The sequence below is a fragment of the Thalassotalea castellviae genome (assembly GCF_031846185.1).
In the GTDB taxonomy this organism is placed as follows: Bacteria; Pseudomonadota; Gammaproteobacteria; order Enterobacterales; family Alteromonadaceae; genus Thalassotalea_H; species Thalassotalea_H castellviae.
The window spans coordinates 115,344-319,252 of sequence record NZ_JAVRIF010000004.1 but is presented as its reverse complement, the minus strand read 5'-3'; the positions used below and the strand labels follow the sequence as shown (position 1 = coordinate 319,252).

151 protein-coding genes, 3 tRNA genes and 1 pseudogene (1 of these 155 only partly in view) are annotated in these 203,909 nt (G+C 37.1%); 76 read left to right on the top strand and 79 right to left on the bottom strand.

Going from position 1 to position 203,909, the window contains the following annotated elements; translation table 11 throughout:
* Positions 1–36 precede the first annotated feature (36 nt).
* The 3 genes from RM573_RS10075 (at position 37) to RM573_RS10065 (ending at position 2,551) form a co-directional block, all read left to right on the top strand.
* A tRNA-Tyr gene (locus RM573_RS10075) sits at positions 37–121 on the top strand.
* A gap of 244 nt (positions 122–365) precedes the next feature.
* Positions 366–1,049 carry a response regulator transcription factor gene (locus tag RM573_RS10070; protein WP_311581166.1) on the top strand — a complete coding sequence of 228 codons (684 nt, stop codon included), beginning with the start codon at positions 366–368 and terminating at the stop codon, positions 1,047–1,049.
* 77 nt (positions 1,050–1,126) lie between these two features.
* Positions 1,127–2,551 carry a DEAD/DEAH box helicase gene (locus tag RM573_RS10065; RefSeq protein WP_311581163.1) on the top strand — a complete coding sequence of 475 codons (1,425 nt, stop codon included), beginning with the start codon at positions 1,127–1,129 and terminating at the stop codon, positions 2,549–2,551.
* A 14-nt stretch (positions 2,552–2,565) separates the two neighbouring features.
* On the opposite strand, the gene RM573_RS10060 is transcribed toward RM573_RS10065, so the two are convergent.
* Positions 2,566–3,012: a YaiI/YqxD family protein gene (locus tag RM573_RS10060; protein WP_311581160.1), complete on the bottom strand. Its 447-nt coding sequence runs from the start codon at positions 3,010–3,012 to the stop codon at positions 2,566–2,568.
* Positions 3,013–3,023: 11 nt separating this feature from the next.
* Positions 3,024–5,429, bottom strand: a complete 2,406-nt coding sequence (locus RM573_RS10055; RefSeq protein WP_311581157.1) for a DUF748 domain-containing protein — start codon at positions 5,427–5,429, stop codon at positions 3,024–3,026.
* Between the two features lie 202 nt (positions 5,430–5,631).
* Here RM573_RS10055 and RM573_RS10050 point away from each other — a divergent pair, with 202 nt between their 5' ends.
* Genes RM573_RS10050 through RM573_RS10035 form a run of 4 tightly spaced genes read left to right on the top strand, consistent with a single transcriptional unit; the run spans position 5,632 to position 9,484 of the window.
* A complete protein-coding gene (locus RM573_RS10050; RefSeq protein WP_311581155.1) occupies positions 5,632–6,108 on the top strand; it encodes an acyl-CoA thioesterase in 477 nt (158 codons plus the stop codon).
* A gap of 33 nt (positions 6,109–6,141) precedes the next feature.
* Complete coding sequence (locus RM573_RS10045) at positions 6,142–6,549, top strand: DUF2750 domain-containing protein (protein ID WP_311581192.1); 408 nt, start codon at positions 6,142–6,144, stop codon at positions 6,547–6,549.
* Between the two features lie 4 nt (positions 6,550–6,553).
* Complete coding sequence (locus tag RM573_RS10040; RefSeq protein ID WP_311581152.1) at positions 6,554–7,813, top strand: DEAD/DEAH box helicase; 1,260 nt, start codon at positions 6,554–6,556, stop codon at positions 7,811–7,813.
* Positions 7,814–7,864: 51 nt separating this feature from the next.
* Complete coding sequence (locus RM573_RS10035; protein ID WP_311581149.1) at positions 7,865–9,484, top strand: amidohydrolase family protein; 1,620 nt, start codon at positions 7,865–7,867, stop codon at positions 9,482–9,484.
* 85 nt (positions 9,485–9,569) lie between these two features.
* Here RM573_RS10035 and RM573_RS10030 read toward each other — a convergent pair whose 3' ends face one another.
* A complete protein-coding gene (locus RM573_RS10030; protein WP_311581146.1) occupies positions 9,570–10,205 on the bottom strand; it encodes a thiol:disulfide interchange protein DsbA/DsbL in 636 nt (211 codons plus the stop codon).
* A gap of 270 nt (positions 10,206–10,475) precedes the next feature.
* Here RM573_RS10030 and RM573_RS10025 point away from each other — a divergent pair, with 270 nt between their 5' ends.
* Positions 10,476–11,222 carry a TIGR00266 family protein gene (locus RM573_RS10025; RefSeq protein WP_311581143.1) on the top strand — a complete coding sequence of 249 codons (747 nt, stop codon included), beginning with the start codon at positions 10,476–10,478 and terminating at the stop codon, positions 11,220–11,222.
* A gap of 69 nt (positions 11,223–11,291) precedes the next feature.
* On the opposite strand, the gene RM573_RS10020 is transcribed toward RM573_RS10025, so the two are convergent.
* Genes RM573_RS10020 through RM573_RS10005 form a run of 4 tightly spaced genes read right to left on the bottom strand, consistent with a single transcriptional unit; the run spans position 11,292 to position 16,330 of the window.
* The gene (locus tag RM573_RS10020) at positions 11,292–12,062 is read right to left on the bottom strand and encodes a sugar-binding protein (RefSeq protein ID WP_311581139.1); all 771 of its coding nucleotides are present in this window, start codon (positions 12,060–12,062) and stop codon (positions 11,292–11,294) included.
* On the bottom strand, positions 12,059–12,598 hold the full coding sequence (locus RM573_RS10015) for a gluconokinase (RefSeq protein ID WP_311581137.1): 540 nt from the start codon (positions 12,596–12,598) through the stop codon (positions 12,059–12,061). Before RM573_RS10015 ends, RM573_RS10020 begins: the two co-directional genes overlap by 4 nt.
* A 1-nt stretch (position 12,599) precedes the next feature.
* Positions 12,600–14,969, bottom strand: a complete 2,370-nt coding sequence (locus RM573_RS10010; protein ID WP_311581134.1) for a GH36-type glycosyl hydrolase domain-containing protein — start codon at positions 14,967–14,969, stop codon at positions 12,600–12,602.
* An 8-nt stretch (positions 14,970–14,977) separates the two neighbouring features.
* On the bottom strand, positions 14,978–16,330 hold the full coding sequence (locus RM573_RS10005; RefSeq protein WP_311581131.1) for an MFS transporter: 1,353 nt from the start codon (positions 16,328–16,330) through the stop codon (positions 14,978–14,980).
* Between the two features lie 378 nt (positions 16,331–16,708).
* On the opposite strand from RM573_RS10005, the gene RM573_RS10000 reads away from it, so the two are divergent.
* The 3 genes from RM573_RS10000 (at position 16,709) to RM573_RS09990 (ending at position 22,560) form a co-directional block, all read left to right on the top strand.
* Positions 16,709–19,729 carry a TonB-dependent receptor gene (locus tag RM573_RS10000; RefSeq protein WP_311581128.1) on the top strand — a complete coding sequence of 1,007 codons (3,021 nt, stop codon included), beginning with the start codon at positions 16,709–16,711 and terminating at the stop codon, positions 19,727–19,729.
* Positions 19,730–19,996: 267 nt separating this feature from the next.
* Positions 19,997–21,109: an NAD-dependent epimerase/dehydratase family protein gene (locus RM573_RS09995; protein ID WP_311581125.1), complete on the top strand. Its 1,113-nt coding sequence runs from the start codon at positions 19,997–19,999 to the stop codon at positions 21,107–21,109.
* A 77-nt stretch (positions 21,110–21,186) separates the two neighbouring features.
* Positions 21,187–22,560, top strand: coding sequence for a winged helix-turn-helix domain-containing protein (locus tag RM573_RS09990; RefSeq protein ID WP_311581122.1), 1,374 nt, complete (start codon positions 21,187–21,189; stop codon positions 22,558–22,560).
* Between the two features lie 31 nt (positions 22,561–22,591).
* Here RM573_RS09990 and RM573_RS09985 read toward each other — a convergent pair whose 3' ends face one another.
* Positions 22,592–23,839, bottom strand: coding sequence for a sugar MFS transporter (locus tag RM573_RS09985; protein WP_311581119.1), 1,248 nt, complete (start codon positions 23,837–23,839; stop codon positions 22,592–22,594).
* 354 nt (positions 23,840–24,193) lie between these two features.
* Here RM573_RS09985 and RM573_RS09980 point away from each other — a divergent pair, with 354 nt between their 5' ends.
* The 4 genes from RM573_RS09980 to RM573_RS09965 all read left to right on the top strand — a co-directional run bounded on the left by RM573_RS09980 (position 24,194) and on the right by RM573_RS09965 (position 28,434).
* On the top strand, positions 24,194–25,525 hold the full coding sequence (locus tag RM573_RS09980) for a GH1 family beta-glucosidase (protein ID WP_311581115.1): 1,332 nt from the start codon (positions 24,194–24,196) through the stop codon (positions 25,523–25,525).
* A 52-nt stretch (positions 25,526–25,577) separates the two neighbouring features.
* Positions 25,578–27,107, top strand: coding sequence for an MFS transporter (locus tag RM573_RS09975; RefSeq protein ID WP_311581112.1), 1,530 nt, complete (start codon positions 25,578–25,580; stop codon positions 27,105–27,107).
* Positions 27,108–27,215: 108 nt separating this feature from the next.
* The gene (locus RM573_RS09970) at positions 27,216–28,217 is read left to right on the top strand and encodes a LacI family DNA-binding transcriptional regulator (RefSeq protein ID WP_311581109.1); all 1,002 of its coding nucleotides are present in this window, start codon (positions 27,216–27,218) and stop codon (positions 28,215–28,217) included.
* Between the two features lies 1 nt (position 28,218).
* Complete coding sequence (locus RM573_RS09965) at positions 28,219–28,434, top strand: cysteine-rich CWC family protein (protein ID WP_311581106.1); 216 nt, start codon at positions 28,219–28,221, stop codon at positions 28,432–28,434.
* A gap of 16 nt (positions 28,435–28,450) precedes the next feature.
* Here the strand turns inward: RM573_RS09965 and RM573_RS09960 are convergent, their stop codons facing one another.
* Together RM573_RS09960 and RM573_RS09955 are read right to left on the bottom strand one after the other, a co-directional pair.
* Positions 28,451–28,897, bottom strand: a complete 447-nt coding sequence (locus RM573_RS09960) for a nuclear transport factor 2 family protein (protein WP_311581103.1) — start codon at positions 28,895–28,897, stop codon at positions 28,451–28,453.
* 43 nt (positions 28,898–28,940) lie between these two features.
* Positions 28,941–29,699 carry a helix-turn-helix domain-containing protein gene (locus tag RM573_RS09955; RefSeq protein WP_311581100.1) on the bottom strand — a complete coding sequence of 253 codons (759 nt, stop codon included), beginning with the start codon at positions 29,697–29,699 and terminating at the stop codon, positions 28,941–28,943.
* A 192-nt stretch (positions 29,700–29,891) separates the two neighbouring features.
* Here RM573_RS09955 and RM573_RS09950 point away from each other — a divergent pair, with 192 nt between their 5' ends.
* The 3 genes from RM573_RS09950 (at position 29,892) to RM573_RS09940 (ending at position 33,210) form a co-directional block, all read left to right on the top strand.
* Positions 29,892–31,778, top strand: a complete 1,887-nt coding sequence (locus tag RM573_RS09950; protein WP_311581097.1) for a M61 family metallopeptidase — start codon at positions 29,892–29,894, stop codon at positions 31,776–31,778.
* A 198-nt stretch (positions 31,779–31,976) separates the two neighbouring features.
* Complete coding sequence (locus RM573_RS09945; protein WP_311581093.1) at positions 31,977–32,399, top strand: hypothetical protein; 423 nt, start codon at positions 31,977–31,979, stop codon at positions 32,397–32,399.
* A gap of 118 nt (positions 32,400–32,517) precedes the next feature.
* Positions 32,518–33,210, top strand: coding sequence for a cytochrome b/b6 domain-containing protein (locus tag RM573_RS09940; protein ID WP_311581090.1), 693 nt, complete (start codon positions 32,518–32,520; stop codon positions 33,208–33,210).
* 82 nt (positions 33,211–33,292) lie between these two features.
* On the opposite strand, the gene RM573_RS09935 is transcribed toward RM573_RS09940, so the two are convergent.
* The 3 genes from RM573_RS09935 to RM573_RS09925 form a co-directional block, all read right to left on the bottom strand.
* A complete protein-coding gene (locus tag RM573_RS09935) occupies positions 33,293–33,763 on the bottom strand; it encodes a c-type cytochrome (RefSeq protein ID WP_311581087.1) in 471 nt (156 codons plus the stop codon).
* Between the two features lie 287 nt (positions 33,764–34,050).
* A complete protein-coding gene (locus RM573_RS09930) occupies positions 34,051–35,322 on the bottom strand; it encodes a sensor histidine kinase (RefSeq protein WP_311581084.1) in 1,272 nt (423 codons plus the stop codon).
* Positions 35,309–36,655, bottom strand: a complete 1,347-nt coding sequence (locus RM573_RS09925; RefSeq protein ID WP_311581081.1) for a sigma-54-dependent transcriptional regulator — start codon at positions 36,653–36,655, stop codon at positions 35,309–35,311. Before RM573_RS09925 ends, RM573_RS09930 begins: the two co-directional genes overlap by 14 nt.
* A gap of 496 nt (positions 36,656–37,151) precedes the next feature.
* Here RM573_RS09925 and RM573_RS09920 point away from each other — a divergent pair, with 496 nt between their 5' ends.
* The 4 genes from RM573_RS09920 to RM573_RS09905 all read left to right on the top strand — a co-directional run bounded on the left by RM573_RS09920 (position 37,152) and on the right by RM573_RS09905 (position 41,585).
* Positions 37,152–37,922, top strand: a complete 771-nt coding sequence (locus RM573_RS09920; RefSeq protein ID WP_311581078.1) for a gamma-glutamyl-gamma-aminobutyrate hydrolase family protein — start codon at positions 37,152–37,154, stop codon at positions 37,920–37,922.
* Positions 37,915–39,267, top strand: a complete 1,353-nt coding sequence (locus tag RM573_RS09915; RefSeq protein WP_311581075.1) for a glutamine synthetase family protein — start codon at positions 37,915–37,917, stop codon at positions 39,265–39,267. The genes RM573_RS09920 and RM573_RS09915 overlap by 8 nt, the downstream gene beginning before the upstream one ends.
* A gap of 13 nt (positions 39,268–39,280) precedes the next feature.
* Complete coding sequence (locus tag RM573_RS09910; protein WP_311581073.1) at positions 39,281–40,666, top strand: aspartate aminotransferase family protein; 1,386 nt, start codon at positions 39,281–39,283, stop codon at positions 40,664–40,666.
* A 67-nt stretch (positions 40,667–40,733) separates the two neighbouring features.
* Positions 40,734–41,585: a hypothetical protein gene (locus tag RM573_RS09905; protein ID WP_311581069.1), complete on the top strand. Its 852-nt coding sequence runs from the start codon at positions 40,734–40,736 to the stop codon at positions 41,583–41,585.
* A gap of 341 nt (positions 41,586–41,926) precedes the next feature.
* Here RM573_RS09905 and RM573_RS09900 read toward each other — a convergent pair.
* Together RM573_RS09900 and RM573_RS09895 are read right to left on the bottom strand one after the other, a co-directional pair.
* Positions 41,927–43,201 (bottom strand): annotated as a pseudogene (locus RM573_RS09900) (DUF3422 family protein).
* Between the two features lie 346 nt (positions 43,202–43,547).
* Positions 43,548–44,840 carry an NAD(P)/FAD-dependent oxidoreductase gene (locus tag RM573_RS09895; RefSeq protein WP_311581066.1) on the bottom strand — a complete coding sequence of 431 codons (1,293 nt, stop codon included), beginning with the start codon at positions 44,838–44,840 and terminating at the stop codon, positions 43,548–43,550.
* Positions 44,841–45,012: 172 nt separating this feature from the next.
* On the opposite strand from RM573_RS09895, the gene RM573_RS09890 reads away from it, so the two are divergent.
* A complete protein-coding gene (locus tag RM573_RS09890; RefSeq protein WP_311581063.1) occupies positions 45,013–45,558 on the top strand; it encodes a cupin domain-containing protein in 546 nt (181 codons plus the stop codon).
* Positions 45,559–45,733: 175 nt separating this feature from the next.
* Here the strand turns inward: RM573_RS09890 and RM573_RS09885 are convergent, their stop codons facing one another.
* Positions 45,734–48,190, bottom strand: coding sequence for a TonB-dependent receptor (locus RM573_RS09885; RefSeq protein ID WP_311581060.1), 2,457 nt, complete (start codon positions 48,188–48,190; stop codon positions 45,734–45,736).
* Positions 48,191–48,557: 367 nt separating this feature from the next.
* On the bottom strand, positions 48,558–50,054 hold the full coding sequence (locus RM573_RS09880; RefSeq protein WP_311581057.1) for an aldehyde dehydrogenase: 1,497 nt from the start codon (positions 50,052–50,054) through the stop codon (positions 48,558–48,560).
* Positions 50,055–50,240: 186 nt separating this feature from the next.
* On the opposite strand from RM573_RS09880, the gene RM573_RS09875 reads away from it, so the two are divergent.
* Positions 50,241–51,533: an NAD(P)/FAD-dependent oxidoreductase gene (locus tag RM573_RS09875; RefSeq protein ID WP_311581054.1), complete on the top strand. Its 1,293-nt coding sequence runs from the start codon at positions 50,241–50,243 to the stop codon at positions 51,531–51,533.
* Between the two features lie 309 nt (positions 51,534–51,842).
* On the opposite strand, the gene RM573_RS09870 is transcribed toward RM573_RS09875, so the two are convergent.
* The 5 genes from RM573_RS09870 to aptA form a co-directional block, all read right to left on the bottom strand.
* Entirely contained in the window at positions 51,843–53,255 is a 1,413-nt protein-coding gene (locus RM573_RS09870; RefSeq protein ID WP_311581051.1) for an NAD(P)/FAD-dependent oxidoreductase, read from the bottom strand.
* 83 nt (positions 53,256–53,338) lie between these two features.
* The gene (locus RM573_RS09865) at positions 53,339–54,877 is read right to left on the bottom strand and encodes an aldehyde dehydrogenase family protein (protein WP_311581048.1); all 1,539 of its coding nucleotides are present in this window, start codon (positions 54,875–54,877) and stop codon (positions 53,339–53,341) included.
* Positions 54,864–55,586: a cupin domain-containing protein gene (locus tag RM573_RS09860; protein ID WP_311581045.1), complete on the bottom strand. Its 723-nt coding sequence runs from the start codon at positions 55,584–55,586 to the stop codon at positions 54,864–54,866. Before RM573_RS09860 ends, RM573_RS09865 begins: the two co-directional genes overlap by 14 nt.
* A gap of 117 nt (positions 55,587–55,703) precedes the next feature.
* Positions 55,704–57,194, bottom strand: coding sequence for a CoA-acylating methylmalonate-semialdehyde dehydrogenase (locus tag RM573_RS09855; RefSeq protein ID WP_311581041.1), 1,491 nt, complete (start codon positions 57,192–57,194; stop codon positions 55,704–55,706).
* A gap of 97 nt (positions 57,195–57,291) precedes the next feature.
* Complete coding sequence (gene aptA, locus RM573_RS09850; RefSeq protein WP_311581038.1) at positions 57,292–58,629, bottom strand: omega-aminotransferase AptA; 1,338 nt, start codon at positions 58,627–58,629, stop codon at positions 57,292–57,294.
* Positions 58,630–58,764: 135 nt separating this feature from the next.
* Between aptA and RM573_RS09845 the strand changes: the two genes are divergently transcribed.
* The gene (locus RM573_RS09845) at positions 58,765–59,697 is read left to right on the top strand and encodes a LysR family transcriptional regulator (protein WP_311581035.1); all 933 of its coding nucleotides are present in this window, start codon (positions 58,765–58,767) and stop codon (positions 59,695–59,697) included.
* Between the two features lie 6 nt (positions 59,698–59,703).
* Here the strand turns inward: RM573_RS09845 and RM573_RS09840 are convergent, their stop codons facing one another.
* The 3 genes from RM573_RS09840 to RM573_RS09830 form a co-directional block, all read right to left on the bottom strand.
* The gene (locus RM573_RS09840; RefSeq protein WP_311581032.1) at positions 59,704–60,123 is read right to left on the bottom strand and encodes an acyl-CoA thioesterase; all 420 of its coding nucleotides are present in this window, start codon (positions 60,121–60,123) and stop codon (positions 59,704–59,706) included.
* A 332-nt stretch (positions 60,124–60,455) separates the two neighbouring features.
* Positions 60,456–62,216, bottom strand: a complete 1,761-nt coding sequence (locus RM573_RS09835; RefSeq protein WP_311581029.1) for an amidohydrolase — start codon at positions 62,214–62,216, stop codon at positions 60,456–60,458.
* A gap of 104 nt (positions 62,217–62,320) precedes the next feature.
* The gene (locus RM573_RS09830) at positions 62,321–64,624 is read right to left on the bottom strand and encodes a TonB-dependent receptor (protein ID WP_311581026.1); all 2,304 of its coding nucleotides are present in this window, start codon (positions 64,622–64,624) and stop codon (positions 62,321–62,323) included.
* Between the two features lie 506 nt (positions 64,625–65,130).
* Here RM573_RS09830 and RM573_RS09825 point away from each other — a divergent pair.
* Positions 65,131–65,766 carry a TetR/AcrR family transcriptional regulator gene (locus RM573_RS09825; protein WP_311581023.1) on the top strand — a complete coding sequence of 212 codons (636 nt, stop codon included), beginning with the start codon at positions 65,131–65,133 and terminating at the stop codon, positions 65,764–65,766.
* 142 nt (positions 65,767–65,908) lie between these two features.
* On the opposite strand, the gene RM573_RS09820 is transcribed toward RM573_RS09825, so the two are convergent.
* A complete protein-coding gene (locus RM573_RS09820; protein ID WP_311581020.1) occupies positions 65,909–66,814 on the bottom strand; it encodes a helix-turn-helix domain-containing protein in 906 nt (301 codons plus the stop codon).
* 157 nt (positions 66,815–66,971) lie between these two features.
* Here RM573_RS09820 and pobA point away from each other — a divergent pair, with 157 nt between their 5' ends.
* Positions 66,972–68,183, top strand: a complete 1,212-nt coding sequence (gene pobA / locus RM573_RS09815; RefSeq protein ID WP_311581017.1) for a 4-hydroxybenzoate 3-monooxygenase — start codon at positions 66,972–66,974, stop codon at positions 68,181–68,183.
* An 89-nt stretch (positions 68,184–68,272) separates the two neighbouring features.
* Here the strand turns inward: pobA and RM573_RS09810 are convergent, their stop codons facing one another.
* Positions 68,273–69,586, bottom strand: a complete 1,314-nt coding sequence (locus RM573_RS09810) for an MFS transporter (protein ID WP_311581014.1) — start codon at positions 69,584–69,586, stop codon at positions 68,273–68,275.
* A gap of 518 nt (positions 69,587–70,104) precedes the next feature.
* Between RM573_RS09810 and RM573_RS09805 the strand changes: the two genes are divergently transcribed.
* From RM573_RS09805 to RM573_RS09755, 11 genes are all read left to right on the top strand, one after another.
* Positions 70,105–70,914: a p-hydroxycinnamoyl CoA hydratase/lyase gene (locus RM573_RS09805; protein WP_311581011.1), complete on the top strand. Its 810-nt coding sequence runs from the start codon at positions 70,105–70,107 to the stop codon at positions 70,912–70,914.
* 16 nt (positions 70,915–70,930) lie between these two features.
* The gene (locus RM573_RS09800) at positions 70,931–72,424 is read left to right on the top strand and encodes an AMP-binding protein (RefSeq protein WP_311581008.1); all 1,494 of its coding nucleotides are present in this window, start codon (positions 70,931–70,933) and stop codon (positions 72,422–72,424) included.
* Positions 72,425–72,443: 19 nt separating this feature from the next.
* On the top strand, positions 72,444–73,913 hold the full coding sequence (locus RM573_RS09795) for an aldehyde dehydrogenase family protein (RefSeq protein ID WP_311581005.1): 1,470 nt from the start codon (positions 72,444–72,446) through the stop codon (positions 73,911–73,913).
* Between the two features lie 171 nt (positions 73,914–74,084).
* Positions 74,085–75,095: an amidohydrolase family protein gene (locus RM573_RS09790; RefSeq protein ID WP_311581002.1), complete on the top strand. Its 1,011-nt coding sequence runs from the start codon at positions 74,085–74,087 to the stop codon at positions 75,093–75,095.
* A gap of 49 nt (positions 75,096–75,144) precedes the next feature.
* Positions 75,145–75,822, top strand: a complete 678-nt coding sequence (locus RM573_RS09785; RefSeq protein WP_311580999.1) for a 4-carboxy-4-hydroxy-2-oxoadipate aldolase/oxaloacetate decarboxylase — start codon at positions 75,145–75,147, stop codon at positions 75,820–75,822.
* On the top strand, positions 75,815–76,870 hold the full coding sequence (locus tag RM573_RS09780; protein WP_311580993.1) for a 4-oxalomesaconate tautomerase: 1,056 nt from the start codon (positions 75,815–75,817) through the stop codon (positions 76,868–76,870). The genes RM573_RS09785 and RM573_RS09780 overlap by 8 nt, the downstream gene beginning before the upstream one ends.
* A gap of 63 nt (positions 76,871–76,933) precedes the next feature.
* Positions 76,934–77,812, top strand: a complete 879-nt coding sequence (locus RM573_RS09775) for an amidohydrolase family protein (protein WP_311580988.1) — start codon at positions 76,934–76,936, stop codon at positions 77,810–77,812.
* 10 nt (positions 77,813–77,822) lie between these two features.
* The gene (ligA, locus tag RM573_RS09770; protein WP_311580984.1) at positions 77,823–78,212 is read left to right on the top strand and encodes a protocatechuate 4,5-dioxygenase subunit alpha; all 390 of its coding nucleotides are present in this window, start codon (positions 77,823–77,825) and stop codon (positions 78,210–78,212) included.
* A complete protein-coding gene (locus RM573_RS09765) occupies positions 78,212–79,054 on the top strand; it encodes a class III extradiol dioxygenase subunit beta (RefSeq protein ID WP_311580978.1) in 843 nt (280 codons plus the stop codon). Before ligA ends, RM573_RS09765 begins: the two co-directional genes overlap by 1 nt.
* 92 nt (positions 79,055–79,146) lie before the next feature.
* On the top strand, positions 79,147–80,103 hold the full coding sequence (locus RM573_RS09760; RefSeq protein ID WP_311580974.1) for a Gfo/Idh/MocA family oxidoreductase: 957 nt from the start codon (positions 79,147–79,149) through the stop codon (positions 80,101–80,103).
* 183 nt (positions 80,104–80,286) lie between these two features.
* A complete protein-coding gene (locus RM573_RS09755) occupies positions 80,287–80,706 on the top strand; it encodes a MarR family winged helix-turn-helix transcriptional regulator (RefSeq protein WP_311580969.1) in 420 nt (139 codons plus the stop codon).
* Positions 80,707–80,845: 139 nt separating this feature from the next.
* Here RM573_RS09755 and RM573_RS09750 read toward each other — a convergent pair whose 3' ends face one another.
* Positions 80,846–82,030 (bottom strand): BaiN/RdsA family NAD(P)/FAD-dependent oxidoreductase, encoded by a 1,185-nt coding sequence (locus RM573_RS09750; protein WP_311580966.1) that lies wholly within the window; start codon positions 82,028–82,030, stop codon positions 80,846–80,848.
* A gap of 238 nt (positions 82,031–82,268) precedes the next feature.
* Between RM573_RS09750 and RM573_RS09745 the strand changes: the two genes are divergently transcribed.
* On the top strand, positions 82,269–83,783 hold the full coding sequence (locus RM573_RS09745; protein ID WP_311580963.1) for a hypothetical protein: 1,515 nt from the start codon (positions 82,269–82,271) through the stop codon (positions 83,781–83,783).
* A 27-nt stretch (positions 83,784–83,810) separates the two neighbouring features.
* Positions 83,811–84,149: a winged helix-turn-helix domain-containing protein gene (locus RM573_RS09740; protein ID WP_311580960.1), complete on the top strand. Its 339-nt coding sequence runs from the start codon at positions 83,811–83,813 to the stop codon at positions 84,147–84,149.
* A 54-nt stretch (positions 84,150–84,203) separates the two neighbouring features.
* Here RM573_RS09740 and ftnA read toward each other — a convergent pair whose 3' ends face one another.
* The 4 genes from ftnA to RM573_RS09720 form a co-directional block, all read right to left on the bottom strand.
* On the bottom strand, positions 84,204–84,731 hold the full coding sequence (ftnA, locus tag RM573_RS09735; RefSeq protein ID WP_311580957.1) for a non-heme ferritin: 528 nt from the start codon (positions 84,729–84,731) through the stop codon (positions 84,204–84,206).
* Positions 84,732–84,876: 145 nt separating this feature from the next.
* Positions 84,877–85,350 (bottom strand): peroxiredoxin, encoded by a 474-nt coding sequence (locus tag RM573_RS09730; RefSeq protein ID WP_311580955.1) that lies wholly within the window; start codon positions 85,348–85,350, stop codon positions 84,877–84,879.
* 356 nt (positions 85,351–85,706) lie between these two features.
* Positions 85,707–87,650 (bottom strand): methyl-accepting chemotaxis protein, encoded by a 1,944-nt coding sequence (locus RM573_RS09725; RefSeq protein ID WP_311580952.1) that lies wholly within the window; start codon positions 87,648–87,650, stop codon positions 85,707–85,709.
* 105 nt (positions 87,651–87,755) lie between these two features.
* Positions 87,756–88,547: a class I SAM-dependent methyltransferase gene (locus RM573_RS09720; RefSeq protein WP_432280233.1), complete on the bottom strand. Its 792-nt coding sequence runs from the start codon at positions 88,545–88,547 to the stop codon at positions 87,756–87,758.
* 330 nt (positions 88,548–88,877) lie between these two features.
* On the opposite strand from RM573_RS09720, the gene RM573_RS09715 reads away from it, so the two are divergent.
* Positions 88,878–91,175 carry an extracellular catalytic domain type 1 short-chain-length polyhydroxyalkanoate depolymerase gene (locus RM573_RS09715; protein ID WP_311580946.1) on the top strand — a complete coding sequence of 766 codons (2,298 nt, stop codon included), beginning with the start codon at positions 88,878–88,880 and terminating at the stop codon, positions 91,173–91,175.
* 101 nt (positions 91,176–91,276) lie between these two features.
* On the opposite strand, the gene RM573_RS09710 is transcribed toward RM573_RS09715, so the two are convergent.
* The 3 genes from RM573_RS09710 to prlC form a co-directional block, all read right to left on the bottom strand.
* Positions 91,277–91,978 carry a DNA-3-methyladenine glycosylase I gene (locus RM573_RS09710; RefSeq protein ID WP_311580943.1) on the bottom strand — a complete coding sequence of 234 codons (702 nt, stop codon included), beginning with the start codon at positions 91,976–91,978 and terminating at the stop codon, positions 91,277–91,279.
* Positions 91,979–92,049: 71 nt separating this feature from the next.
* Positions 92,050–93,210, bottom strand: coding sequence for a GGDEF domain-containing protein (locus RM573_RS09705; protein ID WP_311580940.1), 1,161 nt, complete (start codon positions 93,208–93,210; stop codon positions 92,050–92,052).
* A 136-nt stretch (positions 93,211–93,346) separates the two neighbouring features.
* Positions 93,347–95,392: an oligopeptidase A gene (gene prlC, locus RM573_RS09700; RefSeq protein WP_311580937.1), complete on the bottom strand. Its 2,046-nt coding sequence runs from the start codon at positions 95,390–95,392 to the stop codon at positions 93,347–93,349.
* 289 nt (positions 95,393–95,681) lie between these two features.
* On the opposite strand from prlC, the gene gorA reads away from it, so the two are divergent.
* On the top strand, positions 95,682–97,034 hold the full coding sequence (gorA, locus tag RM573_RS09695) for a glutathione-disulfide reductase (protein ID WP_311580934.1): 1,353 nt from the start codon (positions 95,682–95,684) through the stop codon (positions 97,032–97,034).
* Between the two features lie 129 nt (positions 97,035–97,163).
* Here the strand turns inward: gorA and RM573_RS09690 are convergent, their stop codons facing one another.
* Positions 97,164–98,900 carry an alpha-amylase family glycosyl hydrolase gene (locus tag RM573_RS09690; protein ID WP_311580931.1) on the bottom strand — a complete coding sequence of 579 codons (1,737 nt, stop codon included), beginning with the start codon at positions 98,898–98,900 and terminating at the stop codon, positions 97,164–97,166.
* Positions 98,901–99,225: 325 nt separating this feature from the next.
* Here RM573_RS09690 and RM573_RS09685 point away from each other — a divergent pair, with 325 nt between their 5' ends.
* From RM573_RS09685 to RM573_RS09670, 4 genes are all read left to right on the top strand, one after another.
* Positions 99,226–101,745 (top strand): glycoside hydrolase family 31 protein, encoded by a 2,520-nt coding sequence (locus tag RM573_RS09685; protein ID WP_311580928.1) that lies wholly within the window; start codon positions 99,226–99,228, stop codon positions 101,743–101,745.
* A gap of 181 nt (positions 101,746–101,926) precedes the next feature.
* Positions 101,927–104,578: an alpha-amylase family glycosyl hydrolase gene (locus RM573_RS09680; protein WP_311580925.1), complete on the top strand. Its 2,652-nt coding sequence runs from the start codon at positions 101,927–101,929 to the stop codon at positions 104,576–104,578.
* 313 nt (positions 104,579–104,891) lie between these two features.
* Complete coding sequence (locus RM573_RS09675) at positions 104,892–107,057, top strand: alpha-amylase family glycosyl hydrolase (protein WP_311580922.1); 2,166 nt, start codon at positions 104,892–104,894, stop codon at positions 107,055–107,057.
* Positions 107,058–107,442: 385 nt separating this feature from the next.
* Positions 107,443–108,807, top strand: coding sequence for a sensor histidine kinase (locus RM573_RS09670; RefSeq protein ID WP_311580918.1), 1,365 nt, complete (start codon positions 107,443–107,445; stop codon positions 108,805–108,807).
* A gap of 66 nt (positions 108,808–108,873) precedes the next feature.
* Here the strand turns inward: RM573_RS09670 and RM573_RS09665 are convergent, their stop codons facing one another.
* On the bottom strand, positions 108,874–109,212 hold the full coding sequence (locus RM573_RS09665; RefSeq protein WP_311580915.1) for an iron chaperone: 339 nt from the start codon (positions 109,210–109,212) through the stop codon (positions 108,874–108,876).
* A gap of 532 nt (positions 109,213–109,744) precedes the next feature.
* Between RM573_RS09665 and polA the strand changes: the two genes are divergently transcribed.
* The gene (gene polA, locus RM573_RS09660) at positions 109,745–112,492 is read left to right on the top strand and encodes a DNA polymerase I (RefSeq protein WP_311580912.1); all 2,748 of its coding nucleotides are present in this window, start codon (positions 109,745–109,747) and stop codon (positions 112,490–112,492) included.
* Between the two features lie 273 nt (positions 112,493–112,765).
* Here the strand turns inward: polA and RM573_RS09655 are convergent, their stop codons facing one another.
* The 8 genes from RM573_RS09655 to RM573_RS09620 form a co-directional block, all read right to left on the bottom strand.
* The gene (locus RM573_RS09655; protein WP_432280232.1) at positions 112,766–112,951 is read right to left on the bottom strand and encodes a type II toxin-antitoxin system antitoxin; all 186 of its coding nucleotides are present in this window, start codon (positions 112,949–112,951) and stop codon (positions 112,766–112,768) included.
* Between the two features lie 40 nt (positions 112,952–112,991).
* Positions 112,992–113,858 (bottom strand): SPFH domain-containing protein, encoded by an 867-nt coding sequence (locus RM573_RS09650; protein WP_311580909.1) that lies wholly within the window; start codon positions 113,856–113,858, stop codon positions 112,992–112,994.
* 174 nt (positions 113,859–114,032) lie between these two features.
* Positions 114,033–115,475, bottom strand: a complete 1,443-nt coding sequence (locus tag RM573_RS09645; RefSeq protein WP_311580906.1) for an alanine/glycine:cation symporter family protein — start codon at positions 115,473–115,475, stop codon at positions 114,033–114,035.
* Between the two features lie 3 nt (positions 115,476–115,478).
* On the bottom strand, positions 115,479–116,003 hold the full coding sequence (locus RM573_RS09640; RefSeq protein WP_311580903.1) for a PepSY domain-containing protein: 525 nt from the start codon (positions 116,001–116,003) through the stop codon (positions 115,479–115,481).
* Positions 115,973–116,953 (bottom strand): WD40 repeat domain-containing protein, encoded by a 981-nt coding sequence (locus RM573_RS09635; protein WP_311580900.1) that lies wholly within the window; start codon positions 116,951–116,953, stop codon positions 115,973–115,975. Before RM573_RS09635 ends, RM573_RS09640 begins: the two co-directional genes overlap by 31 nt.
* 9 nt (positions 116,954–116,962) lie before the next feature.
* The gene (locus tag RM573_RS09630) at positions 116,963–117,424 is read right to left on the bottom strand and encodes a methyltransferase family protein (RefSeq protein ID WP_311580897.1); all 462 of its coding nucleotides are present in this window, start codon (positions 117,422–117,424) and stop codon (positions 116,963–116,965) included.
* 134 nt (positions 117,425–117,558) lie between these two features.
* Positions 117,559–120,723 (bottom strand): WD40/YVTN/BNR-like repeat-containing protein, encoded by a 3,165-nt coding sequence (locus tag RM573_RS09625; protein WP_311580894.1) that lies wholly within the window; start codon positions 120,721–120,723, stop codon positions 117,559–117,561.
* A gap of 136 nt (positions 120,724–120,859) precedes the next feature.
* Complete coding sequence (locus RM573_RS09620; RefSeq protein ID WP_311580891.1) at positions 120,860–121,819, bottom strand: GGDEF domain-containing protein; 960 nt, start codon at positions 121,817–121,819, stop codon at positions 120,860–120,862.
* A gap of 372 nt (positions 121,820–122,191) precedes the next feature.
* Between RM573_RS09620 and RM573_RS09615 the strand changes: the two genes are divergently transcribed.
* Positions 122,192–122,986 (top strand): UDP-2,3-diacylglucosamine diphosphatase, encoded by a 795-nt coding sequence (locus RM573_RS09615; RefSeq protein WP_311580888.1) that lies wholly within the window; start codon positions 122,192–122,194, stop codon positions 122,984–122,986.
* A 29-nt stretch (positions 122,987–123,015) separates the two neighbouring features.
* Positions 123,016–124,731, top strand: a complete 1,716-nt coding sequence (gene olsF, locus RM573_RS09610; protein WP_311580886.1) for a bifunctional ornithine lipid synthase OlsF — start codon at positions 123,016–123,018, stop codon at positions 124,729–124,731.
* A 104-nt stretch (positions 124,732–124,835) separates the two neighbouring features.
* Here the strand turns inward: olsF and RM573_RS09605 are convergent, their stop codons facing one another.
* Positions 124,836–125,876, bottom strand: a complete 1,041-nt coding sequence (locus RM573_RS09605; protein WP_311580883.1) for an MJ1255/VC2487 family glycosyltransferase — start codon at positions 125,874–125,876, stop codon at positions 124,836–124,838.
* Positions 125,873–126,394, bottom strand: coding sequence for a phosphatase PAP2 family protein (locus tag RM573_RS09600; RefSeq protein WP_311580880.1), 522 nt, complete (start codon positions 126,392–126,394; stop codon positions 125,873–125,875). The genes RM573_RS09605 and RM573_RS09600 overlap by 4 nt, the downstream gene beginning before the upstream one ends.
* Before the next feature lie 335 nt (positions 126,395–126,729).
* Between RM573_RS09600 and RM573_RS09595 the strand changes: the two genes are divergently transcribed.
* Positions 126,730–129,498: a methyl-accepting chemotaxis protein gene (locus RM573_RS09595; protein WP_311580877.1), complete on the top strand. Its 2,769-nt coding sequence runs from the start codon at positions 126,730–126,732 to the stop codon at positions 129,496–129,498.
* 54 nt (positions 129,499–129,552) lie between these two features.
* On the opposite strand, the gene RM573_RS09590 is transcribed toward RM573_RS09595, so the two are convergent.
* A tRNA-His gene (locus RM573_RS09590) sits at positions 129,553–129,628 on the bottom strand.
* A gap of 198 nt (positions 129,629–129,826) precedes the next feature.
* Between RM573_RS09590 and RM573_RS09585 the strand changes: the two genes are divergently transcribed.
* A complete protein-coding gene (locus RM573_RS09585; RefSeq protein WP_311580874.1) occupies positions 129,827–130,363 on the top strand; it encodes a DUF1285 domain-containing protein in 537 nt (178 codons plus the stop codon).
* A gap of 56 nt (positions 130,364–130,419) precedes the next feature.
* On the opposite strand, the gene hemN is transcribed toward RM573_RS09585, so the two are convergent.
* The 7 genes from hemN to RM573_RS09550 all read right to left on the bottom strand — a co-directional run bounded on the left by hemN (position 130,420) and on the right by RM573_RS09550 (position 137,582).
* Positions 130,420–131,790 (bottom strand): oxygen-independent coproporphyrinogen III oxidase, encoded by a 1,371-nt coding sequence (hemN, locus tag RM573_RS09580; RefSeq protein ID WP_311580871.1) that lies wholly within the window; start codon positions 131,788–131,790, stop codon positions 130,420–130,422.
* Between the two features lie 126 nt (positions 131,791–131,916).
* Positions 131,917–132,405: a DUF2489 domain-containing protein gene (locus tag RM573_RS09575; protein ID WP_311580867.1), complete on the bottom strand. Its 489-nt coding sequence runs from the start codon at positions 132,403–132,405 to the stop codon at positions 131,917–131,919.
* A gap of 9 nt (positions 132,406–132,414) precedes the next feature.
* Positions 132,415–132,987: a Der GTPase-activating protein YihI gene (gene yihI, locus RM573_RS09570; RefSeq protein WP_311580861.1), complete on the bottom strand. Its 573-nt coding sequence runs from the start codon at positions 132,985–132,987 to the stop codon at positions 132,415–132,417.
* An 818-nt stretch (positions 132,988–133,805) separates the two neighbouring features.
* On the bottom strand, positions 133,806–134,336 hold the full coding sequence (locus RM573_RS09565) for a VOC family protein (RefSeq protein ID WP_311580856.1): 531 nt from the start codon (positions 134,334–134,336) through the stop codon (positions 133,806–133,808).
* Positions 134,337–134,485: 149 nt separating this feature from the next.
* Positions 134,486–136,264: a M61 family metallopeptidase gene (locus tag RM573_RS09560; protein ID WP_311580851.1), complete on the bottom strand. Its 1,779-nt coding sequence runs from the start codon at positions 136,262–136,264 to the stop codon at positions 134,486–134,488.
* A 103-nt stretch (positions 136,265–136,367) separates the two neighbouring features.
* Entirely contained in the window at positions 136,368–137,228 is an 861-nt protein-coding gene (purU, locus tag RM573_RS09555; RefSeq protein WP_311580844.1) for a formyltetrahydrofolate deformylase, read from the bottom strand.
* 123 nt (positions 137,229–137,351) lie between these two features.
* A complete protein-coding gene (locus RM573_RS09550; protein WP_311580839.1) occupies positions 137,352–137,582 on the bottom strand; it encodes a VF530 family protein in 231 nt (76 codons plus the stop codon).
* A gap of 155 nt (positions 137,583–137,737) precedes the next feature.
* Here RM573_RS09550 and RM573_RS09545 point away from each other — a divergent pair, with 155 nt between their 5' ends.
* A complete protein-coding gene (locus tag RM573_RS09545; RefSeq protein ID WP_311580832.1) occupies positions 137,738–139,618 on the top strand; it encodes a methyl-accepting chemotaxis protein in 1,881 nt (626 codons plus the stop codon).
* Between the two features lie 47 nt (positions 139,619–139,665).
* Here the strand turns inward: RM573_RS09545 and RM573_RS09540 are convergent, their stop codons facing one another.
* Positions 139,666–142,980, bottom strand: coding sequence for an ATP-binding protein (locus RM573_RS09540; protein WP_311580827.1), 3,315 nt, complete (start codon positions 142,978–142,980; stop codon positions 139,666–139,668).
* Between the two features lie 160 nt (positions 142,981–143,140).
* Between RM573_RS09540 and hutG the strand changes: the two genes are divergently transcribed.
* Together hutG and RM573_RS09530 are read left to right on the top strand one after the other, a co-directional pair.
* Complete coding sequence (gene hutG / locus RM573_RS09535; protein WP_311580825.1) at positions 143,141–143,935, top strand: N-formylglutamate deformylase; 795 nt, start codon at positions 143,141–143,143, stop codon at positions 143,933–143,935.
* A gap of 2 nt (positions 143,936–143,937) precedes the next feature.
* The gene (locus tag RM573_RS09530) at positions 143,938–145,299 is read left to right on the top strand and encodes a formimidoylglutamate deiminase (protein WP_311580823.1); all 1,362 of its coding nucleotides are present in this window, start codon (positions 143,938–143,940) and stop codon (positions 145,297–145,299) included.
* Between the two features lie 134 nt (positions 145,300–145,433).
* Here RM573_RS09530 and RM573_RS09525 read toward each other — a convergent pair whose 3' ends face one another.
* Positions 145,434–145,790 carry a hypothetical protein gene (locus tag RM573_RS09525; RefSeq protein ID WP_311580820.1) on the bottom strand — a complete coding sequence of 119 codons (357 nt, stop codon included), beginning with the start codon at positions 145,788–145,790 and terminating at the stop codon, positions 145,434–145,436.
* Between the two features lie 143 nt (positions 145,791–145,933).
* Between RM573_RS09525 and ccoG the strand changes: the two genes are divergently transcribed.
* The 3 genes from ccoG (at position 145,934) to RM573_RS09510 (ending at position 149,211) form a co-directional block, all read left to right on the top strand.
* Positions 145,934–147,361, top strand: a complete 1,428-nt coding sequence (gene ccoG / locus RM573_RS09520) for a cytochrome c oxidase accessory protein CcoG (RefSeq protein ID WP_311580817.1) — start codon at positions 145,934–145,936, stop codon at positions 147,359–147,361.
* A 189-nt stretch (positions 147,362–147,550) separates the two neighbouring features.
* Positions 147,551–148,525, top strand: a complete 975-nt coding sequence (locus RM573_RS09515; protein WP_311580815.1) for a serine/threonine protein kinase — start codon at positions 147,551–147,553, stop codon at positions 148,523–148,525.
* A 53-nt stretch (positions 148,526–148,578) separates the two neighbouring features.
* On the top strand, positions 148,579–149,211 hold the full coding sequence (locus RM573_RS09510; RefSeq protein WP_311580812.1) for a DsbA family protein: 633 nt from the start codon (positions 148,579–148,581) through the stop codon (positions 149,209–149,211).
* Between the two features lie 32 nt (positions 149,212–149,243).
* Here the strand turns inward: RM573_RS09510 and RM573_RS09505 are convergent, their stop codons facing one another.
* From RM573_RS09505 to RM573_RS09495, 3 genes are all read right to left on the bottom strand, one after another.
* Positions 149,244–151,262, bottom strand: a complete 2,019-nt coding sequence (locus RM573_RS09505; protein WP_311580809.1) for an SHOCT domain-containing protein — start codon at positions 151,260–151,262, stop codon at positions 149,244–149,246.
* Between the two features lie 140 nt (positions 151,263–151,402).
* Positions 151,403–152,056 carry a single-stranded DNA-binding protein gene (locus RM573_RS09500; protein WP_311580806.1) on the bottom strand — a complete coding sequence of 218 codons (654 nt, stop codon included), beginning with the start codon at positions 152,054–152,056 and terminating at the stop codon, positions 151,403–151,405.
* A 142-nt stretch (positions 152,057–152,198) separates the two neighbouring features.
* Positions 152,199–153,161 carry a PEP-CTERM sorting domain-containing protein gene (locus tag RM573_RS09495; RefSeq protein WP_311580802.1) on the bottom strand — a complete coding sequence of 321 codons (963 nt, stop codon included), beginning with the start codon at positions 153,159–153,161 and terminating at the stop codon, positions 152,199–152,201.
* Positions 153,162–153,412: 251 nt separating this feature from the next.
* On the opposite strand from RM573_RS09495, the gene RM573_RS09490 reads away from it, so the two are divergent.
* The 5 genes from RM573_RS09490 to prsR all read left to right on the top strand — a co-directional run bounded on the left by RM573_RS09490 (position 153,413) and on the right by prsR (position 161,115).
* A tRNA-Arg gene (locus RM573_RS09490) sits at positions 153,413–153,487 on the top strand.
* A gap of 158 nt (positions 153,488–153,645) precedes the next feature.
* A complete protein-coding gene (locus RM573_RS09485; protein ID WP_311580799.1) occupies positions 153,646–154,641 on the top strand; it encodes an efflux RND transporter periplasmic adaptor subunit in 996 nt (331 codons plus the stop codon).
* Positions 154,642–154,644: 3 nt separating this feature from the next.
* On the top strand, positions 154,645–157,674 hold the full coding sequence (locus RM573_RS09480; protein ID WP_311580796.1) for an efflux RND transporter permease subunit: 3,030 nt from the start codon (positions 154,645–154,647) through the stop codon (positions 157,672–157,674).
* Positions 157,675–157,697: 23 nt separating this feature from the next.
* Positions 157,698–159,734 carry an XrtA/PEP-CTERM system histidine kinase PrsK gene (gene prsK / locus RM573_RS09475; protein ID WP_311580793.1) on the top strand — a complete coding sequence of 679 codons (2,037 nt, stop codon included), beginning with the start codon at positions 157,698–157,700 and terminating at the stop codon, positions 159,732–159,734.
* Positions 159,735–159,762: 28 nt separating this feature from the next.
* Positions 159,763–161,115 (top strand): PEP-CTERM-box response regulator transcription factor, encoded by a 1,353-nt coding sequence (prsR, locus tag RM573_RS09470; protein WP_311580790.1) that lies wholly within the window; start codon positions 159,763–159,765, stop codon positions 161,113–161,115.
* A gap of 80 nt (positions 161,116–161,195) precedes the next feature.
* Here the strand turns inward: prsR and RM573_RS09465 are convergent, their stop codons facing one another.
* The 5 genes from RM573_RS09465 to RM573_RS09445 are packed head-to-tail and all read right to left on the bottom strand — an operon-like array spanning position 161,196 to position 166,952.
* Positions 161,196–162,236, bottom strand: a complete 1,041-nt coding sequence (locus RM573_RS09465; RefSeq protein ID WP_311580787.1) for an XrtA/PEP-CTERM system-associated ATPase — start codon at positions 162,234–162,236, stop codon at positions 161,196–161,198.
* A gap of 2 nt (positions 162,237–162,238) precedes the next feature.
* The gene (locus tag RM573_RS09460) at positions 162,239–163,834 is read right to left on the bottom strand and encodes a TIGR03016 family PEP-CTERM system-associated outer membrane protein (protein WP_311580784.1); all 1,596 of its coding nucleotides are present in this window, start codon (positions 163,832–163,834) and stop codon (positions 162,239–162,241) included.
* On the bottom strand, positions 163,797–164,678 hold the full coding sequence (locus RM573_RS09455) for an XrtA-associated tyrosine autokinase (protein WP_311580781.1): 882 nt from the start codon (positions 164,676–164,678) through the stop codon (positions 163,797–163,799). The genes RM573_RS09460 and RM573_RS09455 overlap by 38 nt, the downstream gene beginning before the upstream one ends.
* Positions 164,679–164,680: 2 nt before the next feature.
* Complete coding sequence (locus RM573_RS09450) at positions 164,681–166,270, bottom strand: XrtA system polysaccharide chain length determinant (protein ID WP_311580777.1); 1,590 nt, start codon at positions 166,268–166,270, stop codon at positions 164,681–164,683.
* 46 nt (positions 166,271–166,316) lie between these two features.
* The gene (locus RM573_RS09445) at positions 166,317–166,952 is read right to left on the bottom strand and encodes an XrtA/PEP-CTERM system exopolysaccharide export protein (protein WP_311580774.1); all 636 of its coding nucleotides are present in this window, start codon (positions 166,950–166,952) and stop codon (positions 166,317–166,319) included.
* Positions 166,953–167,171: 219 nt separating this feature from the next.
* On the opposite strand from RM573_RS09445, the gene RM573_RS09440 reads away from it, so the two are divergent.
* From RM573_RS09440 to RM573_RS09380, 13 genes are read left to right on the top strand one after another with little or no spacing between them, the layout of a single operon-like run.
* Positions 167,172–168,575 carry a TIGR03013 family XrtA/PEP-CTERM system glycosyltransferase gene (locus RM573_RS09440; protein WP_311580770.1) on the top strand — a complete coding sequence of 468 codons (1,404 nt, stop codon included), beginning with the start codon at positions 167,172–167,174 and terminating at the stop codon, positions 168,573–168,575.
* Positions 168,576–168,589: 14 nt separating this feature from the next.
* Positions 168,590–169,792: a TIGR04063 family PEP-CTERM/XrtA system glycosyltransferase gene (locus RM573_RS09435; protein ID WP_311580767.1), complete on the top strand. Its 1,203-nt coding sequence runs from the start codon at positions 168,590–168,592 to the stop codon at positions 169,790–169,792.
* The gene (locus tag RM573_RS09430) at positions 169,792–170,901 is read left to right on the top strand and encodes a glycosyltransferase (RefSeq protein WP_311580764.1); all 1,110 of its coding nucleotides are present in this window, start codon (positions 169,792–169,794) and stop codon (positions 170,899–170,901) included. The genes RM573_RS09435 and RM573_RS09430 overlap by 1 nt, the downstream gene beginning before the upstream one ends.
* Before the next feature lie 2 nt (positions 170,902–170,903).
* The gene (locus RM573_RS09425; RefSeq protein ID WP_311580761.1) at positions 170,904–171,410 is read left to right on the top strand and encodes a serine O-acetyltransferase; all 507 of its coding nucleotides are present in this window, start codon (positions 170,904–170,906) and stop codon (positions 171,408–171,410) included.
* Between the two features lie 3 nt (positions 171,411–171,413).
* On the top strand, positions 171,414–172,556 hold the full coding sequence (locus tag RM573_RS09420; RefSeq protein ID WP_311580757.1) for a glycosyltransferase family 2 protein: 1,143 nt from the start codon (positions 171,414–171,416) through the stop codon (positions 172,554–172,556).
* On the top strand, positions 172,556–173,716 hold the full coding sequence (locus RM573_RS09415; protein ID WP_311580754.1) for a hypothetical protein: 1,161 nt from the start codon (positions 172,556–172,558) through the stop codon (positions 173,714–173,716). Before RM573_RS09420 ends, RM573_RS09415 begins: the two co-directional genes overlap by 1 nt.
* Before the next feature lie 11 nt (positions 173,717–173,727).
* On the top strand, positions 173,728–174,723 hold the full coding sequence (locus RM573_RS09410) for a polysaccharide deacetylase family protein (RefSeq protein WP_311580750.1): 996 nt from the start codon (positions 173,728–173,730) through the stop codon (positions 174,721–174,723).
* The gene (locus RM573_RS09405) at positions 174,720–175,883 is read left to right on the top strand and encodes a carboxylate--amine ligase (protein WP_311580747.1); all 1,164 of its coding nucleotides are present in this window, start codon (positions 174,720–174,722) and stop codon (positions 175,881–175,883) included. The genes RM573_RS09410 and RM573_RS09405 overlap by 4 nt, the downstream gene beginning before the upstream one ends.
* Positions 175,884–175,888: 5 nt before the next feature.
* Positions 175,889–177,559, top strand: a complete 1,671-nt coding sequence (locus RM573_RS09400) for an asparagine synthase C-terminal domain-containing protein (RefSeq protein ID WP_311580744.1) — start codon at positions 175,889–175,891, stop codon at positions 177,557–177,559.
* Between the two features lie 10 nt (positions 177,560–177,569).
* A complete protein-coding gene (locus tag RM573_RS09395) occupies positions 177,570–178,454 on the top strand; it encodes a glycosyltransferase family protein (protein WP_311580741.1) in 885 nt (294 codons plus the stop codon).
* A 3-nt stretch (positions 178,455–178,457) separates the two neighbouring features.
* Positions 178,458–179,567 (top strand): GNAT family N-acetyltransferase, encoded by a 1,110-nt coding sequence (locus tag RM573_RS09390; RefSeq protein ID WP_311580738.1) that lies wholly within the window; start codon positions 178,458–178,460, stop codon positions 179,565–179,567.
* Positions 179,568–179,576: 9 nt separating this feature from the next.
* Positions 179,577–180,605, top strand: a complete 1,029-nt coding sequence (locus tag RM573_RS09385) for a glycosyltransferase family 4 protein (protein ID WP_311580734.1) — start codon at positions 179,577–179,579, stop codon at positions 180,603–180,605.
* Between the two features lie 10 nt (positions 180,606–180,615).
* The gene (locus RM573_RS09380; RefSeq protein WP_311580731.1) at positions 180,616–182,115 is read left to right on the top strand and encodes an oligosaccharide flippase family protein; all 1,500 of its coding nucleotides are present in this window, start codon (positions 180,616–180,618) and stop codon (positions 182,113–182,115) included.
* A gap of 342 nt (positions 182,116–182,457) precedes the next feature.
* Here the strand turns inward: RM573_RS09380 and RM573_RS09375 are convergent, their stop codons facing one another.
* From RM573_RS09375 to RM573_RS09310, 14 genes are all read right to left on the bottom strand, one after another.
* Positions 182,458–183,771, bottom strand: coding sequence for an O-antigen ligase family protein (locus RM573_RS09375; protein WP_311580726.1), 1,314 nt, complete (start codon positions 183,769–183,771; stop codon positions 182,458–182,460).
* 19 nt (positions 183,772–183,790) lie between these two features.
* Positions 183,791–185,134 (bottom strand): hypothetical protein, encoded by a 1,344-nt coding sequence (locus RM573_RS09370; protein ID WP_311580723.1) that lies wholly within the window; start codon positions 185,132–185,134, stop codon positions 183,791–183,793.
* Positions 185,135–185,399: 265 nt separating this feature from the next.
* On the bottom strand, positions 185,400–186,596 hold the full coding sequence (locus RM573_RS09365; RefSeq protein ID WP_311580718.1) for a glycosyltransferase family protein: 1,197 nt from the start codon (positions 186,594–186,596) through the stop codon (positions 185,400–185,402).
* A 113-nt stretch (positions 186,597–186,709) separates the two neighbouring features.
* Positions 186,710–188,869 carry a hypothetical protein gene (locus RM573_RS09360; RefSeq protein ID WP_311580714.1) on the bottom strand — a complete coding sequence of 720 codons (2,160 nt, stop codon included), beginning with the start codon at positions 188,867–188,869 and terminating at the stop codon, positions 186,710–186,712.
* Between the two features lie 108 nt (positions 188,870–188,977).
* Positions 188,978–190,471 (bottom strand): right-handed parallel beta-helix repeat-containing protein, encoded by a 1,494-nt coding sequence (locus tag RM573_RS09355; RefSeq protein ID WP_311580711.1) that lies wholly within the window; start codon positions 190,469–190,471, stop codon positions 188,978–188,980.
* Between the two features lie 80 nt (positions 190,472–190,551).
* Complete coding sequence (locus RM573_RS09350) at positions 190,552–191,562, bottom strand: THxN family PEP-CTERM protein (protein ID WP_311580708.1); 1,011 nt, start codon at positions 191,560–191,562, stop codon at positions 190,552–190,554.
* A 163-nt stretch (positions 191,563–191,725) separates the two neighbouring features.
* A complete protein-coding gene (gene xrt, locus RM573_RS09345; RefSeq protein ID WP_311580705.1) occupies positions 191,726–193,072 on the bottom strand; it encodes an exosortase in 1,347 nt (448 codons plus the stop codon).
* Positions 193,073–193,148: 76 nt separating this feature from the next.
* Positions 193,149–195,845 (bottom strand): XrtA/PEP-CTERM system TPR-repeat protein PrsT, encoded by a 2,697-nt coding sequence (prsT, locus tag RM573_RS09340; protein ID WP_311580700.1) that lies wholly within the window; start codon positions 195,843–195,845, stop codon positions 193,149–193,151.
* A gap of 91 nt (positions 195,846–195,936) precedes the next feature.
* Positions 195,937–196,791: a ThiF family adenylyltransferase gene (locus tag RM573_RS09335; protein ID WP_311580697.1), complete on the bottom strand. Its 855-nt coding sequence runs from the start codon at positions 196,789–196,791 to the stop codon at positions 195,937–195,939.
* Between the two features lie 105 nt (positions 196,792–196,896).
* Entirely contained in the window at positions 196,897–199,176 is a 2,280-nt protein-coding gene (gene wecB / locus RM573_RS09330; protein WP_311580692.1) for a non-hydrolyzing UDP-N-acetylglucosamine 2-epimerase, read from the bottom strand.
* Positions 199,177–199,271: 95 nt separating this feature from the next.
* Positions 199,272–200,090 carry a PEP-CTERM/exosortase system-associated acyltransferase gene (locus RM573_RS09325; protein ID WP_311580688.1) on the bottom strand — a complete coding sequence of 273 codons (819 nt, stop codon included), beginning with the start codon at positions 200,088–200,090 and terminating at the stop codon, positions 199,272–199,274.
* A 160-nt stretch (positions 200,091–200,250) separates the two neighbouring features.
* Complete coding sequence (locus RM573_RS09320; RefSeq protein WP_311580685.1) at positions 200,251–201,273, bottom strand: NAD-dependent epimerase/dehydratase family protein; 1,023 nt, start codon at positions 201,271–201,273, stop codon at positions 200,251–200,253.
* 36 nt (positions 201,274–201,309) lie between these two features.
* Entirely contained in the window at positions 201,310–202,587 is a 1,278-nt protein-coding gene (tviB, locus tag RM573_RS09315) for a Vi polysaccharide biosynthesis UDP-N-acetylglucosamine C-6 dehydrogenase TviB (protein ID WP_311580680.1), read from the bottom strand.
* A gap of 194 nt (positions 202,588–202,781) precedes the next feature.
* On the bottom strand, positions 202,782–203,615 hold the full coding sequence (locus tag RM573_RS09310; RefSeq protein ID WP_311580677.1) for a patatin-like phospholipase family protein: 834 nt from the start codon (positions 203,613–203,615) through the stop codon (positions 202,782–202,784).
* 137 nt (positions 203,616–203,752) lie between these two features.
* On the opposite strand from RM573_RS09310, the gene RM573_RS09305 reads away from it, so the two are divergent.
* Positions 203,753–203,909 carry the beginning of a S1 family peptidase gene (locus RM573_RS09305; protein WP_311580674.1) on the top strand. The gene runs 608 nt beyond the window's last position, so only the first 157 of its 765 coding nucleotides appear in the window; it begins with the start codon at positions 203,753–203,755; its stop codon lies beyond the right edge, outside the window.

Genomic DNA, 203,909 nt, shown 5'->3' with positions numbered 1-203,909 from the left:
AAAGCTCGACTATTATGTCGGGCTTTTCGTCCCTGTGGAGGGGTTCCCGAGTGGCCAAAGGGATCAGACTGTAAATCTGACGGCTCCGCCTTCGGTGGTTCGAATCCACCTCCCTCCACCATCATTCTAAAGCCCGTAGCAACAGCTGCGGGCTTTTTCATATATAGAATATTATCTTTAATTTATACATTTAATTTAAAGTATGTATTTATTAAGAATATAAACTTATCAGTAAGTTAACTTAATAAAAACCTGATAATTCAACGAGTACATATTGGGATTTAACTAGAAAAGATTGATCAATTAATAAAGCTGTATAAGATTAAAGAATAAATGGCTAAATAAAATAACTACTATAATGCCTTATGAAAAAAGTACTCATCATTGAAGATGATAATTTGGTTTCCTTTTCTTTAAAAGTTCAATTAGAAAATAAAGGTTTTGAAGTTGCACAGGTTTTTAATGGCTCTGCTGCGATAAGAAAAGTTATCAGTGTTAATCCCGATATTATTCTATTAGATATCAATTTACCGGATAAAAATGGTTTTGAAATTTGCCAAGAACTTAGAGAGTTCTACCAAGGAGGCATTGTTTTTTTAACCGCGTCTGATTCTATTGAAGCTGAAGTTACATCATTTGGTTTAGGGGCTGATGATTATGTCAATAAAAAAGCTCCTTTTGAAATACTCTATCAACGAATTAAACGGTTAGGTGTGCGACCTAAAGCGATTGATGTGAATCAAGTGATACTGTTTGATGATATAGAATTTCAACCAAATAATGCGGATTGTTATTATGAAGGGCAAGCATTACGTCTGACCCAAGAAGAATATGAACTATTCTATTTTATTGCGACAAAGCGAGGTGAGATAGTTTCACGACAATTGATTTTAAAAGTATTAAAAGGCGCTGATTATAATGGTATTGATCGCTCAATAGATATTAAAATAGCGAGAATTCGCCGGAAATTAAAGCGAGTTGGTTTATCTGAACAAATAATTAAATCTGTTAGGTCTAAGGGCTATCAATTTAACTACCCAGTACATTAAATTGCAGTAAAATACACTATACTGTATTCTTCACCGCCGCAAAAAATCAACCGATTTAAACATCTAAGAGAACCAATATGAGTTTTTCCTCATTAGCCTTATCAAGTAAAATTTTATCTGCTATTGAAAAGAAAGGTTATACAGAGCCATCACCTATTCAAGCGCAAGCTATTCCTGCGGTTCTATCGGGTAAAGATGTCATGGCTGCAGCACAAACAGGTACAGGAAAAACAGCGGGTTTTACCTTACCTATTTTACAGTTATTGATAAAAGGTCAAAAAGCCAAAGCTAATCACACACGAGTATTAGTATTAACACCCACAAGAGAGTTAGCGGCACAAGTCGCAGAAAGTGTTGCTACTTATGGTGCTGAGTTACCGTTAACTTCTGCGGTAGTGTTTGGTGGAGTAAAAATTAACCCTCAAATGATGCGTTTGAGGCAAGGGGCGGATATTTTAGTAGCTACCCCCGGTCGATTGTTAGATCTATATAATCAAAATGCCATTAAGTTTTCTCAAATTGAAATGTTTGTCCTTGATGAAGCTGACAGAATGCTTGATATGGGCTTCATTCGTGATATTAAAAAAATAATCGCACTACTGCCTCAACAACGTCAAAATCTATTATTCTCTGCGACATTTTCTCCCGACATTAGAGCGTTAGCCAAAGGGTTAGTCAATAACCCAGTTGAAATTTCTGTGAGCCCTGAAAATACTACAGCAAAAACAGTACAGCAAATTGTTATTCCAACGGATAAAAAGAAGAAAGCTAAGTTAGTCAGTTATTTAATTAAAGAAAATAATTGGCAACAAGTACTGATTTTCACACGAACCAAGCATGGCGCGAATAAATTAACCCGTGATCTAGAATCGCAAGGCATTAATGCTGCGGCAATTCATGGCAATAAAAGCCAAGGCGCGCGCACTAAGGCTTTAGCGAATTTTAAATCGGGTGAAGTAAGGGTGTTAGTTGCCACAGATATTGCTGCTCGTGGCTTAGATATAGACCAACTTCCACAGGTCGTTAATTTTGAATTACCCAACGTACCTGAAGATTATGTTCATAGAATTGGCCGAACAGGTCGTGCAGGAGCAGAAGGTCATGCCATTTCATTAGTGTGTGCGGATGAACATAAAGAATTACAAGACATTGAATATGTTATTCAACAGCATATAACCCGTAAAGTTGAACCTGGATTTGAAGCAATAAATGAATTACCACCATCGCGAGCTATTCGACCGTTAAAAGCTAAAAAGCCGAAGAAAATAAAAGAGAATAAATCAGAACATAAAGATGGTCAACGTTCGGCGGCAAACGCTAAGGGAAATAAGCCGCCAAGTAAGAATAAAAAGCATACCGATACAAGTAAGCGAGAAAATAGCAATACAAAACCAGGTCGAAGAAAACCACAGTCTGCCAAGCAAACATCAACTAAATCGACGTCTAAACCGGCAACTAACTTGGCTAAAAAGAAGGTTGACCCATATAAGGCTAGTCGTTAAAAACACGTAGGATGCTATTTTCGTTTTGCCAACCACTTGTCTAAATTATTAGCAAATGCTTGGCGATCGCTTTGGCTAATAGGTGGAACGCCCCCTGTTTCAATACCACTTGACCGTAGTGTATCCATAAAGTCACGCATATTTAGTCGTTGCTTAATGTTACTGGCAGAATAAAGCTCACCTCTTGGGTTTAAGGCAATACAGCCTTTTTCGATAACTTCTGCCGCTAACGGAATGTCTGCAGTAATAACTAAATCATCTTTATTTGCACGCTTGACAATTTCATCATCGGCAACATCAAAACCAGCACTGACTTGAATAAAACTAATAACTTTAGAAGGCGGAGTTTTTAAGTAGTGATTCGCAAGTAAAGTCGTCGGCGTGTTCGTTCGTTCAGCGGCTCGAAACAGGATTTCTTTAATCACCACCGGACAAGCATCTGCGTCTACCCAAATTTTCATAATAATCCTTGTTAATTTACGTTAAACGTAATGCGTGGTTGGGCATTTTTAGCACTATCAATTTGCGGAGTACATAATAACAACCTTGAACTGGCAATATTGTATTCGTCGACGATTGTCTGCTTAAAATTTTCAACACGTAATAATGACAGTTGATGTAGCTTATCTATGAGTTTGCTATCAGTTATTTTATCTCCAACATTCAAACCTACATCGACAGGAGTTGCAACAGGGCATAAAGTCACTTGTGTGTCTGATTTATCTTTTAATAATGCCGCGAATTGTTTGATAAAAGTTTGCTGTTCGTTTGATATTTCAGATTGAGTGGCCGTGAAAGGTAAATCATTGAAACGAACTTTCAGTAACATTTTACCGGCAGTCATCGCTACACTAACCACATTGGCATAAGGTACAAAGGTGGTCATCAGATAATCTTTAGCAGCCATCATAGTTGCTTTCTTCACTAATAACGACATGAATCCAGAGAGCCCGAACGAAGGGTCATTAGTATTACCAGAAATCGGCAATGATAAATCGACATTCCCCTTACTGTCTTTCAACATGCCTAATGCGACTGAAAAAGGGATTGCCGTTTGATCTTTAAGTGAGTCTGCTTCATGATCATCAGCGGCGGTAAAATCAAAACCACGTAATAAGATATTCGAGTTACCGGAAATTTTGTCGCCGGTTAATTTAGTATCTATGTTGAAATCTAGCTGGCCAGTTTTTATTTCAAAACTCAACGCATTTTTAATATATGACGAGACCGCAGGTAAACTGACTTCGTTGATCCCACCTTTTAAAGCATAGTAAGGCTGTTCAACAAATGGTTGCATTACGCTGTTAAAATCAAAGTGTGCATATCGATTATTTTTGCCACGCAGTTTTAACGTACTTTCAAGTTCAGGGTGACGAGAATTTAACTGATTAAACTGTAATTCTTCTATTGTAAATTCTTGTTGAAAAGCAGGCTTGACGCTGTGATCTTTAAAATTGATTTTTGCGTTATTCATCAAATGAAAATCATTTAAACTAAAATCAAAGACTGTTTTTTGACTTTGCTCTGTTGATTCTACTTCTGGTGGTGTATCGCTATCCGTTGCCGATTTTTCAACTGCTTGGACACTCTGAATTGGTAATAAGCTTGTTAATACTTTGTCAGCGTTTATCTGGGCGTCGACTTTTAAATCTGACAAGGTGATCGTATTTATATCAGCAGCCTGCTGAGACACTATCAAGTTATCGACAAATAGTTGACTAAATTGCGTTAATGGCGGTAAGTCAATTTGATTATCTTGAGAAATAACAGCGTCTTTCACCGTTATCGCATTTAGTGTGACAGTTGGAATGGCTTCAAGTGTAGCGAGATCAATGGTGTTAATAGCAATATTTGTCACTGAAGCAACTAATAACTGAGGGTGCTCAGCATTAATAATCTCGATATTCGCTGCTTCAAACTGGCCCTTCGCAGTAACTGTTGGTGGCTGGTCATTGGATAACTTCACATCAATATTTGAAAATTGAGCTAATGAATGCTCTACATAAAGTTGTACTTTGTTATTTACCGTAGCAAGTTCAGTCAGCGTGAGGGTAATATCTGCAAGTTCAAGTTGTTGATTATTATCATTAATTAACAACTTTTGTTGACTTTTAAACGAGATTAACCCTGTTAAATTTTCAATGTTTTCAGGCAGCCAAGGTTGAACGGACGATAAGTCGAATTTTGAAATATCAAGATCACTGTTGATTTCACCTTGGCCATTAATTAACTGAGCATCTGCGTTAATGTTTACTTTTGAATCAGCAAAGCTAATGTCAGCAACTAAACTAGCCGATTGTGCTTGTTGATCTGCTACTAAATCCTCAATTTTAAGGTCATTGATTTCAAACTCTAATGCTTGATTATTATACAAAACATCAATGTTACTGTTTTTGATTGATAAAAGCGGCATCACTAACTGATAGGCTTTTGCTGTATTAGAGCTTGATGACTTTGGACTCTGAGGCTCAGAAGGTTGCTCAGCAGAAGGTTTATCAGCTGCTTGTGATAATGACACTCCTGCGATTGTTACGTTCTCGCCATCGACGGATATGCCACCATGTATACCATCGGCGATCACGGATTTGATATGCACTTTATCGAAAATTAATTGCAATAGGTTCATTTCAATCGTTAATTTGTCGATTGCTAACACCGTTTTATTGGCTTTCTCTAGCGTAAAATCTTCAATTTTGATTTGCGAAATAAAAGGGTTATAACGAACACTACTGTGTTCATTTAATATTAAATCGAATTGGTTGATGTTTTTTTGAATAAAATGGCTACTAACTATTGGTGAAACAAGCCACACGGAAAGGTAAAGAATAAAGAGAAAAGCCGCTAACACTTTTAGCGTAATGTAGGTGAATCGTTTCATTGATAAGTCCGAATTGTTGCAAGTGCACAGTCTTGGTGCTTAAAGAATTGTGATTATCTGTTGATATTTGATAGTTTACTCTAAATGTTATTGATTTATCTAGCGGATATCACGATACCAATTTAACAAGACGGTTGGAATAGTTTGTGCTGTACTGAGCTACTAGTATTATTTGATTAGATTAACTAAAAGAGAAAACAAGATGAATAAACCACAACGTGATGTCACTTTACGATTTTTAGCCGAGCCACAAGATGTAAATTTTGGCGGCAAAGTCCATGGTGGCGCGGTAATGAAATGGATTGATTTAGCCGCTTACGCTTGTGCGGCAGGCTGGAGTGGTCGTTATTGCGTTACCGCGTATGCAGGTGGCATTCGTTTTGTTTCACCTATTCATGTTGGCAGTTTAGTAGAAGTAGAAGCAAAAGTTATTTTAACGGGTAATTCTTCAATGCATATCGCCCTAGAAGTAAACGCTTGTGATCCAAAATCATTAAATCGAAGAAAAACAACTCATTGTATAGTCATTATGGTTGCTGTTGATGAACACGGACAAAAAATAGCTATTCCAGAGTGGATCCCAGAGACTGCCGCTGACATTAAACAACACGAGTCAGCAAAAAAATTGATGGAAATGCGCAAACAAATCGGCGAAGAGATGCAAATTTTTGTAGAATAGCCGTTGAGTAATTCAGCCACTTTAGGAAAGCCGATGGCACAGGCGATAGATAAAAATCAAATTGAAAGTATTTTAAAATATGACGACGAACAACGCGCAAAATATTTTATAAAGGAAGCGGTTGCTAATCAGCAAATTTGGATTTTAAAAGATGAGCATGGTTGTGTGATGCTCACCACTGATGATGAAGACTGTATTCCTGTTTGGCCGAATGAAGCCTTTGCCGCCTCTTGGATATCTCAAGAATGGCAAGATTGTCAAACTGAAGCTATTTCGTTAAATAAATGGTTTAGTCGATGGTCGCATGGCTTGGCCGATGACGAATTAGCTATTGTGGTGTTTCCAAACCAAGATGAACAAGGTTTAGTGTTTTACCCAGATGAACTTGAAGATGCTTTAAAAACACAACAGCAAAAACAAGCTCAGGAAAGGTCAAAGTAAGCAAATGAATTTCTCTGATTTTGCCTTAGATAAAACCCTCACTGATGCCGTTAAATCATTAGGGTATAGTTCGCCTACTCCAATTCAACAACAAGCTATTCCAGCAATCTTAGCGAAAAAAGATATTATGGCTGGAGCGCAAACCGGCACAGGTAAAACAGCCGCGTTTGCTTTGCCAATTTTGCAAATACTCAGTGAAAATGTGCCCGAACATCGTCCTGTTCGCGCTTTAGTGTTAACGCCTACGCGTGAGCTTGCACAACAAGTGTATAAAAGTTTTGTTGGCTATGCTGAAAACACTTCATTAAATATTGCCGTTGCCTATGGTGGTGTCAGTATTAATCCGCAAGTTGATGCGCTTAATAAAGGTGCAGACGTATTAGTGGCGACACCCGGACGCTTGCTTGATCACCTCATAAAAGGGTCATTAGCGCTCACTGAGCTTGAGTGCATCGTCTTTGATGAAGCCGACCGCATGCTTGATTTAGGCTTTAAAGATGAAATAGATCGGATTCTAAATCGTCTGCCAATTACACGACAAACTTTATTGTTTTCAGCCACATTTGATGATGCCATTTATACACTTAGTAAACATTTATTGACCGATCCTTTACGCATAGAAATAGGTGAACGAAATCAAGCAGCTGCTAAAGTTGAACAAATAGTTTATACCGTAGATTTAGATCGAAAACGTGAATTAACCTCTTTTTTAATTGGTTCAAAAAATTGGCAACAAGTGCTTATATTTACGCGCACCAAACAAGGTGCTGACGAGCTTGCCAAAGAAATGTGCAAAGACGGTATTAAAACGCAATCGATTCATGGTGATAAATCGCAAGGGGCAAGAGAGCGTGCTCTAGCTGAATTTAAAGCCGGAAAAACGAGAGCATTGGTGGCTACCGATGTTGCCGCTCGAGGTATTGATATTCATGACTTAAATGTCGTGATCAATTTTGAATTGCCTTACGTTGCAGAAGACTATATTCATCGCATAGGCCGTACGGGTAGAGCAGGTAAAGAAGGACTTGCTATTTCGTTAATGGCGCCAAGTGAAGAATGGCTGTTAAAAGCCGTTGAAGAGGTGTTAGATGGACGCCTATTACAACAATGGTTTCCAGGTTATGAACCCGATTTAACGAAAACCGAAGCGGTGATGAAAAAGCTCAGTAAAGGCAAAGAAAAGCAACGCGCGAGAAAGAAAGCTTTTGGCGATAAATCTTCAGATAAAAAAGCCCATAAAAAGCGTAACTTTCAGCGTCGATAAAAAATTCCCGAGACATTAAAACGTATAAAAATAATTAAGATAGGAATACATATGAATCGATTTATTAGTGCTGTGTTACTTTTCATTACACATCAAGCTATCTCTCAAACAATAGTATTAAAAAATATTAATGTCCTCGATGTCAAAAAACTTGCTGTCAAACACCAACAAACCATCGTTATCAAAGATAAGCACATAGTCAATGTCGGTGAGCAAGGCTCGTTAATTCTTCCTGAGCATGCGATTGTTTTTGATATGACAGATAAATATATTTCACCGGGGTTGATTGATAGCCATGTTCATCATGCAACTGATCCTGATGGTTTTGATAATGATAGAGACTCGAGAAAAAGATTAAGAACACTTCTTCGTGGTGGTGTGACTTCAGTACGTGATATGGGAGGTGATACCCGAGCTTTAAATTCACTTGCGCGTAGAGCAATGCTCGATCAAATACAATCCCCTGATATTTACTACTCTGTCATTATTGGTGGCGCTGAATTTTTTGCTGATCCGCGTACGGTTTCTTCTGCAAAAGGTATGGAATCTGGAAATACACCTTGGATGAAAGCGGTTGATGATGACACTGATCTTGACCAAGTAATGTTGATGGCGAAAGGTACGGGGGCTACGGGTATAAAAATATATGCAAAAGTGCCCGGTCACCTTATGAATAAACTGTCAAAAGCAGCAAAAAAATATCAGTTAAAAGTGTGGTCTCACGCTTATGTTGGTCCTGCTAAACCAAGTGAAGCCATTGCTGGCGGAGTTGAAACTATTTCGCATGCGCCCGATTTAGCGGCAGAAATTATCGATAATTATGAAAATTGGCGCCGAAAGAATATTGACCCTAATAAAGAACAAGAAAAACGCTCAAATAATGCTGATGCATATACTGCGCTTTTAACACACATGAAGCTTAAAGAAACTATTTTGGATGCAACTCTTACGGTCTTTGAAAAACGAAAAAATGCATCTAAAAATAATGAAAAACGTTATCAACATGCAAAAATGCTGACCCGTTTATCACATGAAAAAGGCATTAAGATTGCGGCAGGAACTGACGCGTTTAGCGATGATGAAGTACAGCTTTATCACGAACTAACATTATTAGTTAAAGATGCAGGCTTAACGCCGTTTGAGTCTTTACAAGCGGCAACGATTCACGGTGCTGAAGTAATTGGTATTGAAAATGAATACGGTTCTATTGAAAAAAATAAAATAGCGAACTTAGTTATTTATCACGAAAATCCAAGCGAAGATTTATCGGCATTGAATTCAATTGCACATGTGATAAAAAACGGTCAATTTATTTATCGAGGAGCAGATCCTAGACTGCCTTTTATTCCGGCAAAAAAAGCTGCGGGCACGTTATGGATGTCGGGGCAAATTGGTAATTTACCCGGCACAATGGCATTGGCAGGTGAAACGATTGATGCGCAAATGCATCAAACCATGAAAAACATAGGTTATGTTCTACAAGAATACAATTTAGCCATGGCCGATTTAACAAAATGTACGTTAATGTTAGCGGATATTAATGATTGGTCGAAAGCCAGTGATATTTATAAGTCATATTTCACAACATCTTTACCTACTCGAAGTGCTTTTGCTGCTAGCGGCTTAGCGTTAAATGCCAAAGTTGAAATAGAATGTTTTGCTGCTTTTTAATTCAATAAAAATTGATAAAAAGTAGTTAGTCAAACAAAAACGCCAGAGATAAGCTCTGGCGTTTTTATCAGGAATTTTCGTGGCCTTATTTCAATGTTAATAAGTACGCGATAATGTTTTTATATTCTTCAAGGAAGTTTTTAGGATCCAGTTCTTTTGAATTGATCACGTATTTACCGTTTACAACAAAAGTAGGAACACTTTTTACATAACGGCCTTGAGATAATTTGTCTTGTATTTTCTTATTGCGCTTTGCTTTACTGACAAGAGAGAAGCTTTTCATGCCTTTATCAAACTTAGCGCCGTCGCCACCTGCAGCAATAAATATTTTGCGTACATCGGCTTCGCTAGTTACTACTTCACGTTTGGTTTGAATATAGTTAAAGACTTCCGCATTAAATTGTTTAGCAATGCCCATTTTTTCTGCCACAACTAATCCTTTACTCAACATAAATTGAATGTCTGGAGAAGACGCGCCCATAAAATCAACGTGGGTTTTATTTAATTTAGTACCTGTCGGTAAGCTTTTTTCAATGTCGCCTAAATAAGCTTCAAAACCACGACAAGCAGGGCAGTAATATGAAAAGTATTCGCGAACTTCTGGCTTGTTTGTCGCTTGTCCAGGGATCACTTGATAATGTTTACCTTCCTCATATTTAGCAGCATTAGCTAATAAAGGCATAAAGGCGATGGCAAAAAAGGCAATGAAAAGTTTTTTCATAAAATAGTTACTCTTTGTTGTAGTTTGGTATTAATTTGGTATTCGTTCTGTTTTCACTCGATATGCATGCGAGCTTAAATGTTGGCATGATGATATCACCTTAAATAAATAAGTAACATTATCAAGCGCGTTTATTATTGTCACAATAGACCTTAATACTCGCTGAACAGTTCGATTGAAATTGTAAAAAATTATTATCTGGTGATATTGCTTGTGTTCAAATGACTTTATTCTGCTACATTAATGTTGATTCAATAATAAGGAAATAACATGAAAAGCCATGAAATAGATTACGAAATAATTGGTCAATCAATGCAAATGGTTGAGGTAGAACTTGATCAAGGCGAAACCGTGATAGCAGAAGCGGGTGCGATGAACTACATGGAAGACGGCATTGATTTTGAAGCAAAAATGGGAGATGGCTCTAAAGTAGATCAAGGTTTTGTCGGCAAACTATTTTCAGTTGGAAAACGCATGCTCACGGGTGAGTCTGTATTTATGACACACTTCACGAGTCAAGTGCCCGGTAAAAGAAAAGTGGCTTTTGCTGCGCCATTTCCAGGGTCAATTATTGCGATTAATTTAGCTGAAATGGGTGGTAGTATCACTTGCCAAAAAGATTCATTTTTATGTGCAGCTTTAGGTACTCAAGTGGATATCGCTTTTAATCGACGTTTAGGTAGTGGCTTTTTTGGTGGCGAAGGATTTATTTTGCAGCATTTATCTGGCGATGGTATGGCTTTTGTTCATGCTGGAGGAACAGTGGTTGAAAAAAAACTCAATGGTGAAACACTACGTTTAGATACGGGCTGCTTAGTTGCTTTTAGTGACGGAATTGAATACAGCATAGAAATGACCAAAGGCTTAAAAAGTATGTTTTTTGGTGGTGAAGGATTTTTTATGGCGACGTTAAGTGGTCATGGCAGTGTTTGGATCCAAAGTTTACCGTTTTCTCGTTTAGCCGATCGCATTATTCAACATGCTCCGCAAATTGGCGGTAGTAATCAGGGCGAATAAAATTATCTGACAATATATATAATGGCTCAAAATAATGATTTTGAGCCATATAGTTTTAGTTCGTAATCTTTATTCTTCAACTAATTCAATTGTCTCGAAAACATCAGCGGTAATATAACCTAAATTTTTATCACCGTTTACGGGGGTTATCGGGGTCGAGCCGATAAAGTGTTCCCGTACTTTACTGCCATCGTTGTCACAGTATGCGAGCATAAAACCGAGCTTCTTACCGTTAAATAATTTAACTGGTTTTCCAATAAGTTCTTTCTTATGACCAATGGTTTGGTAAGTAAAACTATCATCATAAACATCTATGGCAAGTTCCCAGGTCATTACATATGGCGCGTGTGCATTTCTTTGCCATTTATTTGATATATGGTTATTTAGTGTTAAAAAATCTGGTGAACCATCTGCTTTTTTATAACCAATATCAACGACTTGGTTATCTAATGCCACGTGATATGCAAATGCATTGAAATTAAATTGATGATCACCACCGGAGGCATCTTCATCAATAAATATTTCTATGCAGTCATCGTCCCAATAAAAATGCAATGGATTCGCGTGTTGATCAAAAAGAACATCATCTGTGATCTCAACTAAAAGATAGAGCTTCTTCTTATCCCACACCATTTTAAAGCGCCCTGAAAAGTCTGTTTTACTTGGTTGGCTGCCAACAATTAGTTCAGACAATGCATGCCATTGACCTTGTTGCCAGGCAAGATCTGATGATTGTCCGTCTATCACCACAGAGGTTTTAGCTTTTGGCACTTTCATCGCTAAAGCCTGTGGTGAAGTAAATAAATAAATGAGTGTGATCAAGGCAAGTATTGATTTCATGCGGAATTTCTCTGTGGTGTCACTTGTTGTAAAGCAATAACGCGTTTTGCTTGGTTGAGAATATTATCGACTGGTTGGTTAATATCGATGAGCGCGATATTTTCGTCGCTATTTTCAACAGGTAACTCAAGTGCTTCAAATTGACTGTCTAATAACGTGGTTGAAAAAAAATGCCCAGAACGATTCGATAATCGTTGTGCTATCACGGAAGAATCGCCATATAAAAAAATGCCATTTAATTGGCTTTCTAAATGCTGAAAGCGTTGTCGTTGCGATTTTTTCAAGCCTGAATAAGCAAGCACAAAACGAGTTTTGCTATGATGCTCATCGGCTAGAAATAACAATATACGAGTGATCCATGCTTGTCGAATGTCATCATTAATTGGTTGTCCATCAGCCATCATTTTTTTAGCTTGCTCATTATGAAAATCATCGGCATCAAGATAAGTAAAATCGAGTTGTTCAGCCAATGCTTTAGCAATGGTTGATTTTCCAGTACCGCTGACACCCATCACTAATATTAATTGTGCTGGCATATTAATTCTCGCTATTCCCTATAATTACCTTGATGTGATACGTTTGACCTTTCGCAATATTAGACACAATATTGCTTGGCGATGGTTGGCCATCAATGACTATTTTCGTGCTATTCGCTTGATCACTTTTGGTGTAATCGACAACAAAAGTGGCGCCTAAATATTCACGTCTTACTGTTAATGTTGCCCAATGAGCAGGCAGTTTAGGTGTGATAATAAGCGTACCCGCTTGACCTTTTAAGCCACAGAGTTCTTCAATAATACAGCGATAATACCAAGCCACTGTACCGGTATTAAATAATTGACTCGATCTACCCGCTACCTCAGGCAATTGATAGTAAGCACCGCGATAGTAGTTAGGAACAAAAGTAGGTAACTGCTGGCGCTCAGTAGCATCATCTTGAGAAGGAAGCATTTTTTTTAAAACATCGAAGGCTTTATCGGATTGATTATTTTGATAAAGACTATAAGCGTAAAATGCGGCAGCATGATTATAAACCGAGCCATTTTCAGAGACTCCAGGAAACTTTTGAGTGAGGCGACCGATGTTTTCGTTCATTTTGGTATAACTTGGCGCTAGCATCATGATACCAAAGGGGGTTGCTAAGTTGTCGTCGATTGCCGTTATCATGGCTTGCTGTTGTTTTTGATCAGCGGCACCACTTAACATGGCCCACGTTTGAGGATTTAAATATATCTTGCCTTCTTCATCGTTTGACACACCAAAAGCAATGCCTTCGTCATTAATGCCTCTGGCATACCATTTACCATCCCAAAAATGGGTGTTCATGGCGGTATTTAACTTAGTTATCGCCGCTAAATACTCTGGTATTTTTGTTTGATTGATTTGGTGATGTTGACAAATATCACACCAAACTTTTAAAGAATATGCGGTAGCTACGGTTAGCCAAGCAGAAACCCCTTTGCCTTTGTAACCTACCATATTCATAGGGTCGCACCAATCACCCTGTTCGATATAACTTAACCCCAATTCATTTCGGGCATTGAGTAAATGATCCAGTGTTAGGTTGATATGGTCAATCAGCGGTAAACATTGTGCTGAATCGGCAAAAGGAATAACCGTTGTTAAAATATCAGCGTCGTTCGTTTCATTTAAATAACAGTTTAAACAAAGGGTTAGCCAGATACCATGGTCGCTATGTGGTACTAAGTTAATGTATTTTAGTTCCGCCTGTTCATGAAGTAATATGCCGTCGGGCATTGCGCCTGAAATTGTTTGTTGAGACAGGGCTGTAATTAATGCCTGTTTTGTTTTTTCTGGCGAAATAAACGCCATCCCCATGGCGTCTTGCAAATAATTCCTCGTTTGCGGATCTGTAGATAGCCTATTTACATCACCATGATAAAATACTTGTCTTGGTAGCCAATGATTTATAAATTCGTTGAATGCTTTATCCGGCGAGTTTATTTGAATACTGCCATGACTTTGCGCTAAGTAATTTTGGTAATCAAGGTGTGCTTTGTTGAAACTATCTTGTTGTCCAAAGTACTTTTCTTTAATTTGAGCGATTTCAGTATCATCTTTTGCTGGACCAAATAGAAATTGATGTTGGACTTGCTCCTGGCAATTTATTTGATGATTAAATTGCAACGAAGCTACAGGGGTTTGGTAAAGTGCGTCTCGTTGCGGCAGTTGCTTTAATTGTAAGGCATCTGGATTATGTAAACCGCCTTCGCCTTCAAAAGTTGGTTGATTGGCACACCAACTAGTTGGTTGATGTTTAGATAATAAAAAGGTTTTGTCTTTCAAATGTTGGTTTTTGAAGTAATCTTCAACTTTTTGATACGGCGTTATACTACTGGCAATAATGCCATTTAGGTTAGTATCAAATGCAGCTGATTGGTTCATCCACGACATATAACCAACAGAAAAATATGGATAAATAGCAATGTTTCTAGTTTTATTGCTATGGCTAATAACGCTAAGTTCCCACATCTCTGTAACATCATTTTTTGGCAAAGAAAGCGTTAGCTGAATTTCTAGCTCTAAATGGTTAACGCGCCAAATTAGGTTGTCTTTACCCACAGAAAAATTAAAAGAATCAAGTTTAGCGCGAACAGGTTCGTAGGGAATGGAGAAAAGCTCGCCAGAATCTAAACATTTAATGTAAAAAAATCGACCGCTATGATGAGCAAAATAGCTTTGCTCAGGTTGCATAAATGTTTTTGCTTCCATATTCAGTGCGTGAGAGTACTTACTCGGTTCAGGTTGCATAAACTGGGCAACAGCATAACCGCGACAATTCATGTGAATCATCATATTTTTATTCCACAAAAAGCCACTGGCTTTTGACATGCCGATAGGGTCGCGAATATCAACACGTTGGTTGACAAAATCATGTTGGAACATTGTTACTCTTACTCACTTACTTTGGTCGTTGATTTACGTTGTGCTAAATCGTGTTGAATATCGATTACTGCGCTATCAGACAAGGCATAAAACCTGACGACAAACACAGAAAGGGCGGCAAATCCCGCAGGAATTAACGTCATTAATAAAATAATGCCGGTTTGAGAGTCATGACTCTGTACTTGATTAGCAATATAGCCCATTGATGCTAGTAACCAACCAATCATGGCTCCTGCGATTGCTCCTCCTAATTTTTGTGCGAATGCTGCGGCAGAAAAAACCATCGCGGTGGCACGTCTACCATGCTTCCACTCAGAAAAATCTGCCGTGTCTGCATACATAGAAAATACTAGTGGCGACTTTGGTCCTAAGGTAAAACCTATGGCGATTTGTAATATGTACATCAACATAATTTGTTCTTTCGGGACAAAATAAAACGCAATTGACAGTACAGTGACAACACTCATTAAGATCATTAACAGTCGGCGTTTATCGATAAACTTAGTCATAAGCGGTGTTGAAGCAGCGCCGACGGCTAAGGCAATCATGTAAGCAAAAGAAAAACTGCCGATGAGATCTTCTCGTTCAACGAAATATTTAAAATAAAAAGTGCCGGTACTTCCTCGAAGCGTAATTGTCATCATGATGATAAGAGCAAGGCTGAATAAAATTAACCAAGGCTTATTTTGAGTTAAATCTTTTATGTCTTGTAAAATAGGCGTTTTCTGTTCTTTTATTGGCGCGATACGCTCTTTAGTGCTTAGAAAAGTGATAAAAAATAAAATCGCTGCTACACCACCATAAAGTCCCATGGTTAATTGCCAGCCAAATGCTTCATTACCTTGACCAAAATATTCCACTAATTTTGGTGTCAGGTAAGCAACTAAACTTCCGCCAGAAAAAGCACCAATAAAACGAAAGCTTGTTAACGTGGTTCTGTCTTGGCTGTTGCCCGTTACAACGCCTAATAATGCACCATAAGGGACATTTATAAAGGTATAGGCTAACATCATAAAAATATAGGTTGCATACGCCCACATCAATTTACCACTGTCATCGAGATCTGGGACGGTAAAGGTTAAAACGCCTGCTGCGGCAATGGGAATGATACCCCACAGCAGATATGGGCGAAATTTACCAAACTTAGTTTGAGTACGATCGGCTAATGCCCCCATTAACGGATCAGAAAAAGCATCAATGAGTCGCGTTACTAACATCATGGTACCAACGGCAGCAGGGTGTAAACCAAAGACGTCGGTATAAAAAATAAAGAGAAAAACATCGAATACACGCCAGTAAAAATTAGAGGCAACATCCCCGCATGCATAACCGACTTTTTCCTTTAATGTTAACTTTTCCATTGCAATAGACCTTTTCGTTTTTGTTAGTTTTTAGCCTTATTATTAAACTATCTTAAAATGAAAGCGCTTACAAATGATAATTAAAAAATGAGACCATTTTCTTAAAAGTCACAGTAAATTCATAAATCACATATTTTATGTGAATTTATTTTGTATATAAATTACAATTAGTTACGATTTATTTAACAATAATCAGTAAAATAATGATTGACGATAATATGAACATAATCTAACTTAATGTAAGCGCTTACAGAGTGTGTCGGATCTTTTTTCCCTTACACACGGTAAAAATTTTCAATTGCTTTGTAAGCGCTTACAAGAAAAAATTATAAAAATAGCGGTAAGTTTACGCAAAAAAAAGTATCGAGGGAGAACATAATGAAAACATTTAAAAAATCTCAGATCGCTACCAGTTTATCGGTAGTGTTAGGTATGGGGGCATTGAGTTTAGCTCAAGCTCCGGTTGCTTATGCAGCAGAAAATGCAGAGCAAGAAATTGAAGTTATTGAAGTAACAGGTATTCGCGGTTCTACTAAAGCGAGTATTAACGGTAAACGTTTTGCTGATTCGCAAGTAGATGGTATCGCGGCAGAAGATATTGGTAAATTACCAGATGTAACAATTACTGATTCATTGCAACGTATCTCAGGTGTTCAAGTTGAACGTGTTGCTGGGGAAGGCGGACCGGTACAAATTCGTGGTCTACCTCAAGTAGACACAACCATGAATGGTGAAACTTTCTTATCAGCAACTACCATAGATACTGCAGCTGCTGATTTAGGTGATTTACCAGCGCAATTATTTGGTGGTGTTGATGTCTATAAATCAGCGACAGCAGGAAATGTTGCTCAAGGTATCGCCGGTTCAATTGATCTTAAAACACGTCGCCCGTTTGATATGGATGAAGGTTGGACATTCGCTGGTGGTATTGAAGCGACTCGTGGCTCAATTACTGAAGAAACAGATCCTACTTTACATGGGTTAGCGTCATATAATAATGGCAAAATTGGTGTATTAATTTCTGCGGTGACTCAGGAAGCGACGTTAGCAACCGATTATAATGGTCATAACGATACGTCTGAAAATGGCGGTATTGGTTGGACTCAAAATAACCATAATTGGGGTGAGCCAAGTGAAGGTGGTGATGTTTACACAATCGTACCTCATGGTTTTACGGCCTTTAATAAAACAGAAGAGCGTGAGCGTGATGCGTTACAACTTTCTGTTCAAGCTGACTTAGGCGAAGGCTTTGTTTTAACCGCTGATTATTTCTACACACAGCAAGATCGTTTTAACAATCGTTCTGGTTTTAACCATAATAACCGCTGGCAAACTTACAATGAATATGCGTATGCAACAAATTATACGGGTGATTCGTTTACAGATGCTAATGGTAATCCTTGGAAAGCAGCTGACGCATACAAAATGAACCCATACCGTATGCAAACTTTCACACAGGTAAACGTGAATGAAGAGAAATCACAAAATTTCAACTTACAATTAGACTTTGATAATGGCGGCAACTTAACAGGTACTGTCCGTGCAACTCATGCTCGTGCTACTGCCAAAATGCGTCATGCATATGGCGAAGGTGATTTACTCAGTATTGATCAAGGTTCTCGTGTAACAGGCCCAGGTGGTTTTAACCCAGCTCAATATTGTACAAACGGTGAAGAAATCATCGGTTCTGAAGGTGGTTGTAACGCTCAATATTCAACGGGTATTGAAGATCCTAATTTCCAATTAACCTATGATGCAAGTGGTGAACATCCGGCATTTGGTGGTTTCGACCAACAAGTCATGGGTGGTAAAGGCATGATGTCTGTTGCTGATTACATGGCTGATCTTGATTCATACCATATTGGCGCATTCTCATCTGAAGGTAACACAGATGATGTTGGTGAGTTATCAACATTTAGCACTAAGTGGAATTATGCGTTAGATGATAATGACTTCATCACAAGCGTTGATTTTGGTGTTCGTTATAGCCAACGTAAAGTTGATCATGACCAATTCACTTATACTTCTACCTTTGGTAATGGTTGTGATATCGCACAATGGAAAGCGGTTGATCAGCAATACGGTGCAGATTGTGAAGGGCAAGCAGGTACAGGTGAATATGTAACGGATGAAGAAGGTAACGAAGTATGGACGCCTTATACTTTATTAGCGCCTACAGCGCTTGATCAATACACTACGGTTTCTTGGCAGACAGATTTTGGTGGTGTAACAGGTATTCCTGGTATTTGGGTCATTGATCCAGAAAACTTCCGCGATCCAAAACAATGGCATAAAGATACTTTCGGGAATGTTCAACGTACTGAAAATGGCGGTGCTACTTATGATGTTGGCTTAGATGAAATTTCTTATTTCACCCAAGTTAACTTTGAATACGAAGCATTAAGCGGTAACGTTGGCCTTAAAGTGATTCAAACTGATTTATTTGTAAAACAAAACTTAGCTGGTCCTAACTTACCTCACTCAGGTTTAGGTCCAGATATTGGTGATGTCGTTACAGAACGTAGTTATACAGATGAATTGTTATCAATGAACTTAGCGTATCAAGCAACTGATGACGTGGTATTACGTGCAGCATATTCTGAAAATATGCAAGCGTTGAACTTAGATCAATGGGGCGCTGGTAAAGTAGTTGGCTCAGTATTTAATAACGACTGTAACTGTATGCGTGTGCAAAATGGTACGTTAAATGGTAATCCTGAGCTTGACCCATGGCGTTCAGAAAACTACTCATTATCTGCTGAGTGGTATGCTGGCGATGCGTCAATGTTCTTTATCTCAACGTACGGCATTGACATTGCAAGCTTCACTGAGTCTTCGACAGTATTCATTGATGAGCCTGATTCGGATGGTGTACGTCGTGGTCCTCATCCTTTCACTGCAAATATTCAAGGTGTAGGTGGTGATGTATCAGGTTATGAAGTCGGCGGTAAAGTTGCCTTTAGTGACTTCTTAGGTGAAGACAGTGTCTTAGCTAATGTAGGTATGGATGTTAACTATACGTATGCTGATAGTTCACAAGAAGCGAAAGATATAAATGGTGATGATTTACCATTTGGTGGCATGTCAGAAGATACTTACAACGCAGTGGTATGGTATGAAAATGATACCTTCTCAGCTCGTTTAGCATGGAACTCTCGTAGTCCTCGTTTAATGACCGCAGGTAATGGGAACACGGGTAATCAAGCACTTTATCAAGATGATTATTCACAACTTGATTTCAATGCCACGTATGACTTCAACGAAACAGTGAGTTTTTACGTGAACGGTTCAAACATTACGGAAGAAATTCAACAGACTTACATTGAATTTGAAAAGCAAAAAGCTTTCCAAAATATATATGAAGCTCGTTGGACCGTGGGTGCTCGTGTAACTTTCTAACTCCCCCTAGAAAGTTATCGCGAAACGAAAACGCCGCATTGATTGCGGCGTTTTTTTATGTCTTAAACTTGATTGAACTCATTAGTGACTAGATGAATTTATTGTGAATGAAAAAATACATAAGGAGCTTTGCTTCGCTGTAATGCCTGTAAATACATAGCATTTATCATTTTGTCAGAAAAATGTCAGCGAATTGTCAGGTTTATAACAAGTCTTTATTACTATTTATATTCATTCTATTGCTAAGTCACAATTGAGGAAACAGCAATGGAACGACGTAATTTTATAAAATCGGTAGGGGCAATTTCAACATTAAGCCTTTCACCAACAGTATTTACAAAAACGGTAAATTTAAGCAAAAAAGGTAAGATTCTAATTCTTGGCGGAACAAAATTTATTGGCCCTGTTATTGTGGAACAATTGATTGAAGCCGGTTATGAAGTCACCTTATTTAATCGCGGTTTAACGAATCCACATTTATTTCCAAATATAGAAAAGCTAAGAGGGGATAGATATCCAGCAAATGGTAAAGGATTAACGGCGTTAAAGACTTCGAGAAAATGGGATGTAATTATTGATACATGGGCAGAAAACCCATTGTGCGTTAAAGATACCCTTTCATTACTACAAAATAGATGTAAGCAGTATATATATACGTCGAGTATGGCTGTTTACCCAGATCAGTTGTTAAGTACACAATCAGGTATTACTGAAAAAGCAAAACTGCCTACAGATAATATCCCAACAAATTATAATGATTCTTTAAATTATGGGTTAAACAAACGTATTGCTGATAAGTTGGTAAACCACTCATCTAAAGGGTGTGTACTTCGACCACATTCCATTTGTGGAATTGCCTTAGATAATATTTCAGATAACCAAAGATATTGGCCAGTTCGCCTACAAAGAGGCGGAGAAATAGCAGCTCCTGGTGACGGCGGCGATACAACCCAATATATTGATGTAAAAGATCTCGCTGCTTTTATCTTAACTTGCATCGAAAAGCGGTATATCGGCACGTACAATACATTCACTACCGAACGTTTTGACGCATATTTATATGGCTTAAAATCGTTAAGCTCTAATCGTAGTGAGTTGTCATGGCTTTCTCATGAATATTTGTATAAAAACAATATTCGCCATTATGTGGATATGCCGATGTGGGCAGCAAGACAAGTTGTCAAAGGTACCTTTACCATTTCAAGTGAAAAGGCAATTCAAGCAGGGTTAACATTTCGGCCATTATCACACACTTTTTCAGACGTGCTTGCAGGCTTTTATCAGCATGAATCTAATCGTTATGAATTCGGTGTTGGGGAGTCAAAGTCAGGCTTGAGTCGTCAAAGAGAACAGCAATTGCTTACACATTATCAAGCGTAAGAATTTACGTTCACTTTTATACAGCGTAGGTATAAGATTAAAGACTAATAACTTTAGCTCAAGCCTTATTTTCAAACATGTATTTCATTGATCAGATTGCTTTTCATACCAACGAAAACTATCTACAGCTTGAAGACAAAAAAATATCACTCGATAAACAAACGAGTGATATTTTGCTACTGCTTATTGAAACAAAAAGTCCTGTAAGTAAAGCAACGTTAATCTCTCATATTTGGCAAAATCGATATGTGTCAGATGCGGCAATAACAAGTGCTATTCGCCGAGTTCGAAAAGCGATTACTGAATTAGATGACACGCAAGAATATATAAAAACAATATCGAAAGTGGGTTATCAGCTGAATGTTATTGTTAAGAATGAAAATGATGTAAAACCAATAGTATCCTCGGGTTATTCTGAATATTACCGTTTAAAAATTATTGGTATATTGTTGATTTTTCTTTCGAGCATTTTGTACTGGAAGTTAAGCGTTGAACCATCAATAGAACCCCCGATAAGTTACCGACAAGCGATACACTTATTAGCTCAGAAAAATGAAGAATCTTTACCTCAAGCGATTCAATTATTAGAAAACTCAATACAAGAAGCGCCGAAATTTGTTGCGGCATATCATACATTATCGCAATTATATGCATATAAAATGAGTCGGCATTTAGGGCTTAGCGATCAGCAAATAATCGCTAAAGCGACTGAGTACATCCAAAAAACGATTGAATTAGCACCTGAACACCCTGATACATTATTATCTAAAGCGATGCTTGATTATTTCTATTTACGAAATGACGAGGGGGTAAAGCAATACCACCAACAGGTTATGGAAGGATTAACCTGTGATCATAAATGTAATTTTTTTCTCGCCTATTCATTGCCAATATTTAACCAGTCAAAGTTAGCCATTCAATACGCGGAGCAGGCTTATCAAGCACAACCGAACCATGCGACCTATTTATGGGAAAGAGCATGGAGCCAGTTCATGGCCGGAAATTTTGAGCGAACACTCACTAGAATTGAAGAAGCTGAACAGTTTTTAGGGAGAACAAGTTTCTTATTTCGTGCCATGCTTGCTCAAGCACAAAATCAACCGAAGAAAGCGATCATCAACTGGCTTAGTTATTATCAATTTATTGGGAAGATTAGCGAAAATGAAGCGCTGATGTTAGAAAGTCGACTTGAAGAAATTGGCTATGCTGATGTTTCAAATCAATTACTCGACATGCTATCTGAAATCGTGATCGACCAAGAAGTAGAACTTTTATTATTAGCAGGTAAGAAAGAACAAGCATTCAATAAAGTATTGGCGACAGATAATTTGCAAGCTCAAACATATCTTATTGCTATGCATGTCAGCCCTGTATTTATGGTTAGCTTTACTCAGGAAGAGCTTGAAGTACTTCGTGATCATATTTGGAGTACAAATAAAAAAGCCCCTTGATAGGGGCTTAATTCAAATAAGAAAAATTATCTTAAACGTTTTTAGGTTTGGAGCCTTTCAAGCCGTAATGAACGATAAATACATAACAGATGATTGGTAAAAGAAATGATAATTGTAAACCAATTGTATCTGCTAAAAGACCTTGGATGTAAGGAACAATAGCACCACCAACAATAGCCAAACATAAAATACCTGAACCCTGACTGGTATGTTGTTTTAAACCATTAATCGCTAGGGTGAATATTGTTGGGAACATAATTGAGTTAAACAAGCCAATCGCTAATACAGCCCACATTGCAAGAGCACCTGAAGCGAATATTGTTATGAGAAGTAACACAATTGCGGCGGCGGCATTAAAGGCAAGTACTTTTCCTGCGGGTATTTTTTGCATGACAGCAGCACCAATAAAACGACCAACCATAGCACCACCCCAGTAATAAGCGATGTATTTTGCTGCGACTGATTCTTCCATCGCGGCAATATTTGGCTCAGCAAAGAAATTCACCAATAAACTACCAATAGCGACTTCTGCGCCCACATAAACAAAGATACCAACAGCACCTAGCACTAAATGGTTGTATTGCCATGCGCTGCCAGTTATGTCTGTTACCTCTGGGGTATGTTCTTTAACTGTTGGTAATTTTAAATAAGCAAAGATTGCCGCCAAAACGAGTAACATTCCGGCTAAAAATAAATAAGGCATTTGTACTGATTCAGCTTCTTGTGCTGCTGTCATTACTTCCGTTGCTTCATTTAGAATTAACAAAGCACCAAAAAATGGTGCGATTGTGGTACCTAATGAATTAAATGCTTGAGTAAGTGATAATCGAGATGAAGCAGTTTCAGGTTTACCAAGAATACTGACATATGGATTTGCAGAAACTTGTAAAATGGTGATACCACTGGCAAGAATAAATAAAGCAAATAAGAAAACTGGATAACTTTGCATTGACGCCGCAGGGTAGAAGGTCATACACCCAACAGCAGCGATAATTAAACCGAGCACTATGCCTTTTTGATAGCCGATTTTTTTGATTAAAGTACCGGCCGGTAAAGAAACAATAAAATACGCGCCAAAAAAGCAGAACTGTACTAACATTGCTTGGCTGTATGATAGGTCAAATATACCTTTTAAATGAGGAATTAAAATATCATTCAAGCAGGTGATAAACCCCCACATGAAAAATAAAGAAGTCAGTGAAGTTAAAGCAAACGTATAGTTACCACCTTCACTTTGATTGTTGTTTTCTTGCGCTACCCCAGCGATACCAGCCGCCATAATTTCTCCTAATTTATCTACTTTTTTTGTTGGTTTAATTAGTGTTTTTTGGCGTTATTGCCTTTTTATGTGATCTAACCACGTAATAAAGACATGGCCTTGTAAAATACTCAAAAAACTGCTGTAAAAATAATCTCGAATAATCAAAAGCCCAATATCTAATGAGATTAGAACATAGACTATCTCATTATTAATTAGCTGTTGATCTTTTATTTAATTCAATCTAATATTGTAAAATGTAAGCGCTTTCATTTATACCACGTTAAAATAAAAGTGCAACAAAATACATACGTATGTTTATACAAAACACGTAAAGAAACTTGTTTAACTGTTGAAAAGGAAACTTGAGATAATATGGCTTTTTCTCTACCAAAAAACTCACCGATGCGCTCATCGTCATTTTTATACGGAGTGGCAACAGCGTCATTTCAAATTGAAGGTGGAGTTGAACACCGGTTACCTTGTATTTGGGACACCTTTTGTGCGACAGATGGAAAAATTGAAGATGGTTCAAATGGTGACGTTGCCTGCGATCATTTCAATCGTTGGCAAGATGACGTAGCGTTAATCAGTTCATTTGGTGTAGATGCTTATCGTTTATCCATTTCATGGCCACGTGTTATTAAACAAGACGGTACCGTTAATCAAGAAGGTATGAAGTTTTACATCGATTTGCTTGATGAATTAAATGCTCAAGGAATAAAACCATTTGTCACCTTATATCATTGGGACCTTCCGCAATACCTTGAAGACAATGGCGGCTGGTTAAATCGAGAAACAGCATATAAATTCCAAGAATATACCAAACATGTAGTACAAGCGCTTGGCGAAAGAGTACATGCGTATGCCACCCTCAATGAACCTTTCTGCAGCGCTTATTTAGGTTATGAAGCGGGCATTCATGCCCCTGGGTTAGTGGGTAAAGAATATGGCAAAAAAGCGGCTCATCATTTATTGCTAGCACATGGTTTAGCTATGCAAGTACTCAACGAATTTAGCCCCAATACGTTAAACGGTATTGTTCTCAATTTTACGCCTGGTTACGCTATGTCAGATTCTCCTGCCGACCAAGAAGCGACTAGAAAAGCCAACGAATATTTTAATTACTGGTATTCAAAGCCCATTTTTGATGGTGAATACCCAGAATTAATCAACGAATTACCTGCTGAAAATCGTCCAGAAATTCATGACAATGATATGGCAATTATTTCCCAGCCGATGGATTTTTTAGGTATCAACTTTTATACCCGTGCGCGATATCAAGCTCACCCAACAGATATGTTTGAAGAGATTATTGTTGAAGGGGTTGAGCGAACTGATATTGGTTGGGAAGTTTATCCAAAGGCTTTTACTGAGTTATTAGTTGATCTTAATACTCGATATAACTTACCGCCTGTCTATATCACTGAAAATGGTGCATCCATTGATGATGAAATTGAGTCAGGAGTAGTCAATGATGTGCGTAGAATTGACTATTATAATAAACATTTAAATGCAGTGAATGATGCGATCAGTCTAGGTGTTAATGTCCAAGGGTATTTTGCGTGGAGCTTAATGGATAACTTTGAATGGGCCGAAGGTTACTTAAAACGTTTTGGTATCGTTTATGTTGATTATCAAACACAAGTACGTACAGTTAAAGCCAGCGGCTTAGCGTATAAAAAGTTACTGAGTGAGCGTAGTTGATTGTAAAATAGAATGAAATTCTAAATTAAATAATTATAAAAAAGGATAAACAATGCATAAGCTTTCGGTGGTTGAAAAAGTTGGTTACGCAACGGGGGACGCGGCAGCAAACTTAGTATGGCGAGGTGCATTAGCTTATTTAGCCGTGTTTTATACCGACACTTTCGGCTTAACGGCTGCCGCCGCTGCTATGCTGTTTTTAGTCGTAAGACTTTCTGATGGTGTTACCGACATAATTATGGGCATGATAGCTGATAGAACAGATACTAAATGGGGGAAGTTTCGCCCGTGGATTATTTGGTCAGCACCATTCCTCGGTTTGTTTATGGTGTTATGTTTTACCACGCCCGACCTTTCTGAAAACGGTAAGTTAATCTATGCCTATGTGACTTATATTGGTTTAACTCTTACATATACCATCAATAATGTTCCCTATTCAGCTTTGATGGGAGTGATGACGCCTAGTGATACTGAACGTACTAGTTTGTCAGGGTTTAGGTTTGCTGGCGCTTTTGCTGGTGGTTTATTAGTGATGGGCTTTTTACCTGAATTAGTTGCCTACTTTGGTGCGGGAGATGACGCAGTTGGCTATCAATACACCATGTATTTATTTGCCGGGTTATTGATTGGTTTAATGGTGATCACTTTTGCTTCAACGAAAGAGCGCATCACACCGACTATCGACACGACCTCTTGCCTAAAAACAGAACTAATCGATTTATCTAAAAACTTACCCTTTATCGTCTTACCATTATTAGCGATGACACTGTTCTTTTATTATCGTGAACTTTATAGCGGGATATTTTTCTTTGTTGTAATGACAGGTATGTATATTGTGATCAAACGTTTAACCAGTCAATCGACAGAAAATATGACAGGTACTCAGCGTGATATGGTGGATTTACTGACGAATAAACCTTGGTTGATCTTATTAGGAATGGGATTTTTAACCATGATGTTTAACGGTATTAAATATGGCGTAATCGCGTACTACTTTAAATACCATGTCGCCGATGAATTAATGGCTGGAAAATATTTTGTCGCGTTATTAATTGTTTCAATCGCAGGCGCTTTGTGTACAAGTTTTTTAGCCAAAAAGTTAGGTAAAATTAAGTTATTTATTGTGGCATTAATGTTAAGCGGATTACTCACCGGAGCACTTTATTGGGCACCAAAAGGCGATGTGGTGTTCATTTTTACCCTTGGCTGCGCGGCAGAGTTTTTTGCGGCTATGATGCCTACTTTATTTTTTACCATGCTAGGTGATTCAGCAGACTATTCTGAATGGAAAAATGGCCGACGTGCAACAGGTTTAGTTTATTCAGCAGGTACATTCGTGCAAAAAACCGGAGGTGGTTTTGCCGGTGCTTTGGTACTTGTCGTGCTAGCAGGGTACGGATATAACGGCATGGACCCAACCACCGTAGAAGCGTCATTACCTGGCATGCAATTATTAATGAGTTGGATTCCTGCTGCTTTTGCCTTTGCTGGCGCTGCGTTAATGTTATTTTATCCGTTAACCACGCAATTAAATCAACAAGTCAGTGATGAGCTGGTTGAAAGAAGAGCAGCTACTGCATGATAAATCATGTAAAATACGGTATTTAATTTTTACTGTTCGCAATTAACACTATATATTGTGAGTCTTTTATTTAAGTACCGTTAAGGCAAATTTTTCGATAGGGAAAATATGGCAACTATTTATGAAGTTTCTGAATTAGCCAAAGTATCACTGGCGACAGTTTCTCGAGTGATGAATGGTAATACACGGGTCAGCGAGAAAACGCGTGATCGTGTGCTTTGTGCAATGAAAGAGCTAGATTATCGTCCAAACTCAATTGCTCAGTCCTTAGCGTCTAATCGTAGTAATTGTATTGGCTTGTTAGTGTCTGAAATTCATGGTCCCTTTTTTGGGCAGATGATGAGTGGTGTAGAAACTGAATTACGCGCCGCAGGAAAGCACGTGATTATAACGACAGGCCATAGTGAAGAAGATAAAGAAAAAGACGGTATTGAATTTTTGATCAGCCGAAATTGCGATGCGATTATTTTACATGTTGAGGCGGTTTCAGATGAATATTTAGTGGAATTGAGCAAAGGCAAAACACCTATTTATCTCATTAGTCGTCATGTAGGCGAACTTCCAGACAATTGTATTAGCTTAGATAATGAACTCGGTGGCTTTATTGCTACACAATCATTGATAGAGAAAGGACATCGTAATATCGCGTATCTAGCAGGTCCTCAATATAAAGCCGATGCAATTGCACGTTTACAGGGGCATAAGCGTGCTTTGTCTGAAAACAATATAGCCATTAACGAGAAGTTAATCTTTGAAGCTGAATTTAAAGAGCAAGGCGGTATTGAAGGTTTACGGTATTTTTTACAAGGAAAAGCTGCGTTTTCAGCACTTGTGTGTGCTAATGATGAAATGGCCTCAGGTGCCATGACTTATGCACGAGAGCATAACTTACACATGCCGAAAGATTTATCCGTGATCGGTTTTGATAATGTCGTCTTTGCACCACATTTATATCCTAAACTAACAACTGTAGATAACCCTGTGAATAAAATGGGTTCGATGGCGGCTAAATTAGTACTTAAGGATGTTTATCAACAAGAACAGCATGATATACAACAGCTGTTTGAACCAAGTTTGATCATGCGTGATTCTGTGGCTGAATTCTCTTAATATGACTGAACAGGTTGATAATACAGTTTGCCCGTTATGCCAGGCAAACAACCAATGTGGCGTGAATGCAGCTGAGCCTTGTTGGTGTACAAAAGAAAAAGTGCCAGCGGAACTGATTGAACAAGTCAGTGATGAATATGTTAATAAATCATGTATATGCAAAGCTTGTATCGAAAAATTTAATCTGGCAACCGCTAATATAAAAGAAGTTAAATAACGCTTTGTTGTAATAATTAAGGTTTTGCTGCTTTTTTTACGACTGTGTATATTTTATTTACGATTTTCCATTCACCATTATTTTTTAATAAAGAAAGATAATCGACATATTTCCAAGTGCCCATATCCCATTCAGCGCGAACTGATGCAGCATTTTCCTCAATATCTACTGAAATAATATGTGTAGTGTGTGTTCCTGGTTTTTCGGTACTAAAAAAGCCAAGAAAAGTTTTCATGTCATAAACCGCATGCTTTCCGTTTCTAATCCCTTGAACCCTAGCATCTGGATGAAATGCTTTAGCAACTACGTTAGGATCACCCAACAAGCTCCCTTCAAGGTAATAATTTACCGCTTTCTCCACCGCTGCAGCTTGGGCTTTATCCCCAGTATATTGGGTCTGAGCAATACTGCTAAAACTTAAAAATAAACAGAGTGATATTAATGCTAAGTTGATGGTTTTCATTTTTCATGCCTTTCGTAAAGTGGTTGGAGATAACAGAGCAGCGTTAATTTTTTAAAAATTGGCTGGGAGAAACGCCCATCTGCTTTCTAAACATATAAATAAATGCGGAACTTGATTCGTATCCTAAAAGCTCAGCAATGCTATTAATACTATCACCAAGGGACAAATGTTTGATTGTAATTTGAATGTTTAATCTTTGTCGCCATTCACTATAAGTAATATTGGTCTCTTTTTTAAAAACACGACTTAAGGTTCGTGGTGAAGCATTGACGAATTTGCCCCAAAAATTTAAATCACTTTTAAGGGATGGATGTTTTAATAAACGCTCAGTGATATTCGTTAATCGAGAATCTTTTGGATAAGGCAAAAACGTATCTAATACCTTTGCTTGAGATAACTTATCACGTATAAGGCGTAATAAACGGCCATCACTAGATTCCCACAAATAATCGTTTGAAATTTGCAAGCTTTCATTCATTAACGCTGTTAATAAAGGATCAACAGTTATAACTTGTGGATGAGTTGGTAAGTGCGTTGATTCTTCAGCGATAAAATAAAAAATACTCAGTTTTACTTCGGTTTTAGCAAGCAATTCATGTATCAGTTCGTCAGGAATAATAATCGCTTGCTGAGGCGGAATAAAATATCGACCATGCTCAGTAATAATGGCAAGTACACCTGAATGCACATAGATACATTGCGTTTGATGATGTTGATATTTATTGATACCTGCAAGTGCTGGTATTTCACGATGGAGTACCGAAATAGGAGGTAAAGTTTCTAGGTTTGAGTCAATTGTCATTTCATCTACAGTCGTTATAAAACTCTCTTAATACTGACGTTAAGTTTTTGCCATAACAGGCAAAAATTCAAGTTTTGGGGATAAAAACTACTATTTGTTCACATAATAAAGTTTAAAAAGTGATTGTATTCAATAGACAATAGTAATTACACTTTAACAAATTCTAAAAAAAGATAGCTCATAGGATAAAAAATGAGGAAGCAAATCGCCCGTTGTTTAACTTGGTCATTAGCATTGGCAAGCCATTGGGTATTCGCCGATGGGGAAACGATATATCAAGTGTCGTTTGATAATGCTGTGCATCATGAAGCAGAGATTTCTGCAACATTTACCGGTATTGAAAAGCAAGTGCTAGAAGTGCAAATGAGCCGTTCGTCCCCTGGTCGATATGCGATGCATGAATTTATTAAAAATGTCTACAAAGTTAGGGCGGTGAATAGTGTAGGGCAGCCGTTAGAGATTACTCGACCTAATCCATATCAATGGCACATTGCGGGCCATGATGGTGAAGTCACGTTTAGTTATACCTTATTTGGTGATAGGGCTGATGGTACTTATAATCAAATTGATCGCACGCATGCCCATCTAAATATGCCAGCGACTTTTGTGTGGGCGACAAACCACGAAGATCGAGAAATAAACGTAGAGTTTCGACCTTTCGATCCACGTTGGAAAGTAGCGACACAATTAGTAAAAGGCCAAGGAAAATATTCATTTACAGCGCCAAATTTACAATATTTTTTAGATAGCCCAACAGAATTAAGCGATCATCAAGTACGCAGTTGGCAAGTCAATTCTGGCGGCAAAACGCAAACCATTAAGTTAGCTGTTCACCACGACGGAATTGATGAGGATCTAGATAAATACACTGAAAAAGCCAAAGCGGTAGTTGAAGAGCAAATTAAAGTGTTTGGTGAATTACCGACGTTTGATTATGGCGAATATACCTTTATTGCATGTTATCTTCCACATGTTAGTGGCGATGGTATGGAACATCGTAACTCCACCATTTTAACTAATTCAACCTCGTTAGATGAAGCCGAATATAGTCAGCTAGGCACTTTATCTCATGAGTTTTTTCACGCGTGGAATGTCGAACGTATTCGTCCTAAAGAGTTAGAGCCATTTAAATACATTGATGCGAATATGACGCCAAGCTTATGGTTGGCGGAAGGGTTTACTACTTATTATGGCGATCTTATTTTAAAAAGAACGCAGGAATGGGACGAAGATAAGTACCTAGATAAAGTCGCAAGCATTATTAACCAAGCATACAACATGCGTGGTCGATTATATTTTACCCCTGAAGGCGCAAGTCAGTTAGCAACATTTACCGATGCTGGCGTGTCAAAAGATAGAACCAATTATCATAATATCTTTTTTAGCTATTATTCCTATGGTCGTGCAATGGGTTTAGCGTTAGATTTAGCTTTACGTGCACAGTTTCCGGGCAAATCACTAGATGATTACATGCGTCAACTGTGGCTTGATTTTGGCAAAACAGAAACTCCTTATTCTCGTGAGGATGCACTTGCTACACTAGTCAAAATTACCGGTGACCCACTATTTGCGGATAAGTTCTTTGCCGAGCATATTTATGGTCAAACCAAACCTGATTTTACCGCTTTGTTAGCGCCTGTTGGTTTAAAGCTGGAGCAAAAAGACGATGAAAGTGCATTTCTCGGTAAAGTGAATTTCAATTTCCGTGGTGAAGATGCAATAGTTAATAATACAATACTCGTTGGTAGCCCGCTATACCGAGCAGGGGTTGAGCGTGGCGATCAAATTGTTAAATTAGGCCGAAGAACTATTCGTAATAGTGAGTTATGGGATAAAGCGTTAGCACAGTTTTCACCAGGCGATGTAACGACTATAGAATACATTCAACGGGGCGAAACCGTTAAAAAACAAATCGCGTTTATCAGCGATCCAAGTTTAAAAGTCACTAAATTAGATGTTGAATTACTACTTGATACTCACCAAAGCTTCTTAGTTGATTGGTTAGGTGAAGATACTGTTGAAGAAGTTCAAGAAGAAGAACAAGCTTCGGTGCAACCTTTAGAACGGGTAAAAAACTAGTTGAGAGAAACTAGGGCGTGTTGATCTTTCAACAAAACACAAACAGCAAAGATCAATATGCCCTAGTATAGTTTTGCAAATCAAAGCACGGTAGATCATAGTATTGAATTGGCTGAGTTACATAATAAGAGGGTAACTGTGTAGCTCAAGCCAACTAAACTAACTCATATCATCGAAATAATAATTAAGGTATTAACCTTGTACTCACCTGAACAAATAGCACATTTAACCGCTGAACTCAGACATTCACTCGGGGATAATATCCCTTGGCAATACGAAGAAAAGTTAGCGATGATGCTCAGTGAATTCGCGCAAAATAAATCCGATGTTGTTTTAGCTAAATTAAGAAATACATTAACGGATGAATGGCACAGCAAAACCGTTAAAAAAATGCCTAAAGAATTAAAAACGCAATTAGGTAACTTAGCTAAACTGAGTAAAAATCAAAAAATTCTTGCTTTACCCGCACAAGAATCTTGCCCTGCCATCGTTGCATTATGGTGGCCTTGGGATCATGGTGGCACTTTTTCATTGCGGTTAAAAGTGTTAGAACAGAGTTATGATAATAGTATCAAACCCGCGACAGGTTTATTGTCATGGTGCAAGCATTTATTTAGTTAATTGCATTTTCAATTAATATTAATAGTTATAGCGTGAAAAATTAACCACTTATCGAAAACCGCTATAAAATCCCTTTATTAAAGCATAAAGTTTGTGGGTAACTTTTTGGATGGTGATAATGGCTAAACAACAACTTGTATGGGATTTACCCGTCAGAATTTTTCACTGGTGTTTTGTAGGCGTGCTTCTCGCACTTTGGTACACATCAGATCAAGATAATGGTTTGATTGAGCTTCATATTAAACTTGGCTACACCGCGTTAGGTTTAACCCTTTTTAGAATATTGTGGGGCTTTGTTGGCACTACTCACGCTAAATTTGTTAATTTTATTCCACGGCCTCATCAGCTAAAAATTTATTTTCAACAACTAAGAGCTGGCAAAGTTAAAAGCTATATTGGTCACAACCCTTTGGGTAGCCTTATGGTAATTTTTATCTTAATAGCAGTGCTACTACAAGCTACAAGCGGATTATTTATAAGCGATGATATATTTTCTGCGGGCCCATACAATGGTGTGTTAAGTGCAGAATTTGAAAAGTTACTTAAAATGGTTCACATCAATGGATTTAATATAATAGCGACATTGTCTGTGATTCATATTTTTGCGGTTTTTTACTATTTAATCATCAAAAAACAAAATTTGATAAAACCTATGTTTACCGGAAAAAAATTACTTGATAATGGCGATAACAAATATGGCATTAAGCATTCAAAATTAATGAAAGCTATCATCGTAGCGCTAGGTGTTGTTTTGTTTGTTTACTGGTTAGTTGTTATTAATGCACCAGTCATTGAAGAGTATTATTATTGATTCGTCAGTTTGATTAAGCTTAGTGTACTTATTGTTAATTGATATCGCCGAGGCGAAAAATGCCTCAGCGATTTACGGTTAACTAATCTTTTTTAAATACATCGTGACAACCGCCACATGTTTTACCTACGCCACCAATGGCTTTTTTAATTGCGCCTTCGTCGCCTGTTTTTACTACCGCCATTAAATGTGCCGACGATTTATTCAAGTCTGCAATCTTTTCAACAAATAAATCTCTTTCTTGCCACACTTTATTTAATGCCTCTGTTTTTACTTCATACTTTGAAGTGTCGGTACTAGTGTAATCAGCAATCATGAAAGAAAGTTGATTAATTCTTAAGGCGTGTTTTTCAATCGCTTTGACATCAAACGGCATTTTACCTTTTGCCATGCCACCTAGTGGTCCCATATTACTCCCCATCAATGCGAAGATTGACTGGCGTAATTCGGTGGCTTTCTTAGCATGTTTTTCTGATTTTGCTGGTTCTGCGGTTGCAATTGTCGTCGATAAAATTAAAGCACAAGCGAGCGATGTTTTCTTTATCAAATTCATGGTTTTTCCTTAAGTATAATCCTAGTTAGTAATAGCTTTACAATAATTAAAGTAAATTGAAAATTAAATGTAATTGGCATTATATAATAGGTTAATCATCGCATTTTCTCTTTATAAAAGGCAACAATACTTACGCTTTTATCGATAAATTCGATTAAAACACTAAAAATAATAGCTTTGCTTTTGTTGTGGTAAGTTACTTTAAAACAACAGCTTATGATTTTTGATTGTTTATTGGTTTCAATATCGAACCAAAATATCCCATTTTCGAACTGGTGATTTTTTAGTTAATTGTCAGCAGAAGTCAGCGGTATAATGATCATAATCGTTACCCCTTTTACTTCATTATTATGAAGTTCAATGACACCTTGATGATGCTCAATTACATTTTTACAAAAGTTTAAACCTATGCCTTGACCGTCAAATTTTGTAGAGTAATAAGGGATAAATAAATTACCTAAATGGTCAAATCCGTGTCCATCATCAATCAATTCAATAAGTAAATGTTGTTCGTGATTCGACATAATAATTTGGACATTTTTAGCTTCAGCTTCTTGAGCATTTTCGAGTAAATCGATAAACACTTGCTCGAATAAAGCGAGATCAACCCAGATAGTTTTAACCGCAATATCGAACGTCAAAGTTAATGCGTGAAAGGTATTTTTAAGCGAATCAGCAAGCTCAGCAATAGAAATATTTTGTCTGTTAATCTCTATATCTTCATTAAGTAAAGAATATCTGTCTATGAAATTGTGCAAATGTTGGCACCTTTCTGTGATGGTTTGCAACATTTGTCTATCACTGTTAAGTAAAGATTGATCCGCTAAAGTTTCTGACATCGATGATATCGGCGATAATGAATTTTTGATTTCTTGACTTAATACAGGAATAATTTTTTGCCAAGCAATTAATTGTCCTTCTCGTTGCGGGGTCTTGATATCTATAAACAGTAATAATTGATGTACTTGGTCTTGTTCTTGAATTTGGCTGTGTTTTATCTGCCAACGATGAATGCCAAGACGGTAATGCCAATTCGTACCATCAAAGCTCAGCCCTAATTGCTCTGCTGAAGCATGTAAGTAACTGTGCCATGGTTTTTCAAATAAAGAAGTACTGGCGTCGTTGGCAAAGCTGAGTTTTTGCGTTTGATTAAAAAGTAAAATGGGAATATCAAGCTGATTAATTAGTTGATAAACACGTAAAACTTGTTGGTCATAGTTTAATTTGTTTTTGAGTAAATGATCGCTTAATTGATTCAATTGTTGGTGGAAAGCTTTGACTTTGCCTTGTGAAAAAGAAGGTTTGGCGAATTGATTATAATCTTCTTGCTTTATCGCATCTATATGCAATTCTGCTCGGGTAAAAGCGCGCATCACGCGAAATTTAATAACTGCAATTGACCAAAATATAAAGAGTGAAAGGGCAAAAAGTGACACAATTATCCATTGCCAGTGAATACCTGCTTGCCATTGATATAAAGCGAGTAAAATTAAACTGGGAGATGCCAGGATAAGGAGCTTTATCGATAAGAATTTTTCTAACGAATTAATTTTTAGCAAGATCGTATTTCTCAACTCTGCGGTACATTGAAGATTTAGTTAACCCTAACAATTTTGCTGCTTGCGGGATATTGTTGTCAGTTTGTAAAAGTGCTTTTTGAATTAACGTGATTTCTGCATCTCGTAACGTCATTATTGGCAGCTCAATTTTAGGATTACTTGCGCTTAATCTTAAATCTTCGCAATCAAGCGCTTGGTTGCTATTTAAAAGTACCGCTCTTTCTACAAGTTGGCTCAATTCTCGAATATTACCAGGCCAATGATATTCTTGTAACGCCTGTTGAGCGCCTTGGGTTAATTGACAATAATCTCGTTGATACTTTTGACTGTACATTGCAATAAAATATTGCGTCAAAGGAATAATATCCTGAATTCTTTCATGAAGGGCAGGTACGGTGAGATGGGTTGTATTTAATCGCTTATAAAGCTCTTGATTAAATTGGTTATTTTTAATGAGTTGTTTTAAATCAACGCTAGTGCTACTTATTATTCGGCAATTTAAACGTTCGGTATTGCTAGAATTTAGCTTTTTAAAGGTACCGTTTGTTAATACCTGCAACAATTTAGTTTGTTGATTATTAGAGGCTCTGTCGATGTTTTGGAATAATAAGGTTCCTTTATCAGCTAAAGCTAAATAGCCAAATTGGTCTGTGTTTGTATCATTACAGCTAGCGTTAAACTGTCCAAACATTTCAACCTCAAAACGAGGATCAGTAATAGACTGCATATTTACTGACACAAAAGGCTGATATGTTTGTGAAGTTTGTTGATGGATGAATCGGGCTAATGTATTTTTACCTGTGCCATGGGCACCAGTTAATAAAATATTAGTGTCAGTAGCTGCAATGGTTTTTATCTTGTCAAATAATTGCAACATACAAGCTGAACGCCATGAATAATGCTCGGTGATGTGTGCGTTTGATTGTTGTTTAATTTTGTTATTTTCTGTTTGTAAACTAGCTAAAGTAAGCTGCTGTTCTACCTTATGTATTAGTTGCTTATTGCGCCAGGGTTTGTCAATAAAGTCGGTTGCACCTAGCTTCATTGCCTCTGTAACTAGTTTGAGATTATTCCATGAGGTCATGGCAATAACAGGAACAGAGATCTGGTTATTTTTGAGCCAAGCTAAAAATCGTAAGCCTTCTTCTCCCGAAGTAGAATCCAAACGGAAATTCATATCTAAGATAATTAAAGCAATAGTTGTTTTTTGTAGTTTCTGTTGCGCAACTTGAGGATTTTCGGCTTCAATAATTTGATACTGATGTGCTTCAAGTAAAATGGATAAGCTCATCCGAATATCTGCACGATCATCGACAACTAAAATATGGGTCATAAAGCTAAAATACCTTCGGATTTTACAACACGATTAACTAAAAAATCACAACTTGTACACTAGGTGATCCGTAATGAAACATCAATAACCCCGTTATTAATAAGCAAAACAACTTCTATGAATGTGCAATGTCAAAAAAACTTGCCGTCAACTGAGAGGATTTTTCTTGATCTGTGGCTTTAATGTCTCTTTATTTAAGTCATTTTACTTCCAGTTCCTTGCTCTCATTCAACTACATTTATTAAAAATGGCATGAATGTTTAGAAACTAATATCAGTACATACAGTTCCCTATAAATATATAAACATTAATAAATTTAATAACTGTTTGTTTTATTTTACGTTGACTAGCTTATTAATTTATAAAGGAAAATATAAACAAGGTATTTCGTTGTTAATTAAATAATGCCATAAAAGGGTAAATTTTATTAGGCGTTCAATATTTTAGTGTGTTACTGTTCATTAAAACAAACACTAAATGATCGATGAAATATACTATGGAAAAAGATAACTTACCTGTTGTTGGCATTTTATGTGATCTTGAACAAGTTGGGCCACATCCTTTTCATATGACAGGCAATAAATACATACAAGCGATTATTGATGCTGCCGGCTGTATTCCTATTCTCATTCCTGCAATGGCTGAGCAAACCCGTTTTGAGGATTTGTTAACATCTATCGACGGTATATTGCTACCTGGCGGCTATTCAATGGTCGACCCTTTGAACTATCAAGAAACTGAGGCTATTGAAGGTACGAAGCTAGATATAGCTAGAGATAAAACAAGTTTCGGGCTAATCAAACAAGCGATAACAAACGGTGTTCCTATCTTTGGCATATGTCGTGGTTTTCAAGAAATGAATGTTGCTTTTGGCGGTACTTTGCATCAACAACTTCATGAGCAAAAAATATTTCAAGAACACAGAGAAAATAAAAGTCTCTCCTTAGATGAACAATATGCTGATTGCCATCAAGTCAAATTAATGCCAGACGGTCAGTTGTCAAAAATAATGGAAACTGAGACAGTGAAGGTGAACTCTTTGCATACGCAAGGCGTTGATAAATTGGCGGATAACTTAACGATTGAAGCCATGAGTGAAGATGGATTATGTGAAGCTTTTTCAGTGACTAACGCTAAAGTATTTTCAATGGCGGTACAGTGGCATCCAGAATGGAAAGTAGCAAAAAACAATAAAAATAGAAAACTTTTTGCGGCCTTTGGCACCGCTTGTAAGGCTAGACAAACAGCGAGAAATAATAATGGATAAAATAATTCAATGGTTAGCAGAACATAACGTAAAACACGTGCAATGTTTGATAGGTGATCATACCGGCATTGCTAGGGGGAAAGTTTTTCCTGTTGAGAAATTTATAGAAGATGGCGGCTGCCGTTTAGGTGAAACCATTTTATTGATGGGAGCAACGGGTGATTTGGTGGAAAGTAAGTATCTATATACCTTAGCAGATGAACGAGATATTGATATGATTTTAAAACCAGATGCTAATGCTTGTTTTATGTTGCCATGGGCTGATGAACCAACAGCAATGATTATTCATGATTGTGTTGACCATCAAGATAAAGATATTGATTTATCGCCACGCAACCTATTAAAAAAGGTAGTAGAACTTTATGCAAATAAGGGGTGGAAGGCAGTAATTGCACCAGAAATGGAGTTATATTTAACGAAAACTACCACAGATTCAAATCAGATATTAGAAGCGCCATTAGGTCAGTCGGGAAGGGCAGAAATTGGGCGTCAATCATTTGGAATTGATGCGATTAGTGAATTTGATTTCCTGTTAAAAGACATCTACAAATGGGCTAAAGAGCAGGGCTTAGAGCTTGATATAGTGGTTCATGAAGAAGGGCGAGCTCAGTTCGAGTTTAATTTTAATCATGGTGACCCTATTAACTTAGCCGACCAAGTTTTTGTTTTTAAACGTACCGTAAAAGCGGCAGCGGAAAAACATGGCATTACCGCGACTTTTATGGCTAAGCCTATCTCTGATCAACCGGGCAGTGCTATGCATATTCATCAAAGTATTGTTCATATCGATAGCGGTAAAAATATTTTTTCTGATGAAAACAATGACTCAGGATTTAGTGAAGCGTTTTACCATTACTTAGGCGGTTTGCAAAAATACACTGGACAAGTCATGCCAATGTTCGCACCTAATGTAAATTCTTATCGCCGTTTTTTAGCAGACCAAGCAACACCAACTAATCTGCATTGGGGTATTGAAAATCGAACAGTAGGTTTACGAGTACCAGATGCCCCACCCATAGCGAAACGTGTAGAGAACCGCTTGCCGGGTGCGGATGCTAATCCTTATTTAGCCATTGCTGCTACGCTCATTTGTGGATATATCGGCATGATGGAAAAAACTCAACCGTCAGCAGAAACTTCTCATAAAGCTAATAAAGAGCGAAATGATCAAATCCCACAGAATATAGAAGCATCCATTGAGTTAATGAAAAACAGCGAAACGATTAGAGAGTATTTGGGGGAAAATTTCGTTGATGGTTTTTTGGCAACCAGACAAGCGGAATACAATAAATTTAAAAGTGTAGTAACTTCGTGGGAACGACATTATTTATTAACCACAGTGTAACGGGGGATTGAGCATGAGCGATACTTTAACAAATAAAGCGGCAAGCTTTAACGATATTCAAACCAAAGATATAAAACATCATTTCTCCCCTTTTAGCAATAATAAAGAGCTAGCTGAACATGGCTCTAGAGTGATCAATAAAGCCCACGGTGTTTATATTTATGATGACAATGGCAATAAATTACTTGATGCGATGGCAGGGCTTTGGTGCGTTAATATCGGCTATGGTCGTCAAGAATTAGTTGACGTTGCCACCAAGCAAATGAAAGAACTGCCTTATTACAATTTATTTTTTAAAACGACTCACGCACCTGCAGCAAAGTTAGCTGAAAAAATAGCCTCACTTGCACCTACGCATATGAATAAAGTATTTTTTACTGGCTCGGGTTCTGAAGCAAACGATACCATTTTTAGAATGGTGCGCCGTTTTTGGGATCTAAAAGGTCAGCCAACTAAAAAGCAGTTCATCAGTCGTAAAAATGCTTATCATGGTTCAACTGTCGTGGGCGCAAGTCTTGGCGGTATGGGGTATATGCATGAACAAGGTGATTTGCCGATTGAAGGCATATCTCATATTGACCAGCCTTATTATTTCAAAGAAGGTGGAGACGATACACAAGAAGCCTTTGGCATAAAAGCGGCACAAAGCCTTGAAACTAAAATTTTAGAAATAGGTGAGAACAATATAGCCGCTTTTATTGCTGAACCCTTTCAGGGGGCTGGTGGCGTAATTGTTCCTCCTGCAAGTTATTGGCCTGAGATCAAACGAATTTTAGCCAAATACGATATATTGCTAGTGGTTGATGAAGTTATTTCTGGCTTTGGCCGTACCGGTGAATGGTTTGCTAGTCAGTATTATGATTTAAAACCTGATCTTATGCCTATTGCTAAAGGCTTGTCTTCTGGTTACTTACCAATTGGTGGTGTCATTGTTGGTGACCGAGTCGCTCATACGTTAATTGAAAAGGGCGGTGATTTTAATCATGGCTTTACGTATTCAGGCCACCCAGTTGCAGCAGCAGTAGCACTTAAAAATATTGAATTATTAGAGTCTGAAGGGGTTATTGAGCGGGTTAAAAATGATACCTCACCTTATTTACAAAAAAGATGGCAAGAATTAGCTGCTCACCCTATTGTTGGCGAAACTCGTGGTTTAGGTATGGTAGCGGGTCTTGAGTTAGTTAAAAACAAAGACACCAAGGAACGTATAGCACCTGACGCTAAAGCAGGCGGTATTTGTCGAGATTTTTCAATGGCAAATGGACTTATTATGCGCCCTTGTGGAGATACTATGATTATTTCTCCGCCATTAGTGATCACCAAAGCAGAAATTGATGAATTAGTAGAAAAAGCAGTTAAAACCTTAGATGAAACAGCTAAGTACTTCAATTTACTTTAAAGTTATTCATATAAGCCGCTAAACATTAGCGGCTTATATGTTTTAAAAGCAATAGGTGAACGTTTATATGAATCAAGTTATCAAAAAACATTTTCATCAATGGGGTTATCAGGCATTTAAATACTTGGTGTATACCTTATTAGCGATCAATGTTTATTTATTTTTTCGAGAAGAATGGTTGGCAAGTAAAGTAGTCTTTGCTTCAGGCATAACGCTAGATAATATTATCGAAGCTTTTTCTTCAACAATTGATACCGCTGCATGGCTAGTTTTACTCCTTTTATTTGAGTTAGAAACCTATGTAATTGATGACTCAAAACTGGTTGGGGCTACCAAAAAGACAATCCATGGTATTCGCGCTTTTTGTTATATTTTTATCTTATATTCACTTTATGGGTATATGACTAAGGTTGGACTGATTGGCCAATTCGTACCTCATCAGATAACAGATATATGTAGTTTGGTAAAAGAATGGAAGTTTATGGAAACCCTCAATGTTTATAATGAGATAACCGCTGAAACTTGTAAAACCTTATCTACCGCTAATACAGCGTTTTATGCTCATACTCCTTTTAAAGTTATTGTTGATGCCAATACATTACAAGAGACAAAGATGTTAGCTTGGGTTGATCTATTAAATGCTTCAGCTTGGGTTTGTGTCGTGGTAATGCTTGAAGTTGATGTGCAAACTCAATTAGGTAATATTTCCAGTAAATTTTGGGAAAAATACAATCGATTCGTGAAAGTTACGATTTATAGTATTCTACTCATGGCTGCTATTTATTGGGGCGTAACAGGGAATTTCCTTGAATTTTGGGATGCTTTTTTATGGATTGTTGCATTTGTTTTAATTGAAATGAATATATTCGAATGGCAAGCAGAAGTTGCCGAGCGAAATAATCAAAGCAACATACGCTAATATTACTTAATTATTTGTATTTACTGGTTGCTATTGTTGTCGAACGAATAGCAGCCAGTGCAATCAAATCCTCAGAAGAAGTCACAATATTGAAGCTAAGTTTATTTGGTTTCATTTTAATCAAAAAAAGCAATGAAATTGTAATGAATAAAGTTGATGAATATAACATTCACTAAATGTGAACCGAGTGATTATTACTCAGTATTTACAGCAAAAATTTTCGAGACGATTTTATATCGATCTGAAAAAACTAACAGAAAGTGATAAGTTTCAAAAAATATATGACAACCATTTGCGCTGGTAAATTCATACTTTCACAAATAGCAGTGCGTTAGACGTCACTATTCATCAATATTCTTCATGAGCTTATGATGAATAAGCCTTGTACCTAAAAACACACTAACAACAACCAGCGGCACTGCAATACCGGTAACAAGTTTATGGTTCACTTCAACACCAAACGCACTAAATGAATTTAACGCCGTTTCAAATAACTGAATACCATAATAGCTAATCGCAGCAACTGACAAGCCTTCTACGGTTTGTTGTAAGCGCATTTGCACATGAGCCCAACGATTCATTGATTTTAGTAGTTTTTGATTTTGCTCTTGTAACATCATTTCAACACGGGTTCTAAGTAAGTCACTTGCACGGCTCACTCGGCGTGAAATATCCTCAAGATGGTTTGCTGCCGTTCGGCAGGTTTTTACGGCGGGTGTTATTCTTCGCATTAAAAATTCTTGTAAGGTCATATGACCCGAAATTTCATGCTCCTTTAGCTCATCCATACGTTGTAATACCACGTCATGATAGGCATTAGTGGCAGAAAAACGGTAGTTGCTTTGGCTACGAAAATCTTCAACTTTCGCAGCAATAGCCGATACTTGTGCCAGCAGTATTCTATCATCACTTGCATTGTCTTGTGCGATACAAGCTGTAACTTGTTTTAACTGTATATCTAGCTGATTTAACTCGCTGTTAATGGCTTGTGCTAAAGGCAAGCCTAACGTAGCCATTAAGCGGTATGTATCTAATTGCAACAGTTGTTGTATTAATCGTCCTAGCTGTTCAGCAGACAAAGTGTTTTCAAAAACTAAGAACCGCCCAAAACCATCATCATGCAATTTATAGGATGTCCAAACTTGCGCTAAACCATTGTATGGGGCACTTGCAATTAGTCGCATATTATCAAAAAACTGATTAATATTTTTATCTGTTTCACTTGTTTGAGGCTCAATAACAAGATGCAACGCGGCAACAACTTTTCCTGGCATGTGTTCAAGCCAATCGCTAGGCACATAGTCTATTGCATTTTTAACAAACGGCGAATTCGTTAATGGTGCTTCATGAATAATGGTATAGGTTTAATATTCCATATGACGTTCCCAACGCAAACGAAATAAACCAAAATTTTGATAAAAGCACGGCATAGTTGTGGCAGGGGTATTGACTTGAAATCGATTGCATAAAAGCGATAGAAAGCTATGTTCTGCATGCTTTAATTTACCTTCATGCTGGATAGCAATATGCGTAATTTGTGTAGGGTTTGATATTGACTGAAAAGGGCGATTATGCAACTCGTTATATAACGTTTCACGTAAAGGGTGGCTCGACATGGTATTTAATGTTGAATTAACTAAAGCTGTCATGATTTTGCCTTTATTACTATTATTTACGGTATTAATGGTTCAGTACGTTGATAAACGGATTTACCACTTAATATGGTTTTCATTATTTTTATCTTATGAGTGTTGCTTTAACCGAGCTCAAATCAGTATTTAGCTTTGACTACTAAATCGGCTTATTCTCATCTTTAAGACAGCCAATATTCCTCATTTGCCAGCGCTCGACGCAGGAAAAACTACCAAATAACATTGCCGTTTTTCGATTTGCTTGGCGTTAACATTTAACTATTAGATATTTTTTCATTTGAGTATAAGTTAAGCGATTATCGGGTTGTGGTTAAAAGGCATCTATCATTTTGTGATACATCATACCTAATGCGAGTAAAGGTGATCGCAAATGCCTGCCTCCAGGAAACGTCATATGTTTAACTTCATTAAAGTACTCAAATTCTTGAGAATTTCCGCTAATGGCTTGGGCCAATAATTTTGCTGCCATATGAGTCACATTCACACCATGGCCGGAATAGGCTTGAGCATAATAAATATTAGGAGTTAATCGACCTATCTGCGGTAAGCGATTAGCGCCAATACCTATCATCCCTCCCCATTGGAAATCGATTTTAATATTTGAAAGTTCAGGAAAAACCTTTAACATTTTTGGGTGTAATGCCGCTTTTATATCCTTAGGATCTCGACCTGAATAATTACACATGCCACCAAAAAGTAGGCGTTTATCGGCCGATAATCGAAAATAATCTAAATCAATTTTCATATCACAAACGGCATGGTTATTCGGTAAAATAGCTTGATGAAGGTCCTCCGGTAATTGTTCAGTGGCAATAATATAACTGCCTGCCGGTAGTATTTTTCCTGAAATTTTAGGAACTAATTCACCTAAATATGCATTTCCTGCCAAGATCATTTGTTTTGCTTTTACTCTACCATGTTCGGTATGAACAACGATTGTTTCACCTTTTTCTATCTTAATAACTTGTGAGTTTTCAAATAGCCTGACACCGAGTTCATGCGCAACTTTCGCTTCTCCTAAGCACAGGTTTAATGGGTGTAAATGACCACTACCTACATCGGTTAAACCTCCGATAAAGCGTTGAGAACCGACAACCTGTTGATGTAATTGTTGTTGATCTAATAACTCAACTTTTACTCCATAACTCCCTTTTGATAAGAGCTCATAGTCTTGCTCTAGACTATGCATATCTTTAGTACGAGTAGCTAAATCACAGTAACCCATGGTTAAGTCACATTTGATGTTATATTTAGTAATGCGATCAATAACCACTTGATTTGCTTCAAAGCCCATTTGGCTGATAGCATCAACGCCTTCATGACCGATTTGTTTTTTGAAGGCTGATAAGTCATGGCCTATGCCGCGGATCATTTGTCCGCCATTTCTACCAGATGCCCCCCAAGCAATTTTCTTAGCCTCTAACAATACAACATTAAATCCGCGCTCAGCTAATTCAACAGCGCTAGCTATACCACTAAAACCACCGCCAACAATACAAACATCCGCTTCAATAGCTTCTGACAAATGTGGATACGAGGATGCATGATTCATTGTTGAGAAATAGTAGGAATGTGGATAACTGTCGCTATGTATTGCTGACATTGTATTTTCCTTGTAAAATATAACACTTAAACCGTAAAATATATCAAACACATTAGCAAATTTAGCTCAAATGTCTAGATAAATGAGTAAAATATTGAACACAATTGCTTTATTTAACTGACGCAGATATATTGAGCTTAATTACCTAGCAAATACTTTTAAGGATATTGATTTGGACGTAGGTGCCCGACTAAAAGCAGTAAGGCTTTTTAATAATTTATCGCAACGTGAATTAGCTAAAAAGGCTGGTGTAACTAATAGTACAATTTCAATGATTGAAAAAAACAGTGTTAGCCCTTCAATCAGTTCACTCAAAAAAGTATTAAATGGCATTCCTATTTCTTTAGTTGATTTTTTCGCTGAAGAAGAATCTGAACTTACGCAACAAGTTATCTACTCTCCTGATGAGTTAATTGATATTGGTTCTGATGATGTTCATATGCACTTGGTAGGGAAAGCATTTCCTAATCGACAAATGACCTTTTTAGTTGAAACCTATCCCTCAGAAGCTGACACTGGTACAGAGATGTTAGAAAATGATGCGGAAGAAGGTGGTTACATATTAGAGGGGAAAATTGAATTAACTGTTGGTAATGAAGTTTTTGTATTAAGTAAAGGCGATAGCTATTACTTTGATAATAATAAACCACATCGTTTTAGAAACCCTTTTAAGAAAGTTTGCAAAATCATTAGTGCAACAACACCAGCAAACTTCTAATTTCTGCTTATTTTCCTTGTTAAAACTCAATAGATGAAAATCCATTGAGTTTTTTTCGCTGGGCATTCTTTTGATGAGGTTGATAAGTACCTTTTTAGGCGGTAATAAAAAGGCCTTTATCTAAACGATAAAGGCCTTAAATTTCAGCGGTGGGAGGTTTCCGCCTAGTAATTTATTAGAAAGAGTATTTAACGTTTATGCCGCCATTGATGCCGCGGCCAATGCCAAAGTTGCTAATACCTGTATCTGCAACACTCGCGTCGTAGTATTCTTCATCGGTTAAATTATCAATATAAGCTGATAACTTCCAACGGTTCTTTTCGACACTAAATTGCGCACCAATTAAGCCATAAGAGTCAAGTGCATAAATTTCGCTTCCATTCATAAACTCTTCACCCATTGTTTCACTTTGCCAAGTATAAGAAAGTTGTGCCGTAAAATCATAATCATCTTCACTAGCCCAATAATAACTTCCCAAAAAGCTAAAGGTTACATCTGGAGTCGATAATTTTTTACCCACTAAAGATTCACCACTTAAACCTTCACCCTCTTTTACTTCTGAATCTTGTATCGCCGTAGCAATAAATAACCTTAAATTGTCTGTTGGCAGGTAGGTCACGTCAAACTCAACACCCTTACCTTCCGCTTGACCAATGTTTTTAATTACTGCCCCACCATTTTGAGCAAACTGCCCTTGGAAATCTTGGTAATCATAAAAATACGCGCCAATATTGACCTTTACTGAGTTATCAAAAAAGTCACCTTTTAAGCCTATCTCATAGCTATCAACAATTTCAGGCTCAAAGCTTGCTAATTCAGAGCCTTGTGGAATTGCACCACCGTATAATTCTGACAACCAAAAGCCTTCATCTATTTCATCAATTACACCATCAGGCTCTCCACTAAACCATTCTTCATCTACATCCCAACCGGTCCAATCTTTATAATCAAGATTGAAGGCGAAGGTATTGTAACCACCTGCTTTGTAACCTCGGGAGTAGTTAGCGTAAAGATTGACATCTTCATTAAGTTGATGGCTCAGTGCGACACGCGGAGTAAACTCTGACCAATCTTGTTCAGCGTCAAGCCACTCTCCGTCGGTATGTCCGCCCACTAACCAATAATGTCCTAACCAGCCATCAGGCTCAGGAAGGTTTAGCGCGAATTCTTTTTTATCATAAGAGTAACGGCCGCCAATGGTAATGTCAGTTGCCTTAGACATTGACCATGTTACGTCACCATAAATGCCATAACCTGAGTTTGTACCACGAGCAAAAACTTCTTCACGCATACCCTTTACGCCGGCACCTGGAGCAGGAATTTCTCCGTATTCAACAAGCTCTGCAATTATTTCTGCATCGTAAACAGGATCTAAACCAAACCAACCATCAACCATAAATTCATGACAATCGGTATAGTAATTTTCTGGTTGGCTAGTATGAGAATCTAGTGGTTGCTCCCATTCTTCTAAATTAGGTAATTGTGCACAAAATGCATCATCGTCATAACCATTGTAAAAGTAAGATTTTACTTTTTCTTCGTAGACATTCACCCCAATAAACCAAAATATATCTGAATCAGTATTTGAGGTAATTCTAAATTCTTGGCTCATGTATTCATTGTCATCATTTTGAGAATAATTACCTAATGGCATAGCGGTACCATCGTAATCTTCTAAATAATTCCATTCATTGCTTTTAATCGCTGTTTGAGAAAAGAAAGTGACGCTGTCAAATTCATGAGTAAAATCAACCGTAGTAGCAAAGACTTCAGCAATATCGTGACCTTCCTCGCCTAAATCACTTGATACAGCTCGCTTATCGCCTTCAGTCCAAATTGAGCGCCAAACGCCGCCATCCATGTCACGATCTTCGTAATTAACACTTACTTTCAATAAGCTGTCTTGCCAACCGTCGTAAGTAAAATTGACTCGAAACGCGTCAACTTCTTTATCGCGTAAAGTACCGCCGACATTATTATCAATATAACTGTCTTGTGACTGGTGGTAGCCTGCAATACGGATAAAAGCATTATCACTTAGTGTTGTATTATATACGCCAGTGACTTCCATCATGTTGTCACTACCAATGCCAAAGTCGATACTTCCTTCTGTGTCGTCAATAGCTTCATTGGTATACATACTAATAGCACCTGAAGCCGCATTTCGGCCAAAGAGAGTACCTTGTGGTCCTTTAGCTACCTCTACACGTGACATATCAAAAAAGCTAGAAAGTGAGCCACCACTTCGACCTTGATAAACACCATCTAAATACAAACCAATTGAGGCATCACCACCTATGCCGTAATCTGCAGTTGTAATCCCACGAATACCAATGGTATCTATGTAACTGTCGTTATCACTACCACCATTTAAACCAGGGGTATATTTAGCTAAGTCAACCGCATTGGTTACATTGAAGTCATTAATGAAATCTTCACCAAAGGCACTTACTGAGACAGGTACATCTCTCAGTGTTTGTACTCTTTTTTGTGTAACGACAATAACTTCATAATCAGTCTTAGCTTTTTTTTCGACTGAGCTTTCATCATTAGCTTGTTCTGCTGCGATTACCCCAGAATTGGTTAAAATGGATGACACCGTTAGTGCGAGTAATGATTTACGATAATTCATAGACTTCTACTTTCCCTATTAATGTTAGTAATCACCTTCAGAAGGGTAGCTCTTAGGCGTTTTTATTGTTTTGTTATTATCGATAATACATACCGTGTAAAATAAATCAAACAAAAAACGCATATTTGTGTAATTTTTATTCGCCACCGTGTTGAGAATAATTTACTGTTGACATAGGGAAGTAGGGGGTTGTTGGTCTAGTATGTTGTTAAATAATGGTTTTATTGTTTGGTCTGAAGGGTTGGTTTGTATGGTGAATAAATTGTTCAGCAGTACGAAATCGTTTTATTTTTTTTACAAAAAACAAAAGTGCTTGCTCATTATTGATGAGTAAGCACTTAAATTAACATCGGTAGATTAAGAAAAACTAGTTAAGCTTCATCCAAGTTGCTTTAATTTCTGTGTATTTACTAAAAGCATGATGTGATTTATCTCGACCATTACCTGACTGTTTAAAGCCGCCAAATGGTGCGGTCATATCTCCACCATCCCACTGGTTAACCCAAACAGAGCCTGCTCGAATGGCTTTTGCCATTTTATGTGCACGTGAAAAGTTTGATGTCCAAATACCTGCAGCTAAGCCATAAGGGGTATCATTAGCAATTGCAACAGCTTCTTCTTCATCATTAAAAGTGATCACTGAAAGTACTGAGCCAAATATCTCCTCTTGGGCAATATCCATATTGTTGTTCACATCAGAGAATACTGTAGGGCTAATGTAGTAACCGTTTTCAATTGGCTCAACAGCTTCTCCGCCAATACTGAGCTTAGCTCCTTGTTCTTTACCGATGGAGATATAGTTCAATATGCGTTTATATTGGGTTTGATCAACAATGGCACCGACATTGGTCTTTGGATCTAACGGGTTTCCTGGCACCCAAGTTTTGACTGCGTTGACTACTTTAGCGATAAATTCATCTTTTATACTCGCTTCAACTAATAAACGTGTTCCTGCGGTACAAACTTCCCCTTGATTAAAGCAAAAAGCGCCAGCTGCAGCTTGTGCCGCCTCATCCAAATTAGGGGCGTCTGCAAAAACAATATTGGGACTTTTACCGCCTGCTTCACTCCATACACGTTTCATATTTGACTCGCCAGCGTAGATCATTAGTTGTTTTGCAATCGCAGTAGAGCCAGTGAAGACCAGCGTATCAATGTCCATATGTAGAGCAAGGGCTTTACCAATAATATGTCCATAGCCGGGCAAAACATTTAATACCCCATCAGGGATCCCCGCTTCTTTTGCTAAAGCAGCTAATTTAATCGCGGTTAACGGAGATTTCTCTGAGGGCTTCAAAATGACACTATTGCCGGCGGCGAGTGCAGGTCCTAGCTTCCAACTTGCCATTTGCAAAGGAAAATTCCACGGTACAATTGCAGCAACCACACCACAGGGTTCATGAGTAACCATGCCTAATTCATTATCCGGTGTTGGTGCTACTTCATCATAAATTTTATCTATGGCTTCCGCACTCCAACGGATACAACGAAGTGTGCCCGCTAAATCTACAGCTAAAGAATCAGCAATAGGCTTGCCCATATCTAATGTTTCTAAAAGGGCTAACTCTTCTTTATGTTGTTCAATTAAATCAGCAAATGCTAATAGAACGGCTTTACGTTTTGCTGGGGCGGCTTTTGACCAAACACCACTTTCAAATGACTGACGAGCAGCCTTTACAGCTATGTCAGCGTCCGCCTGTTCACAATAAGCGACATTGGTTAATTTGCGATTATCAATAGGACTAACGCTATCAAAGGTTTGTTTGTTCACCGCTTCAATATATTGTCCATTGATAAAAGCTCGGCCTTCTATCGATATTGTTTCTGCTCGTTGCTGCCAGTAAGCTAAATCTTTTATGCTCATCACAGACTCCTAAAGTTAAGGATTTATATCTCGTGCAGCTAAATTAACTAAAAGCGGCCAAACATTCAATATATTTTACACTAAATCAATTTTATTGAACGATTTGGTTAAAATATACTATCAATTGCTAATTTAATGTCATAAACTGCCAAAATGTTCAATATATAAAACGCTAAAGAGGTCACTATGATCGTTTATCCTGACTCATATTATGCTGCTTCGGCCAATAGAGAAGTTGATTATCCTGCATTAGCTGAATCGCTAACGGCAGATATCTGTGTTGTTGGCGGAGGGTATAGTGGTTTAGCGACTGCCATCGCATTACAAGAGAAAGGCTATCAAGTGGTTCTGCTTGAAGGCGCAAAGATAGGTTATGGTGCTTCAGGTCGTAATGGTGGTCAACTGGTGAATAGCTTTAGTCGTGATATTGATCATATTGAAAAACATTATGGCTTACAAACAGCTGAGGCTTTGGGAGGGATGGCCTTTGAAGGCGCCGACTGTATTCGTGACTTGATCAAACGTTACAACATTGATTGTGATTATAAGCAAGGTGGATTCTTCGCTGCTTTTACTGACAAACAGCTTAAAGGTTTAGAACAAAAGCAAAAGCTGTGGCAGCATTATGGTAATGATAAACTCACGTTAGTGGATCAATCATCGATTAAAAACATTGTTGATACCAATGCCTATGTTGGTGGTTTAGTAGATGAACATTGCGGTCATATTCATCCATTGAAATTGGCATTAGGAGAAGCTGCCGCGTTAGTAAAAATTGGCGGTAAAGTTTTTGAGCAGTCAAAAGTACTTAACATAGAAGAATTGAAAGCCTCAAATGATAAAACTGTGATTGTGAAAACCGCTCAGGGGCAAGTCACCGCTAAAAAACTTGTGTTAGCGGGCAATGCATACATGGGTAACTTACAGCCTGAACTTGCTAAAAAATCGATGCCTTGCGGTACACAAATTGTCACAACAGAAATACTACCTGCGGCGCTTGCACAATCATTAATTCCATCTCAATATTGTGTTGAGGATGTAAACTATAAACTTGATTACTACCGCATTACCGCAGATAACCGCTTATTATTTGGTGGTGGAGTTACATATGGTGGCGGCGATCCTGCCAGTATTGAAAGCTTCTTAAAGCCTCATATGGATAAAATATTTCCTGCGATGAAAGATTATAAAATTGATTATGCTTGGGGTGGTGACTTTTTATTAACCTTAAATCGTTTACCGCAGTTAGGCCGTATCGGTGAAAATATATATTACACGCAAGGCTATAGTGGTCATGGTGTTAATACCAGTCATCTCGCAGGTAAATTGTTAGCGGAAGCGATTCATGGCGACAGTTCACGTTTTGATGTATTTGCTCAATTACCACATTACAACTTTCCAGGTGGGCGTTTATTTAGAGTGCCGGCGGTAATAATGGGCGCCTGGTATTACGGCTTACGTGATAAATTGGGGCTATAGCTGAACTTTGACTAAAGTGGGCCCCAGAGCAGCATATCACCAATATGAAGTTGTTCTATTATTACCTCAGCGTCAAAGTCAGCTATTGACTTAGGCGCTGCAAAATAAAAATAAGTTCAATAACGACGCTCTCTGCTCACGGATCTTTGACTATATTCAAAAACCAAGAAAATATAAATATAAGCCTATAGTGTGAAATGTAACGATCTAGCTTTTTACTTGTAATTGAAAACGGAAAATGAGCGATATGGACTACTGAAGAAGGCTAATACAACTTGTACTAGCCTCAGGTGGTAATGAGATGACAAATTAACAGGTAAAACCTAAATTCATCGCATCAAGCATTTTTAACCATAAGCCTCTTTTGCCGTTATTTTTGTCAGCTTTTACTAAGGCATTTTGAGTGAATTTAACACCAAACCAACGGAAAGGCTCAGGCGCCCAAGGCATAGGTTTTTTCGTGATAAATCGCATCTTTAAAATATCGCTGGGTTGATAACCCAAAAGTTCTATACCAACACGAGCCCCAAAACGTGAGGCTCCTACACCTAAACCCGTATAACCCACAGCCCAGGCTAAACGACCATTATAAGTGACCCCTGGCACCATACAAAAACGAGTAGACGTGGCAATAATTCCACTCCATCTATGAGTAAACTTTAAGCCTTTAAGTTGTGGAAAGGTTTCAAAAAATTCTTTAGAGAGTTGTTCAAAGCGTTCAGGGATATCTGCACAGCTTGCAAAATCGGTATTTTTATTGAAATAGTAGCGGACAGCTCCGCCTCCTCCCCAAGTAATTCGATTATCCTGGGTAAACCTATAATAGTGGAACATGTTTGCATGATTCCCCAGCGCATGCCGAGACTTGTGCCAGCCAATTGCTGCAAGTTGCTTTTGATTTAAGGGTTCAGTCGCAATTTGATAATCCCAAACAGGAATAGTGGCGCGATTAACTTGTGAGATAGGGTTTTTATAAGCATTGGTTGCCATCAATACTTTATCACTAGTGATTGTAAAACCTAGGCTTAGAGATTGCATTTTATCATTACCTAGAGGATTACATTCATCAAGTGGTGTATTTTCAAAAATCCGAACGCCAAGTTCAAGCAATACACGCTTTAAACCCCAACAAATTCGAGCAGGATCAACAATGCCATTTTTGCCATTTCGACGACACAACCCTGCGAGAAAAGTAGGAGAATTCACTTGGGCTTGTATCTCATCCTGGTTATACCAAGTAACGTTATCGCCCGCCGCTTTTTCTTCTCCGTAGTCTTTGCGTAATGCGTCAACTGAACCTTGATTAGTCGCAACTTCTGTTTCACCAACTTCTTCGTAACGTGCGTCTATATTGTACCGCTTAAATGTCGCTAATAACTCAGCAAGGTTTTGCTCACCAAGTTGGTATAACTTATCTGCTTCACCTGGAAAATGATGCTCAGTATTGCTTTCCCCATGTGCTAATGTGCTGTTTAAAAAACCGCCATTACGCCCTGATGAACCATCTGATATAAAGGTTTTTTCGATAAGTACAACATCTACTTCAGGCTGGCGTTCTTTTAATTGCAATGCTGCCCAAAGCCCAGTAAATCCACCACCCACTATTAGTAATTCACAGCTAATGTTTTCATTTAGTGCTGGCAAGACATCAGGACGAACATCCTGATCATGCCACAGTGGACAAAACTTAGAATCTTTTAACGCTTCAAGGTGTTGTTGCATAAACTTCTCTTTATTTTCTCGGCTTAAGCTTATAGCTTGAGCAGTTTATTGATGTTATTACTATTTGCATCATCTTATTAACGTTATTTTAGGTACCAACCCCAAGGTTTTTCGCTATCATAACGGGTGATTTGTTTAGTTTCGAGATAGTTATTTAATCCCCATTCTCCCAGCTCTCGACCAATACCCGATTGTTTGTAGCCTCCCCAAGGTGCTTCAACGAAAGTAGGTTGTGAGCAATTCACCCAAACTATACCTGCTCGAAATGCCTTTGCTACACGATCACAACGCGTCAAATCTTTTGACATTACTGCAGCAGCTAAACCGAAACGAGAGTTATTGGCCATGTGTATGGCTTGTTTCTCATTCTCAAAAGGCTTAATGCAAACTACAGGGCCAAATATTTCTTCTTGCCAGATCCAGCTATCTTCGGCCATATCAGTTAATATAGTTGGCTTGAGATAATAGCCTTTTTCATGTGTGTTTGGTCTTTCACCACCACACACTAATGTTGCACCTTCTTTTACACCACGTTCAATTGCAGCTAATACTTTGTCATATTGTGCTCTATTAACTAAAGGACCTAAAAGTACGCCATGGGTTTCACCACTGCCGATAATTATTTTTTCAGCTTCCTGCGTTAATCTTGCCAATAATTTAGGATATATTTCTTCAGCAACTAATACACGTGAAGTAGCAGAGCACACCTGACCTTGATTCCAAAAAATACCGAACATGATCCATTCTACTGCTTTATCAATATCAGTATCTTCAAAAACAACGAGGGGAGATTTTCCTCCGAGCTCTAAACTAACATTTTTGATATTATTAGCTGCCATTGCCATAATTTTGGAGCCTGTAGGTACTGAACCGGTAAAGGCCAATTTGTCTACTTCAGGGTGTTCAACTAACGCTTGCCCAGCATCAGCGCCAAGGCCTGTTACTATGTTTAACACCCCAGCAGGTAATTCTGCTTCTTGGCATATTTCAGCTAAAGCTAGCGCCGTTAGAGGAGTGACTTCTGAAGGCTTTAATACCATAGTACAGCCTGCAGCAAGTGCAGGAGCTACTTTCCAAGCCGCCATTAACATTGGAAAATTCCAAGGAATAATCGCCCCAGCAACTCCGATGGGTTCTTTTATCGCTTTTGAACTAAAACCTTCTTCAGATAATGAAATAGCTGTTTCATTATTGTGATCTAATTCTTCAGCTAGATTAGCGTAAAATTCAAAAGTACCTGCTGTGTCTTCAATATCCCATTTTGCTTCAGGAAATGGTTTGCCGTTATCTAGTACTTCAAGTGCAGATAATTCGTCCAGGCGACGCGTGATAATTTCAGCTATTTTACGTAAATATTTACTACGTTCTTTTCCCGTTAATGTTGACCAATTTCCTTTATCAAATGCTGTTCTTGCCGCGGAAACCGCATTTTCTATATCAAGCTTATTTCCGGCAGGTAAATGGGCAATGACTTGCTCGGTTGCAGGGTTGATAACAGTAAACGATTTATCAGACTCGGCATCAAGCCACTGACCATTAATAAAGTGTTTTGCTCTCATAGATCCACCTTCAGCCAATTGGGCGATAATATTTAATGTTGTAGTATTATTAATGACGTTCATTTTGATCAACTTTTACAGGGGTGATTTCAACATAATGTTGCAGAGTATTTTCAGTAAAAGACCAACTGCAAGCTAGATTAGCGGGAATAAAAAATGCCTCTCCCGAACGAAAGGTATGTTCCTTACCAGCAGACTCGGTTATCGTGACGCTACCTTTTTTAAGATAAATAAAGGTATTATTACTATTTAAGGTTAGCGGTACTTCACTGATAAAATTTTCCTTTAGCCCAGCGGTAAATCGCTGGTTGTTATCTTGATAACAAAAGTTTTTGCCTTGTTGAGTCTTGGAATTTATTTTTGCAATAGCTGATAAACTAGGTTGTTGTGGGATCATTTCATTAGGGTGTTCAGAAATAACATAAAACTTACGTAAATATCCCTGTTGGCGCCACTGACAATTATAGCCTTTCGGAATGACAAAGCTCTCTCCAGCATGGACAGTTTCACTTAGCCCCGATTGTACATTTTTAATTTCAACAGACCCTTCAATGATTACCATAAACTCATCACAAGGATAGGGGTTTGCCGCTTCAACCATGTCATCAGTATCCCAAACGCCAATATATAGGCCTTGTTCATCATCTTCAAAATAACTATGACTATGTTGAATTGGCAATGTTGAAACGAACATTTCCGGTGCTAATTCGTCAGGAGTATCACCAAACTCTGGTGGAGTTTGACTTAACCTTATTATTTTTTTCTCTGACATGCAGTACCCTTACATTATTCTTTGGCAATTTTTTTTATTCGTCATGAAAGTTTCATATACTATGAAAAAAGCAGTAATAAGAAACTTTCACGTTGAACAAATAATTTAGTATTTTATTTAGCTTGGGAAAGCGAAGCTTATCCCTTCACGTACACCACTTGACGGCCAACGTTGGGTAATAGTTTTACGTTTGGTATAGAAGCGAACACCATCTGGGCCGTAGGCATGTAAATCACCAAATAATGAACGTTTCCATCCACCAAAACTATGATATGCAACAGGCACAGGCAATGGCACGTTAATACCCACCATGCCCACTTGAATATTATCAGAGAAGAAACGTGCCGCTTCACCGTCACGTGTAAAGATACATGTACCATTACCATATTCATGATCGTTGATAAGCTTCATTGCTTCTTCCATGGTTTTAGCACGCATCACTTGTAATACTGGACCAAAAATTTCAGCTTTGTAGCTTTCCATTTCTTGGGTAACGTTATCAATTAATGTTGCTCCGACAAAGAAACCATCTTCATAACCTTCAACATTAGGCTTTCTACCATCTACAACAATTTTGGCGCCTTGTTCTTCAGCACTATTAATGTAGCCAATCACTTTTTCTTTATGCTGCTGAGTGATCACAGGGCCGAAATCATTACTCGGATCACTAAATGCACCAACACTTAATCCTTTCATGCCTTCTTGCATTTTAGCAATTAGTGTATCCGCTGCTTCATCGCCAACGGCCACAACTACGGATAACGCCATACAACGTTCACCTGAAGATCCAAAAGCCGCGCCCAATAATTGATTAACTGCATTATCGATATCAGCATCAGGCATAACTATCGCATGGTTTTTTGCTCCACCAAGTGCTTGACAACGTTTACCATTTGCATTTGCAGTTGCATAAATATGTTCAGCAATAGGTGTTGAACCAACAAAGCTAACCGCTTTTATACGTTCGTCACTTAATAAAACATCTACAGATTCTTTATCACCATTAACAACATTCATTACTCCATCTGGTAAGCCAGCTTCTTTTAACAGCTGGGCAATATATAGAGTAGAACTTGGATCACGTTCCGATGGTTTTAAAATAAAGGTGTTACCGCAAACGATCGCTAATGGAAACATCCACATTGGTACCATAGCAGGGAAATTAAATGGCGTTATACCAGCAACAACACCTAGTGGTTGAAACTCACTCCAAGAATCAATATTTGGGCCAACATTTTTACTGTGTTCACCCTTTAATAGTTCAGGTGCGCCACAAGCGAATTCTACATTTTCAATACCTCGTTGCAATTCACCGGCAGCATCGTGACTGATCTTGCCATGCTCTTCACCAATAAGTTTGCAAATGTGATCGGCATTTTGCTCTAACAATTCTTTAAAACGAAACATCACTCGCGCACGTTTAATGGGTGGAGTGTTGCGCCATTCTGGAAATGCAGCTTGCGCAGCAGCAATTGCTTTTTCAACGGTTTCTACAGAAGCAAGCGCTACTTTTTTAGTCGCTTTCCCTGTTGATGGATTATAAACATCTTGTGTACGTGCATTATCGGTAATGGTTTCACCGTTAATTAAGTGGCCTACTGTTGTCATGATTTTTCCTAATGTTAACATTCTTAACATATTGAAATATATTAAGTAAATGATATTTAAATTGAATATTTACAATTAATTGTTTAAAGCTTATTGATTAATTAGTTTCGTTTAAAGAATCGCCAAGGGCATTAATTAAACTGCTAATTTCAGAAACCTCGGTGGTAAAAGGTAATCCTAATTGAATGGTGTCGCCGCCATAACGAACGTAGAATCCTTTTTGCCACATTTTCATTGATATTTCGTAGGGACGAAGTGCTGGCTGTCCAGCTACAGCGTCAATTGATAAAGCGCCAGCTAAACCATAATTACGAATATCGCTAACATGCTTGCTGCCTTTTAAACTATGTAGCATTTCTTGAAAATGTGGTGAAATTTCTTTTACGCGTTGCGGTAACTTGTCACTCTCAAGAATATCTAATGAGGCTAAGCCGGCAGCACAAGCGATAGGATGAGCTGAGTAAGTATAGCCATGCGGTAATTCCAACATGTAATCTGGTCCACCTGTTTCCATATAGGTATCGTAAATTTCTTGTTTAGAAATTACAGCGCCCATTGGAATAACCCCGTTAGTTAATTGTTTTGCTACGGTCATAATGTCAGGTACTACACCAAACTCTTCCGCACCGGTATTTGAACCCATACGGCCAAAAGCTGTGATAACCTCATCAAAAATTAATAAAATATTATGTTTATCACAAATCTCACGTAAGCGTTTCAAATAACCTACAGGAGGTGGAATCACACCTGCAGAACCAGCGAGAGGCTCAACAATTACTGCAGCAATATTGGAAGCATCATGTAAAGCCACCATTTCTTCTAGTTCTTCTGCTAAATTCACGCCCTGAGCAGGCATACCTTGCGAAAATTTGTTTTCAGGTAACATAGTATGAGGTAAATGTACTGCATCTATTCCTTGTCCAAAAATAGTGCGATTAGGACCAATGCCACCGACGCTTATTCCTCCCCAATTCACACCGTGATAACCTTTGGCTCGGCCAATAAAGCGTGTTTTGCTAGCCATACCCTTTTTACGCCAATAACCACGTGCGATTTTTAACGCGGTTTCAACTGACTCTGAGCCTGAGCCAGTGAAAAATACACGATTAAGCCCTTCAGGCATAAATTCCGAAATGCGATGCGCTAATTCAAATGATTTTTTATGACCAAACTGAAAAGCAGGTGAATAGTCTAATTCTTTCGCTTGTTTGCTAATTGCTTCAGTAATTTCAGGACGACTATGGCCCGCGCCACAGGTCCATAATCCAGATAAGCCATCAAATATTTTTCGACCTTGTGAGTCGGTATAATAATTTCCTTTTGCACTAACAATAATACGAGGATCTTTTTTGAATTGACGGTTACCGGTAAATGGCATCCAATGTGCGTCTAATTGCGCTTGGCTTAAGCCGATATCATTAATGTTAGTAGTCATAAGTATCTCAGTGATTGAACTTCATTGACTTTATTATCTCCAAACTGTTAGTTTAATAAATTCATATTTTTTAAACTTTAGTTAAGTGATTACTTACCTAAAATTACACGAAAGAATACATTGGCTAACTGAATCATGTCTAATTCAAATAAAAACATACTGCCTAGGCAATTAGGTGACTCTCATATTAGATTATTAAAAGTGTTTAAAACGGTGATTGAGTGTGGAGGGTTTGCTGCCGCAGAAGTCGAGTTAAATATAAGTAGGCCAGCCATTAGTTTGGCAGTTTCTGAGCTTGAGTCGTTATTGCAAATGCGTTTGTGTAACCGCGGCCGTTCTGGATTTTCTATTACAGAACATGGGAAGCATGTTTATCAATCGACCTTACAGTTGTTAAGTAGCCTTGAGTTATTTAAATCTCAAATTAATGCCATTAATACTGAGTTAGTTGGCGACTTTAATATTGGCATTACTGATAATTTGGTCACTATTCCGGAAATGCGCATTACCCGTGCACTCAGCACGTTAAAACATCGAGCACCGGATATTGTGATTAATATCCGAATGATGCCGCCAAATGATATTGAATCAGCCATTTTAAATGGGCAATTACATATTGGTGTTGTACCTGAATTTAGAACTCTTCCAGGACTTAATTATTTACCTTTATATAAAGAAGAGTCATTGCTTTATTGTAGCGAGCATCACCATTTATTTAAACAAGACTTGTATCAAATAAGTGATGACTCTTTATACCAATATGATGCGGTTGTTCCAAATTACCCGCAATCAGTTGAGATTAAACAGCAACAAAAGAAACTTAAAGCAACGGCAACTTCTACGGATAGAGAAGGCATCGCATTCTTGATATTAACAGGGCGGTTTATTGGCTTTTTACCCACTCACTTTGCACAACGTTGGGTAGCTAGAGATAAATTGCGCGCTATTGAAGCGCATCGTAGGAAATTTAGCACCAACTTTTCCGTCATTACGAGTAAAGGAGCACGAAGCCATCTAATTTTAGAGGCTTATTTAGAGGAATTAGCTCAAGCTAAAAAAGAACGCTGAGTTTTGTTAATAATAAGTTTCAGGTATAGAGTTACAAAAGTGCATATGTAATTTTTGTTTAAACATATTAGATATGGGGCGCGACTCTCGAGTAATAAAATCAAAATGAACCATGACTGCAGTTCCTGATACATGTTTCACCCCGTTTTGCCATGCTTCCTGATAAACATCAAGTGAACTAGTACCAATTCGAGATATATAGGTTTTTATTTCAACATCATAATCAAATAATAAGGGTAAATGAAACTCGATAGTGCTTTTCGCTAAAGTTAACCCCCATTGGCTGAGGTTTAAATTAAATTCTGGGCTAAATAACCTAAATATTGGATTTCTTCCTCCTTCGAACCACTGAGGAATAACCGTATTATTTATGTGTCCAAGAGCATCTGTTTCACCGACACGCGGCTTTATTATTTGATAAAACATATTTAAACCTAATAATTAGAAAATTAAAGCCAAAAGCACCAAGGTATAAAATATTTTGAATGCCTGTTCAAAATAATATACTCAAAATGGAAATTGGTAAATGGTAAATTAACTTAAATTACGTTTAAAAATTGCAACGAATGTTATTCTCAAATTCGTCATAAAAAGGAAGTAACTTAATTACTTTATGAGGATTTCTTGCAACAGGTAACATGCACACTTTAAATTTAGTTGTTATTCAAAGTGTGCTTTGATTTATTTGGCATTAGCTTGTTATATTTCTTAAGCCTAAAGCAAGGCAATATAATTGTGCTCAGAAGCGATTAGCGGTATTAATTGGCAGAGTGTTTACTTGAAACTGCAGCAACTTCACCCTCAGCACGATACACCGTTTTACCACCTAATATTGTTTGTAATACTTTGACATTATGAATATTGTATTTTTCAACCTCGAACAAGTTTTTATCCAATAGTACTAAGTCTGCTTTTTTACCCACGGTAATTGAACCTATGCTGTCTTCCATATGTAATTGATAAGCACCGTCTATCGTGTAACCTTTTATTAATGTCGCAATATCTAAACGCTCATGTTCGCCAGGTTGGATAGGGGCATTTTCAGCCGATTGACGCGTATGACCCACTTCCATATTAAAAATTGGCGACATGCCTAAGGTGCCAGCTCCTGATGCAGGAAAGTCACTGCCAAAAGACATTTTGGCTCCTGTTTCTTTGATGCTATTAAAGCGGAAATATCGATTAAATTGATCATCACTGACAAAGGATTTGCCAAAATCATCATACGATGCCCATAACGGCGTGCTTTGTGCAATAACATCAAGCTCAGCAAAACGTGGAATATCTGAATCTGTTAAAACTTGAATATGACAAATAGTATAACGGCTGGTGCTATTAGCGCTTTTAGGATCTTTACGAACTAATTCAATAGCATTTAGCGTTTCGGAAATGGCTCTCTCACCTAAGGCATGAATATGTACGTCAATGTTTTCGGCACTGGCTCTAGAAATAAGAGAATTCATTTGTTGCTGATTAAAAACATTTTCACCTTTGTTATTTGGTTCGTTTTGGTAATCTTCAAACATACTTGCCGTTTTACCCTCAATCGTACCATCATTCATAATTTTCAACATATTGATGTGATACATTTCACGCTTACTAATGGCTCGCTTATGTAGGGTTTGTTCTATTGCAGTGTCGTAATCTTCAGCAGAACTAACCATATGTGATGCTTTCATACGTATAGTCATATCACCTTGTTCTACTATTTTATCAAGAATATCTACCTGCATTTCTCCAACATCGAGTGCGCCAGCATCAAAAACGGAAGTCACACCGTAACTATTCAAAATTTTAATCACGTCGCTGGTACCTAAAGCAACGCTTTCAACACTAATGATGCCTAATTGATCAATAGCAGCCGTGGCAGTTCCTTCTAAAAAGTAGCCGGTAGGGTTACCTTGCTCGTCACGCTTGTAGTAGCTAAAACCAGGCTCAGGATCTGGGGTGTTTTTATCAATTTTCAATAATTCAAGTGCTTTAGTATTACCCCACGCACCGTGAAAGCCTTCATCCATAAGATATACAGCACGGTCTGCAATAATGTTATCTAACATAGCACTTGTTGGTCCTTCTGGGCCAAAAGCACTGGCTAAAAAGCCATAGCCAAATAATACTTCATCTTCAGGGTGTTGCGCAGCATACTCTTTAATTTGCTTATACCAATGCTCAGGAGTACCAAAAGTATCTAGTGATAAACTGCGAACATACGCCCCACCCATTACAGGGTGAACATGTGAGTCGATAAAGCCAGGTAATAGCATTTGACCGGCTAAATCTTGCTGTTTCGTCTCACTAGTAATCCAAGCTTGCACTCCCTTATTATCCCCAACATATACAATTTCATCGTCCTTAATGGCAACGGCTTGTGCCCACGGCTTGGTTTCATCCACGGTATAAATCTTTCCATTAGTTAAAACTAAATCAGCTTTAAGTTCTGGACTTTGAACGTTTTTTTCAGCGCAGCTAGTTATAAAAACGAATAGCATGAGTGAACATAATTTAGAGAATTTTTTCATAGTTACCTCTTTGGTATTTTTATTCATTGATATTGGTAATACTGAGAGAACCCTTTACCTGATTTAAGTAAAAGGCTCTTAACAATAGGAAATAGTTGGTAAAACTAAAAATTATATTTCACTTTTACGCCACCATTAATACCACGACCAATGCCAAATCTATTTACCCCAGCATCAATTAATGCGCCAGAGTAATAAACTTCATCTGTTAAATTATTGATGTAAGTAGATACTTGCCAATCTAAACCGGTAGCAACAAATTGAAGACCTGCTAAACCATAAGCGTCTTGCTCTAACACATCGTTACCCCCTTGGAATTCACTGCCAAAAGTTTTTGTTTGCCAGTTGTAAGAAAACTGTAAGGTTAAATCAACATCGTTTTCTAGATACCAAAAATAACCACCTACAAAACTAAGAGTGACATCTGGCGCTGCTAATTTTTTACCTGCAATAGATTCACCCGAAAGATCTGTGCCTTCAATCACTTCAGAGTCTTGTAATGCTGAAGCGAGGAACAATCGTATGTTTTCGGTTGGTAAATAGGTCAGTTCAAACTCAATGCCTTTGCCTTCAGCCTTACCAATATTCTTAATAGTTATCCCGCCAGTTTCTGCAAATGTGCCTTGTAAATCATCGTAATCATAGTAATAAGCCGCTAAATTAAACTTAACAAGATCATTAAAATAATCACCTTTAATGCCTAACTCATAGCTGTTTACCGTTTCAGGATCATAACTGGCTAATTCTGTACTTTCTGGCAATAAGCCTAACTCCCACGTTGGATCTTTAATATCAAGTGCGAAGGTATTAAATCCACCGGATTTGTATCCTTGAGAGTAATTTGCATAAATATTAACTTTATTTGTGAGTTCATGATTGATGGCTAAACGAGGAGTAAATTGTGACCAATCTTTACTATCGCTGATCCATTGTCCATCAGTATGACCACCAATAAGCCACATATTACCCATAACCCCTTGTTCGGTGGGTAAACTTAAAGCAAATTCTTTTTCGTCATAGGAAAAGCGGCCACCTAAAGTAATATTGGTTTGCTCGGTAATCGACCAAGTAATATCACCATAAACACCATAACCACGATATGTACCTTTTGCCGAAACTTGTTCTTCTTTTCCTATCATGCCTGAGCCGGGAGTTGGAGCGTATTCTTCAGGTACGCCAAACCCATAAACCACTAATTCATGACAATCAGCAAATACATTTGCGGGTTGACTAGGGTGAGATGCAAAAGGAGCCTCCCAACTTGATAAATTAGGAAGTTGAGCACAAAACGCGTCTTCATCATACTGGTTAGCAAATGAAGAATCGATTTTTTCTTGATAGAAATTGGCCCCTACAAACCAGAAAACATCAGAGCCAGTATTGGAAGTTAGTCGAAATTCTTGACTTAAATAACCCGTATCATCATTTTGTTTATAAAAGCTTAAAGGTAATACTGAACCATCAACATCTTCACTGTAAGTCCAAGTGTAATTTTTCATGGCGGTTTGCGAGCTAAACGTTGTTGCACCAAAATCATGTTCAAAGTCGATGGTAGTTGCAAAAACTTCAGCAGTATCTTGAGCATCATCACCATGGTCGGTGCTTACTTTTCTGCTATCTGCTTGTGTCCAAATAGAGCGGTAGACTCCACCATCCATATCACGATCTTCATAATTAACACTTATTTTAAGCAGACTATCTTGCCATCCTTCATAGCTAAAGTTAACGCGTAGTGCATTAACTTCTTTGTCACGCAGTGTGCCACCTTCTGTGTTTTTAATATAACTGTCTTCACTTAAATGGTAGCCAGCAAAACGTATAAACGCATCATCACTTAAGGTGGTATTAAATACACCAGTAATTTCTTGCATATTATCGCTACCAAGACCAAATTCAAATGAGCCTTCTGTAGCATCTATCGCTTCATTAGTGAACATACTAATAGCACCTGAGGCTGCGTTACGACCATAAAGCGTACCTTGGGGGCCTTTGGCAACTTCTACTCGAGACATATCATAAAAGCTTGATAATGAACCGCCACTTCGACCTTGATAAACACCATCTAAATATAGGCCAATTGAGGCATCACCCCCCACGCCAAAATCTGAAGTAACAATACCACGGATACCAATGGTATCTATAAAGCTATCATTGGTACTGCCACCATTTAGTCCAGGGGTAAATTTGGCTAAATCGACCGCATTAGTGACATTAAAATCTTCAAGAAAATCTTCACCAAAAGCGCTCACTGCAACCGGAACTTCTTTTAAGGTTTGTATACGATTTTGTGTAACAACAATGACTTCGTAGTCATTTTTAGCTTTATCTAGTGTTTCCTCTGTTGCTGTAGCTGAGCTGCTGAACGCAGTCGCAATAGCTATAACAAGTAATGATTTATGAAATTTCATGATTTCCAGGCCTTTTATCATTTTTATTGTGTGTATCAAATAATATGAATGTTTATTTATATTCTATTTTCGATAATACATGCCGTGTAAAATAATTCAAACACTATTTGGCTTAAAACGCTTTTAATTTATTTTTTTACATAAGATACAAAAAATAATCTGCGGGTAATGAAAATAGGCGTTAATAATTTAATTCTCTGATATAAAACGGTTTGTTGTGGTTTTTTGTATCCGTTCTTTAAGGTTGCTGATTGTGAAAAATTAATATACGGTTACAATATAGTTGTTCTTTTTTTTTGACGAATTAGACGGTTATCTGAAACAAGCAACAGGTAATTTAAACAGGTGATATCTCCCTTTCGATGATTTAACATGCTATTACTGAAACCACTTCTTTGCTATTTAAGGCTAAATTTCATGCTTTGTTTACGGTTGGTTGCTGTGTTGCTCGTTCAGTTAGTATGAAGTATTATTCACATTCTTGTACTTATACGCCAACTATTTGAATGAAAGAAAAAATACAGCCTCGAAAGCAGCCTTCTCAAACGCGTTCACGCGAACGGGTCGAAAAAATCATCTCAGCTACTTATGCCTTACTTCAAGAGCAAGGATTAGCAGCGGTTACTACGGTTCATATTGCAAAAAAAGCGGGTGTATCAGTTGGCTCGGTTTATCAGTATTTTCCTAATAAAAAAGCAATTTTTGTATCACTCTATAATGAATACCTTAAAGATATACGCAGCATATTAGATGATTTTGACAATGAACCATACACTAGCATGGGCTGGGAAGCGTTTTTTGTATCACTACATAGTAAATTGAGTGAAAAAGAAAATGAACAAAATATTCTACCCGAATTAGAACAGGCATTTCACTTATATCCAGAAATGAGAGAAGTGGATATTGATCACAGTAACGTCATTAGTGAGCGAATCGTTAATTTTTTGTCTCGCTATGATTTTCCAGGTTCGAAAGAAAAGCTAACCCGTTTAAGTCATTTTATATACTCAATTAATGGCGGTTTTTGGGATTTTCGTTCAAAGATATCAAGCAAATATCATGGCGAGGCTAATGGTTGGGAGTTAGCGGCCATCATGGGGGTTTTGACTCATTATCGAAATTCTCTGTCAAATAATGCCTAATGCTTTTAATTTTTAACTTTTAATTTTTTGCTTCGATTTGTCATATAGCTACAGATATTATGGCTATAAATTTTGTTCAAATTCATTTTTTTAGCGGTGACGAAAAACTAAGTAAGCCTGGCTCTTGTTAATTATTTTAAGACTATAAATCCATTTTATTATTACGATAATTGCGAGGCGATACCCCTTCAAGTTTTTTGAAAAAGCGAGAGAAATACCCCGGATCTTTATAACCAAGATTATAGGCTATTTGATCCAATGGGTCGTCCGTGTAGATAATTCTTCTTTTGATCTCAAGATATAACCTATGTTGAATTGTCGTTTTTGGCGATTTACCAACGACTTCTTTACATAACCTATTTAAGGTCGAGGGGGAAATACATAATATTGAAGCATATTTTTCTACAGGCCATTGTTTAGTAAAATTCTTTTCTAATAAATCACGAAATTTGTTGATTATTTGATAGCTTTTATTGTTAGTTATGGCCTGGAAGTCAAAATGATGTAGTTGCCTTTTTAGTGTTAATACGGTTGCTTTTACCAACCATTCTAACATGATGTATTGTTCGGTTTCTGCACTGTTGAATTCAATTTCAATCTGTTTTATATAATTTTTCAGTTGCTTTAAAAGTACATCTTCTTCTTTGAATTCTATCAATTGAGGCGACTGTAATAAGGGAGTAAAGCAATCTTTATTGCTCTGATCGTGATTAGTGGTTAATAAGTGTTCGGCAATTGTCAGAACAACGCCTTTTGTTTCGGAAGAAATCTCAAAAGCATGAACGAATCCAGAGGGGATAACAATGACCCAGCTACCAGTTAATAAATGATGTCTTTCATCTAGTTTAACCTTTATCTCACCTTCAAACATACAGAAAACTTGCAATAAAACCCCATGGCGATGCGGGTTTATCTGCCAGTTGTTCTTCTTACATCGTGTTGAAATATCTTCAATATGTATAAATTCAGCATCTCTATGTAAAGATTCATTAATTTCACCATACAAATTAAATTGAGGTATTGCATGAGGTTTATCAATCTTATTCATGTGTTTATTGTTTCCTGAATTTACTTATAACAATTATTGTTATCTTGCATGAAAAGTACAAGTTTTATCATTTAATGTGAATTTATGTTCACCTTTTTGCCACGTATTATTTCTGAAAATAATTAGAATTAACGTTAACTCATAAGGTGAATGATTTATGAAAAAAATTAAAACTCAAGTGGCGATTATTGGTGCTGGCCCATCAGGACTGTTATTAGGACAGCTTCTTGCTAAACAAGGTATTAGTAATATTATTTTAGAAAGAGTGACGGGGAAATATGTCTTAGGGCGAATTCGTGCCGGAATTTTAGAGCAAGGTTTTGCTGACTTGGTACGAGAAGCTGGCGTTGGCGAAAAAATGGATCGTGAAGGTGTTGTTCATGATGGTTTTGAAATAGCGATTGACGATAAGTGTACGCATATTGATTTAAAAGAATTAACCGGCGGCAGTGTTGTTGTTTGTTATGGACAAGTAAATATAACCGAAGACCTAATGAAAGCCCGAGAAGAGGCTGGCTTGACGACTTATTATGAAGCTAGTGAGGTAACGCCACTTCATGTTAAATCAGCTAGTCCAGCAATAACCTTTAAGCATAATGGTGAAGAATATCATCTAGATTGTGATTATATTGCCGGTTGTGATGGTTTTCACGGAGTTTCAAGACAAACAATTCCCGAAGAGAAAAGAACAGAGCATGAACGTATTTATCCATTTGGGTGGTTAGGCTTAATGAGTGATACGCCACCGGTAAGCGATGAGTTAATTTATTGTAAAAACAAACATGGTTTTGCTTTAGCTAGCATGCGATCAGCAACACGTTCACGTTATTACTTACAAGTACCATTAACAGATAAGGTGGAAGATTGGAGCGACGACGACTTCTGGGATGAATTAAAAAAACGTTTACCTGCTAAGGCAGCCAAAAACTTAATTACAGGTTCTAGTATTGAAAAAAGTATTGCGCCATTACGTTCATTTATCTGTGAGCCCATGCAATATGGACGCTTGTTTTTGGTTGGTGATGCCGCACATATTGTGCCACCAACTGGCGCAAAAGGTTTAAATTTAGCGGCTTCTGATGTAGCGACATTATATAAAATATTAACCAAAGTATATAAGGAAGACGATAAAGCGTGCATTGAGCAATATTCTGAAATTGCATTACGCAGAGTATGGCATGGAGAGCGCTTCTCTTGGTGGATGAGCAATATGTTACACAACTTTGGTAAAGTGGAAAATCAAGATCTTGATGGCAACACTTTTGAACGATTTATGGAGTCTGAATTGAGTTACTACCTTAGCTCTGAAAATGGTCGAAAAGTGATTGCTGAGCAGTACGTTGGTTTACCCTATGAAGAAGTTAAATAACTCGATTGATTTTGTAATACCAATCGAACTAAATTATTGATCCGATTGGTATAACCTAGCCTCATCCTTTTGATCAGGCTAGGCATATTTTATTGTTTAATGTTAGCGTTTAAACTGATAAAAACTAATATAAATAAGGCAAGACAAGAACCTAGTGACATGAAAAATGCTACTTGGGAGAAAGCCAAGTTAAGGCTAAATAAATAACCCGCTAAAATGGGAGATAATACTGATCCAGCACGTCCTATGCCAATACAAAAGCCGGTGCCAAATGCTCTAACGTGTGTTGGAAATATTTGAGTAAATAATGCATACATTCCAACCATACTGGCATTAGTAAAGAAGTGAGCAATTGCGCTCATTAACGATAAGTGAGTTAAATTAGCGTTCATTTGCCCTAACAAAGTTACAAAAAGTGCCGATAACGCTAATACTGATGTCATTAATGCTTTTAATCCAAAACGTAAAGTTAATAACGAGAAAAGAACCGCACCTAGAATTCCGCCAATATTAGCCCAAACTAATACACTGCTCGCTTCTGACGAATTAAACCCCATATCTACCACTATTTTAGGCATCCATTTGAGAATAAAATAAAAGGTAGAAACGTGAAATATATATAACAGACTGATCAAAATTGTAATTTTCACTAAACTTTTAGAAAAAATATCTTTGATGGATTGATGGCTTATTTTTTCAGAAATATCAGGTAAGTGACTGATTGGATTTTGTCTAATTCGTACTAATATTTTATTAATCTTAGCTAAGGCATTGTCTGGTTGTTTTGACGTAAGCCAATGAATGGACTCTGGAACTAAAAAATAGACTAACGGTATAAATAATATTGTAGCAAAGGTTCCTAAATAAAATACCGATCGCCAGTCATAATCAACTAATAGAACTGAAGCGATAGTCCCACCAATTGCTCCTCCAATTGGATAACCTGCGGCAACTAAAGAGACGCAAAGTGAGCGAAACTTAGCATTGGCATATTCCGCAGCTATTGCATTAATTGAGGTAAGCATACCTCCAATACCAAAGCCAGTGAAAACCCGCCATATGGACAATTCAAAAACACTAGCGGAGGTTGTCGATAAAAACATAGAAATACTCATTAAAGTTAAGCAGACTAAGATGGTACGGCGACGTCCTAATTTATCCGCAATACCTCCTAATAATATAGAGCCAAACCCCATCCCAATAAGTTCCATCGATAGTACAACGCCAAGAGATACACGATTTATTTGCCATTCTGATGCAATGCCTGGCGCAGCAAAACTAATAGACAATAAGTCAAAACCATCTAATGCACCTAAGCAAACAGTAATGAAAATTACTAAAACTTGTAAAGATGACATCTTTGAATTATCGATAATTTCTCTAGGGTCTCTATTTACTATCATTTTGTTTCCATTGTTAGGTATTAATAAGAGTAGGTTTTTAAGTAGCCAGTGTTAAAACCGTCATTTCAGTTGATGATTATTACATCGTGAACTTGTCATGCACTGTCTTCTTTTTTTCTATTTACTCAAAGAGTTATTGGTAATGATTCATAACGATTTTATTGGTAAGTAAATCATTAAGTCAAGAATTAATTAAAATAAAAGCCTATTCATTATTCTTATCTTTCATCGACACTTATCAATTCTCACAAAAACTAATAGTTCATGGCAAGTAAAGCCCTTTAAAAACAATTAGATGATATTTTTATCGCAAGCTATTTCTCTATTGGAGATAAGTCATTCATTAGATAGCTAAGCTAACTATTCAAATTATATTTTCACTATTTATCATTTTACTCAATTAAAATTTCTCAATTTAGTTATTGTTCATAACTTTTAAGGGTGGTATAGTTTTGAAATAAAGTTCCTTCACTTACATGAATTGAAGTCGCAACAAATTAGAGAATGAGGATAAATAGATGACCATTGTTAAATATAAAATTGAGAATCGTATTGCATGGGTTAGTTTTAACCGTCCAGAAAAACGCAATGCAATGAGTCCTGAATTAAATCGTGAAATGATGAAAGTACTAAATGAATTAGAATTTAACGATGATGTCGGAGTACTTGTATTAACGGGAGAGGGCACCGCATGGACCGCTGGCATGGATCTAAAAGAATATTTTCGTGAAACTGAAGCGAAAGGATTAGGCGGTATTCGTCAGGCACAAAGTGAATCATATGGTTGGTGGAGAAAATTGCGCTGGTACCAAAAGCCTACAATAGCCATGGTTAATGGTTGGTGCTTTGGTGGCGGTTATGGTCCGTTATATTCCTGTGATTTAGCGATTGCATCATTAGAGGCAAAATTTGGCTTAAGTGAAATAAATTGGGGGATTTTACCTGGTGGTGGCGCGACTAAAGTGGCTACTGATTTATTGTCAATGCGTGATGCTATGTATCATGCCATGACGGGTGAACTCATTAACGCTGAAAAAGCAGCACAATGGAATTTGATCAACGAAGCGGTACCCGTAGAACAATTAAAAGCACGTGTAACCGAATTAGCAGAAATACTATTGCAGAAAAACCCAGTTGCTTTAAAAGCAACTAAAGATGCGATTAGACGTGTGTCAGAAATGACCTATGATAATGCAGAAGACTATTTGATCAGAGCTCAAGAAGCCGCGAATAGCTTTGATAACGAAGGCCGAAAGGAAGGAATACGTCAATTTATTGATGAGAAAACCTTTAAGCCTGGCCTGTCTACGTACGATATAACCAAGTAATCTAGCAGAGGTTTGTATGCTAAAAACAGCTGATTATATTAGTTTTCATGCCAAGCTTAATCCTGATAGCTTAGCTGTGGTTGAGCTCAGCTCAGGTCGCCAGTGGTCATATCTTGAGTTTGATATAGCTGTAGCTAAGTGTTGCTCTGTACTTAAGAAAAACAAGGTTAAGGCGGGTGACCGGGTTACAGTTTTATCGAAAAACAATGCTGAATATGTGATGTTATTTTTTGCCTCTATGCGTATTGGGGCAATTTTTGTCCCGTTAAATTGGCGATTAACACCTACGGAATTAAGCTATCTTATCAGCGACGTAGAACCGACAATGCTGATTGGCGATGATTGTTTAAAGTATGCAAATTTAGCTGGCACAGTAATATCAGATATCATCGAGCAAATATCTACTGCCGACGTATTCGAATCAATAACTGATGAAATTAATATTGATAGCCCTGCGCTGATCCTCTTTACTTCCGGTACTTCAGGAAAACCCAAAGGCGCTTTATTGAGTAAGCGTAACATTGAACAAACCTGTATCAATGCATCATTGCTTTGTGAAGTGACTAAAAGTAGCGTCTATCTTTGTGACGCACCCTTTTTTCATGTAATTGGTTTAGTGGCCAATGTATGTACCGCTATTATGCGTGGTGCTTCATTTTATATTTCTGATGGATTTTCACCGTCAAAAACCCTTAACAACTTGTACGATACTAGGTTGGCCATCACTCATTACTTTTGTGTACCTCAAATGGCTCAAGCTCTCAGAACTGAGCAATCTTTCGAATCAAGTAAACTCAATAACCTAGTCGCAATATTCACTGGTGGAGCACCTAATCCGTCAGCGGATATTAATGCTTGGTTAGAAGATGGCATATTGGCTGTTGATGGTTACGGTTCTAGTGAAGCGGGAACTGTTTTTGGTATGCCTATTAATAAATCGTTTATAGCTCAACACGCAGGTGCAGTTGGTTTTGCTGCGCCGGATATGAAAGCTTTAATTGTGGATGAAAACGGTACTGAATGTGTTGTTGGTCAACCCGGCGAACTGTTACTTAAAGGTGACAATATCATTGCAGGGTATTGGGGGAGAGCACGTGAATCAGATTCTGCTTTCACAGCCGATGGTTGGTTTGCTACCGGAGATATAGCACGAGTTGATCAAGATGGATGTTATTGGATTATTGGCCGCTCTAAAGATATGTATATTTCAGGGGGAGAAAATGTCTATCCCGCTGAAATAGAACACTGTTTAGCGAGTCACCCATTAGTTAAAGAAAGTGCGGTTGTTGGCGTAGCGGATGAACGATGGGGGGAGGTTGGTCATCTTTATATCGTGCTTAAGAATGATAAAGACAAACCGAATACTGAGGTGGTTTTAGCCTTTTTAACTGAGCAATTAGCTAAGTATAAAGTGCCTAAATATATCAGTTATATAAAAGCACTCCCTAAAAATGCCACAGGAAAAATTTTGAAAAAAGCATTAGCTAAGAATAACAAGCCAGAATACTAAACATTTAAGAGTAAATATTATGACAACACAGCAGCAATTAATTTTCATTAATGGTGAATGGACACAAGCAGAGCATGGCAAAACATTTGAGGTATTGAATCCTACAAATGGCCAAGTTATCGCCAACGTTGCGGATGCTTGCGTTAGTGATACTAAAAAAGCCTTACAAGCCGCCTCAGATGCTCAGCCAGCGTGGGCTGCGTTACCACATACTGAGCGAGTTAACTATTTGCATAAAATTGCTGAGATAGTGAAAACTATGAATGATGAATTTACTGAAGCATTAGTTAATGAAGTGGGTTCATGGTTTGGTAAAGCGTTATTTGAATGTAATGCTGTACTTGAAGAATTTCGCACAGCCGCTGCTATGACTTATCAATCCACAGGTGAAATACTCCCTTCGGCAAATGGTAAAACCAGTATGCTGATGCGTAAACCTGTTGGTGTAGTATCGGTGATATCGCCTTGGAATTTTCCAACATTGCTTTCAGCAAGAGGTTTTGCTCCTGCCATGGCGCTAGGTAATACCGTGGTATTAAAACCTTCTGAGGAAAGTCCAATTTCAGGCGGCATATTATTCGCCAAAGCTTGTGAACAAGCAGGTTTACCGCCGGGCGTTTTTAACCTGATAACGTGCTCAAGAGATAATGTCGCGGATGTTGGCGAAGAGCTTGTGGCCAACCCTATTGTAAAATGCATTAGCTTTACCGGCTCGACTGCAGTGGGTAAACAGATTGGTGCGCGAGCAGGTGGTTTATTGAAAAAGACCTGCTTAGAGTTAGGGGGCAAAGACGCCATTATAGTCCTTGAAGACGCTGATATAGGTTTAGCCGTTAATGCCGCAACATTTGGTTCATTTATGCATCAAGGCCAAATTTGTATGTCAACTGAGCGTGTCATTGTTCATAAGAATGTTGCGAAAGAATTTACCGAACGTTTTGTTAAAAATGTTGAAAAACTTAACGTGGGTGACCCTTGGGAAATCAACAAAGCGATTGGCCCAATCGTGAATAAAAAGCAACTTGAGCAAATTATTGATCAAGTTGAAGATGCGAAAACTCAAGGTGCAGATGTTCTTATTGGCGGCACTCATGAAGGACCGTTTTATCATCCTACCGTAATAAGTAATGTCACAAATGATATGAAAATTATTCAAAATGAAAATTTTGGACCTGTCGCTCCTATCATTATTGCCAAAGATACCGAAGAGGCTATCGCCATTCATAATAGTAGTGAATATGGATTGTCGTCAGCCATTATCACTGCTGATGTAGCGCGTGGGCTTGAAGTCGCTGCAAAATTAGAAGTGGGAATGACTCATATTAATGATAGTACCGTTGATGATGAGCCGCATGTTCCCTTTTCTGGAGTGAAAAACAGTGGCCTAGGTGGACATGGCGGTAAAGCGTCGCTCAACGCATTCACTGAAACACAGTGGGTTACTGTCACGAAAGAGCCTCACTATCCGCCATTTTTTGAAGAGAGCTAGTTAATTAAAACAGTTCATATAATTTCAGTGGCTTGCTATTTGTTAACCACTGAAATGAACTATGACTTCACTTTAATAGCGATTTTTTAAATGAAAATATGAGCTTCTGCAGAATCAACAGCATCGCAGATAGTATTCACTCTTACTAAACATTTATAAGCAAGGTTTAAAATGATTATTGATTGTCATGGACACTACACTACAACACCGCCTCAAGTCGGTGAATATAGAGAAAATCAAAAGGCCCAGTTAGCCAAAGATCCGAATTTTGTTGGTGAAAAAGGCACTATTACCATAAGTGATGATGAAATCCGTGAAAGCGTAGCGCAAAACCAACTTAGATTACAAAAAGAACGTGGTACAGATTTAACTATTTTTTCGCCACGGGCGAGTTGGATGGGACATCATATTGGCAATGAAAATACCAGTCGTTTTTGGACTGAGCATCAAAATGACCTTATCCGTCGTGTATGTGATCTCTTTCCGCAAAACTTTGCTCCTGTCGCCCAATTACCGCAATCGCCGGGAATCAGCCCTGAAAAATCTATTGCTGAGCTAGTTCGATGCGTAGAAGAAATGGACTTTATCGGTTGTAACTTAAATCCCGATACAACTGGCGGTTTTTGGCAGGACGCCTCATTGGGCGATAAATCTTTTTATCCTTTATATGAAAAAATGGTTGAGTTGGATGTGCCGGCGATGATCCACGTAAGTGCCTCTTGTAATAGCTGTTTCCATACCACTGGTTCTCATTATTTAGGTGCTGATACTACTGCTTTTCAGCAACTAATTATGTCTGACGTTTTTAAAGATTTTCCTACTTTAAAAATGATTATTCCTCACGGTGGTGGAGCAGTGCCATACCACTGGGGGCGTTTTAGAGGATTGATGCAAGATCAAGGTTTTCCGCCATTAGAAGAATCTGCGTTAAAAAATATCTATTTTGATACCTGTGTTTATCACCAAAAAGGCATAGACCTACTCTTAGATATAGTGCCTGTAGATAATATTTTATTTGCTTCTGAAATGATTGGGGCAGTCAGGGGTATCGACCCTGAAACAGGCCATTATTTTGATGATACTAAACGATATATTGATAACAACACCGTATTAACTTCTGTGGATAAAGCAAAAATATTCGAGGGTAACGCGCGTAAAGTTTTTAGTCGGTTAAAGGTTTAATTGATGAAAAGTTGATTAGATAAATCTTCATTTAGATAAGAGAAATATAATGTTAGAAAATTTAGTTATACAAGAAATTGCTCGTGCAGATCAAGACGTTATAGATGGTTTAGCAGCATGTGGTGTTGCTACTGTGCATGAATCTCAAGGACGAAGAGGTTTATTGGCCGATTATATGCGCCCAATATATTCTGGCGCTTCGATAGCGGGCTCGGCTATTACAATTTCAGGTGCTGCTGGAGACAACTGGATGATGCATGTTGCCGTTGAACAAGCAAAGCCGGGAGATATTTTAGTTTTTGCACCCACATCGCCTTCTAACTTTGGTTTCTTTGGTGATTTATTGGCAACTTCTGCTCAATCACGTGGTGTGGTTGGGTTGATTATTGAAGGCGGAGTACGTGATATACGCGACTTAACAAAAATGAAATTTCCGGTTTGGTCTAAGCATATTTTTGCACAAGGCACGATTAAAGAAACGTTAGGCTCGGTTAATACACCTTTGGTTTGCGCAAATGAATTAATTAATGCCGGCGATATTATTGTTGCCGACGATGATGGTGTTTGTGTGGTTCGTCGGGAAGAAGCTGAACAAGTATTGGAAAAGTCGCGAGAAAGAGTGGCAAATGAAGAAGCTAAACGTATTCGTATGGCAAACGGTGAGCTAGGGCTAGATATTTATAATATGCGCCCACGATTAGCTGAAAAGGGTTTGAAATATGTATAAACCAGTGCGGTGCATGTGGATGCGCGGCGGAACATCTAAAGGCGCTTTTTTTATCGCAGATGATCTACCTACAGATATTATAGAGCGTGATAAATTTCTATTAAAAATGATGGGTTCTCCTGATGAGCGTCAAATTGACGGTATTGGTGGGGCTGATCCACTCACATCTAAAGTCGCAATTATTAGAAAATCGACCAAAAAAAATGTCGATGTAGATTATCTGTTTTTACAAGTTTTTGTCGATAAAGCGGTCGTTACTGATGCGCAAAATTGCGGGAATATATTAGCTGGCGTTGCTCCATTTGCCATTGAAAGAGACTTAATCTCAGCAAATGATGGTGAAACACAAGTCACCATTTTTATGGAAAATACTCAGCAACTTGCCACGGTTAAAGTCGCGACACCTAAAGGTATTGTTAATTATCAAGGTGAAGCGAGTATTGATGGCGTGCCCGGCACAGCAAGTGCTATTCCGATTACTTTTAAAGATACCATGGGTTCAAGTTGCGGTGCTTTATTACCCACCGGCAATCAAAAAGACATGATAGATGGTGTTACCGTGACCTGTATTGATAATGGTATGCCCGTTGTGGTGATTAATGCGCTTGATATGGGAATTTCTGGTAATGAAAGTAGAGAAGCGTTAGAGCAAAATGAACGCTTAAAAAAACGATTAGAGTCTATTCGTTTACAAGCAGGAAAAATGATGAATTTAGGAGACGTTACTCATAAATCTGTTCCTAAAATGTCAATGGTTAGTCCAGCAAAACATGGCGGTGTCATAGCTACTCGCACTTTTATCCCAAAACGTTGCCATACCTCAATTGGTGTACTTGGTGCTGTTAGTGTCGCTACTGCATGTATTCTTCCACAATCAACTGCGTTTACTATTGCCAACTTGGCTGAAGGCCAAAGTAAGACCATGTCAATTGAACACCCAACGGGAGAGATGACGGTAATACTGGAACTAAATAGCCAAAATGAACCTATTAATGCCGCTATTTTACGCACCGCACGAAAATTATTCGATGGTTATGTATTCGCATAAAAAGCATTTCATGCCATTCAAGTTAGATAAAGAGATATAAACATTTTAAGAGGCAAATTATTAATGGACGCTGATTACTTACCATTTCACGCAAATCCGAGCAAACCAAATTATCAGCCACCGGCAGGTGCTGTTGATGCTCATTGCCATGTATTCGGACCTGTTAAGGATTTTCCTTATCATCCAAACAGAAAATATACTCCATGTGATGCTTCAAAAGCGCAGTTGTTTGCATTGCGTGATCATTTAGGTTTTTCACGTAATGTTATTGTGCAAGCGTCTTGTCATGGTACTGATAATAACGCTTTGATTGATGCATTAGTCACCGCTGGCGATTTAGCACGTGGTGTTGCCGTTGTTGGCCCTGAAATCAGTGTTCTTGAATTACAACGTATGTATCAACAAGGGGTACGGGCAGTACGGTTTAATTTTGTGAAACGCTTGGTTGACAGTACCCCAAAAGCTGTTTTTTTAGCAATTGCAGAAAAAGTAAAAAAAGCGAATATGCACATTGTTGTTTATTTTGAAGCTCCAGATTTAGTTGAGCTGACTCCTTTTTTAACGCAACTTGCTCAAGATAATATTGTGGTTGTCGATCATATGGGACGTCCAGATGTGGCGAATGGTATTGAGCATGATGATTTTCAATGTTTCATGCAATTATTAAAAGAGAACCCCAATATATGGACAAAAGTCAGTTGTCCTGAACGATTAACTTTGCAAGCCCCCGACTACAGCGATGTTGTTCCTTTTGCTAAAGCACTTGTTGAACAATTTCCAGAACGAGTGTTATGGGGAACCGATTGGCCGCATCCTAATATGAAGTCACATACCCCAGATGATGGACATTTAGTGGATGTTATTCCACTTATTGCAACAACACGAGCACTTCAAACGCAATTATTAATTGACAATCCAATGCACTTGTATTGGCAAGATTAAGAGGCAAAACATGTCAATAAGAAAACCCTATAGTGATGTGCCGGGCACAACTATTTTTGATGCTGATATGTCAAGAATAGGTTATCACTTAAATCAATTTTGTATGTCATTAATGACGGAAGATAATCGTGAGCGCTTTAAAAAAGATCAGCGGGCTTATTTAGATGAATGGCCAATGAGCGAAGAGCAAAAATTAGCCGTACTTGATCGCGATTACAATAGGATGATAGCTGCAGGTGGCAATATTTACTTTTTAGCTAAAATATTTTCAACCGATGGGATTAGTTTTCAAGCGGCGGCTTCAACAATGACAGGTATGAATGTTGAAGAATATGTTCAGATGATGATCGATGGTGGTAGAACACCGACGGGAAATTTATATAAAGAAGGTGAGAAATAATGGCGAAAATTACTGCAGGTGTAGCAACCTCCCATGTTCCAGCAATCGGTGCCGCCATAGATTTAGGGAAAACAGAAGACGACTATTGGCAACCAGTATTTAAAGGGTATGAATTTGCGAAATCCTGGATACAAGACGAAAAACCTGATGTTATTATTCTCGTATTTAATGATCATGCTTCCGCTTTTAGCCAAGATATTATTCCAACCTTTGTAATTGGTTGTGCAGAAGAGTTCCAACCAGCCGATGAAGGTTGGGGACCAAGAAAAGTTCCTGTTGTTAAAAACCACACTAAGCTTGCTTCGCACCTTGCTCAATCTGTAATTCAAAGCGATTTTGACATCACGATTGTTAATAAAATGGATGTTGATCATGGCTTAACCGTGCCCTTATCTTTAATGTTTGGTCAGCCAGAAGAGTGGCCCTGCAAAGTAATTCCAATAGCCGTTAACGTTGTACAGTATCCACCACCATCAGGCAGTCGTTGTTTTGCTTTAGGTAAAGCGATACGTGAAGCGGTTGATTGTTTTGACGAAGATTTAAATGTACAAATTTGGGGGACTGGTGGTATGAGCCATCAATTACAAGGTCCTCGTGCGGGACTCATTAATAAAGAATTTGATATTGAATTCTTAAATGACATTGTGACTGACCCAGAAACTTTAGCGAAAAAACCTCATATTGACTACGTACGTTATGCCGGATCTGAAGGTATTGAATTAGTAATGTGGATGGTAATGCGCGGAGCGTTAGATCAAGATGTTAATCAATTACAACGTTTTTATCATGTGCCCGCGTCAAATACAGCGGTTGGTCATCTTGTTTTAGAAAATAAAAAGTAAATTACATAGCCAGAAAATCAATAAGTACTGAGTTATGTAAAAAATAAAAATTGTTAACAAAAAAGTTTAAAGCTTAAAAGTGGAGAATTAACATGAGAGTTTGTGTAGCAGGTGCAGCGGGCGCCTTTGGTATTAAGCACCTTGATGCTATTGCTTGTATTGAGGGAGTCACGGTAACTTCGGTTGTCGGCTCGCGAAATTTAGACAAAATCAAGACGTTAGCTCAAGAGCGTAACATCGCGCATTATACTACCGACTTAGCGGAAAGTTTAGCTCGTGATGATGTTGATGCTGTTATTTTAGCAACACCAACTCAAATGCATGCTGCACAAGCAATCCAATGTTTAGAAGCAGGTAAACATGTACAAGTAGAAATTCCAATGGCTGATAATATTGCAGATGCTAAAAAATTGGTTGACGTTGCAAATCGTACAAAGTTAGTTGCTATGGTTGGTCATACTCGCCGCTTTAATCCTAGTCATCAATGGATCCATAATAAAATTAAAGCGGGTGAATTAACTGTTCAGCAGATGGATGTACAAACCTACTTTTTCCGCCGTACAAATACTAACGCCAAAGGTGAAGCCCGTTCTTGGACTGATCATTTACTCTGGCATCACGCTTGTCATACCGTAGATTTATTTCAATATCAAACAGGTCAAGAAGCTTCACAAGTTACTGCATTACAGGGAAATATTCATCCAGACTTAGGGATTGCAATGGATATGAGTATTGGCATGAAAGTTCCTTCAGGTGCTCTTTGTACTCTATCTTTATCTTTTAACAATGATGGTCCTTTTGGCACATTCTTTCGTTATATTTGTGATCAAGGCACTTACCTTGCTCGTTATGATGAGTTATATGATGGAAAAGACAATCCTATTGACTTGACGGGTGTAGCTGTATCTTTTAATGGTATCGAATTACAAGATCGTGAATTTTTCAATGCTATTCGAGAGGGTAAAGAGCCTAATTCAAGTGTTCAGCAATGTTTCACTGCTATGAATACATTAAACCGTATAGAACAACAATTAAACGCGAGTAAATAAATTTAACATTTGTTTCAAGCCAGCTTGTTTGAATGTATTTATTATCATTGAATAGCTGAACTCATCAGTCAACCGTTAATGCTAAAGTGGGTTTAGCTCAACAAACTGAAATTAATACTGAAGAATTCGCGTGAGTTATTCAGTATAATATTCTTAGATGAATTAATAGAGTAAAGATAATAAATGACTATTATAAACCCATTGGAAGACAAGTTAGGCTACCATATACGTCGAGCTTCCATAATGATGTTTAATCATTTGAACTCGTTACTTAAAACATTAGATTTAAGTACAATGGAGGCTTCAGTTTTATTATTCATTGGAGCGAATGCGAATATAAAACAAATAACTATTTGTAATCATCTAGGGGTTAAAAAAGCGAATATGGCCCCTTTAATGAGTACTATGATTAAACGTGGATTGGTTCATAAGAATAAACTTGATGGCAGATCGTATGGCTTTACCTTAACAGAAGAAGGAGAACGTACGGTGGTCGAAATAAGTAAATGTATGGCCATCAATGAAGAATGGATGCTTGAAAATACTTCATTTGTAGAAAAAGATTTTATGCTTACAAAACTTAAAATGATTTGGAACAAATAGGACCTTAGATCTTTGCTAAATAACCAGTGCTTGTTGATATAGATAGCAATTACGGTAAACGAATATATTGATAAAACTACAATTTATGGGCTTTGACGCAAGTATTTATAAGGTAAGACCGTCGATAAAGCGGTTATCACTAAACCGCTTGTCCACACGCTACTCCTTGTGCCCAACAGGCTTGGAAATTATAGCCACCTAACCAGCCGGTTACGTCGATCACTTCACCAATAAAATATAGGTTAGGGACTTTTTTACTTTCAAAGGTTTTGGAAGATAGTTCATCGGTATCAACCCCGCCAAGGGTAACCTCTGCCGTGCGATAACCTTCCGTACCATTAGGTTTGATTTGCCACTGGTGTAGATATTCTGCCAATTGATAAACATCATCTTTGCTTAATTGATTGATAGCCTTATCAAAAATTTCTGCATGACTGACCATAGCTTCAATAAAGCGTTTCGGCAAAATTGTACTTAACATATTTTTGAGGGATTTTTGTGAGTTTTGCTCTCGCCATTCTGTTATAAGGTCTTGAATAGGTGAATCGGGTAACAAATTAATGGTCACCGCTTGTCCTGCTTGCCAAAATGAAGAAATTTGTAAAATGGCTGGGCCAGATAATCCGCGATGGGTAAATAATATATTTTCTTTAAATTCAGTGCCGCATTCGCTGCTAATTTTTGTTGGTATGCTGATACCAGATAAGCCGTCAAAGCGTTGTTTATCGTGATCATGTAAGGTAAATGGCACTAAGGCTGCGGTTGTTGGTAGTACATTTAAACCAAATTGTTTAGCAATATTGAAACCAATAGGTGTTGCACCCAATTTTGGCATTGTTAAACCACCTGAGGCGATAACTAACGATTTACATTGATAAGTATTTTCGGTGGTTTGCACGTGAAAGGATTCATCTTGCTTGCTAACTGAAAGCACTTCGTTACGCATTTTTACATCAACGCCAGCCCATTCACATTCCGTCATTAATACATCGACAATGTTTTGCGCGCTATCATCACAAAATAATTGCCCTAAAGTTTTATGGTGATATTCAACGCCGTGTCGTTCTACTAACTCAATAAAGTCTTGTGAAGAATAACGACTTAAGGCCGATTTAATAAAATGTGGATTTTTACATAGGTAGTTTTCGGGTTGTGCATTTTCATTGGTAAAATTGCAACGTCCACCGCCGCTAATCAATATTTTTCGGCCAGGTTTTTTCCCCATATCTACGACGACGACAGACTTACCTCTATATCCGGCTGTGGCAGCGCACATTAATCCCGCCGCGCCCGCACCAATAATTAACGTATCTATTTGTTGCACATCTTACCTTAACTGTTCATTTCTCGGCATTATAGAAGTTTTACGGACGATGAACCAGAGGAGAAATAACTAGACTGAGCCGTTGCATTTCGCCAATTTATGTAAGGTTAAGTAAAAATATGCCAATCTACGCAAAGAAAACTAAAGAAGTGCAAAGGTTATGTAAAGATAAGAACTTATTACTTTGATATGCCTCTATTGCTCCATCGTAAATTTATTAATAATAGATAGGTAGTATATGAAAGTAAGATTTGGATTAGGCCAGCAAAAATTTTTAAAAGGTTGGCTAGCGGCGCTGGTTGTTTTGGGGGTATCGGCGTGTAACTCGAGCGATAGTGATGATGATAGTAATCAAGGCTATATTAAATTCTACAATGCTTCTAAAAATGCGCCTGAGATTTATCTCACTATTGATGAAGACCTTGATACTAGTGAAGATGATGAAACGGAAATAACTTTCTCAAGTGTGGGTTATGCTGCTGCATTAGGGACTTATGAAATTGACATCAATGATTATTTCTTTGAGTTAGCTTGGCAAGATGGCGATAGTTCCGTGCGTAGTGAACTGGAAATGATCTATCAAAGTGAACTCTCCATTGAGAAAGATTCTTTAAAGTTAGTGGTGCTTAATGATGATGTTACCGCTCCTGATGTTGTTGTATATGACATTCCTGTTATTGATGAAGAAGATGATGATACGTATTCGTTATTTAATTTTAATGTGCTCAATGTAAGTACTAATAACAATGCCATAGATGTTTATTTTTCGGAGTCGGATGAAACATTTAATGAAGCGCAATTATTAGGAAGCTATCAAAATAAAGAGATTTCAGACAACCATAAATTTGACCAAGGTAGCTATATTTTTTACATCACTTATTCTGGTAGTGATGAAGTGATCTATCAATCAGATGCTGTCGATTATTACTACTCTGCCCAATATATAATGGTGATACGAGAGAATACTGGCGTAGGCTCTTCTCCTTTTATTTTGGATAAAGTGTCTAATTCTACTCAAGTTGAATACATCGATTATAACGCTGAAGCACGTTTTCGTATTTATAACGCGATTCAAATGAACGATTTATTACCCGATTACCATGGCGAGGTTACGGTTTATGTCAATGATATTGATGATTCGCCAGAAATAGAGCAGTTAACTTTTGGACAATTGAGTGAACCGTTAAACGTTGAAAGTGGTGATTATAGCTTGTCTTTATTAGCCAGTGATAACGACATCACATTAGTGAGTCATCATTTACTTTCATTATCAGAAAATGCCAATAAAACAGTGTTCTTTTATGCTGACGAAGAAAATGTCGACGAAGACGGAGATGGCAATGTTGATGAAGACGGTGACGGAATTGTTGATGAAAAAGAAGTGACTATTCATTCGTTGGTGATTGATAGTAGTGACAATACCAGTATTTATGGTCATGAAATCACTGCGGTAAATTTAGCCGATAACGAAGACTTTAATTTAATAAATATCTACTTTGTCAGAAGTGATGAAACCATTGATAGTGCTTACTATAATCGTTCTTTTGGTTATGCAGAGCATGAAACCTTGTATTTAACGAACAATACATATCAAGTGTATGTTGTGGCGAAAGAAAATAGCAGCAACATCATTTTAGATTCCTTTGAATTAATACTCGATGAAGAGTCAACGGATCAGTTTATCGTCATAGAAAACGATTTAACTTCCGGCACTGGTTATAAAGCAAATATGTTCAGTCGCAGTTCAGACTAACTATTAACAGTAGCGCTAGAGAGTCATATGAGCTTACAACGTCATAAAGGAAAGCAACAAGTTACGGTGATGGGGAGCCTTTCAATATGTAAAGGCTCTCGACAAGTAAAGGTCGACAAGCAAGAAGTTAATTTAACAAGTTTAGAGTTTAACTTATTGACTTTATTAATGAAGCATTCCCCAGAACTGCTGCCAAGGGCAAGCATTATTAAGCAGCTATTTCATGGGGCTGAACATAAACAGCAGGTTATAAATATACATATTTCTAATCTGCGAAAAAAGTTGCAACATTATTCGAGCGGCCTGAGTATTCAAGCTATGCGTGGGCAAGGATATTATCTGGTTGTAGAAAAATCACCCTTGTAAAAGCAACAAGGCTTCAAATGAGAAGCCTTGTTTTTTATGAGCAGGAAATAAACATTATTCTGGTGGATTTGACATAATACTGGTTGGTGATGTTTTCGCCATTTCAGCTAAGTCTTTATCGACAAAAAATAATGCATGACCATCATGGCCAACCAAATTAATTTTATCCAAGACGCTTTTAAATAACGTTTCTTCTTCATGCTGCTCAGCTACATACCATTGCAAGAAGTTGAAAGTAGAATAATCTTGGTTAGTAAATGCCTGATGAGCCAAGGTATTGATTTGTTCAGTTATTTCACATTCATGTTGATAGGTTTTTTCAAAAACATCCGCTAATGATTCATATTCATGTGGGGGAGCATCAATTGCGCCTAAAATAGGTAATGCTCCAGTTTCACTGACGTAGGTAAATAAACGTGTCATATGATCCATTTCTTCTAGCGCATGTTTACGCATAAATTCAGCAGCACCCTCAAAACCTTGTTCTTCACACCAAGCGCTCATTTGTAAGTATAAATTCGACGAATAAAACTCTAAATTTATTTGCTGGTTTAATTGTTTGACCATTTCAGGTTTTAGCATGGTTTTTCCTATTAAATTTTTCGTGCGATAACGCAGTGAATATCTGAGAATTTTGCCTTAGCTAGCCTTTGATTTCAAGAGGATTTTAAAAAATCCTAATAAAAACAATGTATTACTAATGCTAATTGTTTTCGTTTCTATTTAATTAAAGCAACTCCAATATGTTTTCAGCCTTGCTCACTTCAAATTCTTTCGGTTTTTCAACATGTAAGCTTGTGACTGTGCCATTTTCAATGATCATCGCATAACGTTGAGAGCGAAAACCACCAAACCCAGCTGTTTCCATGCCTAAACCTAATGCTTTGGTATAACTGCCATCACCGTCAGCAAGCATCATAATATTTTCTGCATTTTGTGCCTCTCCCCACGCATTCATTACAAACGCATCGTTTACCGATAAACAAATTATCGCATCCACACCTTTTGCTGAAAGCTCATCAGCTGACACAACATAACCTGGTAGGTGAGCAGCAGAACAAGTGGGGGTAAACGCACCTGGTACGGCAAAAAGGACGACTTTTTTGTTAGCGAATAACTCATCAGTATTGTGACAGATCATCTCGCCATTCATTAATTGCTGTAATTCACCGGTTGGCATTTTCATATTTTCTTGAATCATTATTTAACCTTATGATGGATGTGATAGGGGTAACTTGACGGCTTTACATAAAAAGCCTTTATCATGCGCACTGCGCGCACAATCTTTACAAATATATCGCGGCTTGTCGACAATATGTGCGAGCTCGTGCAAACCTTTCTCGATGTCTTTTTTCTTCCATTTGCACAAAGATTTAGCCATAAACTAATCTCCAATAAAACCTAAGGTTAATTTTAGGATATTGGGAGAGTTCGCGCACGATTTTGTTGAGAAAAGATGTAAAAACTGAGGTGAATTTTTCTCGATCTTGGTTTTAAAATAAGAGAATAGCTTAGCAACAAGCGAATAATTACAGATTGCTTGTTGCTAATTTGACGCTATTTAGTGACTAAATGTAAGGTTTGATTGATGTCTCTAACCTGTTCGCCGACATCTTTTGAAATATGAGTGGCTAATTCGCGTGACTGATCTACTTCAGTCGTCACACTGTTCATGGCCTGTTCAAAGTCAGAAAAATGTAAGCGTTGCTGATTAATTTGTTCTAACGTACTTTCAGCGACATTAGCCGAGGTTATCGCTTGCTCAACTACGTTTACCGCGTTGCCTTTTAATAATTCGGCAATTTCTTTTTGTTTATTTGAGGCGCTTTCAATGCCGTAAATATTATCGGCGAGCGCTGAACTTGCTTGATTAAGCTGTTCTAGTCGTTGGCTAACTTGCTTTAACGAGTCTTGAGTTTTGCCAGCGAGTTGTCTTACTTCATCAGCCACCACCGAAAATCCACGTCCGTGTTCACCTGCTCTAGCTGCTTCAATGGCGGCGTTCAAAGCAAGTAAATTTGTTTGATCAGCTATTGAGCTGATCACATCGACAATAGTACCAACACTTTCAACGGAAGAGCTTAAAGACTCAATTGATGTTTTCCCTGCTGTTGCAGCTGAGTTGGTTTCTTCACTGGCATTTAGTACTTCATTGACTTGATTTTGACTATCATTCATCGCCATTTGTGTCGCTTTTGCACTATCAACTACTTGTTGAGAAAGCGTATTAACGTTTTCGGTAACATTCGAAAGTGCTTGCATAATATCGCCAACTTCTAGCAAGTGCTCACTCGTTGTTGACGATGAATCAAGAATGTTGCGTGCTTGGCTTTCCATTGTTTTCATGGCATTCGACACTAGGTTTAGTTGATTCGCTTTTTGCTTATCTTCTTCGGCAAGTTTTGACACCATTTGATTAAAGCTATGTGATATTTCGCCAAGTTCTGTTTTAGGTGAAATACCTGTGATGTTATCGACTCGACCTTCACTGACTAGCGTCACAAAACTATCGCGTAATTTTCGAAGTGGGTTTAAAATAACACTGCGCATCAACCAATAATTTGCGGCTAAAAATAAAACTAAAAACGTTAATAAACCGACCACTACATTGGTAAGTGATTTGTTTATTTTAGCTTGTTCTTGTGTAACGGTAATTTCACCTGAAACAATGATATTTTCTAATTCATCAACTTGAGCCGCTAATCGTTGTAAGCCTTTTTTACGCTGTTCTTGCAAAGATAATGTATTGTCTAACTCACTTTGATAGCGACTAACCAATGACTTTAGTTCGTCTAACGCTTCAACACTTAAATCTTCCAGATCGTCTTCATCTGCAAAAAAGTCATCTTCGTCTTCATCTGTTTCAGGGAATACTTCAAGTTCGGGAAATGCGGAAATTGTATCTACTAATGTTCGCAGATCATTTAAGGCAATTGCGACCGATTGGTTATTCAGCTGACTATCATTAAACATTTTTTCTCGACTATTCACTAAGTCATAAAGCGTTTTAGATATTTCATTGGTAAGTTTTAAGTAAGCTGGTTTTTGTTGAGGATCCAGCGCATTAGATTGAACAGCATATTTTGCCAGGCTAGCAGTGATTGCTGCCATGGCTTGTTCACCATTGCGAATAAGCGCTAAAGGGTCTCCACTTAATTTTCCTAATGCACGATATTTCGTTGAAATATCTGTTTTAAGTAGCGTTGCTTGAGCGCTAATCTCTTCAGTGAGGGTTTTAATGCCCAAATTCTTGGTGATAGCGATCATTTCGTCAAGTTGTGCTTCGGTATCATTGAGTAGGCTTGCATCGCCGTTTTGTAGGTATTTATTGATAGTACGATTAAACTTAATAGTCGTATGAGATTTCAGTGTTTGATAACCGCTATATTGAATTTGACTCTTGGTTAATGATTCACCAACTTGATACATAGTGGCTAAAAATATGATCGCAAAAATACTGATAGCTATAACTGATAACTTAGAAAAACTTGAAACCCGCAAAATAATTTACTCGACAGACGATTGAGGCTAAAGTTTATGTGGGTTTTGTGAAGGTTTTACGACAGCTTTATGACACTTTTATGACAACGATGTTCGTTGTCATGTTTAAGTCATCGCTTTTGGTATTGCCTGATTTACATAGACGTCAAAGCGATTTTTTTTCATTTTAATACTGGTTGATGGCGCTTTATTGTTTAGTGGCTCCGCATATGAAGGGCGTTTCACCACCACTCGATATTTAGCGAGTTTAAGGGCTGGTATTAATAAGTTATCAGCGTCTAAATCTTCGCCAACTAATGCCTGAAACACACGCATTTCTTTTTTTACGGCGGCGGATTTTTCACGGTGTGGGTACATAGGATCTAAATAAATAACATCTGGAGCGTTTGCTAGTGTCATATCATCGATAGAAGAGGCATAAATCAAGCTCATACGATCTACAATATCGGCTACTTCTTGATGTATTTTTGCTCGTGCTAGACCATTTTCAAGTAATGCCGCTACAATTGGCATGCGTTCCATCATAGTGACTTGGCAGCCAAGTGAGGCGAGTACAAAAGAATCTCTTCCTAAGCCTGCCGTTGCATCTAAAACATGGGGCGTAAAACCGTGTTTCAAGCCGATAGCTTTTGCAATATCTTGGCCTCTGCCACCACCAAATTTCCGTCGATGTGCAACAGGACCTTCGACAAAATCTACTTTTATTGCACCAAGCTTAGGCTCATCTAGCTTAATGAGTTCTACTTGTTGAAAATGGACCTGTAGTAAAAATAGTAAATTTGACTGTTTATTTACAGAAGCAACATCACCTATGTATTGGAGTTGCCATTGTTGAGCGACTTTTTTTGCTAAATCGATATCGGTTTTGTCTATATAACCCACCGCTATTTGTGTCATGTCGTACTTACTCATAGAAATATTAGATGCCTCGTCAGCTCATCATCATGGCTAAATGTGATGAATATGAGAGTAATTGTAAAACAATTAAAGCGAATAAAATATCTCTACTACTTTAGCGGGTGACAAAATTGGCATGTAAGTCATTTAACTGTGTTAAACAAACCTTCGATATCTCTGTTATACCCTGCCGTTATTGCGTATTAAATAAGCCGCAGTACTAAAGTACTACTTCATTTTATCACTAAGTTGTCTAGTGTTACCTCAGTTCAAAAAATAAACAATAGGGATGATTTTTTAGGGAAAGTTTATAAAATAAGGTAAAGAAAAATGAACGTTAGAAAACATTATTACATCAAACAAATACAAAGCGTATTCGCTATTTTATTAAGTTTTTTTTGTTTTGTACAAGCGTCCGTCGCGGGATCTTGGCAACAAAACGTAAATATTGGGGGATTCAACACAGTACACATTTACACACCCGACTCTCTGTCACCTGTTGGGGATGGTAAGTCATTGTTAATTGTTCTACATGGCTGTGTACAACCCATTAATAATTACTTAACAGCACAATTGGAAAGTGCGGCTGAATCTTATGGCATGGTTGTCGCTATTCCAGATGCCATGAATAAAGCGGGTTATAGTTGTTGGTCTTATTGGCAAGGCGCCGTATCAAGAACATCTGGGGATTATAAGAACTTGATAAATCTTGCCAATACCATGAGTGGTGATGCAACTCGTAATATTGATGCGCAACAAGTGTATATCGCTGGCCTTTCATCTGGCGCCGCCATGTCTGCTCAAACGGCTTGTTTAGCACCCGATGTTTTTTCCGGTGTAGCTCCGAGTGCAGGCCCAACAATCGGTACAAGTTCTAATGGAGCAATATCAACCTGTGAGACAGTATCGCCTAATACTTTTAAATCACGTTGTGAAGGCTATGCGGGATCGGCGGCAAGTCATTTAAATACACAAATTGCGGTAATTGGACATGGTACCGCTGATACAACGGTAAATACTTGTTATAACCAGCAAAATGCTAATGGCTTTGCCGCTGTTTATGGCGAAACACAACTGGCTGGGACAACAAATATCAGTGAAGGTGCCGGTCATACGGCTTCTGAAAGCTTGTGGACGAATAATCGAATATCAATGTTATGGTTTGATAACTTAGATCATTCATGGTCTGGCGGGGTAGGAGCTTCAGGAGATTATATTGCATCAACGAGTATTAATTTTGCTACGTATTTAGGAAATTTCTTTGCGCAAAACAATCAACGAGTCAATAGAAATAAGGCTCCGGTAATCGCAGGTCATACTGCGGTAGACAATAACAGTCAGCTTGATATTTCTGGAGTAGCAACCGATGAAGACGGTAGTGTCAGCAATATCAAAGTAGACATTAGCGTTATCGAATCAGGCAACATAACTTGGCTTTCAAGCATCAATGGTTCAGTTAATGCGAATGATGAATATAACTTGTTATCAGGTGTTTTTGCTGATGGTTTATACCAAGTAGCGGCAACGGCAACAGATAATGAAGGTAAACCCAGTGATATTGCTAAGGTTACAACACGTATTGGCCCTGAGCCACCAGCAACAGCGCCAACATTATCGAACATTAATGTGACTACTGCGGGTCAGTGTGCAACGGTGTCTGGCAATGTCTTTGATGAAAATCAAAACTTAGCGAGTGTTGGGGTCAGTTTCAGTAATGGTACGGTAACAGCACAACTTAATGGAAATGAATATTTAGCCGAAAGTTGTGGTTTATCTGGGGGGAATCAAACGGCGACTGTAACAGCAACTGATACCACATCATTATCTAGTACCGACAATGCGCAATTTACTATCGATGCAGGAGTTGAGGGGGATTATAACTTACATATTAACCAAGGCCATATTACTTGGGGAGTAGGATATTCTGCGTGTTATACGGCATTTGGTTGCTCAGATTTTGTGATGCGTGAATATGCTGCAGGTACCAATCAATGTCAGTGGATTGCCGATGGAGAACCAAGTTGTGCTGGACCTCAACAGGCATGTTCTATTGTTGAGCCAACCGATAGTGATAATGATGGCGTTGCTGATAATGTTGATAATTGCCCCGCAGTTGCTAATGCGGATCAAGCCGATAATGACAATGACGGCATAGGCAATGTGTGCGATAGCACGCCAAATGGAGAGCCAACCGATAGTGACAATGATGGCGTTGCTGATAATGTTGATAATTGCCCCGCAGTTGCTAATGCGGATCAAGCGGATAATGACAATGACGGCATAGGCAATGTGTGCGATAGCACGCCAAATGGAGAGCCAACCGATAGTGACAATGATGGCGTTGCTGATAATGTCGATAATTGCCCCGCAGTTGCTAATGCGGATCAAGCCGATAATGACAATGATGGCATAGGCAATGTGTGTGATAGCACGCCAAATGGTAATTTTAGCTGCAATGAAACGACATCAAGTAACTATGCTCATGTTCAAGCTAATAGAGCAACGACTAATGGCTCTTATGTTTTTGCCATTGGCTCGGGCACGAATTTAGGCTTATATAACGTTTATTATACGTCTACTTTAGCGGAAACAAGTGCGAATTACTTTGAAGAAGGAACTTGTCCATAACCCAATGATTCGCGTTTAGTGATAGAATTATTTTTATACAGTAAGGGAACATGAGTAAAGCCAAGTTTTAGATAATGCGCTTTGCTCATGTTTTTTAGTGACTACTCTACCTGAACATTATTGTCGCCCGTTGCAAAGGCGATTAATCGGCTCAACTGACTCAGGGATAAATCAGATTCTTGCTGCCATTGATTAAAACATTGTTGAATAGTGGCGAGGCTTGACTTTGTTTGGATACCGCCACTGATTAAATCATGTGCGCGGAAATAGGCTTCCACATCTCGAGAAAGTATAAAAGTATCTTTTCCTAATGCGCGCAGTGCATACGGACCGGTATTTCCACCTAAACGTTGACCATGTTTTTTAAGGTATGCCCATAAGCCAATGATATCTTCTGTTGGCCAATCGGCAATAAAGGCAGAGAAGCTTGGTTGCGAATTTTCATCACTATTTTGTTGCTCAAATATCATTTGCGCGTTGGCTTTTATTGTTTTTACTTTATTAAAATTTCGTATGATTTTAGGGTCGGCCGCTTTTCTTTCGAGCATTTCTTCCGGCATCATCAATATTTTTTCAATATCGAAATTAAAAAAACTTTCTTCAAAATTGGGCCATTTATTTTCAACAACTCGCCAGACAAAACCACTTTGGAATATTTTTTTGGTGAACGCGGATAAAAGGCGATCATCCGTTAACTGTTTTAACCGCTGGTCATGATTACCTTCACCGAGTAATAACGTTAATGCTTGTTCGCCGCCTTTACGCTGACAAGCGCGCTGATAAATTTTTTGCCATGATTCCATGAAATACTCTTATTATTGTTTTTTATTGAACGTTTTATTGATTGTTTTATTGTGTAGTTTAACGATGAATTTTAGCGACTATACGCGATCACTTTATTACGGCCACTTCTTTTTGCTTCATATAAAGCGATATCAGCATGATTAATATTATCGTCAATACTTTTCGTAGTATCTACTTGCACGACACCAAAGCTGGCGGATATTTGAATATTCTTGCCACCAATATCGATGTTTTCTTCATTGATCGCCTTCCTCAATCTTTCTGCGGTAAGCACCGCTTTGTCAATATCGTTGTAGGGTAATAAAATAATAAATTCTTCACCACCAATACGTATCAAGATATCTTCAGTGCGCAAAGATGATTCAATAACATGAGAAAAACTGACTAACACTTTATCGCCAGCAGAGTGACCATAACTGTCATTGATCTTTTTAAAACTATCGATGTCGCATAAAATGACCGAAAGAGGTTCTTGACGACGTTTTGCCAATGAATACATTTTTTCTGCAACATCGGTGAGGTAATTTCTATTTTTTGCCCCCGTTAATTTATCCGTGATAATTTCTTTTCTTAATTTGCCAACTAGCGAGTAGATAATACTTAAGGCAAATCCAAAAAATAGAATACAAATAAAACTCAACAGTGCCGTAAAATATAAGGAAAGCGGCACATGTTTTTCATCAGAGAAAAATAAAGCATAAAAAACAACATAAACGACAAAAATAAGTAAAGTGAGTAATAACGAACCATATAAAATACGGTCACCCACCCGATGCATTTTAAATTGTTGATTACATTTTCTAAGGGTTAATGCATACGGAATGAAGATATTCATTAAAACTAAAGCAGACCTTAAATAGCCAGCATTGAGATATATTTGTGCTAAGTATATTAAGCCAATAAAAAACACGCTATGAATGGCACACGCTAGATAATGTCGCAACGTTATTTCACAATCGTAACGAGTATATATAGCGAACATTAATAAATATGAAATCAATAAAATAAATAAATTAGTTACTATTGCAGAGGCGATAGGCAAATATTCAAAGCGCAATAAAATGGCTTCGAAGGCGGCAATGGTAAATAACAACAACAACCTAAAATAAAAAGTTGAGCGGGCTTTGTTCTGATTTTCAGGCGTAGGAAGAAAATAGGTAAAGGCATATAGCACAATACACACAATTGAAAGTGCAGAAAAATATGACATGCTGACTAGATATTCTTGCAATGCTCACTTCCAGGCTGCTGATTGGTTTAATTTAATTAACCTTATTATATCCTATATAGAATTTTTTTGAGAATGGCCGTTAGATAAAACCCATCTAAATGAGATGGGTTTTATCTAAATCTCATGGTGGTGAAGCTTAACCATTTATTCCGCAATGACGTAATAGTGCGTCTATTTGAGGCGCACGCCCTCTAAACGCTTTAAATAACTCACTGGGTTCTTGCGAACCGCCTTTTTCAAGAATGTTTTCTAAAAAGTCTTGTCCTACGGCGCGACTAAAAATTCCTTCTTCTTCAAAGCGGCTAAAGGCATCAGCAGATAACACTTCTGCCCATTTGTAGCTATAATAGCCAGCGGCATAACCGCCACCAAAGATATGACTAAAACTATGTTGAAAGCGATTAAAGTCAGTGGCGGTGATCACGGCATATTTATCACGTACTTTGTTTAATATTTCTTGGATGTACTCGCTGTTGTTATTATTGGGGTTATATTCGGCATGCATGGTAAAATCAAAAATACTGAACTCAAGCTGACGAAGCATTTGCATTGCTGATTGATAATTTTTAGCCGCTAGCATTTTATCAAGCATTGCTTGAGGTAATGGCTCATTGGTTTCAAAATGTCCTGAAATAAAGGTGAGTGCTTCAGGCTGCCAACACCAGTTTTCCAAAAATTGGCTGGGTAATTCAACCGCGTCCCAAGGCACACCATCGATGCCCGAAACACCGCTGGCGTTTATTTGTGTAAGCATATGATGAATACCATGGCCAAATTCATGAAATAATGTAACCACCTCATCATGAGTAAATAATGCCGGTTTATCACCTACGGGTTTATTAAAATTACAGGTGAGGTAAGCAACAGGATATTGAATATCGCCATTGGCTAATGCTCGACGTCCTACACAATCATCCATCCAAGCACCGCCACGTTTTTTAGCGCGTGCGTATAAATCTAGATAAAAACTGCCGCGTAGTTGCTGACTTTCATCAAAGACTTCATAAAATTTGACATCTTTATGCCAAGTATCAATACCTGATTTTTCTTGAATGGTTAAGCCAAACAAGCGATGTACCACTTCAAATAACCCTGAGACGACTTTGTTTTCTGGGAAGTAAGGGCGTAATTCTTCATCTGAAATCGCATAACGGTTTTGTTTCAATTTTTCACTGTAATAAGGCAGATCCCAAGCTTGCAGCTCTGTTTGGCCAAATTGAGCTTGTGCAAATGCTTTCACTTCATCAAGGTCTTGTTGTCCTTGTTTTTTTGATTTTTCAGCTAAGTTTTCTAAAAATCCCAACACTTCATCGGTTGAGGTTGCCATTTTGGTGGCAATCGACTTTTCTGCAAAATTATTAAAGCCAAGCAATTGAGATAATTCATGACGTAGCGCCAATAATTCATTCATAATTGCACTGTTATCAAATTCACCGGCATTTGGCCCTTGATCAGAAGCGCGTGTTACATAGCCACGATAGAGTTTTTCTCGCAGTTCGGCATTATCACAATACATCATGACGGGAAGATAGCTTGGAATGTCTAAGGTAAATAACCAGCCTTGTTTTTCTTGTTCTGCTGCTAAGGCCGCCGCCGCTTCTTTGGCGCTATCTGGTAAACCAGCAAGTTCTGCTTCATCGGTAATATTTACACTATAAGCGTGTGTTGCATCTAAAAGGTTATTGCCAAAAGTTGAGCTGAGCTCTGATAAGCGAGTCACAATTTCGCCGTATCGTTTTTTGTCTTCATCGTTAAGGGCAATGCCTGATAATTTAAAATCACGTAAGGCATTATCAATAACTTTTTTCTGGGCAGTCTCTAATGTTTTATATTCTTGGCTATTTGCAAGGCTTTGATAAGCTTCGAACAGGCCTTGATGTTGACCAACAAAGGTGCCGTATTCAGATAACAAAGGTAAACAAGACTCATATGCTTCACGTAATTCATCACTATTTACCACAGAATTCATATGAGAAATCGGCGACCATAGTTTGCCTAACACATCATCCACTTCATCAATAGGTGTGACTAAATTATCCCAGGTGAATGATGCTTGAGTTAAAACGTCTTCAATGGTTTTTTTGCAATCAGAAATCGCTTTTTCGACGGATGGTTTGACGTGCTCAGGTTTAATTAAAGAAAATGCGGGAAGTTTATCTTGCGCTAAAAGTGGGTTGGTCATGGTTATCTACATTTTTGAATATCTTAATTATAGATGTAAGTGCATTTGTTTAGATATTCAAGAGAAGAAACAAAAGTAATCAGCTCGTTTAATAATTTTTTTCGATAGGCCAGCAAAAGGCGTGAAAATTTAGTAAAAGAATAATGCGTTAAGGCATGCCTTATTGTTAATATCATCGGATGAAGTCTTGCCAAGATAGATGATTTTCCCTTTTTCGTCATATTGATGAACTTGAATCTTATTTGATCGAGTCTTATATATTAAATGACACTTATTTAGGAACTTACACATGACACAACATTTTGATTTTCTCGCCATTGGGGCAGGTAGTGGTGGAATTGCCTCGGCAAACCGTGCTGCAAAGCTTGGTAAAAAAGCAGCCGTAATTGAAGCTAAACACATTGGTGGTACTTGTGTAAATGTAGGGTGTGTACCGAAAAAGGCAATGTGGTATGCAGGGCAAATTGCCGATGCTTTACATTATGCTACTGATTATGGTTTTCAAGCACCGTTACAAAATTTTGATTGGGCAAAACTTGTTAAAAATAGAGAAGCATACATCGAAAGAATTCATGCGGCTTATGCACGTGGCTTTGCCAGTAACGATGTTACTGTGATTAATGGTTTTGCCAAATTTATCAATAAAAACACCGTAGAGGTAAATGGCGAGCAAATCACTGCTGATCATATTGTTATTGCCACAGGCGGTCGCCCAAGTATTCCAAACATTAAAGGAGCTGAATTTGGTATTGATTCAGATGGTTTTTTTGCCTTAACCGAACAACCAAAAAGTGTTGCAGTAGTTGGTGCGGGTTATATTGCCGTTGAACTTGCCGGCGTGCTTCATGCCCTTGGTTCAGAAGCACATCTATTAGTACGTAAAGAAAAACCCTTGCGTGGTTTTGACGACATGCTCAGTGATACTTTGGTTGAGCAGATGGCAAAACATGGCCCGACGCTTCATAACCATAGTACGCCTAGCCACATTGAAAAACATGAAAACGGCGAACTTACTGTGCACCTTGAAAACGGTAAATCTGTGGGGCCGGTAGAGACATTAATTTGGGCGATTGGTCGTGAGCCAGCGACGGATAATATTAATGTGCAATCAACCGGCATCGAATTAGATGAACGAGGTTTTATTCCAACCGACAAATATCAAAATACCAATGTAAAAGGTATTTATGCGGTGGGTGACAACACAGGACGCGCACAATTAACCCCCGTTGCGGTGGCGGCTGGGCGCAGATTATGTGAACGATTATTCAATGATAAACCTTATGAGTGTCTTGATTATTCAAATATTGCAACCGTAGTCTTTAGTCATCCGGTTATTGGCACGGTTGGTTTAACGGAAAAAGAAGCTATTGCTGAATATGGTGAAGAGCAAGTTAAAGTCTATAATTCACAATTTACCGCTTTATATCAAGCGATCACTGAAGATTATCGCGACCCTACGCGAATGAAATTAATCTGTATTGGTAAAGAAGAAAAAATTGTTGGAATTCATTCAATCGGTTTTGGCAGTGATGAATTGTTACAAGGATTTGCGGTTGCGATGAAAATGGGGGCGACGAAAGCTGACTTTGATAATACCGTCGCGATCCACCCAACTTCTGCCGAAGAGTTTGTTACCATGTAGCGCAGAGTTTTGAAAAGGATAACAACAAGGCTTTCATTGTTAGTTAAGTCGTGAGAATTGACTTGATATTACTTTATCCTTTTAGGGTGACACTTGGTTTAGTGTCACCCTTTTATTTTATTAGCGAAGTTACTTCAACAACGGCACTTGATGAAGCTTATTTTGTTGTGCAGTTAATTGCGCTTTCAGCTCCGGGTGATCGATAAGGCTATTCAATAAGAGTACTTTTACCCCGTGTCCTTTTACTCGGGTATTGATAACAGGCTGGTTACTATTTACGTCAAATTGTTCGTTGCTTATTGCATCAACCCATAAACCATTACTCAACATTGATTGAATATTAAATACCGCGTCGTCATCCCCTTTGTTTAACAACACTAACGCGGTTTGGCTCTCTTCTTCGTTCTGATAGACACGATAAAAGCTAGCTTGATCACCGGAAAATTCGAGATTAATTTGTAAACCACGTTGCAAGGCAACTGACTGCTTTCTGATATGAGCAATACGGGTTAATTCATTGTGAATGATGTGTTTTTTGGCTTGTTCAATTCTTTGTTGACCTAAATAGTTTCGATTGCCTTTGTGTTCTGGTAAACCGGTCATAAAGTTGATTTCAGAGCCATAATAAATCACCGGTATCCCGCGGGCGGTAAATAACCAATTATTGGCATCGATAAAACCTTCATCACTGGCATTCATTCTTGCCATATCGTGATTATCGTAAAAGGTCATTAGTTCATACGGGTTTTGATAAACACCATCATCTAAATGTAAATAAGACAAAATATTTTTGAAATTGCTGTCTTGGTTTTCAAAGACGCTGGTAATCGCTGCTCTACCAGGAAAATCTAACACGCTAACGCCACCGTTTTCCGGTCGAGTATGCTCGGCGATAAACTCGGCATCGTAGGAATAACTTTCACCAAAAATAAAAATATCGGGGTGGTGTTGACGAATACGATCAAACAATTTTTTCCAAAAATGATGTGGCATTTCTTTTATCGTATCAACACGTAAGGCATGCGCGCCTTGTGCTATCCATTTAAGGTAGGCACCTTCAAAATAATCGAGTACGGCTTCATTATTTTCATTAATGTCTGAAAGTTGCGCTAAGCCTGTATGAGTATTAAAAAAGCTATGCAGCGGATTAGTAGGATCGAGTTTCTCGGGATGAATATTTTGATGATCGGCGATTAACGTGCCGTTTTGATCATAAATTTCGGCAAATTTTGGTTGATCTTCCACCATGCTATAAGAGGGAGAACCGTGATTTCCAACAATATCTAACACGAAATTAAGGTTATAATCTTCTTTAAGTTGAGAGGTAAGTTCAGCAAACGATAAATTTTCAGAGGGTAAATGCTCATCCACTTCATAAAAGTTACTACCCCAATAACCATGATAACCCGTTTTACCGCCGTCTTTGTAATAAGCCCCAAATGTTACTTGCTCACCGCCACTAAATGCTTGGTCGGGATTATCAAAAATAGGCGTCAGCCACACCGAAGTAAATCCCATATCTTGAATATACTTGGCATTATTAAGTACTCCTTGAAAATCGCCTCCTAGGTAGCCGACATTTGCTTCTTGTCCATCAGGGCCAATAAGTGGAATGTTAAAACTGGGGTATTTCCCACCTTGGTTTTCGTGATTGTTGCGTTTATCGCCATCAACAAAACGATCCGTTAATAAAAAATATACCGATTCAGCAGCATATGGCTCTAATGTCCCATAAAACGTTGTGTTGGAATGATGTTTCGAGCTGGATAGTTGTGCAGGTTGATCGAAAGACGATGCGCAGCCTAAAAAAGTCAAAGATAAAACGGTAGTGATTGCTGTGTAAGTAAATACGCGCGTTAATTTCATCGTTAGGTTATCCAATTTATAGCGGTTGGATAACATCCGTATTGGTCTCACAATTAATGTGAACACTTAGGAATAAAAGCCAACAGAAATTTTATAAAGTCAATTAATTAGCAGATATCTTATTGATTTGGGAATGTTTATTACAAGTATCTGCATACGTATTCATGAAGTGGCAGCCTTTATTTATGCGTGTTATCTGGGCATATTGAACGAATAATACATAAGTGATGGCGGGCTCCAAGCTCAATGCATTCGACAAAATGTCAGTGTGAATACGCCGTTATGTTAACAGCATGAATACCATAACAACCGTTGGAAAAAGTCGATGATTCGAAAAATTAGCATGACAGGCTTACTGTTAGCCATTTACCTTGTAAGTGGATTTTCAAAAGGACAAACGTTACCTAGTAACTTAAATAATCCTGTTGAAAACATGATGACTGCTTCTGATAAAGCCTTGGTTGATAATGAACAGCAACTAATAAAGGCGCCGTTAAAATCGCCTGCTGAGCGTAGTGGATTTACTCAATTAGTTGACTACCAACATCATGACAATAAACTCATCTTAACGACTGAGCAAGGAACTATTTCGCTTGAATTTGTCACCGAAAATAGCGTTTATGTTAACTATGTGTTGAATGATGCTCAGCCATTACCGAGTTATCTTCTCGACGAAAAGCACAACAAAAAAATTGTCACAACCCTAGAAAATAAAGAAAAGTCTTTAACATTAACCAGTGGCAGTGCAACGGTTGTCATTGATAAATCTCCCGTCAGGCTGTCATTTTTTCATCAGAATAAATTAATGTTAGCAGAAGAGCTTGGTTATTTTGAACAAGACACAACGCAAGGGTTTCGTTTTAAATTAAGACCAGAAGAAAAGCTCTTTGGTGGTGGTCAACGTGTGTTAGGTATGGATCGTAGAGGGCATAGATTACCTCTGTATAATCAAGCGCATTATGGCTACCAAGACCATTCTGAACAAATGTATTTTGGTTTACCTGGCGTCATGTCTAGCGATAAATATATTTTAATGTTTGATAATAGTGCCAAAGCGCATCTTGATTTAGGCGCGAGTCAATCAGACATTTTACAATTTGATTCACAAGCAGGACGGTCGGCATACTTAGTTGCCATGTCAGATAGTTATCAATCGCTGATTAATCATTATACCCATGCAACCGGAAAGCAGCCGATGCCGCCTATTTGGGCACTGGGTAGCATGGCTTCACGTTTTGGTTACCGCAGTGAAGCACAAGCAAGAGAAGTGGTTGCTGAATATCAAAGGCAACAGATGCCATTGGATGCGATAATTTTTGATTTATTTTGGTTTGGTGCCGATGTTAAAGGGCACATGGGAAACCTTGATTGGGACAGAACAACGTTTCCAACCGGCGAAAAAATGATTGAAGATTTTAAAGCGACTGGGATCAATACCATACTGATTAGTGAACCTTTTATTCTTACTACTTCTAAGAATTGGCAATCTGGCGCTGAAAACCAAGCGTTTGCTATCGACAAAGCAGGCAAACCGGTGACCTTTGATTTTTATTTCGGTAATACCTCGTTAGTCGATGTTTTTTCAAAGAATGGACAAAGTTGGTTTTGGTCATTCTATCAAAAGCAATTAGATTGGGGCGTGGCAGGTTTTTGGGGCGATCTTGGTGAGCCTGAAGTTCACCCACAACACGCTATTCATCAATTAAGCGACACAGGACAACATGCTTATGCAGATGAAGTGCATAATGTTTATGGCCATCAATGGGCGAAAACGCTTTTCACTGGTTTTCGTGAAGCGAGTCCCCAACAACGACCGTTTATTATGATGCGTTCTGGCTTTGCAGGCAGTCAGCGTTACGGCATGATCCCATGGACGGGTGATGTCAGTAAAACATGGCAAGCCCTCAGTGCTCAGGTCGAATTATCATTGCAAATGGGGCTGTTAGGATTAGGTTATACTCATTCCGACTTAGGGGGCTTTGTCGAATCAGAAAAATTTGATGAAGAGCTGTACGTGCGTTGGTTACAATTTGGCGCATTTCAACCGGTGTTTCGACCACATTCACAAGATGCAACCCTACCTGAGCCCGTTTTTCACGGTGAAGAAGTAAGTCAATTGATCAAAACGGCGCTAAGCTGGCGTTATCAGTTATTGCCATACAACTACAGCATTGCGTATCAAAATCACACTCAAGGCACACCTTTGATGCGACCACGTTTTTTTATCGATGATGCGAATGATGAGAACTTTTTAGATACGGATGCTTATCTTTGGGGACCCAATCTATTGGTTGTTCCGGTAACAGAGCCTGGTATTACGCAACTAGAATATACTTTCCCGAAAGGCGTGTGGTTTGATTATTGGCAGGATCGAAAATACTCGGCGGGTAAACAGGTGTTACCGGTAAATAAAGAAACAATTCCGGTATTTGTGAAAGCGGGGGCTATTATTCCTCATGCTCCTAATATGTTAAATACCCAAGCATATACAGGCAATGATTTGGTCATTCATTATTGGTTTGACGCCAGTGCGCCACAATCTAGTTTTCAACTTTATCAGGATGACGGCCTCAGTACTCAATATTTACAAGGTGATTTTAAGCAAATTAATTTCACAGCTGCGTTAAATCAAGAGCAAGTGAATTTTGATATCAATATCGAGAATGGTGAAGTAAAACTTAAAGAAAACAAACAATTAAAAATAGTTGTTCATAATGCCTCACATTTAGAAAACGCTTATCAAGGGAAAAAACAGTTAACTAGTGTTTATGACAGCAAGTTAAATACATTAACACTCGATGTCACCTTTACCGGAACTGATATTGGACTAACTTTTAAACCGTGAAAGCCGTTTGTGCAATAAGTGTGATTTTTCAGTCGGGATAGTGCATTTGTCATGTGAAGTAGATTGCGAAAGGCACAGGCAATATTGCATTAATCGGTAAAGAAAAATTTAACAATCAATGGTTTAAAAAAGTTTCGATTTTTTTGAGTCAACAATCTTTAATGGACCCTAAACGATGCTATTGAATAAAAAGATTATCGCAACCGTAGCGGCGACTACTTTACTGTTTGCATGTAATGAAGCCAAACAAAGTGATAAAAATATACTGTCGAAAACGACAGTGAATCAAAAGGTTACTAGTGATAAGTCAACATCCGCTGAACTAGGACCGCTCCATGTGGCATCGCCAAAATGGCAAGATCAAATCATCTATTTTTTAATGATTGATCGCTTTAATGATGGCAATTTACATAATAGTGATCAGGGCGTTGGCGTTTATGAACGCGGAGCAAAAGACAAGTATAATGGCGGTGATTTACAAGGGGTTATCGATAAAATAGATTATATCAAACAGCTTGGAGCTACAGCTGTTTGGACAACGCCTCAAGTTGCCAATCAATGGTGGGACCCTGTTGCCGAATTTTGGGGATATCACGGCTATTGGGCAAGAGATTTTAAGTCCGTTGATGAGCATTACGGTAAACTTGAAGATTACCAACAATTAGCCAAATCACTTCATGCTAAAAACATGTATTTAATTCAAGATATTGTTGTCAATCATACCGGCAACTTCTTTTATTATGATGGTGATTATGATGAGCAGAATGTTAAACAGAATTTCAAAATAAATACCGGTTCAATTCCAAGCGTTTCAGCCAGTCAATTTCCTTTTACTCAAAATGACGTTAACAAAGTGGAGCATCAACAAGCGAATATTTTTAACTGGACTCCTTCAATACTCGATATCACGGTACATAAACAAGAGACAACCTATCAAACGTCGGGTCTTGATGATATGAATACCAAAAATCCCGTGGTGAGAAATGCCTTAAAAGACTCTTTTGGCTATTGGATTAAAGAAGCTGGCGTCGATGCATTTCGTATTGATACGGCAAAATACGTCGAAAAAGAATTTTATGAAGATTTTCTTCATGGCGATGATGGCATTGTGACTACGGCTAAATCAACGGGTAGAAACGATTTTTTTACCTTTGGTGAAATTTTTGAAATGTCACAACCCTTTACAGATCGTGCGGAAAAGAAAATCACCGATTATTTAGGCACAGATGAGAACCCTCGTATTGACGCGCCGTTAAGTTTTCCACTTTATAATGAAATTAAGCAAGTGTTTGCCGGCGGGCGTCCAACTTCATATTTGTCATATCGCGTTGATGCGGCGATGAAATGGTATAAAGATCCCTATAGAGCGGTAAATTTTATTGATAACCACGATGTTGAACGTTTTTTAGCGAATGGTACGTTAAGTGGTTTCAAGCAAGCGTATGCCTTTATGATGTCGATTCCGGGCATTCCAGTTATTTATCAAGGGGATGAGCAAGCGCATCTTTTAAGCCGACAAGCGATGTTTGCTGGTGGGTATGGCTCTGAGCAAGATCAATTTAATCAAGCGTCTGATATGTTTCGTTTTATTCAAACGCTGACAAAAATTAGAACTCAACATAAAGTGTTTAGTCGCGGTAGTATTGAATTTATTCAAGAAAATGCATCAGGGCCAGGAATACTAGCCTACAAGCGCGAATATAACGGCAAAACAGCCTATGTTATTTTAAATAGTGCCGAACAAACCGCGTTGTTAAGCCGCTTGCCAACCAGTTTTTATGAGGATAATCAACCGACTATTTTACTGGCTGAGAATATTGATAAAACTTTGCCTTTTGCCGAAGACGGTACATTGACTATGGAAATGCCAGCGCGTTCTATTTTAGTGCTTATTGGCAATAGTCGAGCTAGTCAACCAACTAAGTCAATGACACAAGAGATTACCGTTGCCCCAATACCTGTGGAGTTTAACAATGTAACGTCTGCGATAATCCAAGGTACGACGACGACGGCGCATGCCGAATTAATTAAAATTATCGATGGTAATATTGAACAGGCAGAAAAATTTTCGTCCGATGCTCAAGGAAAATGGCGTACCAATTTACCTTTAGATGGCTTAGGCAATCATCAACATGCCGTAGAAATTTTTTGGCCGGAAAAAAATTATGTAACGAACAAATTTACTTACTCGATGAATTCGACCATTGTTTCTGGCATGGCTGCTGTCGATGACCTTATTGGTGATGATAAAGGGCCAGCAGCTCAATATATAAAACCTGGCTATCAAGCCGATAACTGCTATTTAGACATAGATTCAGTTCAAGCGAGAACCGGCGGTAATATACTAGAGTTAACGATTAAAATGTGCGATATCTCAAATGCTTGGGCACCACCCAATGGTTTCGATCACTTAGCGCTAACCATTTATTTTAATGATAAAAAGGCCTCAGGGCTCAAAGCTCTGCCTTTGTTAAATAGCGCAATGCCTCAACAAGGCACATGGAATGTTGCTCATTCAGCCTTTGGTTGGGGAAACTATGTTTTTGCAACAGATGGTGCTTCTTCAACTCAAGAAGGTACTATTTTAAATTACACACCCATCATAACAGTAAACCATCAATCCAAAGAAATTAAGATGATTTATCACGCTGATAAACTAGGTATAGATGACTGGTTAGCGGTTGATTTGTATTTAACCACTTGGGATAAAGACGAAGGGGGAGATTATCGTTTGATCAATGAGACACCGTCGAAATGGCACTTTAGCCATAGTGCGCAGAATTCTCCAAAAATTGCCGATGATGCTTTTATGACCATTTTGCGCCAGAATTAACCGATACTGCTAACGATGACATTAACAGTCGTTTTCTTTTTGAACAGTTGTCGTGTCAATTTTGTACTGGTTCAACCTGTTTGAATAGACCGATAACGATCAGCTGATGAATACGTATGCATGGTTTTTGCATACGTATTCATTTTGTGAAGTTTAACTGCCAGTGAAATAGTGAAGATTAGCTAAAATAGTTTAATTGCAAAGTTAAAATGAATTTTTTAGTGAAAACATGAGGTTATCTTTTTTGGTAGTTACCTCTATTAAAGATTAATAATTGATAAAAAATAAAACTTAATAGAAAGGTGAAAATAATATGAAACGAGTATTGATGTTGCTTGCAGCAAGTTCGACACTTGCATTTCAAGCGAATGCCGATTGGTTTATCCGCGGCACGCATAATAGCTGGGCAGCTGATCAAATGGCTGATATCAGTAATAACACAATGTTAGCTGATGACGTAGTGTTTACTTCAGCTGGGGAGATAAAATTTGATCGTTTTGGTGACTGGAGTGAAAACTACGGTACGGGTGGTCAAGGTGGCGGTAATATTTCAGTCTCAGCGGGAACTTGGGATATTGAATTTTATACAGATACGAAAGGTTGGGCTATTTTACCTTCATCAACACATGGCGGGTCGACAGGTGGTGGAACAGATTATCATTTGCGTGGCACCCCGAATGGTTGGGCCGAAGGCACATTGTTAACACAAGTGGGAACAACTTCAGATTATGAAATCTGTATTGAATTTAACGGTGGTGATGCTTCTGGTGGGCCAAGATTTAAGATAGATAAAAATGGTGGCTGGGGAAGCGATGCTTTTCCTTCAGCAGATGTTTCTGTCGCCCAAGGCTTTGCCCATATTGTCGTTGATAGTAGCAATGACTCGATAAAGTCAGTATCTGACGGTTTAGGGGCAAATTGTTCTCCTGTCACCGCAACAAATGATTTTCGTAATCGTACCATGTACTTTGTTTTCCTAGATCGATTCGCTAATGGTGATACGAGCAATGATAATGGTAATAATGCCAGCGCGACATCGAGCGTTGGTGGTAGCGGTAATTTAGATGAATGGAAAAAATACTGGGGTGGAGATATTCAAGGGCTTATCGATAAACTTGATTACCTTCAAAACTTAGGGATTACGGCTATTTGGGTGACCCCTTTAAATGATAATGTTGATAACTCTGGCACTGCTGGTGCTTATCATGGTTATTGGGGGCGCGACTTTTATGAAGTGGATGAGCACTTAGGGAGTTGGGCGTTAGTTGATCAATTAGATGCAGAGATGGAAGCGCGTGGTATGAAGCTTGTGCTTGATTTTGCTCCGAACCATAGTAGTCAAAATGATAAATATGAATATGGTGCTGTGTATAAAGAAGGTGTCTTTCAAGCGGATGAAGCAAATTCAACTTGGTTTCATCAAAATGGCGCAATTGCTGACTGTTATGATTCAGACCCTAGTACAACCTGCGGTAATGAATGGTCAGACCCATGGGCGTATCGTAATAAAACCTTGTTTAATTTAACCGACTTTAATCACGGCGTTAATAGTAATTCGGTTTCTGATACTTACCTGATTGAAGCAGCGAAAAAATGGTTAGCACACGGTGTTGATGCGTTTAGAATTGATGCAATAAAACATATTGAACCTAATTTTATTAATCGCTTTACTGCTGAAATGAGAGCCGTAAACCCCGATGTTTATATTTTTGGTGAATGGATGGATGCCGGCGCGTCAGATGCTAATTCAATGGCTTTTTTAAGTGAAGGTAGAGGGTCTGAATTATTAGATTTCAACCTACGGGATAATATTGAAAATGTTATTGCTGATAATATTTCAATGATTGATCTTAATGCTCATATTGAAAGCCGTGCAGGTGCTATGGGTAATCGTGAAGATTGGCAGCCAATTTTCCTTGATAACCATGACGCCACACGTACCAGTGTTTACTTACAAACAAACGGTGTTGTCAATAAAGGGCGACAAGGTAAAGGTTTTGCAAAAGCATTTGCGGAAGCAAGACAAAATCTAGGTATGGCCTTAGTGATGACGTTACCAGGTATTCCAACAATTTATTATGGTACCGAGCAAAACTCGACATGGTTCACTGCAAATGGTGATGGTGAAGTCGGTCATGACCCTTATAACCGAGAGCAAATGCCGTCTTTTTCTGAAACATCTGCTGCTTTTACTATGATAAAATCATTGGCTGATTTACGAAGTTCAAGTGCCGCCATTGCCACTGGTAGCTACCAACAAAAATGGTTGAATGCTGATATTTTAGTGTTTGAACGAAAAGAAGGGACAGACACCGTAGTTGTTGCAATGAACAAAGGTGCTGCAGCAACTATTTCGGTTTCATCACTAGGTCTTGCCGACGGTACTTATACGAGTCTAACCGGCGGTGATGTAGTATCGGTTACTGGAGGTCAAGCGTCATTGAGCTTAGATCAAAATGAAGTGATTGTACTGCACTAGTATTGTTCTTACTTCTTAAAAAAAGTAAGGATTTCACGATGAGTTTTAGTCATTAAAGCTCATTTGATAAAATAAATAGGCGTTATGTCAAACAGTTGGCATAACGCTTATTATTCATAATCAACCCTACCATTATTCTTAACTCTTCGTTCAGGATGTTATTAGGAAATTTAAACCTATTGATTCTCTTTATGAATCTACCTATCTTGCATCTATAGATAAACTGCATACAAAATCACGGGAAATGCCTTTCTTCCATGTGAAATTAGGCTTTTTACCTAGCCAATTAAATGACTTTTAGCTAAATTATAAATAAGCACTATAGTTAATATCGTGCCTATTCAATGGGATATTTAGGCTTTTTATTAGCTTAAAGGAGATTTTCTTGACGACAGAAGCGAATAAATTAAATCCTGAATTGTTCAGAAAGAAACGTATTATACAAGTCACTTGGTTAACCCAATCTGCAACAATTTTAGCTGCTCTTTTTCCACTGATGTACAAAGATTGGTTTAATTTAACCCTACTGTTTATATTTTTGATCTGTCTTTCTATTGGTCGATATCTGGTAAAAAAAGATCTAGTTCAATATGGCTCCAATTTAGTCAATTTATCGATAACCATCTTAATTTTAACACTTTGTTTTTTTAATCAGGGCATTAGAGACGAGGCATTATTAGTTTTTCCGGCATTAATTAGTTTTGCGGTACTAACCGGGACCGATAAATTTTTATGGACTATTTATGCGTTAATCGCATGTAGTGTAATGTTAATGGGTTTAGTGAATGAACTTGAGCTTTATAAACATATCGTCATTGGGACAGGTATAGAATCAGCGATTATGATCGTTATTATCTTATCGGTAGTTACTTACAGTATAAAATTGTTAGGCTCAGATCTCACTTCGGCAAATAAAAAATTATTAGAATATCAGGATGAATTAGAACAAAGAGTCGTTAATAGAACGCAACAACTGCAAGAATCAATTAATAGTTTAACAGAGGCAAAAACCGAATTAGTAGAAGCCGAAAAAATGGCCTCGCTTGGCAGGTTGGTTGCTGGTGTGGCACATGAAATTAATACGCCTTTAGGTATTGCCATAACGGCATCTTCATTAATTCAAGAAAGTACAACAGAATTAAAATCAACCTTAGAGAAAAATACTGTCACTAAATCTGGCTTATCAACTTATGTACAGGAAATCGAACAAAGTATTGATATGGTGCAGGGCAATTTAAAAAGAGCGGCAACTTTAATTGCTGATTTTAAACAGGCGGCAGTGATACAAAGTGATGAACAAGCCAAAACATTTAATTTATTTGAAATATTAAACACTATTGTAGCGCACAATAAAACGCTGCATAAAAAAGTCACTGCGGATATTTTTGGTGATAAAACTATTTTTATCACTCATGATCCTGATGCGATAACCCGTATTTTTACTAACTTATATAGCAACTCATGTATTCATGGCTTTGCGGGTATGGATGAAGGTCATATCGATATTGAAATAGCACAAGCGGGTGAACAGGTTTCTATTATCTATTCGGATAATGGTAAGGGGATTAAAGCAGATAATGTTGAGCATATTTTTGAACCATTTTTTACCACTAAACGTGGTAAAGGGGGCACAGGATTAGGCATGCATATAGTTTATAATTTAGTCACTCAATCATTAAAAGGGCAGATCCAATATAACCCAGATTATTGTGCTGGCGCTTGCTTTGAAATTACCTTTAAACTTGCCTAAAAGAGAATATTTTCATAAACCTAGCTGAAACTTAAACCGTTTGTCACGGGATTAATTTCCAACTGTTTATTTTAGACTTTTTGTTAACGCACTGGTAATGACCGAGCCTAAATCATTCAGTTCAAACGTGTCGTTATCTTTAATATTAATACAACCTTTGCCTGTTTTTATCTTTGGATATTGATGTTGAAATTCAGCTAAATGCTGTGCGTTGCACGTATAAACTGATAAGTAATTTTTTTGGTTAGCTAAAGCGATCCAATGATCACCCAATGTAAAAGTTGGCATTTTGTATTTCATTGATGGCTCTGCATCAGGAAATAATTTCATGATTAAAGTATAGATGGCATTAAAGCGCGCCATTCTTTGTTCTGGTATATTTTTTAGGTAAGTCGATAAGTCCATACAAATTCTCGAGTGATAAAAGGTTTCAATATTGTCAGTAATATATTCGCCATAAATTAATTATTAATAATAGACTTTTTTTAAAATAATTATCCAACTAAAGTAAGCGCTGTCAGGCACCCTTTCTCACTTATATTTTTTTGTTATTTGCATGTGTCATATTTCTTTAAAAATAATTTAATAATAGACTGGTAATGACAGAAAATTCTGGTAATCTCTTATTCCCTTAGTGAGGATAGTTGGTCTCTTTTTGAGCAATCAATAAGAGATAAAAAAATACTTATCCACATTTATAAAATAATAATAATAATATAGATAAAAGGATTTTTTCTTACCTTTTTCCATATAAAACAAAAACTTAATCATATTTGACCCATTTTGATACTTTATCTCTATGGAATCTTATGCTGCTTTTCAACAAAGTTATCCACATTTTCACTCATTTTTTTCATACATTAATGGTTAATTGCTAGAGAGTAATCAGGCTTTATGGCATGCTTAGCCAAATTTCTTACTAGCGATACAAATCATCATGTCCAAATCTTCATTATCTCCGCTCATTTTAGTTGATGGTTCTTCTTATTTATTTCGTGCCTATCATGTGCCTTATTTGCAAGCGTTATCAACCAAAGATGGTCAATCTACAGGAGCAATTACTGGCGTATTAAATATGCTCAATAGTCTGAAAAAAGATTACCCCAATGGGAACGTTGTCGTGATATTCGATGCGAAAGGTAAAACGTTTAGAAATGATATGTATCCTGAATATAAAGCCAATCGTCCTCCAATGCCTGATGATTTACGCACACAAATTGCACCGATTCATGAAATAGTTGAAGCAATGGGGTTACCTTTACTCGTTATTGAGGGAGTGGAAGCGGATGATGTTATCGGTACATTAGCAGCGCAAGCTACTAAAGCAGGTATTGAAACTGTTATTTCAACCGGCGATAAAGATATGGCTCAGTTAGTAAATGAGCATGTCACGCTTTATAACACGATGACGAATGTAAAAATGGACCAAGCTGGCGTCTTAGAAAAATTTGGGGTACGTGCTGATCAAATTATTGACTATCTTGCTTTGATGGGCGACAAAGTCGATAACATACCCGGTGTAAATAAGTGTGGCCCTAAAACGGCTGTTAAATGGTTAACTGAACATGAAACTCTGGCCAATGTCATCGCAAATGCCGATAGCGTAAAAGGAAAAATTGGTGAAAACCTTCGAGAAGCATTAGAGTTTTTACCTCTATCTTATGAATTAGCGACTATTAAATTAGACGTAGAACTTGATAAATCTGTTGAGCAACTGCAACCGACAGAGCCAAATGTCGCGAAATTAACCGAGCTTTACACTAAATTTGAATTACGTCGTTTATTGGCGGATTTAACAAAAGGTTCTAATAGTGAAGCGACGACAATTATTAGCGAAGAGGAGAATGAAGAAGAGTCAGTGCCTGCAGAGGTTATTGAAACTAAGTATGACATTATTCTCAATAAAGAAGACTTTGCTAGCTGGTTAGCTAAATTAACCGCAGCGGATCTTTTTGCTTTTGATACCGAAACCACCAGCGTTGATTATATGAAGGCCGAGTTAGTTGGCTTATCATTTTCTGTGGAAGTTGGTAAAGCAGCGTATGTCCCCGTTGCTCATGGCTATATCGACGCGCCAGATCAGTTAGATAGAGACTGGGTTATTGCCCAACTTAAACCATTACTTGAAGATAGTGATCGTCAAAAAGTAGGTCAAAACTTAAAGTATGACGCGAATGTGCTTTCTCATTACGGCGTACAAATGCAAGGTATCAAATTTGATACTATGATCGAATCATACTGTTTAAATAGCGTTGCCACACGCCATAATATGGATGCCTTAGCTGAAAAATATTTGGGTTATAAAACCGTTCATTTTGAAGACATTGCCGGAAAAGGCGCTAAACAGTTAACTTTCAATCAAATTGACATTGAAAAAGCGGGCCATTATGCCGCCGAAGATGCCGATATAACTTTGCGTTTACATCAAGCTATTTATCCTAAACTTGAGAAAAGCAACACACAACTTAGCGTTTTTAATGAAATAGAAATGCCGTTAGTGCCAGTGCTTGCACGGATGGAGCAACATGGCGTGTTGATTGATAGTGATTTATTGAACGAACAGAGCCACTCGATCGGCATGAGGTTACAAGAATTAGAAGTTGAAGCACATAATATTGCGGGTCAAACATTTAACTTATCGTCACCAAAACAATTGCAGAAAATATTGTTTGAAGAGTTAAAAATTCCGGTCATTAAAAAAACGCCTAAAGGTGCCCCTTCTACAGCAGAAGAAGTGTTACAAGAGTTAGCACTAGATTATCCTTTACCCAAAGTCATTTTAGAAAATCGTGGTTTAAGTAAATTAAAATCGACTTATACGGACAAATTGCCGTTACTGGTTAGTAATACAGGACGTGTGCATACATCGTATCAACAAGCAGTTGCTGCAACAGGGCGTTTATCTTCAACCGATCCAAACTTACAAAATATCCCAATTCGTAGCGAAGAAGGGCGTAAAATTCGTCTTGCTTTTATTGCACCAAAAGATCATAAAATTGTCGCGATAGATTATTCTCAAATAGAGCTGCGAATCATGGCGCATTTATCAGATGACCCAGGATTAGTGTCGGCATTTTCAGACGGTCGAGATGTACATAAAGCGACGGCGGCAGAAATTTTTGGTGTAGATTTAGCTGATGTTACTGCCGATCAACGTCGCAGTGCGAAAGCGGTTAACTTTGGTTTAATTTATGGCATGTCAGCTTTTGGTTTAGCGAAGCAATTAGATATTCCTCGCCATCGTGCTCAAGAATATATGGATAAATACTTCGAACGTTACCCCAATGTGCTCGCTTATATGGAAGACACTCGTCAACAAGCAACAGAGCAGGGTTATGTTGAAACATTATTTGGACGCCGACTGTATTTACCGGAAATAAAATCGAAAAATGCTATGCGTAGAAAAGGTGCTGAACGAGCTGCTATTAATGCCCCTATGCAAGGTACAGCTGCTGATATCATAAAGAAAGCAATGTTAGCGGTTGATGAATGGATTGAAGCACAAAATGATGACCGTATTAAAATGACCATGCAAGTGCATGATGAGTTAATTTTTGAAATTCATCAGGATATTGTTGCAGAAACCACCGCTAAATTAGTCGAAATTATGAATGCTGCTGTTGAACTAAAAGTACCATTAATCGCCGAAGCTGGTGAAGGAGATAACTGGGAGCAAGCACATTAAGCCATTTAATATTTTGAATGTTTTATTACATATTGTGTAATTTTATTACAAAAAGTGCTTTACAAAGAATATAGAGTTAATCTATACTTTGTTTCGTTCCTTAACGGACGCTTGTTGTAATAATTTGTATATTCTAGCTTCCTCATAGCTAACAAGCCGATAACAGTGTTATCGGCTTTTTTTATGCCAAAAATATGTGAATAACAATATGAGTTAAGCGCCAAATATGTAACATAATTTCATTTATGAAATTGAATATCTATATGTGCTGTTTTATTCATCAACAGGATCAATAATTGGTTCAATCGGGCGAGGTTTACTTCGCCCCGCTTTTCTTAGTGCATCGCGTAATACATATTCAATTTGAGCATTTAAACTACGTAACTCATCATCAGACCATTGTTGCATGGCATTAAGAATTTCTTCATTAATTCTCAGCGGATAAGCTTTTTTAGCCACGATTACCTCTGTTCTAAATTAAAATTAAGGATGAATGTCATTAATACAAAGTACCCGTATTAACGATAGGTTGTGCAGCTTCATCACTACACAAGACCACCAATAAATTACTGACCATGGCAGCTTTGCGTTCAGCATCAAGCTCAACAATCTCACGCTCTTCTAATTTATGAAGCGCCATTTCAACCATACCTACAGCACCTTCTACTATGGTTCTTCTTGCTGATATTATTGCCATTGCTTGCTGGCGACGTAACATGGCATTAGCGATTTCGGGGGCGTAAGCTAAATGACTGATCCTTGATTCAATGACGCGCACACCTGCTTTTTCTAGTCGTTCTTGTACTTCGGTTTTTAATGCATTGGATATTTCATTCGGATTACTGCGCAATGAAATGTCTTCATCTTCATGATGATCGTATGCATAACTTGTCGCAAGGTTTCTTAGAGCAGACTCACTTTGAATGGATACAAAATCTTCATAGTCATCAACTTGAAAAACTGCTTCGGCAGTATCAATGACTTCCCAAACAATAACTGCGGCAATTTCAATAGGGTTACCATTTTTATCATTGACTTTAAGCTTACCACTTTCAAAGTTTCTTACTCTCATTGAAACGCGGGCTTTTGTATAAAAAGGGTTAGCCCATCGAAGGCCAGAGCTGTGTACTGTGCCTGAATATTTTCCAAATAACTGAAGTACTCTCGCTTCTTTTGGATTCACCATAAAAAAGCCAAACCAACAAATAAACACTAATATTGCCGCGATAAACCCTACAATAGCTTGGCCTGCTGATTGATTCATTAAACCATTAATCGCAATGGCAATGGTGCCTATTTGTAATGCCAGTAAAACAAAGATGAACATAATTCCATTGGGTGCTTTTATTTCTTTTTCTGTGATCATGTTATTCTCCATGAATGTTTAAACAAGATGATATCATTATGATATCACTTTGAGTGTTTGGCAAATATTTATCTGAGGATCTTTGTAACAACAAGTAACATCAATGCCATAACTGGTAATGACGTTGAAAGTAAGGTTAAATTATTAGGTGATTACGCGCTTTTGTAGATGGGATTATGGGCGATATTTTAGGTTATAGCTGAAAAGTTCTTTTTTCATCATAGGCGCCATCATATATAAACCAATAATATTGGCGATCGCCATGGAGAAAAACATTGAATCAGAAATGGCAATGACAGAATTCAAACTAATCGATGCGCCAATGATGGTACAGGTACAAAAAATACATTTATATAATAGGTCTAAATATTTATTGGTCCCCATAATATATTGCCAAGCAATTGACCCGTAATATGCCCATGAAATCATTGTTGAAATGGCAAAAAGTAACACGGCTATACTTAATAGATAAGGAAACCACCAAATTACACTGGCGAACGCTCTAGATGTTAACGCTACGCCATCAACCCCTTCAACCGAAGTGTATGCGCCAGTAATAACAATCACTAAAGCAGTAATAGTGCAAATAACGACGGTATCAATAAACGGTTCGAGCAGCGCGACATAACCTTCTCTAATCGGTTCGTTGGTTCTGGCGGCGGCATGAGCAATAGCGGCAGCTCCAACACCAGCTTCGCTAGAAAACGTGGCCCGCTTAAAGCCTTGTATCATGACGCCTATTATCCCCCCAACCACACCTTGTGGATGAAAGGCTTCTGTGAAAATTAAATAAAAAGCGGAGGGGACTTTTTCTATGTGATAACAAATGATAAAGAGGGCAGAGACTAAATAAATTGTCGCCATTAACGGGACAATTTTCGAGGTAACTTTAGCAATGTTTTTGATCCCGCCAATAATAACAACGGCGATAATCGAGGCAAGTATTAAACCAAATAACCAGCCTTTGTTTTGCCAAAAACTGCTGTCTTGGGCAAAGGCAATCATAAATTGGCTATAAGCTTGATTAGCCTGGAGCATATTACTGCCGCACAATGATGCAGTCATGCAGCAAATAGCAAAAAAGATCGCCAAACCTTTGCCAAGTTTTTTATGTCCTAAATCCGATAATCCTTCACTTAAATAATACATTGGGCCACCGCGCACGATACCATTCGCATCGATTTGACGATACTTTACCCCTAAAGCACATTCTAAAAATTTAGCTGACATGCCCATTAAACCAGCTAACATCATCCAAAAAGTCGCACCGGGTCCACCAATAGAGATTGCGATGGCAACGCCAGCTATATTACCTAAACCAACGGTACCTGAAAGTGCCGTGGTGAGAGCTTGAAAATGACTAACTTCACCTTTATCGCTTGGTGAAGAGTAATCACCTTTAATTATTTTAACGCTATGCTTTAACCCAGTAAAATTAAGGAATCCGAAATAACAGGTAAAACTAATCGCGGCGATGATTAACCAGAGAACAATCAATGGAATATCGATTGAGTTAATTGATATCGAGTAGAAAATGATTTGAGTAAAGAGTTCAGCAACCGGCGCTAATAACGTATCAATTTGTTGATCTACGGTGAAAGTAGTTGCTGTACTCATTGTTTAACGCCTTTTATAATAAGGATAGAAAAAGAGGAAAAGGCCCGTAATTAGTAACGTCAATAAAATCAGAGCACTGGGAAGCATTAGCCAAAGGTTGGCGTTATCTTGAAAATAAGTTCCATCATGCAAACTCTCAATAAAATCAGAACGTCGATATGCCACTTGTAAGATATCTGCGGTGTTACTGTCGAGTTGAATTTCCCATTGGCTATTCGTACGGACTTTGATAACCCCTGTATTGGGTCTTACGTCTAAGCGGTCGATATCTTGCCAGCTATTAACATTGGCTTGCGTTACAGTTTTTACTTGCGTGATAATCTGTTCAAAACTAATAGAGGGTATCTTTTCAAGCCCCACTTTAGTTTCAGGTTGCAAATAAGCAAACTCTTTTCTCACTAATAATAAAATACCTGAAATAATCACAACAAGTAGAGGAAGTGCTGCAATGATGCTGCCCCATTTATGAATTTTACGATTAGTACGAATAAATGACATTAAGGTTTTTCTATCGCTTTGATTGGCCAAGTTTCATAGACTCCGTCACTCGTGATTGTGGCTATTTCAGTTGGCTTGATTAATTTAATGTTGAGAACCGATGAACGATATTTATCTTTGTATTTAAAAGCGTGCCATTCACCAAGTAAAGCACCATCCTTCACCTGCCATAATTGTAACAATTGTTTAGGGGAAGCGGTAAGTAACCATTGATTATTATGCGTGATGATTGAATCATTAAATTCGATAAATTTAATGTTGCTCGCTAATTCTGAGAATTTTTTACCAATTCTTAAGAGCCAAAACCAACGATCTTTAATGGCGTCTAAAGTAAAAGCGACTTTAGCATCTGCACTCATCACGACATGATTTACCCTAGAGGCATGGCTAAATGTTTGTAATATTTTGCCAGTGCTTGCTTGCCAAAAAGCAGCGGTTTTATCACTAGAACCGGTGAGAACTTTAGTGCCATCAGCAGAAATACTAACACTGTTTATGTCGAGTCGATGTGGTGTATACGTTTTAATAGTATTGTTTTCAATAGAAACAATACTTGCTTGACCACTTCGAAAACCAAAAACTAATGTGCGCTCATCGTCTGACATAGCAATATCATTGATGATATTATCTCCGGCTGTCCAAACGGTTATCAGTCGGCCACTGGCTAAATCGTATAGATGTACATTGACACGATTTGAGGTATAAAAATATCGCTTATTTTTTGATATGCCCAATAACTCAATAAGTTGAGCTTCTAACCCTTGTAAACAATCGTATTTTTTAGTGTTTGTTTCATTGTTCCATAAACATATTTGTTGATTATCGCTAGTGATTGAATAGTGACCATCGTCAGAAATATCAGCCGCTTTTAATACTTTATCACTGTAGTGCTGTTGTTTATTGGCTAAAGACGTTTGAATATTGTGTTCGGAACACGAAACAATCAAGCATAAACTGAATAATACAAGGTAGATTCGCATAAACTTTACCTATAACCATCGACGAACAGACGCACAATAATCAATAAATTCTTGATGAAAAAGTTGAGTTAGCATTTGTTCTTCAGGTTTGATTTGAAAGTGATTGATATAAAAAATAAAGCCAAGAATCAATAAGATTGTCATTGGGTTGGCCAAATAAAATCCCCAACCCAGTAAACAACAAAGCATACCAAGATACATTGGGTTTCTGGTATATTGGTAAATGCCGTTTGTCACTAAAGCCGTTGTAGTTTCCGGTTTTGTTGGGTTTACGGTGGTTTGTGCTTGTTTAAAAGCGAATGCGCCAGTTAAGATTATGGTGCCTCCAATGAGCACAAACAATACCATTAACGGCTGTGCGATATTTCTATCGTATAAGGTGAGTGGCAGCGCTAACTGACAAAGCCACATTAAAGTAGCGAAAATTAATACCAGCAACAGCGGTGGAATTTTTAATGTGAGTGTAGTCATCAATACGTCAATTATTCTTTTAATCGTTAGCATAACTGAAATTAAAAAGTGCTGCTATTCTCTCAAGCACTTTTTAATAAGTTAAAGGTCCATTGAAGCAATGAAGCACTTTCCGCGCTTCATTCCAAATTCCATTAGATATTTACGGATAAAGTAGGGACCTTAAGATCGATCATTAATTGATTAAATCGAGGTAATTGTGTTTGTTGTAATTCATCAAATAACGCTAACTGAGCTAAAATTTTATCCGTGACAATTTTAGTGACTTCCAACTGTTGATTCGTTGGTCGCATATTTCCATAAACAACTGAACCATATACGGAATTAAGCTTATCATTTAATTTTACAGGAAAGCCAAGCGGATCCTGTCGCGCCTTACTTTTGGTTTGGTATAAAGTGTTTTCAATCTTGTTCATTTTTTCAAGCATGTTAGCAGCTAATTCATTTAATGCCTGATAACTGTTATCGTCTTTAAGCTTGGCTTGAATTGTTTTGATAGATTCTCGTAAGGCGCGAATATTACCTATTGCTTTGTGGGTGTCGTCTAAGGTCTGCCATACCGCTTGCGCATAACTAAATTGTTGTTCAAAGTCTGCTGAAGTTGCTTGAGTTCTTGGATCAGTTAATACGTTAAAACGTTGGCTTTGTTTGATAAAACTATCGGCATTCTCTTCACCGTAACTTAATTCAACAAGGTATTCTCCTGGGATCACTTTATAGCCAATCATGCGATTTGCCCATAACATCATGCCATCAAATCGACGAGGAGGAGTGGTACGCATATCCCAAGTAAAACGATTAAAGCCTTTTGTCACGTTGATATTATTGTGTTTTTCTTTTGCCGTTGTTGAAAACTTTCTTAATAACCTACCGTTCATATCTTTGAAGCTGAGCGTTAGTGCTTGCTTGCCGGCTTTATCTTTTTCATGCGTCGACTTGGTTAAAGGCTCGTGGGGTAAATAGAAACTGACTTGAACGCCTTTGCTTAGGTTTTTGCCTTTTGGTCCCGGTGCTGATGAGGCGGAAACATCTAAGCGATAACTATCACGCGGTTTAATTAGGCGAATATTCTTATCAAAATCAGCACTGTTAAATGTCCGAATTGCTGTTAAATCATCAAATAACCATAAAGAACGACCTTGTGTCGCTACGATTAAGTCATCATTTTTAACCGCTAAATCTGTGATGGGTACTTGGGGTAAATTCAGTTTAAAAGGCTGCCAATTTTTGCCATGGTTTAAGGAAATATATAATCCATTTTCAGTTCCTGCATATAGCAAACCCTGCTTTTTAGTATCGACGCGAATCACACGGGTGAAGTGATTTCGGTCTATACCTTTATCAATACGTTGCCATGATTTTCCATAGTTTTTGGTATGAAATAAATAAGGCGTGAGATCATCTAGTTTGTATTGCGTTGCCGCGACAAATAACCCCCCTTTATTAAACGGATCAATTTCAATGCTGTTAATTTGTGCCCATTTTGGGAGTTTACGAGGTGTGACATTTTTCCACGTTTTACCATCATCTTTACTAATGTGCAGCAAGCCATCATCGGATCCTGTCCAAATAACCCCTTGTTCATGGGGTGACTCTTTTGCGGCAAAAATTGTCCCGTAATATTCAACACTGGTGTTGTCCTGTGTAATTGGTCCTCCTGAAGATTTGAGCGTGTTCGGATCATTACGGGTTAAATCAGGACTGATCACTTGCCAACTTTGCCCCTCATTATCTGATCTAAATAAATGATTTCCGGCCGTATATAAAATGTTGTCATCGTGAGGGGAAAAGAAGATAGGATAATTCCATTGGAAACGATATTTAACGGCTTGGGCGCCAGAGCCCATATAAGATTCTGGCCAAACGTTTATAGCTCGACTCGCTTTACTTTTATGATCATAACGAGTCATGTAGCCCATGTACGAGCCACCATAAACAATATCTGGGTTGCTGGGTTTTGGCGCAATATGGCCACTTTCTCCGCCCGCCGTTGGTTCCCAATCATATAAATCGATACCACCACCATCTGAACGATGGTTTATCCGTAAAGTGGAATTATCTTGTTGAGCAACATAAATACGGTAAGGAAAATGGTTATCTGTGGTGACGCGATAAAATTGTGCGGTAGGTTGATTGAAATAAGTGGACCAACTTTTACCACCATTATATGAAATCTGCGTACCCCCATCATCTGAAATTGCCATTCTATTGGGGTTATGGGGATCTAACCATAAATCATGATGGTCGCTATGAGGGGTTTTAATCGCGGTAAATGATTTTCCACCGTCAGTTGATTTATGAAAATTTACATTTAATACATAAACGGTATCTATCGCTTGCGGGTCTGCATAAACACGCGTGTAATACCAAGCGCGTTGACGTAATTTATTCTCCTTATTGACTCGCTTCCAGGTTTTGCCGGCATCATTAGAGCGAAATAATCCGCCATCTTTTGCTTCAATCATTGCCCAAACGGTATCTGAATTTACCGGAGAAACAGAAAAACCGCTGATACCCAACACTTCACGGGGTAAGCCTTTATTGTTTGAGATGTTTACCCAAGTCTCTCCACTATCAACTGACTTCCAAAGTCCTGAGCCTTCTCCGCCTGAAGACAAACTATAAGGGGTTCGTTTAACTCGCCAAGTCGATGCATATAAAACTCTTGGGTTAGTAGGGTCCATTTTTACATCAACGGCACCAACTTCATCATTGACATAGAGGACTTTTTTCCATTGTTTGCCACCATCAACAGAGCGAAAAACACCGCGTTGCTCATTTGCCCCATATAAGTGACCTAACGCGGCTACATATACAATATCTGGATTAGTAGGATGCACTTGAATTTGCGGGATATGACGTGTGTCTGTTAACCCGATATTACTCCATGTCTTGCCATTATCGGTACTTTTCCAAAGACCTTCACCATGAGAGACATTACCGCGTAGGGTTTTTTCTCCACCGCCGACATAAATAACGTTGTTGTCTGAAGGGGCAATAGCTATATCACCGATCGAACCGCCAAAAAAACCATCCGAAATATTTTTCCAGCTTTGTCCACCATCTTTTGTGCGCCAAACACCACCGCCGGTTGTGCCCATAATAAACGTTGTTTCATCACCAATGATCCCTTCTACTGATGCGGAACGCCCACCCCGATAAGGGCCGATAGATCTAAATTCTAAGCCGTTAAATTGATCGTTGTAAGATGGTTTTATGGATTTCGCCGCATATGATGCAGGTATAAAACAACACAGGATGAACGTGAGATAAAACAATTTTTTGGACAGTATAGACATGCCAATCCTTATTATTAGTTATTGCTAATGCAATGTTTATTATGTGAATAAGAATATGTGAAAACACTTAAATTACAAGGGAAAGCAAATCAAACTATGTTTTAATCGCACGTTTTTGATAGGAAGAAAAACAAAATTAGTTTTCGTTCGATGCTTGAATACGATTTCGACCTAAATCTTTTGCTTTATATAAACATTTATCGGCATGATTGATCACCTCATCGATACCAGCGTCCATTTCAAACTGAGCAATACCCATGCTGATGGTAATTTGAATGTTATGTTCTTGGTAATTGATGACATGATTTTCGACTTTGCTCCGTATTTTTTCTGCGATGATCGCGGCATTTTTTGCAGAGGTTTGCGGGAGTATAAATAAAAATTCTTCTCCGCCCCATCGTGCGACACAATCTTGTTCTCGAATTTGTTCATTAAATAGTTTGGCTAACTCTATTAATACCGCATCTCCTGCATTATGGCCATATTGGTCATTCACTCGCTTAAATTCATCGACATCACATATTAAGATCGATAACTTTTCTTTGTTTCTACTTAAGTGAGATTGTTCTTGCTTTAAAATATCATAAGCGACACGTCGATTTGATAGATTTGTTAGAGGATCGAAGTTTGCAAGCTTCTGATATTTATGTTTTAACTCGAGAGTTTTCTTTAATGCATGATCTCTGGTGTATTCATACAAAGTCGTTAAAAAAGACACCGTCAAAAATGAGTAAATTAATCTCAATTTAAATTCAATTGGATAAATAGCATGATATGCAATGTTGGACGGTATAAACATTATCAAAATGATCAAGGTAGTAAACACAGCTATATCGATTAATCCTCGTCTAAACCCATGAATAGATAATGAAACAGGCGCTACAATATAAATCCATAAAGGCCCCGTATTGGCAACGCCCCCAGTAAAAACGAGAAAAAACATCAATAAATAAAGCGAATAAAGAACAATGGCTGAACTAAGCTGAATATTTTGATGTTTTTTACAAACATAAAATCCTAAATAATAAATAAAAGTTGCAACAAAAAGCATAGCTGACAGGAAAAAGCTTTTGGTGAAAAGCGCTAAAAAAGCCATGCTTGTGCATATGAGCATTCCTATTTTAGAGAACAGTAAAATAATCGACGGCTTATATGGAATTTCTTGGTAAAGATTATGTTTTATTTCTTTCAGCAAAGCATCCGGCCTTTGAAGTCATTAGAAGATAAAAGTTTATTATTTTTTGCGCACACGATTCTGGGAGAATCAAATCAATCCACTTCTTTCTATTATGAAGTTAAGTATGAGTTGAGGTGCTCAATAATTCAACTCACGTGAGAATTTTATCTACGGAATAGCAAGTGCCAGTGCTTTGACTGCTCTAAATAATTAATAAATTCTATTTTTGTCATATTACTGCCATTTAAATTGCTTAAGTTTAATTGTGTTGACTATTCATGGGGTTTTAACATGACAATTAAACACCGATATAAAACAGTATGGTTATCTGATATTCACTTAGGTTGTAAAGATTGCAAAGCTGAGTATCTGCTAAATTTTCTTAATAATGTTGAGATAGAGACGCTTTATTTAGTTGGCGATATTATTGATATGTGGGCGATGTCGAAACAATTTCGCTGGCCACAATCTCATAATGATGTTTTACATAAACTATTAGCGTTATCTAAACAAAACACCCAAGTGATTTACCTGCCGGGAAATCATGATGAGCCCATTCAAAAATTTGATCAAATGCATTTTGGCGATGTAGAAATTCATCGTCAATATGTCCATATCACAGCTAAAAATGAAAAGTTATTAGTTCTGCATGGTGACCAATTTGATCAAGAAGTGTGTTTAGGTAAATTTCATAGTTGGATGGGTGATAAGGGCTATGACTTTCTGTTGTTTTTAGATCGGTGGTTTCACAAAACATTTCTTCGAAACGAGCGTAAATACTGGTCATTGGCACGTTATATAAAACGTCATGTAAAAAGTGCTCAAAAAGCGATATCGCGATATCGACAAGCAACCTGTCAAGCAGCAAAAGATAAAGGCTATGACGGTGTTGTCTGTGGTCATATTCATCATCCAGAAATAACCATGGTAGATGGTATTAGATATTTAAACGATGGTGACTGGCTTGAAAGTTGTTCGGCTTTGGTTGAAAACCAAAAAGGCGATATTGAATTAGTTTATTGGCCTTATATTCAGCTAGCAACGACGAAAGAAGCGTCAGAATGCCAATCACATCACGCGGCTTAAACTTTATTTTTAGTTGAGTAGTATTAAATATGTATACAGTAAATGAAATTATAGATCGCCATTATCCGCAAGTGTCAAACAAACCTTGGCTGTCTGCACCATTGAAGTTTTGTTTGAAAAAGCTGCTTCATGAAAAAGACATCCAACAATTTGAGCAAGATTATCCGCATTGTTTTGGTTTGGAGTTTGTTGAGCAAGTACTTGAATACTTTGAAGTAAGTTATTCATGCAGAGACACTGAAAAAGAACGTATCCCAAGCCATGGTCGAGTAGTGATTATTGCTAATCATCCGGTGGGCTCTTTAGATGGTCTCGCTTTGTTGAAGTTGATCAGTGAAGTACGTGACGATGTTAAAGTTGTCGCTAATGAAATGTTAATGGCCTTTGAACCGCTGCATGACCTTTTATTACCGGTTAATAATATGCAAGGTGGTACGGCAAAAGCTTGCTTGGTAAATATTGATCAGCATCTACAAAATGAAGGTGCATTAATAGTATTTCCTGCTGGTGAAGTCTCTAGATTACGTCCTCAGGGCATAAGAGATACTGTTTGGCATAAAGGTTTTTTACGTATGGCAACTAAAGCGCAGGCGCCTATATTACCTATTAAAGTCAGCGCGAAAAATTCAGCGTCATTTTACGGAATGTCAATGATTTACAAGCCGTTATCAACGATGTTCTTAGTGAAAGAAATGTTTAAACAACGCTGTAATCATTTTCCTATGAGGATTGGTGAATTAATTGCGTATCAAACGTATGCCAACAACGGTATTCACATTAATCAGCAAGTTAAATTATTTAAAAAGCATTTATATCGAATTGGCACAAATAAGCCGTTAATATTTGAAAGTCAGAAAGCTATCGCTTTACCTGAAGGTCGTCAGAAACTTCGCAAAGCGATTAAAAAATATTGTCAGGTAATAGGCGAAACGCAAGACGGCAAAATAATCTACCTATATCAACACAATAAAAGTTCTTCGATCATGCGTGAAATAGGACGGTTGAGAGAAGTTTCTTTTCGAGCCGTTGGTGAGGGTTGTAATAAACGCCGAGATATAGACGCCTATGACAGTCATTATTTTCATTTAATTTTATGGGATAAAGATGATTTAGAAATAGCCGGCGCTTATCGACTTGCTAATGCATCTAAAGTTTACGCTGAAAATATGCTCTATTCTGCGACATTGTTTGAATATAATCCTCAAATGCAACAATATTTCTCGCAAGGGTTAGAATTAGGTCGTAGTTTTGTTCAACCTAAATATTGGGGGAAAAGAAGCCTAGATTATTTATGGTATGGCATTGGCGCATATTTACAAAAAAATCCTCAATATCGCTACATGATAGGGCCTGTTAGTTTAAGTAATAGTTATCCTCAAGCGGCAAAAGAGTTAATTGTTCAGTTTTATCAGCGGCATTTCTCATGTGATGAAAACTTGGCTAAAGCTATGTACCCTTTTAAGTTTGAACAAGATATTGCCAATAAAAACCAAGTACTGAATTATCAAGATGAATTTGTAGAACTAAAACATAAGCTAGCGACTATGGGAACAACAGTCCCGACCTTATATAAGCAATATGCTGATCTTTGCAAACCGGGTGGAGTTAAATTTTTAGATTTTAATGTTGATCCTGATTTTAATTATTGTATCGATGGCTTGGTTTTATTAGATTTACATTACTTAAAAGATAAAAAGCGTCAAAGATACCTTCCTGAAACAAGCCAAGCTACAGAGGCCTGTTAATTGAGTTATGCCTCGGCCCAACTTAAATTAATTTCTACAAAATTAACGCAGATCTTACGAAGATAAAACCTGCTTTTTAAGGAAAAAAAGCTCTGTGCTAACCTTTAAGTTGAGCGAGAACATTGCAAACCTTCAGGCCATAAATTTAATGTTTTATTGTTAAATGCCTGCCAGTTATTATTTGCAATCAAGGTTGCGATCGCTTTTGCGACATTTGGCAATGGTGGTAAATTAGCCGAAGCTTTATGGGTTAACCAATGTTCTATGTTATCGACAGAAAGTTCATCTATAACATCAGCGTATTTTAATTGCTTAAGCGCTAAGGCATTAGAGTGTTGCTCCATTTGACCATGTAAAGCTTTGGTTAAGATAGGAATTCCAATATGCAAGCATTCGCTAATAAGCTCGAACCCTGAATTACATATTACGCCATCGGCATGTGTTAAATCTTGCTTAAAACTTAAGTGACTGGTTTGCCTTAATGCAACATTACCTGCTTGTGCATTAAATAAATCAGGAGAGTATTGAATAAATTGGGTCGCTGGGAAACGTTTCAATAAGCGTGTGATCTCTTTTTGATTCTCAAAAGGCAAATACACTAAAATATGTTGTTTGTTGGTACTGCGTTTTAGGTCCACATCTACAATTGGAGGTAAAACCGAGTTGTCATACGGGTGCCAGTGTAGACCAATATTGTATTTTGCAGGCGCAAAGTATTTCATGATACTGCGAGTTAACCAAGTATCTTGAGATTTTGGTGTATTATCGCCAAAGGCATATTGATGACCGATGCCAATCACTGGGACACCTTTTATTTTTGCTGCCCATGCTGTGACTGGTTCGAAATCAGTGATGACAAGATCGTATACCGCCAAGTCTAAATGGATAATATCGCTAATAAAACGGAATATATTATTATTTAACGCGGTTTTAAAATGATTAATACGACCATTCTCACTAATAAAAGTAAAGCCTTGCCTATGTTGATATTGTCCAAAAATGTCCATATCAAAAAATTTTTCTTTGGCTCTACCAGACAATAGGTAGTCAACTGAAAGGCCGCAACTTTCTAATTCTTTTGCTAAAACACGAGAACGCGAAATGTGTCCATTTCCTGTACCTTGAATACCATATAATATTTTCATAACCACCAACTTGCGAAATAACCAATGAATGTGCCTAAACTGGCTCCTGCTAGAATATCCGTAGGAAAATGAACGCCTAAAATGATGCGTGAAAGCCCAACCCCTGCTGCCCAAATAACGATTAAAAAAGCTTCGCTGCCCATGTAAGCAATAACTAATGTCGCCAAAAGAAATGACGCCATGGTATGACCTGAAGGAAAACTAAATTGGTCTGCAGGAGTAACCATCGAAAAAAAATAAGGAATAACCGCAGGAGGGCGAGGACGTTTTAAAGTGTTTTTCATTGAGAAATATACACTTCGCTCAACAGCAAATGCGGCAAGTGCAATCATGAAAAAGTCATACCCAGCTTGGCCATCTTTGCATAGTAAAATCAATGGGATCAAAAGCTGCATATAACCATCACCTGATCGTGAGAGCCATTTGATCGCCATGATGAAACGGCGATAACTATGTGACTTTACACACCAGAGTAAAACCCGACAATCATGTCGGTAAACATTATTTATGATGTTCATAAGCTCACAGTAAAGAGACCATATGACAAGCATGTGACAATCATGTGCTATTTAAGTGAAAGGCAAGAGGAGAATTGAAAGATACAACAGGCAATACCTTATCTGTTTTGTATTATTCCTGTTATTTTCGATGGCTAGCAGCCAGTTTATGACATAAGGAAAAGTTTTAATCACTTATTGTTATTAAAACTTTATTGGAGAAAATTGATCTAATTAATTTGGCTTACTATATTTTTATTAATGAAGTAAGCGCTTTCAATAACCGCAGATTTTTAACAAAAATTTCTACCAATAAACAAACAAAAATGGATTTATAACCAATAGGCAACCAAAATATGTTTAACTTTAATACGTTGAAAAATAAATTTACTTCGGCGTTTATCTTATTGGGTCTAATTCCCGCTATTGTTATTAGTGTTATTTCTACCATGAATAGCTCAGAAGATATTTCTTCGAAAGTTTATAATCAGCTAACAGCCATTAATCAAATTAAAAAACAAACTATCATAAACTATTTTGACGAACGTAAAGGAGATATGGGCGTACTCGTTAATTTCGCTGATACTATGCAAAATCAGGCATTTAACCAATTAACGGCAATCACCACCCTTAAGAAAACACAAGTAGAAGATTACTTTGCAAACAATACCGTTCAATTAGAAATGCTCGCCAACAACCGTGAACTTCAAGATGCAATTAAGGTGTTAACCGAAGATTTTTCAAATAAACCTAAGTGGCGATCTCGATTGGATCAATACGACAAAGCGTATAAATCATTACTGACTAACTTTGGTTGGTATGATTTTTTTATCATTAGTCAACGCGGCACTATTATTTACTCTGTTACAAGAGAAAGTGATTTAGGTCAAAAGATCACCGTTGATTTATCCGGTACTTCGTTTGAGAAAGCGTTTAATTTAGCGAGTAACAATGATGGTAGTGACAGTCATTTTGGTGACTTCCTTCCTTATCCTCCAAGTAATAACGACCCAGCTGCATTTGCGGTCAAACCGGTTACAGTAAATGGAAAACGCATTGGTTATATTGCCTATCAACAACCCATTGATAAATTGAATGCTATTTTAGGGCATAGAGAAGGGATGGGGGAAACAGGAGAGTCTTATTTAGTAGGACAAGATAAATTAATGCGCTCTGATTCTTATCTAAATCCTAGTCAATATTCTGTTATGGCATCTTTTGCTAATAAAAATACCGTTGAAACTAAAGCTGCAAATAGCGCACTCAATGGTGAAAAAGGCACGCAAGTTATAATGGATTATAACGATAATCCGGTGGTGAGTAGCTGGGATTATATTCAGCTTAACAGTGGTGTTCGGTGGGCCATTATTTCTGAAATTGATGTTGCCGAAGCGTTTAATCCGATGACGTCTAACAATGAAGAATTTTATAAAACATATATTGAAAAATACGGTTATTACGACTTATTTTTGATTAATCCTGATGGCCATATTTTTTATACTGTTTCTAAAGAAGCTGATTTTAATACCAATATTTTAAAGGGGACATACGCTAACACAAATTTGGGAACATTAATCAAGAAAGTGAGCCAAACGAAACAATATGACATCATAGACTTTGCCCCATATGCGCCAAGTAATGATGAGCCCGCCGCTTTTATTGCGCAACCATTACTTGGCGCGAATGGGGAAACTTCGTTATTTGTTGCGTTGCAACTTCCACTTGAAGGCATTCAAACCATTATGGGTATCAGAGAAGGTATGGGAGAAACCGGTGAAAGCTATTTAGTTGGTAGTGATTTGAGGATGCGAAGTAACTCATTTATTGATCCCAAAGGTCATTCAGTAAAGGCGAGTTTTGCAGGCACTGTTGCCAATAATGGTGTTAACACTGAAGCGGTTAAACGAGCATTACAAGGTGAGAAGAATACGAATATTATACAAGACTATAATGGCAACCCAGTGTTGTCATCATTTGACCGTATTGAATTTGGTTCGTTTAATTGGGCGATAATTTCTGAGATAGATGAGCCTGAAGCGTTCGCTTCAATTAGAAGTAACACTTATTTTATGATGGGATTAATGCTCATCTTTACTCTTATTATTGCGGTAACGGGGTTGTGGTTTGCAAAACGAATTTCAACACCAATCATTGAAGTGGCGGCTGTTGCAGAAAAAGTGGCCAGTGGTGACCTGACGATGACCATTGAGCAAACCTCAACTGATGAAGTTGGTCAATTACAAAAGGCCATTAAACACATGGTGGCAAACCTATCAAGTATGGTGAGCACTATTTCAGGAATTTCCTTACAACAAGCTTCCACCTCTGAGGAATTAGCTGCAATCACCACACAAACGAATAAAACCGTTGCGGAACAACAATCTATTTCTGAACAACTCGCTACTGCGATGCAAGAAATGGGGTCTACGGTGAACGAAATTGCCCAAAGTACAGCAACCACATCAACAGCGGTAGATAACATTCAAGGGAAAGTACTCGATGGTTCAAATAAACTCAATGAAACTTATCAATCAATTATGAGCATGGCGACTCAAATTCAAGAATCAGAACAAAGTGTTAAACGCGTCAGAAGTGATTTTGACCAAGTTGTTCATATACTCGATGTAATAAAAGGCATTGCTGATCAAACCAACTTGCTGGCATTAAATGCAGCCATAGAAGCAGCAAGAGCCGGAGAGCAAGGGCGAGGTTTTGCTGTGGTAGCCGATGAGGTAAGACAACTAGCACAGCGAACTCAAGATTCAACCAAAGAAATAGATAATATGATCAACACCATAGTCAATGGTGCAAATTCGTCCGTTGAAATTATGTCAAGTAGTGTGACATATGCAACAGATGTGCAAGAGCATGCAAAAGAAGTGATGGAGTTAAATAAAGTGGTTGAAAGTGAAATGCATCAGATCACTGACTTAAGTGCACATATTGCGACGGCAGCAGAAGAACAAGCCGTTGTGGTTGAAGAAATTCTACAAAATGTAGAAACCTTAAATGTTGGTGTTACCGAAACCAGTCATGCCACAGATAATATTGCAGAATCAAGTGTTGAGCTTGCTAGGTTAGCCACTGAATTAGAAAAAGAGTCGTCAGCATTTATTACCAAATAAATATAAAATTTGATTTTCGGTAAATTTGCCAAGGTAACTATTTTGCTATGAGAATGGGGTGGCTAATGGGACTTGAACCCACGACAACCGGAATCACAATCCGGGGCTCTACCAACTGAGCTATAGCCACCACTGATATTACTTGAAGCGCCTTGTCCTATAGGTGACAGGAAAAGCGCGGAGAGTATATTGCATTTATATCTCGATTGACAAGAAAAATCTTTGCTTTATCGCTAAAGTGTCCAAAAGATGTACCTTTGACTTTATTTTTCAATAAATCTCATCGTTTGTTACTATAAATGACCGCTTATTACCGTTAGGTGAAATCATGTCTTTAGATAAGTTATCAGAACAACTTAAATCAAATGCCACACAAAAAATGCCGCCTGTTGAGTTGTGGGACCCACCATATTGTGGCGAAATAGATCTCCAGATAAAAGCGGATGGCCAGTGGTTTCATAATGGCACGGCCTTTAAGCGCATGTCTCTAGTTAAACTATTTGCTTCGGTATTGAAAAAAGAAGCCGATGAATATTTTCTCGTTACCCCGGTAGAAAAAGTCAAAATTACCGTAGAAGATGCCCCATTGTTGATCACACAATGGATTTGGTTAGATGATGAACAAACCGTCATGCAACTAACTACCAATTTAGATGATACGTTTATCTTGTCTAAAGAGCATCCGTTGACTATCTCTGACGATGGCGGTCTTTACGTCACCGTTCGCCGAAATTTGATGGCAAAAGTCCATCGAAATGTTTATTACCAGTGGGTTAATTTTGCCCAAGAAGTTGATCAAGAAAACGAGGTAGCCTTAGCCATCACCAGTGATAGTGAGCAGTTTATTTTAGGGTATTTAGAGTAAAGGCTGATTTATGCTATCTAAAAATACCTCGACTGTTTCACGAGTGATTTTTTTAATTAAATCACGCGTGAAAAACGTTGTTGATTGATGTGTTGTTTCATGTAGGCGTCGAAACTCATACAAATTATACGTATCAGTAAACGTGCCTTTTGATCGACATGAATGGCATCTTCCGTTAACTCAATAAGACCATCATTAATAAAAGGTGTTAACAGCAATAAATCTTCTGAAAAGTAATCATCAAATTGGATATCGTACTTTTGACTAATAGTATGTTTATTGAGGTGAAGATTACACATTAATTCACGGATCACTTCGCCGCGGATCACATCATCTTGGTTTAATTCTACTCCTTTAATCTGCGCGTTTTTTCTTGATTCAATCGCTTTATAATACTCTTGAAGCTCTTTAATATTTTGGCAAAAAGAGTGTCCGATATTACTGATTGATGATACTCCTAGCCCTAAAAGGTCACAATTGCCTTGAGTGGTATACCCTTGAAAGTTACGATGAAGAGTGCCATTTCTTTGCGCGATAGAAAGTTCATCATTCGGTTTGGCAAAATGATCCATACCAATAAAGTCGTAACCAAAGCCGCACAGTTTTTCGATGGCGAGTTTCATTAAAGCAAATTTTTGCTGTACATTCGGCAGCCATTCATCGCGTAATTTACGTTGTGCTGCAAACCGACTCGGAAGATGGGCGTAGCTAAATAATGAAATACGGTCAACATCCATTTCATGAGCTTTATGTAAAGTTCTGGTAAAGGTCTCTATGGTTTGATGAGGTAGCCCATAAATTAAATCTATATTTATGGATTTGAAGCCTACTTTTTTAGCATGAGCGATAAAATCACTAATAAATTCGGTAGATTGCACCCGATTGATGGTTTCTTGTACTTTTTGGTCGATGTCTTGAACACCAATACTAATGCGATTAAACCCTAAGTCATAGAGGTGTTCAGCTAAATTCATTTCAATTTCACGAGGATCTATTTCAATGCTCATTTCCACGTGTTCTGCAAAATGAAATTTCGATTTTAATAACGTCACTAGTTTTGTGATTTGTTGATGCGTTAAAAAGCTTGGTGTACCACCACCCCAATGTAATTGTTTTACTGTGTATTCAGTGAATAATTCGGCGCGCGCATTAATTTCTTCTGCAAGGTACTCTAAATAAGTGTCAGCTTTGCTGCGATGGCGGGTAATTACTTTGTTGCAGCCACAGTAATAACAAAGACTATGGCAGAACGGAATGTGAACATATAAAGATAATTCACGATTAGGAGAGTTTTTTATTGCTTTAATAAAGTCTTGATCTGAAAAATCATCATGAAATTCTAAAGCGGTTGGATACGAAGTATAGCGAGGACCACTGGTGTTGTACTTATTTAATAGTGTGCTGTCGAAAAATTGATTGGCTTGCATGAGCGTTCACTAAACTAAAAAACTATGAGCTTATTATAATGAAGTGACAGCTTGTGTTATTGATCACGCTCAAGCTTTAGGTGAACTATTGTCTTAAATAAAATATCAGCTAATGTAGCTCACATACTAAGTAAGATCGGCGACCCTTTCAGCAGCATATTGATGTAAAGTGTTTACATTTTCTTTTACTGCATCGGCTAATCGCGCTTCAATTTTTACCCGCTCAAAGTCGAGTTTCATTCGCTCTCGTTTTTCAAGTTTTTTACGTGCTTCTAAAATCGGCATATGTTTTATCGCTTCATAGAGCTCAAAGATAGCAGGAAATTGTTGATGATGATTTTCGCTGGTTTTGAGGGAGTCGAGCAATACCGACAGTCGCCAGCAACCTTCAGAAATATCACATTGTTCTTCTTTCATTGCTCTGACGATAATCACAATACTGTCGAGTATTTTCTTGTCATGCTGATTGAGAGAACGCTGACGTTCTTGCTCTGCTTGCGCTTGCTGTGCGGTTTGTTTTTTTAATTGTCGTAAGAGTTTAATCGCATAAAACGCTAAGGATGCAACAATAAGAACAGCGATTACGATTAAGTAACTCCATGGATTTGCAAACATTTAAATACCTTACTCGAAATCTGAAAATTTATTATTGTCTAACTTATCCCACAATGCGTCTTCATCAACTTCAGTATTAGCTTGCTCTGTTGACACTAATTCATCGTCATCATCTAAGCCTAGTTGCTCTCTTAGGTTGCTATGACGATCCATTTTTAAATTAAAGTAGTCAATTTCTTCTTCGCTTAGCGCTATTTCATCGTCTTGTTTTTGTAAAATCTCTTGAATACGAGCATCCGCTTCGATTTCATATAACTCTTCTTCTAACGCTTGTTGGTTATCAACAACTCGGATGGCCGCTATTGGCGAGGCTTTAGTTTGTTTCGGTGTGGATTGTTTTTCCGCCATCGGGGCTTTGGTTAAGACGATGGGCGTTTTACTGCCAATTCTTGGATCTTTATTCGTCTTTGAAGCAGCATTTTTATTTTGCTTAACTTGTGCTTCTTGTTGACGGTTGCCTGGCGCCTTACCGTGCTTTTTCTTGACTCTTTTATTGCTCACTTCTACGGTTTTTTTTCTATCTTCTTTGTTGGCGCTAATAGGAGCAATACCCGGTTTTCTTGATTTTTTCTTACGTGACATAATTTTCGAAGTTGGTTAACGAGCAATAACGCTATTTTACGTTAGTTTGCGAGGAAAAGGGAAATTCAATGAAAATATATCGCTTTTTTCGATTTAAAGAAGAAAAAACGACGGCATTGCCGTCGTTCATGAGATTATAAATTTGACTTAAACTGCAAATATTATAGTCCAATTCTTAAGTGGTAATCCTAACCTATTAGCACAGTCCCTGTAATTTTGAGTAATTTATACAATGTTCCAGTATTGTTATTAAGCTTCCCTAGTCTTTTATTTTTTTTGGTCATCTTGACACTTTTTTAGGCTATCCCTACTGTCCCCCTGGACAAGAAATAAACGATCTTCCTTAACTTTAGTTAACCATCCCTATTCGAATTTATCATATTCTTTGAATACATATTGCTGTCCGTGCAACATCATCCTTTTTATTATTGCTACTTTGTAGCTGGAAATACTTTACCGAAGTGAACGAATGGAGCAAGTAATAAATAAAAATTAATTGACAATTTAATTGATGTTTATTTATTAACTTACTGTTTTTCTTTGTTAAAATCATGTTACAAATTTATTAATAGTTATCGTATTTGTTATTTAATGGTCAATGTCTTACAAAATTAATAGCCATTATCTTACGCTAGGCTTGTTTGAATTTTATACGAATATTTTCGTGGATTAGTGATTGTCTACCAAAATAAAGCTATCTTTTCATCGCTAAGTTAATGAATTTTAAGCCGAGATTGATCAAGTAATAAAAAAGCCCATAGCTAGGATATGGGCTTTCAATGATGCATCCAAAAATAATTAACTGCTACAGAGTAACGTTAATCGTGCTCGTGTAACCATGCTGCATGTTTAGGGGCACGTTTTGTCACTGCCCATTCATCTATCATGGCATGTGCAACGTCATTTAATTGTTTATATTGCTCTGGCGTACCAATATCCGCGGCTAATTCCAAACGATGGCCACTAGGGTCGAAAAAATAAATTGATTTAAACACCCCATGATGAACGGGGCCTAATACATCAACACCTTTTTCAACCAATGACTCTTTTGCGGCAACTAAAGCATCAACATCAGCAACTTTTAACGCCAAATGTTGCACCCAAGCTGGCGTATTACGGTCACGGTCCATATCATCAGAGTTTGGTAGTTCAAAAAAAGCTAATACATTGCCCATGCCTGCATCTAAGAAAATATGCATGTAAGGATCAGGTGCTTTGGTTGAAGGGACTTCATCTTCAGCGATAGCGAGAACTAAATCCATGTTTAGCTTATCTTTATACCACTCAACGGTTTCTTTAGCGTCTTTACAACGATAAGCAACGTGATGCACTTTTTCAATTTTGATCATTTTAGTTTCTCTGCTGTTATTGTCTTACTTTGGCTAAGTGTAATATAAAGTAACTTTTGTTACTAATTTGTGCGGCTTTCGCCTACACATAGTCTTGACGATATTGTTCGTTAATATTTACACTCAATGTCAAAGTCATAACGACAGCGTTAAATAATGACCTGCCATTTTTGACTAAGTGCCTTGTCTGTTTCAGATAAAGTGACGCCAGTTAACGGTGAGTCTTTAAACTGCAATGTACTCGTTAATAACTGATCATCACGTAAATAATGACAAATCACCTCACTATTTTCAGGTAAATAATTGGCTAGTTGTTGTATCGACTTCTCCGTAGCATGCATATTATCGACAGCTATAATGACATCGTTTACGGCTAAACTGGCTTTGGCGGCAGGAGAATCTTCAATCACTTGACTAACTTTTAAGCCGATTGACTGTGGCTTATAGTGGGCGCCTATGTAAGGTACATAGTTTGTGGTAACTGTGGTCTCCATTTTATTCAGTTCTTTGAATTTACTGGTATTGAATGAAACGCCAACCTTGCTTAATAATTCAGACAATTCAACTCGTTTGGCGGTATTTAGTAAATTTTTAATATCGTCACTGATATCTTCATTACACAATATATTCACGATATTAATAAAATCTTCTTGCTGAGTACCAATATTTGGACGACCAAAATGTATCCATAATTCTTTCATTAAATGGTCTAAACTGTATTGACCTGATGATTTTTCGCGAATGGTTAAATCTAACCATAAAGCAATTAAAGAGCCTTTTACGTAATAGCTAACAATATTATTTACGGCGTCAGGACCTTGCTGATAAAATTTAGTCCAAGTATAAAAACTTGATTGAGTGACACTTTGTTTAAGTTCGCCTTTACCACGATACACACGTGTTGCAGCTTTACTTAAAATGGCTAAATAGGCTTCAAAAGTAATGATCCCTGCACGAAATAGGGAAAAGTCATCATAATACGACGTGATTCCTTCATACGCCCATAATTGTTCCGTGTAAGACTCTTTATCTAGTTGATAAGGAATAAAGGCTTTAGGCTTTATTCGGCATATGTTCCAAGCATGAAAGTATTCGTGGGAACATAACGATAAAAATGCTTGATAATCATCTGATAACTCATGTGGAGTATTGGGATTAGGCAAGTCGAAACGACTGGCTTGTAAAATGGTGGAGTTTTTATGTTCAAGGCCACCAAATCCATCGGCTAATAAATGGGTAATAAACCAATATTCTTTAAAAGGAACTTCACCAAATAAATTAATATGGTGTTGGCAAAGCTTACTCACATCAGATGAAATTCTGGCACGGTCACCATAATGTTTACTGGTGAAAACCATATGGTGAATCACGCCTTCCACTTCAAATTCAAAACTGTCGAAATCGCCAATGGCAACAGGGCAGTCGATAAGATGAGCATAATCATCGGCATAATATTCGCCAAAGGCATACTTAGCGGTATTTTTACTTCGAGGTAATCCCGTTGCTACACGCCAATGTGAATGATCACTTGGAGAAGATATGTGTAAAGAGCAGGCTTGTTCTTTAAGCTCCTCAATGGCCAAGAATGTTGAACTGCCATTAAAAAATCCGCGTTGATTATCTAAATAGGCGGTTCTTACGGATAAGTCGAAAGCAAATACCTGATAGTTGAGTGTAGTTTGCTTATTTTTTGCTGTAACTTGCCACGTTTGTTTGTCGATGGCGTGTAACTCAAGTCGGTTATTTTGTTCATCCGTTGCATTGATCGCAATCAGATTTTTCGCAAAATCACGGATCATATAACTACCGGGTAACCAAGCAGGAAGCGAAAGCGTGTAGGTTTTATCGGCTTCACTTTGAAAGTGAATACTTACATCAAATAAATGACTGTTGAGGTTTGAAGGAGATATTTTATATTGAACTGTCATTGTGACTAAACTCTAATTGTGCATTAGGGCTTTTATACCCTAATGCCAAAGAAATTCATAACGCCATAATGAGAAATAGCAAAAAAATTTTCACTAAATGATATTAAGTTAAAATAATTGTTTTATCACCATTTAAACAAATACGTTGTTCGGCGTGCATTTTTACGGCATGACACAAAGCTACCGCTTCTAAATCATGACCTAAATGCACCATCTGTTCGATGGTGAAAGCGTGGTTAATAGGCTTTACTTCTTGCACAATAATAGGACCTTCATCAAGGTCAGCTGTCACATAATGTGCAGTCGCGCCAATTACTTTTACCCCACGCTTATGAGCTTGATGATAAGGACGAGCTCCTTTAAAACTAGGTAAAAAGGAATGATGGATATTAATGGCGTGGCCGCGTAATTTATCACACATATCATCCGAGAGTATTTGCATATAACGGGCTAATACCAGAAGATCTGCTTGAGTTTCCTCAATGATGTTTAGCATTTGTGCTTCTTGTTGGGCTTTTTTTCCAGCTTCCATCGGCAAATAATGAAAAGGAATATCATGCCAATCAACCAGAGGCTGACAATCTAGATGATTTGAAACAACCGCAACAATGTTAACGGGCAAAACATTGGCTTTCCATTTTGTCAGAAGTGAAACTAAACAATGATCGTCTTTTGAAACGGCAATGACAATATTTGGAACATCTTCAACATTACGTAATTGATGCTGCATATGTAGTGGCGTTGCCAGCTCTTCAATACCTCGGCTGAATTCTTCCATTGGCACGGTCATGTTGCGATCATCAAAGGCAATACGCGAAAAAAAAGTATCGGTATCAGGATCACTATATTGCGCAGTTTCAGTAATAAACGCACCATGCTCAAATAAGTTTTGTGCTACTTTTGCTAACACACCAGAGGTGTCGGGGCACTGCCAAGTTAATATGTAATGATTGATTTCACTCATGTGAAGTTAATTTTTAGGGATGATGAAAAGAGTTTGCCAGTTTTAAAGGGATAAACAATCAAATTTATCAAATTAATTAGAAAACTAATGAATAAGCATATTCATTTTTTTAACAAGTGAAGATTACAGGTTGTGGAGCTTTTGCTTGTTTTTGATATAAAAAGCTTCGACTTTTTCTCTTGCCCAAGGTGTTTTTCGTAAAAAAGTTAATGAAGACTTAATGCTTGGATCATGAGTGAAACACTTAATTTTAATTTCTTTCCCTAAGGCTTTAAAACCAAAATATTCAACTAATTCAGTAACTAATACTTTTAAGGTGATGCCGTGTAATGGATTATAAGGCTGATTATTCAATGTTTTTGCTCATTTTCTGTTGGACAATTTATTTTACCAGTTAAGAGTTGCTAATACTTTACAAAAATTCATCTATGTAATTTTCACCGTATATTGGAACTTCACAGTGGCGATGATATGGTAGAAGTGGATTAATAATAATAAGTGAGTTGTGAGTGTTTCAATTTAAATTTGCCCATAAAATCATAGCAGTAAGTGTCTTGCTACTAATCATCGCTTTGTCAGTGTCGACAACAATTAATTACATTTCGATAAAAAATGACACGCAAGCAAACCTCAATAGAGCCATCGACGAAATTGGCTACTCAGTGACAGGAAATATCGCAAACTGGTTAAATGGAAAACTCCGTATCGTTGACTCTATTGCCCAAAGTACCTCAGAAAACTTGGAAACAGCAAAAGTACTTAAAGTTGTACAACAAGCAGCGAAAGCGGGCGCATTTAAAAATGCCTATGTAGGTGTTGAACGCAGCGGTAAATTTATTTTAGATGATGAAACACTTGTGTTACCTGCAGACTTCGACGCTAGACAACGTCCGTGGTATACCCAAGTTAAACAAGCGAAAAAGTCTTCATTTACCGAACCATATTTAGATGTCACCATTAATAAATTAGTGATTTCGCCTGTAGCACCTGTGATGCCAAATGGTGAGTTTGTTGGTGTAGCCGGCGGTGATATCGTCCTCGATGACATCACTGAAATATTAAACCAAATAGATTTTCTCGATTTAGGCTATGCCTATTTAGTGACATCAGAAGGCAAAATTTTAAGTCACCCCAATAACAAGATGGTCAATAAAAATGTCAGCGATTTGTTAGGCAGCCAACCCGCTTTTACTTCCACGTTAAATGAACTTGATGATACAAATATCGTTTCTTTTGTGCCGATAAATGGTATCGCATCAGTGAATTGGTACGTTGGTGTAGTGCTTGATAAAGAAAAAGCGTATCAATCACTCGTTTCAACAAGAAATACCGCAGTGTTAGTCGGTTTAGTGAGCCTGTTAATTACCATAATTTTGTTGCACTTTTTATTCGGCCACTTAATGAAACCTATTTATCATTTAAACGATGCAATTAAAGATATTTCAGAAGGAGATGGCGATTTAACACAACGACTGTCGGTTGATACGAAAGATGAAATTGGTCAATTATCATTAAATTTCAATGGCTTTATTGAGACGGTACATCGTTCAATGCAACAAGTTAAAGCCTCTACTGATACCTTGAGCGAGCAAATTGAGCAAGTACGCCAAAGTGCGCATCACGGAATTGAAATGACGGAACAACAGTTAAGTCGGGGTTCAAATGTCTCTAATGCCATCACGCAACTGAATAATGCTTCCGGAATAATATCTTGCAATGCGACTAAAGCGTCAGAGCTAACCAGTAGTATGCAAGATCAATCGCAAGCAGGAATGCTGGCATTAAATGATAATATTGAATCCATTCATCATTTGTCTGGCACTATGGCTAATTCGAGTGATGATATTGAAAAGTTAAATGCTGAAACTCAGAATATAGCTAGCATTTTAGATGTGATCAAAGGGGTAAGTTCACAAACCAATTTATTAGCATTAAATGCCGCAATTGAAGCCGCGCGAGCGGGTGAAGCGGGTCGTGGTTTTGCAGTGGTAGCTGATGAAGTAAGACATTTGGCTCAACGCACGCAAGAGGCTGCGGTTGAAATTGAAAGAATGATAGAAAACCTTCAACAAGGGACCATTTCTGTCGTGAGTACCATGGAAGAAAGTCAACGCAATAGCGCAGAAAGTGTTGAAAAAGCCACTATTGCAGATGATAAAATGCAAGCCATCATTCAAGCATTACAAGAAGTTGATCAAGAAAACCATGCCGTTGCCGAAGCTACGCTACAGCAAAGTGAAGTGATTAAATCAATTGATGAAGATATTATTCAGCTGATGGATTTAAACCAAAAAGGCGTTGAAAACCTTCAACAAACGGATCAAGCTTGTGATAGTTTACAAGCTGAATTTAGTGGTTTAAATCGCTTAATTGCTAAGTTTAAAGTGTAAATTCTTTTTAAAACACAAGATTAATTAGGCGAGATATAAAGTGATGATTAACCATTGTCACTTTGATTTCGCCAAGTCAATATTTCTATATAAAATAAATCGAGTTTATTACACACGTTCAAAACCGCGGCATTTGTTAAAGAGGTCTCGGGATCATGTAAGACACGTAAAACGTTATTGATAACCGCTTCCATTTCTTGATGATGTAACGCCTCAATTTGAGCCTTTAAATTTTGTAAGTGGCTATTCAATGCTGAAAAATTTAAACGTGTCAGGGCAGAGAGTATCTGTTGTTTTTCTTGTTCCCATGACGTGATAAAGGGTTGAATGGCTAACTCGCTACGTTCTCGATCATGGTTAAAATGCGATAACAGTATCGCCGCATTAAATAATAAATAGGTAGCTTGTTCATCTGCTTGGGGCGAATGAAGTAATCGTTTTTTCTGAATCGCACGATAAGCATGATTCACTTTATCGGTGATCTCTTCTTGCGTACATGGCTTTGTCATATAATCATCAAAACCTGCCGATATACATTTTTCTGCGGCACCACTTAATGCATCCGCCGTTACGGCGATCAACCACAGGGGTTCTTTTGCGAGCGCTTTTATTTTGGCCGCTAATTCAAAACCGTCCATATTTGGCATATGACAATCTGATATGACTAATTGATACGAATTACGTTCATACATTGTTAACGCTTCTAAGCCATCATAAGCGACATCGGCTTCTATACCTAAACGTGATAGTTGCGAGGTTAATACTTTGACATTCACTAAATTATCTTCAGCAATAAGCACGTTAATACCTTTAAAGCGCTCATCTTCTGGCTTAATAGCATTGCGGGTGTTTTTTCGTCTTTCTGTTATTTCCTTTTCAAATTCGGCTTGTTGATATGTGAGATCAAAATAAAACTCACTGCCACTACCTTCAACAGAGTGGATATTGATTTTCCCTCCCATTCCCATCACTATTTCCTGACAAATACTTAAGCCTAAACCTGTACCACCAAATTTACGCGTAATGTCGTCATCGGCTTGAATAAAAGGTGTGAAAAGTTGTGATTGTTGTTTAGGAGAAATACCGATCCCCGTATCAGTGACAGACATTCTGATGGTGTCGTAAATTCCATCTTTTTTAATCGCTTGTTCAATACGTTTTATTGATAAAGTAATTGAACCATGCTCGGTAAACTTGATGGCATTACTGATCAAATTATTAAGCACCTGATTGAGGCGAGTTGGATCGGTAAAATAACTGTGGGTAATATCATCATCAACGTGACATAACAGTTGAATATTTTGCTGATCATTCACCATTCTAAAACTTTTCAAGGCATTTTTAGCCAGTAAATGAAAATTAACGGGGACCGATTCTAGCGTAAGTTTTCCTGCATCCATTTTAGAAAAATCTAAAACATCATTTAACAATGCAAGTAAATGACGAGCCGATCCTTCAAGAGTATCAAGCAGTTCAGTTTGGTCTTTATTTAAAGGGGTAAAATTGAGCGCTTCAGCCATCCCTAATATACCGTTCATTGGCGTTCTTATTTCATGACTCATTTTTGCCAAAAAGGTGATTTTAGCTTGCGCAGATTGTTCGGCTTCATTTCGTGCTGATTCAGCGATGACAAGAGCATTTTCTACTTTCTTTTGAGCGGCTTTTCTTAATTGAAGTCGACGGTAATATACCCAAAAAACAATCAGAGCAATGATGACAATGACAATAAATAGATAGCTAGCTTTTCGATAAATGACATCTACTTGTGCTTGAACATTGGCTTCGGGAAAAGAAGCTTGGCTCCATTTAGCGTATAAATTTTCAAACTCAGTGGCGGGTAGTGCGTTGATTGTTCTATTGAGTAAAGCAACTAAGGTTTGTTCCGCTTTGGTGGTGGCGAAAGTAAACTGGGCGTCACTGTGAAAGTCCGGTAACGGTTGAGAAGTTAAATTAGACAGATGATTTTTCTTAATTAAATAAGATGTCGCCAAAGAACGACCTATAAAAACGTCTGCATTGCCCTGAGATACAGCGGTAAGTGCCAATTCAAGGGTATCAAATAACATAAATGTTGCTTGAGGATAGGCTTTTTTTAGTAATTGAGTTGCTTGAAAGTTTTTGATCGCTGCAATTGTGCGATTGTTTAAATTTGAAAATTGTTGTTCTTGGGGAATAGTAGGGTTGTAAACTATGCTGTAATGCGCTTTTAAGTAAGGAATACTAAAGCTAAATTGTGGTTCGAGTGATTTATCATATTCAATGTTGACTAATAATTCAGCGTTACCTTTTGTCACTTTATCTATAATATCCTGAAAATTATCGACATAAACAGGTTTGAAAATAATACCCAGCTTTGCAGAGGCATGGTGCAATAAGTCGATTGCAAATCCTCGTTCAATAATATTGCTGTGACTTTGGCTGATAATATATGGCGGAAATCCAGCATGAGTAATGGGATATTGAATAATGTTGTGATCTATCACATATTGTTTTTCTTGCTCAGTCAGTCCTTGCGAATATTGACCCAGTGAAAGCTCAAAATTATTCTCTACATTGGATAAATATTTATCTTGCCATAATTTAGCTTGTGCCGCTTTTACTTGTCGTAAGTTGTTGTTAATCAGAGAAAGTAATGCTCGGTCATTGGTACGAGTTGTAAAATGTAACGTGATATCTGGGATGTCTTGTTGATTGATATAAAATTGATTTTGCAGTGAACGAGATTCTAGTGCTTGTTTCAATAACCAAGGTTTTGTTGAATAAATCGCATCAAATTTCGTTTGCTTATCAAGCAGTGTATTTAAATCGATAAAAAACTGGCGAGAAACTGTATCGGATAAAAATCTTAGGGTATTTTTATCTTCAGAATGTATCGCTAATTGAAATCCGTCAGAATTATTGTGATTTATGCGTTGAAAAAGGGTTTGTTTAAATTTAGCGTAGGGAATGCTGTACAAGACGTTTTTATATTCGGGTTGATAAATGTTAAATGCCACAACATCAATTTTTTCTTCTTTAAGTTGTTTCAGCGCTTCTACGGTTGGTAAAAAATAAAATTTTACATCGATTTCGTTATCAATTGCCCAAATTTGCCAATACTCCTTGAGAAAGTTTACCACTTGTTGGACAGGTTCGGGTGACGCTGCATCAATACTGGCTTGATCAGGAAGAGAAATACGGATCACACGATTTTTTTCAAGTACGTTATTTGTTTCAATTGAGGCTGTAGTCGTATTAGCAAAAGCAAGATTAACCAAAGCTTGAGAGAGAAAAGTAAGCAAAGCTAACACAATAACTAGCGTGGTGTTCAACGGAAAACTTTTAACGTCTTTTATTGATCGCTCACCACAGGTATTGTCCATAAAGTTAAGTATTTTTAATTAGTTAATCTCTTGAACTAACCTTATTAGATAACCGTTAATCCAGCAAATATATTTTCAAGCTAGAATTAGTATTGCTTGGATCGTCTCTGGCATGGTAAATTAGCGAAACAAAGTTGTATATACAATTAATCGAGGGTTTATGTCTACAAGTTATCAACTGATCAAAGGCCGAGTTCCATTATTAATTAGCATGCCGCATAACGGCCAAGAAATTCCCGAAGATATTGCAAATAAAATGACAGAGCAGGCAAAGCAAGTTCCTGATACTGATTGGTATAAAGATAAGTTGTATGATTTTGCTGTTGAGCTGGGAGCTTACATATTAATCCCTAAATATAATCGTTACGTCATTGATTTAAACCGTGATCCAAATGGCGTTGATTTATATCCTGGTGCTAATTCTACAGAGCTATGTCCTACAACTGCATTTGACTTGTCGCCTTTATATCGAGACGGGTATATGCCGGATGATCAAGAAATTAATCGTCGAATAGCCCTGTATTGGCAGCCATATCATCAAGCTATTAGCACTACTTTAGATGAAATTAAGCAGCATTTTGGTCAAGCGGTGTTATTAGAAGCGCATTCTATTTTATCTCACGTGCCACGTTTTTTTGAGGGACGATTACCGGATTTTAATTTCGGTAATGCAGATGGAAAAAGCTGCAGTGAAATGATGCTAGAGAAAGTGCAATCATTAGACTTCTCGCCATATAGCATGATTAGTAATGGGCGATTTAAAGGGGGCTTTATAACCCGCGAGTATGGACAACCTGCTAATAAAGTTCATGCATTACAGCTTGAACTTTCGCAAATAACGTATATGAATGAAGCGAGTTTAGAATATAACGAAACGCTTGCCGCACAAGTAAAACCAAAATTAAAAGCGTTAGTTGAATGCTTAATTGAATTTGCACAAGATACGAGAGATTAGTCATGAAAATTTTTGCAGAGCGTATTTTATTATCCGATGGTTGGGCAAAGCAGCAAACACTGACCATTGAACAAGGCATAATTAAAGCAATTGAAACTGGTCAACAAACGGGCGCTGAAAAAGTTGGGACTGTAATTCCTGGAATGGTGAATTGTCATTCACATGCTTTTCAACGTGCTTTTGCAGGCTTTAGTGAACAAGGTAGTGAAGGGCAAGACAGTTTTTGGACTTGGCGCAAAGTCATGTACAAATTTTTAGCGCAATTAACTCCTGAAAATGCACAAGTGATCGCTACGCAACTCTATATCGAAATGCTCAAAATGGGTTATACCCGTGTCGCCGAGTTTCATTATTTACATCATGATATTAACGGTGAACCTTACGCTGAGCTGTCGACAATGGCGAGTGCTATTTTTGATGCCGCAAAAGACTCTGGCATAGGATTGACTTTGTTACCTGTGTTATATCGATACAGTGGTTTTGGCGAGCAAGCAGCAACAGAAGGCCAAAAACGTTTTATTAATAATACTGAGCAGTTTAATCAATTAGTCAGTGATTGTTTTAGGCTAAGCGATAGCTATGAAAATACCAATGTTGGAATAGCACCTCACTCGTTGCGTGCCGTTGATCTAACTTCACTTGCTGTTGCCGTGGAACATGTTCGAGCATTAGATGCCAATGCGCCAATTCACATTCATATTGCTGAACAACAACAAGAAGTGAATGACTGTGTAGCCCACTATGGCAAAAGACCCGTGCAATGGTTATTAGACAATATGTCATTGGATCAACAATGGTGTTTAATTCATGCAACACATATCAATGAACAAGAGCGTCAAGGCATAATCGCGGCTCGAAGTATTGCGGGTATTTGTCCAACGACAGAAGCCAATTTAGGTGATGGCATTTTCCCAACGACTGAGTTTTTAGCGGAACAAGGAACCTTCGCCATTGGCTCAGACAGTCATATTTCGGTTAATCCAATCGAGGAGTTACGCTGGCTGGAATATGCGCAACGTTTAATTAAACAACAACGAGCAATATTAGCGCACGAGAAACAAATATCGGTAGGGCAAAACCTTTGGCAAAGCGCAGCATTAGGTGGTGCGCAAAGCACTCACAGTAATGCCGGTGAATTAGCGGTTGGCAAACAAGCAGATTTATTAGTACTCGATGATAATAAATTAGCGTTATTTGCCCATGATGAACAACATTTATTAGATAGTGTTATTTTTGCCACTCAAACCAATGTTGTTAAAGATGTAATGGTCAATGGTTGCTGGGTTGTTAAAGCGGGCTCTCACAAACAAGAGCAAAAAGCTCAATTAGCGTTTGCGGAAATGTTAGCAAAACTTTCCGCCTAGACTGAAAGCCAAATGTAGCGCGAAAATAATGTATCTATAGCATCATCAAAACCAAGCATTGGAAGGAGAGATAGTCCCTTCCAATGTTCATCTCGTATTAAATGATATCAAGATTAGTACAGCTAAAACTTTGCTTAAAATAATGATTGATAAGCACTAATTTTAGTACAGATTAACTGTTGATTTTTCTGATGAAGTTTTGGAGTTGGCCGTTTATTTTCACAATACTTATTGTAAAATTCTTTTACTGATTCTCTTGTACTGGTAATGGTTCGTACAAATGTCTGCTCTTCTTCATTAAATTGTCCAAAACTTGGCTGTAAATCTTTATAAATTTTTTCAGGATTTAATCGAACTTTAGTATCTGTTGCGTTTGAAAATTCTGATAGCACCATAGTTTTTTGCTCTTCAAACCAACTTTCTAGTTCAGGTTGCGGATAAAAATGCAAAAAAATTGCAATTGCTACGATTAAGATCAATAAATTCTTCATAGTATGTCGTATAATGTTAACTTGTTATTAGAATAATCAATTTTGCGCCAACAATACATCATCTTTAATTATTAACGAGTAATTTGTCGTTAATTTAATGGCGCGGTTCGATTTTTCACGGGTTTTATTGCATAGGATTCACGGTGAAATCAGAAAAAGAACACAACGTTAAAATACCGATTAAAAATATCAAAATTCATCAACCTGCCCAGGTTGAACATTATAAGCCTCGCGATCAAATTTATGTCAGAAAAGTGACCGGTGTATTTCAAACATTACGGCGTAAAATGAACTTTTTCTTTTTGACCTTATTTGCGGTACTACCTTGGTTACAATACAACGGTCATCAAGCCATTCTTTTTGATATTGTTGAACAACGGTTTACCCTTTGGGGATTAACCCTTTGGCCGCAAGATTTAACCTTACTTGCGTGGCTATTTATTCTTAGTGCCTTTTTATTGTTTTTTGTTACTACTTTTTTAGGCCGGGTGTGGTGTGGCTATTTATGCCCACAAACGGTGTGGACATTTATTTTTATTTGGTTTGAAGAAAAAATTGAAGGGACGGCAAACCAACGTAAAAAACTCGACTCGCAAAAACTTAATGTCAATAAATTCTGGCGAAAAGCCCTTAAGCATAGTTGTTGGCTCTTTTTTTCGTTATTAACAGCATTAACTTTTGTGGGATATTTTGTTCCTGTTCAGACTGTTTTTATCGACTTTTTTACTTTCAATAGCTCTTTCGCTATTGCTGGTACCATTTGGTTTTTTGCCTTGTGTACCTATGGCAATGCTGGTTGGATGCGTGAAGTGATGTGTTTGCATATGTGTCCTTATGCCCGTTTTCAATCGGCGATGTTTGATAAAGATACCTTTACGGTATCTTATGATGCAAAACGCGGTGAAAATCGAGGAGCACGTTCAAGAAAACAAGATCCCAAAGAACTAGGTTTAGGTGACTGTATTGACTGTAATTTATGTGTGCAAGTTTGCCCAACCGGTATAGATATTCGTAATGGTTTGCAATATGAATGTATAAACTGTGGCGCTTGTGTTGATGCTTGTGATGGTGTTATGGAGCGGATGAAGTACGAAAAAGGCTTGATTCGCTACACTACTGAGCATGAACTAGAAGGTAAAAAAGTTCATTTAATTCGATCGAAACTATTAGGTTATGCTGTGGTTTTATTGATTATGAGCAGTTTATTGATCATCGAAATAGTCAATAGGGCACCGGTTTCATTAGATATTATTCGGGATAGAACTGAACTTGCAAAAGAAAATTTTAACGGTGAAATTGAAAATGTATATACCTTAAAAATTCTTAATAAATCGCAAACTGATAATCGATATCGGTTATCAGTAAATGGGATTGAAAATACCACATGGCATGGTGAACAAGAAGTATTGGTTAAGGCGGCTTCTGTTTATACCTTACCTATGAGTATTTCAGTCGACCCGTATGAGCTAAATGGTGCATATATGACAGATATTTCTTTTGTTATTGAGCTCATTTCTGATGACGATGACGTAAAGCTTGATAAAGAAAGTCGCTTTTTTAATAAGCGTTAAACTCTTAGTTTCCTGGCTATCTATTTGGACGCGTGATTAATACAAACATCACGCGTCTTTTATTCTTATGGTTAAAACATCGTTTTATTCGCATTTGCATCGCTTTAAGCTTTTCGACTTTTATTAACTCCTGTATCCTTGAGGTTTATGTTATTGATTTGTCATAACGACTTTATTCATTGAGAGCCTATGTCCGTATTTGATTTTACTTCGTTATCGCCTGATTTAATCCTTGATGGCATAGAAAGTATCGGCTTGCAGGTAGATAGCGGTTTACTGGCATTAAATAGTTATGAAAATCGCGTTTATCAATTTCATGACGAAGATAAAATCAAATATGTTACGAAATTTTATCGACCTCAGCGTTGGTCGAAAGCACAAATTCAAGAAGAGCACGATTTTGCATTTGAACTTGCTGACGAAGAGTTACCGATAGTTGCGCCATTAATATTTTCAGGTCGATCTTTATTTGAACATCAAGGTTATTACTTTTCTATATACCCTTGTCGAGGTGGACGTATATTTGAAGTGGATAATTTAGACCACTTAGAATGGATGGGAAGATTTATCGGCAGAATACATGCCGTTGCAGGTCAAGCTCCGTTTCAAACGCGACCAACCTACAGTAAAGAAGAGTCGTTGATTCAAGCTCGGGAAATCATAAAAAATTCAGCATTTGTCCCGCAATATATTGAAAATGCGTTTTATACCATTTTAGACCAAGTGATTGAACTGGCGTGTCAGCAATATCAACCAACCGATGAAATAAGGCTACACGGCGATTGCCATGCGGGTAATATTTTATGGACTGATGACGGCCCTCATTTTGTTGATTTAGATGATTGTCGTATGGGACCAGCAATTCAAGATTTATGGATGATGCTCTCAGGCGACCGGCAACAGCAAACTTTGCAATTGGATACTCTTTTAATGGGTTATGAAGAGTTTTATGAGTTTGATACAAAACAGTTTGCCTTGATCGAATCTTTGCGTACTATGCGGGTAGTGAATTATATGGCTTGGCTTTGTAAGCGATGGCAAGATCCTGCGTTTCCGCATAGTTTTCCATGGTTTAATACCCAAAGATATTGGGAAGAGCAAGTGTTGATGCTGAAAGAGCAAATGTCGGCATTACAACAACCACCGCTCACCTTAATGCCATAAATCGAACAAATCATATAGAATTTATCATTTTAAAATTTATAAGGGTTAATTGAATGAACAAGTTATTGAGTCTACTCGTTGTGGCAACGCTTTCTTTTTTTACACATGCGAGTGATTATCAAGAAGGCAAACATTACGTTAAAATACAAGAGTTACCTGTAGATTCTCCGGAAGTCAGAGAGTATTTTTCTTTTTATTGTGGCCATTGTTATAACTTTGAATTTATGGCGAAATCTATCGAGAAAAACTTGCCCGAAAACGTTAAGTTCGTCAAAAATCATGTCGATTTTTTAGGTGGCGCTTCAAAGAAAATGCAACAAACCCTGACACGTGCATTAATTACAGCTCAAAAAATGGGTATCGAAAAAAGCCTAATAGCGGCAATTTTCAAATATATTCATGTGCATAGAGCTGTCTTTACTTCGGTAAAAGATGTTCGAAATGTTTTTATCTTTAACGGCGCAGATGGTGAGAAATTTGATCAACTTATTAATAGTGACGAAGTGGTTAAAGCGGCTGAAGCAATGAAAAGTAATCAAGATATACTGGCAAACAGTGGTGATTTAAAAAGTGTGCCAAGTATTGTGGTTAATGGTATGTACATGATTCATACGCACGATCTTGATAAATCGAACATAGAAGAAGATTTCAATAACTTAGTGAAGTATTTATTGACCTTGAAGTAATGAAGTATACAAACGATTAATCTACCGTTAGATTAATCGTTTTTGTTAAGATTATTAAACACTTTTGCCTTTGCTTGATTAAATTCCGCTTCAGTAAGCAAGCCTTGTTGTTTCAGTTTCCCTAATTTATCTAAAGAATTTATCAGGGAAATATCTCTCAATTCGACGTTGTTATCTGCCTCTACTTTATTTTGTTCTGTAGGCGTTATAGGTAAAGCTTTTGGCACATCTGGCGTCGCTCTGTTTTTACTACTTTCATTAGATGAAGGAATCGCAATAGCTTCATTTTTATTGGTTTTTTTATGGTTGGACGTATTTGGAACTACGGGTTTTACAATAATGCGCTCTTCAGTTAATTCTGGGAATATTGTTTGCGATAACAACCAACACCAATCAGATAATTGCTTACAAGTTTCTTCATATTTTCCACGGGTCAGTCTTTGATTGCCTTTTCGTAGATAGAGACAAATAGGATAAATATTTGAAGACTTGTCCGTGATAACCATCTCGATAATACGGACTTTATCATCGATCATTTTTTCTCTTTTTTCGGTTGCAAAAGCTAAGTTGAGCATTTGTTCTTTTTTATTGGTAAAGCGACTCTCTGGCTCTTCATAAGTAAAATTATAAAGTGAATTTTTATTGAGGAATACTTCACTTCGTGCAATATCAGCAATCTTTAACTCAGTGTTTACTATTTTTTCATGTCGCTTATAGAGCAATATCAATTTTTTCTTAGCGTCTAGATCAAATTTTGCAAATTGTTTTCTCAAAAACGCTTTGGGTAAATTTGTTTTTGTCTTGCGACGAACTATGACTAGGCTGACAATAAATAACGGGAGTAGTAATATCCAAGCAAAATTCATATTTTTTTGCCTAGCTGTTGTTTTATCTACCGTATTATCTGAGTTTTGATGATCAGGCGTGGAGGAGTTAATAATAAAAATGACATGAGAAGATTTGTCGACAATAAGCAATTCATCATGCTCATCCGTGAGTAAAGCCAGTTCACTATCTTTTGTAAGCCTATTATCTTCTATTACTTGTACGGTTGAAACCTCAAAAGGAGGTTCTTTATTTATCGCAATTAACTTCCAGTGATTATCCCAAGTTAAATAAATAATATGATTTCTGTATTTAGCGAACTTCATGCCACGGTAAATAATACTATTACTTTGTTGAGGAAATGGCGCATGAATAGTATTAGGTTGTGATTTGTTTTGGCGGAGGTCTTCACCATATTTGATAGTATTCACATTAAACTTTTTTGGAGTATTTTGAGTTACAAAAAGCTGTTGTTTGCCATCTTTTGGCCAGTGAATCTCTAAAAGCGAATGTAATCCTGTGGCAATAATCTCATTATTAATATCTTCTCTATTAATGAACGGATTTCTTACCGGAATTGAGTAGCTTTTGAAACCGAATTTTTCAGGGTTAATGCTTAAAATACTACCTGAATATAACGCTGAATCTGGATAATTAGCATCGGCGGATAATGCAATGTAGAGGTTTCCATAGTTTTCGTTCCAAGATTTCATAAAAGGGTTAAACCTTAATTGAAGAATGGTTTGACTTGCTGAAAAAATGGGTAAGCGAAGTACTTCTCTTGGCTGATTTTTAGTATGAACAAAGGAGGTCAATTTTTCATTATCAAATTGCCATTCGCTAATAACCCATTCATATTCGTGATGACTTAATGGGTTGTTTTCTTGAATACGTGTTGTCGGTTTATTGCTATCGATTGGTTCAATATGAGCCGTATATAAGGTTAAATAGCCGTATGCTTGTTGGAGTTTAAAGCTTGGATGAAGCGCAATTTTATTTAATGAATGTAGTTGTGAAAAATATTTTTTTAAATGAATGATTGGTTCAGCATGTAAGTTATTATCTTTAACTAAATGAATGTTTCCTAATTTGTCATGGACAATATAGCTTTCGTTATCCAAAGGATTTTTACTAATTTCATGCCACAGCACATTCGACTGATTGCTAAATGTATGAGCAATCTTTAACGTTGTCTCTGCCGTTTCTGCGTGAACATTTCCTAACATAGTCAGTAGAATTGTCAGAGAGAAGCAAACTTTAAGAAAGTTTTTATTGTTAAAATAATGTCTTAAATAGTACATAGAAAGTGGTTAAAAAGCCTCTGTGCTTGTAGAGAATTCCCTTAATTAGTTTGATTATATATCCATTAATTGATTTTTTGTAAAATAACGTCTTGTGCATCAATCAATTGAGATTTAGTCGCGTCTTTTAAGTAACTTAATCTACCATTAATAATTAACTCGTCATCAACATTGGCATTATCTTTTAAGTAAGCTGCTTGTTTGCCCCAAACATGTACGGTTCGCTCAACACTGATGCTGCGTAACTCTTGGGTTACTGGTGAAAAGCTATAAAAATTTATCGCCAAGCGTAATTCCGCTAATTGTTTGTTGTTTTCTGTATTTACTAGTTTAATCTCGCTGGATATTTTTCCGCTACACTGTAATTGATTGATGGAGCGAGAATAACCTTTTGGATAACGATGAGCGTAGGTAGCGTGTATAAGTTCACGATTGGTTTTTTTACTGTTTACCATATGCCCTTGCACTAAAATGACATCGCCTTTTTCTGCTTGCAATAATGAACGTTCCACCACATCGCCTATCATCTTAATCGTATGATAGTGCGTCCATTCTTTAAATTGATTGGTTCTTTTATCGAACCATTTTAAATGAGTCGCAACCACAAATTCCGCAATAGCAATCACAGGGTTTACCTGATAGCGAATCTCAGGTTTATTCACTAAATTACCCAATAGAGTAATATTACATAAGTGGTTTTGAGGAAGTTCTGATTGCATGTATGTTTTCTAATTGATTGAATTAATTAGGAGATTACGTCAGCCTTAAAAATTGTTCAAGCAGATTAACTTAATTGCTATTAGTATTACGACCTAAAAAAACCATCATATCAATGATGGTTTTTATTCTTTTATAAAAGTATTAAAATCGTTTTTTTCTAAATGCAACAAGCATTAATGAAAACACAAAAAGTACTATGGTTGATGGCTCTGGAACTGTCGTGGTTGGCTCATTAATTGGGTCTCTGGCCCAAACGGTCAAATGTGAAAGGCCGGCACTAAAATCACCGGGTTTAACATCAATAGAACCTGCTAGTGAATATGCTGTTTCAAAATTAAAGGCACCTGGTGCTTCACTGCCAAAAATTTCATAAAAGTTAAAGTCATATACAGCCCAGCCTTTATCATCTTGGTTGCCTTGCCCGTTTTGGTTGCCACTACCTGCTTTAGTAACAAAGGCTAAATGATCAAATGTTGATCGGTTTAAAACAGTTCCTACTGTCTCAGCGATATCTATATCAGTCGTTAATGTCCAATTAATTGAAGAGCAATCACCGCCAACATTTACACATTCAAAAGTAAACGTTAAAACATCTGAAATTAAGAGTGAGATAGTCTCATCGTAATTGGTAATAGATTTATAACTTGTTGAATTATTATCTACATCAAATTTTGCTAAATTTATCCAACCAGGATCAGTTGCATTACCATCGCCATCTATATCTATTTTGTCACCATCAAACCAAGGATTAGCCACTCCATCAACTAAACCGTCAATAAATTCGTTACCAGTTAATGGACCGCCGCCATTAAGTAAACCGTCCCCAGATTGACCAATATTTAAGTGAGGTGTTAAATGGCTTTCAAGTTGACTGTCATTACCCGCATAAATGCCAATGCATTCTGATGCACTGTAAGGACCATTTTGTAATAAATTGGCGCCGTTAGGGCCACCTGTGTTATTATTAATATCTAAATCTGAGAGTTGTACCGTTGTCAATGTGGCATTATTGACATTGCAATCACCCGTGACAATCAATTGCCCAAATGAAAACTGAGAAACTAAGATCAGTGATAAACTAAAAAGTTTTTGTAAATTGTTCATTTTTATATCCGTGTTTAGCTTCGTTGCTAATGATAATAAAACATCTATGCATTTTAAGTGCCTGAAATTTAATGCCTTGATTATTAATGTAATTATTTATACTTGGCATTTTGTAAAACTATTATTGTAAATTAAACTGACAGTTTTAATTTAACGTACTAATGTAGTCATTTTAACTTTTTTACTTAAATTTATTTAGTACGACTAGTAAAGCGACGGTGATTTGACTAGAATCGCAACCTCTTAATGAAGCTCTCGTGGTGAAGTGGATATCACGTGGACCTCCGGAGTCTAAGTCGCAGGTTCGATTCCTGCCGAGAGCGCCATTAACCCTTTCTTTTGTCTCTAAGTTATCAATATTCATGCAACGCTTTGCTCTAGCGTTGAAACACGTTGAAAAAAATGTACTTTTAATTCATACAATATTAAAGTAGTGCCTATAATAATGTTAGTTACATCAACAAGGTAGTTTCATTGTAATTATATGAAATCAATATTTACGTATATATTCGTTGCAAGTGTTTTTCTTGGCCAAACTGTGTCTGCTCAAAATTATGAGCTAGCGCAAGTTGCGGTTACCCCTTTTGAAAAGTCAGTCAAGCGAGCAGGAAAGGTTGCATTTAAACGGACATTAAAGTTGTCCTTTAAAAGTAGTGGCTATTTAAAAACACTTTCGGTCGATGAAGGTGATTTTTTTTCTGCGAAACAATTGCTCGCCTCTTTAAATACTGAAGAACTTATCGCGGAGAAAAACTCCCGCTATGCGCAATTATTACAAGCGAAACGTGAAGTTAATCGCACGAAAAAATTACTGGCACAAGAATTAAGTTCAGAGCAGGCATTAGAATTAGCGCAAACCAATGTTGAAACTACGCGTGAAGCTTATCAAGTATCTTATTATAACCTTGAAAAAGCAGAGATATACGCGCCTTTTGATGGCGTTGTTTTAGCAAGATACACTGATTTAGCGGAGTTTCAGGCGCCAGGTCAAGAAGTATTAGAAGTTGCGGCAATAAATAAAAATTTAGTGGTGAAAGTAAAGTTAACCGATAAAGAAATTAGTTTTGTTAAATTAGGCCAAAATGTCGCCGTCGATTTACCGAATATTGGTCGAATAAACGGCGTTATTTCTAAGATTCCTGTGACTAGTAATACCGAAGGCGCTTTATATTTAATTGAAGTGTTACTCGAAGATATTCAAGCTGGTCAAGGTGTGGTGGCCGGACAATTAGCGCAAGTGACCATTCATTTTGCAACTGAGAATTCAGTCTATCAAGTGCCTATTAGCGCCTTAATAGAAATTGATGATCAAGGCTCTGCGGTATTGTTTACCAAGGTAAGCAGTGGCAAGCTAATGCGCCAAGCCTTTGATGTATTAAATATTGATACGCAATCTATTTATTTACGGGCGCAAAGTCATAATGATGCTATCGAGTTTGTGGTTAATGGTTGGCAGCAACTGAACATAAGTGAGTTATAACGCATGAAGTTAGCGCGCTCCGCGATTAAAAATGCCCAATTTACGCTGACGATTGTTATTTTAATGGTACTCGTAGGGATTGTTTCTTACTTCACTATGCCTAGGTCAGAAGATCCTCAATTTGATATTCCTATTACTTTAATTGAAGTTATTTACCCTGGAGCTTCCTCTCACGATATCGAAACTTCTATAGTGACCCCTTTAGAGCAAGAATTTTCAAATATTGAGGGTATAAAACGTATAGAAGCACAAATTAAAAATGATGGGGCTAGAATAGAAATTAAATTTCTATATGGCAGTGATCCTCAAACCGCTTTCAATGAAATTAAACAAGCAGTTGCCTCTATCGAGCCAAATCTACCTGATGGCGTACAAGATATATTAGTCCTTAAGGCGACACCGACAAGTGTTGCGGTAGCTCAGTTAGCCTTATGGACTGAGCCCACTGACTATAAAACCATGGAGTTTTATGCCAAAAAGTTGGAAAAAAGATTAGAAGCAATTGCTAGCGTTAAAAAAGCCGATATTTGGGGCTACCCACAGCAAGTGGTAGCGATTGATCTTAATCTTGACTTATTGCAACACTATGGCATTACCGTAACCTCTGTGAATCAAGTATTACAAAAACGAGCAGTAAATATTACACCAGGTTTTGTTGATGCTAGTACTCGGCGCTTTAATGTTAAAGCAAGTGGTAATTTCCAAGAAATTGAGCAATTAAAAGAAACCGTTGTTTATGCCAATGATCAGCTGGTGATTAAATTAAAAGATATTGCCAGTATTGCTTTTGCAGATGGTAAACCTTCCTATTTAGCTTATTTTAATGAACATCCCGTTATTTTTATTACCCTTGAGCAACGTAAAGGTACGAATATTTTTGATTTAACGGATCAATTAAATGCTGAGATTGCTTCTTTTAAAAAACAATTGCCTGAGCAAATCAAACTTGATGTGTTATTCGAGCAAGCAGAAAGTGTTGAATCAAGAGTTAATGGCTTTTTTAATAATTTATGGCAGGGCCTTATTTTAGTTGGTGTTATGTCATTATTATTTTTAGGATTGCGTGAAGCTTTAGTGGTGATAGCGGTAATTCCTTTATCCTTTTTAATCGCGATTGGCTGGTTAGATTTTGCTGGTTTTGGCTTACAGCAAATGTCGATTGTTGGTTTAATTATCGCCCTTGGCTTATTGGTAGATAACGCTATTGTGGTGACAGAGAGTATTCATCGAGAGAAAGGTAAGTTTGCCAGTTTAAAAGAAGCTGCTGCTTCAGGAACCAGTAAGGTTGGTTGGGCGATCACTAGTGGTACTGTAACAACTTTATTCGCTTTTCTGCCAATGCTAATGATCGCCTCAGATACCGGTGATTTTATACGTTCAATGCCAGTGACGGTTGTCTTTGTTTTATTAGCGTCGTTGTTATTGGCATTGGCTTTTACGCCATTATTAGCGAGTAAATTGTTTACCGTTAAACCCAGTAAAATTAAAACGTTGCAACATTACGTCAATCAATTTGCCGCTAATAGTTATTTTCGGTTTTTAACAGTATTAATGAATCGAAAAATGATTGTTGTGATGGTGTTTATTGCAGCGCTTGTTTTTATGTTTTCACTTTTCGGTAAAGTAGGGTTAAGTTTATTTCCAAAAGCCGAAAAACCTATGATATTGATAGATGTTGAAGCTCCTGATAATTCATCTTTGCATTATACCAACCAAGTGATGCAGGACATTGCTAAAAGCTTGAAAAAGTATGATTTAATAAAAGAAGTGGCTTTAAATGTTGGTAACTCTAATCCTAGAATTTACTACAATGAAATTCCAAAGCGTGGGGTTGCACATTACGGACAGCTTTTAATTGTTTTGCATGAATTTAATGAAGAAAAATCCAATGATCTAGTGATATCGCTTAGGAAAGAATTTTCAAACTGGCATCAAGCTAATATTACTATTAAAGAATTTACGCAAGGCCCTGTCACCGACAAACCTATTACAGTGCGTTTAATGAGTGAATCTCTCAGTGATTTAGAACGTGTTGCAAATGAGCTTGAACAACAGATGATGAAAATCAAGGGGGTGATAAATATTGAAAACCCCATTGGCCAAGCAAACAGTGAGGTGGTACTCGATATTGATTATGAAAAAGCCGGTATGAATGGCATAGACATTAATCAATTAGATTTAACATTACAAACAGTATTAACCGGTAGTTATGTTGGCAATTTTAGTGATAAAAATGGTGAAAGTTACCCTATTGTTGTGCGAGGCAAGAAAGCTGATTTAGATATTTTTGATGATATTTATATTGCCAATATTGCCGGTGAACTAGTGCCGTTAAATCAAGTGGCTTCTCTGAAATTGGCGAAAGGTCATACCGAATTTTTCCATTATCAAAAACAAAGAATGGCTAAAATTTCCGCCGATGCCGATAAAGGTTATTCAGTTACGGCATTAACAGAGCAAATCGTCACGTATTTAGACAGTTATCAATATCCGCAAGGTATGTATTATACGCTTGGTGGCGAAGAAGAGTCTCGACAAGAAAATTTCGCGGGCTTGTCACAAATTATGATCATTACCGCAGTAGGTATTTTTGCGGTATTAGTATTGCAATTTAAGTCATTTATGCAGCCTTTAGTTATTTTCACTTCTATTCCATTTGCGATTGCAGGTTCGGTTATTGGTTTATATCTTTTTAACTTATCTTTTTCGATGATGGCGTTTATTGGGCTGATTAGTTTGTTTGGCATTGTTGTCAATAACGCCATTATTTTAATTGATACCGCCAATCATAATTTCTTAGAATGTAAAGATATGCGATTAGCAATATTAGACGCAAGTAAAACGCGCTTTACCCCTATTTTGTTAACCACATTAACTACCATAGGTGGCTTAATGCCATTAACGCTCTTAGGTGGCGGACTGTGGCAACCTTTAGGTGTGGTAATTATTTCAGGGCTTTGTGTCTCAGCCATTGCGAGTTTTATCTTGGTGCCAGTTTTAACTGAGCTATTTTCGCGTTCAAAAGCTCAATAAAAGTGAATTGGAACTAAGCGCTTATGGAATTTGTTGGTCAAATTGGTTATTCATTAAGTTTCATCGCTTACCTCGTTTTCACGTTATTAATCGTTGCCGCTCGCAATAAATCAGTTTTAGCGAAATGGACCATAGTCTCTGCCTTAAGTACCACCTTTGCGAGTGGTTTATCTTTCTTACAAATTAAAATGGGTTTTAGCTTACAGTGGGTGATGATAGCTGACGGCTTTAAAATAGCTTGTTGGTCTGTGATGGTACTTATTTGTAATACTGAGCTCACTTCAGTACGTAAGCTGTTTTCTAATTATCATATTCGTCAATATGTCGTGATTAGCAGTTTGTTAATGCTATCGTGCTGGGTAGCAACCTACTTTCTTAATTTTTCTTACGAATATTTATTCTTACTGTTTATCGTTTTAAATTTATGGATTTTGGTTTTAATTGAACAACTTTATCGAAGTGCTGACGATCAAATACGCTGGGCGATATGGCCATTAGTTATCGCACTTGCCAGTGTGTCTATTTTTGATTTTGTCCTCTATGCACAAGCGACTATGGTCGGTGGGATTGATTTCGATTTTTGGTATAGCCGCGGGTTCATCGCATTAGCGATTGTTCCGTTATTATTAATTAGTACGCGCCGAGTAAAAAATGGCTCAGTGCGAATTTTTGTTTCTCGGCAAGTGGTTTTTTATAGCTCGATTTTAATGATGGCAGGCATCTACTTATTAGTAATGGCGCTTGCGGGCTATGTTATTAATTATATTGGTGGTGAGTGGGGCAGCTTTGTCAGTATCGGTTTTTTAATTTTCAGTGGCATTGTGTTAGTGACATTATTAATTACTGATAGCTTACGCAAAAAGCTTAAAGTGTTTATTGCGAAAAACTTTTTTGCCAACCGGTATGAATATCGTGATGAATGGTTAAATTTAATTGAAAAAATAGAAACCACTAGTGCAGAAAGTTATTATCAAATGGCCACTACTATTATGATGTCGAAATTAGGAGCAACCAGTGGAGCCATCATTAAAAAACAAAGTGAAATGCACTTCGATGTTAAATATTCCAAAAAATTAGTGCTGTCTGAAGCGTTTGATTTGCAATTAACGTTAATCAGTCAATATTGTCAGCAGAAGGGGTGGATTATCGATGTTGATGAATATGAATTAACACCGTCGATGTATTCAGAACTCAACTTAGATGTTGATTTATGTCGCAGTTTTAATATTGAAACCATCGTGCCTATTTTTATTGGCAAAGCATTTTACGGTTTGTTTGTGGTGGGAAGCATTGCAGAGAAGAAACAGCTTAACTGGGAGGACAGAGATTTGCTCTTCGCTGTCTCAAAACAGCTAGGTAACTTTATCTCTTTACATGAAGCTAATGATGAACTGGCAGAGTCAAAACAATTTGATGCCTTTAATCGGATGTCAGCATTTTTGGTACATGATTTAAAAAATGTACAAGCTCAACTAGCTTTAATTACCACCAATGCCGAAAAACATCGTGATAATACTGATTTTGTAGATGATGTATTTGAAACCGTGGAGTCAGCGACAGACCGCTTAGCTAAAGTGTTAACACAATTGCGAAATAAGCAAGTGGCCCAATCGAAGACCAAAGAGACTGACATTACTGAGTTAGTTCGTAAGGTGGTTAAGCAGCGAAATGTTATGAAACCAAAAGTTAAAATAGAACAAATGCAACCAAGCTTAATCAATATTGATAAAGACACGTTACATTCTGTGTTAAATCATCTTATTCAGAATGCGCAAGAAGCGACAAATGATGACGGATGGGTTAAAGTAAATGTGCTCTCCAATATCGATCTTATACAAATAACTATTGAAGATAACGGTAGTGGCATGTCTGCAGAGTTTATTAAAACACGACTATTTAAACCATTCGATACCACTAAAGGTAATGCAGGAATGGGCATAGGAGTGTATGAAGCAAAACAATTTATTGAAAGTATTGCGGGTACGATTAAAGTAACTAGTAGAGAAAATCAGGGCTCTATTTTTGATATTCGTATACCAATAAAACCTGAATACGCATAATAAGAATGAATGAAAGGATTTTAGCTTAATGGAAAAGTTACTCATTGTAGATGACGATAAAGGTATCCAAAAACAATTAAAATGGAGCTTGTCTGATTATGAGGCTGTATTAGCGGCAGATAGAGAAGGCGCAATAGCCGCGGTGCGTCGCCATGAGCCTAAAGTGGTGACATTAGATTTAGGCTTACCGCCAGATTCAGCCAATGCATCTGAAGGTTTAGCAGCACTTGAAGAAATTCTAAAGATATCTCCTCATACTAAAGTGATTGTCATTACCGGTAATGATGATAGAACCAATGCGTTAAAAGCTATTTCATTAGGCGCTTACGACTTTTATCAGAAGCCGATTGACTCAGAGGTGATTAACGTTATTGTTGCGCGAGCGTTTAGTGTGGCGGCCATCGAACAAGAAAACCGTCAAATGCGAACAGTTGGTGGTAACGATATTGGTATTATAGGCAACAGCGAAGCCATTGAACGTTGTCGAATGATGGTTAAACGTATTGCCCCTACTCAAATTACCGCTTTATTATTAGGAGAAAGTGGTACGGGTAAAGAAGTTACGGCAAATGCGGTACATATTGCCAGTGATCGTAGTAAAAAACCCTTTATCGCCATTAATTGTGCATCAATTCCAGAGACATTATTAGAAAGTGAGTTATTTGGTTTTGAAAAAGGCGCATTTACCGGAGCGGTCCGGACCACGAAAGGAAAAATTGAATGTGCTGAAGGCGGCACGCTATTTCTTGATGAAATTGGTGATATGCCGTTTAATCTGCAAGCCAAGTTATTGCGTTTTTTACAGGAGAAAAAAATTGAGCGCTTAGGTGGTCGACAAGAAATAGAAGTAGATGTTCGAGTCGTTTGTGCTACGAATCAAAATCTTGAAGAAATGGTCGCAAATAAAGAGTTTCGTGAAGATTTATTTTATCGGGTTAGTGAAATCACCTTAAATATACCACCGTTAAGAGAACGAGAAGAAGACGTACTGATTTTAGCGCAGTTCTTTTTGCAACGTTATGCACTGGAATACAAAAGTAATGTCAAAGGGTTTTCAGAAGACGCGTTAAGTGCGATTAAAGCGCATAAGTGGCCAGGTAATATACGTGAGCTACAAAACAAGGTGAAAAGCTCTGTCATTATGTCTACGGGAACCCAAGTCACTGCAATAGACTTAGGGTTCTTTGATCATGAAGATAAAAGCCTTGAACTCAATTTAAACTTGAGACAAGTTCGTGAGCAAGCTGAATCAATTGCTATTCAAAAAGCATATGCGTTGTCCGAAGGGAATATGTCTAAATGTTCAGAATTGCTTGGTATTACTAGGCCGACGCTATATACGTTAATTGAGAAGTATGGCTTAGCAATTAATTCAGAATAATGAATTGATGGTATTGACTTACAGCGACATTTAATGAAAAAACCAGCAATGATGCTGGTTTTTTTATTGTGTAAATAACATTATTTATCTATTTGCTCTTCCGCGTATAACTTGCTCTTATGTTTTAATAACTTATCAACATAACGCGCCATTTTTACTTTTTGCTTAATTGATGACTCAAGAATTTCCTCAACATCTCTAAGCACTTCTTTAATGTGCTCAACGTTTTCAGTAGAATTAACTACAACTTGTTGACTGGTTTTTTGATTTGGCTCTTGACTGGTTAATTCAGAAGAATTTAATGATCCTGTTAATTCAATCTCCATTTCTTCAGCCACGGTCATGATAGTTTCTGAATTGATAACGTCTAACTCTTCGAGAAAGCCAAATAATAATAAACGATCGACAAAAATATTAATTTTACGCGGTACGCCTAAAGTTTTTTCATGGATCAATTCAAAGGCATTTTCAGAAAATAATTCATCTTTTTCACAACCTGCTTGGTGAATTCGATGAATGATATATTCTTTTACCTCAGCAACGCTCAATGGTTTTAAATGTGCAGAGGCAATAATACGTTGTCTAAATTGTTCCATGTTCGGCGCTTGAATAATCGGTTTTAATTCTTCTTGGCCGAGTAAGAAACTTTGAATTAATGGCTTATTTTCCAGTTGAAAGTTCGATAACATCCGTAATTCTTCAACGGTTTCAGATGGCAAGTTTTGTGCTTCATCAACAATTAATAAAGCCCGTTTACCTTGTTTATTAAGCTGAATCAGAAACTGTTCAATAGCTTGTAATAAATCCGCTTTACTGTCACCTTTTGACTGAATATTAAATTCAGAAACGACAAGTGCTAGTAATTCTTGTGGGTCAAGTTTTGTGGTCACTAATTGAGCAGCAACGATACTCTCATCGCCTAATTGACTGAGTAAATTACGGGCGATCGTTGTTTTACCTGTGCCAATTGGACCTGTAATAACAATGAAGCCTTCGCCTTGATCTAAGCCATATTGCAAATAAGAAAGCGCACGCTGATGATGATCAGAAGCGAAAAAAAAGCGAGGATCTGGGCTTAGTTGGAATGGCTTTTCAGTAAAACCATAATAATTTTCATACATAATTAAAAATCTTTTGTGAACTTTAAGGTTACACGTCCTTCTTCATAGTTGAATAAAGTTTCGTTAGAATCTCTATTAACTAGGCCTAAGCTAAAATTAAGGGCAAGTTTACTATTTAACGACCTTTCTAAATTGACTTGGTACTGACGGTATCGATCACGACGTTCGTCTTCAGAATCTTTTTCAAAAGTGTTATCGGTATAACTCAATTTAAAATCAATCTTGGACTTACCGCTCACTTTTCTTGAAACGGTAAAATCAGCTCTTGAGTTTTCGTTTTGTTGATAGTTCGAGAGATTTTCACGGGTTGAACCTAAAATATTCAAAGTGAATGTCGTCCTAGAAAACGATAATGTAGATTTCCAAGTTAATGTTTTATTTAAAGAATATTGATCGTCTTCCTCTATGTTAAAATCTGTAAATGTAACTAAATCAAAATTTTCAAAATTGAAATTAATATCCCCTTCAATGTAACATTCACTTAATAATATCCGACCTTGATTTGGGCAAAAGAAAGTACCTAATTCGAATGGGATATAATTATTTCGCGTTAATGTTTGGACATCTTCAACATAATTAATTGAATTCGTTAAACGTTTGTTTTGATGTGTAAATGCAAAACTGTAACTATCACCATAAAAACGTTGTGAAATACTAGCAGTCAATTGGGTTCGTTCAGATGGTTGCCAATTAATGGACGAACTAATATATTCCTTCTGCTCATCCCCATGAGAATCTAAAGCGTTACCAATGGGTTGATTATAAGATAGATCTAATTCGAACCGGGGAGTGATTAACCAACGAAAACCTGCACCATACGAATTAGATTCGAGTGCTTGATTCCCACCAATGTTGCCATTGTTTTCTTCATCGTAATAGCGTAGAAATGGATTTATTTTATATGAGGTAATTAATCCTAGCTTGATTTCGCCATTGTACATTCTAGAAGAACGTTGATTATTTTTAACTTCTTGATAGCTACTGTTTAGAGTCCAAAATACATTATGAATTCCAGCGCCATTCTGACTATTGACTGTCGCAATATAACCCTCTCTATTTCCTATATCGTCTTCTGATTGAATATCAGAATAAGAAATACTCGAGTTAAAACTAAATTTGTTGTTAACTACATTATACTGAAAGCCACTAGTATATGTTTCAATTTTTATCGTGTCCCCTGAAATAATATCCGCTAGGGCATTTTGAGCTTGGTTTTTTGCGCGACGATCAATATTAACTTTTCCAATTAAAGAAAGTCCTTTTGGCCATAATTCAATGGTAAGATCACTTGCAACAGTGTGATAATCGTCATCTAAATCATGGTCATGACTGTAAAAAGCATAAAGGCTTTGGGAAGTTAAATTAAAATTAATCTTTTTAGCTATGTAACTCGTATCGATTGCAATACCAGTTTGACTCACTAAACTAGAGATTTCTTCATTATAATTTAACTCTACGTTGTCAGTGAAGGTTTCAACAATAAATGTTTGTGGTGTAAAAATCCATTCTCCTGCCAAAACGGGTTGGAGAAAAAGAGAAGCGGCGATAGTTGTAGCTAGTTTACTCTTTTTCACCGTATCCATAACCATAATAGCCATACAAATCCTTATGAGATCTTATTGCTTTATTCATTACTATACCAAGAGCTAAATCTTCATTTAGCGATTCTGTTGCCGCTTTGATACTAGCGATTGTCGTTTTTGATTCTTCTACCACCACAATAGCCTGACCGACAAGATTAGCTAAAACTAATGTTTCAGTAACGCCAATCAATGGCGGACAATCAAAGATTACCACTCTGTCTGGGTATCTTGTTGCTAATTCCGTTGCTAATGCAGCCATACGTTCACTTGCCAATAACTCATTCGATAAATGATGAGGTTGGCCTGCAGGCATCACTTTTAAATTGTTAATGTTGGTATCAAAAAGTACATCACTTACTTGTTTTTCAGGTTGTAATAGATATTCTATTAAGCCTTCTGTATTTTCAAGACCCAGTTCACGGTTGACGCTAGGTCTTAATACATCAGCATCGATAAGCAATACTTTTTTATCTTGTTCAAGCGCGATACTTAAGGCTAGGTTAACAGAAACGAATGTTTTTCCTTCGTTTGGCTTAGCACTGCTCACCATGATCAGGTTCGGGTGATGTAGTAGTTTTGCACCACTACCAAAAGCGTTATTTAATAGTTTACGTTTTATTTGCCTAAATTCGTCTTTAATACTTTTTCGTTCACCTGTGTCTATTAAATAGCCACGCGCACTTAAACTAGTTGTATCTACCGTCAGCACAATTCTATCTTGAGCAACCTCGGATGAACTATCGTTCGAATGGGAGATCGGATCATTATTAGTTGTAGCTGCTTGTTCTGAACTTTCAGCGCTCTTCTCTAAAGATTGTTTTGCAGCCTTACGAGCTAACGCTTTTTCTATAGTACTCATGATTAAAGCATTCCTCTTAATGGAGACTTGATTTGTTCAGGAAATATTGAATATAAAATGAAAAAGGTTAACAGTAATAATAATAAAGTATTGGAGATCACAAATACTAAAGTTTTTTTGCGGTGCCACTTTTGTAAACCTAAATTTTCAGCCGCAGAAACTACGCCAAATACAGGGATACCAGTCTCTTTTGTTACTTGGTTTCTGGAAGTAACGACAGGATTAATTTGACTAAATAGGAATGATAATCCTACCCCTACGCCTATACCAATAATGGTACTAGCAATTAAAAACAATATTCTTTTAGGGCCAGTAGGCTCAGAAGGAGCTCGTGGAGGATCGATAATTTTGAAATTGATTTTATTGGTGGTTTCATCTGCTTGCTTAGCCAGTTGTGCCGTTTCTTTCCTACCTAATAGTTCTTCATATTTCTTTTTAGTGATGTTGTAACCACGATTGAGTGCAGTTAATTCCGCTTCTATTTCTGGTAAAACATGAATTTTATTTTCTAATTCTTTTACTTCTTTCGCGTAGTTATCTCTACGAACTATTATGGAAGCAACTTGGCTTTCTAATTGATTTATTTGTATTTGTAACTCTTGAATGACTGGATTTTGTGAAATTTGTATAGTTGAATTTCCATTTTTTCGAACAGATAAATACTCTTGTATTTCTTTATCTTTCTGTAAAAGCAGATGGTCTAGACGATTTTGTGCCTCTTTTACATCGGGATGTTTTTCCGTATATTTTAATAATAAAGAATCTAATAAAGTTTGTAATTCTGTAATTCGACTATCATAACTTGTAACGATAGTATTAGAATCTTGGATACTAGATTGAATATTTTCATCCGTTGACACAGACAAGCCAAGTTGAGATTTTGAATTCATTAACTGTGATTGAGTTTCGGACAAGGTTAATTCGATATCTTTTAACTTTTCCTTTGCCTTACCCAATTTGACATAATAACCTCCAGTTTGATTCGGTAATACATTACTATATTTTTGTTTAAAGTCCGTTAGCTTAGCTTCGTCTGACAATAACCTGTTTTCGTATTCTTTTATTTGTGTGTCTAAAAATTTACCAGCTGTGTCAGTGTCAGACCGATTTTCACCAAGTGTGTTTTCAATAAATACTGTTAGCGCCGATTGAACAACATTTTTAGCCATTTCAGGATTTTTATGTTGGTACGAAATAGTGAATATATTATCCTTTCTACCGCCGCTTTTTCTTATGATGATATCTTCTTTTAAATCTTCAACAAGTTTTTCGTATTCCTTAGGTGTGGCAACTTGAATATCAAGATCAGTCATGCGAGTTATACGTTCGATATTAGGTCGACTTAAAAGAGTTCGGACCATTAATTCAATTTGTCTATTGGTATTTGTTTCTACCGTTAAACCTTTTAATAATGGGCCTAATATTGATTGAGTATCGGCATATACCCTTGCTTCAGATTCGTATACGTCATCTAAATTAACGACTAAAACCCAAAGCAATGGACAAATTAGCCAAGTAGATACCATGATATATCTACGCTTAAGCCAAATTCCTTTTAAATAATCTAAGACTTGTTCCAATAACTCTTGCATTCCTGACCTCTAACTTACAGGGAAATTAATATTCGATTCTTACTTACTAGAACCATGTCTCAGGTATAACAATGATGTCACCAGGTAAAACATCAACATTAGCGGAGATTTTTCCATTTTTTATCAAATCTTCAATTAATATGTTGTACTGTTTTTGTGAGCCATTTTCAATTCTTACAAGTATTGCGTCGTTCCCATCTGCAAACTCGGTTAAACCTCCAACTTGAATCATGACATCAAGTAGGGTCATATGTTGAGTGTAATTAATAGCTTGTGGCTGTGCTGCTTCACCAATGACTCGTATTTGCTCACCGAATGGTCCTACAAATTCATTGACCGTAACAGTTACAACTGGGTCTCTTAAATAGGTACTTAATATTTCTTCTATTGTTCGTGCTAATTCTGTAGGTGTTTTACCTGAAACAGGTATATCTTCAACAAGCGATGTTGTAATCATGCCATCAGGTCTTACTTTAAAAGTGCCTGAAACCTCAGGGTTACGCCAGACAAATATGTTAACAGTATCACCAGCACCTATTAAGTATTTGTAACTATTTATATCGACAGTATCTGATTGGTGTAATGTTGCCGGAGGAAGTGTTGGAGAACTACAACCAGCTAAAATGTACATTAAAACTAAAGAAGTAATGATTCTGACTTTATTAATTAAGTGGTTTTCCATGGCTTCAACCTTTAGTTGTTATTGACTTAAATATTTAATAATCGAATAGATTCTATTAGATTTTTTTAAATGATGCACTTAATTTAATTACTGTTAAAAAAATATTATGTTTGATACTATTTGTCCGCGCATATTTTAGGTCTGCTCAGCCTTAATAATTAACAATAATAATTATTAATTTTGTTTTTTTGATCGTTTGTAAGGGAACCTACACTTTTTATGTCTAGCCCAAAATTTCGTGACTTGTCCTCAGGAAGTAAGTCATTAGTTATTATTGAGTTATTACTATTAGTCAGTGCTTTTTTTATTGTCTTTTATGGTAATAATTTTATAGGTTTAATTACGCATTCAGTAATACCTTCTAATATACTTTTTGTATACTCATTTGTTTTTGCGTTAATAATTCAATTATCTTCATTAGCGCTTGGTTTATATAATTCTAAACTACGTGAAAGCTATCGAGGTGTTATCCGACGCATTCTGATGGCAGTTGCTATTGGCTTCTTTATCGCAACGCTGATTAATCCTTTTTATACCATAAACGCATTACCTATCGAATTATTAGCTGTAGCAGGGGTAGTAAGTTTTTTTCTCTTGGGTGCATTTAGGTATTTCACCTTAAAGTTAGATATATTTGGTTTTAACAAAAGAAAAGTCTTAGTGTTAGGTGCCGGTGATAGGGCCTCTATTATTGAAAAACGTATGAGACGAGGCGTTGATAGGCAAGGTTTTATCATGCACGGTTTTATCGTTATGGAAGGTGATGCCGATAATGGTATTGTTAATGAAAATAAAATCGAGTTAGACGGCTCTTTGGTGAATTATGCATTAGAGCATGATGTAGATGAAATTGTTGTCGCTAGTGACGAACGACGAAACAATTTACCTGTTGATGAGCTATTTGCTTGTAAAATTCGTGGCGTTGAAATTACAGAAATATTAGATTTTATTGAACGTGAAACGGGACAAATCGCCGTTAATTTGATTTACCCAAGCTGGGTGATCTATTCCAATGGTTTTGCTTCATCTAATCATTTAAGAAATACCTTAGATTGGTTGTTTAATGCCAGCATTGCTTTTTTCTTATTCTTATTAACTTGGCCGGTGATGTTGATTACCGCAATACTTATTAAGTTAGATGAAGGCATAAAAGCGCCTATTTTTTATCTGCAAGAAAGAGTTGGCCTTGATGGTCAAGCGTTTAATATTTATAAATTTAGAAGTATGCGCATTGATGCTGAAAAAAATGGCGCGCAAATGGCGACAGAAAATGATGACCGAACAACAAAAATAGGTAAGTTCATTCGTAAATATCGTGTTGATGAATTACCACAAATCTATAATGTGATGCGCGGTGATATGGGTTTTGTTGGCCCACGCCCTGAGCGTCCAGAATTTGTTCAGCAATTAATAAAAACCATCCCTTATTATAATGAAAGACATAACGTTAAACCTGGTTTAACGGGATGGGCTCAGCTTAAATATCCGTACGGTTCAACGGAAGAAGATTCGCTAGAAAAATTAAAATACGATCTTTATTATATTAAGCATCGAAGCTTTATGTTGGATTTATTAATTCTAATTAGAACCGTTGAAATTGTCTTATTTGGTAAAGGGCGTTAATTTAGGAGATTCCATTGAAGGTATTACATGTATTAGAATACTCACGTCCAAATATAAGTGGATATTCTTTAAGGTCTGACGCAATTATTCGTTATCAGCGTCAGCTAGGTGTTGAGACACTACAATTAACGAGTCAACGCTATCAAGACTTTATAAAATTAGAAGAAGATATAGATGGAATAATATATCAGCGTACATTAAAGTCCGATTCAATATTAGCTAAAATCCCTTTGGTTAATTATTTCCATCATATTAATTTTCTAGCAAAAAGAATTGAAAAATCAGTTCTAATTGATAAGCCAGATGTAATACAAACGCATTCTCCTATGTTTAATGCATTAGCTGCTATAAAGGTTGGACGAAAATACAAGATACCAGTTACTTATGAGGTTCGTGCATTGTGGGAAGATGCGGCGGTCGATACGGGTAAGACTAAAGAGGGAAGTCTTAAGTATAAACTAATCAAAAGTATTGAGCAGCGAGCTTTTGAGCAAGCGGATGCTGTTAGTTGTATTTGCCAAGGATTAAAACAAGATCTTATAAATCGTGGTATACCAGAAAAAAAATTATACGTTACTCCTAACGCTGTAGATATTAGTAAATTTCAACCATTGTATGAGCGTGATAATGAATTAGAGCAATCGTTAAACTTAACGAATAAGAAGGTTGTTGCTTTTATTGGCACCTTTTTTAAATATGAAGGATTACATTATGCCATCGATGCGATGAAAGTAATTTGCCAACATCGACAAGATATTCACTTGTTATTAGTTGGTGCAGGTAACGAATTAAGTAACCTTAAACATCAAGTCGATAAATTAGGTTTAGAAAGCAATGTTTCTTTTATTGGTAGAGTGCCTTTTGAGGAAGTAAGTCGCTATTATAGTCTTGCTAATATCATGGTTTTTCCTCGAGAGAGTATTCGCTTAACGGAACTAGTTACACCATTAAAACCATTAGAATCTATGGCTCAATACAAACCTGTTATTGCGTCCGATATTGGTGGGCATAAGGAATTAATTGAAGATAATAAAACTGGATTTTTATTTAAAGCTGACGATGCGAATGCGCTAGCTACCACAATATTAACAACGATTGATAATGACGAGTTATTAACACGGATATCTGATGAAGGACTCATATTTGTACGTGAACAACGAAATTGGTTAAATACTGCGAAACAATATTTACCTGTTTATGAGCGGTTAATAAAATAATGTTAACTAAATTAAGCTCACTCTTAATAATTACTAATTTATATCCAGTACCGTGGGCGCCGAATCGGGCAAGTTTTAATAAACAACAATTTGATTTATTATCAGAACATTTGCAGATTAATCTCATTGTTTTAATGCCTTGGACTGAATGGTTTCAACAACGTTCTTTTTGGAAAAAACATCATAATATTATAGCTTGTCCCTATTTTTACTTTCCTAAAATAGGCCGACGATTTGTACCTTTTTTTCAGTATTTATCTTTACTATTTATGTTACCGTGGATTAAAAAATCTAAACCCACGGCAATGCTTGCATCTTGGTGTTTTCCAGATGCTATTGCTGCAGCAAAACTGAATCTTCACTTAAAATTACCTTTCTTTGTAAAAGTCCATGGAACTGATGTTAATGAAAACTGTCAGTATTTGCCGAGAAGAAAACTAATTAAAAACTGGTTAAGTTCCGCCAAAGTAATATTTTGTGCCAGTAAAGCGTTAGGCGATAAGTTAGTTGACACAGGTATACCACAAGAGAAAATTTGCGTTAATTATAATGGCGTCAATCCAAAAATATTTTTTCCTGCTCCCAAAAAAAAATCTATAAAAAAATTAGTTTTTGTTGGCAGTTTAATTCCAACTAAAGGTGTTAATGAACTAGTCATCGCGTTTATTAATTTGAGTAAGCGTGACTTCGAAGTAACGTTAGACATAATTGGCGGCGGACCAATGATTGAGTCACTTAAGAAATTAGCAAGCGAACACGGATTAATCGAGCGCATGAAAATACATGGTTCGATACCGTTGAAAGAAGTTGCAGGTTTTATTCGCCGAGCAAACTTCTTAGTACTCCCGAGTTATAGAGAGGGAGTACCAAACGTATTGCTCGAATCATTTGCCAGCGCAACTCCAGTAATCGCTACTAATGTCGGTGGAATTCCAGAGGTTGTCACAGAAGACACCGGCATAATTGTTGATGCCCAAAACAGTGTGGCGCTAGAAAAAGCAATTGAAAACGCGTTTGAACGTAATTGGGTAACAGACAAAATTCTTCAACACGCAAAAACTTTTGATTGGCAACGGAACATTAATAATGTTTTGGAGCATATGGTTTAGCTATGAAAAATTTTATTAAAGACCTAAAACAAAAGCAACAGATTATGATAGATGAAGGCTATCAAGTCTCATTTTTGCGTACCTTTTTTAGCGATGGTACCTCAGCAAATGCTCTTTATAGAATGACAGTATGTTTAATGCGCTATCGAATATCACCGTTGGCTATTATCACTCTTTGGCTAAACCGTGTTATTAATGGCTGTGTTATTGGTGCAGGGGCTAAATTTGAGCCTGGTTTCGTAATTATGCATCCAGTCGGCGTAGTGATAAACTCAAAAGTTACAGGCGGACATAGTATCGTCGTTGAAAGTGGTGTTGTTATTGGCGACGAAAAAGGTCAAGCTCCTGTGTTGGGCGAAAATATTTTTATTGGTGCCGGCGCTAAGATCATTGGCGGCGTCACAATAGGCAATAATGTAAAAATTGGAGCAAATGCTGTTGTTGTAAAAGATGTTCCAGATAATGTTACTGTGGTTGGCATTCCCGCGAAAGTGGTAAGTAAAGGATAAAGAATGGTTACTGTTTTTTGGATTTCCGTCTTTTTATTAGTGTATTCGTATTTTATATACCCACTGATATTAAAGATATTTGTTAAACCTGAAGAAATTGAATTACGTGAGCCAGAATGTTTGCCCAGCGTAGATATTATTATTGCAGCATACAATGAAGAATCATGTATTAAAGAGCGCATTGAAAATGCACTTGCGCAAGATTATAAAGGGGCTCTGCAATTATTAGTCGCTTCTGATGGTTCTCAAGACAGCACGGGCGACATTATTGAATCTTTTTTAGAAGATAATGTGAAGGCATTCAACTTCTCCAAAAATCGCGGAAAAATATCGGTATTAAATGATTTAGTTGAAAAGTCTGAAGCAGATTTATTGGTGTTTACTGATGCAAACACCTATTTTAACACTGATGCCGTTACTACTTTAGTCAATAGCTTTTACGAGAATGTCGGTGCCGTATCTGGAGAGTTAATTTTAGAAACAGAAGACGGCAATCAAAACCTTGATGGGCTATATTGGCGCTATGAACAATTTTTAAAAAAATGTGAATCTAAATTAGGTAGTTTACTTGGCGCTAACGGTGCGATCTACGCGCTTAAAAGAGAGTTATACCAAACACTACCAATCGATACAATCGTTGATGACTTTTGTATTGTGATGAACGTTAAAAAACAAGGTTACGACGTTTTATATAATGATAACGCCATAGCAAAAGAAGAAGTAGCGCCTTCATTAGATGATGAATACGGGCGTCGTGTACGTATTGGTATTGGCAATTATAAAGCACTGATTGCCAATTTATGGGCCTTGTCTCCTGCACAGGGGGGGATGAGTTGGTGCTACTGGTCACACAAAGTTATTCGTTGGTTCGCCCCACACTTCATGTTGTTGGCTTTTATCAGTAACTTGATGTTAATAGCACAGCCCTTTTATGGCGTTATATTTGCTATGCAAGTCATTTTTTACCTCATTGCATGGCAAGGTCAAAAGCAAATTAATGCCGGTATTCAAGTCAAAGGCATTGTGGCAATTATCAGCTTTTTTGTTTCCATGAATGTCGCACTAGGTCAAGGGTTTATACGTTTTTGTAAGGGTCACAAAAATGGTGGATGGAAACGTACGCCTCGTGGTGGAGAATTAAAGTAATGTTAATATTTTTAGTTGTAATTACCGTACTTAGTATTCTCGCTTTTTGGCAAGTCCTAAAAATGAAGAATATGGATGTTTGGTTTGTACCATATATAAAACACATTATGTCGAAGCCAAAAGTTGATGGCACAAAACATGTGCTGTTCTGTTTTGTTGACCATTATGAGCCACAGTGGCGAAATGATGACATTGAGGTTGAGCGGGCTCGCGTTGACCGCTGGTGTAAAGACTATCGATTAATGGCAAGTCAGCACAAAGATGCTGACGGCCACATGCCAAAACACTGTTTCTTTTATCCTGAAGAAGAATATCGATACGAACATTTAGCTAAGTTATCTGATCTTTGCTATGAAGGCTTTGGTGAAATAGAAATCCATTTGCATCATGATAATGATACGGCTGAAAATTTTTCTACCGTTATGACTGACTTTGCCAAAACGCTTCACTATGACCACGGTGCCCTGCCTGTACATCCGGAAACAGGCCAAATAATGTACGCCTTCATTCATGGTAATTGGGCCTTAGATAATTCGTTGCCTGGCGGTCATCATTGCGGTATAGATAACGAACTTAAGTATCTAAAAGAAACTGGGTGTTATGTTGATATGACACTACCATCTGCACCAAGCGCCGGCCAAACATCGAAAGTAAATTCGATATATTATGCCACGGGTGCAGAAGGAAAGTGTAAAAACCACGATACTGGTGTAGATGTTGAAGTTGGCAAGCCCGCCTCGGGTGACTTAATGCTCATTCAGGGACCTCTGGGAGTAGCACTGAAATGGCGAACATCAAAAGGTGTCCCACATATTGAGAATTCCGACATAAGAAAAACAATGCCGCCACTAAAATCACGGGTTGACCAATGGGTAAATTCTCATATACATATTAAAGGTCGCCCAGAATGGATTTTTATTAAAGTACATACACATGGGACTCAAGAAGCGGATATGGATACCTTATTAGGGCAACCTCGACACGATATGCACCATTACTTGGAGTCGAAATATAATGATGGTGAAAACTATGTTTTACACTACGTATCTGCTCGTGAGATGTACAATATAGCTAAAGCAGCGGAGCTAGGAGAACAAGGCAATCCAAATAAATACCGGGATTTTATATTACCGAAGCCGAAGTTCAAGCCTTTATCTTAGGAGATTAAACTATGCGGTTTCGTGTCAAGGAGGCGTTAACAAATCTATTATCACTAACAAATAGCATTGATTTTTTCTGGCGACGTTTACCAAACGGAGTGTATGTGTTTAATTATCATCGCATAGGAAAAACTATTGATTGTAAATTTGATCATGCTATTTTCTCATGTTCTACAGAAGCGTTTGATAATCATATAAAAATACTCAAAGAAAGTTTCCAGATCATTAATACTATCGAGTTAACAAGGCTAATAGAGCAAAAGCAGATAATGAATAATCGTTACGCTTTGATTACTTTTGATGACGGATACGAAGACAATTATACCAATGCTTTTCCAATCCTAAAAAAACATAATGTACCCGCTATTTTTTATGTTGCTACCGATTTTGTCGACTCTAATCATATCCCCTGGTGGGATGAAATTGCCTTTTTAATAAGACAATCTGCTGGACAAGAGTACCAGTTGATAGGCACTAACCAAGTTTATAACTTAGCACCTGAAAATATAAACCAAACAATACAGCGCATTATGTCGGCAGCAAAACAATTAACAACACATACCATTGATGAAGTATTACAAGATGTGCGTATGCAATGCTTTAAAGCACATGAATCATTGCATAACAACCAAGTTAAGCTGTTTATGACCTGGAAACAAGTTAAACAGTTAGCAGACCAAGGCATGGAAATAGGGTCTCATACCATTAGCCATCGAATTTTATCGCAACTCGATAAGCAAGAGCAGAGCAAAGAAATTATTGAATCTAAATTAATTATTGAGCAACAAATTGAGAAAAACGTCAACTCAATCGCTTACCCGGTTGGCCGCTATTTTTGTTATAATCAAGCCTCTTTTGAACTATCGATTCAAGCTGGCTATCAAATTGCATTCAATAATGAGCCGGGTCGCCACCAAGATATTAGCAATCCATACGACATAAACCGTTTTTGTGTTGCTCACTCTAATTTCAACCGTGTTAAGTTTGAGTGTTGTTTTACATCATGAAATCAAGCCAGGCGATTATTTTATCAGCCGGTCCTAATGGATTAGGTGCGTTAAGAGGCTTAACAAAGCAGCATGTTATTACAGATGTAATAACAACCAATAACAACGAACCCGCGTTATTTTCTCGGTTAGTAAACCGTGCTGAAACAACAACGCAAGAACGCCTTTTAGAAACACTACTTACCTGGCCAGGAAGTGGGCAAGTATTAATTCCAACTTCAGATTGGTATGTCGAGTTTTTAACAAACCATGAAACTTTACTGCAAGAAAAATTTAATTTTGTTTTACCAACAGGTAAATTATCAGAAAAATTTATTGATAAAAAACAAGAAGTAGAGCTTGTAGCTACATTTACCAATGTGCCCAAATCACTAGTTAATTTACCTTCAACTTCGCAAGCATTTACTAATGAGTTACCGCTTCCTGTCATTATTAAACCCAGATCAAATGAATTAAATAAACTAGGCCAAAAAAATATCGTTATTAACGATCAAATACAGCTAGATGAATTTTACCGTCAGTACTCCTTCGCGCTGGAGTATTGTATTGCTCAAGAATTAATAAAAGGAAGTGATGAAAACTTATGGGTATGTAATTGTGTTTTTAATGAAAACAGTGATTTGATCACAGCATTTACCTTCCAACGCTTGCAGTTAACACCACCACACTATGGCGTGACCTGTTATGCAAAGAGCTACGAGAATCAAGAGGTTATTGAGCAAGTCGATAAGATAGGCAAAGGTTTAAAATATGCAGGCCCTGCAATGGTTGAGTTTAAATATGATAGTAAAAGTCAGCAATATAAATACATTGAAATCAACCCCCGATTAGGCCTTTGCAACTACTTCGATACAAGTTGTGGCGTAAATAACGTATATGCGACGTATTGTGTCGCATTAGGATTGCCCGTTGAAGAACGGCCTAAACAAACACATCGTGTTTTCATCAGTGTTTATGAAGACTTATATTCTCGATACAGGGATAACCAGTCTTTATTTACCATTATCAAAACATATCTCCGTGATTTACTTAGACCCCACACCTTTATATATTTTGCTTGGCGAGATCCTTTGCCAGCTATTGCCGTAGGGCTCAATCAACTACGAAGTTTACTCAAAATGTCTATTGCAAAGTTACGACGTAAAAAAAGGAATAGTTAGTTGCCATGCCTGGTTTTTGTATAAAACGCCACCCTAAAGTAATCGATAGTAAAGACTATCATCTATCGGTTGGTCAATTTACTTATGAAATCAATGCAAAAGATTGCATTAACATACCGTTACCTCAAGGTGGTTTGATTCTCTTAGATGGCTATTTTTGGCCGCAAGATACAAATAAATTCAAAGAAATCATTCTTACTAAGCAATTTGATCAGCTTTCTCAGTTTGAAGGACATTACTCAGGTATTTGTATTACTGAAGAAGAATGTCTCATTTTTAATGATAGATTTGGTGGCAAAACCATTTTTTATCAGCAAAATGAAAACTTGGTAACTATTGCATCCCGTATTTGCTTATTACCTGTTGAAAATAAAGCTTTAGCGCTAGATGCTGTTCATGAATGTTTTATTTTTCGCTGGACAAGTGCTGATAAAACTCTACTTAGTGATACGTGTAAATTGCGCGCTCGATCCTATGGAACTGTGAGTCATAAAGGCACCGTAAAACAGCAATGTTATTGGCAGTTACCACCAGCAAATTACACTAATGCCCCATTTAAAGACAAGCAAACTAGCGTTAAGCACGCATTACAAACGCACTTAAGGCAAGCTAGTCAACGCTATAAGAAAGTTGCAATTTTTCTAAGTGGGGGCGTAGACTCTTCATTATTGGCTGGTCTTAGTAAAGATATATTCGATCAGTGTTATCTCGTTACCCCTGTTTTTAAAGGCCAAAAAAACCCAGAATTAGCAACAGCCAAAGCTTTTGCCAAGCAACTAGACATGCCGCATCATCTCGTTGAAGTTAACCCAGAAACACTTGAACAAGATCTACAGTATTTGATTCAACTAAAACGTGAGCCTTTACGGCATTACAGTTCTCTTGCCATGCTAGCAATGATGAAAGCTATTCCTGATGAGTATGACGCTGTAATATATGGTGAAGCTGCCGATACGCTGTTCGGATCAAATGGTATCAATCGAATTAATACGCAGTACAACTGGAAGCAGTCTACAAAACACATACCGTTATGGCTATTGGAGCTAATAAAAAAAATCGTACCTGGTCGAGGAAAAGTACTGGTTGATCTTAAATCAATATCACTAACCGAGCTGATATATTCACTGACTGCAATTCAATATAGCGAAAAAAGTAATAAGGTAATCAAGCAAATTGACCTCGGTCGAGATTCAAAACTAGAAACAAAGCCTTGGCAGCAAGATATAAGTGCTATTATGCGTGAGAATGTACGACATGTTGCACAACGATACATTATTTCTAGTGATGTAGAAAAGCACTTTGAAGAGGCAGAGCTCATTGCTGAGCAATTCAATAAACACATTATATCCCCCTTCTTTGCGCCAGACGTAATAGATTTGGCTAATACGTTAAATGACAGCGATTACTATGGCACTGAATTTGTTAAGCCCATACTAAGAGAAATTGCGTGTGAATATTTTGATCGCGAATTAATTTATCAACGAAAATATGGATTTCCAGTTCCTTTAGTAGACTGGCTAAATGGTTCTCTATCTTCATTAGTTGAAGAAGTTAGAAATGAGAAAAGGTTATTTAACGGTAAATTGCTAGATGGCTTGTCTGTAGATGCTGATTATGAAATTTTTTGGTTACTCATCAACTGGAAAATCTTACATCAACAACTCGAAGCGCAATAACGAGACATTTATGATTGTTTTTTTTGGTAAACACGAAATTATAGACCAATGGCGTGAAGTGATCGGTGATGATACAAGGTTTGCTTTTTGTGAATCATATCAGCAGCTAAGTCACTTTACCCCGAAGTCCTGTATCGTTGTATACGTACGAATCCCCAATAAAGCCTCATTACGAATTGCTTTAAAGCTAAAATTAAAAGGGTATAAAGTTGCGAAGTTTTGGGCAGGTACCGATTCTCGTTATTTCAATGATGCTCGCGGCATTGAAAAGCTTTATTCTAAAATCATTTATAAATTATGTATCAACAACAACTTATCCCCCGCGCCATGGTTATCGCAAGTATTAGAAAGCAACGGTCTAAAAACGCAGTATTGGCAAAGCTGTAGCCCAATATTTTTGCTTGAAGAGCAGTTATCACGCAATAATATTCCAACATCTGAAAGCAAACCAATTAAGAAAGTATTAGTGTATAGCAATCCTGATCGACACTGGATATATAATACCGACCGAATGTTAGCGTTAAGTAAGAAGCTTCCTCACATTAACTTTATATTCGTTGGGGATAATACAATAAAGACAGATAGCTACCCTAACGTAACATCATTAGGGCGAATCGATCAGAACAGGTTATTTTCCCTTTTCAAAGAGTGCGACATTTTATTAAGAATAACGTCACATGATGGTTTTTCGCGTATGGCAATAGAAGCAATGTATTTTGGTATGCAAGTAATTACCAACTGGCCTGTACCTTATACCATTGAGTGTCATACAGATATCGCTATTGAGGAAGCATTACAACAACCCGTTACTTTCAATTTAGAAGGCTACAATTACATTCGTCGTGAATTTAATGTCTCGCATTGGAAGTCAACATTAGTTAATGCACTAAAGTAACAGATGGCTAAACTCACTTGTAAACTTATCACAGAGTTACCTTCCTTAATGCAGCATAAGGAGCTATGGGAGCGCTTCCATAGTAATAATAACAACGCCACAATGTGCATGAATTGGTATTGGATTTCACTTTGGTGTCGCCACTACTTAACAAGTACTGATAAGTTACACGTACAGTTCTGGTTTGATAATCATACGCTTGTAGCGATATGCCCCTTTTATATAAAGAAGCGCAAGTGGCTAAGTGAATTACGTTTTATTGGAACAGGTGAAAACAGCCCGACCGAAGTATGCAGCGAATTTCAGGATTTTTTGATTGCCCCAAATTATCAGGCAAAAGTCTTCAAGGCTGTAACAGCTTCACTGTTCGAAAACAGTCATTTTTATAGTATTAACATTGATATAGTGTTAACCGATAGTCATGTGGCTTTATGGCTTAAACAATTAATGCTAGCTCAATGGAAGCTTGAGCAACACGATATTGGTGTACGTTATCTTGTCCCTATAGAAAGTAATCAATCTGAACAAATTTCAAATATTCGCAGCAAAACAACACGCAGACAAGCGAATAAATTTTCACAAGAAAAAAACGTTACCTGCAACCTTGTCAATACAAAAGAAGCCCTTGAACATACATATCAACAACTAATACAGTTGCATAATAAAGCGTGGCTACAGAAAGGTAAAAGAGGCGCGTTTACAGATCAACACTTTGTTTGCTTCCACCGAGATTTTACTGACGCTATGTTAAACTCTGAACAATTAATTATGTTTACACTCAATATCAAAGACCAAGCTGTCGCGACTTATTATGGCGTAATAGAGAATGACGTTTTGTATTACTACCAAAGCGGCATTCAATATTCTTCAGCATTACCAGCTGTAGGCACAGCCATGCATATTCAAGCCATGGATATTGCTCGTCAAAAAAACGTATTTTTATATGATTTTATGAAAGGTGCTAAACATTCATACAAAAATAAGTATCGAAACAGTCATACAACGGTAGCGAACTACACCTTGACTAAATTCCCATATAGCTACTTAATAAAATTTGATAAACTTGCTCGCAAATTGAAAAATGCGTTAGTTAAAGCACAACATACTGCTTGAGAGATAATAGTGAAAATAATACATGTAGTTAGTAGTTTAAATGTTGGTGGTGCTGAAAGGTTTGTAATTGATTTAGCCGCAGAACAGAAAAAATCCCAGCAATTCAATATCGATATCCTTTCAATGGGCGCTAAAGGTGAACCGCTTGAAGAAGAAGTTCGTCGTTTTGAACTAGGGCTACTACACAGTTCTTCAATTTTGGCATTAAGGAAAAAATTGGCAACAGCTGATTTCGTGCATGTTCACAGTAGTTACTGCTTATTACGTGTCTTACTCGCCACCATATTCACAACAACGAAAGTCATTTATACTCGACACAACGAAAGAGTGCACAAGACCTTAAAATGGCGCTTAGTTTACTTACTCGCGAAGTTAAAATTGCATAAGATGATTTTTGTCGCTGATAAAGCAAGAACGAATTACCTAGAAACTTATCGAAGCTTTGAAAAGAAATCTATAATCATTCTAAATGGTGTACTGCCAATGACACCTGTCAAAACCTCCAATAAAAAAGTAAGAATTTCTCATGTTGGTCGTTTTGTTCCGCTTAAAGCTCAACATTTACTCATAGAAGCAGTCGCTTTATTACCAAGCGACCTCCAACAAAAGCTATGCGTATCTTTTTTTGGTACTGGTGAATTAATGGAAAAAAATCAATTGCTTGCTAAGCGGTTAATTCCTGATGTCGAGGTAAATTTTCGTGGATTTGTAACAGATCGAGATGAAATATATGGTCACACCGATATTTTAGCAGTAACCTCAGAAACTGAGGGGTTATCACTAGCTATTTTAGAAGCATTAGCGAGTGGTACGCCAACAATCGCTTCAAACGTAGGCGGCAACCCTGAACTTATTGAAGATAACGTCAACGGTTACTTATATTCATACGCGGATACACAACAACTAGCTAATTGTATAACGTTATTATTAACTAACCCCGCAACTTATCAAAGCTTTAGCATTAACAGTCTTGAAAAGTTTAAAAACGGTTTTTCAATGCAAATATGTGCCGATAATTACCTAAGAGCTTATCACTAACATGCCACAGATGAGAACATCTCTTCAAGCAGCAATGGCTGCTATAAATTTATACAGTGAATACTTCTTGGGACTTATTGTATCCTTGACTATCGCTCGCAATTTATCCACCGAAGATTACGGCTTGTATTCGAGTATAATCTGGATTGCAGGACTGATTACGCTAGCCATTAACTCTGGCTTAGCTATTAATGTGACTAAATTTGTTGCCGAATTTACCAAGAAAGATAACGGTGAATTACCCGGTATATTAGCTTATTTTTGGCGAATACAGCATATAAGGATAGCCATTGTTGTTGTTTTAGCCATCACTATTCTTGGTTTTCAATACGGCCAAACAAAAATGGAGCTTTGGCTTCTTGTCATTTTATTTCTTTGTGCCGTTGTCAAGGCTGACTATATGTTTAGAATGGCAATATTCAAAGGTATTAAAAAGTACGATGTACTTGCTAAAACAAGTTTAATTACTAATCCTTTTAATATTGTCGCAGTGTTAACATGCGCCTTATTTTCTCCAAAACTTGAATACTTCGTATTAATCTATTGTGGTACATGCTTAATGTACGGAGCAAGTGCTCGTTTATTTAACAAAAATTTACCTAAAAGCTCTTGGCAAAATAATACAGTAAAGCAACATAAGGATCGCATCATCGCACAAATGCTCTCAGCGACAGGCATTGTGTTCTTAAGCGCTTTAATTTTTAAGCAAAGCCAAGTTGTTTTTCTAGAGCACAACAATCTGCTCTCTGAGGCAGGCTTTTTCAATATCGCGTTTTTACTTTCAACCGCAGCAATCACCTTAATACCTGGTATTTACCAAGAAATTCTCTTACCCAAAATAACGGATGCCGTACAAAACAACGATGTTAACGCACAGGTAGCCCAAGCAGAAAAATACTTAATGGCACTATCTCTACTAGTTGTAGCGCCAATGATATTTTATGCTGACGTGATTATAGAGATACTGTATGGACAGCGTTATCAAGGAGCTGTACTACCATTGCAAGTAATGATCGTACTTAAAACAATTTTAACGTTAAACCAAGGAGCAAATTTAACGTTAATTAGTTATGATAAACAAGTAGGGATGCTAAAAATAAAGGCTTTTCTATTTCTTTGTGCTCTAATTATAAGCCTAATATCCGTTCCTTTATGGGGGCTTAAGGGGGCATTATTAACTTATGGAACCCTTACTTTATTATCTTTAGTATTATATAGCCATTTAGCTAAACAATGTGGTTATAAAATGATTTCTATAAGAATAATGTATAGAATTTCACTTGCGGCTGTTATTGCCTCCATTCCTATGCTTTTGTTAGACCAATTGTTGAATGGGTTATTATCAGCAATTATTGGTACATTAATATATGTCGTAGTTTACCTGAATCTACTTTTCGTCACTAAAGGTTATGATCGCTCTGTTGGGTATCTATTAAAACAAATAAGGCCCAAGCTTCCTCAATATTGTCATAGTTATTTATCTTGGGCAATTAAACGTCTAGTTAGTTGATTTATATGTATAATAATGAGCAAATATTTATCCCTAGTATTGCCATCTAAACTCATACGAGATGAGCCTTATCAAGGCTATGTGAATTCTTAGAAACTAAAAGCATGCCGCTACTGTAATATTGAATATTCAGGCACTTATTTACTCAAGCTATTTTTCGAGAATAAAAAATACATTCAGCAAAGGTATCTCTTTTAATGTTACTGAATTATAAACGATGGTGTTTATTCTTAGCTGATAACTAGAGGCAATATTCTAATAAGTGTAATATCTTATGTCCCCTTTTTATTTTCTGATCTAATAGGTGTATATGACAGGATAGACTTCTCTAAAGGAGTGACATTACAACAGTAGTCTAATTACAAAATACAAAACGATAAGTGACATTGAACCATAAATAAATGACTTCGGACTTAATTTAACTAATTCTGATTTATCAATTACTTCTAAAGTACAAAGTCGAAAAAAGATACTCATACATAACGCCATAAAAATATACAAAATAATGACATAGCTTCGACTTATGAAAAAAGCAGTTGATAAATAACCTAGCAACCCAACGATACAAAATAGTGCAAGGTCTTTTTCTTTTTTTATAAGCTCGTGTTTAGGATTCAGACTATCAACATTGAGATGAATTATTTTATTCAAAATAAAAAATGTAGAAATAAGCAAAAATGTCCATAATATATAGCCTAAGGCACCAAGTTCTGACATTATTAGTACATATGAGTTATGCGCAGTTTTATAATGGTGTTCTAAAAAACTATCTTTACCAACCCCGACAATTGGCCGGTATTTAAACATTAAAATACCTTGATACCAAGCTTCAATACGAGCATTGGCACTTGCATCTTCAGTACTTATGGTTCTGAATTTGCTTAAAACTACAACTATAATAGGTAAACTAACCATAGATAGAAAAAACGTCTTTACCTTTCCATATTTAATATAAAAAAACGAGGCCAGTACAACTAAAGCCCCTAGTATACTGCCACGACTTTGACTCCAATAAATCCCCGTTAAAACTAATATCAAAGTACAAATATAAAAATATTTTGAGAAAGCATTACGACTATTTTTAGCTAGAAAATAGCTAAAAGGTAAACACATGACTAAAAACATTCCCATATCATTGGGGTCATTCAGGAAACCAACGTACCTCGCCTGTAAACCGTCCATGTCACTTCGAAAATCAGTACTAGAAACCCATCCTACTCCATCTATGGAAATTACCTGAGTATAACCATTATAGACCATAAATAATGCCGCAATGATCATTACTTTCATAATAACAACATGGCGTTCGTAGCTAATGAGAAAACCAGTAAATAATAAGTATGGGATTATAGCAGTACTTAAAAAATCCATTAAAACGGGAAAGCTATAACTTAGTCTTCCGTTTCTAAGCTCGGACATTAGCATTACAAATAACAATAGAAAAAGAACAGTTACGTGAATAGAGGTATTTTTAGGCTTAACCGATGCAAGATACGCTATAAAGGTAATGATAAGCATGGTTCGAATAAATGGAAAATCTATAGTTAGCCAACTCCACTCATGTGGTCGAATGAAGACTAGGCATGAATATATCACTAAAAAGAAAAACCCAAAAGAACTGGCCTTTGGGCTAATATCTACTGTATGACGTCGCACGGCAATATAACTTTAAAGTTTAAGCATTAATTAAATTATTTAAAATAATGTCATGAGCCTCAGTTAAGGGGATAACATTTGAATCCACTGATGGCTTATCTTGAGAAACCCACAGTACGCCATGCGGGTGGTGTTTACCGCTTTTGAGACTATCGGCTAAATAAAATACTCTTGAAAAATCAATTTCTTTACCTTCAAAATCTATTGGATTTGAGGTGTCCACAACTTGGTGGAAACTACAGCCACAAAATAATGTGTCTCCTTCAAGCTTGGTTTTAAATACCTCATGACCATTGAGTGTCGCTTTAGACAGTTTTGTTTGAGCGTCTTTTGCCTGACTATCTGATTCGAATATTATTTGAAATTGATGGGACATCACGGGATTAATTGCTTTTACTCCATTTAAACCAAATGTCTGTCCAACATTATTAATGTCATGAGGACGATAAAAGATCTTGCCGCCTTTAGCATCAAGATCAGCAAAAGGTTGTTGACTAAGTGCTGATGCTAAAATAATTTGCGTATTCTCATCTTTCAACTTAAAGGTTTCACCAATCAATTCATCATGGTTTTTATATGCAAATAAAATAGCGTCTTGATATGTATCTATTTCATTTTGTGTGGGTTTTTTCTCAAACTTTTCAGGTTCCATGTACCGCCAATACTTATGCTGAAAATGCGCAGTGGAGTTAGAGAAATATGTAGCGAAGTTTGGCTTATTCTTTTTATAGAATGCACTAAAAACATCAAATTGAAGCCAATCAAGAATAGTAGCTTTTTTCCAGTTATCTTTAGCTTTAAAAATAGACTTCCACACTGCGGAACAAATTTTCCCTAAGGTTTTTAGTGTTAAGCCGTTGAATATCATAAACTTTAAAAAAGCTAATGTAGAGGCTATACTATTTTTACTACTTTTATTTGTATGCTCTTGTACATTAGCCCGAACAAAATCGTAATATGGTTTATATTTTTCTGAAGAAGCAGAAGCATTTAAACTCCAAGGATCAGGAATTGCAGTTACATATTTATCTCCATGCCTCCACTTAGCATTCATACTGCCGCAAAGCCAAGAACTTTTCCCTTTGTCAGATAATTTGTCCCATATATTATCAAAGTTCAAATTATCTGCTTCGCCTAATCTAAAAACCCCATGCTGTTGATGAGGAATCCCTGTATGCAGTGTTACCCACTGAACCCACGGTTCTAGATACTCTAAATCATCTCCAGCATCGGTAATATATTTATCAGAATTCTCATAAAGTTTTTTAAAGTTAGGTAGGTGCCCTGCAGACATAAATTTTTTCAAAAGCGTTGGGCAAAGCTCATTAAATTCCAACAATATTACATTTTTATTCTGATGCATGTGATTCCTTTTCAACTTGAAGCTTTAGTAGTCAAATTTTCCTTTACTTACTAATAGATATCAAGCTAATTTTAATACAAATTAATGTCACTTATAAGTTCAAGAAGAAATACAGAAAACTTTAAAAACAAACCATAATTTAATTATTAAACGTCTAGCTTTTTATTTGAAGTACCCAATTTTTGTACTTCAAATAAAAATTTCGAGGTAAAAATAAATGGTAGTACATTTTTAAAGTTTTACCATTTGAGCTAATGAACACTTATTATAAATGTAATCTAGTCAACTGCTCAATTTGAGCTTGACGACTTAAGTTATCACAATTTACAGTCTTTGCTTGAATCTTTAATAGATCGCCAACACCGTTTAGGATGTCAAGTTCACAATCATAATTAGAATAAACAACATTATCTGGGTAATTTTCGAGTAGCTTGCGCGTTTCTCCTTTTGCGCCGACGACTGACCAAATAGGCCTATTTAACGCTAAATACTCATATACTTTGGTAGGTATTTGGCGATCAAAACGGCTTCCTTGAAGCAGCAATAGAGCATCAGAACTTTTCGCAATAGTTAATGCTTCTGTTATTGGAACAGGTGGTTCAACAATTACCTCAAAAGAACGTGCAAATCTTTCTAGGTAATTTAAAGTATCTCTATCGGGTTTATCACCAATTAATCTCAGTTTTAATTTTAAAGGTGCCTCAGTTGATTTAATAAACTGTTCTAAAGCTTTTACTACTGGTCGAATATCACGCCCCTCATCATAAAAGGAGCCGATATGAATCAATTCAAAATAATTTTTATGTAAAGTTACTTTACTAGGAATTTTATCAATAATATCTTGATCGTATCCATTGGCAATAACAACATTATTATAATTCAAGTTGTAATAATCTGATAAGGCAGCTGCACTATATTCAGTACAAGTTATTACATCACTGCTTCTTTTTAATGCATAATGGACAATTTCCTGACACTTTTTGATCTTTCTATCGACTTTGGATATCTGATCATATATCCAAAAAGGTGGATCTCTAAAATCTGTAATTAGACGGCATTGTGCTTTAGTTGCAACCTTTTCTGCCACATTTAACGAAGCAAAGTCAGGAAACGATGTAATGATAGTATCAATATTAAACTTATTTACTAATGATTGGCCTTTTAGTATTGCAAAAGGGATCCAGACTGAATATTTACCAGTTCTAGATATTGTAGGATAAATAGGTAAACGCCTACTACTTAATAGCCTTCTTCCAAGTAAACTTAAACTAACAGCTCTATAAATATTGTCCCGATGATCTTTATAGCGGTCTCTTTTAAGGCCCTGAGCACTAGTACAGGTAGTTAATACAATTACAATATGCCCTCTCTGCTCAAGACTTTTTTTGAAAAACTTAATCCTATTTACACCACTTGCCTGAAATGGTTCATATTCTGAAGTAACAAAAAGTATTCTAGCCACTTCTTTCCCTTAATAAAATAATATTTGTTAAGGGAAATATACCCTAAGACTCTAAAAAATGTCTAATATCAAATATGAGCTAATATATAATATATTAACTAACAGTGTTATAGTTAAAGTGGGGAGAAGCCGACATAAGAAACTATAGCCTCATCAAACCCATCAGGAACTTTGAATTTTACTGGTGAACTTGAAAGTTCAGGGTACTTATTAAATAACACTATATGGGGGTTACTATTGACATAGACAGCTACACCTCTTACATCTCCTTCTATAATAAAGCCGTTTTCTTTTGTTAATACAAATGCGTCTAATAAATAGTGTTCCACATCTTCTGTAGATCCGAAATTTAGTGAAGTTATGAACTCATTTCTTTCAGTTGCTACACTCTTCGATACTTCAAAGTGCCATTTTCGCTGGTTTTCAGGCATTTGATATTCGATTATTTCCCGCCATTTTTCACTTTCATTAATAACATCTATTGTAGCCTGAATTGGCCAGTGTACTTGATACACTAATTGATTATCACCCATGATTACATTAAAGCTGTTTTTCTTTCCATTAATTACTTTAGGCTCGGCCTGCACATGCTGTATTAACTTAACCCATCGCGTATAACCGATGTCATTGTATGTATTAGAAGGCTTATATTGGACGAGATCTCTAACTTTAGTTTTGTCAGTCACTACATGATCATAAACAATAACAGTGCTTGGCTTTATAAAGGCTATTTGCCTATTTACTCGCTTTGCATAATCAGTCGCAAAATACCCACTCATATTATATGTTTGAGTAGCGTCTGCTGAAATAGTCGTTACATATTTATTTTCTACAACACTAAGTAATTTAGGTTTACCAGCAGCTCTTCCCGTAGGGCTACTAGAACCATCGGCGCTCGCATTTTCAATTAATATCGTATTGTGAGCACGACTAGAAACAGATACACCTCCATATCCCGTCCGCTCTTTGGTTATCCAGCGACCTTTATAAGCAACATCAAAACTAAGCGCATCCTTATGTTCATGATCAACGCGAATACTTCGATTAATAAAATAGAGATTTGTTGCTTCGTCACTCCAATCATTGCGTGCTGCAACAAATCCTATACCATTTGCAACATGCAATGTAGGTACAATTTCATTAGGAGTAACTATAAGCGCATTAGGGTCATGATACAGCAAGCGATTCAGCCCTGTTACCATTGAACCTTTAGCAAACCCTTGTTTTTCTAATACTTGATTAAACCAATGATTTATCAAACCGATATCTTCAGGTGTTTCTAGGATAGACATTAAATTCAAGGCAAAAGCATATCTATAATCATCACCTAAATGATCATAGTCTACAGCTCTTTCCTCAGAGCCATATTTATAAACTCCCGTACCACCAGCAAGCGTTTGGTGTATCAGCGATCTTAACGCCTGACTTGCATAATTAGTAGGGTAAGGTATACCTCGCTGGTCTTTATTGATAAGGAAAGTTTCAATCCAGTGCATTTGCGTTGCAGGGCTATAATCACTTCCTTCTGCCCATGCACCTCCAGCCATTATATTGTTCATGTAGTAATCAACAACATATTGATTCAATAATTCATCACCAATTTCCAACAGCTTTACACCATAATCTTTATATATTGTCGAATAACTAAAAACATACCCCAATAAAGTTATGTTCTTAGTTATGGATGTCACGTTATCTGTATCAGCAATTCTTAAACTTTCAAAGTTATTTTGATAGTCAACGTGACCTAACCAATAATCTCCCCAAACTTTTAGTATTTTTTCTATACGTCTTTGCTCTTCAAGTGAGAGAAAATGCTTAACCCATGTATATCCCATAATCGCCCAACGACCATTACCTCTAAATTGATTTCTACTTGAGTAATACTGCCAACCAATGTTAGGCTCTGAAAAGTAAGCATGGGTAATAAGTTCGATTGCGCGATCAATATATTTCTTGTCGCCACTAATATAATATGCAGCAGCAAACGCACCTGCATATTCTCCAGCATTATAGGGTATACGATCAAAGTAATGGGAAATTTTACTTTTCATTACATCCCATGCAGTACTATCTTGCGAAATTTTCTCTTTTATTTGAGCAATTCTTTCTGGTGTGTAAAGTAAAACATGTTCAGGAATGGGTACTAAATCTGAATAAATAGCCGCCCAACCATCATGTCGTATAGGGCTTGCTAATAGGCTGTTTTGAAATTGTTTGCTCTCTTTGCTATTAGTATTAACATTTATTGCTTTTGATTGTGGAGAAATCACTAGACAACTAATAACAAGTAAATGAAACACGAGAAAAAATTGAAAACAACGTAACATATCTAATGCACCTTATTAGATAATTTAATAGCAAGTATAGGCAATTTCACCTTAAAAGCCATCGTGATTGATGTCATACGCTCCAATAGAATGTGGAGACGTCCTTTTCCGAAACATAATATCTTTATTCGGGATTAATGGAAAAGTATATTTTGTGTGAATAATTTTTTTGTTAACGGGAATACCATAAAACATAACCAAACGTAAAAATGCATTGCGAATCGTAAAAGAACCTTCGGCAAACTGTCTTTTTTCTTGCATCCAGACAGGTGTGATAATCTTATTTAACTTTGGTAATTGCGGGTTCCCTTTAATTAATTGCTCATCATCCGAAGGTGATACTTTATCAAATATAGAGCTTGGTAGCTCGTACCCTCCATTATAAATTAAGTTATTAACCATACTAAATGAATCTAATTGATTAAAGAAAACATCAGCAAAGTCATTTGACTTTTGATAAGAGCCCTGACCTATGGTGCCAGAAGTATCACTCCAGATATTGCTCTTTAATACAAGGTTATCGTTTATGGGGTTATCGCCTTCTTTGTTGACTCTTAAAGCATATGCATTGCTTGGCAGATCACCTGTTATGGTGTTGTGATAAAAATAAATATCTTTAGCGCCTTTGAGCCCCAATGGTGAACGCATGGAAATAGAACTGTTACCTATTAACAAGTTATTATATATTTTTACATCTCTTGCTTCATGATATGGCTTACCGTCTTCACCAATTAAAATAAAACCGTGGCCATAAGAGCCTTGCCAATTCAAAAAAACATTACGATGAATGTTAATATTCTTAGCCCCTAAAAAAGGGTCTTCATTGCCATTACTATCTTTTACAACAATATAACTCGATGACTTATTAGTTATCGCTCTACTGCTTGCAGCAAAATCATTAAAAAAAATATTATCCGCTATATCTATATTTTGAACACTATTTACATCGATATGTTCATCTGAGTTACCTTGATTGTAAAAGACATTACAATGAATATTGATATCAGATGCGCCGTTGTTTATCTTCAATAAATCATTGTTATAGCTATCATGAAAAATATTATTTTTTAACGTAATATTTTTTAGTTCATTTTTTCCATAACCATCGATATGAACCACAAGTGGCTTTGCAGAAATGTTTGTATGTGTGAATTCAAACCCTTCAATAGTGATATTTTTTGCTTTACTTACAATTGCCAATACACGAGCATTATTAGTTAACGTTGTCATATAAGGGACTTCTGCTTTTATTAACAGCCCCTTCTTAAAAGGTCTTTTTAATCTAACTTCTCCCTGGTAGATGCCGGGGGCAACTATTATAGTACTCGTATCTTCTGCTTTAAATGTTGCAAAAGCAATCGTTCGCCAAGGCTTAACACGGCTGCCATCCCCTTTATAATCATGCCCTTTCAAGGAAACATAATATGTCTTACCTGTTAATTGCTTAGTTTGGCATGTCCCTTGAGTAAATGATGTCGCATTACTAAAAAAACAGACAACCAGTAAACTTAAGAGTGTAATTAGTCGCATTTGATAAAACGCCATTTACAAAACTACCTTTATGATCTTTTTTAAACAAAAAAATCCGGATTAAATCCGGATTTTTATAAGAGGTTTGAAGTAGATTAAATGTTGCGTCTTCTTCTACCTACCAACCCTGTAGCTAATAGGCCTAACCCAAAGATTGCAATAGTTGCTGGCTCAGGTACAGTTCTTACTTTTAATTGTGCAAGTAAGTTATTTTGCTGTTCTTCTACCGTTACGAAACCAAAACAAGTAGGTTGATTATTAGAACACTGATAATCATTACTTAAAGTAGTTAAACCAGAAAGACGAGTTGTTATATAGTAAGTAGTATCTCCCCAGCCGTCGATAGGTAAACCATTAGCCATTAAAACAAATGGAACTGTAAATTCTATAAAATCATTACCAACGATAGGCTGTAATGGAAGGTTTTCTAAACCAGTAATTTCGAAAATATCACCACATCCATTGATATTATCGCCTTGATCTCTTACTTCACCATTTGGACAATCAAAGCCACCAGTGCCAGCATTGTAAGTACCACCATTTGGTGTTTCAAAAAAGTTAATACCAAATTGTAATTGAGGTGCAAAATAAGGAGCATTATCAGTTAGTAATGCATCAGCAGCAGCGTCATTTCCTTTTCCTTCCCAATCAGTTGGCGTTAATGTTAAGCCATCTAATACGAATGCATCAGTAAGTGCATCACCTACGATAACCCAGTTTTCATGCGTAATACCTGTACCATCTGCCCAGTTCCAATCATTTGTAGAAATCGTATCGTTAATTGGGCTATTAATGTCTAAACTACTTTGTGGGTCGCCAGAACCACTACCTGCAGCTGGTGTTCCCCATGTTAGGTTTGTTGGTAGTGATGAATCATCCCCATCTACGTCACCATCAATATCAGTATCTAAAATGTTATCATAAATCCCGGCTGAATCGCCTGTGGCTGCAACATCATCAGATGCATAAACGTTGTTTGTAGTACCATTCCAGTTTTTAAAACCGGCTTGGTTATCATATGTCCATTCTGTAACAATACCAGCAGTTGCTGACGCAGATAATGTCGCAGCTAAAATAGTAGCGCAGACTTTTAATTTAGTTTTCATGCTTTTTCCTTAGCTATGTCAGGTTAATTTTAAATGAGTTCGTTATTGTAGATAAAGCACACAATATGCCAACTCTTAAAACCCTTTACCAAACAGTTAGTTAACATTTTTAGATGTCAATATCCTAATGTATGTGTAAAAAAAACTGACAGTTAAATGCATATTATTTAATATCAGTATTCTCTTTTATTTTCCAAATTAAAATACTATCCCCTTTTCCTTTGAAAGCACGAACTAGTTTAATTTTTTTAAATTTAGAAAGACTTTTAACTTGATGAGTTCCTGTTTTGAAAGCATAATTTACTGTAAAAGCTAACTTCCCCTTTGAAAGACGTAATATATTCCAGTTTTCATTCTCGGTTTTTTGTTCTATTTTCCAACCAACCGGCTCATAATTGTTTAAAAAATACCCAGCTGAGTTTTGTAATGAAGAGCCTTGAAATAAGTATTCAAACACATAATTATCTCCTTGCTTACTAATACATTTTTGAGTGCTATTTTCAATTACAGGCAGAGGTAAGTTAGATGTGATCTTTATTGAACTATTACAACTTTTCGTATCAATTTCAGGATAATGTCGAATTATTGTTCTTACAGTATCAGACGTAAAAAATATACTAATTAGCGCTATAGATATTGATGAGAAATGAACTATATGTTGTTTGTTATTACTGGATTGTTTGTTATCACTGATTTGATTTTTATTGGAGCATGTAAGTGCAAAATTATGACCAAATTTAAATAAAAAGAACATAAATGGGATATATAAGTACCAGCCAAAAGTATTATGGTCATGCATTAAAGAGCTTTGCATTTCTGTGAAATGCCCAATCACTATTAATAAAGCAATCCTTAGCCAATTAATAAAAAGAGCCCCTATAATGCCTAAGCTTATAAAAATTAATCTATGTTTTAGATTCTCTAAATATAAAAATGTATAAAGGCTGCAAATCGCTAAGGATACAATTAAGTAACGTAAACCGCTACAGCCACCCGCTATCTCAAAAACTCCAGAAGGTATTGTGATAAAATTCCCTTCAACATAAATAGGAATATGAGTGAATCCCATAATAAAAGTAACAGCATGGGTAGATAAACTTTGTAGAAATGGTGTTAATGATCCCCAAATAGGTATTAAAAAAATAAGGAAAAGTGAAGGAAATATTACTTTAAAAGATGGTTTAAATATAACCGCGACTATACTTGTAATAAATAAAATAAATGTGATACGAAAGCCTGTTGTGAAATGACCTAGCGTGAAAACAGCCAACAAGTAAGAAAATAAAATCATTAAAAATAGAGTAACTGGCTTTAATTGAGTATTAAATTGTAGTTCTTTTTCTTTAAATAATACCCAATATAGATAACTAACAATTATAGGAATTAAATATGCGTGAGAATATGTACCATCATCAAAACTAAATTGCCAAATATTTGAAAGTATTGCTTGTTGGGTTAGAGCGATTAATAAATATATTATTGCGATGGCAACAATAGGACTATACTGCATACTTATTCCTTTCTGGCAAAATCAATTATAGAACTTAAATGAGTGCTTCGGTGAAGCTACCTATTAAATCTAATATCTATGAATCATTTGTTAGTGCTGATGCGAGATCTTTTTGACCATTTAAGCTGTATGCTTCAGATAAATGTTTCATTATTTCAACATTTTTTGGCATCATTTTATTTGCCTTTTCTAAAGTTTCAATTGCTTTGTCAATTTTGAGTTGTTTTATTAAAACAATACCATACGTATCAAGAATAAGAGGGTGGTTAGGCGCATATAATGTGGCCTTTTTTATATATTTCTCTGCAAGATTTACTTTTTGGTTCTTAAGATACACCCAAGCTAAATTATTCATTGAAATAACATCTTCAGGATTTTTTTCAATCAACTTTAAATAGTTTTCAATTGCTAGATTCGGTGATTTTTCGATATATAATTCTGCCAATAATCTTCTATAAACGTCGAGATTTTCATTTTTAGCTAGCTCATTTGTTAAAAAGGTAATCGCTAGTTCACTGTTATTATTTTCCTTATAAGCCGAAACTAACAACAATCCAGTTGATACTTTTTGATTACTCAAATACGACCGGTTTAAATACTTAGCCGCATCATTAAAATTATTAAGTGCTAATTCTAATTGTCCTTGTATGCGAAGTAGATATGGGTGGTTTGGTTTAATTGCCTTCAATCGATTAACTTTTTGTGAAGCGACCTCAAGTTGATTGGTCATAATTAGGTAGTACGCCTCATAAGCTTGTAACTGGAAATTTGTTTTTAAAGCATCTTTTGATAAACCTATTTTTACAACATTTAATGCTTGTTCATATGCTTTTTCATTTTCTAAAATTGAGACATATGTTAGGTATGCTCTAGGGTTTTCTGGTTGAGCTAATTGCCACTTTTCATAAAGTGCTTTGAGTTCGCTTTTTTTACCATTTTCTATTAATAAGTTTACATAAGTTAGGAAATACTCATGAGGAGCGTTAGCAATATTGTTCACTCCATTTAATATATCTAGAGCTGAATTAATATTTTTCTGAATATTCAAACGACGTGCAAGTATAATTCTTGGCCAAAATGCATCTGGGTTTTTCAGTATAATGTTGTTTAATTTAACCTCTAGAGATTCAGCGTTATTCAGCTTCATTGCATTGTTAATAGCAAGTCTATAAGCTTTCGGTATCTCAAGGTTGATGGTAAATAGCTCGTCTAAATAGTTGTTCGATTGTTTATAATCCCCCATTTCTCTCGAAACGACAGCTAAATTAAATAACGCCGTTTGATTCATTGGTTCTATTTTATACACATCATTAAAAAATCTCTTTGCGATATTTGGAGCATTTTCTTTCATAGCAATATGACCTCTAAGTAACATTGCTGTGATATCACTAGGACTCTTTGCTAACCATGTTTCTGCAACATTTACTGCTTTTGCAATGTCATTGTTCTTAAGGTGTAATTTAGCTAATGCAATATTCGCTGCTTCAAAATCTGACACTAATTCAATTGCTTTAGAGAGAGCATTTTTACCGCCAACTTCATCATGATTTAATAATTTAATCGCAGCAAGCTGTGTTAAAATACTTGGATCGTTAGGAGCTAGACTATTGGCTTTATTAAACATTGAGATCGCAGATTCAGTATCTCCTTTGTTTGCGTATTCAATACCTACACTAGCAAAAAAGGAGGAGTCAGCTGGCGATAAATTATTTATATCATCTATAGTGCCAGCTACTTCGTCTAAATAACCAAGCTTTACTTGTAATACAGCTAGAACTTTTTGCACATCATGGGTTTTTGGTAGATCATCTGCAATAGCATTTAATTGATAATATGCTTGTTCATAATTTTTCAATTTAAAGCTACTAAGCCCATATATCATTTGAGCTAAACCATTCTTTGTAACATTAAGTGCTTTTTCGGCAAGTATTTTAGCTTCTTTATAATCTCCTGTAATATATTTCACTTGTGATAATAAAATGTTAACAGTAGGATGATTGTCATTAATTTGAAGTAGTGCTTGTAAATGAGATTCAGCCAATTGATAAGCGTTAGCTTTTAAATAGTTGTCTGCAATTAAGGTTCTAATTGCAAAATTATTTGTATTTAACTTGTGATATTCTTCATAGGCTTTAGCTGAAGCTAAATATGACTTTTGTTTACTTAATAATACCCCTTTAAGTAACCAAGCTTCGGATAGCTCAGGTGAAATATTTAATAAACTATCCAGTTTAGTTAGTGCTGTGTCTTCTGCATTATCGTGAGCGTCTAGTATAATTTCACCTAGAATGCTTAATGGGTGCTCTTTATTAATATCTAATGACTGCTTAAAAACAATTTTAGATTTCTCGGCTTGATCAAGGTTTAATAACGCTTTGCCTAGAATAAAATTGGACCGTATTATATTGTCTTCATTATCATATTCATTGTTTTCTAATAATTTAACTACTTCTAGATTATTACCTTTAGCAAGTAATATTTTAGCCATTAATATGGTTAATTCAGGTGAATTGAAACCATAGGTAACTGCTCTATTAAACTCTTTTTCAGCGCTTAAAAAGTCATTGTTTTTAAAATAGATTTGACCTAATAAAAATCTAGCCTCTGCACTTTTTGGGTCAAGCTTTATAGCGTTTTTCAATAAAATTATTGCAGTATTTGAATTTCCTGAAAGTATTTTTGATTTGGCTGTCACTATTAATTCTGCAGGGTCTTCAGGAGATGAGCAGGAAAAAGTCAAAACTATTAGTAAACCAGCAGTAAATATTCTCATAGTAAATCCATTTTATTATTTTTTGAGTATTATAATTTCAAATTAGTATACTTGCCTAGTATATTCCGTCAATCAAAACAGCTTATAAGTGTTATTTTAGAACAATATCACTTGCTATTTTAAAGCTAATCCTAGGTATGAATCCTCTATTTCCAAAAGGCCGCCATGTTTTAACGAACTTATTTCTGTATGCATCAAAGTGCAATCCGTGTGGTGCGCAAAGTACGTCGCCTCTATTAAGTAAAATCTTCAAGGCATAAGTCCCAGCAATACCTGCACATAAATTGACTGCCATAGGCGTTGAAGGCCCTTTTTTTTGTTTAAAACTAACTCGAGTTTCGTCAACCAAATAAGAGCGCTGTAACATAGCGGGAGATAGGCCTATCAAGAATTGAATGAGCTGCTCATCTTCTGTTGATTTATCTTTAAACCGAAAATACTCTTCGTAAGACATTTTACCTGGCATGAAACAGAGAAATGCACATCCCATACCTAAAGGAGCAGCAGTGACAACCGGTATGTTTTTTTCATAACACTTTTGAAAAACAGTTTTTCGCGCGTCTAAAGCAAAAAAATCAAGCGCATCAACATATAAGTCCACGCCATCTAAAAAATCATCCACATTATGAGAGTAAATACCTTCGGGGAATGATTTAATATCGGCATCAGGATTAATATCTTTGGCCATACGCTCCATGACATCAACTTTTTGCTCACCTAATGTTGAAATAAAGGCCCCTGATTGTCGATTAAAGTTATGTACTTCGAAATCGTCAAAATCAGAAATGTTAAAATTAGCTATGCCTAAACGTGCAAGCGTTAAAAGATGAACTCCGCCAACACCTCCTGCACCGGCTATAGCAACTCTTTTATTTCGTAAGCTTTGTTGTTCTTCATTTGTCACCCAGCCTATGTTTCTGGAAAATGCTTTATCGTAGTCAAACATGCGAGATATCCATTTTTATCTTTAGATATAATTGAGCTAAGTATAATGCAATTATTTGAAAATAATAAAAAAGGCCAATATTAATATTGGCCTTTGGCTGGTTTATCATTGTGATTTTAATAATCCACAAGCATCGAATAATGTACTGTTTGGTTGAATATCTTTATATTCATTATGTGCAGTAATTAATACTTGATAGTCAGCCCAGTTATCCATTTCTTCTAGGGTATTAACACGAGGACAATCCCACTGTGCAACATGAGGATCGTGATAGCAGATATCATACCCTAAGTGTTTTAGTGCTTGATATATTGGCTCTGCAGGCGTTTCTCGACAATCGTCGACATTAGGTTTATAAGCCACACCAAGTAAACCAATTTTTATCACGCCTTGTGTTTTTGCTATCTCATCTACTTTAATCGCTATATTTAGTGGGCGTTTATCATTGATACTTCTAGATAATCTAACTAAATCACCGTTTTGAGTATTTTCAACTAAGAACCATGGGTCAATTGGAATACAGTGACCACCTACGCCTGGTCCTGGGGTTAATACATTTACACGAGGATGTTTATTGGCAAGTTTAATCACTTCATAAACATCTACATTAAGTTCTTCACAAATTTCTGCTAATTCGTTCGCAAAAGCGATACCCACATCACGAGAAGTGTTTTCAACCAATTTAATGCATTCTGCAGTGGTTAAGTCTGTTAAGAACACTTCCCCATTGACGAAGCTCTGGTAAATTGTTTTGACTTTCTGTTGAGCTAACTCGTTTGAAGCACCGATAATTCGGTCATTATTAACTAGCTCATGCAAGGTTTGGCCTGGGATTGCACGTTCTGGACAATGTACTACATCAATCTTTAAGTTTAATGCTTGAAAACGTTTTGCTACTGCTAAACTTGTTTGCGGAGATATCGTCGATTCTATTATCACCGTTTGACCGTCTTTTGCTACTTTCGCAATAGCATCGGCAGCGGCGAACACATAGCTCCGATCACAACGGTTGTCTTTGTGGGGAGTTGGCACCGCCACTAGGTAAGTATCACTTGATGGAATATCGATAGAGGCCTTTAAAAAACCTTGTGTAACAACATTATTAATTAACTCTGGTAAGCCAATTTCATCAAAAGGACAATTCGCGTTATTAATACTGTCGACTTTAGCTTGGTTTAGATCTACGCCAGTGACGGAATAACCGGCCTGCGCTAATAAACTAGCAATAGGTAACCCCATATAACCCATGCCGATTACTGCAATCGTTTCGTTTTTAGCAATGATTTGCGTTATTTCAGCTGGTTTATTTTTGCCTTCAATGATATCTAAAATGTATTCAGCAACGTGACCATCACCAAATGGATTTACCCATGAATAACTGTCTTTGCTTAACCATTGTTTAGCTGCTGCAACGGCTTTATCTGCATTACGACCAACAAGTTCACTGGCTCCAGCCTCCACCGCTTCAGGGCGTTCAGTATTTTCACGTAATGTTAAACTTGGCACACCCAGTAAACAGGCTTCTTCTTGGATGCCGCCTGAGTCAGTTAAAATTAATTTGGCATGCTTTTGCAATTGAATAAAATCGAGATAGCCAACCGGTGGAATTAACTGTAAATATCTAGGCAGTTCAATATTAAATTCTTTTAATTTAGACTGTGTTCTAGGGTGAATTGGCCAAACGATAGTACCTGTATAGTTTTGATGCATTTGCTCAAATAAATTCAATAACTCTAATAAATTTGATGCAATATCAACATTTGATGCACGATGTGCCGTTACAAGAAAGTATTCACCTGCTGTTAGGTTTAACTCGGACAGTATTTGACTTTTTTGTGCGGAAATCTCTAAATGTTGGAACAACGAGTCTGAAACTGTATTGCCCACTGTATGAATTTTTGAAGAATCAATGCCTTCAGCTTTTAAGATACGTTCTTGATTTGGACCAACGGCGAATAAATATTCACTAATATGATCTGTCATTATTCGGTTTGTTTCTTCCGGCATTGTTTTATCATAACTACGTAAACCAGCTTCAATATGACCGACTTTAATGTTTAATTTCGATGCAGCTAAAGCACCGGCTAAAACTGTATTTGTATCGCCTTGAACTAATACAACGTTAGGTTTTTCTTCTAATAAAATAGGCTCCATTTTTATCAGAATATTACCTGTTTGATTACTGTGTAAGCCAGAGCCTACACCTAGGTTATAATGTGGTGTGGGAAGTTGTAACTCTTCAAAGAAAATGCTGTCCATCTCTTTAGAGTAATGTTGATTAGAATGAATGATAAAATAGTCGATTTTTCTTTTATCACATTCCCTTATTACGGGCGCCATTTTTATTATTTCAGGGCGCGTGCCGACAATGATTCCAATTTTCATTCATTTTCCTTTGTACATATTAAGCAAAGTAGATTTAATACAGATATTTTATTATAAACGGTTATTTGTTCATGAAACAATTGCAGTGCTATATTTTAATTGCTCTTGGGGAGTTGTTTACAAATATCTTCCCGTATAGAAAGATAAAGTGCAGAGAAACCTGGGGTAAGATTTTCTAAAAATATATTGGGATTAATATAATAGGGCGCTCTTTTGCCATGATACTCAATCGCATCGCCAATTTGGATAAATTTAATGCCAACAAATTTCATACTTCTTGCTAATCGTGGCTCCATCATTACATAGACATGATTAATTCCTGTATTAATAGCCATGGTGGCTGCGGCCATATATAAACCGATAGCAATAAAAGGAAAACAACGTAATTCAGTTTCTGAGTAGGTAACTTCACTGATTGCACCGACGGCAGAACCTTTAAAATTATCTGTTGCACGACGACGAAAATCTGACTTAACGGCTAATCGAGATATCTCGCAAATTTCGTTGCGTTTAAAGTTTTTAGGATGTAGTGATTCATCTTGGATGGATGCTAAACAATACTTTTCAATCGGTAATAATTCGTTTTTATTTTGTGCCCTTACTACTCTGACACAGCTAGTGTATACATTCGATGGTTTGTGTTTAATCATGGTAAAAATGGATTGATCATCAAACTCATCCTTTTCTTTCCCTTCCTCTTTAATTTCTTCGAACGCTAATTCTTCGCAATACACATTGTGACGAATTTTAAATACTTCATCTTTTAGTGCTTGGGTAGTTGCTACTTCCGGCTGTAAAAACTTAGTAAAATGCTCGGCAATGCTTTTAGCGTCGTGATTTACTTTCATCGACACCAATTTCTTAGTGACATCACCAACCATTGGAGTATTCAGTAATTTTTTTGTCCAGCCCATATTTATAACTCTTAAAATTAATCAATTAAATTTCTATGAATCCATTCTATATAATTATGATTCTAAACAAGAAATATTAATGTAGAATATATTGTTTAGTTAAAGTATAGGATAGTTTTATTTTATTTTTTTTATAAAACGAAAGTATTTTTATGAATGATTAATTTACATTTTTCAAATACCAAGGCATAGCTTCAGATATTCCGTCTTGAATTCGGTGACTAGGCGAATAACCTAAATTCTTTATCGCTTTTGAAACATCGGCTTGAGAATGACGGACATCACCGGCACGAAAATCTCGATATTCAGCATCTTGTTCAACATTGACATCACTTGCGATTAAAGCCGATTTAATTGAACTAAATAAATCATTAAGTGTGGTTCTATCACCAACTGCCACGTTATAAACGTGCGCTTTTGCATCGTCTTGTGCTGTTGCAGCTAAAATATTCATTTGTACTGTGTTTTCGATATAGCAAAAATCTCGACTTGTTAAACCGTCGCCATTTATAAAGACTTGTTCACCTTTGATCATAGCTGCAGTCCACTTGGGGATAACTGCTGCATAAGCTCCATCTGGATCTTGACGACGACCGAAGACATTGAAGTAACGTAACCCTATACATTTAAAACCATAAGTTCTTGAATACACATCGGCATATAATTCATTCACATATTTAGTCACTGCATAAGGTGATAACGGGTTGCCAATATTTTCTTCTACTTTTGGTAGTGCGGGATGATCGCCATAAGTTGAACTACTGGCGGCATAAACAAAACTTGCAACATTGTTTTGCTTAGCGGCTTCAAGCATATTTAAAAAACCAGTGATGTTTGCTGAGTTAGTTGTGATTGGATCTGCAATTGACCGTGGTACTGAACCTAATGCGGCTTGATGTAACACATAATCAACATCCTTGCTTGCTTTTATACAAGTATCAAAATCGCGAATATCACCTTCAATAAAGCTAAATGTCTGCCACTGGTTTTCTGTAACCAAACTTTTAACTTCATCAAGGTTTTTTTGATAGCCAGTGGCAAAGTTGTCTAAACCAATGACAGTTTGATTGAGTTTCAACAACATTTCTAATAGGTTAGAACCAATAAAGCCAGCAACGCCCGTTACTAACCATGTTTTTGGGGTATTAATTAACTCTGTTTTTACTTGTTCAAATTTTGACACGAGATCTTCCTGTAATTTTTATGTGGTATCGATCCACTATAAACGCATATCGACATTGTTTTTATCAAGTACGCATTTTAAATCATATAAAACATGGCTATCTTTACCATAAGCTTTTATAGCATCTATGCCTAAGGCTTTAAATTGATCGTGGGCAACCGCTAAAATGATAGCATCGTAATGGTTGTTTTTGGGTTCAGCAATAAGTGAAACACCATATTCATACATGGCTTCTTCGCTAGCGCATAGCGGGTCAACAATATCGACATTGACATTGTATTCTTTTAATTCATGAACAATATCTATGACTTTAGTGTTTCGTAAATCAGGACAATTTTCTTTAAAAGTTAACCCCATTACTAATACGTTTGCTTGATCAACTTGGATACGTTTTTGCAACATGCCTTTTACGAGTTGCGAGACGACATATTGACCCATACCGTCATTTAAGCGACGGCCAGCTAAAATCATTTCAGGATGATAACCAACCGATTGTGCTTTATGTGTTAGGTAATAGGGATCTACACCAATACAGTGACCGCCAACTAAACCTGGACGGAATGGCAAAAAGTTCCATTTGGTTCCGGCTGCTTCTAATACTTCAATGGTATCAATATTCAGGCGATTAAAAATGATTGAAAGCTCATTGATGAGGGCAATATTGACATCGCGTTGGGTATTTTCGATTACTTTTGCAGCTTCAGCCACTTTGATTGAGGATGCTTTATAAGTTCCCGCTGTAATGATTGAGCGATATAGTGCATCTACTTTTTCTGCAATTTCAGGAGTTGACCCAGAAGTCACTTTTAAAATGGTTGGTAATCGATGGGTTTTATCACCAGGATTTATTCGTTCAGGAGAATAACCGACGAAAAAATCTTGGTTAAATGTTAGCCCTGAAACTTGTTCTAAAATAGGAACACAAGCTTCTTCGGTTGCACCAGGGTAAACGGTCGATTCGTAAATGACGATAGAATTTTGAGTGATTACTTTGCCGAGTAATTCTGACGCTTTTTTTAGTGGTGTTAAATCAGGTTGTTTATGTTCATCGATAGGCGTAGGAACGGTCACAATATAATAATCACAACCTGTGATGTCAGCAGGTTCGCTTGAACAACTTAGAAAAGTAGCTTCACTGAGTTCAGCAGAATCAACTTCTAAGGTGCGATCAAAACCTTCATTAAGTTCTGTAACTCTTGGTTTGTTGATATCAAAACCAATAGTTTGAAATTTTTTACCAAACTCAACTGCTAATGGCAATCCTACATACCCAAGACCAATCACTGCAACCTTTGCACTTACTAACTGTCCCATAACCTAATCCTAAATCAATTTTTAGTTAAACTATTCTTGTTTCGCTAATTTTTCGACTATTCAAAATACTAACATCACTTTTATTGTATCGATAATACAGAAAATTAACTAGATATAACTACTAATAGATTTTTAGCTTTAAGGTTTAACTCTCTTGGTAAAAGTCGAGGGGGAAATCAATGGCTGATCAAAGCTTAGTTTGTCGATAATGCTTTTACTTTCATTGGTAATATTTTATTAGCGGTATGGTAACCTTTAAAATACAGTGCCTCTTTTTGTGCTGGGTTCATGGTAAAGTCCACCGCGGAGGAAAGACCTGTATTGACAACAACAGTATTATGCCAAAAAGCATCATTGATATATTCTCTTGAAATTGTCGTCATAAAGGTTCGGATCAGTAAACTAATATATTGAACGATAGGAAACATACCTTTTATTTTTATTTCATCGTATTCGTAATCTCCTTTTAGTCGAAAACAAATTACAGGCGTACCATCTTCAGCCCAATCACGGTGCAAAGCGTCTTCAGATAAAATACTGCCATCAACCATTAAATGTTTACCAAACTTCTTAAAGCTAAATACTAAAGGAATTGACATGGAAAACCGCACAGCAAGTGAGACTTTTAAATCGGGGGTATTTTTTTTATTAAAAATAACGGGTTTTCCATGAGCGACATCGGTGGCAACAACATGTAAGTTGTAATCCATCTCTTTAAATGTTTTTCCTTCTAATAAACGGTCCACCCAACGCTCAAAAACATCTCCCGAGCTTAAACCCCCGTTTCGAATTAATTTGATTAAAGAAAATTCTCGAAACTGGTTATAGTCAGTATTTAGCGCGATATGCTTAACCTCTGGCAGAGTTAACCCTGAAGCAAAAAGGCTTGCAATAATACTACCGCCGGATACACCAACGATATCGTCAAATTCAACATCAAATTCGCCTAGCGCTTGTAAAATTCCTGCATGAGCGGGTAAACGAGTGCCACCACCAGCGAAAATAGGGACAATTTTCTGTTTATTCATGTACTATCCGAAAGTGTAAAATGCTTTTGATAGATAAAAGGCTTAATTAACTTATTGTAATTATGATAGATAATTCTATTTATGCGAATTTTTAAATAAATCTTTTACCTGTTACCTTTTATTTTGAGGACGCACTAATGTTTAGGTTCTTAGTTATTTTGTTCAGTGTTGGTATTTCTTGCTCTGCACTTTCTGCACAATTAATTGAAACAATTGCGAAAATTAAACCTTCGGTTGTTGGCATTGGTGTATATACGCCGACAGGCAAACCGAGAAACAAACTACAGGGGTCGG

Coding starts and splice junctions, on each gene's coding strand:
- RM573_RS10070 (WP_311581166.1), top strand. CDS start 366: ATGAAAAAAGTACTCATCATTGAAGATGATAATTTGGTTTCCTTTTCT.
- RM573_RS10065 (WP_311581163.1), top strand. CDS start 1,127: ATGAGTTTTTCCTCATTAGCCTTATCAAGTAAAATTTTATCTGCTATT.
- RM573_RS10060 (WP_311581160.1), bottom strand. CDS start 3,012: ATGAAAATTTGGGTAGACGCAGATGCTTGTCCGGTGGTGATTAAAGAA.
- RM573_RS10055 (WP_311581157.1), bottom strand. CDS start 5,429: ATGAAACGATTCACCTACATTACGCTAAAAGTGTTAGCGGCTTTTCTC.
- RM573_RS10050 (WP_311581155.1), top strand. CDS start 5,632: ATGAATAAACCACAACGTGATGTCACTTTACGATTTTTAGCCGAGCCA.
- RM573_RS10045 (WP_311581192.1), top strand. CDS start 6,142: ATGGCACAGGCGATAGATAAAAATCAAATTGAAAGTATTTTAAAATAT.
- RM573_RS10040 (WP_311581152.1), top strand. CDS start 6,554: ATGAATTTCTCTGATTTTGCCTTAGATAAAACCCTCACTGATGCCGTT.
- RM573_RS10035 (WP_311581149.1), top strand. CDS start 7,865: ATGAATCGATTTATTAGTGCTGTGTTACTTTTCATTACACATCAAGCT.
- RM573_RS10030 (WP_311581146.1), bottom strand. CDS start 10,205: ATGAAAAAACTTTTCATTGCCTTTTTTGCCATCGCCTTTATGCCTTTA.
- RM573_RS10025 (WP_311581143.1), top strand. CDS start 10,476: ATGAAAAGCCATGAAATAGATTACGAAATAATTGGTCAATCAATGCAA.
- RM573_RS10020 (WP_311581139.1), bottom strand. CDS start 12,062: ATGAAATCAATACTTGCCTTGATCACACTCATTTATTTATTTACTTCA.
- RM573_RS10015 (WP_311581137.1), bottom strand. CDS start 12,598: ATGCCAGCACAATTAATATTAGTGATGGGTGTCAGCGGTACTGGAAAA.
- RM573_RS10010 (WP_311581134.1), bottom strand. CDS start 14,969: ATGTTCCAACATGATTTTGTCAACCAACGTGTTGATATTCGCGACCCT.
- RM573_RS10005 (WP_311581131.1), bottom strand. CDS start 16,330: ATGGAAAAGTTAACATTAAAGGAAAAAGTCGGTTATGCATGCGGGGAT.
- RM573_RS10000 (WP_311581128.1), top strand. CDS start 16,709: ATGAAAACATTTAAAAAATCTCAGATCGCTACCAGTTTATCGGTAGTG.
- RM573_RS09995 (WP_311581125.1), top strand. CDS start 19,997: ATGGAACGACGTAATTTTATAAAATCGGTAGGGGCAATTTCAACATTA.
- RM573_RS09990 (WP_311581122.1), top strand. CDS start 21,187: ATGTATTTCATTGATCAGATTGCTTTTCATACCAACGAAAACTATCTA.
- RM573_RS09985 (WP_311581119.1), bottom strand. CDS start 23,839: ATGGCGGCTGGTATCGCTGGGGTAGCGCAAGAAAACAACAATCAAAGT.
- RM573_RS09980 (WP_311581115.1), top strand. CDS start 24,194: ATGGCTTTTTCTCTACCAAAAAACTCACCGATGCGCTCATCGTCATTT.
- RM573_RS09975 (WP_311581112.1), top strand. CDS start 25,578: ATGCATAAGCTTTCGGTGGTTGAAAAAGTTGGTTACGCAACGGGGGAC.
- RM573_RS09970 (WP_311581109.1), top strand. CDS start 27,216: ATGGCAACTATTTATGAAGTTTCTGAATTAGCCAAAGTATCACTGGCG.
- RM573_RS09965 (WP_311581106.1), top strand. CDS start 28,219: ATGACTGAACAGGTTGATAATACAGTTTGCCCGTTATGCCAGGCAAAC.
- RM573_RS09960 (WP_311581103.1), bottom strand. CDS start 28,897: ATGAAAACCATCAACTTAGCATTAATATCACTCTGTTTATTTTTAAGT.
- RM573_RS09955 (WP_311581100.1), bottom strand. CDS start 29,699: ATGACAATTGACTCAAACCTAGAAACTTTACCTCCTATTTCGGTACTC.
- RM573_RS09950 (WP_311581097.1), top strand. CDS start 29,892: ATGAGGAAGCAAATCGCCCGTTGTTTAACTTGGTCATTAGCATTGGCA.
- RM573_RS09940 (WP_311581090.1), top strand. CDS start 32,518: ATGGCTAAACAACAACTTGTATGGGATTTACCCGTCAGAATTTTTCAC.
- RM573_RS09935 (WP_311581087.1), bottom strand. CDS start 33,763: ATGAATTTGATAAAGAAAACATCGCTCGCTTGTGCTTTAATTTTATCG.
- RM573_RS09925 (WP_311581081.1), bottom strand. CDS start 36,655: ATGACCCATATTTTAGTTGTCGATGATCGTGCAGATATTCGGATGAGC.
- RM573_RS09920 (WP_311581078.1), top strand. CDS start 37,152: ATGGAAAAAGATAACTTACCTGTTGTTGGCATTTTATGTGATCTTGAA.
- RM573_RS09915 (WP_311581075.1), top strand. CDS start 37,915: ATGGATAAAATAATTCAATGGTTAGCAGAACATAACGTAAAACACGTG.
- RM573_RS09910 (WP_311581073.1), top strand. CDS start 39,281: ATGAGCGATACTTTAACAAATAAAGCGGCAAGCTTTAACGATATTCAA.
- RM573_RS09905 (WP_311581069.1), top strand. CDS start 40,734: ATGAATCAAGTTATCAAAAAACATTTTCATCAATGGGGTTATCAGGCA.
- RM573_RS09895 (WP_311581066.1), bottom strand. CDS start 44,840: ATGTCAGCAATACATAGCGACAGTTATCCACATTCCTACTATTTCTCA.
- RM573_RS09885 (WP_311581060.1), bottom strand. CDS start 48,190: ATGAATTATCGTAAATCATTACTCGCACTAACGGTGTCATCCATTTTA.
- RM573_RS09880 (WP_311581057.1), bottom strand. CDS start 50,054: ATGAGCATAAAAGATTTAGCTTACTGGCAGCAACGAGCAGAAACAATA.
- RM573_RS09875 (WP_311581054.1), top strand. CDS start 50,241: ATGATCGTTTATCCTGACTCATATTATGCTGCTTCGGCCAATAGAGAA.
- RM573_RS09870 (WP_311581051.1), bottom strand. CDS start 53,255: ATGCAACAACACCTTGAAGCGTTAAAAGATTCTAAGTTTTGTCCACTG.
- RM573_RS09865 (WP_311581048.1), bottom strand. CDS start 54,877: ATGAACGTCATTAATAATACTACAACATTAAATATTATCGCCCAATTG.
- RM573_RS09860 (WP_311581045.1), bottom strand. CDS start 55,586: ATGTCAGAGAAAAAAATAATAAGGTTAAGTCAAACTCCACCAGAGTTT.
- RM573_RS09855 (WP_311581041.1), bottom strand. CDS start 57,194: ATGACAACAGTAGGCCACTTAATTAACGGTGAAACCATTACCGATAAT.
- aptA (WP_311581038.1), bottom strand. CDS start 58,629: ATGACTACTAACATTAATGATATCGGCTTAAGCCAAGCGCAATTAGAC.
- RM573_RS09845 (WP_311581035.1), top strand. CDS start 58,765: ATGTCTAATTCAAATAAAAACATACTGCCTAGGCAATTAGGTGACTCT.
- RM573_RS09840 (WP_311581032.1), bottom strand. CDS start 60,123: ATGTTTTATCAAATAATAAAGCCGCGTGTCGGTGAAACAGATGCTCTT.
- RM573_RS09835 (WP_311581029.1), bottom strand. CDS start 62,216: ATGAAAAAATTCTCTAAATTATGTTCACTCATGCTATTCGTTTTTATA.
- RM573_RS09830 (WP_311581026.1), bottom strand. CDS start 64,624: ATGAAATTTCATAAATCATTACTTGTTATAGCTATTGCGACTGCGTTC.
- RM573_RS09825 (WP_311581023.1), top strand. CDS start 65,131: ATGAAAGAAAAAATACAGCCTCGAAAGCAGCCTTCTCAAACGCGTTCA.
- RM573_RS09820 (WP_311581020.1), bottom strand. CDS start 66,814: ATGAATAAGATTGATAAACCTCATGCAATACCTCAATTTAATTTGTAT.
- pobA (WP_311581017.1), top strand. CDS start 66,972: ATGAAAAAAATTAAAACTCAAGTGGCGATTATTGGTGCTGGCCCATCA.
- RM573_RS09810 (WP_311581014.1), bottom strand. CDS start 69,586: ATGATAGTAAATAGAGACCCTAGAGAAATTATCGATAATTCAAAGATG.
- RM573_RS09805 (WP_311581011.1), top strand. CDS start 70,105: ATGACCATTGTTAAATATAAAATTGAGAATCGTATTGCATGGGTTAGT.
- RM573_RS09800 (WP_311581008.1), top strand. CDS start 70,931: ATGCTAAAAACAGCTGATTATATTAGTTTTCATGCCAAGCTTAATCCT.
- RM573_RS09795 (WP_311581005.1), top strand. CDS start 72,444: ATGACAACACAGCAGCAATTAATTTTCATTAATGGTGAATGGACACAA.
- RM573_RS09790 (WP_311581002.1), top strand. CDS start 74,085: ATGATTATTGATTGTCATGGACACTACACTACAACACCGCCTCAAGTC.
- RM573_RS09785 (WP_311580999.1), top strand. CDS start 75,145: ATGTTAGAAAATTTAGTTATACAAGAAATTGCTCGTGCAGATCAAGAC.
- RM573_RS09780 (WP_311580993.1), top strand. CDS start 75,815: ATGTATAAACCAGTGCGGTGCATGTGGATGCGCGGCGGAACATCTAAA.
- RM573_RS09775 (WP_311580988.1), top strand. CDS start 76,934: ATGGACGCTGATTACTTACCATTTCACGCAAATCCGAGCAAACCAAAT.
- ligA (WP_311580984.1), top strand. CDS start 77,823: ATGTCAATAAGAAAACCCTATAGTGATGTGCCGGGCACAACTATTTTT.
- RM573_RS09765 (WP_311580978.1), top strand. CDS start 78,212: ATGGCGAAAATTACTGCAGGTGTAGCAACCTCCCATGTTCCAGCAATC.
- RM573_RS09760 (WP_311580974.1), top strand. CDS start 79,147: ATGAGAGTTTGTGTAGCAGGTGCAGCGGGCGCCTTTGGTATTAAGCAC.
- RM573_RS09755 (WP_311580969.1), top strand. CDS start 80,287: ATGACTATTATAAACCCATTGGAAGACAAGTTAGGCTACCATATACGT.
- RM573_RS09745 (WP_311580963.1), top strand. CDS start 82,269: ATGAAAGTAAGATTTGGATTAGGCCAGCAAAAATTTTTAAAAGGTTGG.
- RM573_RS09740 (WP_311580960.1), top strand. CDS start 83,811: ATGAGCTTACAACGTCATAAAGGAAAGCAACAAGTTACGGTGATGGGG.
- ftnA (WP_311580957.1), bottom strand. CDS start 84,731: ATGCTAAAACCTGAAATGGTCAAACAATTAAACCAGCAAATAAATTTA.
- RM573_RS09730 (WP_311580955.1), bottom strand. CDS start 85,350: ATGATTCAAGAAAATATGAAAATGCCAACCGGTGAATTACAGCAATTA.
- RM573_RS09720 (WP_432280233.1), bottom strand. CDS start 88,547: ATGACACAAATAGCGGTGGGTTATATAGACAAAACCGATATCGATTTA.
- RM573_RS09715 (WP_311580946.1), top strand. CDS start 88,878: ATGAACGTTAGAAAACATTATTACATCAAACAAATACAAAGCGTATTC.
- RM573_RS09710 (WP_311580943.1), bottom strand. CDS start 91,978: ATGGAATCATGGCAAAAAATTTATCAGCGCGCTTGTCAGCGTAAAGGC.
- prlC (WP_311580937.1), bottom strand. CDS start 95,392: ATGACCAACCCACTTTTAGCGCAAGATAAACTTCCCGCATTTTCTTTA.
- gorA (WP_311580934.1), top strand. CDS start 95,682: ATGACACAACATTTTGATTTTCTCGCCATTGGGGCAGGTAGTGGTGGA.
- RM573_RS09690 (WP_311580931.1), bottom strand. CDS start 98,900: ATGAAATTAACGCGCGTATTTACTTACACAGCAATCACTACCGTTTTA.
- RM573_RS09685 (WP_311580928.1), top strand. CDS start 99,226: ATGATTCGAAAAATTAGCATGACAGGCTTACTGTTAGCCATTTACCTT.
- RM573_RS09675 (WP_311580922.1), top strand. CDS start 104,892: ATGAAACGAGTATTGATGTTGCTTGCAGCAAGTTCGACACTTGCATTT.
- RM573_RS09665 (WP_311580915.1), bottom strand. CDS start 109,212: ATGGACTTATCGACTTACCTAAAAAATATACCAGAACAAAGAATGGCG.
- polA (WP_311580912.1), top strand. CDS start 109,745: ATGTCCAAATCTTCATTATCTCCGCTCATTTTAGTTGATGGTTCTTCT.
- RM573_RS09650 (WP_311580909.1), bottom strand. CDS start 113,858: ATGATCACAGAAAAAGAAATAAAAGCACCCAATGGAATTATGTTCATC.
- RM573_RS09645 (WP_311580906.1), bottom strand. CDS start 115,475: ATGAGTACAGCAACTACTTTCACCGTAGATCAACAAATTGATACGTTA.
- RM573_RS09635 (WP_311580900.1), bottom strand. CDS start 116,953: ATGCGAATCTACCTTGTATTATTCAGTTTATGCTTGATTGTTTCGTGT.
- RM573_RS09630 (WP_311580897.1), bottom strand. CDS start 117,424: ATGACTACACTCACATTAAAAATTCCACCGCTGTTGCTGGTATTAATT.
- RM573_RS09625 (WP_311580894.1), bottom strand. CDS start 120,723: ATGTCTATACTGTCCAAAAAATTGTTTTATCTCACGTTCATCCTGTGT.
- RM573_RS09620 (WP_311580891.1), bottom strand. CDS start 121,819: ATGGCTTTTTTAGCGCTTTTCACCAAAAGCTTTTTCCTGTCAGCTATG.
- RM573_RS09615 (WP_311580888.1), top strand. CDS start 122,192: ATGACAATTAAACACCGATATAAAACAGTATGGTTATCTGATATTCAC.
- olsF (WP_311580886.1), top strand. CDS start 123,016: ATGTATACAGTAAATGAAATTATAGATCGCCATTATCCGCAAGTGTCA.
- RM573_RS09605 (WP_311580883.1), bottom strand. CDS start 125,876: ATGAAAATATTATATGGTATTCAAGGTACAGGAAATGGACACATTTCG.
- RM573_RS09600 (WP_311580880.1), bottom strand. CDS start 126,394: ATGAACATCATAAATAATGTTTACCGACATGATTGTCGGGTTTTACTC.
- RM573_RS09595 (WP_311580877.1), top strand. CDS start 126,730: ATGTTTAACTTTAATACGTTGAAAAATAAATTTACTTCGGCGTTTATC.
- RM573_RS09585 (WP_311580874.1), top strand. CDS start 129,827: ATGTCTTTAGATAAGTTATCAGAACAACTTAAATCAAATGCCACACAA.
- hemN (WP_311580871.1), bottom strand. CDS start 131,790: ATGCAAGCCAATCAATTTTTCGACAGCACACTATTAAATAAGTACAAC.
- RM573_RS09575 (WP_311580867.1), bottom strand. CDS start 132,405: ATGTTTGCAAATCCATGGAGTTACTTAATCGTAATCGCTGTTCTTATT.
- yihI (WP_311580861.1), bottom strand. CDS start 132,987: ATGTCACGTAAGAAAAAATCAAGAAAACCGGGTATTGCTCCTATTAGC.
- RM573_RS09565 (WP_311580856.1), bottom strand. CDS start 134,336: ATGATCAAAATTGAAAAAGTGCATCACGTTGCTTATCGTTGTAAAGAC.
- RM573_RS09560 (WP_311580851.1), bottom strand. CDS start 136,264: ATGACAGTTCAATATAAAATATCTCCTTCAAACCTCAACAGTCATTTA.
- purU (WP_311580844.1), bottom strand. CDS start 137,228: ATGAGTGAAATCAATCATTACATATTAACTTGGCAGTGCCCCGACACC.
- RM573_RS09540 (WP_311580827.1), bottom strand. CDS start 142,980: ATGGACAATACCTGTGGTGAGCGATCAATAAAAGACGTTAAAAGTTTT.
- hutG (WP_311580825.1), top strand. CDS start 143,141: ATGTCTACAAGTTATCAACTGATCAAAGGCCGAGTTCCATTATTAATT.
- RM573_RS09530 (WP_311580823.1), top strand. CDS start 143,938: ATGAAAATTTTTGCAGAGCGTATTTTATTATCCGATGGTTGGGCAAAG.
- RM573_RS09525 (WP_311580820.1), bottom strand. CDS start 145,790: ATGAAGAATTTATTGATCTTAATCGTAGCAATTGCAATTTTTTTGCAT.
- RM573_RS09515 (WP_311580815.1), top strand. CDS start 147,551: ATGTCCGTATTTGATTTTACTTCGTTATCGCCTGATTTAATCCTTGAT.
- RM573_RS09510 (WP_311580812.1), top strand. CDS start 148,579: ATGAACAAGTTATTGAGTCTACTCGTTGTGGCAACGCTTTCTTTTTTT.
- RM573_RS09505 (WP_311580809.1), bottom strand. CDS start 151,262: ATGTTAGGAAATGTTCACGCAGAAACGGCAGAGACAACGTTAAAGATT.
- RM573_RS09500 (WP_311580806.1), bottom strand. CDS start 152,056: ATGCAATCAGAACTTCCTCAAAACCACTTATGTAATATTACTCTATTG.
- RM573_RS09495 (WP_311580802.1), bottom strand. CDS start 153,161: ATGAACAATTTACAAAAACTTTTTAGTTTATCACTGATCTTAGTTTCT.
- RM573_RS09485 (WP_311580799.1), top strand. CDS start 153,646: ATGAAATCAATATTTACGTATATATTCGTTGCAAGTGTTTTTCTTGGC.
- RM573_RS09480 (WP_311580796.1), top strand. CDS start 154,645: ATGAAGTTAGCGCGCTCCGCGATTAAAAATGCCCAATTTACGCTGACG.
- prsK (WP_311580793.1), top strand. CDS start 157,698: ATGGAATTTGTTGGTCAAATTGGTTATTCATTAAGTTTCATCGCTTAC.
- prsR (WP_311580790.1), top strand. CDS start 159,763: ATGGAAAAGTTACTCATTGTAGATGACGATAAAGGTATCCAAAAACAA.
- RM573_RS09465 (WP_311580787.1), bottom strand. CDS start 162,236: ATGTATGAAAATTATTATGGTTTTACTGAAAAGCCATTCCAACTAAGC.
- RM573_RS09460 (WP_311580784.1), bottom strand. CDS start 163,834: ATGGCTATTATGGTTATGGATACGGTGAAAAAGAGTAAACTAGCTACA.
- RM573_RS09455 (WP_311580781.1), bottom strand. CDS start 164,678: ATGAGTACTATAGAAAAAGCGTTAGCTCGTAAGGCTGCAAAACAATCT.
- RM573_RS09450 (WP_311580777.1), bottom strand. CDS start 166,270: ATGCAAGAGTTATTGGAACAAGTCTTAGATTATTTAAAAGGAATTTGG.
- RM573_RS09445 (WP_311580774.1), bottom strand. CDS start 166,952: ATGGAAAACCACTTAATTAATAAAGTCAGAATCATTACTTCTTTAGTT.
- RM573_RS09440 (WP_311580770.1), top strand. CDS start 167,172: ATGTCTAGCCCAAAATTTCGTGACTTGTCCTCAGGAAGTAAGTCATTA.
- RM573_RS09430 (WP_311580764.1), top strand. CDS start 169,792: ATGTTAACTAAATTAAGCTCACTCTTAATAATTACTAATTTATATCCA.
- RM573_RS09425 (WP_311580761.1), top strand. CDS start 170,904: ATGAAAAATTTTATTAAAGACCTAAAACAAAAGCAACAGATTATGATA.
- RM573_RS09420 (WP_311580757.1), top strand. CDS start 171,414: ATGGTTACTGTTTTTTGGATTTCCGTCTTTTTATTAGTGTATTCGTAT.
- RM573_RS09415 (WP_311580754.1), top strand. CDS start 172,556: ATGTTAATATTTTTAGTTGTAATTACCGTACTTAGTATTCTCGCTTTT.
- RM573_RS09410 (WP_311580750.1), top strand. CDS start 173,728: ATGCGGTTTCGTGTCAAGGAGGCGTTAACAAATCTATTATCACTAACA.
- RM573_RS09405 (WP_311580747.1), top strand. CDS start 174,720: ATGAAATCAAGCCAGGCGATTATTTTATCAGCCGGTCCTAATGGATTA.
- RM573_RS09400 (WP_311580744.1), top strand. CDS start 175,889: ATGCCTGGTTTTTGTATAAAACGCCACCCTAAAGTAATCGATAGTAAA.
- RM573_RS09395 (WP_311580741.1), top strand. CDS start 177,570: ATGATTGTTTTTTTTGGTAAACACGAAATTATAGACCAATGGCGTGAA.
- RM573_RS09390 (WP_311580738.1), top strand. CDS start 178,458: ATGGCTAAACTCACTTGTAAACTTATCACAGAGTTACCTTCCTTAATG.
- RM573_RS09380 (WP_311580731.1), top strand. CDS start 180,616: ATGAGAACATCTCTTCAAGCAGCAATGGCTGCTATAAATTTATACAGT.
- RM573_RS09370 (WP_311580723.1), bottom strand. CDS start 185,134: ATGCATCAGAATAAAAATGTAATATTGTTGGAATTTAATGAGCTTTGC.
- RM573_RS09355 (WP_311580711.1), bottom strand. CDS start 190,471: ATGGCGTTTTATCAAATGCGACTAATTACACTCTTAAGTTTACTGGTT.
- RM573_RS09350 (WP_311580708.1), bottom strand. CDS start 191,562: ATGAAAACTAAATTAAAAGTCTGCGCTACTATTTTAGCTGCGACATTA.
- xrt (WP_311580705.1), bottom strand. CDS start 193,072: ATGCAGTATAGTCCTATTGTTGCCATCGCAATAATATATTTATTAATC.
- prsT (WP_311580700.1), bottom strand. CDS start 195,845: ATGAGAATATTTACTGCTGGTTTACTAATAGTTTTGACTTTTTCCTGC.
- RM573_RS09335 (WP_311580697.1), bottom strand. CDS start 196,791: ATGTTTGACTACGATAAAGCATTTTCCAGAAACATAGGCTGGGTGACA.
- wecB (WP_311580692.1), bottom strand. CDS start 199,176: ATGAAAATTGGAATCATTGTCGGCACGCGCCCTGAAATAATAAAAATG.
- RM573_RS09325 (WP_311580688.1), bottom strand. CDS start 200,090: ATGGGCTGGACAAAAAAATTACTGAATACTCCAATGGTTGGTGATGTC.
- tviB (WP_311580680.1), bottom strand. CDS start 202,587: ATGGGACAGTTAGTAAGTGCAAAGGTTGCAGTGATTGGTCTTGGGTAT.
- RM573_RS09310 (WP_311580677.1), bottom strand. CDS start 203,615: ATGAATAAACAGAAAATTGTCCCTATTTTCGCTGGTGGTGGCACTCGT.